The 226280-nt window shown below is 70.3% G+C and carries 198 protein-coding genes, 15 tRNA genes, 1 other RNA gene, 4 pseudogenes and 1 riboswitch (1 of these 219 running past the window's edge); of the genes and pseudogenes, 103 read left to right on the forward strand and 115 right to left on the reverse strand.

Annotated features, from left to right (window positions below; all coding sequences use genetic code 11):
- Positions 1 to 474: 474 nt before the first annotated feature.
- Positions 475 to 2574: an asparagine synthase-related protein gene (locus tag ACWGDB_RS04635; protein WP_453821088.1), complete on the reverse strand. Its 2100-nt coding sequence runs from the start codon at positions 2572 to 2574 to the stop codon at positions 475 to 477.
- 746 nt (positions 2575 to 3320) lie between these two features.
- Between ACWGDB_RS04635 and ACWGDB_RS04640 the strand changes: the two genes are divergently transcribed.
- Complete coding sequence (locus tag ACWGDB_RS04640; RefSeq protein WP_383617042.1) at positions 3321 to 4745, forward strand: MFS transporter; 1425 nt, start codon at positions 3321 to 3323, stop codon at positions 4743 to 4745.
- A gap of 95 nt (positions 4746 to 4840) precedes the next feature.
- On the opposite strand, the gene ACWGDB_RS04645 is transcribed toward ACWGDB_RS04640, so the two are convergent.
- The gene (locus tag ACWGDB_RS04645; protein ID WP_453821089.1) at positions 4841 to 6214 is read right to left on the reverse strand and encodes a histidine-type phosphatase; all 1374 of its coding nucleotides are present in this window, start codon (positions 6212 to 6214) and stop codon (positions 4841 to 4843) included.
- A gap of 266 nt (positions 6215 to 6480) precedes the next feature.
- Here ACWGDB_RS04645 and lhgO point away from each other — a divergent pair, with 266 nt between their 5' ends.
- The 3 genes from lhgO to ACWGDB_RS04660 all read left to right on the forward strand — a co-directional run bounded on the left by lhgO (position 6481) and on the right by ACWGDB_RS04660 (position 10178).
- Complete coding sequence (lhgO, locus tag ACWGDB_RS04650; RefSeq protein ID WP_453821090.1) at positions 6481 to 7707, forward strand: L-2-hydroxyglutarate oxidase; 1227 nt, start codon at positions 6481 to 6483, stop codon at positions 7705 to 7707.
- Positions 7708 to 7871: 164 nt separating this feature from the next.
- The gene (trmB, locus tag ACWGDB_RS04655; protein ID WP_453821091.1) at positions 7872 to 8723 is read left to right on the forward strand and encodes a tRNA (guanosine(46)-N7)-methyltransferase TrmB; all 852 of its coding nucleotides are present in this window, start codon (positions 7872 to 7874) and stop codon (positions 8721 to 8723) included.
- A gap of 123 nt (positions 8724 to 8846) precedes the next feature.
- Positions 8847 to 10178 (forward strand): PrsW family intramembrane metalloprotease, encoded by a 1332-nt coding sequence (locus tag ACWGDB_RS04660; RefSeq protein WP_453821092.1) that lies wholly within the window; start codon positions 8847 to 8849, stop codon positions 10176 to 10178.
- A gap of 19 nt (positions 10179 to 10197) precedes the next feature.
- Here ACWGDB_RS04660 and ACWGDB_RS04665 read toward each other — a convergent pair whose 3' ends face one another.
- The 5 genes from ACWGDB_RS04665 to ACWGDB_RS04685 all read right to left on the reverse strand — a co-directional run bounded on the left by ACWGDB_RS04665 (position 10198) and on the right by ACWGDB_RS04685 (position 15305).
- A complete protein-coding gene (locus ACWGDB_RS04665) occupies positions 10198 to 11142 on the reverse strand; it encodes an aldo/keto reductase (protein ID WP_453821093.1) in 945 nt (314 codons plus the stop codon).
- Between the two features lie 209 nt (positions 11143 to 11351).
- Entirely contained in the window at positions 11352 to 12377 is a 1026-nt protein-coding gene (locus tag ACWGDB_RS04670) for a M23 family metallopeptidase (RefSeq protein ID WP_453821094.1), read from the reverse strand.
- Positions 12378 to 12388: 11 nt separating this feature from the next.
- A riboswitch (cyclic di-AMP (ydaO/yuaA leader) is annotated at positions 12389 to 12546 on the reverse strand.
- A 246-nt stretch (positions 12547 to 12792) separates the two neighbouring features.
- Positions 12793 to 13878, reverse strand: coding sequence for a PP2C family protein-serine/threonine phosphatase (locus ACWGDB_RS04675; RefSeq protein ID WP_453821095.1), 1086 nt, complete (start codon positions 13876 to 13878; stop codon positions 12793 to 12795).
- 121 nt (positions 13879 to 13999) lie between these two features.
- A tRNA-Met gene (locus tag ACWGDB_RS04680) sits at positions 14000 to 14073 on the reverse strand.
- Between the two features lie 98 nt (positions 14074 to 14171).
- Entirely contained in the window at positions 14172 to 15305 is a 1134-nt protein-coding gene (locus ACWGDB_RS04685; protein WP_453821096.1) for a dihydrofolate reductase family protein, read from the reverse strand.
- A gap of 48 nt (positions 15306 to 15353) precedes the next feature.
- Between ACWGDB_RS04685 and ACWGDB_RS04690 the strand changes: the two genes are divergently transcribed.
- A complete protein-coding gene (locus ACWGDB_RS04690; protein WP_453821097.1) occupies positions 15354 to 15869 on the forward strand; it encodes a MarR family winged helix-turn-helix transcriptional regulator in 516 nt (171 codons plus the stop codon).
- Positions 15870 to 15983: 114 nt separating this feature from the next.
- Complete coding sequence (locus ACWGDB_RS04695; protein ID WP_453821098.1) at positions 15984 to 16628, forward strand: GTP cyclohydrolase II; 645 nt, start codon at positions 15984 to 15986, stop codon at positions 16626 to 16628.
- A 68-nt stretch (positions 16629 to 16696) separates the two neighbouring features.
- Here ACWGDB_RS04695 and ACWGDB_RS04700 read toward each other — a convergent pair whose 3' ends face one another.
- The 3 genes from ACWGDB_RS04700 to ACWGDB_RS04710 all read right to left on the reverse strand — a co-directional run bounded on the left by ACWGDB_RS04700 (position 16697) and on the right by ACWGDB_RS04710 (position 21426).
- Entirely contained in the window at positions 16697 to 19975 is a 3279-nt protein-coding gene (locus ACWGDB_RS04700) for a S8 family serine peptidase (protein WP_453821099.1), read from the reverse strand.
- Between the two features lie 556 nt (positions 19976 to 20531).
- The gene (locus ACWGDB_RS04705) at positions 20532 to 20879 is read right to left on the reverse strand and encodes a hypothetical protein (RefSeq protein WP_453821352.1); all 348 of its coding nucleotides are present in this window, start codon (positions 20877 to 20879) and stop codon (positions 20532 to 20534) included.
- 346 nt (positions 20880 to 21225) lie between these two features.
- Positions 21226 to 21426, reverse strand: a complete 201-nt coding sequence (locus ACWGDB_RS04710; RefSeq protein WP_453821100.1) for a hypothetical protein — start codon at positions 21424 to 21426, stop codon at positions 21226 to 21228.
- Positions 21427 to 21653: 227 nt separating this feature from the next.
- On the opposite strand from ACWGDB_RS04710, the gene ACWGDB_RS04715 reads away from it, so the two are divergent.
- Positions 21654 to 22172, forward strand: coding sequence for a DUF5994 family protein (locus tag ACWGDB_RS04715; RefSeq protein WP_453821101.1), 519 nt, complete (start codon positions 21654 to 21656; stop codon positions 22170 to 22172).
- Between the two features lie 11 nt (positions 22173 to 22183).
- On the opposite strand, the gene ACWGDB_RS04720 is transcribed toward ACWGDB_RS04715, so the two are convergent.
- The 10 genes from ACWGDB_RS04720 to ACWGDB_RS04765 all read right to left on the reverse strand — a co-directional run bounded on the left by ACWGDB_RS04720 (position 22184) and on the right by ACWGDB_RS04765 (position 33972).
- A complete protein-coding gene (locus tag ACWGDB_RS04720) occupies positions 22184 to 22951 on the reverse strand; it encodes an ANTAR domain-containing protein (RefSeq protein ID WP_453821102.1) in 768 nt (255 codons plus the stop codon).
- Positions 22948 to 23334: a hypothetical protein gene (locus ACWGDB_RS04725; RefSeq protein WP_453821103.1), complete on the reverse strand. Its 387-nt coding sequence runs from the start codon at positions 23332 to 23334 to the stop codon at positions 22948 to 22950. Before ACWGDB_RS04725 ends, ACWGDB_RS04720 begins: the two co-directional genes overlap by 4 nt.
- Before the next feature lie 79 nt (positions 23335 to 23413).
- Positions 23414 to 23782, reverse strand: coding sequence for an STAS domain-containing protein (locus ACWGDB_RS04730; protein ID WP_453821104.1), 369 nt, complete (start codon positions 23780 to 23782; stop codon positions 23414 to 23416).
- A gap of 238 nt (positions 23783 to 24020) precedes the next feature.
- Positions 24021 to 25025, reverse strand: coding sequence for an STAS domain-containing protein (locus ACWGDB_RS04735; protein WP_453821105.1), 1005 nt, complete (start codon positions 25023 to 25025; stop codon positions 24021 to 24023).
- A gap of 378 nt (positions 25026 to 25403) precedes the next feature.
- Positions 25404 to 25476, reverse strand: a tRNA-Lys gene (locus ACWGDB_RS04740).
- 130 nt (positions 25477 to 25606) lie between these two features.
- The gene (locus tag ACWGDB_RS04745) at positions 25607 to 27157 is read right to left on the reverse strand and encodes an amino acid permease (RefSeq protein ID WP_453821106.1); all 1551 of its coding nucleotides are present in this window, start codon (positions 27155 to 27157) and stop codon (positions 25607 to 25609) included.
- A 48-nt stretch (positions 27158 to 27205) separates the two neighbouring features.
- Positions 27206 to 30304, reverse strand: a complete 3099-nt coding sequence (locus tag ACWGDB_RS04750; RefSeq protein WP_453821107.1) for an FG-GAP-like repeat-containing protein — start codon at positions 30302 to 30304, stop codon at positions 27206 to 27208.
- Between the two features lie 229 nt (positions 30305 to 30533).
- A complete protein-coding gene (locus ACWGDB_RS04755; RefSeq protein WP_453821108.1) occupies positions 30534 to 32687 on the reverse strand; it encodes a DEAD/DEAH box helicase in 2154 nt (717 codons plus the stop codon).
- Between the two features lie 275 nt (positions 32688 to 32962).
- Positions 32963 to 33502: a hypothetical protein gene (locus tag ACWGDB_RS04760; protein ID WP_453821109.1), complete on the reverse strand. Its 540-nt coding sequence runs from the start codon at positions 33500 to 33502 to the stop codon at positions 32963 to 32965.
- A 119-nt stretch (positions 33503 to 33621) separates the two neighbouring features.
- Positions 33622 to 33972, reverse strand: a complete 351-nt coding sequence (locus ACWGDB_RS04765; protein ID WP_383607980.1) for a metallopeptidase family protein — start codon at positions 33970 to 33972, stop codon at positions 33622 to 33624.
- Positions 33973 to 34057: 85 nt separating this feature from the next.
- On the opposite strand from ACWGDB_RS04765, the gene ACWGDB_RS04770 reads away from it, so the two are divergent.
- From ACWGDB_RS04770 to ACWGDB_RS04785, 4 genes are all read left to right on the forward strand, one after another.
- Positions 34058 to 35620, forward strand: a complete 1563-nt coding sequence (locus ACWGDB_RS04770) for a metallophosphoesterase family protein (RefSeq protein WP_453821110.1) — start codon at positions 34058 to 34060, stop codon at positions 35618 to 35620.
- An 80-nt stretch (positions 35621 to 35700) separates the two neighbouring features.
- Positions 35701 to 35773, forward strand: a tRNA-Glu gene (locus ACWGDB_RS04775).
- A 37-nt stretch (positions 35774 to 35810) separates the two neighbouring features.
- Positions 35811 to 35885 (forward strand) — tRNA-Asp (locus ACWGDB_RS04780).
- A gap of 25 nt (positions 35886 to 35910) precedes the next feature.
- Positions 35911 to 35984 (forward strand) — tRNA-Phe (locus ACWGDB_RS04785).
- A gap of 339 nt (positions 35985 to 36323) precedes the next feature.
- Here the strand turns inward: ACWGDB_RS04785 and ACWGDB_RS04790 are convergent.
- Together ACWGDB_RS04790 and ACWGDB_RS04795 are read right to left on the reverse strand one after the other, a co-directional pair.
- Positions 36324 to 36512 (reverse strand): IS200/IS605 family accessory protein TnpB-related protein, encoded by a 189-nt coding sequence (locus ACWGDB_RS04790; RefSeq protein ID WP_453821111.1) that lies wholly within the window; start codon positions 36510 to 36512, stop codon positions 36324 to 36326.
- Positions 36513 to 36557: 45 nt separating this feature from the next.
- Positions 36558 to 36944: a transposase gene (locus ACWGDB_RS04795; protein ID WP_453821112.1), complete on the reverse strand. Its 387-nt coding sequence runs from the start codon at positions 36942 to 36944 to the stop codon at positions 36558 to 36560.
- 597 nt (positions 36945 to 37541) lie between these two features.
- On the opposite strand from ACWGDB_RS04795, the gene hrpA reads away from it, so the two are divergent.
- The 3 genes from hrpA to ACWGDB_RS04810 all read left to right on the forward strand — a co-directional run bounded on the left by hrpA (position 37542) and on the right by ACWGDB_RS04810 (position 42212).
- Positions 37542 to 41513: an ATP-dependent RNA helicase HrpA gene (gene hrpA, locus ACWGDB_RS04800; protein ID WP_453821113.1), complete on the forward strand. Its 3972-nt coding sequence runs from the start codon at positions 37542 to 37544 to the stop codon at positions 41511 to 41513.
- 94 nt (positions 41514 to 41607) lie between these two features.
- Positions 41608 to 41682 (forward strand) — tRNA-Asp (locus tag ACWGDB_RS04805).
- Between the two features lie 314 nt (positions 41683 to 41996).
- Positions 41997 to 42212 (forward strand): DUF6274 family protein, encoded by a 216-nt coding sequence (locus tag ACWGDB_RS04810; protein WP_453821114.1) that lies wholly within the window; start codon positions 41997 to 41999, stop codon positions 42210 to 42212.
- Between the two features lie 493 nt (positions 42213 to 42705).
- Here ACWGDB_RS04810 and bldC read toward each other — a convergent pair whose 3' ends face one another.
- Positions 42706 to 42912 carry a developmental transcriptional regulator BldC gene (gene bldC, locus ACWGDB_RS04815; protein WP_003949541.1) on the reverse strand — a complete coding sequence of 69 codons (207 nt, stop codon included), beginning with the start codon at positions 42910 to 42912 and terminating at the stop codon, positions 42706 to 42708.
- A 572-nt stretch (positions 42913 to 43484) separates the two neighbouring features.
- Entirely contained in the window at positions 43485 to 44327 is an 843-nt protein-coding gene (locus ACWGDB_RS04820) for a hypothetical protein (RefSeq protein WP_453821115.1), read from the reverse strand.
- Positions 44328 to 44551: 224 nt separating this feature from the next.
- Between ACWGDB_RS04820 and ACWGDB_RS04825 the strand changes: the two genes are divergently transcribed.
- Together ACWGDB_RS04825 and ACWGDB_RS04830 are read left to right on the forward strand one after the other, a co-directional pair.
- Positions 44552 to 45640: a Leu/Phe/Val dehydrogenase gene (locus ACWGDB_RS04825; protein WP_453821116.1), complete on the forward strand. Its 1089-nt coding sequence runs from the start codon at positions 44552 to 44554 to the stop codon at positions 45638 to 45640.
- A gap of 318 nt (positions 45641 to 45958) precedes the next feature.
- Positions 45959 to 46216, forward strand: coding sequence for a DUF3073 domain-containing protein (locus tag ACWGDB_RS04830; protein ID WP_030049714.1), 258 nt, complete (start codon positions 45959 to 45961; stop codon positions 46214 to 46216).
- 72 nt (positions 46217 to 46288) lie between these two features.
- On the opposite strand, the gene purM is transcribed toward ACWGDB_RS04830, so the two are convergent.
- The 9 genes from purM to purS all read right to left on the reverse strand — a co-directional run bounded on the left by purM (position 46289) and on the right by purS (position 55466).
- Positions 46289 to 47356, reverse strand: coding sequence for a phosphoribosylformylglycinamidine cyclo-ligase (gene purM / locus ACWGDB_RS04835; RefSeq protein ID WP_453821117.1), 1068 nt, complete (start codon positions 47354 to 47356; stop codon positions 46289 to 46291).
- A gap of 62 nt (positions 47357 to 47418) precedes the next feature.
- Positions 47419 to 48948 (reverse strand): amidophosphoribosyltransferase, encoded by a 1530-nt coding sequence (gene purF / locus ACWGDB_RS04840; RefSeq protein ID WP_453821118.1) that lies wholly within the window; start codon positions 48946 to 48948, stop codon positions 47419 to 47421.
- 61 nt (positions 48949 to 49009) lie between these two features.
- Positions 49010 to 49804, reverse strand: coding sequence for an META domain-containing protein (locus ACWGDB_RS04845; protein ID WP_453821119.1), 795 nt, complete (start codon positions 49802 to 49804; stop codon positions 49010 to 49012).
- A 113-nt stretch (positions 49805 to 49917) separates the two neighbouring features.
- Positions 49918 to 50715, reverse strand: a complete 798-nt coding sequence (locus tag ACWGDB_RS04850; RefSeq protein ID WP_453821120.1) for a sterol carrier family protein — start codon at positions 50713 to 50715, stop codon at positions 49918 to 49920.
- Between the two features lie 10 nt (positions 50716 to 50725).
- Complete coding sequence (locus ACWGDB_RS04855) at positions 50726 to 51562, reverse strand: M23 family metallopeptidase (protein ID WP_453821121.1); 837 nt, start codon at positions 51560 to 51562, stop codon at positions 50726 to 50728.
- 85 nt (positions 51563 to 51647) lie between these two features.
- Positions 51648 to 52148 (reverse strand): ArsR/SmtB family transcription factor, encoded by a 501-nt coding sequence (locus ACWGDB_RS04860; RefSeq protein WP_453821122.1) that lies wholly within the window; start codon positions 52146 to 52148, stop codon positions 51648 to 51650.
- A 122-nt stretch (positions 52149 to 52270) separates the two neighbouring features.
- Positions 52271 to 54529, reverse strand: a complete 2259-nt coding sequence (gene purL / locus ACWGDB_RS04865) for a phosphoribosylformylglycinamidine synthase subunit PurL (RefSeq protein ID WP_453821123.1) — start codon at positions 54527 to 54529, stop codon at positions 52271 to 52273.
- A complete protein-coding gene (gene purQ / locus ACWGDB_RS04870; protein WP_453821124.1) occupies positions 54526 to 55206 on the reverse strand; it encodes a phosphoribosylformylglycinamidine synthase subunit PurQ in 681 nt (226 codons plus the stop codon). Before purQ ends, purL begins: the two co-directional genes overlap by 4 nt.
- A complete protein-coding gene (purS, locus tag ACWGDB_RS04875) occupies positions 55203 to 55466 on the reverse strand; it encodes a phosphoribosylformylglycinamidine synthase subunit PurS (protein ID WP_015659417.1) in 264 nt (87 codons plus the stop codon). Before purS ends, purQ begins: the two co-directional genes overlap by 4 nt.
- Positions 55467 to 55776: 310 nt before the next feature.
- Here purS and ACWGDB_RS04880 point away from each other — a divergent pair, with 310 nt between their 5' ends.
- The 8 genes from ACWGDB_RS04880 to ACWGDB_RS04915 all read left to right on the forward strand — a co-directional run bounded on the left by ACWGDB_RS04880 (position 55777) and on the right by ACWGDB_RS04915 (position 60326).
- A complete protein-coding gene (locus ACWGDB_RS04880) occupies positions 55777 to 56094 on the forward strand; it encodes a histone-like nucleoid-structuring protein Lsr2 (RefSeq protein WP_148000186.1) in 318 nt (105 codons plus the stop codon).
- Positions 56095 to 56251: 157 nt separating this feature from the next.
- Positions 56252 to 56323 (forward strand) — tRNA-Gly (locus ACWGDB_RS04885).
- An 80-nt stretch (positions 56324 to 56403) separates the two neighbouring features.
- A tRNA-Gly gene (locus ACWGDB_RS04890) sits at positions 56404 to 56476 on the forward strand.
- 131 nt (positions 56477 to 56607) lie between these two features.
- Positions 56608 to 57567, forward strand: a complete 960-nt coding sequence (locus tag ACWGDB_RS04895) for an ABC transporter ATP-binding protein (RefSeq protein ID WP_453821125.1) — start codon at positions 56608 to 56610, stop codon at positions 57565 to 57567.
- The gene (locus tag ACWGDB_RS04900; protein ID WP_383608008.1) at positions 57564 to 58340 is read left to right on the forward strand and encodes an ABC transporter permease; all 777 of its coding nucleotides are present in this window, start codon (positions 57564 to 57566) and stop codon (positions 58338 to 58340) included. The genes ACWGDB_RS04895 and ACWGDB_RS04900 overlap by 4 nt, the downstream gene beginning before the upstream one ends.
- Before the next feature lie 17 nt (positions 58341 to 58357).
- Entirely contained in the window at positions 58358 to 59584 is a 1227-nt protein-coding gene (locus ACWGDB_RS04905; protein ID WP_453821126.1) for a sensor histidine kinase, read from the forward strand.
- Positions 59581 to 60231, forward strand: a complete 651-nt coding sequence (locus ACWGDB_RS04910; RefSeq protein WP_453821127.1) for a response regulator — start codon at positions 59581 to 59583, stop codon at positions 60229 to 60231. The genes ACWGDB_RS04905 and ACWGDB_RS04910 overlap by 4 nt, the downstream gene beginning before the upstream one ends.
- Positions 60232 to 60253: 22 nt before the next feature.
- A tRNA-Gly gene (locus tag ACWGDB_RS04915) sits at positions 60254 to 60326 on the forward strand.
- A gap of 40 nt (positions 60327 to 60366) precedes the next feature.
- Here the strand turns inward: ACWGDB_RS04915 and ACWGDB_RS04920 are convergent.
- From ACWGDB_RS04920 to ffs, 6 genes are all read right to left on the reverse strand, one after another.
- Positions 60367 to 61266, reverse strand: a complete 900-nt coding sequence (locus ACWGDB_RS04920) for a phosphoribosylaminoimidazolesuccinocarboxamide synthase (RefSeq protein WP_453821128.1) — start codon at positions 61264 to 61266, stop codon at positions 60367 to 60369.
- Between the two features lie 105 nt (positions 61267 to 61371).
- Positions 61372 to 62862: a N,N-dimethylformamidase beta subunit family domain-containing protein gene (locus tag ACWGDB_RS04925; protein ID WP_383608016.1), complete on the reverse strand. Its 1491-nt coding sequence runs from the start codon at positions 62860 to 62862 to the stop codon at positions 61372 to 61374.
- Positions 62863 to 63145: 283 nt separating this feature from the next.
- Positions 63146 to 65272 carry a hypothetical protein gene (locus ACWGDB_RS04930; protein WP_453821129.1) on the reverse strand — a complete coding sequence of 709 codons (2127 nt, stop codon included), beginning with the start codon at positions 65270 to 65272 and terminating at the stop codon, positions 63146 to 63148.
- Between the two features lie 360 nt (positions 65273 to 65632).
- A complete protein-coding gene (purD, locus tag ACWGDB_RS04935) occupies positions 65633 to 66886 on the reverse strand; it encodes a phosphoribosylamine--glycine ligase (protein WP_453821130.1) in 1254 nt (417 codons plus the stop codon).
- A gap of 87 nt (positions 66887 to 66973) precedes the next feature.
- Complete coding sequence (locus ACWGDB_RS04940) at positions 66974 to 69343, reverse strand: DNA polymerase III subunit gamma and tau (protein ID WP_453821131.1); 2370 nt, start codon at positions 69341 to 69343, stop codon at positions 66974 to 66976.
- Positions 69344 to 69404: 61 nt separating this feature from the next.
- An RNA gene (gene ffs / locus ACWGDB_RS04945) (signal recognition particle sRNA small type) lies at positions 69405 to 69499 on the reverse strand.
- A gap of 73 nt (positions 69500 to 69572) precedes the next feature.
- Here ffs and ACWGDB_RS04950 point away from each other — a divergent pair.
- Positions 69573 to 69660, forward strand: a tRNA-Ser gene (locus ACWGDB_RS04950).
- 79 nt (positions 69661 to 69739) lie between these two features.
- On the opposite strand, the pseudogene ACWGDB_RS04955 reads toward ACWGDB_RS04950, so the two are convergent.
- The 5 genes and pseudogenes from ACWGDB_RS04955 to ACWGDB_RS04975 all read right to left on the reverse strand — a co-directional run.
- Positions 69740 to 69919 (reverse strand): annotated as a pseudogene (locus tag ACWGDB_RS04955) (site-specific integrase); the annotation flags it as partial.
- A 169-nt stretch (positions 69920 to 70088) separates the two neighbouring features.
- Positions 70089 to 70760, reverse strand: a complete 672-nt coding sequence (locus ACWGDB_RS04960; RefSeq protein ID WP_451167728.1) for a hemerythrin domain-containing protein — start codon at positions 70758 to 70760, stop codon at positions 70089 to 70091.
- Between the two features lie 432 nt (positions 70761 to 71192).
- The gene (locus ACWGDB_RS04965; protein ID WP_453821132.1) at positions 71193 to 71480 is read right to left on the reverse strand and encodes a hypothetical protein; all 288 of its coding nucleotides are present in this window, start codon (positions 71478 to 71480) and stop codon (positions 71193 to 71195) included.
- 99 nt (positions 71481 to 71579) lie between these two features.
- Entirely contained in the window at positions 71580 to 71804 is a 225-nt protein-coding gene (locus tag ACWGDB_RS04970) for a hypothetical protein (RefSeq protein ID WP_453821133.1), read from the reverse strand.
- 44 nt (positions 71805 to 71848) lie between these two features.
- Positions 71849 to 72082: a hypothetical protein gene (locus tag ACWGDB_RS04975; protein WP_383608030.1), complete on the reverse strand. Its 234-nt coding sequence runs from the start codon at positions 72080 to 72082 to the stop codon at positions 71849 to 71851.
- A 64-nt stretch (positions 72083 to 72146) separates the two neighbouring features.
- Here ACWGDB_RS04975 and ACWGDB_RS04980 point away from each other — a divergent pair, with 64 nt between their 5' ends.
- Entirely contained in the window at positions 72147 to 72671 is a 525-nt protein-coding gene (locus ACWGDB_RS04980) for an ATP-binding protein (RefSeq protein WP_453821134.1), read from the forward strand.
- Between the two features lie 165 nt (positions 72672 to 72836).
- On the opposite strand, the gene ACWGDB_RS04985 is transcribed toward ACWGDB_RS04980, so the two are convergent.
- From ACWGDB_RS04985 to ACWGDB_RS05025, 9 genes are all read right to left on the reverse strand, one after another.
- Complete coding sequence (locus ACWGDB_RS04985) at positions 72837 to 75293, reverse strand: SpoIIE family protein phosphatase (RefSeq protein ID WP_453821135.1); 2457 nt, start codon at positions 75291 to 75293, stop codon at positions 72837 to 72839.
- Between the two features lie 89 nt (positions 75294 to 75382).
- A complete protein-coding gene (locus ACWGDB_RS04990; protein ID WP_453821136.1) occupies positions 75383 to 76384 on the reverse strand; it encodes a DNA-formamidopyrimidine glycosylase family protein in 1002 nt (333 codons plus the stop codon).
- 88 nt (positions 76385 to 76472) lie between these two features.
- Complete coding sequence (locus ACWGDB_RS04995) at positions 76473 to 77798, reverse strand: TerD family protein (protein WP_453821137.1); 1326 nt, start codon at positions 77796 to 77798, stop codon at positions 76473 to 76475.
- 62 nt (positions 77799 to 77860) lie between these two features.
- Positions 77861 to 79861, reverse strand: a complete 2001-nt coding sequence (locus tag ACWGDB_RS05000) for a beta-galactosidase (protein ID WP_453821138.1) — start codon at positions 79859 to 79861, stop codon at positions 77861 to 77863.
- Positions 79858 to 81174 (reverse strand): glycoside hydrolase family 36 protein, encoded by a 1317-nt coding sequence (locus tag ACWGDB_RS05005; protein WP_453821139.1) that lies wholly within the window; start codon positions 81172 to 81174, stop codon positions 79858 to 79860. Before ACWGDB_RS05005 ends, ACWGDB_RS05000 begins: the two co-directional genes overlap by 4 nt.
- 26 nt (positions 81175 to 81200) lie before the next feature.
- The gene (locus ACWGDB_RS05010; RefSeq protein ID WP_383608046.1) at positions 81201 to 82091 is read right to left on the reverse strand and encodes a carbohydrate ABC transporter permease; all 891 of its coding nucleotides are present in this window, start codon (positions 82089 to 82091) and stop codon (positions 81201 to 81203) included.
- Positions 82088 to 83065 carry a carbohydrate ABC transporter permease gene (locus tag ACWGDB_RS05015; RefSeq protein WP_453821140.1) on the reverse strand — a complete coding sequence of 326 codons (978 nt, stop codon included), beginning with the start codon at positions 83063 to 83065 and terminating at the stop codon, positions 82088 to 82090. Before ACWGDB_RS05015 ends, ACWGDB_RS05010 begins: the two co-directional genes overlap by 4 nt.
- A 5-nt stretch (positions 83066 to 83070) precedes the next feature.
- A complete protein-coding gene (locus ACWGDB_RS05020; protein ID WP_453821141.1) occupies positions 83071 to 84384 on the reverse strand; it encodes an ABC transporter substrate-binding protein in 1314 nt (437 codons plus the stop codon).
- Between the two features lie 266 nt (positions 84385 to 84650).
- Positions 84651 to 86393: a copper resistance CopC/CopD family protein gene (locus ACWGDB_RS05025; RefSeq protein ID WP_453821142.1), complete on the reverse strand. Its 1743-nt coding sequence runs from the start codon at positions 86391 to 86393 to the stop codon at positions 84651 to 84653.
- A gap of 249 nt (positions 86394 to 86642) precedes the next feature.
- Here ACWGDB_RS05025 and ACWGDB_RS05030 point away from each other — a divergent pair, with 249 nt between their 5' ends.
- Positions 86643 to 87230, forward strand: coding sequence for an SUKH-4 family immunity protein (locus ACWGDB_RS05030; protein WP_453821143.1), 588 nt, complete (start codon positions 86643 to 86645; stop codon positions 87228 to 87230).
- Positions 87231 to 87294: 64 nt separating this feature from the next.
- Here the strand turns inward: ACWGDB_RS05030 and ACWGDB_RS05035 are convergent, their stop codons facing one another.
- From ACWGDB_RS05035 to ACWGDB_RS05050, 4 genes are read right to left on the reverse strand one after another with little or no spacing between them, the layout of a single operon-like run.
- Positions 87295 to 88068 (reverse strand): SDR family NAD(P)-dependent oxidoreductase, encoded by a 774-nt coding sequence (locus ACWGDB_RS05035; RefSeq protein ID WP_453821144.1) that lies wholly within the window; start codon positions 88066 to 88068, stop codon positions 87295 to 87297.
- On the reverse strand, positions 88065 to 88538 hold the full coding sequence (locus tag ACWGDB_RS05040) for a cupin domain-containing protein (RefSeq protein WP_453821145.1): 474 nt from the start codon (positions 88536 to 88538) through the stop codon (positions 88065 to 88067). Before ACWGDB_RS05040 ends, ACWGDB_RS05035 begins: the two co-directional genes overlap by 4 nt.
- Positions 88535 to 89158 (reverse strand): GNAT family N-acetyltransferase, encoded by a 624-nt coding sequence (locus ACWGDB_RS05045; RefSeq protein WP_453821146.1) that lies wholly within the window; start codon positions 89156 to 89158, stop codon positions 88535 to 88537. The genes ACWGDB_RS05040 and ACWGDB_RS05045 overlap by 4 nt, the downstream gene beginning before the upstream one ends.
- The gene (locus ACWGDB_RS05050; protein WP_453821147.1) at positions 89151 to 91319 is read right to left on the reverse strand and encodes a penicillin acylase family protein; all 2169 of its coding nucleotides are present in this window, start codon (positions 91317 to 91319) and stop codon (positions 89151 to 89153) included. The genes ACWGDB_RS05045 and ACWGDB_RS05050 overlap by 8 nt, the downstream gene beginning before the upstream one ends.
- A gap of 77 nt (positions 91320 to 91396) precedes the next feature.
- On the opposite strand from ACWGDB_RS05050, the gene ACWGDB_RS05055 reads away from it, so the two are divergent.
- The 5 genes from ACWGDB_RS05055 to ACWGDB_RS05075 all read left to right on the forward strand — a co-directional run bounded on the left by ACWGDB_RS05055 (position 91397) and on the right by ACWGDB_RS05075 (position 94118).
- A complete protein-coding gene (locus ACWGDB_RS05055; protein ID WP_453821148.1) occupies positions 91397 to 92116 on the forward strand; it encodes a siderophore-interacting protein in 720 nt (239 codons plus the stop codon).
- Positions 92117 to 92193: 77 nt separating this feature from the next.
- Positions 92194 to 92787, forward strand: a complete 594-nt coding sequence (locus ACWGDB_RS05060) for an HhH-GPD-type base excision DNA repair protein (protein ID WP_453821149.1) — start codon at positions 92194 to 92196, stop codon at positions 92785 to 92787.
- Positions 92788 to 92848: 61 nt separating this feature from the next.
- Positions 92849 to 93514, forward strand: coding sequence for an HdeD family acid-resistance protein (locus ACWGDB_RS05065; RefSeq protein ID WP_453821150.1), 666 nt, complete (start codon positions 92849 to 92851; stop codon positions 93512 to 93514).
- A 98-nt stretch (positions 93515 to 93612) separates the two neighbouring features.
- Positions 93613 to 93945 (forward strand): hypothetical protein, encoded by a 333-nt coding sequence (locus ACWGDB_RS05070; RefSeq protein ID WP_453821151.1) that lies wholly within the window; start codon positions 93613 to 93615, stop codon positions 93943 to 93945.
- 47 nt (positions 93946 to 93992) lie between these two features.
- Entirely contained in the window at positions 93993 to 94118 is a 126-nt protein-coding gene (locus tag ACWGDB_RS05075) for a hypothetical protein (protein ID WP_453821152.1), read from the forward strand.
- Between the two features lie 30 nt (positions 94119 to 94148).
- Here the strand turns inward: ACWGDB_RS05075 and ACWGDB_RS05080 are convergent, their stop codons facing one another.
- Positions 94149 to 95801, reverse strand: a complete 1653-nt coding sequence (locus ACWGDB_RS05080) for a helicase HerA-like domain-containing protein (RefSeq protein WP_453821153.1) — start codon at positions 95799 to 95801, stop codon at positions 94149 to 94151.
- A gap of 193 nt (positions 95802 to 95994) precedes the next feature.
- Here ACWGDB_RS05080 and ACWGDB_RS05085 point away from each other — a divergent pair, with 193 nt between their 5' ends.
- Positions 95995 to 96291, forward strand: a complete 297-nt coding sequence (locus ACWGDB_RS05085) for a type II toxin-antitoxin system VapB family antitoxin (RefSeq protein WP_003999914.1) — start codon at positions 95995 to 95997, stop codon at positions 96289 to 96291.
- A 137-nt stretch (positions 96292 to 96428) separates the two neighbouring features.
- Complete coding sequence (locus ACWGDB_RS05090) at positions 96429 to 97043, forward strand: LytR C-terminal domain-containing protein (protein WP_427843915.1); 615 nt, start codon at positions 96429 to 96431, stop codon at positions 97041 to 97043.
- A gap of 126 nt (positions 97044 to 97169) precedes the next feature.
- On the opposite strand, the gene upp is transcribed toward ACWGDB_RS05090, so the two are convergent.
- Positions 97170 to 97805 carry a uracil phosphoribosyltransferase gene (gene upp, locus ACWGDB_RS05095; RefSeq protein WP_453821154.1) on the reverse strand — a complete coding sequence of 212 codons (636 nt, stop codon included), beginning with the start codon at positions 97803 to 97805 and terminating at the stop codon, positions 97170 to 97172.
- A gap of 138 nt (positions 97806 to 97943) precedes the next feature.
- Between upp and ACWGDB_RS05100 the strand changes: the two genes are divergently transcribed.
- The 9 genes from ACWGDB_RS05100 (at position 97944) to ACWGDB_RS05140 (ending at position 103305) form a co-directional block, all read left to right on the forward strand.
- The gene (locus ACWGDB_RS05100) at positions 97944 to 98129 is read left to right on the forward strand and encodes a hypothetical protein (RefSeq protein ID WP_383608076.1); all 186 of its coding nucleotides are present in this window, start codon (positions 97944 to 97946) and stop codon (positions 98127 to 98129) included.
- Positions 98130 to 98444: 315 nt separating this feature from the next.
- Positions 98445 to 98975 (forward strand): tRNA adenosine deaminase-associated protein, encoded by a 531-nt coding sequence (locus ACWGDB_RS05105; protein WP_453821353.1) that lies wholly within the window; start codon positions 98445 to 98447, stop codon positions 98973 to 98975.
- Positions 98976 to 99067: 92 nt separating this feature from the next.
- Positions 99068 to 99499 carry a tRNA adenosine(34) deaminase TadA gene (gene tadA, locus ACWGDB_RS05110; RefSeq protein ID WP_453821354.1) on the forward strand — a complete coding sequence of 144 codons (432 nt, stop codon included), beginning with the start codon at positions 99068 to 99070 and terminating at the stop codon, positions 99497 to 99499.
- A gap of 59 nt (positions 99500 to 99558) precedes the next feature.
- Positions 99559 to 99643, forward strand: a tRNA-Ser gene (locus ACWGDB_RS05115).
- Between the two features lie 162 nt (positions 99644 to 99805).
- Positions 99806 to 99985 carry a hypothetical protein gene (locus ACWGDB_RS05120; protein WP_328880638.1) on the forward strand — a complete coding sequence of 60 codons (180 nt, stop codon included), beginning with the start codon at positions 99806 to 99808 and terminating at the stop codon, positions 99983 to 99985.
- A 21-nt stretch (positions 99986 to 100006) separates the two neighbouring features.
- A complete protein-coding gene (locus ACWGDB_RS05125) occupies positions 100007 to 100300 on the forward strand; it encodes a Dabb family protein (protein ID WP_383608080.1) in 294 nt (97 codons plus the stop codon).
- Between the two features lie 165 nt (positions 100301 to 100465).
- Positions 100466 to 101320 carry an RNA polymerase sigma factor SigF gene (locus tag ACWGDB_RS05130; protein WP_328880636.1) on the forward strand — a complete coding sequence of 285 codons (855 nt, stop codon included), beginning with the start codon at positions 100466 to 100468 and terminating at the stop codon, positions 101318 to 101320.
- A gap of 268 nt (positions 101321 to 101588) precedes the next feature.
- A complete protein-coding gene (locus ACWGDB_RS05135) occupies positions 101589 to 102500 on the forward strand; it encodes an RNA polymerase sigma factor SigF (RefSeq protein WP_453821155.1) in 912 nt (303 codons plus the stop codon).
- Positions 102501 to 102549: 49 nt separating this feature from the next.
- Complete coding sequence (locus tag ACWGDB_RS05140) at positions 102550 to 103305, forward strand: hypothetical protein (protein WP_453821156.1); 756 nt, start codon at positions 102550 to 102552, stop codon at positions 103303 to 103305.
- Between the two features lie 12 nt (positions 103306 to 103317).
- On the opposite strand, the gene ACWGDB_RS05145 is transcribed toward ACWGDB_RS05140, so the two are convergent.
- Positions 103318 to 103515 carry a hypothetical protein gene (locus tag ACWGDB_RS05145; RefSeq protein ID WP_383608085.1) on the reverse strand — a complete coding sequence of 66 codons (198 nt, stop codon included), beginning with the start codon at positions 103513 to 103515 and terminating at the stop codon, positions 103318 to 103320.
- A 205-nt stretch (positions 103516 to 103720) separates the two neighbouring features.
- Between ACWGDB_RS05145 and ACWGDB_RS05150 the strand changes: the two genes are divergently transcribed.
- The 4 genes from ACWGDB_RS05150 to ACWGDB_RS05165 all read left to right on the forward strand — a co-directional run bounded on the left by ACWGDB_RS05150 (position 103721) and on the right by ACWGDB_RS05165 (position 108176).
- Entirely contained in the window at positions 103721 to 104173 is a 453-nt protein-coding gene (locus ACWGDB_RS05150) for a MarR family winged helix-turn-helix transcriptional regulator (protein WP_453821157.1), read from the forward strand.
- Positions 104174 to 104186: 13 nt separating this feature from the next.
- Positions 104187 to 106715 carry an MFS transporter gene (locus ACWGDB_RS05155; RefSeq protein WP_453821158.1) on the forward strand — a complete coding sequence of 843 codons (2529 nt, stop codon included), beginning with the start codon at positions 104187 to 104189 and terminating at the stop codon, positions 106713 to 106715.
- Between the two features lie 107 nt (positions 106716 to 106822).
- The gene (locus tag ACWGDB_RS05160; protein ID WP_453821159.1) at positions 106823 to 107656 is read left to right on the forward strand and encodes a YceI family protein; all 834 of its coding nucleotides are present in this window, start codon (positions 106823 to 106825) and stop codon (positions 107654 to 107656) included.
- Between the two features lie 49 nt (positions 107657 to 107705).
- Positions 107706 to 108176: a PPOX class F420-dependent oxidoreductase gene (locus tag ACWGDB_RS05165; protein WP_383628951.1), complete on the forward strand. Its 471-nt coding sequence runs from the start codon at positions 107706 to 107708 to the stop codon at positions 108174 to 108176.
- Positions 108177 to 108316: 140 nt separating this feature from the next.
- Here ACWGDB_RS05165 and ACWGDB_RS05170 read toward each other — a convergent pair whose 3' ends face one another.
- The 9 genes from ACWGDB_RS05170 to ACWGDB_RS05210 form a co-directional block, all read right to left on the reverse strand.
- Positions 108317 to 109093: a TetR/AcrR family transcriptional regulator gene (locus ACWGDB_RS05170; RefSeq protein WP_453821160.1), complete on the reverse strand. Its 777-nt coding sequence runs from the start codon at positions 109091 to 109093 to the stop codon at positions 108317 to 108319.
- Positions 109094 to 109213: 120 nt separating this feature from the next.
- A complete protein-coding gene (locus tag ACWGDB_RS05175) occupies positions 109214 to 110719 on the reverse strand; it encodes an MFS transporter (protein ID WP_453821161.1) in 1506 nt (501 codons plus the stop codon).
- Positions 110720 to 110810: 91 nt separating this feature from the next.
- Positions 110811 to 113063 carry an ArnT family glycosyltransferase gene (locus ACWGDB_RS05180; protein ID WP_453821162.1) on the reverse strand — a complete coding sequence of 751 codons (2253 nt, stop codon included), beginning with the start codon at positions 113061 to 113063 and terminating at the stop codon, positions 110811 to 110813.
- Entirely contained in the window at positions 113060 to 114565 is a 1506-nt protein-coding gene (locus ACWGDB_RS05185; RefSeq protein ID WP_453821163.1) for a glycosyltransferase, read from the reverse strand. Before ACWGDB_RS05185 ends, ACWGDB_RS05180 begins: the two co-directional genes overlap by 4 nt.
- A 14-nt stretch (positions 114566 to 114579) precedes the next feature.
- Entirely contained in the window at positions 114580 to 116190 is a 1611-nt protein-coding gene (locus ACWGDB_RS05190; RefSeq protein ID WP_453821164.1) for an ATP-binding protein, read from the reverse strand.
- Positions 116187 to 116927, reverse strand: coding sequence for a response regulator transcription factor (locus ACWGDB_RS05195; RefSeq protein WP_031115301.1), 741 nt, complete (start codon positions 116925 to 116927; stop codon positions 116187 to 116189). The genes ACWGDB_RS05190 and ACWGDB_RS05195 overlap by 4 nt, the downstream gene beginning before the upstream one ends.
- Before the next feature lie 78 nt (positions 116928 to 117005).
- Positions 117006 to 117341, reverse strand: coding sequence for an antibiotic biosynthesis monooxygenase family protein (locus tag ACWGDB_RS05200; RefSeq protein ID WP_383628943.1), 336 nt, complete (start codon positions 117339 to 117341; stop codon positions 117006 to 117008).
- 169 nt (positions 117342 to 117510) lie between these two features.
- Positions 117511 to 118398, reverse strand: coding sequence for a DUF2797 domain-containing protein (locus tag ACWGDB_RS05205; protein WP_453821165.1), 888 nt, complete (start codon positions 118396 to 118398; stop codon positions 117511 to 117513).
- Positions 118399 to 118481: 83 nt separating this feature from the next.
- Positions 118482 to 118868 carry an HGxxPAAW family protein gene (locus tag ACWGDB_RS05210; RefSeq protein ID WP_453821166.1) on the reverse strand — a complete coding sequence of 129 codons (387 nt, stop codon included), beginning with the start codon at positions 118866 to 118868 and terminating at the stop codon, positions 118482 to 118484.
- Positions 118869 to 118958: 90 nt separating this feature from the next.
- On the opposite strand from ACWGDB_RS05210, the gene ACWGDB_RS05215 reads away from it, so the two are divergent.
- Complete coding sequence (locus ACWGDB_RS05215; RefSeq protein ID WP_369272073.1) at positions 118959 to 119441, forward strand: MarR family winged helix-turn-helix transcriptional regulator; 483 nt, start codon at positions 118959 to 118961, stop codon at positions 119439 to 119441.
- A gap of 29 nt (positions 119442 to 119470) precedes the next feature.
- Here ACWGDB_RS05215 and ACWGDB_RS05220 read toward each other — a convergent pair whose 3' ends face one another.
- From ACWGDB_RS05220 to rutA, 3 genes are read right to left on the reverse strand one after another with little or no spacing between them, the layout of a single operon-like run.
- Positions 119471 to 119950, reverse strand: coding sequence for an isochorismatase family protein (locus ACWGDB_RS05220; protein ID WP_453821355.1), 480 nt, complete (start codon positions 119948 to 119950; stop codon positions 119471 to 119473).
- On the reverse strand, positions 119947 to 120168 hold the full coding sequence (locus tag ACWGDB_RS05225) for a hypothetical protein (protein ID WP_453821167.1): 222 nt from the start codon (positions 120166 to 120168) through the stop codon (positions 119947 to 119949). The genes ACWGDB_RS05220 and ACWGDB_RS05225 overlap by 4 nt, the downstream gene beginning before the upstream one ends.
- Positions 120165 to 121232 (reverse strand): pyrimidine utilization protein A, encoded by a 1068-nt coding sequence (gene rutA, locus ACWGDB_RS05230; protein WP_453821168.1) that lies wholly within the window; start codon positions 121230 to 121232, stop codon positions 120165 to 120167. Before rutA ends, ACWGDB_RS05225 begins: the two co-directional genes overlap by 4 nt.
- A 138-nt stretch (positions 121233 to 121370) precedes the next feature.
- On the opposite strand from rutA, the gene ACWGDB_RS05235 reads away from it, so the two are divergent.
- The 6 genes from ACWGDB_RS05235 to ACWGDB_RS05260 all read left to right on the forward strand — a co-directional run bounded on the left by ACWGDB_RS05235 (position 121371) and on the right by ACWGDB_RS05260 (position 130677).
- On the forward strand, positions 121371 to 125102 hold the full coding sequence (locus ACWGDB_RS05235; RefSeq protein ID WP_453821169.1) for a SpoIIE family protein phosphatase: 3732 nt from the start codon (positions 121371 to 121373) through the stop codon (positions 125100 to 125102).
- 80 nt (positions 125103 to 125182) lie between these two features.
- The gene (locus ACWGDB_RS05240) at positions 125183 to 126031 is read left to right on the forward strand and encodes a PP2C family protein-serine/threonine phosphatase (protein ID WP_453821170.1); all 849 of its coding nucleotides are present in this window, start codon (positions 125183 to 125185) and stop codon (positions 126029 to 126031) included.
- On the forward strand, positions 126021 to 127067 hold the full coding sequence (locus tag ACWGDB_RS05245) for an MASE1 domain-containing protein (RefSeq protein ID WP_453821171.1): 1047 nt from the start codon (positions 126021 to 126023) through the stop codon (positions 127065 to 127067). Before ACWGDB_RS05240 ends, ACWGDB_RS05245 begins: the two co-directional genes overlap by 11 nt.
- A gap of 295 nt (positions 127068 to 127362) precedes the next feature.
- Complete coding sequence (locus tag ACWGDB_RS05250; protein WP_453821172.1) at positions 127363 to 127881, forward strand: YcxB family protein; 519 nt, start codon at positions 127363 to 127365, stop codon at positions 127879 to 127881.
- Between the two features lie 495 nt (positions 127882 to 128376).
- The gene (locus ACWGDB_RS05255) at positions 128377 to 129588 is read left to right on the forward strand and encodes an epoxide hydrolase family protein (protein ID WP_453821173.1); all 1212 of its coding nucleotides are present in this window, start codon (positions 128377 to 128379) and stop codon (positions 129586 to 129588) included.
- Positions 129589 to 129951: 363 nt separating this feature from the next.
- Entirely contained in the window at positions 129952 to 130677 is a 726-nt protein-coding gene (locus tag ACWGDB_RS05260) for a hypothetical protein (protein WP_453821174.1), read from the forward strand.
- Between the two features lie 166 nt (positions 130678 to 130843).
- Here ACWGDB_RS05260 and ACWGDB_RS05265 read toward each other — a convergent pair whose 3' ends face one another.
- A complete protein-coding gene (locus ACWGDB_RS05265) occupies positions 130844 to 131533 on the reverse strand; it encodes a GAF and ANTAR domain-containing protein (protein ID WP_453821175.1) in 690 nt (229 codons plus the stop codon).
- Positions 131534 to 131712: 179 nt separating this feature from the next.
- Between ACWGDB_RS05265 and ku the strand changes: the two genes are divergently transcribed.
- The 5 genes and pseudogenes from ku to ACWGDB_RS05290 all read left to right on the forward strand — a co-directional run bounded on the left by ku (position 131713) and on the right by ACWGDB_RS05290 (position 134972).
- A complete protein-coding gene (gene ku, locus ACWGDB_RS05270; RefSeq protein ID WP_453821176.1) occupies positions 131713 to 132618 on the forward strand; it encodes a non-homologous end joining protein Ku in 906 nt (301 codons plus the stop codon).
- Positions 132619 to 132677: 59 nt separating this feature from the next.
- A complete protein-coding gene (locus tag ACWGDB_RS05275; RefSeq protein ID WP_453821177.1) occupies positions 132678 to 133526 on the forward strand; it encodes a DUF4253 domain-containing protein in 849 nt (282 codons plus the stop codon).
- Between the two features lie 31 nt (positions 133527 to 133557).
- Positions 133558 to 134108 (forward strand): annotated as a pseudogene (locus ACWGDB_RS05280) (helix-turn-helix domain-containing protein); the annotation flags it as partial.
- Between the two features lie 238 nt (positions 134109 to 134346).
- Positions 134347 to 134838, forward strand: a complete 492-nt coding sequence (locus ACWGDB_RS05285) for a site-specific integrase (protein ID WP_453821178.1) — start codon at positions 134347 to 134349, stop codon at positions 134836 to 134838.
- Between the two features lie 2 nt (positions 134839 to 134840).
- Positions 134841 to 134972: a hypothetical protein gene (locus ACWGDB_RS05290; RefSeq protein ID WP_453821179.1), complete on the forward strand. Its 132-nt coding sequence runs from the start codon at positions 134841 to 134843 to the stop codon at positions 134970 to 134972.
- 91 nt (positions 134973 to 135063) lie between these two features.
- Here the strand turns inward: ACWGDB_RS05290 and ACWGDB_RS05295 are convergent.
- Together ACWGDB_RS05295 and ACWGDB_RS05300 are read right to left on the reverse strand one after the other, a co-directional pair.
- Positions 135064 to 135136, reverse strand: a tRNA-Arg gene (locus ACWGDB_RS05295).
- A gap of 203 nt (positions 135137 to 135339) precedes the next feature.
- Positions 135340 to 135430 (reverse strand) — tRNA-Ser (locus ACWGDB_RS05300).
- A 207-nt stretch (positions 135431 to 135637) separates the two neighbouring features.
- On the opposite strand from ACWGDB_RS05300, the gene ACWGDB_RS05305 reads away from it, so the two are divergent.
- Together ACWGDB_RS05305 and ACWGDB_RS05310 are read left to right on the forward strand one after the other, a co-directional pair.
- Positions 135638 to 136147 (forward strand): SSI family serine proteinase inhibitor, encoded by a 510-nt coding sequence (locus tag ACWGDB_RS05305; RefSeq protein ID WP_453821180.1) that lies wholly within the window; start codon positions 135638 to 135640, stop codon positions 136145 to 136147.
- Positions 136148 to 136458: 311 nt separating this feature from the next.
- Positions 136459 to 140766 carry a PAS domain-containing protein gene (locus ACWGDB_RS05310; RefSeq protein WP_453821181.1) on the forward strand — a complete coding sequence of 1436 codons (4308 nt, stop codon included), beginning with the start codon at positions 136459 to 136461 and terminating at the stop codon, positions 140764 to 140766.
- A gap of 129 nt (positions 140767 to 140895) precedes the next feature.
- Here ACWGDB_RS05310 and ACWGDB_RS05315 read toward each other — a convergent pair whose 3' ends face one another.
- The 7 genes from ACWGDB_RS05315 to ACWGDB_RS05345 all read right to left on the reverse strand — a co-directional run bounded on the left by ACWGDB_RS05315 (position 140896) and on the right by ACWGDB_RS05345 (position 146835).
- Positions 140896 to 142572, reverse strand: coding sequence for a long-chain fatty acid--CoA ligase (locus ACWGDB_RS05315; RefSeq protein WP_453821182.1), 1677 nt, complete (start codon positions 142570 to 142572; stop codon positions 140896 to 140898).
- A 75-nt stretch (positions 142573 to 142647) separates the two neighbouring features.
- Positions 142648 to 142875 (reverse strand): hypothetical protein, encoded by a 228-nt coding sequence (locus ACWGDB_RS05320; protein ID WP_453821183.1) that lies wholly within the window; start codon positions 142873 to 142875, stop codon positions 142648 to 142650.
- Positions 142876 to 142880: 5 nt separating this feature from the next.
- Complete coding sequence (locus ACWGDB_RS05325; protein ID WP_383608135.1) at positions 142881 to 143438, reverse strand: SigE family RNA polymerase sigma factor; 558 nt, start codon at positions 143436 to 143438, stop codon at positions 142881 to 142883.
- Positions 143439 to 143609: 171 nt separating this feature from the next.
- Complete coding sequence (locus ACWGDB_RS05330; protein ID WP_453821184.1) at positions 143610 to 144776, reverse strand: lipid-transfer protein; 1167 nt, start codon at positions 144774 to 144776, stop codon at positions 143610 to 143612.
- Entirely contained in the window at positions 144773 to 145165 is a 393-nt protein-coding gene (locus ACWGDB_RS05335) for a MaoC family dehydratase (RefSeq protein ID WP_453821185.1), read from the reverse strand. Before ACWGDB_RS05335 ends, ACWGDB_RS05330 begins: the two co-directional genes overlap by 4 nt.
- Before the next feature lie 62 nt (positions 145166 to 145227).
- Positions 145228 to 146211, reverse strand: coding sequence for a bifunctional MaoC family dehydratase N-terminal/OB-fold nucleic acid binding domain-containing protein (locus ACWGDB_RS05340; RefSeq protein WP_453821186.1), 984 nt, complete (start codon positions 146209 to 146211; stop codon positions 145228 to 145230).
- Between the two features lie 297 nt (positions 146212 to 146508).
- On the reverse strand, positions 146509 to 146835 hold the full coding sequence (locus ACWGDB_RS05345) for a hypothetical protein (protein ID WP_453821187.1): 327 nt from the start codon (positions 146833 to 146835) through the stop codon (positions 146509 to 146511).
- Positions 146836 to 147213: 378 nt separating this feature from the next.
- Between ACWGDB_RS05345 and ACWGDB_RS05350 the strand changes: the two genes are divergently transcribed.
- From ACWGDB_RS05350 to ACWGDB_RS05365, 4 genes and pseudogenes are all read left to right on the forward strand, one after another.
- Positions 147214 to 148080, forward strand: a complete 867-nt coding sequence (locus ACWGDB_RS05350) for a bifunctional DNA primase/polymerase (protein WP_453821188.1) — start codon at positions 147214 to 147216, stop codon at positions 148078 to 148080.
- 73 nt (positions 148081 to 148153) lie between these two features.
- Complete coding sequence (locus ACWGDB_RS05355) at positions 148154 to 148585, forward strand: hypothetical protein (RefSeq protein WP_453821189.1); 432 nt, start codon at positions 148154 to 148156, stop codon at positions 148583 to 148585.
- Between the two features lie 179 nt (positions 148586 to 148764).
- Positions 148765 to 149296 (forward strand): annotated as a pseudogene (locus ACWGDB_RS05360) (DinB family protein).
- 103 nt (positions 149297 to 149399) lie between these two features.
- Positions 149400 to 149834 carry an amphi-Trp domain-containing protein gene (locus ACWGDB_RS05365; RefSeq protein WP_453821190.1) on the forward strand — a complete coding sequence of 145 codons (435 nt, stop codon included), beginning with the start codon at positions 149400 to 149402 and terminating at the stop codon, positions 149832 to 149834.
- 527 nt (positions 149835 to 150361) lie between these two features.
- Here the strand turns inward: ACWGDB_RS05365 and ACWGDB_RS05370 are convergent.
- From ACWGDB_RS05370 to ACWGDB_RS05380, 3 genes are all read right to left on the reverse strand, one after another.
- Complete coding sequence (locus tag ACWGDB_RS05370) at positions 150362 to 150685, reverse strand: DUF6234 family protein (RefSeq protein ID WP_453821191.1); 324 nt, start codon at positions 150683 to 150685, stop codon at positions 150362 to 150364.
- A gap of 237 nt (positions 150686 to 150922) precedes the next feature.
- Positions 150923 to 151007: transfer RNA gene (locus ACWGDB_RS05375), tRNA-Ser, on the reverse strand.
- A gap of 147 nt (positions 151008 to 151154) precedes the next feature.
- A complete protein-coding gene (locus ACWGDB_RS05380) occupies positions 151155 to 152732 on the reverse strand; it encodes a S1C family serine protease (protein WP_453821192.1) in 1578 nt (525 codons plus the stop codon).
- A gap of 290 nt (positions 152733 to 153022) precedes the next feature.
- Here ACWGDB_RS05380 and ACWGDB_RS05385 point away from each other — a divergent pair, with 290 nt between their 5' ends.
- The 3 genes from ACWGDB_RS05385 to ACWGDB_RS05395 all read left to right on the forward strand — a co-directional run bounded on the left by ACWGDB_RS05385 (position 153023) and on the right by ACWGDB_RS05395 (position 155900).
- Positions 153023 to 153850, forward strand: a complete 828-nt coding sequence (locus tag ACWGDB_RS05385; RefSeq protein ID WP_453821193.1) for a glycerophosphodiester phosphodiesterase — start codon at positions 153023 to 153025, stop codon at positions 153848 to 153850.
- 180 nt (positions 153851 to 154030) lie between these two features.
- Positions 154031 to 154669 carry an ATP-binding protein gene (locus tag ACWGDB_RS05390; protein WP_328880600.1) on the forward strand — a complete coding sequence of 213 codons (639 nt, stop codon included), beginning with the start codon at positions 154031 to 154033 and terminating at the stop codon, positions 154667 to 154669.
- A 265-nt stretch (positions 154670 to 154934) separates the two neighbouring features.
- Positions 154935 to 155900: a DUF5926 family protein gene (locus ACWGDB_RS05395; protein ID WP_453821194.1), complete on the forward strand. Its 966-nt coding sequence runs from the start codon at positions 154935 to 154937 to the stop codon at positions 155898 to 155900.
- A 243-nt stretch (positions 155901 to 156143) separates the two neighbouring features.
- Here the strand turns inward: ACWGDB_RS05395 and ACWGDB_RS05400 are convergent, their stop codons facing one another.
- Both ACWGDB_RS05400 and ACWGDB_RS05405 read right to left on the reverse strand, forming a co-directional pair.
- A complete protein-coding gene (locus ACWGDB_RS05400; protein WP_453821195.1) occupies positions 156144 to 156812 on the reverse strand; it encodes a hypothetical protein in 669 nt (222 codons plus the stop codon).
- A 56-nt stretch (positions 156813 to 156868) separates the two neighbouring features.
- The gene (locus ACWGDB_RS05405) at positions 156869 to 157528 is read right to left on the reverse strand and encodes a bifunctional DNA primase/polymerase (RefSeq protein WP_453821196.1); all 660 of its coding nucleotides are present in this window, start codon (positions 157526 to 157528) and stop codon (positions 156869 to 156871) included.
- A gap of 503 nt (positions 157529 to 158031) precedes the next feature.
- On the opposite strand from ACWGDB_RS05405, the gene ACWGDB_RS05410 reads away from it, so the two are divergent.
- From ACWGDB_RS05410 to ACWGDB_RS05425, 4 genes are all read left to right on the forward strand, one after another.
- Positions 158032 to 159543: a PP2C family protein-serine/threonine phosphatase gene (locus ACWGDB_RS05410; protein ID WP_453821197.1), complete on the forward strand. Its 1512-nt coding sequence runs from the start codon at positions 158032 to 158034 to the stop codon at positions 159541 to 159543.
- A gap of 140 nt (positions 159544 to 159683) precedes the next feature.
- Positions 159684 to 161150: an aminopeptidase P family protein gene (locus tag ACWGDB_RS05415; RefSeq protein ID WP_453821198.1), complete on the forward strand. Its 1467-nt coding sequence runs from the start codon at positions 159684 to 159686 to the stop codon at positions 161148 to 161150.
- Between the two features lie 106 nt (positions 161151 to 161256).
- The gene (gene pdxR, locus ACWGDB_RS05420) at positions 161257 to 162603 is read left to right on the forward strand and encodes a MocR-like pyridoxine biosynthesis transcription factor PdxR (RefSeq protein WP_453821199.1); all 1347 of its coding nucleotides are present in this window, start codon (positions 161257 to 161259) and stop codon (positions 162601 to 162603) included.
- A gap of 114 nt (positions 162604 to 162717) precedes the next feature.
- Positions 162718 to 163956, forward strand: a complete 1239-nt coding sequence (locus ACWGDB_RS05425; protein ID WP_453821200.1) for an MFS transporter — start codon at positions 162718 to 162720, stop codon at positions 163954 to 163956.
- Here ACWGDB_RS05425 and ACWGDB_RS05430 read toward each other — a convergent pair.
- Together ACWGDB_RS05430 and ACWGDB_RS05435 are read right to left on the reverse strand one after the other, a co-directional pair.
- Positions 163931 to 164764 (reverse strand): triphosphoribosyl-dephospho-CoA synthase, encoded by an 834-nt coding sequence (locus ACWGDB_RS05430; RefSeq protein WP_453821201.1) that lies wholly within the window; start codon positions 164762 to 164764, stop codon positions 163931 to 163933. The two genes, ACWGDB_RS05425 and ACWGDB_RS05430, sit on opposite strands and share 26 nt — an antisense overlap.
- 10 nt (positions 164765 to 164774) lie before the next feature.
- A complete protein-coding gene (locus ACWGDB_RS05435; RefSeq protein WP_453821202.1) occupies positions 164775 to 165719 on the reverse strand; it encodes an intradiol ring-cleavage dioxygenase in 945 nt (314 codons plus the stop codon).
- Between the two features lie 194 nt (positions 165720 to 165913).
- Here ACWGDB_RS05435 and ACWGDB_RS05440 point away from each other — a divergent pair, with 194 nt between their 5' ends.
- The gene (locus ACWGDB_RS05440) at positions 165914 to 166975 is read left to right on the forward strand and encodes a YihY/virulence factor BrkB family protein (protein ID WP_453821203.1); all 1062 of its coding nucleotides are present in this window, start codon (positions 165914 to 165916) and stop codon (positions 166973 to 166975) included.
- Positions 166976 to 167032: 57 nt separating this feature from the next.
- Here ACWGDB_RS05440 and ACWGDB_RS05445 read toward each other — a convergent pair whose 3' ends face one another.
- Complete coding sequence (locus ACWGDB_RS05445) at positions 167033 to 167482, reverse strand: ATP-binding protein (protein WP_328426228.1); 450 nt, start codon at positions 167480 to 167482, stop codon at positions 167033 to 167035.
- A gap of 276 nt (positions 167483 to 167758) precedes the next feature.
- Between ACWGDB_RS05445 and ACWGDB_RS05450 the strand changes: the two are divergent.
- The 9 genes and pseudogenes from ACWGDB_RS05450 (at position 167759) to ACWGDB_RS05490 (ending at position 177798) form a co-directional block, all read left to right on the forward strand.
- Positions 167759 to 168599 (forward strand): annotated as a pseudogene (locus ACWGDB_RS05450) (hypothetical protein).
- 241 nt (positions 168600 to 168840) lie between these two features.
- The gene (locus ACWGDB_RS05455) at positions 168841 to 169590 is read left to right on the forward strand and encodes a YcnI family copper-binding membrane protein (protein ID WP_453821204.1); all 750 of its coding nucleotides are present in this window, start codon (positions 168841 to 168843) and stop codon (positions 169588 to 169590) included.
- A 78-nt stretch (positions 169591 to 169668) separates the two neighbouring features.
- Positions 169669 to 170334, forward strand: coding sequence for an SCO family protein (locus ACWGDB_RS05460; RefSeq protein WP_453821205.1), 666 nt, complete (start codon positions 169669 to 169671; stop codon positions 170332 to 170334).
- Positions 170331 to 170789, forward strand: coding sequence for a copper chaperone PCu(A)C (locus ACWGDB_RS05465; protein ID WP_453821206.1), 459 nt, complete (start codon positions 170331 to 170333; stop codon positions 170787 to 170789). Before ACWGDB_RS05460 ends, ACWGDB_RS05465 begins: the two co-directional genes overlap by 4 nt.
- A gap of 13 nt (positions 170790 to 170802) precedes the next feature.
- The gene (locus ACWGDB_RS05470) at positions 170803 to 172767 is read left to right on the forward strand and encodes a copper resistance CopC/CopD family protein (protein ID WP_453821207.1); all 1965 of its coding nucleotides are present in this window, start codon (positions 170803 to 170805) and stop codon (positions 172765 to 172767) included.
- A gap of 8 nt (positions 172768 to 172775) precedes the next feature.
- The gene (gene efeB, locus ACWGDB_RS05475; protein WP_453821208.1) at positions 172776 to 174110 is read left to right on the forward strand and encodes an iron uptake transporter deferrochelatase/peroxidase subunit; all 1335 of its coding nucleotides are present in this window, start codon (positions 172776 to 172778) and stop codon (positions 174108 to 174110) included.
- Between the two features lie 110 nt (positions 174111 to 174220).
- Positions 174221 to 175153, forward strand: a complete 933-nt coding sequence (gene pheA, locus ACWGDB_RS05480; RefSeq protein WP_453821209.1) for a prephenate dehydratase — start codon at positions 174221 to 174223, stop codon at positions 175151 to 175153.
- 567 nt (positions 175154 to 175720) lie between these two features.
- Positions 175721 to 176998 carry a serine--tRNA ligase gene (gene serS / locus ACWGDB_RS05485; protein WP_383608192.1) on the forward strand — a complete coding sequence of 426 codons (1278 nt, stop codon included), beginning with the start codon at positions 175721 to 175723 and terminating at the stop codon, positions 176996 to 176998.
- On the forward strand, positions 176995 to 177798 hold the full coding sequence (locus ACWGDB_RS05490; protein ID WP_453821210.1) for an HAD family hydrolase: 804 nt from the start codon (positions 176995 to 176997) through the stop codon (positions 177796 to 177798). The genes serS and ACWGDB_RS05490 overlap by 4 nt, the downstream gene beginning before the upstream one ends.
- Positions 177799 to 178495: 697 nt before the next feature.
- Here the strand turns inward: ACWGDB_RS05490 and ACWGDB_RS05495 are convergent.
- From ACWGDB_RS05495 to ACWGDB_RS05520, 6 genes are all read right to left on the reverse strand, one after another.
- Positions 178496 to 178583, reverse strand: a tRNA-Ser gene (locus tag ACWGDB_RS05495).
- 307 nt (positions 178584 to 178890) lie between these two features.
- Positions 178891 to 179133 carry an SGM_3592 family protein gene (locus ACWGDB_RS05500; protein WP_453821211.1) on the reverse strand — a complete coding sequence of 81 codons (243 nt, stop codon included), beginning with the start codon at positions 179131 to 179133 and terminating at the stop codon, positions 178891 to 178893.
- Between the two features lie 171 nt (positions 179134 to 179304).
- Positions 179305 to 180024: an ABC transporter permease subunit gene (locus ACWGDB_RS05505; RefSeq protein WP_369272118.1), complete on the reverse strand. Its 720-nt coding sequence runs from the start codon at positions 180022 to 180024 to the stop codon at positions 179305 to 179307.
- A gap of 12 nt (positions 180025 to 180036) precedes the next feature.
- On the reverse strand, positions 180037 to 180948 hold the full coding sequence (locus ACWGDB_RS05510) for an ABC transporter ATP-binding protein (protein WP_328880580.1): 912 nt from the start codon (positions 180946 to 180948) through the stop codon (positions 180037 to 180039).
- Complete coding sequence (locus ACWGDB_RS05515; protein WP_453821212.1) at positions 180945 to 181868, reverse strand: ABC transporter permease; 924 nt, start codon at positions 181866 to 181868, stop codon at positions 180945 to 180947. The genes ACWGDB_RS05510 and ACWGDB_RS05515 overlap by 4 nt, the downstream gene beginning before the upstream one ends.
- Positions 181858 to 182844 (reverse strand): ABC transporter ATP-binding protein, encoded by a 987-nt coding sequence (locus ACWGDB_RS05520; RefSeq protein WP_383608566.1) that lies wholly within the window; start codon positions 182842 to 182844, stop codon positions 181858 to 181860. The genes ACWGDB_RS05515 and ACWGDB_RS05520 overlap by 11 nt, the downstream gene beginning before the upstream one ends.
- Positions 182845 to 183052: 208 nt before the next feature.
- On the opposite strand from ACWGDB_RS05520, the gene ACWGDB_RS05525 reads away from it, so the two are divergent.
- The 6 genes from ACWGDB_RS05525 (at position 183053) to ACWGDB_RS05550 (ending at position 189400) form a co-directional block, all read left to right on the forward strand.
- Complete coding sequence (locus ACWGDB_RS05525; protein WP_453821213.1) at positions 183053 to 183904, forward strand: M24 family metallopeptidase; 852 nt, start codon at positions 183053 to 183055, stop codon at positions 183902 to 183904.
- A gap of 8 nt (positions 183905 to 183912) precedes the next feature.
- Positions 183913 to 185670: an SDR family oxidoreductase gene (locus ACWGDB_RS05530; RefSeq protein ID WP_453821356.1), complete on the forward strand. Its 1758-nt coding sequence runs from the start codon at positions 183913 to 183915 to the stop codon at positions 185668 to 185670.
- On the forward strand, positions 185667 to 186674 hold the full coding sequence (locus tag ACWGDB_RS05535; protein WP_453821214.1) for a MerR family transcriptional regulator: 1008 nt from the start codon (positions 185667 to 185669) through the stop codon (positions 186672 to 186674). Before ACWGDB_RS05530 ends, ACWGDB_RS05535 begins: the two co-directional genes overlap by 4 nt.
- A gap of 122 nt (positions 186675 to 186796) precedes the next feature.
- Positions 186797 to 187345: an RNA 2'-phosphotransferase gene (locus ACWGDB_RS05540; RefSeq protein WP_453821215.1), complete on the forward strand. Its 549-nt coding sequence runs from the start codon at positions 186797 to 186799 to the stop codon at positions 187343 to 187345.
- A 154-nt stretch (positions 187346 to 187499) separates the two neighbouring features.
- Positions 187500 to 188402, forward strand: a complete 903-nt coding sequence (locus tag ACWGDB_RS05545) for an LLM class flavin-dependent oxidoreductase (protein WP_453821216.1) — start codon at positions 187500 to 187502, stop codon at positions 188400 to 188402.
- 110 nt (positions 188403 to 188512) lie between these two features.
- On the forward strand, positions 188513 to 189400 hold the full coding sequence (locus ACWGDB_RS05550; protein ID WP_453821217.1) for a Cof-type HAD-IIB family hydrolase: 888 nt from the start codon (positions 188513 to 188515) through the stop codon (positions 189398 to 189400).
- 2 nt (positions 189401 to 189402) lie between these two features.
- Here the strand turns inward: ACWGDB_RS05550 and ACWGDB_RS05555 are convergent, their stop codons facing one another.
- The 4 genes from ACWGDB_RS05555 to ACWGDB_RS05570 all read right to left on the reverse strand — a co-directional run bounded on the left by ACWGDB_RS05555 (position 189403) and on the right by ACWGDB_RS05570 (position 196791).
- Entirely contained in the window at positions 189403 to 190488 is a 1086-nt protein-coding gene (locus ACWGDB_RS05555) for a peptidoglycan DD-metalloendopeptidase family protein (protein ID WP_453821218.1), read from the reverse strand.
- A 184-nt stretch (positions 190489 to 190672) separates the two neighbouring features.
- Complete coding sequence (gene cydD, locus ACWGDB_RS05560) at positions 190673 to 194179, reverse strand: thiol reductant ABC exporter subunit CydD (protein WP_453821219.1); 3507 nt, start codon at positions 194177 to 194179, stop codon at positions 190673 to 190675.
- Between the two features lie 63 nt (positions 194180 to 194242).
- Positions 194243 to 195262 carry a cytochrome d ubiquinol oxidase subunit II gene (gene cydB, locus ACWGDB_RS05565; RefSeq protein ID WP_453821220.1) on the reverse strand — a complete coding sequence of 340 codons (1020 nt, stop codon included), beginning with the start codon at positions 195260 to 195262 and terminating at the stop codon, positions 194243 to 194245.
- Between the two features lie 20 nt (positions 195263 to 195282).
- The gene (locus ACWGDB_RS05570) at positions 195283 to 196791 is read right to left on the reverse strand and encodes a cytochrome ubiquinol oxidase subunit I (protein ID WP_453821221.1); all 1509 of its coding nucleotides are present in this window, start codon (positions 196789 to 196791) and stop codon (positions 195283 to 195285) included.
- Positions 196792 to 196935: 144 nt separating this feature from the next.
- On the opposite strand from ACWGDB_RS05570, the gene ACWGDB_RS05575 reads away from it, so the two are divergent.
- The gene (locus ACWGDB_RS05575; RefSeq protein ID WP_453821222.1) at positions 196936 to 197328 is read left to right on the forward strand and encodes a cyclophilin-like fold protein; all 393 of its coding nucleotides are present in this window, start codon (positions 196936 to 196938) and stop codon (positions 197326 to 197328) included.
- Positions 197329 to 197344: 16 nt separating this feature from the next.
- Here the strand turns inward: ACWGDB_RS05575 and hisC are convergent, their stop codons facing one another.
- A complete protein-coding gene (gene hisC, locus ACWGDB_RS05580; protein ID WP_453821223.1) occupies positions 197345 to 198424 on the reverse strand; it encodes a histidinol-phosphate transaminase in 1080 nt (359 codons plus the stop codon).
- A gap of 452 nt (positions 198425 to 198876) precedes the next feature.
- Here hisC and ACWGDB_RS05585 point away from each other — a divergent pair, with 452 nt between their 5' ends.
- From ACWGDB_RS05585 to ACWGDB_RS05595, 3 genes are all read left to right on the forward strand, one after another.
- Positions 198877 to 199989: a LacI family DNA-binding transcriptional regulator gene (locus ACWGDB_RS05585; protein ID WP_453821224.1), complete on the forward strand. Its 1113-nt coding sequence runs from the start codon at positions 198877 to 198879 to the stop codon at positions 199987 to 199989.
- A 307-nt stretch (positions 199990 to 200296) separates the two neighbouring features.
- Entirely contained in the window at positions 200297 to 201373 is a 1077-nt protein-coding gene (locus ACWGDB_RS05590) for a metallophosphoesterase (RefSeq protein WP_453821225.1), read from the forward strand.
- 192 nt (positions 201374 to 201565) lie between these two features.
- On the forward strand, positions 201566 to 202435 hold the full coding sequence (locus ACWGDB_RS05595) for a hypothetical protein (protein ID WP_383608225.1): 870 nt from the start codon (positions 201566 to 201568) through the stop codon (positions 202433 to 202435).
- 177 nt (positions 202436 to 202612) lie between these two features.
- Here ACWGDB_RS05595 and thiC read toward each other — a convergent pair whose 3' ends face one another.
- The gene (thiC, locus tag ACWGDB_RS05600; protein ID WP_453821226.1) at positions 202613 to 204397 is read right to left on the reverse strand and encodes a phosphomethylpyrimidine synthase ThiC; all 1785 of its coding nucleotides are present in this window, start codon (positions 204395 to 204397) and stop codon (positions 202613 to 202615) included.
- A gap of 253 nt (positions 204398 to 204650) precedes the next feature.
- Between thiC and ACWGDB_RS05605 the strand changes: the two genes are divergently transcribed.
- Entirely contained in the window at positions 204651 to 206462 is a 1812-nt protein-coding gene (locus ACWGDB_RS05605; RefSeq protein WP_453821227.1) for a YibE/F family protein, read from the forward strand.
- A 246-nt stretch (positions 206463 to 206708) separates the two neighbouring features.
- Here ACWGDB_RS05605 and ACWGDB_RS05610 read toward each other — a convergent pair whose 3' ends face one another.
- From ACWGDB_RS05610 to ACWGDB_RS05625, 4 genes are all read right to left on the reverse strand, one after another.
- The gene (locus ACWGDB_RS05610; RefSeq protein WP_362386916.1) at positions 206709 to 207146 is read right to left on the reverse strand and encodes an SsgA family sporulation/cell division regulator; all 438 of its coding nucleotides are present in this window, start codon (positions 207144 to 207146) and stop codon (positions 206709 to 206711) included.
- 98 nt (positions 207147 to 207244) lie between these two features.
- Positions 207245 to 207979, reverse strand: a complete 735-nt coding sequence (locus tag ACWGDB_RS05615) for an IclR family transcriptional regulator (RefSeq protein ID WP_453821357.1) — start codon at positions 207977 to 207979, stop codon at positions 207245 to 207247.
- 328 nt (positions 207980 to 208307) lie between these two features.
- A complete protein-coding gene (locus ACWGDB_RS05620) occupies positions 208308 to 208520 on the reverse strand; it encodes a DUF5326 family protein (RefSeq protein ID WP_133927993.1) in 213 nt (70 codons plus the stop codon).
- A 160-nt stretch (positions 208521 to 208680) separates the two neighbouring features.
- On the reverse strand, positions 208681 to 208998 hold the full coding sequence (locus tag ACWGDB_RS05625) for a cupin domain-containing protein (RefSeq protein ID WP_328426167.1): 318 nt from the start codon (positions 208996 to 208998) through the stop codon (positions 208681 to 208683).
- A gap of 60 nt (positions 208999 to 209058) precedes the next feature.
- On the opposite strand from ACWGDB_RS05625, the gene ACWGDB_RS05630 reads away from it, so the two are divergent.
- The 5 genes from ACWGDB_RS05630 (at position 209059) to ACWGDB_RS05650 (ending at position 212827) form a co-directional block, all read left to right on the forward strand.
- On the forward strand, positions 209059 to 209436 hold the full coding sequence (locus ACWGDB_RS05630; RefSeq protein WP_383608235.1) for a phage holin family protein: 378 nt from the start codon (positions 209059 to 209061) through the stop codon (positions 209434 to 209436).
- Positions 209437 to 209443: 7 nt separating this feature from the next.
- Positions 209444 to 209935, forward strand: coding sequence for a low molecular weight protein-tyrosine-phosphatase (locus ACWGDB_RS05635; protein WP_453821228.1), 492 nt, complete (start codon positions 209444 to 209446; stop codon positions 209933 to 209935).
- Positions 209932 to 211098 (forward strand): cystathionine gamma-lyase, encoded by a 1167-nt coding sequence (locus ACWGDB_RS05640; protein WP_453821229.1) that lies wholly within the window; start codon positions 209932 to 209934, stop codon positions 211096 to 211098. The genes ACWGDB_RS05635 and ACWGDB_RS05640 overlap by 4 nt, the downstream gene beginning before the upstream one ends.
- Positions 211099 to 211327: 229 nt before the next feature.
- Positions 211328 to 212233, forward strand: a complete 906-nt coding sequence (locus tag ACWGDB_RS05645; RefSeq protein WP_453821230.1) for a LysR family transcriptional regulator — start codon at positions 211328 to 211330, stop codon at positions 212231 to 212233.
- A gap of 111 nt (positions 212234 to 212344) precedes the next feature.
- Positions 212345 to 212827: an NUDIX domain-containing protein gene (locus tag ACWGDB_RS05650; protein ID WP_453821231.1), complete on the forward strand. Its 483-nt coding sequence runs from the start codon at positions 212345 to 212347 to the stop codon at positions 212825 to 212827.
- A gap of 30 nt (positions 212828 to 212857) precedes the next feature.
- Here ACWGDB_RS05650 and ACWGDB_RS05655 read toward each other — a convergent pair whose 3' ends face one another.
- Positions 212858 to 214627 carry a globin domain-containing protein gene (locus ACWGDB_RS05655; RefSeq protein ID WP_453821232.1) on the reverse strand — a complete coding sequence of 590 codons (1770 nt, stop codon included), beginning with the start codon at positions 214625 to 214627 and terminating at the stop codon, positions 212858 to 212860.
- Between the two features lie 660 nt (positions 214628 to 215287).
- Here ACWGDB_RS05655 and ACWGDB_RS05660 point away from each other — a divergent pair.
- Entirely contained in the window at positions 215288 to 216154 is an 867-nt protein-coding gene (locus ACWGDB_RS05660) for a GNAT family N-acetyltransferase (protein ID WP_453821233.1), read from the forward strand.
- 121 nt (positions 216155 to 216275) lie between these two features.
- Here ACWGDB_RS05660 and ACWGDB_RS05665 read toward each other — a convergent pair whose 3' ends face one another.
- Complete coding sequence (locus ACWGDB_RS05665) at positions 216276 to 216698, reverse strand: GlcG/HbpS family heme-binding protein (protein ID WP_453821234.1); 423 nt, start codon at positions 216696 to 216698, stop codon at positions 216276 to 216278.
- A 108-nt stretch (positions 216699 to 216806) separates the two neighbouring features.
- Positions 216807 to 218027 (reverse strand): MFS transporter, encoded by a 1221-nt coding sequence (locus tag ACWGDB_RS05670; protein ID WP_453821235.1) that lies wholly within the window; start codon positions 218025 to 218027, stop codon positions 216807 to 216809.
- 140 nt (positions 218028 to 218167) lie between these two features.
- Between ACWGDB_RS05670 and ACWGDB_RS05675 the strand changes: the two genes are divergently transcribed.
- Both ACWGDB_RS05675 and ACWGDB_RS05680 read left to right on the forward strand, forming a co-directional pair.
- A complete protein-coding gene (locus ACWGDB_RS05675; RefSeq protein WP_453820295.1) occupies positions 218168 to 218626 on the forward strand; it encodes a MarR family winged helix-turn-helix transcriptional regulator in 459 nt (152 codons plus the stop codon).
- Positions 218627 to 218649: 23 nt separating this feature from the next.
- Entirely contained in the window at positions 218650 to 219102 is a 453-nt protein-coding gene (locus tag ACWGDB_RS05680; protein ID WP_453821236.1) for an N-acetyltransferase family protein, read from the forward strand.
- 48 nt (positions 219103 to 219150) lie between these two features.
- Here ACWGDB_RS05680 and ACWGDB_RS05685 read toward each other — a convergent pair whose 3' ends face one another.
- Positions 219151 to 220542, reverse strand: a complete 1392-nt coding sequence (locus ACWGDB_RS05685; protein WP_453821237.1) for a serine hydrolase domain-containing protein — start codon at positions 220540 to 220542, stop codon at positions 219151 to 219153.
- A 78-nt stretch (positions 220543 to 220620) separates the two neighbouring features.
- Entirely contained in the window at positions 220621 to 222099 is a 1479-nt protein-coding gene (gene dnaB / locus ACWGDB_RS05690; protein ID WP_369272149.1) for a replicative DNA helicase, read from the reverse strand.
- 460 nt (positions 222100 to 222559) lie between these two features.
- Here dnaB and ACWGDB_RS05695 point away from each other — a divergent pair, with 460 nt between their 5' ends.
- Positions 222560 to 223897 (forward strand): MATE family efflux transporter, encoded by a 1338-nt coding sequence (locus ACWGDB_RS05695; RefSeq protein WP_453821238.1) that lies wholly within the window; start codon positions 222560 to 222562, stop codon positions 223895 to 223897.
- A gap of 136 nt (positions 223898 to 224033) precedes the next feature.
- Here ACWGDB_RS05695 and rplI read toward each other — a convergent pair whose 3' ends face one another.
- From rplI to rpsF, 4 genes are all read right to left on the reverse strand, one after another.
- Positions 224034 to 224480, reverse strand: a complete 447-nt coding sequence (gene rplI, locus ACWGDB_RS05700; protein ID WP_391233494.1) for a 50S ribosomal protein L9 — start codon at positions 224478 to 224480, stop codon at positions 224034 to 224036.
- Between the two features lie 18 nt (positions 224481 to 224498).
- The gene (rpsR, locus tag ACWGDB_RS05705) at positions 224499 to 224735 is read right to left on the reverse strand and encodes a 30S ribosomal protein S18 (protein ID WP_003949403.1); all 237 of its coding nucleotides are present in this window, start codon (positions 224733 to 224735) and stop codon (positions 224499 to 224501) included.
- 57 nt (positions 224736 to 224792) lie between these two features.
- The gene (locus ACWGDB_RS05710) at positions 224793 to 225392 is read right to left on the reverse strand and encodes a single-stranded DNA-binding protein (protein WP_453821239.1); all 600 of its coding nucleotides are present in this window, start codon (positions 225390 to 225392) and stop codon (positions 224793 to 224795) included.
- Positions 225393 to 225473: 81 nt separating this feature from the next.
- Complete coding sequence (rpsF, locus tag ACWGDB_RS05715; protein ID WP_005482942.1) at positions 225474 to 225764, reverse strand: 30S ribosomal protein S6; 291 nt, start codon at positions 225762 to 225764, stop codon at positions 225474 to 225476.
- A 263-nt stretch (positions 225765 to 226027) separates the two neighbouring features.
- Here rpsF and ACWGDB_RS05720 point away from each other — a divergent pair, with 263 nt between their 5' ends.
- On the forward strand, positions 226028 to 226280 hold the 5' portion of the coding sequence (locus tag ACWGDB_RS05720; RefSeq protein WP_406200257.1) for a hypothetical protein. Its footprint extends 56 nt past the window's final position; 253 of the gene's 309 nt are visible here — the first part of the coding sequence; the start codon lies at positions 226028 to 226030; its stop codon lies off the right edge, out of view.

Raw genomic sequence — 226280 nt, forward strand, 5'->3', positions numbered from 1 at the left:
GTCCCTGGGGGCTGCCGCCCCCAGACCCCCGCTTCGGCCTGAACGGCCTCGTCCTCAAACGCCGGACGGGCTGAAATACCGGGACCGGCGCCGAGATGCACCGTCCGCGCGCGTGCGCAGCCACCTGTGGGTGGGTGGGGCTAGGTATGGCGCAACCTCGTCATCGAGCGCCGGACGCGCTGACATACCGGGACCCGCGCAGCGAAGTGCCATCCGCGCGCGTGCACAGCCACCTGCGGGTGGGCCGGGGCCAGCGATGGCGCAACCTCGTCTTCGAACGCCGAACGCGCTGACATACCTGGACCCACGCCGCGAAGTGCCATCCGCGCGCATGCACACCCGCCTGCGGATGGGCCAGGGCAGCGATGGCACAACCTCAACCTGGCCCTCGAACGCCGGACGGGCTGAAGCACCTGCGCCTGCACCCGTAAGTCACCGGCTGCAGAAGCCGCTCAACCTCCCCCTCACCCCTACCTAAACCGGCCGAACCCCCGCCCCCGCCCCCAACGCCCCCCGCTGCGGCTTGATCCCCGCCGGTACCGCTCGTTGGCGTGCCGGTGTTCCCGTCCAGCAGGTGCCTCGGCGGGCCAGTAGGCGGCGTAGCCAGAGCTCCAGGGAGACCAGGTCCGCGAGGCCGTCCAGGGGTAGTGGCTCGCCCTCGGCGGCGGCGCGGAGGGCCTTGCGGACCACTCGGGCTTCCACCAGGCCCGCCTGGGCCAGCAGGGGGGTGCCGAACAGGGTCATCAGGGAGTCGGCCGACACGCGCAGGCCGGTCCTCGCGGCGACGGTCGCCGACGCGTGGGACGGGGCGCCCCAGCCGGGAGGGAGGTCGGCCACTCCGGAGCCCTCCAGGACCGTGCGCAGGATCGCGGCGCGGGCGCCGGGCTGGACGCGCAGGGCCTCCGGGAGGGCTCGGCAGGCGCGGACGACCTGGTTGTCGAGGAACGGGGCGTGCAGGCGTTGGAAGCGGATCTCGGCGGCTTGTTCCAGGACCCGCAGGTCCGACGAGTGGCGGGCCAGGGCCGCACGCGCGCGGTAGTCGCCGGGGCGTTGGCCGGGGCCCACGCCGTTGCGGCTCGTCGCCGCCTGCAGGCGAACCGATACTTCAGCCAGCGCCTCGCCGGTCAGCCAGCGTGCCGCCGGGCCCGGTCTGGCCCAGGTGAGCGCGGCGAGCGACGCCCCTACGGCACCTCCGGGTTCGTCGAAGCGGCGGTCCATCAAACGGGCGGCAAGGGTCTCGACGCCCGTGCGGTACGGCGTGCGGGCCAGCTTGCGCGCCGCGCCATACACGCGCGCGGGGACCAGCACCGAGCCGTCCGCCTTGGCCAGGGCCGCGACCGGGCGGACCAGGTGGCGTCGCTTGCGGTCCATCAGGAGGTCGGCGAGGCGGGCCGGATGGGCGTCCAGGACCTGGCGGGCGCCGTAGCCGGTGAAGTGGTCGGCGCTGCCGGAGGCCAGGCGCGCGCGATGCCTCGCGGCCGTCACCAGGCTCGGGCCGGGCTCGTCCGTCAGCGGGCCGTCCAGGTCGGCGTACGGCAGCGTCTCCTCGCCGCCGGCCACCACCACGTGGTGCAGGCGCGGGTTGGCCGCGAGCGTCCCCGCTCGTTCCAGCTCGGCCTCGCGGCCGCCGACCGCGAGGTCGTTGAAGGTGACCGCCAGGAGGCGTTCCCCCGCGCCCGTGCCGTGCCCCAGGACCGTGCCCGGCATGCCGGGCAGACCGGCGGCCAGCAGCGCCAGGGTGCCGGAGGCCGGGCCGCCGGACAGGTCCGCGCCGATGCCCGGTACCGGCATCCCGCGCGCGGCACGCCGCTCGGCCGGGCCCATGCCGGGTACGGGACCTGGGTCTATGTCGGCGCCGGGGACATGGCGGGGCGCGGACAGGCGCGCGCGTACCGCCTCCACCAGGGCGTCGCGTACGGCGTCCACCGCGCTGTCGGGGTCGGCCGTCGGCGCCGCCACCGCCAGCGAGGCGACCTGCTCGTACCCGGCGATCTCGCGCGCCCCGGTGCGCAGGATCAGCGCATGCCCCGGCGGAATGCGCCGCACGCCGTCGTACGGGGTGGAGTCGTGCAGGGCCGCCGGTACGTCGGGGGCGGCCAGCAGCGCGGCGAGGTGCCCGAAGTCGAGGTTGGCCTCGATGAGGTCGGCGAGGGGGAGCGCGGCGGTCGCATAGGCCGTACCGCCCGCCCAGGGGGTGTAGAACACGGGCCGTGCGCCCGCCAGGTCGCCGCACACCATGACCCTGCGGCCGACCTGGACGACGGCCGTGTAGCTGCCCGACCAGGCCGTCAGATGCCGAAGTGCCCCTCCGCGCGCGGCGAACAGACCGAGGCGCAGCTGTTCGTCACTCGCCCCGCAGGTGCCCAGTACCGCGATCCGGGTCTGCGGGTCGGCCTTCACCACGCGCACCTCGTCGGGGCGCCAGTCGCCGACCGCCCACAGCGGATCGGGGTCGCCCCACAGGAGTTGGGAACCGACCGGGTGCACGGTCTCGCCGTCGCTTCCGGTCGCCCCCGCGGAGCCGATGCCGGCGGCCACCGCGGTGGTGCTGCTCCATCCCACCAACCACCGCATCGCCGCCTCCACAGGCTGTGGACAACCAGTGCACCGTACGAACCGGTTCACCATGCTGCCATGAAGGAGGCGTGCCGGAGCGGCGGCGGAGCCGCACGAGGTCCCGGAATTGCGCCCGTGAGGGCGCCCCCGCGTCGAAACGAACGCGCCGGGACGCGGCCCGAACACCCGGGCGGAGCAAGGCGATCGGGCGACTTGGCAGAATGTCCGCGGCCACTCCTGCGACGCGAATGCGCCCCCGATACGCTCCCTGAAAACGCCCTTCGCGCCCTCAACTTCCATGGTCGGAGCGGGAATCACCCGCGAAAGGCGGGGTCGATTTTCAGCCAAATCGGCGTCGCGAGGACAGGCTCGCGCACGCTCCGTACAAGTCCTGCGCACTACTCGGCGTACTCGTCGTGCGCGCAGTCCGGGGAACGGAGTGCGCCCCCCGGACCGTTCCGCCGCCCGCGGGGATGGAGGCGGCGGAATCCCCCAGCCCGCTGGATCCAGTACAGCGGGCCGACCCACGCAGAAGCCATGGAACCGCTCCCCCGGTGGCTGGAGAAGAGCGCACGGACGGGCGCACAGCCACACAGTGGGAGCACGTCACAACTGTGCGTAGGGGGTGCGCACTTGAGTGCGGACCACAATCCCGCCATCCGGAAGAATGCCCCTTAACGCTTGGGATGCGGCGAACTACGCTGGGTTTACGAATGCCGCGTGGTTATGCCAGCGCGGCAGCCGTCTGTGTCGAGGGGTGGCGCATGTCCAGGGAGCAACGCGGGCCGAACGAAAAACTCGGCGCCGTTCTCGCCCTCGCGGGAATCAGCAATGCAGGACTCGCCCGACGCGTCAACGACCTTGGCGCTCAGCGAGGCCTGACTCTTCGCTACGACAAGACATCGGTGGCGCGCTGGGTGTCGAAGGGCATGGTGCCGCAGGGTGCGGCGCCGCACCTGATCGCCGCCGCCATCGGCCAGAAGCTGGGCCGCCCGGTGCCGCTCCACGAGATCGGCCTGGCGGACGCGGACCCCGCACCCGAAGTGGGCCTCGCCTTCCCCCGGGACGTCGGACAGGCGGTGCGATCGGCGACGGAGCTCTACCGTCTCGATCTCGCCGGGCGCCGTGCCGGTGCCGGCGGCATCTGGCAGTCGCTGGCCGGTTCGTTCGCAGTGAGCGCGTACGCAACGCCCGCCTCACGTTGGCTGATAACCCCGGCCGACACTTCGGTGGCGCGCGAGGTGAATCCGTCCGAGAGCTCCGGCGCACCGCTCAAAGTCGGCCACAGCGATGTGCAGAAGCTGCGGGAGGCCGCCGAGGACGCCAGGCGCTGGGACTCCAAGTACGGAGGCGGCGACTGGCGTTCGTCCATGGTGCCCGAGTGCTTACGGGTGGAGGCGGCGCCGCTGCTGCTCGGCTCGTACTCCGACGAGGTGGGCCGGGCGCTGTTCGGGGCGAGTGCCGAACTCACCCGCCTCGCCGGGTGGATGGCCTTCGACACCGGGCAGCAGGAGGCCGCCCAGCGGTACTACATCCAGGCCCTGCGGCTCGCCCGCGCGGCCGCCGACGTACCCCTCGGCGGGTATGTCCTGGCGTCGATGTCGCTCCAGGCGACCTACCGGGGCTTCGGCGACGAGGGCGTCGATCTCGCCCAGGCCGCCCTGGAACGCAACCGTGGCCTCGCCACGGCCCGCACCATGAGCTTCTTCCGCCTCGTCGAGGCACGCGCACACGCGCGCGCGAGTGACGCGCAGGCCGCCGGTGCGGCCCTGAAGGCGTCGGAGGGCTGGCTGGAGCGGTCCAGGGAGGGGGACAACGACCCGTCATGGCTCGGGTTCTACTCCTACGACCGGTTCGCCGCGGACGCCGCCGAGTGCTACCGGGACCTGAAGGCACCGCGTCAGGTGCGGCGGTTCACGGAGCAGGCGCTGTCGAAGCCGACGGAGGAGTTCGTGCGCTCGCACGGACTGCGGCTCGTCGTCTCGGCGGTCGCCGAACTGGAGTCGGGCAACCTCGACGCGGCGTGCGAGCAGGGCGTACGGGCGGTGGAGGTCGCGGGGCGGATATCGTCCGCGCGCACCACCGAGTACGTGAAGGACCTGCTGCACCGCCTGGAACCGTACGGCGACGAGCCGCGGGTGGTCGAGCTTCGGGAGCGGGCGCGGCCGTTGCTCATGGCGCCGGCCTAGACGGAGATCTCCGGCACGCGCGCGCGTGCCGGGCCTGCTGCGGCGGCTCGGAAGACCCGAGCCGCCGTCGCCTCCGCCCTGCCCGAGCCCGGTCGCTAGGACGCGCCGTTCGTGCGCCCGAAGCAGCGCTCCAGCTCGTCGAACTCGTAGAACGTGCTGCCCTTGGCGATCGGGCGGCAGCCGGCCTTGAAGGGGGTCTCCTTCTCGTTGTAGAGCATCCGCACCAGGTAGGTGCCGCCCTTGCGGAAGACGTCCCACTGAACGTTCGAACCGAGCGGCGCCACGGACGCGCCCCGCCAGGCGTTGTCGGCGTAGGTGTAGGGCCGCTCGGGCATCGCGCCCTTCGTGCTGCCGGGCAGGCCCATCAGCGCGGCCAGCGGGATGATCTCCTCGGCGTGGGTGAAGCGCAGTTCGGCGCCCAGGTCACCGGTACCGGCGCGCTTGGCCTCGACCTGCTTGAAGAAGTCGTCGAGCAGGACGTCCGCCATCTTGTACGTGATGTCGCTGCCGGTGAAGCCGGGGCCCTTCTCGTAGAAGTCCTCGACGTCGCTCAGGTACCCGAACCAGGCCGCGTTGCGCTTGCCGATGAACCGCTCCATGCCCCAGCCCTTGCCGCCGGGGCTCTCGTCGCTCATGGCGGGCGCGATGGCGTACAGGTTGTAGACGGCGGTGGCGGCGGCCACGCGGTCGTCGTCGGAGAGCTGGTCGACGAAGGCGCCCTTGAAGAGCTTCTTCAGTACCTCCCGGGCGGCGCGGTGGGTCGTGGGCTGGTCCTTGAGGGACTTCAGTGTGCTCGCGAGCCGCTGGTCGTTCGCGATGTAGTCCCGGTAGGCCGCGCCGCCGGCCGCCTTGTGGAAGTACAGGATGTCGACATCCGTGCGGGTCGGGCCGATCAGCGGCTTCAGGGCGGAGTCGGTGCCGGCGAGCGCGGCGGCGTACAGGTTCGCGCTGTCGACGGCGCGTCCCTGCCCCGAGCTGACGACGTCGATCTTCTCCTTGGCTCCGGCGATCTGCTTGAACAGCCCCGGCAGCCGCTGCGCCATCCGTACGGCCGTGTCCTGGATCTCCCGCTTGCCGCGCCCGCTGAGGTCGCCGTAGCCCACGGTGCCCATGGCCTCCTGCAGCGCCTGCACCCTGGGCCCGAACTGCCTGCCCTTCGCGGTGAGCGCGCCCGCGGCCTCGGCCCGCTGCCACAGCGCGAGGACCAGGTCGGCGTCCTCGCCGTCGGTCGCGGCACGGGAACCGTGCCGGGAGACGTTCTCCGCGAAGACGGGCGTGAAGCCGGCGGGAGGTCGCTGGTAGGTGCGGGGGTTCTGGCCGGGGACGTACGTCGCCTTGGTGCCGTAGCTGTTCCGGGTGCCGGTGGTCTTGGCGCTGTCCGTGGCCGCGGCGGCCGGGGTGGCGACCAGAAGGGCGGCCAGGCCGAGGGCCAGGGTCGGGGGGATGCATCTCAGGGCTGGGCGTCTCATGGCTGGGCCGTTTCGTTCAGTGCCGCTGCATCGCACCGAAGCGGCAGACCGGGTGACTGCCGCATCGTCGAAGCGGCGCATGAACTTCCCGTGGCTGGATCACGGCTGTTCGGTGGCCGGATTTCCCGCCCTTGCCAAAGGTTCCCCCTCGGAATCGCCACGCCGAGGTGTGCGAGCCCCGCATCCGGGTCGGGCCGCGCCGGTCCGCTGGGTTTGAGTGCGTTGTCAGTGGCGCAGTGCATTATCGAAGCCGGGAGGTGGAGCAGGTGCGGGCGATCGCTTACGACTGTGACGTGCTCGTGGTCGGCGGTGGGATCGTCGGGCTGGCCACGGCGTTCGCGATCACGCGTGCCGCGCCGGGGACGCGGGTGACCGTGCTGGAGAAGGAGCCGGGTCCGGCCCGGCATCAGACGGGGCGCAACAGCGGGGTCATCCACAGCGGGATCTACTACCGGCCGGGGTCGCTGAAGGCGCGGTACGCGGTGCGGGGTGCCGCCGAGATGGTCAAGTTCTGCGCGGAGTACGGCGTCGCGCACGCCGTCACCGGCAAGCTGATCGTCGCGACGGAGCGGGCCGAGCTGCCACGCCTGCACGCACTGGTGCAGCGCGGGCGGGAGAACGGCATTCCGGTGAGGGAGCTGGGCATCGCGCAGATCGCGGAGTACGAGCCGCAGGTGCGGGGGCTCGCGGCCATACACGTCGGGACGACGGGCGTCTGCGACTTCGTCGGGGTCGCGCGGCAGCTGGCCGAGGCGTCCGGCGCGGAGATCCGGTACGGCGCGGAGGTCGAGCGCGTCGACCGGCGGGCGGACCTCGGGGTCGCCGTGCGCACCACGCGCGGGGACATCGTGCGGGGGCGGGTGCTGGTGAACTGCGCCGGGCTGTACTGCGACGAGGTGGCCCGGATGACGGGGGACGAGCCGGGGGTGCAGATCGTGCCGTTCCGGGGGGAGTACTACTCGCTGGCGCGGCCCGAGCTGGTGCGGGGGCTGGTGTATCCGGTGCCGGATCCGGCATTTCCGTTCCTCGGGGTGCACCTCACGCGCGGGATCGACGGGGATGTGCACATCGGGCCCAACGCGGTGCCGGCGCTGGCCCGGGAGGGGTACGGATGGGGGGTCGTCCGGCCGCGGGAGATCGGGGCGACGGTGGCGTGGCCCGGGGTGTGGCGGATGGCGCGGCGGCACTGGCGGTACGGGGCCGGTGAGCTGCGGCGGTCGGTGTCGCGGGCGGCGTTCACGGAGGCGGTGCGGAGGCTGTTGCCTGCGGTGACCGCGGAGGATCTGGTGCCGGCTGCGGCGGGAGTGCGGGCGCAGGCGGTGTTGCGGGACGGGGCGCTGGTGGACGACTTCCTGATCCGGGAGGGGGCTCGGGCCGTGCATGTCCTGAATGCGCCGAGTCCGGCGGCGACGGCTTCGCTGCCGATCGGGCGGGAAGTGGCACGGCGGGCCTTGGCGGTACTGGGACGCTGCGCTGAGGCCGGAGTGGGGTGATTTCGGCCTCGCCGCCCCTGCCCTTCCCGTCACTGGGGGCTGCCGCCCCCAGACCCCCGCTTCGGCCTGAACGGCCTCATCCTCAAACGCCGGACAGGCTGGAATGCCTGGACCGGCGCCAGGCGGACCCCGCCTCTCCGGCTCCCCGTAAAATCGTTCCCACTGTGTCTGACTCCCTCAACGCCCCAGAAGCCCCCCAGCCCGGCACCCCGCATCAGTCCGAGGCCCCCGGCGAGCACGTCGGCCATCATCCGGGTGTCTCCGTTCGGCACACCCGGGCCAAGGGGGAACCCCGGTTCCCGGACGGGCCGAAGGCCGATCCGGCCGGGTCGCACTTCGAGCGGCGGATTCGGAGTTTCCAGCCGCGGCGGAGCAGGGTGACCGCGGGGCAGGCGGACGCGTTGCAGCGGCTGTGGCCGAAGTGGGGGCTCGACATCGACGGGCAGTGCGTCGTCGACCTCGCCGAGCTGTTCGGGAACGACAACCCCGTCGTGCTGGAGATCGGCTTCGGGATGGGGGAGGCGACCGGGCAGATGGCCGGTGCCGACCCCGGCACCAACATCCTCGCCGTCGACGTCCACACCCCTGGGCAGGGCAACCTCCTCAACCTCGCCGACCACAACGGGCTGAACAACGTCCGCGTCGGCAACGGCGACGCCATCATCCTGCTCCGCGAGATGCTCGCCCCCGACTCGCTCGCCGGGCTGCGCGTCTACTTCCCCGACCCGTGGCCCAAGAAGCGGCACCACAAGCGGCGGCTCATCCAGCCCGAGTTCCTCAGCCTCGCCGCGACCCGGCTGAAGCCCGGCGCGCTGGTGCACTGCGCCACCGACTGGGAGTCGTACGCCGAACAGATGCTCGAAGTGCTGACCGCGCACCCCGACTTCGAGAACACACAGGCGGACGGCGGTTTCGCGCCCCGTCCGGAGTTCCGGCCGCTGACCCGTTTCGAGGGCCAGGGACTGGACAAGGGTCATGTGGTGAACGACCTGCTCTTCCGCCGCGTACAGCGGTAGGAGCAGCGGGAACCACAGCACCGACACCAGCACCGACCAGACCATCGACAGCAAACCCCACCGGCGCCCGAGCCCCCCTCGCGCTGCTGCGGGCGGCGCCCCTGCCTCGTTAGGGTCAATGCCGTGGCCACCTGTCCCCCGTACCCGACGCACCCCACCGGTCCCACCGGCGGCGCACTGCGGCACGCGCACTGGTGGCAGAAGCGCTGGGTGCGTTACGGCGCGCTCAGCACCCTGCTCGCGCTGTCCGGGCTGGTCATCCTCGCCCTGGTGCGTGAGCAGACCGGCACCGAAGGGTTCCTGGTCGGGCTCGGGCTGGCCGTCCTGCCCGTACCGCTGCTGGTCGCGTCGTTCCGGTGGCTGGACCGGGTCGAACCGGGCCCCTGGCGCAATCTGTTGTTCTCCTTCGCCTGGGGCGCCTGCGCGGCGGCGCTGATAGCGATCGTCGCCAACAGTTTCGCGACCCAATGGATAGCGACCGCGACGGCCGATCCGTCGCACGCGGACACCCTCGGCGCGACCGTCATAGCGCCCGTGGTGGAGGAGATCGCGAAGGCCGCGGCGGTCCTGCTGGTCTTCCTGTTCCGCAGGCGGGACTTCACCGGCATCGTCGACGGCGTGGTGATAGCCGGCGTCACCGCCACCGGTTTCGCCTTCACCGAGAACATCCTCTACCTCGGCACCGCCTTCGGCACCGACCAGCTCTCCGGCGACCGCGGTATCGCCTCCGTCACCGCGGCGACCTTCTTCGTCCGCGTGATCATGTCGCCCTTCGCGCACCCGCTCTTCACCGTCCTGACCGGCATCGGCTTCGGCATCGCCGCGCTCTCGGGCGAGCGGCAGCACGTGCGGCGCGTCCTCCTCCCCCTCTCCGGGCTGCTGCTCGCCATGGGCATGCACGCCCTGTGGAACGGCTCGTCGTCCTTCGGCGAGTGGGGCTTCTTCGCGGTGTACGCGGCCTTCATGGTGCCCGCTTTCGGGCTGCTGACCTGGCTGGTGATCTGGACCCGGCAGCGCGAGCTGAGGACCGTGCGCGAGGAGCTGCCCGCCTACGTCGTCACCGGGTGGCTGTCGCCCGGCGAGCCGTACGCACTGGGCTCTATGCGGGACCGGCGGGTGGCCCGGCAGTACGCGCGCCGCCACGGCGGGCGGACGGCGGCGCGGGCCGTGGCGCAGTACGAGGCCTACGCCACGTCGCTGGCGTTCCTACAGCACCGCGGGCGCCGCGGGTGGGCGGGCGCCGACTTCGTCGTACGGGAACGCGAGTTGCTGCAGGAGCTGTGGCGACGCCGGGAGGTCGCGCGGCCGGCACTGGAGCAGGCGGTGACCACGGCACAGGCCTGGCCACCGGCTCCTGGGTACGGGGCGCCTGGTCACTGGCAGCCGCACGGGAACGGGTACGCCGGGTACGGGGCGACGACGCCCTACCCCGCGTACAACCCCTATCGGACGTGACCGTGCGGCGCCGGGCGGATCAGGCGGACGCCGCCGTGAGCCTCCCCAATTCCCCGTCCGTCAACGTCAGCTCCCCCACCCCGAGCAACGCCGGCAGCTGCTCCGGCGTCCGTGCCGAGGCGATCGGGGCCGACACCGTGGGCCGGGCCGCGAGCCAGGACAGGGCCACCGTGGCCACCGGCACCTCGTGGGCGGACGCGATCTCGTCCAGCACGGCCAGCACCGTGCGGCCCCGCTCGGTCTGCGCGTGCCGGCCGGCGCCCTGGGCACGGGGGCTGTCCACGGCCGTACCGGCGCGGTACTTGCCGGTGAGGAACCCGGCCGCCAGGGCGTAGTACGGCACCGCCGCCAGGCCTTCCCGTTCGGCGAGGTCCTGGAGTTCGCCCTCGTAGGTGTCGCGGGAGACCAGGTTGTAGTGGGGCTGGAGGGCGACGTAGCGGGCCAGGCCTTCGCGGTCGGAGAAGGCGAGGGACGCCTCCAGCCGCTTCGCCGAGATGTTGGACGCGGCGATGTGCCGCACCTTGCCCGCCTTCACCAGCTCGTCCAGCGCGCCGACGATCTCCTCGACCGGCACTTCCGGCTTGTCGAAGTGGGTGTAGTAGAGGTCGATGTGGTCGGTGCCGAGGCGGCGCAGTGAGGCGTCCGCGGCCGCCTTGATGTTGGCGGCGGTGAGGCCCTGGAAGTCGGGGTGCTGGCTGACCTTCGTGGCGATCACGACGTCCGCCCGGTTGCCGCGCGCCTTCAACCAGTTGCCGATGACGGTCTCGGACTCGCCACCCACGTTGCCCTCGACCCACGCCGAGTACGAGTCGGCCGTGTCGATGAAGTTGCCGCCCGCTTCGGTGTACGCGTCGAGGACGGCGAAGGACCGGGGCTCGTCGGCGGTCCAGCCAAAGACGTTGCCACCGAGGCAGAGCGGGAAGACCTCGAGGTCGGAGGAGCCGAGCTTGCGCAGAGAAGTCATGCTCGACACCAACGTCCGTCACGGAGGCCGATCTTCCGGGAGGGTCGCAAAGTTCCCGTAAACAAGCGAACCCCGGCGCTCCGGATACCGGCAGCCCTGACGTCGGGGGGACGCCGTCAGGACTGCCGGGGATCAGGACAGGATCGCCGGGGAACAGGTGTGGACGGACTTCAGCTGGGAACTTCAGTTAGGGATGAGGCAGGGACGCCTCAGGGCGTGAGGCCCTTGCCGCGCAGCCACGCCAGCGGGTCGATGCCGCTGGAGCTGCCGCCGGGGTGCACCTCGAGGTGCAGGTGGGCACCGGTCACGTTGCCCGTGGCGCCCACGCGGCCGATGACGTCGCCGGTGTTGACCTTCTGGCCGACGCTCACGCTGATCGAGGACTGGTGCGCGAACCAGACCTCGGTGCCGTCGTCGAGGGTGAGCTCGGTCTTGTAGCCGTACGAGCCGTCCCAGCCGGCGAACGTGATCGTGCCGCTGTGCACGGCCTTGATCAGCGTGCCCGAGGGCGCGGCGAAGTCGAGGCCCGTGTGGTAGCCGGAGGACCAGTAGGCGCCGGCCTGCCCGAAGGTCGAGGTGAGGGTGTACGAGGAGGTCGGCAGCGTGTACTGCTTGGCCAGCTCGGCGAGGCGCTCGGCCTCGGCCTTCTGGCGGGCCTCCTCCTCGGCCTTGGCCTTCGCGGCGGCGGCCTTGGCCTTGGCTTCCTTCTCCGCCTTGGCGGCCGCGTCGGCGGCCTCCTTCTCGGCGGCGGCGACCGCGGCTGCGGCGGCCTTGCTGTCGATCTGGTCCTGCTGGTACTCGGCCTGCGCGATGATCCGGCTCCGCAGCGCCTCACCGGCGTCGGAACCGCCCTGCGCGGTCTCGTCGTAGGTCTCGCCCATGGTGCTGAGGGCGGTGGCCGCGTCCTCGGCGGGCTCGGAGGAGTCGTCCGAGATCAGGGGCAGGTCCGGCATGGTGATGGCGACCGGCGGCTTGCCGCTGTTCGCGCTGGCCATGCCGCCCGCGCCGACGGCGGCTATGACACCGACGCCGAGAACCGTGGAGCTGCGGGCGAGTCCCCCGCCGCGCTGCTTGGAGACGCGATGCCTGCCGCGAACGGGACGAAGGGACTCCGCGGTGGGGTTCCACTCCTCGAACGGGCCCTCGTCGGTGCGGTTGCGGTCGTAGCCGAAGGTGTCGGTGCTGCGCTGACTCGGCACGAACGGGGCTTGCGGGGCAGGCCGGTTGGACGCCACGTGGGCGTACTCCTTTCCTTCCTTCTCGCCTACCGGGTTAGCTGACGGGTTCGGAGCAGGAAGGTCTCCTACGCGCGTATACCGCCCGTGAGTTCACGGTGGTAGTTGCGCGATTCACCCCAAGGTGGTGGTTCCCCGGTTCCCTTTCGAGATTCGGCGCGTGCGCACGGAGCCGCCTCTTGTGACGGCTGGGACGACCGCGCTGCGTTATCGAACGTTAATAGACGCGGGGTGCGGATTCCAAGCTGTTCCACTTGATCATTAACGATTTTCGCCTGGACTTACGGGTCATGAGCGGCCTAAATCGGGCGAGTTGGCCAGAGCTCGGGCGTCACACAGGTGTTGACGGTGTGTCAGTTGTTATGCGGAGGGGGGTCGGCCGGTCACATCCGGTGACAAGGATCAAGGAACGGCATCACGGCCGTCGTACGGCGATGAGGGCCATGTCGTCCGCCATCCCGCCCCCGGAGTGCCGCCGCACCTCCGCCGCGAGGACGCCGAGGATGGCGGCCGGCTCGCGACGGGCGTTGGCCCGACCCGCCAGTCCCGCCTCGGGGTCGTAGAACCGGTCGTCGTCGTCCCGTGCCTCGCTCAGGCCGTCGGTGTACAGGAGCAGCGTGGCCCCGCTCGGGCAGTCGGCCTCCTGAGCCCGGTCGGGCCAGACACCCAGCTCTCGCATGCCGAGCGGCAGCGCGGGCTCGGCGGCGGGCAGCGCGCGCACGGTGCCGTCGGCGTACAGCAACAGAGGCGACGGATGCCCGCGGTTCACAAGGCGCACGATCCCGCTGCCGTGCGGCAGCTCGGCGAGTACGGCGGTGGTGAACCCCTCGGCGGACTCGGCCCACTCGCGCCGGTCGCGCTCGCGCACCAGTGCCCGCTCCAGGCGCTGTGCGACCGCCTCCAGCGTGGCCTCCTGCTCGGCGGCCTCCCGGAAGGCCCCGATGACCACGGCCACCGCGCCCACCGCCCCGATGCCCTTGCCGCGCACGTCCCCGACGACGACCCGCAGGCCGTGCGGGCTGTCCTGCACGGCGTACAGGTCGCCGCCGATGGAGGCGCCCTCCTGGGCGGCCTCGTACCGTGCGGCGATCCGGAAGCCGCCGATCTGCTCGGCCGGTTCGGGCAGTACGGCGCGCTGGGCGGCCTCGGCGATCTCGCGGGCGGAGGCGAGGCGTTCGTCGCTGCGGCGGACGAGGACGTTGATGAGAACGGCGAGGACGGAGACGGTGACCACGGTGACCAGCTCCGTGATCACCTCCGCCTTGGGAAGGCCGCCGCGCAGGATGCGCAGCACGAACAGTGCGGCAACGGCCACGACGCCCGTGATGACCGTGCCGCGCTGGGAGTACAGCGGGGCCGCGACCAGGGGTGCGGCGGTGAAGAAGGGGGCGCCGGTGAAGTCCGTGGGCGTGACGAAGTCGTACACGCCACCGGCCGCGATCAGCAGGGCGGGGAGCAGCCGGACGAACCGGCGTGCGTACGAGATCCGCCGTTGCTCCACCTCACCAGGGTTCCCGAAACGGGGGCGCGGGGCGAGTGGTGAGGGCCGACCGGACGAGCGCGGACGTCGAGCGGAAAAGGCTCAGGGCCGGAACTGATCAGTTCCGGCCCTGAGTCATCAGTAGCGGGGACAGGATTTGAACCTGCGACCTCTGGGTTATGAGCCCAGCGAGCTACCGAGCTGCTCCACCCCGCGGCGATGACTCAATAGTACGCCATCCGCAGGACAAGATGCACACGCGTTTCCCCGGCCCCGCCCTGACCAGTGTTTTCCGCACCCGTCGGGCGGGGCGGTCAGGACAGCAGATGGCTGTTCGGAGCCTTGGCCTGCCCCTCGTACTCCGGCAGGACCACGACATCCACCCCTTCCCCGGCCAGCAGCCCGCTCCCGTCGGCCCCCGCCACGAACGTGTCCGGCTCCCGCCAGGCCGTCACCACCCGCCGCACCCCCGCATCGAGGATCAGCCGCGCGCAGGGCACCGGACGGGACGCCCGACGCGTACAGGGCTCCAGACTCGTGTACACCGTGGCGGACGTCACCCGCGGATCCCCGGCCGCGATCTTCGCCAGCGCGGCCTCCTCCGCGTGCACCACGGGATCACCGCCCTCCCGCGAGTACCCCCGCGCCAGCTCCGTGCCGTCGGCCGCCACCACGACCGCCCCGACGCTGAAGGCCGTCCCCGACGGCGGGCACTGCGCCGCCAGCTCGCAGGCCAACGCCAGCCACTTCCGGTCCGCGGCGGACGGCAGGACACCCGCACCGGGCGCCGTGGGCTCGTAGCGCATCAGCACGACGTCCTCGATCCGCCGCGTCTCGACCAGCCGCAGCCGGCCGCCCTGATACCCGCCCGGCCCGAACAGCCGCGGCGCGTCCGGGTCCCCCACGAACAGCGGCGCCAGCACCAGCTGCACCTCGTCCGCCAGCCCCTGCTGAAGGAGCTGCGTGTGGATCGTGCCGCCCCCCTCGACCATCAGCCGTTCGACGCCGCGCACCTCGCGCAGGTGCCGCAGCAGGCCCCGCCAGTCCAGGTCTGCGCCCAGCGCGACCACGTCCGCCGCGACCGGTGCCCGGCGCAGGCGCTCCGCGCCCTTCTCCGTCGTACAGACGATCTTCTCGCCGCCCGTGTGCCAGAAGTTCGCCGTCGGGTCCAGCTCGCCGGAGGCGCTGACCGTGACCTTGATCGGGTACTCCGGCTTCCCGGCCGCCACCCGCGCGGCCCGCCGCTCGGCCGAGTTCACCAGCAGCCGCGGGTTGTCCGCCCGGATCGTGCCGGCGCCGATCAGGATCGCGTCCACGGACGCCCGTACCTCGTCGACCCGGTCGAAGTCGGCCGGGCTGGAGAGCAGCAGGCGCTCGGGGGTGGTGTCGTCGAGGTAACCGTCCAGCGAGACCGCGGCGGACAGCAGGACGTAGGGGTACGACGGCATCGGCACGCTCCGCTTGGTTCAAGTTTGAAACAAACCTACACTGGTCGCATGACGACTCGCTGGCTCACTCCCGAGGAGCAGCGCGCCTGGCGCGCCTACATCGCCTCCGCCGCCCTCGTGGAGGACGCGCTGGACCGGCAGCTCCAGCAGGAAGCCGGCATGCCCCATCTGTATTACTCCATCCTCGCCACCCTGTCCGAGGCTCCGGAGCGCCGGCTGCGCATGACCGACCTGGCGGAGGGCCTGAAGATCACCCGCAGCAGGCTGACGTACGCCGTGACGCGCCTGGAGAAGGACGGGCTGGTGCGGCGCGAGGACTGCCGCTGGGACAAGCGCGGCAGCATCGCGACCCTCACCGAGGAAGGCATGCGCGTCTTGGAGCGCGCCGCCCCGGGCCATGTGGAGACCGTGCGGGCGCTGCTGTTCGACCGGCTGACCCCGGAACAGGTCGGACAGCTGGAGGAGATCTTCACGGCGGTCGCCGGGGGCTTCCAGGGCGACACGGCGCGCGCCGCCGCGGACGACGTGCCCTGGCGGCGGCGTTCCAGCAAGCCGTGTTCGTGACGCACGCCACAAGAATCTCACTGCTTCAAATTTAAAGCATGGGATAGGGTCCTGTACCGAGGAGCTGCTTCAAATCTGAAGCAGAAGGCCCACGCACGGAACCCGGAGACCCGCATGCCCGACACCACCGCCGCCGCCACCCAGCGCGCCCGCGTCCGGGTTCCGCTGCGCTTCCAGGACGGCTACGGCGTCGACGCCGAACTCGTCACCTTCCACGGCCTGTCCGACGGCCTGGAACACGTGGCCGTCGTCCTCGGCGACCCGGCCCCCGGCACCACCCCGCTGGTCCGCCTGCACTCCGAGTGCCTGACCGGCGACGTCTTCGGCTCGGCCCGCTGCGACTGCGGCCCCCAGCTGCGCGAGGCCGTCGAGCGCATCGCCGGGCGCGGCGGCGTGCTGCTGTACCTGCGCCAGGAGGGCCGCGGCATCGGCCTCTACAACAAGCTCGACGCGTACGCCCTCCAGGACCAGGGCCTCGACACCTACGCCGCGAACGCCGCGCTCGGCCTCCCGGAGGACGCCCGCGACTACACGGCGGCCGCACAGATGCTCACCGCCCTGGGCATCGGCGAACTGGACCTGCTCTCCAACAACCCCGACAAGGCCGACCAGTTGCGCGCCCTCGGCATCGAGGTCCAGGGCCGCGTCCCGACCGGCGTCTTCGCCACCCCGGACAACGTCCGCTATCTGCGCGCGAAGGTCCTGCAGACCCAGCACACGCTCCCGCTGGGCGACCTCGCGAAGCTCAGCGCGGGCTGAGCGCAGGGCAAGACGAAGGGGCGGGCGCCCGGTACCGGGCACCCGCCCCTCAGCCGTGGTGACGACGACTACGGCGTGACCTTCTCGATGCTCACCCCGCCGACGCCCGCGGTCGTCCCGCGCGTGTTCACCAGCCGTACCTCACCGAAGAGCTCACGGCCCTCGGGCACGGCCCGCGCGACGGTGACGTCCGCCGCCGCCTTCGCCGAGTCACCCGTACCGAGCTTCACCGGCGCCGCCTCGTCGACGGTGACCGAGCCGAGCGCGGAGGAGAAGTAGGCGTCCCGGTAGTCGTACGCGGTCGAGCCGGACGGCACCTCGAAGCCGGCCACCTCGACGGTGTACTTGCCGGCGGCCGGGTCGGCGACGGAGACGGACTCCTCGGCGTCGCCGTCCGCGGACTGGCCGACCAGCTTGCCCTGGGCGTCGTACACCGACAGGTCGAGGTCGGCGCCCAGGTCGGAGACCTTGCCGATGGAGACGTCCAGCGAGGTGGTGCCCTCGGGCACCTCGATGGTGCTGGTGTGCGTCTCACCGCCCTTGATGGTCGGCCGCGCGGTCTTCGACGAGCCGAGCGCGCCGCCCTTGAGGTTGCCCTCGACGGCCTCCAGCTTGTTGGTCACCGTCCAGGAGGCGGCGACCGGGGTGCCGACCTCGGCCTCCGGCACGGTCACGGACCCCGGGTCGAAGGAGGCGCCGTACACGGTGGCGTTCAGCTTGAACGGGTTGTCCAGCAGCGCCGACGTACGGCGCGAGTCGACCAGGATCTCCCAGACGCCGGGCACCGGTTCGGCGGACTCGGGGAGGTCCTTGGTGTCCGGGCTGTTGTCCGCGGCGGGGACGCCGTAGGGGTTGATGGCGGTGAAGAACGTCCGGCTGCCCTGCTTCAGCCCGCCGAGCGTGATCTCCAGCGACTTCGTGCCCTCCGGGACGGTCACGAAGTACGACCTGAAGTTGTTGCGCTGCACCGAACCCGAGGCGGTGAAGGTGTACTTGGCCGGCGTGGAGACGACGACGGTGGTGAGGATCTGCTTGTCCACGCCGACCGTCCTCGGGTCGTCGGCCTCCAGGATCGCGCTCTTGATGCCCGCCTGCTTCGGCGCGGCCTGCACCTTGACGGTCACCGGCTTGTTCAGCGGCAGGTCGACGGCCTTCGGGCCGAGGATCGAGAAGGTGCGGGCCTTGTCGTTGGCCAGGCGCAGGGTGTGCGGGAGCGAACCGGCGGGGCCGGACGTACGGGTGACGGTGACGTCGTACGTCTTCTTCTTGCCGGCCTTCAGGCCGCCCTCGCGGTCGTACAGGCCGGTGCCGGAGCCCGGCGTCTTCAGCGCCTGGTCGAGCGCGGTGTCGACCGGGGCCTTCACGGCGTAGTCGTGGGCGGTGGCGCCTGCCCTGACCGCCTTCCAGGCGTCGGCGACGTCGATGCGGCCGGCGCCCTCCTCGTATGCCTGGAGTCCCTCGATGTGGTGGGCGGTCGAGGTGAGGGCCGTGCGCAGCTTCTCGGGCGTCAGCTTGATGCCCTTCTGCTTCGCGGCGGACAGCAGCAGCGCGGACGCGCCCGCGGCCTGCGGGGACGCCATCGAGGTGCCGTTGTACATGGCGTAGCCGGCCGGGAGCTTCCAGCCCGCCTCGGCGATGGGCGCGCCCGGCATCCAGGCCGGGATGGTGCTCACCGCGGCGCCGGGGGCCACGACGGTCGGGGTGAACCCGCCGTCCTCACGCGGGCCGCGCGAGGAGAAGTTGAACAGCTGGTACTTGGTGCGCACGCCGGTGCCGTAGTTGGCGGCGAAGGTCTCCTTGGAGACGCCCGCGCCGACCGAGATGACCTTGTCGGCGAGGCCCGGGTCGCCGATGGTGTTGGCGCCGGGGCCGGAGTTGCCCGCGGACAGGACGAGCTGGACGCCGTAGGTGTCGATGAGCCGCGTGTAGAGCTCCGCACGCGCGTTGTTGCCGTCGTTCAGCGGGGGCAGGCCGCCGATGGACATGTTGACGACGTCGACGCCACGGTTGGCGACGAGGTCGATCATGCCCTCGGTGAGCGCGACGCTGGAGCAGCCGGGGCCGAAGACGCAGGCCCGGGAGGACACAATCTTCGCGCCGGGTGCCTGGCCGTCCATCCTGCCGCCGAGCAGGCCGTTGGCGGCGGTGATGCCGGCCACGTGGCTGCCGTGCGCGCCGGCGGTGAGGCCGATGTTGACGAAGTCGGCCTTCTTGCCGGTCCAGTCGCCGCCCAGCGGGTCCATCGGGACGTCCTTGCGGACCTCCACGACGAAGTCCTGGCTCTCGGCGATGCCGGTGGCCGGGTCGTCGGTGCCGAAGCGGCCGACCTGGTGGCCGTCCTGGTACGGCTTCATCGGGGTGTCGTCGGTGAAGTCGCCGTTGTCGTTCACGTCGACGGTGACCTTGCCGGCCTTGGGGTCGTACAGGACGCCCCAGTCGTCGGTCGTGTCGCCGTCGCGGTTGACGTCACCGTCGGCGTCGCCGTCCGCGGCCTTGCCCTGCTCGGTGACGTCCTCGCGGAAGGTGCTGACCTGGTACGCCCCCTCGGGCGCCTTCCAGCTCCTGCCCCCGAACGTGAAGGACGGCCCGGAGACGGAGGTGGTCATCGCCCGCCAGGTGCCGTCGCCGTCGACGATCGGGTCGGTGGCGGTCACCCAGTCGACGATCTTGCGCTCACCGGTGGTCGTCTTCTGCAGCGCGGGGCTCGCGAGGTCGACGCCGGTGTCGAGGACACCGATGGTGACGCCGCGGCCGTCCGCCTTCGGGTTCTTCTTCACGAAGTCGACGGCGCCCGTCTCGAAGGACGGGTTGTACGGGTTCTTCGCGGGGGTGTTCTTGCCGGGGCCGGGGTAAGTCGCCGCGGAGGCGCTCGACTTGGCGCCGCTGTCGAGGCCCGGCTCCTCGAGGGGTATCTCGTCCCGCAGGTCGATGGCCTGCACGGAGGAGAGCTGCGCGGCGGCCGAGATGGCGGCCTCCGCCCTGCCGGTCGGCACGGTGGCCCGCACATAGCCGAGCTTGTCGTAGGTACGGCCCACGGAGCCGCCCTTGACGGCGTCCAGCTCCGCGGCGACCTTCTCGGTCTGTCCGGGCGAGGTGGCGATCATCATCGTGACCGTCTTGTCGCGCTGCGCCTTGGCCTCGGCGAGGAGGTCGGCGTCGTCCGCACCGAGCTTGTCGTGGGCGGACTTGACGCCGGGGTCGGCCGCGGTGGCATTGGAGCCGTCCGCGGCAAGGGCGAGGGGGAGGGGGCCGGCCGCGGAGAGCGCGGCCACGAGGCCTGCGGCCACGGCGATACGGGCGGCGCGTTTCGCGCCCGATATCGGGGCCATGTGGGGGGTGGGGGGCATGGTGATCCCTGGTGCTGAAGGAACGTAGACGTCGGCGGCCGGATCGAGCACCTTCGACCGCCGCGGTCCGGAATGTGATCCCGGATGATCGCCCAGCTTTCCTCAAGGGACCGTTTTCTGTTGATAGTTCGGGGTGGAGAGATCTTCACCTGGCACAAACCCGCCAAGCGCCATCGCGGACGTATCCGAACAGCCTGTGACATTCCTGTGAGGCGGCGGGGACGGGCGGGATGCCGGAGGTTTGGGAGGCGCGGCCCCTGCGCGGCACTGAACTCCTCCATCGCCCGGCCCTCAGCAGTTCGGCTTCTTCCTCGATGCAGCCGAGGGCGACCGGCCGGACCTGGCCGACCCTGCTTGTCCGAGCCGAGGACGGACGGCGGCGCCGGCACGATCGCGCCCGACAGCGTGAACCCTCGCCACGACCGGCCCGCCGCCCGTCACCCTGCGGGATCTGCGCCACGTCGCCACGAGGCTCACGCACGAGCCTCAAGACGAGACAGCGCCCGACCCGACCGAAGTCGACCCGGGCGCAGCGGCACCGTCCGCTCACCCATGTTCAGAGGCGGAGCAGTCGTTGGGTGACCTCCCGGTACTGCCTCAACGCGAGATGGAGTTCGGCGGACTGCGTTTCGGGATCGTGGTCCTGCCATCCCGCGCGGAGAGTACGCCGCTGTTCGGCGAGGACCGCCATGAGCTGAGCCGTGGCTTCGTCGAAGGCGCCTTCGGCCTCCTCCAGTGACTGAAGCGGGGTGTCGGGGAAGGTGTTGAGGGCCCGTCCGAGACGCCGGGCGATCTTGTCACGCTCGGCCGACGGGAACAGTGGTGCCGGGCCGGGGCCGCGGCTTCCCGCAACTCCGCGGGGCTGGTCTGCGGGCTGTCGAGCGCGATTCTGGTCGTACATCATCAAGTGCCGCTTCCTGTGCGTCGTGCCGGATTTCCGGAGCGGCATGGCACTGCGCCATGCCGCCAGTCAGCGTCCGGCGCCGACCCGTGTCAACGCGATGCCGCTCTCCGAACGAACGCGGTTGTTACACAGTCGGGAGTACGGTGGAGAACACGAGGGCCTTTCTTGTGCCGGAACTCGGACCGGCTCCGAACCGCCCCGTCGTGGTCCAGCCCTCCTGTTCCGGTGAGTCCACCAGACCACATTCCTTCCCCAGCACGCCACCGTCCTCAGGGGCAGCCCGTGACCCCGGCCGCGCCATTCGCATCCAGGCCGAGGAGCCACGTATGCGCTCCGTCCCCCCACGTCAACGACGCTCACGGGTCTCGGCGTCGGCGTCGATGCGCTTCCAGGGCGACGTCATCGGCTGGGTCGCCGCCCCCCCCACCGCCGCCACCACGACTTCGCCGACAGACACGCTTTCGACCTGCCGGCCGACCGCGGCATCCGTGCCGTCGCCCACGTGGTGCGGCGTAACCGCCTTGCTGCGGGCGGGACTTGTGCGCATGGCTCTGCTCCATCACGTCACTCACCTGGAGCGTGAACTCCCTCTGCCACATGGTCGGTGAGCGCCTCCGACCCCACCAGCGGGCGCCGCCGCAGGAACCCGCCTCGACCCGACGTGCCCCCAGCCCTGCGGGTGACCGGCGGGCTTCCCGATCGCCGTCGGCCCGGGAGTACCGTGAAACCAAGAAGCCACTCGGTTTCCTCGTCCCCGGCAGGCAGGCGAGTGCGATGTCCGATCCCGACTCCCCGCGTGTGACCAGGCTCCTGCCGGACGCTGTCCACCAGGCAGTACAGCCCGGGACGGCCGTCGTACGGCTGGAGACGACACACGACCGGCAGGGAGTGCTCGACGGGGCATGGTGGCCACGTTCCCGTGACATCGCCGCCGAGCTTCCCGACCTGATCACCGCGCTGACCGAGTACCTCGGACCCGTCACACGGGTCGGCCTGGACGCGGACGCCTGGGAAGAGCTGCCCACGCGGATGACCATCGACGACCGTGTCGTCCACATCGACTCCTCTCCGGTCGGCGACGACACCGTCCTCATCATTCGGGGCGAGCAGGATCTCTTCTCGCTCCTCGTGGTCCCCCCGCACGCCACGCCCGACGCCGCGCGCGCGGCCATGGCCGAGGCCGTCCGCGCGGGCAGCGAGTCGCAGGCCGAACAGATCCTCGTCGACACCGGCACCGCCCGAAGGGACCCGGCGCCACGGAAGACCCACGGGCCCGCCGCGAACAGCCCGTGACACTGCGGCGGTCAGCTGCGGCGGTCCTCGTGCCGGATCGTCGCGGGCGCCGGGATCACGGTGGTGTCGAAGGCGCCCGAGATGATCTGTGCGGCGAGATCCGACAGGCGCAGGTGACGCGCGCGGGCGTAGGACCGGAACATCTCGAAGGCGTCGTCGACGGGGATGTTCCAGCGTTCCGCCAGGAGGCCCTTGGCCTGCTCGATGAGGACGCGGCTGATCAGCGCGGTCTCCAGTTGGCTGTTCTCGACTTGCGACTGTTCCAGGGTGCGCTGCTGGAGGATCGCGATGGTGGCCACGTCGGCGAGTGCCTGGGCGAGCGCGATGTCGTCGTCGCCGAGGTGGTGCGGCGTGGTCTGGAAGAGGTTGAGGGCGCCGACGATCCGGTTGCGCAGGCGCAGTGGGATGGCGTGCGTGGTCACGTACCCCGTCTCGCGGGCCCGTGCGGCGAAGCGTGGCCAGTCGGCGGTGGTCCCCGGCCGCATCAGGTCGATGTTCGCCCGGGCGGTGCCGCTGCGGTAGCACTCGACGCACGGGCCCTGGTCGTGCTGGAGCGCGAAGAGTTCCAGCAGGCGGGTGTGCTCGTCGGAGGCGGCGATGATCTGCAGTTCACCCTGCGCGTCCGCGAGCAGGATCCCGGCCGCCGACACGTCGAGCAGCTCGACGCACCGCGCGGACAGCCGCTGCAGCAGGTCGATGACGTCGAAGTCCTCGACGAGGGAGTCCGCCACCTCCACGAAGATCTCGGACACACGGCGTTCGCGGGCCATGCCGATCATCCCTTTCCGGTTTCGGGCGGATACGGCCCGCTCACATCGTCGTCGGTGTCGTCGGCGAAGCGCAGCTGCGGGCGACCACTTCCGCCGCGACCTCGCCGAGGGAGCGCACTGCTGTAGGAGTGGGCACGCAGCGGCAGCAGGGCGCCTCCATGTCCACGCCCAGCTGCCAGGAACCGGCCGAGCCCGAATCCGTCCACGCTCCGGATGAACTGCAACCGCTCGAACCGCCCGCTCAGCTCGGGGTGGCACCACAGCGGCGGCGCCGTCCGGCCGTCGTCCAGGAGCAGCGACAGCTCGACGCCCGCGGCACGCAGCGGCTGTGCCCACGCCTGCGCAGCGTCGCCGCCCCACCCAGGCGCGGCGACCGCAGGGGAATCGGCCATGCCGTCGCTGATCACCGGTCATCGCTCCGCGCCGGCCGCGGTGCTCCGGCGCGCGGCGCCGGCCGGCCTCCGCCGTACATCACGCGGGCCCGTCCACCGCCGCACGGTCCGCAGGTACGTCCTGCCAGGCGTCCTGGGCACTGGCGTACCGCGGGAACCGCTTCAGCAGATCCGCGGCCCGGAACACCAGATTCGATGCCCGCCGGGTGTCGACCACGCGCACCCATCCGCTCCGCCCGCGGCAGTCGCGCCACGCCGCGCACAAGGGGTCCAGGACGCTGCCGTCCATGAACGTCACATCGCTCAGGTCAACGATCAGAAACAGTCGGCCGGTGCCGTGGCGGGCGTCCTCCAGGTCACGCGCGAAGGCCGGCGTGGTCGTCAGGTCCAGTTCGCCGCCGACCCGGACCACGCGGCACTCGTCGAACAGATCGGGGTACGGGCCCATGTGTGCCCATCTCCTCTGTCGCTGAGGTGGCTTTTGCCTTGCGCAGGGCCTCTGTTGCGCGGAAGGGGACTTCACGGAGAGGGCCGGGGTCACGGGCAGCCGTACGACCAACGTACTACCGGCACGGAGGAGGCGGGCCCCTTTCTCCAGGTATTGACGGATTGTCAAAGAGGCCCTCCGATGTCGCCCAGGTCCAGCCGCCGGACCGGGCCTTCGGGGGAGCGGACCACCTCTCCCACTACGCCCGGCCCCGCCCGGTGCCCCGAGGGGCAGGCACCGGAGGTCCGCTGTCCCGGGACAGGGTCAGCACGCAAGGAGCGCCCCGTCCGGGCAGCCCGACCAACTCTCCGTGGTTCAGCCAGCCCCACGACTCGTAAGCGGCTTGTCCGGCCCGGTCGGCCGGGTGCAGCAGGGCGACCCCGAGTGCGGCGTGCCGATCGGCCAGCAGACGCTGCTGCAGGCGGCGGCCGATGTCGCGGTGTTGGCCCTGGTGCTGAGCCACGACCTGGGTGAGGAGCAGGAACCCGGTACCGCCGGCGAGCCGCCCGATGCACTCCTGCAGCCCTCGCTCGGACCGGCCCTCGGGGCTCACCGGAAATCCGAAGCTGCATCCCACCAACACCGTCGTCTCGGCGAGCAGCAACGCGAAGCCGGGCCGTCGCGCGCTGACGGCAAGCCGCCACAGGAAGTCGATTCGCTCTCGGTGCGCCTGTCCCGAGGAGCCCGCGACGGGTGGCACGGCCAAGTCGGCGATATCTTCTCTCATCCCCTCTGCCTGCCAGCGGTTCAGCCGGCGCAGCCGAATACCGTCCTTGACCACCGGCACATCCGCGTGACCGCCGGACGCGCCTGTCCCCCCGGCCAACCCGACCGACGCAGATGTGTCGAGCAGGTCATGGAGCAGTGCGGGTGGCACCGCGTGGGCCGGGGCCGCGAGGAGCAGGGGAGCGGAGCCGGTGGCTGCGAGGAGCCGGGTGATCTGCGCGCACGGATGGTGCAGCCGCAGCGCGGCGTGCACCCGCTCGGCACTGCGTGACGCCGTCAGGAACACGTCCAGGCCCTTGGCGTCGCAGGAGCCCACGGTGGTGAGATCGACGTCGATGACGGTCATGCCGTCACGCAAGCACTGGTCCAGCGCGGCCCGCAGCAGGGGCGCCGTGGCCGGCCCCACCTCGCCCAGGAGCGTGACCAGGGCTCGCTCCCCCTTGTCACGCCGGTGGATGTCCAGCCGCCGCACCGCCATCACCCCGCCCCTCGGCAGGGATTCACAACGACCCGGGAAGGGTGCGGAGTTGCAGTGATCGCGGCGTACATGCTGCCGACCCGTCTCCGCACCGTCCGCTCGGGCGGCCCGGGGTTCGTCTCGCGCCGAGGACGCCCCGGCAAGACGGCCGGAATGCGCGATGCCCTCGGTATCTCCACCGTACGCCGCCGACGGTCTCGACCCGCACTCTCGGACGGGCTCATCGAAACCGAGCGCACCGCCTGCCGGACGGCTCATGGGGACGTCCGCAGCAGAGGGCCCACCTGTGGGCCGAAAACGAAGCAGCGCCCGAGCCAACTTATGTCGTCTCAGGCGCTGCGCAGCAGGTCAGAGAGGTATCCCCCGTCACCCGCACCGTAGGCCCTGTGGGACTCGAACCCACAACCAATGGATTAAAAGTCCACTGCTCTGCCAATTGAGCTAAGGGCCCTGGCGATGTTGCCTCCCCGAGCATAGCCGCACGTGGCCGTGGATCCGATCGGGTATCGGGGTCACGGCCACGTCAGCGGTGGCGGAGGGCCGCAGAAGGAGCTCTCGCGCAGCCCGCTTGCGCCGAAGCGCTACGGATCCACCGGTTCGGGCGCCCCCGCACGGGCCGCGTCCCGGGCGATCGTGCGCTCGTGGTCGGGGTTGAGGAACCAGTGCCGGGCCGACGCGAGCCACCAGGTCGCGGCGAAGCCCAGGACGACCAGGACGGCGACCGGCGCGTAGTTGAAGGTCTCCCAGGTCACCGGGGACACCTGCGGCAGCATGAACAGCACCGTGATCACGCCGACCCACGTCACCGCCACCACCCCGACGACCCCCGACCAACGGCCCAGGTGCCACGGCCCGCGCTCGAACGCCTCCCCCTTGCGCAGCCTCAGCAGCGTCGGAATGACGTACGCGATGTAGAGACCGATCACCGCGATCGAGGTCACCGCCGCGTATGCCGTGACGTTGATCAGATACGGCAGCCCGAGCACCAGTGCCCCGCCCGCGGCCAGCCACACCGCCGCCACCGGCGTCCGGGTGCGCGGGGAGACGGTGTGCCACACGCGCGAGAAGGGCAGGGCGCCGTCGCGCGAAAAGGCGTAGATCATGCGGCTGTTGGCCGTCACGGACGCCATCCCGCAGAACAACTGCGCCCCGATGACGACCAGCAGGAGCAGCTTGCCCGCCGTCGCCCCCAGCGCGTCGAGCAGGATCTGCGCGGGTGGCGCGCCCGTCGGGGACGTGAGGGCACCCTGGTACGACTGGATCGCGAAGGTGAAGCCCAGCAGGAGAACGAAGCCCGCGATCCACGACGTCCAGATCGACTGCACGATCCCCTTCGGGCCCGCCGTCGACGCGTCGTGCGTCTCCTCCGTCATGTGCGCCGAGGCGTCGTACCCGGTGAAGGTGTACTGCGCCATCAGCAGGCCGACCAGAACGACGTACACCCCGCTGCCCCAGCCGGTGTTGTTCACGAACTCGCCGAACACGAAGGACGCCGACCGGTGCTCGTCCGGTACGAAGGTCAGCGCGCCGACGATCACCGCGACGCCCAGCACGTGCCACCACACGCTGATGCCGTTCAGCAGCGCGACGATGCGCACGCCGAAGGTGTTGAGGAGGCCGTGCAGGACGAGGATGCCCGCGAAGAGCAGGATCGTGCGGCCCGGGGTCACCTCGAAACCGAACTGCAGGTTGAGGTACGCGCCCAGGAACGACGCCGCCCCGAAGTCGATGCCGGCGGTCACCGCCACCTGGCCCAGCACGTTGAACCAGCCCGTGAACCACGCCCAGGCGGCTGCCGTACGCGGCGGCGCGAGCCGGTGCGCCCAGAAGTACAGGCCGGCGGACGTCGGATACGCCGAACAGATCTCGGCCATGGCGAGGCCGACGAACAGGGTCATCAGACCCACGGCCAGCCAGCCCCAGGTGATCACCGCCGGGCCGCCCGTGTTCATGCCGAACAGATACAGCGTCAGGCAGCCCGACAGGACCGAGATGATCGTGAAGGAGACCGCGTAGTTGGAGAACGCCGACATGCGGCGGGCGAGAACCTGCGTGTAGCCGAGCTGGGCCAGCCGCTCTTCGTCCGAGACCTTCCCGGAGGACCGCCCGCCCACTATGGCGTCATCTGTCATGTCCCCAGCAATTCCCGTGCCGAGGACATGACACACGTCACAGTTTGGCTAGAAGAGCCCCTTGTAGCCCTGCCAGCCACTCGCGATCTTCACCCGCGCCCCGAACGACCCCTTGCCGTCACCGTTGTTGCGCCAGAGACTGCCGCCGCCGTCCCGCGAGACGAGGTCGGCCTTCCCGTCACCGGTGAGATCCCCGGGAGCGACGACGGCGTTGTAGCCCGTGCCCCAGTTCGCGAAGACCTTCACACGGTCCTTCAACAGCCCGTCGCCCAGACCGTTGTAGCGCCACAGCGTCCCGGCCTTGTCACGGGCGAGGACGTCCGCGTGCCCGTCGCCGTTGAGGTCCCCGGCGCCCAGGATCTTCGTGTAACCCGTCCACGCCGAACGGATCTTCTTCCCTGCCGCCAGCGTCCCGTCGCTCTTCGCCGCGAAGAGGTGGATGTCGCCGGTCGACGCCTTCCGCGCCAGCAGGTCGGCCCTCTTGTCGCCGGTCAGATCACCGGGCGAGGTCAGCACGTTGTACGCGTTCCAGCCCGTGCCCAGCTTCGAGTACGCCGTCGACGGGGTGAGCGCCTTGCCGCAGCCGGGCTTGTAGCCGCGCAGCGAACCGTCGCTCATCCGCACCAGCACGTCATTGCACCGGTCGCCGTTCAGATCCCCGAACGGCACCGCGACCGCCTTCGTCGACCAGCCACTCCCCGAGACCTTCCCGGAGAAGGTGCCCTTGCCGGTGCCCTGCTGGAAGGTCAGCGCGCCGGAGGAGTTGAGGGTGAGCAGATCGCCCACGCCGTCCGGCAGCCCCTCGGAACCCGCGTGGTCGTGCCGGACCGGCTCGCCGCGCAGCAGCCTCACCGTGCCGCGCACCTCCAGCGGCGCGCCCACGCCGTCGGCGGGCGTGACGGCGAGCGTCCAGTCGTAGGAGCCGCTCGGCACGAACGCATCGCCGGTCCGCGCCGGGTTGTACCCGTCCCACCCGACACTCAGCTCACCGCGCGCGGCACCCCCACTGGTCGTGTCGACGACCTTGCCCGCCTTGTCCCGCACCGTCAGCTTCCAGCCCGCAGAGGGCTTGGACAGCAGCACGGTGGTCAGGGTGTCCGGCGCGACGTCGATCCCGCGCGCCTCGACGGACACGGCGCTCTGCGCAGGCGCGAGAAGCCGCAGCGGCTGCTGAGGCACTCCGGACGGTACGAGGTGCACCCGCTGCTGGTCGTCGACGTATGCCGCGTTGGCGCCGGCCCTGTCCACCGTCCAGCGCACCTCGCGCTGCGAGTCGCCGGTGTGAGGCAGGTCGCCGATGATCCGGCTCGCCGGGGTACCGCCCGCGACCGTGGTGAGCGTGAGCTTCCCGGCCTGCTTGTCGTGCGTGAGCACGTACCCGTCGCCGAGTTTCGCCTCGTCCGTCGGTACCGGCACGGACTTCTTCGCCGTACGGTCGTAGACACCGGCCCGGCCGTCGCAGGTCCAGTACAGGTAACGGCCGAGCGCCTGGAGCTGGACGGGCTTGCAGCCCGCGTCGGTGGTGACCGTGGTGGACTTCCTGGTCGACAGGTTCAGCGCCGTGACGGTGCCCGGGGCCGCGCCGGCCGTCCACAGCACATCGCCGTCGATTGCGGTGGCGGCCGTCGTCCGGGCGACCGGGTCACCGTGCTCACCGACCCTGTACACGAACCGCGTGCCCGGGTCCGTGTACAGGACGTACCGCCCGGACACATCGAGGATGCGCCCGTCGAAGGGCACATCCCGCTCCCACAGGCCCCCGTCCTTCGGGCCGTTGACGTGGAGCGCATAGGACTCGGCCTCACCGAAGTCCATCCAGGCGATCCGGCCGTCGGCGGTCCCGAAGATCTGCGAGCAGGCCAGCTCCCCCACCGAGCAGCCGGCGATCTCCGGGGCGGACCCGGGCGTGAAGCCGGAACGCTCGCCGAACTCGGGCGTTCCGGTGGCGGCAACGGTCCGTACGTAGTCGTTGCGCTGCGCGCCCTTGCTGGTGTCCACGACGACCAGGCGGCCCTGTTCCAGGGAGATGCCCTGGATCACGGCCGGCGGCTTCGGCATGGCCTTGATCCGCGTGACGACCGGGCGTCCGTCCGGGCCCGGCTGGATGCGCTGAACGCCCCAGTCGCCGGCGGCGGTGTCCGTGAGGCCGATCGCCACCGCGCTGCCGTCGGGGACCCCGGACACGCGCAGGTTCGAACTCGGCAGCAGGGTCACCGTGGGCCCGCCCGCGATGGGCTTCGCACGCACCGAATACCCCGCGCTGGGCCGGTGGATCAGCCAGTCACCGACGACCGCGAGGTCCTGCGTGGGGCTGACGCCCCCGCCCTCCATCGTGACCTCGACCGGCGCGGCGGACAGATCGGAGCGGGAGAAGACCTTGACGACAGGGTTGTTGATGTTGAACAGGACCACATGGTCGCCGGTGACCTGCGCCTTGCCGTAGGCCTCGGAGACGGGCGGGGTCACGCTCTGGACCTGTCCCGTCCGCTTGTCGACCATGACCCAGACGTAGGGCCCCCAAGCACCCGGACGCCCCGCCGTGAACAGCAGCCCGTCGGCGTCCGCGGCCCTGGGCGGCCCGAGGGCGTACCCCTCCGGCAGCCCGGTGACCTGCACGTCGCGCGTGCCGCCGTCGGCCTCCGGAATCAGCAGGTGCACGTCCTTCACGCTCGCCCCGGCCTCGTCGGTCCGGTTCCGGTAGGCGACCACCAGGTCCTCATAGGCGGTGAGATAGGTCATGCCCTCCGGCACCCGCACCGTACGAGTCGTGCCGTCGGCAGCGTTCCACAGGTCAACCCGGCCGTCTGCGTAGCGGTATGCAAGGACGTCTCCGCCGGCCGTGCCGTAGCTGGAGTACCCGGCCGGATGGACCACCTTCGTCGACCTGCCGTCCGCATACCGCGTCCACACCAGCCCGGAGCCCTCCAGGGTGTGGAACACCCCCTGTGCGCCGGCACCGTTGTTCCCTGCGTAGTTCGACCCGCCGTAGAGGGCACCGGAGGGGTACGTGCTCCGCAGCGTCGCCGGCACCACCTTCTCCTGCGGCACGTCCGGGGCGGCGGCCGCCGGAAGCGACGGGCTGAGGCCGGCGGCCACTACGGCGGCGGCCGCGACGAGACGCAGTCGTACGAAGCCATGACGAGGCAAGAGGGTCCCTCCCCGGGAAGCAGGAGACGGTCCCGGCGCACTCACAGCGCCCAAGGCCCCCCGGCCTTCACATCCGTCTCACAAGTCGGCTGATCTTACAGCCACCGAACAGACGTCCGGGGAAGAGGTTTTCCGGCGGGCTCCAACGAAAAGCGCCGGGGTCCCACCGTCGGAACGGTGGGACCCCGGCGCGCAGTCACCTCACACGGCGTCAGCCGATGCGGCAGGCTCAGCCGTTGCGCTTCCAGCGGGGCTTGTCCTCGCGGCGTCCGAAGGACGACGAACCGCCGGTGCCACGGTGGTCGTCACGACGGCCGTACGGCCGCTCGTGGCCGCCGGAGCGGAAACCGGGGCGGTCGTCGCGACGGTCGCGGTTGAAGGGACGGTCGCTGCCACGGTGACCGCCACGCTCGTCACGCCGCTCGAAGGAACGCCCGGCGGCCGGCCGGTCGTCACGGCGGAAGCCGCCACGGTCGTTGTCACGGCGCTCGAACGGACGGCTGCCACGGTCACGGTCGAAAGAACGGCCACCACGGTCACCGCCCCGGTCACCACGGTCGTCACGACGGGACCCACCACGGTCGTTGTCACGGCGCTCGAAGGAACGGCCGCCACGGTCACGGTCGAAAGAACGGCCACCACGGTCACCGCCCCGGTCACCACGGTCGTCACGACGGAAGCCGCCACGGTCGCCGTCCCGGTCCCGACGCTCGAAGCCACGGTCGCCGCGGTCACGGTCGCGGTTGAACCCACCACGGTCGTTGTCACGGCGCTCGAAGGAACGGCCGCCACGGTCACGGTCGAAGGAACGGTCACGGTCGCGGTTGAACCCGCCCCGGTCGTCCCGCCGCTCACGACGCTCGTACGGCGCCGAAGCCTCTGCACGCTCGGCCCGGTCGACGTCCTGCGCCGCCGGCTGCTCCGGCACAACCGCCTCGACGGCCTCGGCCGCCGCGGCCTGCGCCTCGGCCACCGCAGTCTCGGGGTCCTCACCACGCTCGCGCGCCGCGCGGGCGACGAGCCGGTCGGACTCCTCACGCAGCTCGACCGCACGCCGCTGCGCCCGCTCCAGCTGCTTGGTGAGCTGAGCCACGTCACGCTCGGCCTGCTGAGCCGCGTTGCCCGCCGACTCCGCCTGGACCTCGGTCATCGAACGGGCGCCGGTGATCTCGGCGACCTCCGGGTCGAAGGCGTTGCCGCCCTGGATGATGTGGCGCGAGGCATCGACGCCCGCGTCCTCCATCAGCCGGAAGATCTGGCGCCGCTGGTGCGGCAGGGAGAGGGAGACGACCGTACCGGTCCGCCCCGCACGCGCCGTACGGCCCGCGCGGTGCAGGTAGTCCTTGTGGTCACCGGCCGGGTCCACGTTCAGCACGAGGTCGATGCCGTCGACGTGGATACCGCGCGCGGCGACATCGGTGGCGACGAGGACGTTGACGTAACCGTCCTTGAAGTCGGCCAGCGTCCGGGTGCGCGCACCCTGCGTCATACCGCCGTGCAGCGCGTCCGCCTTCGCACCCGCGTCGCGCAGCTGCTCGGCGACACGGTCGGCGCCCAGCTGGGTGCGGACGAAGATGATGGTGCGGCCCTTGCGGGAGGCGATCGCGGCGGTGACCGGCGCCTTGTCCTTGGGCTTCACGATCAGGATGTGGTGCGACATGGTCGTCACGGCACCCTGCGCGGCGTCGACCTCGTGCAGGACCGGGTCCTTCAGGTACCGGTCGACGAGGGTCTTGATCTCGTTCTCCATGGTCGCGGAGAAGAGCATGCGCTGACCGCCGGCCGGGACCTGGTCGAGCAGCTCGGTGACCTCGGGCAGGAAGCCCAGGTCGGACATCTGGTCGGCCTCGTCGAGAACGGCGACCTCGACGTCCTGCAGCGAGCAGGCGCCACGGCTGATGATGTCGCGCAGTCGGCCCGGAGTGGCCACCAGCACGTCCACGCCGCGCTCCAGGGCGTAGATCTGGTTCCCCATCGACGTACCGCCGCAGACGACCTTCATCTTCAGGCCGAGCTGGTCGCCGTAGGGCTGGAGAGCGTCCGCGACCTGCATCGCGAGCTCACGGGTCGGGGTGAGGATGACGGCACGCGGACGGTGCTTTTCGGTGCGGCCGCCGGAGAGGCGGGCCAGCGTCGGGAGACCGAACGACAGCGTCTTGCCGGAGCCGGTACGACCGCGCCCCAGGATGTCCTTGCCGGCCAGGGCGTCCGGGATGGTCGCGGCCTGGATCGGGAAGGGGGTGGTCACGCCGTTCTGCGCGAGCTTGCGCACGACGCCCTCGGGGAGACCGAGGTCGCCGAAGGTGACCGTGGGGGTCTCCTCGACAGACTCGTTCTCGCCGTTCTCGGGCACGACGACGTGATCAGTACTGGAAATGGACATGCGTATGCGAAACCTTCCGGAGTCTCGTCGGCACGCGCCCGTCAACTCCGTGATTCGCACACGACCGCCTCTATGCGGTCCGCCACGGCAAGGGAGAGTACGCGCCACACGGCGCGCTCTGCAGTGGCGCCGGGCAAATGGGATCAAACGATCTACCACCATACGCACCCCCATCCCCCCAACGCAAACCGGCCGTCACCCTTGTAGGCAACGTCACTCGCCCCGGCCGTGGGCACCCTCACACGCCCTGCCCCTCGGCTCCCGCCGGCCCTACCTCACGCCGGCGCCCCCGCAGCCGGCGCCGGCTCCCGCTGAGCCAACTGCGGCCCCGTCTCCTCATGGGCCGACGACGAAGGCTCGGCCGCCGTGGGCGTCGGCGTATCGGACGTCGGCTGCTCCGTCGGCGTCGGCTCCGGATCCGCCGTCCGGGTGGGCGTCGGCACAGCAGTACGCGTAGGACCCGGCTTCTCGCTCTGCCCCGGCCTCACCGGCGGCCTGCCCCCGGCGGGAGCAGACGCACTCACATCCGCGGACGGCGAGACCGACGGAGAACCCGACCCCGCACCCTTGTCCGCATCCTTGCCCTTGCCCTTCCCCTTCGCCCGCTTGCCGTCATCCGCGTGCGCCCCGAACCCGGCCCCGCCCCCCGACACCGCAGAACCACCGTCGGGCGCCTCACCACCCCGCTGCCCCGCCGAATGCGACGGCTTGGCACCCCCGCCACCACCGTCGTCACCCACACTCATACAGCCGGCGGCAGCCGCGACGGCCATCGCCGTGGCAGCCAGACGGACAGGTACGTACAAAGGGCGCACGGGAGCCACCTCCAGGGGCGGGCGAGAAAGTCAACCTGCCCAACTCCCGCCGCCCACAAGAGGACACGCGCCCGCACCACCACGACACAACCCCGACGCCGAAAGGCCCCGGAGCCACCTCACCCGTACCCGAGCGCGTGCAACCGCTCGTCGTCGATCCCGAAGTGATGCGCGATCTCATGCACCACCGTCACCTCGGTCTCGGCCACGACCTCCTCCCGCGACGCGCACATCCGCAGCGTCGGCCCCCGGTAGATCGTGATCCGGTCCGGCAGCACCCCGGCATACCACTCCCCGCGATCGGTCAACGGAGTCCCCTCGTACAACCCGAGCAGCTCGGGATCGTCCGCCGGCGGTTCGTCCTCGACGAACACCGCGACGTTGTCCATCAGCCGCGTCAACTCCGGCGGAATCCGGTCCAGCGCCTCGGCGACCAGTTCCTCGAACTCCTCGCGCGTCATCTCCAGCACACGCCCATTGTCAGGCACGAACCAGTCAAGAAGGAGCCGCCAACGGCCCCGCATATCCACCACGGCACTTGGGCATACGGGACCAATGGCCCGCGTCCCCGCCGCGTTCAGGAAAGCTTTCGGACCCCTCCCCAGGGCCCCGCGCGCCCTCGCCCGCCGCTACGCCACCCGCCGCCCAGGCCCCACCCCCGAACTCGTCACCCAGCCCCACCCCTGGTCACGCGCCGTCGGCCTGGTCGCCGTCGTCCTCATCGGCACCTGGCTCGGCCTGCTGATCGTCGGCAACGTCCGGGCCCCCGTCGGCCCCATGAACACGACGATGACCCTGCGCCCCTCCCTCACCGGCGGCACAAAGATCAACGTCTCCCCCCTCGGCGCCCTCCAACTCGACAGCCACATCGCCCCGGTCCGCCTGGACGTCAACGTCGACCAACTCGACCCCGTCCGCTCCCAGGCCCTCGTGGACCACCCCGAACGCCTCTCCGGCCTCCAGGACGAAGTCACCCAGGACGTCACCCACGGCACCGTCGACCTGGCCCTGCGCAGCTGCGTCGCCGTCGTCACCGGCGCCACCGCCCTCGGCCTCGCCGTCTACCGCCGCCCCCGCCGCGCCCTCGCCGCCGGCGGCCTCGCCCTCACCCTCCTGGCCGCCTCCGGTGGCACCGCCTACGCCACCTGGAACCCGGAGTCGGTCCTGGAACCGAAGTTCTCGGGCCTGCTGTCCTCCGCCCCGTCCCTGGTCGGCAACGCCCGCAGCATCGTCACCGAATTCGACGTCTACCAAAAGGAGTTGGCCCGCCTGGTCACAAACGTGACCAAGCTCTACGACGCCACCTCCACACTCCCCGCCTACGCGCCGGACCCCACCACCATCCGCGTCCTGCACGTCTCCGACATCCACCTCAACCCGGCGAGCTGGAAGATCATCGCCTCGCTCGTCGACCAGTACAAGGTCAACGTCATCGTCGACTCCGGCGACACCATGGACCACGGCACCGCCGCCGAGAACGGCTTCCTCGACCCCATCGAGGACCTCGGCGCCCCCTACGTCTGGGTCCGCGGCAACCACGACTCGCGCCTCACCCAGCGCTACCTCGAGGACCTCAAGAACGTCCACGTCCTCGACGACGGCAACGCGAAGACCATCGCCGGCCTGCGCTTCGCCGGCATCGGCGACCCCCAGTTCACCCCCGACCGCTCCCAGATCCCGGGCGGCGACGCCGCCAACGAACTGGCGGGCGCCCGCCTGGCCACCTCCCTCCGCGACCAGAAGACCGCCGGCACCCCCGTCGACGTCGCCGTCGCCCACGAACCCGTGGCCGCCCGCGAGACCGACGGCGAGGTCCCCCTCGCCCTGGCCGGCCACGTCCACCACCAGGAAATGGAGCTCCTCCCCTACGGCACCCGCCTGCGCATCGAAGGCTCCACCGGCGGCAGCGGCCTGCGCGCGATCGAGGGCAAGCACCCCGACCCCATCCAGACCTCGATCCTCTACTTCGACCGCGACACCCGCCGCCTCCAGGCCTGGGACGAGATCGAACTCGGCGGCCTCGGCCTCACGACCGCGGAGGTGAGGCGCCACCTGGTGGAGGAGAACCAACCGGGCGCCACCGAATCCGAGACGACGTCCCCCGCCCCCACCCCGTAAACCGTTTTGGCGATACCTCCCGCCATCCCATATGCTTCTCACGTCCCCGACGCGCTGAGAAGCGCCCAGGCGGGCCGATAGCCCTCATCGTCTAGCGGCCTAGGACGCCGCCCTTTCAAGGCGGTAGCACGGGTTCGAATCCCGTTGGGGGCACGCAGTACGGTGTGCGACACTGTCGTACGCATCGCAAGGTCCTGTGGAGCAGTTTGGAGTGCTCGCCACCCTGTCAAGGTGGAGGCCGCGGGTTCAAATCCCGTCAGGACCGCAAAGGCTTTGCAAAAAGCCTTGACGGCTGGGTAGCTCAGTTGGTACGAGCGATCGCCTGAAAAGCGATAGGTCGCCGGTTCGACCCCGGCCCCAGCCACAGGCAAGGCCCCGATCTTCGGATCGGGGCCTTCTTGTTTCATCTTGCTTGCTGTACGAGCGTCCGCGTCCGCTACCGGGCACATACCCCCCGGCTTGCAGCTCGGCCCACCGATGGCTTCGGCGGAACCGGCGCATCCAGTCCTCAGGCCACGAGCTTGAGGGCAGGGACCTGTGACTCGGCCCCGCAGACCCACGCCCGCCAGCCGCGTTGGCCGATGACGTGGGACGCGTTCAGGTCCGCGTGCTCAACGAAGCCGCAGGACCTGCAGGCGAAAAACGGCCTGATGAGGCCGGTTGCGCTTGTCGATGTGATGGCAGTGCGAGCATTCCTGGCTGCTTACGCCGGAGAGACGTACACCACGGGCACTCCGGCCCTCCGCGCTTTGTAGGCGATGAAGGAGCCGAGCTGGCCGAAGGCCCAGGAGTTGATCGTGACGCGTTGGGGCTTTTTCAGCCGTGCCCGTTCGCGGATGCCGCTCAGGTCTTCGAGGGCGATTCCGCGGCCGGTGCGTTGTGCCTCCGCCACGATGTGCTTGCTGATCTTGTGGTTGATGTCGCGGGTGCGCCGCGCCTACTTGCCGGCGTGGCGTTTGGCTCGTCGTTTGGCCGAGCGGGTGTTCTTCTTGGCGAGGTTGCGTTGGAGGCGGCGGTCGTTCTCGCGGGTCCGGTTGGTGTGTCGGCCGCTGTGGCGTCGGCCGGTGGAGGTGGTGGCGATGTTTTCGATGCCGAGGTCGACGCCGATGAAGCCTTGTGGTGCAGGGTTCTGTGGGGGCTCGGGTACATCGATGGTGGCCAGCAGGTACCACCGGCCGTTCTGATGGAGCAGGTCAGATTCGCCCTGCCGCCGGTCGGCGAGGAGCTGTAGTTGGTCTTCCTGGCCCGTGTAGGGGAGGCCTTTCATGCGGCCTTGGACGGTCCAGATGGACACGGTTCGCCGGTCTGTCTGCCAGGAGAGCATGCGGTCGTCGTAGGGCTGTGCGGCGTCGGGGCGGAAGGTGATCGGCTTGCTGGTGGCACGGGTGTGTCGCCTGGAGCCGGGGTGGCCGAGGTTTTCGGCTTTGAGGTTGCCCGCGAGGGATGCGTAGGAGTCGCAGGTTTTCTTGATGACGTGCTGGGCGGCTTGGGCTCCGAGGTTCCAGCGTTGCTTGATCTGGAGGTAGATCAGTGCGCGCAGTTCGCGGTTGCGCTTGGTGCCGGTGGTGAAGGCGTGTCGGGAGGCGTGGTTGGCTGCTTCGTTGCAGGCGCGCAGGGTCGCCTGCAGTGCCGATGCCTGTTGGGGGGGTCGGCATAAGTTTCACGCGGATCACGAGCTTCACGGGTGAGAATCTAGATCTTGCTGCAGGTTCGGTCTGGCGATCGCATGTCGATCACCTTTTCTGATGACCGCTCGAACTGGCGATCGTTCATGGTTCGAGCGTTCTCGATATCGGGCTCCTGCGGGGGCCGGGTAGGTGAGTCAGACCTGAGCGGGGCGCGGGGCGGGCGGGGGTGGAGGGCGGGGGCTCAGCAAAAGCGTTCGCCACGGATTTCGGTGGGATGAGATCCTGGACCGCGTATGTCTACGCACCCCGCCCCCGCCCTGGGCGCCCTCGCCCCCCGTCTGACCGAGTTGTCCCTGCGTGATGCGCAGCGGCTCGGGCGGCGGCTCGAAGGTGCGCGCAAGATTCGCAAGCCGGAGGCGCGGGCCGCCGTGCTCGCCGAGATCGAGTCGGAGATCGCCAAGGGCGAGGAGCGGATCGCCGGCCGGCGCGCCCGTGTCCCTGCGGTGACGTATCCCGGGCAGCTGCCGGTCAGCCAGAAGAAGGACGACATCGCGGCGGCCATCCGCGATCACCAGGTCGTGATCGTCGCCGGTGAGACGGGGTCCGGCAAGACCACGCAGATCCCCAAGATCTGCATGGAGCTGGGGCGCGGCGTCCGCGGCATGATCGGGCACACCCAGCCCCGTCGTATCGCCGCCCGGACCGTCGCGGAGCGCGTGGCCGAGGAGCTCGACACGCCGCTCGGGGAGGCCGTCGGCTGGAAGGTGCGGTTCACCGACCAGGTGAATCCGGAAGCGACGTTCGTCAAGCTCATGACGGACGGCATCCTGCTGGCCGAGATCCAGACCGACCGTGAGCTGCGCGCCTACGACACGATCATCATCGACGAGGCCCACGAGCGGTCCCTGAACATCGACTTCCTGCTCGGGTATCTGGCGCAGCTGCTGCCGAAGCGGCCCGATCTGAAGGTCGTCATCACCTCGGCCACCATCGATCCGGAGCGGTTCTCCCGGCACTTCGGTGACGCGCCGATCATCGAGGTCAGCGGCCGGACGTATCCGGTGGAGGTGCGTTATCGGCCGCTCCTGGAGGAGGACTCCGAGGACGCCGACCGCGACCAGATCACCGCGATCACGGACGCCGTCGAGGAGCTGATGGGTGAGGGGAAGGGCGACATCCTCGTCTTCCTCTCCGGGGAGCGGGAGATCCGGGACACGGCCGACGCGCTCACCAGGAAGCAGTACCGCTTCACGGAGATCCTGCCGCTCTACGCCCGGCTCTCCCATGCCGAACAGCACCGCGTCTTCCAGCCCCACACCGGCCGCAGGATCGTTCTGGCGACCAACGTCGCCGAGACCTCGCTCACGGTGCCGGGCATCAAGTACGTGATCGACCCCGGCTTCGCCCGGATCAGCCGGTACAGCCATCGCACGAAGGTGCAGCGGCTGCCCATCGAGCCGGTCTCCCAGGCCAGCGCCAATCAGCGCAAGGGCCGCTGCGGCCGGACGAGCGACGGTATCTGCATCCGGCTGTACTCCGAGGACGACTTCGTAGCCCGCCCGGAGTTCACGGATGCGGAGATCCTCCGTACGAATCTGGCGTCCGTCATCCTTCAGATGACCGCGGCCGGCCTGGGCGACATCGAGAAGTTCCCGTTCATCGACCCGCCGGACCACCGCAACATCCGCGACGGCGTGCAGCTCCTGCAGGAGCTCGGTGCGCTGGACCCGGTGCAGAAGGACGTACGCAAGCGGCTCACGGACATGGGCCGCAAGCTCGCTCAGCTGCCCGTCGACCCGCGGCTGGCCCGGATGGTGCTGGAAGCCGACAAGAACGGCTGTGTCCGCGAGGTCATGGTCATAGCGGCGGCCCTGTCCATCCAGGATCCGCGCGAGCGCCCGGCCGACAAGCAGGCCCAGGCCGATCAGCAGCACGCCCGCTTCCGGGACGAGTCGAGCGACTTCCTCGCGTATCTGAACCTGTGGCGGTACGTCCGTGAGCAGCAGCGTGAGCGCGGCTCGTCGTCGTTCCGGCGGATGTGCAAGCAGGAGTACCTGAACTTCCTGCGCATTCGCGAGTGGCAGGACATCTACACACAGCTGCGCACGGTCGCCAAGCAGATGGGCATCCACCTCAACGAGGACGACGCCCCCGCCGACCGCGTGCATGTGTCCCTTCTCGCCGGGCTGCTGTCGCACATCGGCATGAAGGATGTGAAGGACGGCGCGAAGAACGAGTACCTGGGTGCCCGCAGCGCCAAGTTCGCGGTCTTCCCGGGGTCGGCCCTGTTCAAGAAGCCCCCGCGCTTCGTGATGTCCGCCGAGCTCGTGGAGACCTCGCGCCTGTGGGCCCGCGTCAACGCCAAGATCGAGCCCGAGTGGGTCGAGCCGCTGGCGGAGCACCTGCTCAAACGCACGTACTCGGAGCCGCACTGGGAGAAGGACCAGGCCGCAGTGATGGCGTACGAGAAGGTCACGCTGTACGGCGTCCCGATCATCGCGCAGCGCAAGGTCAACTACGGCCGTATCGACCCGGAGGCCAGCCGGGAGCTGTTCATCCGCAATGCCCTGGTCGAGGGCGACTGGCGCACGCATCACAAGTTCTTCGCCGACAACCGCAAACTCCTCAGCGAGGTCGAGGAGCTGGAGCACCGGGCGCGGCGCCGGGACATCGTCGTGGACGACGACACCCTGTTCGACTTCTACGACCAGCGGGTGCCCGACCACGTGGTGTCCGGCGCTCACTTCGACTCCTGGTGGAAGCGCAAGCGGCACGAGGAACCCGAGTACCTGGACTTCGAGCGCGAGATGCTCATCCGGGAGTCGGCTGAGGCGGTCACGAAGGCCGACTATCCCGATGCGTGGCGGCAGGGGCAGCTGAAGTTCCGTGTCACGTACCAGTTCGAGCCGGGGGCGGACGCGGACGGTGTGACGGTCCACGTCCCGCTCCAGGTCCTCAACCAGGTCACGGACGAGGGATTCGACTGGCAGATCCCGGGTCTGCGGGAGGAGTTGGTGACGGAGCTGATCCGTTCCCTCCCGAAGCCGATCCGCCGCCACTACGTGCCGGCGCCGAACTTCGCGCAGCGGTTCCTGGATGCGGCGTCGTCCCCGCAGGGGCGCGATCAAGCACAGTCGCTGCAGGAACCCCTGACGATGACCATGGCACGCGAGCTGAAGCGCATGGTCGGAGTGCCCTTCACCGCCGACGACTTCGACTGGTCGAAGGTCCCCGACCATCTGCGCGTCACGTTCCGGATCATCGACGAGCGGCGTCGCAAGCTGGCGGAGGACAAGGACCTGGAGACCCTGAGGCTGCGTCTGAAGCCGAAGGCGAGGCAGGCCCTCTCGCAGGCCGCGGCGGCCACCGCCTCCCGCCAGGGCGGTGAGTCCCTGGAACGCAAGGGCCTGACCGACTGGACCATCGGCTCGCTGACCCGCGTCTTCGAGACCCGCCGGGCCGGCCAGCCGGTCAAGGCGTACCCGGCGCTGGTGGACGACGGCGACACGGTCTCGGTCCGGCTCTTCGACACGGAGGCGGAGCAGGCGGAGGCGATGTGGAAGGGCACCCGCCGCCTGATCCTGCGCAACATTCCGGTCAATCCGGCGAAGTTCGCGTCGGAGAAGCTGACGAACGCCCAGAAGCTCGCCCTGTCCGCCAACCCCCACGGTTCGATCCAGGCCCTCTTCGACGACTGCGCGATGGCGGCGGCGGACAAGCTGATCGGCGACTTCGGCGGGCCGGCGTGGGACGAGGAGTCGCACCGGAAGCTGTACGACAAGGTGCGTGCCGAGATCGTCGACACGACGGTCCGTGCGGTGGGCCAGGTACAGCAGGTGCTGGCGGCCTGGCAGGCCGCTGAGCGCCGCTTGAAGGGCGTTCGCAGCCCTGTCCTGCTGGCAAATCTCACGGATGTCCGCAAGCAGCTGGATGCCCTCGTGAAGCCCGGCTTCGTGACACAGGCGGGTCTGCGCCGCCTGCCCGACCTCATGCGGTACCTGATCGCGGTGGACCGGCGCCTCCAGCAGATGCCGACGAACGTCCAGCGTGACTCGGCGCGCATGGAGAAGGTTCACGAGATGCAGGACGAGTACGCCTGGCTGCTGGAGCAGATGCCGCAGGGCCGGCCGATGCCTTCGCAGGTGCTGGACGTCCGCTGGATGCTGGAGGAGCTCCGCGTCAGCTACTTCGCGCACGCGCTGGGCACGGCGTACCCGATCTCGGACAAGCGGATCGTGAAGACGATCGACGCGCTGGCGCCGTAACCGTCCGTGCACGCAGGGTGAGTTCGACCAGTGGGCTCACCCTCCTGTACAGTCTCTTCTCGCAGCGCAACGCACGAATGGCGCCGCAAAACCTGGTCCTGTGGAGCAGTTTGGAGTGCTCGCCACCCTGTCAAGGTGGAGGCCGCGGGTTCAAATCCCGTCAGGACCGCAGTGAACGAGATAGGCCCGCATCCCGGCAAGGGAAGCGGGCCTTTCTTCATGCCCACCACCCGCCCCCTGCCTGCCAAGGTGGAGGCCGTGCCCGCGGCGCAGCCGCAATCGGGTACAGCAAATCCCGTCAGGACCGCAGCGAACGAGATCGGCCCGCATCCCGGCAAGGGAAGCGGGCCTTCTTCGTGTCCGGCGCCGGTTTCGCACCGCCCGGCGGCGGCTGGGGGAGCCCCCTGCCATCTTGACGGAGTCACATTCGCTCGGTACCCAGAAATCAGGGCTCTTCCCGGCGTGGCCCCCTGGAGGTGGCGTATGGCGGCATCGACTAGGCACGAGACGCGGGCGTTGCTCCGTGCGCACCTGTCGGCCGCCTCCTGCTATCCACGACATCTCACTCGCCACTGCCCGATCTGCCATCACCTGTTGCGTCTGGCGATGGCTTCCGCTCCGCACCCCGCCCCTCGCGCCGCGCAGCCGGCCCCGCCTCCCGAGGAGGTCGCCGAGGACGAGGCCGCGTCCTCGGCGTGAGCGCGGGCAACGTCAACTGCCGTCCCGCCGTGGGGCACTGGAAGTCGTGTGCCCCAATAGCGCACGTGAGTCAGAGGCAACAAGCACCGCGCCATGTGACGGGTGTCACCGCATGAGTTTCCGTAAGCCTGGTACTTACACCTCGCCTACAACTGGTCAATTTAATATGTGCAATTGCACCAGCTTCCGGCGATCGCCCAGTGCACGCTGAGTGACCCTCAGGGCGAGTCCACAGGAGATCCGACGCCCCTCCCCAGACTCCGACAAGGCCGCCCACAGGACCACCTGCCGACACACATCCTGCGCACAAAAAAGATCGCGCTGGACTCGGCGGAGTCCAGCGCGATCCACGACGCACCCTTGTTGCGTGCCTGAAGTGCTCTGATGGGCTTGGGCGTGGGCTCTGTTGGGGCAGAACCCGCGTCGCTTGGAGCTAGGGGTCGGGCGCCACGACGGTTGGGGGAACTGCCGTTTTGCCCGGTTATGGAGTTGTTCAGGCCTCGCTGCGCTGCTGCGGGATGCCCGCGAGCAGTGCGCGGACCTCAGCCTCGCGGTAGCGGCGGTGTCCGCCGAGCGTACGGATGGAAGTAAGCTTCCCGGCCTTCGCCCACCGCGTGACCGTCTTGGGGTCGACGCGGAACATGGTGGCGACCTCAGCCGGGGTCAGCAGCGGCTCGGCATCAGGGGTGCGAGCGGTCATGAGCGGCCTCCTCGGGAGAACCGAACCTTCTCGGTTCTTTCCTCTAAATTCTGCACCTTGACCCGCGTTGCCCGAAATGGCGGACGCGAGTCGAGTCGGTTATAGGACGAACGGCTTGTCCTCGGCACTACAACTACACCATCTGTCCAGCCGCGTCGGCCAAACCGATGGAATTGCCCTCCCAGGTGTTCATCAGCGACGGAAGCCGATGGACCATGCCATAGCGGACAGTCACGCCACTGTGACGATCAGTCACAGTGGCGTGCAGGAGTCTCAAGACCCCCCAAAGCGTGCAATGTCGAGCGAGAGTCCTCCCCGGACTCCTTGTCCTATTTTGGCACGAGGAGGGGTTAGGGGCGCAAGAGCCGCGTAAGTGCGGTCCGTCACGCTTACGCGCATTGATGGATCCTTCGCGCAGTACGCCCGGATCGGGGCCTACGTCCCATGTTGACGAGACATCAGGAACCCCAGAGCGAGCACGAAACCCCAAAACGGGCGTTTCGTCAAACGCCAGTTCGTTACATCACACAGTTCGTTACGTCACACGAGTCATGACGTCTCACCCGGACCGCTCAGTTGGCGGAACGCCGGTCCCGTACCGACCGCCAGCGCTCCACGAGCCGCCCGTAGGCCGTCCCCGCGGCCGCCCCGTCGCCGCGCCGCAGCGCGTCGATGCCGTCGGCCACGTCCGCCGCCGAGTGGTCGTCCTCCAGCTCGCCGGCCGGCAGCGTGTGCACCAGGCCGCCGTAGTCCAGCTCGACCAGTGAGCGCGGATGGAACTCCTCCAGCCAGCGGCCGACGTCCACCAGGCCGTCGATGAGGGGCCCTTCGTCGACGGCGTCCTTGAGGGTCCGCAGGGCCCGCGCCACCCGGCGCCGCGCCTGCACCATCGGCGTCCGGTAGCGCAGCATCGGAGGAATCTCGCCCGAGCCCTTGTCGAAGCGCCGCTCCCCGTCCGACACCAGCACGAACCAGTGCAGCGGCACCTGCCAGGTCGAGGTGCGGATCCACGGCCGGGCGTCCGGGTTGCGGGCCAGCCAGCGCTCGTAGTCCTGGGCCGCCTGGCGCCGTACGACCTCCGGCAGCACCGCGTCCAGAACGGGCCTGGGCAGCTCGTCGCCGAGCTCCTCGAGGGCCTGCCAGCCGCGCAGCCGGGTGCGCCACGGGCACACGCACAGCACGCCCTCGACCTCGAGCACGAAGGCGTCGCCGCTCTCGTGCACCGGCACGGGGATGGGCGGCGTGGGCAGCAAGTCGGCCAGGGAGCGGCGCAGTTCGTCCTGGTACGAGGGCCGGTCGGCGCGGCGGGCGTAGCGGGCCCAGTGGTCGCGCTCCGGTTCCGGGAAGGCGGCCAGTGGCTCGTACACCCGCAGATAGGTCGCGTACGGGACGATCACCGAGGACACCTTGGGCACGCCTGCTCCCTCCCCCGCCGTCTGCCAGGGAAACCTGCGAAACCCGCTCACAAACGTGCGGGAAAACTATGCAAATCGTCGCACGGGTGCACTCCGGGAGTAGGTGATCCTGAGCACTGCGGGTCGGACGGGCGCCGACGGGTTTAATCTCATGCTCAACAGCTCTCCCGCCACCCGTACGGGAGCCAGCTCCAATCGCCGCACCGTACTCAGGAGTCACCACAGTGACCGACGTAACACACGGCGTCCTGCACACCCTGTTCCACTCGGACCAGGGGGGTCATGAGCAAGTCGTGCTCTGCCAGGACCGCGCCAGCGGCCTCAAGGCCGTCATCGCCATCCACTCCACCGCACTGGGCCCCGCCCTCGGCGGTACGCGCTTCTACCCGTACGCGACCGAGGAAGAGGCCGTCGCCGACGCGCTGAACCTCGCGCGCGGGATGTCCTACAAGAACGCCATGGCCGGTCTCGACCACGGCGGCGGCAAGGCCGTGATCATCGGCGACCCGGAGAAGATCAAGTCCGAGGAGCTGCTGCTGGCGTACGGCCGGTTCGTGGCCTCCCTGGGCGGCCGCTACGTCACCGCGTGCGACGTCGGTACGTACGTCGCCGACATGGACGTCGTGGCCCGCGAGTGCCGCTGGACGACCGGGCGCTCCCCGCAGAACGGCGGCGCGGGCGACTCCTCCGTGCTCACCGCCTTCGGCGTCTACCAGGGCATGCGGGCCTCGGCCCAGCACCAGTGGGGCGACCCGTCGCTGCGCGGCCGCAAGGTCGGCATCGCGGGCGTCGGCAAGGTCGGCCACATCCTGGTCGAGCACCTGGTGGCCGAGGGCGCCGAGGTCGTGATCACGGACGTGCGCGAGGAGGCCGTCGGCAGGATCGTCGCGGCGCACCCGGCGTCGGTGACGGCCGTCGCCGACACCGCGACCCTGATCCGCGTCGAGGACCTCGACATCTACGCCCCCTGCGCGCTCGGCGGGGCCCTGAACGACGACACGGTGCCGGCGCTGACCGCCCGCATCGTGTGCGGCGCGGCCAACAACCAGCTCGCCCACCCGGGCGTCGAGAAGGACCTCGCCGACCGCGGGATCCTCTACGCGCCCGACTACGTGGTGAACGCCGGCGGTGTCATCCAGGTCGCCGACGAGCTGCACGGCTTCGACTTCGACCGGTGCAAGGCGAAGGCCTCGAAGATCTACGACACCACGCTGGCCATATTCGCACGTGCGAACGCGGATGGGATTCCGCCGGCCGCCGCGGCCGACCGGATCGCCGAGCAGCGGATGGCGGAGGCACGCAGGGCGCTCTGATCCGGGCGGCAATCGATCATCCGGAAGCCCTAACGAGGGTTTGAGCGGTACCCGCCGGTGGGCAGTTGGAGAGAACTCTCACTTCTACCGGCGGGTCGACCGCCAATAAGTGGTTAAAATCGCGGTTGACCAGCGGGGACGGGGCACCCCGAGGGTTGTGGGACCGGGCACGTGGTGCGGGCGACGTACCGTATGGGCGCGGGCTCAGGTACCGTGGAAGCCCTACGGACCGGTCTCTCCGAGGAGAGCCCGTTCCAGATCATGAACGCGTGTCAAGACTCTGGGGCCGTCGAGCCCCGTCACCGAGGGGGTCGAGCCATGGGGCGCGGCCGGGCCAAGGCCAAGCAGACGAAGGTCGCCCGCCAGCTGAAGTACAACAGCGGCGGGACTGACCTGTCGCGTCTGGCCAACGAGCTGGGCGCTTCGACTTCGAGCCAGCCGCCGAACGGCGAGCCGTTCGAGGACGACGACGAAGAAGACGACCCGTACGCCCAGTACGCGGACTATTACAACGACGATGAGGACGACGAGGACGACGAGTCCGGTCCCACGTCGCAACAACGCCGCGGCGCTTGACTATCCAGCAGTGCCTGACCCGGTCCTGAGCGGTTACCCGCCGGACCGGGTTTTGCGCTGCCTTCGCAGGCGTCAGCCGTTGTAGTCGCTCACCAGGGCGGCGCCCGTCTCGTGGTCGCCCCGGTCCGTGATCTCGCCGGCGACCCACGCGTCGACCCCGCGGTCGGCGAGCGTGGCGAGCGCCGCGTCCGTGGACTCCTCCGGCACGATCGCGATCATGCCGACGCCCATGTTCAGCGTCTTCTCCAGCTCCAGACGCTCGACCTGACCGGTCTTGCCGACGAGGTCGAAGATCGGGGCGGGGGTCCAGGTGGAGCGGTCCACGATCGCGTGCAGGTTGTCCGGGATCACCCGGGCCAGGTTGGCCGCGAGGCCGCCGCCGGTGATGTGGCTGTACGCGTGCACGTCCGTGGTGCGGGTGAGGGCCAGGCAGTCCAGCGAGTAGATCTTCGTGGGCTCCAGCAGCTCCTCGCCGAGGGTGCGGCCGAGCTCGTCGATCTGCGCGTCCAGGGCGAGGCCGCCCTGGTTCAGCAGGACGTGCCGGACCAGCGAGTACCCGTTCGAGTGAAGGCCGGAGGCCGCCATGGCGATCACCGCGTCACCCTTACGGATGCGATCCGCGCCCAGCAGCCGGTCGGCCTCCACGACGCCCGTACCGGCGCCGGCCACGTCGAAGTCGTTCTCGCCCAGCAGACCCGGGTGCTCGGCCGTCTCGCCGCCGACCAGGGCGCAGCCGGCGAGCACACAGCCCTCGGCGATGCCCTTGACGATGGCGGCGACCCGCTCGGGGTGGACCTTGCCGACGCAGATGTAGTCGGTCATGAACAGCGGCTCGGCACCGCACACCACGATGTCGTCCATGACCATCGCGACCAGGTCGTGGCCGATCGTGTCGTAGACGCCCAGCTGGCGGGCGATGTCGACCTTCGTGCCGACACCGTCGGTGGCGGAGGCCAGCAGCGGGCGCTCGTAGCGCTTGAGGGCGGAGGCGTCGAAGAGACCGGCGAAACCGCCGAGGCCGCCGAGGACCTCGGGGCGCTGGGTCTTCTTCACCCACTCCTTCATCAGTTCGACCGCGCGGTCGCCCGCTTCGATGTCGACGCCCGCGGCTGCGTAGCTGGCACCAGTTGTCTCAGACATGGCTAGTGAGAACCTTCGTGTCGTACGGCAGGCGTTTCTTGAAAAGGCACAGCACGGGCCGCTTACGGGCGGCGGATCGCGTCGGCGGCGGCCGTGGCGGCCGGGCCGGCGGCCAGCTCCGTCTCCAGCAACTGCTTGCCGAGCAGCTCGGGGTCCGGGAGATCCATCGGGTACTCGCCGTCGAAGCAGGCGCGGCAGAGGTTCGGCTTGGCGATGGTGGTCGCCTCGATCATGCCGTCGATGGAGATGTACGAGAGGGAGTCGGCGCCGAGCGAGGTGCCGATCTCGTCGATCGTCATGCCGTTGGCGATGAGTTCGGCGCGGGTGGCGAAGTCGATGCCGAAGAAGCAGGGCCACTTCACGGGGGGAGAGGAGATCCGGATGTGGACCTCGGCCGCTCCCGCCTCGCGGAGCATGCGGACCAGGGCCCGCTGGGTGTTGCCGCGCACGATGGAGTCGTCGACGACCACCAGGCGCTTGCCCTTGATGACTTCCTTCAGCGGGTTCAGCTTCAGACGGATGCCGAGCTGGCGGATGGTCTGCGAGGGCTGGATGAACGTACGTCCGACGTACGCGTTCTTCACGAGACCCGCACCGAACGGGATGCCACTCGCCTCCGCGTAGCCGATGGCGGCCGGGGTGCCGGATTCCGGGGTCGCTATGACCAGGTCGGCGTCGACCGGGGCTTCCTTCGCGAGCTTGCGGCCCATCTCCACGCGGGAGAGGTATACGTTCCGGCCGGCGATGTCGGTGTCCGGGCGAGCCAGGTACACGTACTCGAAGACACAGCCCTTGGGCTTTGCTTCCGCGAATCGCGAGGTGCGCAGGCCGTTCTCGTCGATGGCGATGAACTCGCCCGGCTCGACCTCACGGACGTAGCTGGCGCCGCAGATGTCGAGGGCGGCGGACTCGGAGGCGACGACCCAGCCGCGCTCCAGGCGGCCGAGGACCAGCGGGCGGATGCCCTGCGGGTCGCGGGCCGCGTACAGGGTGTTCTCGTCCATGAAGACGAGGCTGAAGGCGCCCTTGACCTGCGGAAGGACCGTGTGGGCGGCCTCCTCGATGGTCATCGGCTTGCCGTCCTCGTCGACCTGGGCCGCGAGCAGCGCGGTGAGCAGGTCGGTGTCGTTGGTGGCCGCGACGCGCGGGGTGCGGCCACCCTCCTGCTTGGGCAGGTCGGCGACCATCTCGGCAAGCTGCGCCGTGTTGACCAGGTTGCCGTTGTGGCCGAGCGCGATGGAGCCGTGCGCGGTGGCGCGGAACGTCGGCTGGGCGTTCTCCCACACGGAGGCACCGGTGGTCGAGTAGCGGGCGTGGCCCACTGCGATGTGACCCTGGAGCGATCCGAGAGAGGTCTCGTCGAAGACCTGGGAGACCAGGCCCATGTCCTTGAAGACGAGGATCTGGGAGCCGTTACTGACCGCGATTCCCGCGGATTCCTGGCCCCGATGCTGGAGGGCGTAGAGCCCGAAGTACGTGAGCTTTGCGACCTCTTCACCCGGAGCCCAGACACCGAAGACGCCACAAGCGTCCTGGGGGCCTTTCTCGCCGGGAAGCAGATCGTGATTGAGTCGACCGTCACCACGTGGCACGGCTCCGAGTGTAGGCGAGATCGACCACTGGTCCGAATTGGGGATACGCGGCAGTAAAGGATCACTCAGCGGCGGACGCGTTTACGCGCTCGCCGTTTTCGCTGGTCAGCGTAAGGGTGCGGTGATCCAATCGGTACTTCACCGTGCCGTCGAAGAGGCCCAGGAGGGTCTTCTCCGTATTCATGAGTGAGGTGTCGCACATCATTCGCGTGGTGGACGCCGTGCCGAGCGTGATACTGCCGTCGCGGACCGTGGCCTCGGCCCTCACCTTGTTGCAGCCGAGGCTGCCGTTGACCAGGCCGGTCTTCTCGTCGAACGTGAGGTGGGCCTTGCCGTCGGTGTCGGGGCTGGTGATGGCCCACTTCGTGCCCTGAAGCGGGGCCGCCTTCTCCTTGGTGAGGGCGACGCGGTCACCGTCCGCGGTGGTGAGGGTGAGCTTGTCGCCGTCGACCTCGGCGGTGAGGTTGCCGTCGGAGAGCGTGCGGGCGAGGCTCACCTCGAAGTCCGGGGTGACGCCTTCGCAGGCCATCTCGGTCGCCTGCATCTTGTCGAAGGTGACCTTGCTGTCGGTGAAGGCGGCGTCGGCGCCGAAGTTGTTGCAGCCCAGGTTGCCCTTGACCGCGCCGCCGTCGGCGATGCGCACATAGGCGTTGCTCGGGGCGGCGCTCTTCTTTCCGTCGACGGTGACCTCGTCGACGGCCCAGTGCGCGCCGGTGACGGAGGCCGACGCCCCGGAGCCGACCGTGTCACTGCCGGCGTCCTCGCTGCCGCAGGCCACGGCGAGCGGGAGAAGGGTCAGCGCGGCGACGGTGGCCAGTCGCTTCTTGTCCTTGCCGAGTGTGCCGAGTGTGTTCATGCCGGTGGGACGGGAGGGGCGCGAGACTGGTTCCGCTTGTGAGGCCGGACGGGGGCACGCCGGCCGCGTCCCGCCTTCCGGCTGCCGTGACCGGCTCTTTCGCAGGTCCCGCCTCACCCCATGAGGGGCAGCAACCCGCCCAGATCCGCCCGCTCCCCGCTCGCACGCACCTTGGCCTCCGCGACGGCCGCGTGCCAGGCCACCCGCCCGGTCGCCAGCCGGATCCAGGTCAGCGGGTCGGTCTCGACGACGTTCGGCGGCGTGCCCCGGGTGTGCCTCGGCCCCTCCACGCACTGCACGACGGCGTACGGCGGGATCCGCACCTCGGTCGACCCGCCGGGCGCCTTCACGGCGAGCGCGTCGGCGAGGAGGCGGGTGCAGGCGGCGAGGGCCTGACGGTCGTACGGGATGTCGAGGCCGGGGACGGCGGCGTTCAGGTCGTCGGAGTGGACGACGAGTTCGACGGTGCGGGTGACCAGGTGGTCGGCGAGGGTTATCGCGCCGGTGCGGGCTGCGAGGAGCCGGTCGCCGGGGGCGTCCGCCAGCCGCTGCGTGAGGTCTTCCTCGGTGCGGGCGTAGAGGGCGGCCAGGTCGGCGTTGGCGGCGGCGAGATCGCGGGTCCCGTCGTCGATGTCGCCTGCGCGGGCCGCAGTGGCGAAGGGCCAGTCCAGGAGGGTGAGGTCCGCCTTCGCCGGCTCGTCCCGGTCGAGGCTGCGGCTCACGTCCCGCACGGCCATGGTCACGTGCGCCGCCAGGTCCCGTACGGTCCAGCCCTCCAGGCGGGTGGGCAGGGCGAGTTGCTCGGGGGTGAGGGTGCGCACGGCGTCGCGTACATGCCCGAACTGGGTGAGGACCGCGGTGCGGATCTTGGCGGGGTCGTAGGTGCGGGCGCGCTTCTTGGCCGGGGGCATGGACGCGAGATTAGTCGTCGGCACCGACAACCGGGCGGACCACCTCGAACACCTCCTGGTTGCGCGGCACCCCGACGCCGCGCCAGCGGAAGGGCACACCACGGGCGCTGTCCGGGTCCGGGCCGTCCATCAGCTGGAAGTGGAGGTGCGGCTCCGAGGAGTTGCCCGAGTTTCCGCAGCGGGCGATGACCTGCCCGGCGTGCACCCGGTCGCCCTCCCGGACGGCGAGCGAGCCGCGCCGCAGGTGGGCGTAGGCCGCGTAGGTGCCGTTGCCGAGATCCAGGATCAGGTGGTTGCCGAGGATGCGGCGAAGGCCCGCCATCTCGCGGACCGAGCCCTCGATCAGCATCAGGTACAGCAGTCCCGCGAGCGAGTTGCGGCTCAGGTGATCGCGCTGTCCGTCGACCGCACGCACGACCGTGGCGTCGGCGACCGTGAGGATCGGTTCGTCGAAGGCCGGGAAGTCCTGGGGGCGCCGGGCGATCGGCCACAGCCAGTGGAAGCCGGGGCGCCCGCCGGGTTCCGGCTCGGCGAGGATGTCGATGGCGTACGTCTGCCCGTGGGAGTGGACGCCGTGGCTCGGGGTGCGGTCGGCCGGGCTGTTCAGCGCGGACCAGCGGCCGGTGACCGGCGGGGCGACCTCGAGAGGTTCCGTGGCCCGGCGCGAGCTGTCCGGGGCGCCGCCCCAGCGATTGACGACGGTGACGACGACGTACGCCAGGACCAGCGGCAGGAAGTCCCACCAGACCGGGTAGCCCCAACCGAAGCAGATATGGGCGATCACCAGGCCGATGAAGGCCAGCTGGAGGCCGCGGAAGGTCACCATGGCGAGCTTGCGTGCGGACATCGTTCCCCCTCTGGGTCGGTCCCTCTTTCGGTCCCTCTTTCGGTCCCCGTTTCAGGACTTGCTCCGGGGCTTGCTGCGGACCTCGTTACGGACGGGCCGCCGACAGCGCCACCAGCAGCGGTACGACCCGCCCCGGCGGCACCTCGTAGCGGCCCCGGCCGGTCGTGTGCAGCCAGCCCGCGCCGGTGAGCTGGCGCAGGTGGTGGTAGATCTGGCCGGTCGTGCCGACCTCGTCCAGCTCGGCCAGTTCGGCGGCGGTGCGGCGGCCGGCGATGACCTCGCGGAGCAGCCGGAGCCGGACCGGGTGACCGAGGGCGGCGAAGGACTCGGCGGCCTCGGTGAGCTCGGCGTCCAGCAGCCCCTCGGTCAGCGCGCCGTGCTGCCACTCGTACCGCTCCCCGGTCGGCAGCCGTACCGCACCGGTGAACAGCACTCCGCCGTCGGCCGCGCCCAGCTCGGCCAACTGCTCCTTGAACCCCTGCAGGGCCCAGAAGTCGCCCTCGCCGATACGGGGGGCGGTCTGCTGCGCGCTCTCCAGCGCTGCCAGCCGTCGCTCGAGGTCGGCGACGCGTTGTTCGAGTTCCACGCTTCGATATTACGGAAGTACGTAATTACGTGCAAGCCTTGAGGCGCGGGCACCCGGGAGGCGGTACGACGAAGCCCCCGCCCGGCGACCGGACGGGGGCTTCGGAGCCGTAGGCCCCTCGTCTACTTCAGCAGCGCCGGAATCGTCGCCTCGTGCGTCTCGCGCAGGTCCTCCAGGGAGAGCGCGAACTCGCCCTGCAGCTCCACCGAGTCGCCGTCGACGACACCGATGCGGGTGACCGGCAGGCCCCGAGCACCACACATGTCGTTGAAGCGGAGCTCCTCGGAGCGCGGCACGGCGACGACCGCGCGTCCCGCCGACTCGGAGAAGAGGAAGGTGAAGGCGTCCAGCCCGTCCGGTACGACCAGACGCGCGCCCTTGCCGCCGAGCATCGCCGACTCCACGACCGCCTGGATCAGACCGCCGTCGGACAGGTCGTGCGCGGAGTCGATCATGCCGTCCCGGGAGGCGGAGATCAGGATCTCGGCGAGCAGCCGCTCGCGCTCCAGGTCGACCTGGGGCGGCAGACCACCGAGGTGGTCGTGCACGACCTGCGACCAGGCCGAACCGCCGAACTCCTCACGGGTGTCGCCGAGGAGGTAGAGCAGCTGCCCGTCCTCCTGGAAGGCGACCGGCGTGCGGCGCGCGACATCGTCGATGACGCCGAGGACCGCCACGACCGGCGTGGGGTGGATGGCGACCTCGCCGGTCTGGTTGTAGAGCGAGACGTTGCCGCCGGTCACCGGGGTGCCCAACTGCAGGCAGGCGTCCGCCAGTCCGCGGACGGCCTCCGCGAACTGCCACATCACCGCCGGGTCCTCGGGCGAGCCGAAGTTCAGGCAGTCGGAGACCGCGAGCGGCTTGGCGCCGGTCGTGGCGACGTTCCGGTACGCCTCCGCCAGCGCCAGCTGGGCACCGTGGTACGGGTCGAGCTTCGCGTACCGGCCGTTGCCGTCCGTGGCGATGGCGACGCCGAGGCCGGTCTCCTCGTCGATGCGGATCATGCCGGAGTCCTCGGGCTGGGCGAGGACGGTGTTGCCCTGCACGAAGTGGTCGTACTGCGAGGTGATCCACTTCTTGGAGGCCTGGTTCGGGGAACCGACCAGCTTGAAGACCTGGTCCTTCAGCTCGGCCGAAGTCGTGGGCCTGGGCAGCTTGTTCGCGTCGTCGGCCTGCAGCTCGTCCTGCCAGGACGGGCGGGCGTAGGGGCGCTCGTAGACCGGGCCCTCGTGCGCCACGGTGCGCGGGTCGACGTCGACGATCTTGCCGCCGTGCCAGTAGATCTCCAGGCGGTCGCCGTCGGTCACCTCACCGATGACGGTGGCGATGACGTCCCACTTCTCACAGATCTCCAGGAACCGGTCGACCTTCGCGGGCTCGACGACCGCGCACATGCGTTCCTGCGACTCGCTCATGAGGATTTCCTCGGGCGAGAGCGTGGAGTCGCGCAGCGGGACGTCGTCCAGGGTGACGCGCATACCGCCGGAGCCGTTCGAGGCCAGCTCGGAGGTGGCGCAGGACAGGCCGGCCGCGCCGAGGTCCTGGATGCCGACGACCAGCTTCTCGGCGAAGGCCTCCAGGGTGCACTCGATGAGGAGCTTCTCCTGGAAGGGGTCGCCGACCTGGACGGCCGGGCGCTTCGACGGCTTGGCGTCGTCGAAGGTCTCGGAGGCGAGGATCGACGCGCCGCCGATGCCGTCGCCGCCCGTGCGAGCCCCGTACAGGATGACCTTGTTGCCCGCGCCGGACGCCTTCGCGAGGTGGATGTCCTCGTGCCGCATCACACCGATGGCACCGGCGTTGACCAGCGGGTTGCCCTGGTAGCAGGAGTCGAAGACGACCTCGCCGCCGATGTTGGGCAGGCCCAGGCAGTTGCCGTAGCCGCCGATGCCGGCGACGACACCCGGGAGCACCCGCTTGGTGTCGGGGTGATCGGCGGCGCCGAAGCGCAGCGGGTCGACGACCGCCACCGGGCGCGCGCCCATCGCGATGATGTCGCGCACGATGCCGCCGACGCCGGTGGCCGCGCCCTGGTAGGGCTCGACGTACGACGGGTGGTTGTGCGACTCGACCTTGAAGGTCACGGCGTAACCCTGGCCGACGTCCACGACACCGGCGTTCTCGCCGATGCCGACGAGCATCGCGTCGGACTCGGGGGCCTTCTCGCCGAACTGGCGGAGGTGGACCTTGGAGGACTTGTACGAGCAGTGCTCGGACCACATGACCGAGTACATGGCGAGCTCGGCACCGGTGGGCCGGCGGCCGAGGATCTCCACGACCCTCTCGTACTCGTCCTTCTTCAGGCCGAGTTCGGCCCAGGGCAGCTCGACGTCGGGGGTCGCGGCCGCGTGCTCGACCGTGTCCAGAGGCGTCCGGCTCATGCGTTGACCAGCTTCTTGAGGATCGAGGTGAAGAAGGGGAGACCGTCGGTGCGGCCCGACCCGATCAGGGGCTCGACGGCGTGCTCCGGGTGCGGCATGAGGCCTACGACGTTCCCGGCCTCGTTGGTGATGCCGGCGATGTCGTTGAGCGAGCCGTTCGGGTTGAAGTCGACGTACCGGAACGCGACCCGGCCCTCGGCCTCCAGCTTGTCCAGCGTGTACTGGTCGGCGACGTACCGGCCGTCCATGTTCTTGAGCGGGATGTGGATCTCCTGCCCGCTCTCGTAATCACTGGTCCAGGCAGTTTCCGCGTTCTCCACCCGCAGCTTCTGGTCGCGGCAGATGAAGTGCAGATGGTCGTTGCCGAGCATCCCGCCGGGCAGCAGGTGCGCCTCGGTGAGGACCTGGAAGCCGTTGCAGATACCGAGGACCGGCAGTCCGGCCTTCGCCTGCTCGATGACGGTCTCCATCACCGGCGAGAACCGGGAGATGGCTCCGGCGCGCAGATAGTCGCCGTAGGAGAAACCGCCGGGCAGCACCACGGCGTCGACCTGCTTGAGGTCCTTGTCCTTGTGCCAGAGGGCGACCGGTTCTGCGCCCGCGAGACGGATCGCGCGCTGAGTGTCCCGGTCATCGAGACTCCCCGGGAAAGTGACGACGCCAATACGAGCGGTCACTTCGCGGCCTCCGCGACTTCCTCCACCTTGACGGTGAAGTCCTCGATCACGGTGTTGGCGAGGAAGGATTCCGCAAGATCGTGGATGCGCGCGAGCGCGGCCTCATCGACCGGCCCGTCAACTTCCAGTTCGAATCGCTTTCCCTGACGTACGTCCGAGATGCCTTCGAATCCCAGCCGCGGCAGTGCGCGCTGCACCGCCTGGCCCTGGGGGTCGAGGATCTCCGGCTTGAGCATGACGTCGACTACGACGCGTGCCACTGGCACTCCCGGTGTGTGGTGCTGAGCAGGTTCCTTCAGACTACCCGCACAAAATTTCTACGCGAGTAGAGTTGTAGGAAGCTACGTGACAGCCATCACGATGAGGTACCGGAGGGGAGCGTTCACGAAAAGTTACGGGAAAGATCCCCGATCAGCCGCAGATAGGTATTGCGCTCGGACACGCGGACAGATTTAGTCGGGCTTCACATTGCATTGCCGGGCACTGTACAAATGAATTGGCAAATAGCCGACACTCGGCACGTCATCCCAGCTGAGCTGTATGACATGCCGGACGAAGGGACCGATATTCGTGGCGCAGAAGGTCGTGGTCACTCTCTTTGACGACATCGACGGCTCGGAAGCGGCGGAAACGATCGCCTTCGGACTCGACGGCAAGTCGTACGAGATCGACCTGAATGAAGCCAATGCCAAGAAACTGCGTAAGGCGCTCGCGCCCTACGTGGACGCCGGCCGCAAGCGGTCGAAGTCAGGCAAGGCGTACAAGCAGACCGAGGTCGCCCCGGACCCGGCGGCCGTCCGGGCCTGGGCCCAGGCCAACAAGATGGAGGTGCCGGCCCGCGGCCGCATCCCCAAGAAGGTCTACGAGGCGTTCGCCTCGGCCCAGTGAGGTGCTCCGAGGACCTGTCCTCAGGGTCCGTCAGCGCACCCTGAGGACGGCCGACTTGAGCCGGTGCGACAACCGACTTGCGCTACCCCCCTGCTGATCAGCTAATGTCTGGGACACGCCGCCGAGCAAGGCAGAAAAAGCCCAGCTCGCCGAGCATGCGGGTGTAGTTCAGTAGTAGAACATCCCCCTTCCAGGGGGAAGGCGCAGTGTGCAATTCCTGTCACCCGCTCTGCACCGCCGGCCGAACCACGGAAGTGGATCAGGTAGGCTGGTGCTCGCACCGATCGGTGAGAGCCGGTCGGGGGCAATGCGGACGTAGCTCAGTTGGTAGAGCGCAACCTTGCCAAGGTTGAGGTCGCGAGTTCGAGCCTCGTCGTCCGCTCGGGAATGAGACCCCGGTCCTGATGGACCGGGGTCTTTTCGTTATGGGGCGAGCGTCCGCCTGACATTTGTCATGCGGAGTGATGACAGCGCGCACTGCTTCCGGCGTCGGTTCGCCGGGACGCTGATGTCATGAACATCAACGAACACGAACACGTGATTGAGGTCACCGACCTGCGTCGTGTGTACGGGGGCGGGTTCGAGGCGGTACGCGGAATCACGTTCTCCGTGGACCGCGGCGAGGTCTTCGCGCTGCTCGGCACCAATGGCGCGGGAAAGACGTCCACCGTCGAGCTGCTCGAAGGGCTCGCGCAGCCCGCCGCGGGGCGGGTGCGGGTGCTGGGGCACGATCCCCACGCCGAGCGGGACGCCGTACGGCCGCGGACCGGGGTGATGTTGCAGGAGGGCGGCTTTCCGTCCGAGCTGACCGTCGCCGAGACCGCGCGGATGTGGGCGGGGTGCGTGAGCGGGGCCATGCCCGAGGCCGAGGCCCTGGACATGGTCGGGCTCGGGCGGCGGGCCGGGGTGCGGGTGAAGCAGCTGTCCGGCGGTGAACGGCGGCGGCTGGACCTGGCGCTGGCCCTGCTCGGCAGGCCCGAGGTGCTGTTCCTGGACGAGCCGACGACCGGCCTCGACGCCGAAGGGCGCCGGGACACCTGGGAATTGGTGCGGGAGCTGCGCGACGCCGGTACGACCGTGCTGCTGACCACGCACTACCTCGAAGAGGCCGAGAACCTCGCCGACCGCATCGCGATCCTGCACGAGGGACGCATCGCGGCCGCCGGGACACCGGCCGAGGTGACGGCGGCCCAGCCCTCGCGGATCTCCTTCGAGCTGCCTCAGGGCTACTTCGTGGGAGATCTGCCGCCCCTCGACGACATGGGCGTGCGCGAGCACGAGATCGACGGGGGCGTCGTACGGCTGCGCACCCACGAGTTGCAGCGCACCGCGACCCGGCTCCTGGTGTGGGCGGAGACGGCAGGGGTGGAACTGCGGCGGCTGGACGTCCGGCCGGCGTCGCTGGAGGAGGCGTTCCTGGGGATCGCGCGGGAGGCGGCCGGCGCCGCCGAGACGAAGGAGTACGCGGCATGAGTACGGCGATGACCACCCCGGTGGGACGCATGACGGCGTTGGCCCGCGCGGAGGTGACGCTGCTCGGGCGCAGCAGGGGGACGCTGTTCGCGGCGCTGTTCGTGCCGCTGCTGCTGCCCTTCAGCGTGCGGGAGGCGGCGAAGGGGATGGACCTGGCGGAGGCCGGCCTTTCCCTCGGCACGGTCGTCCTGCCCGCCTCGATCGGCTTCTCACTGCTCTACGCGGTGTACGCCACGCTCGTCTCCGTCTACACCGCGCGGCGCGAGGAGCTCGTCCTCAAACGGCTGCGCACCGGCGAGCTCAAGGACAGGGAGATCCTGGCCGGGGCCGCGCTGCCGGCCGTGGTCACGGGCGTCGCGCAGAGCCTGGTGCTGGCGGTCGGCTGCGCCGTCCTGCTCGACGTGGGCGCGCCGTCTGCTCCCCATCTCGCCGTACTGGGCCTGCTGTTGGGGGTCGTGCTGTGCGCGTCGCTGGGCGCCGTGACCGCGTCGTTCACCCGCAGCGTCGAGAGTGCGCAGGTCACGACACTGCCCGTGGTGTTCCTCTCCATGATCTTCTCCGGGATGTTCGTCCCCCTCGAGGTGCTGCCGGACCGGGTGGCGTCGGTGTGCGAGTTCCTGCCGCTGACCCCGGTGATCACCCTGCTGCGGGGTGGCTGGACCGGCGACCTGTCGGCGTACGAGGCGATCGGTCCCGTGGTGACCGGGCTGGCCTGGACGGTCCTGGGCGTGTTGGCTGTGCGACGGTGGTTCCGATGGGAGCCACGGCACTGAGGCAGGGGGGACGGCGCATGCGCGGGCCGGGAACGTGGTGGCGGGGCAAGAGCACACCGGCGAAGGTGGAGACGTACACGAGGTGCTCCTTCCACTTCTTCGCGGTGATGGAGGTCGTGTCGGTCGCGCTGCCGGTCATCGGCGAGATGTCGTCCGAGCTGGGCGGCTGGTTGCTGCTCATGGTGTGCGCGCACGCGGCGGTCAGCTCCCTGGTCGTGTCGCGGGCACTGGACTGGGTGTGCGATCGGCGTGAGCCGCCCGTACGGCTGGTCTGGACGCTCGGCGCCGTCACCGCGGCGGTCGCCGCCACCGGTCTCGCCGTGGTCGAGTACGGCCCGAAGGGTGACGGCGTCGACTCCGCGGCGGGCAGCGTGTTCGGCGCCGTCGTGTTCTTCGGGGTGGGCATCATGGCGCTGGGGGTGCACAGCCGCAGGCGGGTCTCCGCCGTCGTCGCGGGTTTCGCAGCGGGTGCGGGACTCTTCGTGCTCCTGATCAGCGGGTCCGCCTTCGCCGCGCTGGTCATCACCCTGATCACGCTGCTCGGCAGCGGTTTGTTCGCCTTCATCGCGGTGTTCTCCGTCTGGCTCCTCAAAGCGGTCTACGAACTCGACGAGGCCCGCGAGACCCGGGCCCGGCTCGCCGTCGCCGAGGAACGGCTGCGGTTCGGGCGGGATCTGCACGACGTCATGGGGCGGAATCTGTCGGTCATCGCCCTGAAGAGCGAACTCGCCGTGCAGCTCGCCCGGCGCGGGCGGCCCGAGGCCGTGGAGCAGATGATCGAGGTGCAGCGGATCGCGGGTGAGTCGCAGCGCGAGGTGCGGGACGTCGTACGCGGTTATCGGGAGGTCGACCTGGAGGTCGAGCTGGCCGGTGCGCAGGGGGTGTTGAAGGCGGCCGGGATCGAGTGCCGGGTGACCGGCGGGACGGCGGGGCTGCCCGTCGAGGTGCAGTCGGCGCTGGCCTGGGTGGTCCGGGAGGCGACCACCAATGTGCTGCGGCACGGGAATGCCGGGCGGTGCTCGGTGGGGGTAACGGTGAGCGAGGGACGCGTGGTGTTGACGGTGGAGAACGACGGGGCTGCCGGAGCCTCCGACGGGGGTGGGGGCTCCGGGCTCGCCGGACTGCGGGAGCGGCTGGCCGCGGTGGACGGGACGCTGAACGCCGGTCACGTGGGCGAGGCGGTGTTCCGGCTGGTGGCCGAGGTGCCGCTGGCGGCGGCCGGCGTGCGGGAGGTCGCCGTATGACCGTCCTGCGGAGCGACCGGGCCACCGGCCGCCCGGCAGGGCCCGTACGACTGCTCCTCGCCGACGACGAGCATCTGATCCGGGGAGCGCTCGCCACCCTGCTGTCCCTGGAGGACGACCTGGTGATCGTCGCCGAGGCGGCGACCGGTCCTGAGGCGCTGGCGATGGCACGGGCGCACGAGCCGGACGTGGCCGTCCTCGATCTCCAGATGCCCGGCGCGGACGGTGTGAAGGTCGCCACATCGCTGCGGGCCGAACTGCCCAGGTGCCGGGTGCTGATCGTGACCAGTCACGGGCGGCCCGGGCATCTGAAGCGGGCCCTTGCGGCGGGTGTGCGCGGGTTCGTCCCGAAGACCGTCAGCGCCCAGCGGCTTGCGGAGATCATCCGGACCGTGCACGCCGGTAACCGTTACGTCGACCCGGAGTTGGCCGCCGACGCCATCGCCGCCGGGGACTCGCCGCTGACGGCCCGGGAGGCCGAGGTGCTGGAACTCGCCGCCGACGGGGCGCCCGTCGCGGAGATCGCGGAGCGGGCCGCGCTGTCGCAGGGGACCGTGCGGAACTATCTGTCCTCCGCCGTCTCCAAGCTCGGGGCGGAAAACCGGCACGCGGCGGTGCGTCTCGCGCGGGAGCGGGGTTGGGTATAGTGGTTCTCGCGCCACGGCGCATGCGAACGTAGCTCAGTTGGTAGAGCGCAACCTTGCCAAGGTTGAGGTCGCGAGTTCGAACCTCGTCGTTCGCTCAGTTTCGAAAGGCCCCCGGTTCTCCGGGGGCCTTTCGCGTTACGCCCAGCTCATGCCCGTCAGGCGCTCGTACGCCTCCACGTACTTCGCCCGGGTCGCGTCCACGACCTCCTGCGGCAGCGGCGGCGGGGGCTGCTCGCTCTTGCGGTCCCAGCCGGAGGCCGGCGAGGTCAGCCAGTCGCGCACGAACTGCTTGTCGTACGACGGCTGCGCACGGCCCGGCTCCCACTGGTCGGCCGGCCAGAAGCGGGACGAGTCCGGGGTGAGGACCTCGTCGGCGATGATCAGCGTCTCCCCGTCGAACCCGAACTCGAACTTGGTGTCCGCGAGGATGATGCCGCGGTCGCGGGCGATGTCCCGGCCGCGGGAGTAGACGGCGAGGGTCGCCTGGCGCAGCTGGGCGGCGGTGTCGGCGCCGACCTGGCGGGCGACCTCCTCGTAGGAGACGTTCTCGTCGTGCTCGCCGACCGCGGCCTTGGTCGCCGGGGTGAAGATCGGGGCGGGGAGTTCGCTGCCGTCGACGAGGCCCTCGGGGAGGGCGAGGCCGCAGACCGTGCGGGACTCGTTGTACTCCAGCAGGCCGGAGCCCGTGAGGTAGCCGCGGGCCACGGCCTCCACCGGCACCATCTGGAGGGACTTGCAGACGAGCGTGCGGCCCTCCCAGTCGGCGGGGGCGCCCTCGGGCACACCGGTGCCCAGCACGTGGTTGGGGACCAGGTCGGCGAGCTGGTCGAACCACCACAGGGAGAGCTGCGTGAGAATGCGGCCCTTGTCGGGGATCTCGGTCGGCAGCACCCAGTCATAGGCGGACATACGGTCGCTGGCGACCATCACGAGGTCACCGGCCTCGTTCTGGTACAGCTCGCGCACCTTGCCGGTGTGCAGGTGCACCAGGCCCGGAACCTGGATCGGCTCGGGCTTTTCTACGAATCCGGACACGGTTCCTCCCCGTGGTTCTGTCCAATGGGTCGATTGTCCCGTACGGGGCGCTGACCTTGGACTGGGGGTGTGCTGGGTGAGCGACTGGGGATGTGCTGGGTGGGCTCAGTCACGCTTGCAGATGCGGTCCAGGAGGTTGGCGGTGGCGCGCTGGACTCGGGCGTCGACGTGGCCCGGGCGGTCCAGTGCCGGGGACCACGCGAACGTCCCGGACGCGAAGACCAGGGCGCCGGAGGTGGCGCGGTAGAGGGACGTCTCCTGGTGGCGCAGGGCGCCTTCGCGGTCGGCGTACGGGGAGTGGGCGAGCAGGATGCGCTCCTCGTGCTCGGGGAGCGGGGTGCGCGGGAAGTAGCGGTCGGCCTCGCCCGCGACCATGTCCTTGATCTCGTCGCCCTCGTGGGCGCCGGTCGCCTCCCACAGCCAGTGGTCGGCGTTGCGGACGATCAGGGGGTGCGGCTCCGGGACCTGGCCCGCGTACTGGATGCCGATCACCTCCTGTTCGGGGCGGTCGATCTCGCGCCAGAGGACCGAGCGGCCGGGGCCCTTGCGCTTGCGGCAGGTGAGGAGGCGGTCCGGGACGCCGGACGGGGACGGGCCCAACTCCACCTGCCAGTACATGGAGTTGGCGGAGAGGAAGACGAGGGATGTGCCGTTCTCGCGGGCGAGCTCCACGGTGCGGCGCATGTTCGTCGACCAGTACTCGTCGTGGCCGGGGAAGACCAGGCCTCGGTAACGGGTGGGGTCGACGTGTCCTGCGTGCAGGTCGCGGGCGTCGGCGTATGCGATGTCGTAGCCGTAGCGCTCGGCCCAGCGGATGAAGTCGTAGGCGTGGCCGACGTGCAGGGGCAGGCCCGCGCCCGCGTACGGGCGGTCGAAGGAGACGGTCGTGGCGGCGTCGGCCTCGCCGAGCAGCCGGCCGTCCTCGTCCCACGCGTGGTAGAGGCTGGCGCCGATACGGCCGTCCTCGGGGTAGAGGTTGTAGGCCTGCCAGGTCACGTCGGGCAGGAGCAGGAGCAGGTCCGCCGGGTGGTTGTCGCGGACCGTGAACGGGATGTGGGAGCGGTAGCCGTCGGCGGTGGTCAGGACGGCCACATACGCGCCGATGCTCCAGTACGACGGGATCTGCAGGCGCCAGGACAGCCACCAGTGGTGGCAGGAGACCGTGCGGTCGGCGGTGAGCGGGGGCGGCTGGACGATGCCGGAGAGACGGGGGCTGGTGGTGATCTTCGCGGCGCCGTCACCGCCGTAGTGGCCGATGCGGTAGATGTCGACGGCGAATTCCTGCGGCGGGTCGACGGTGATGTGGAAGTCGACGGCCTCGCCGGGGGCGACCGCGCCGGTGGAGATGAAGCCCTTGATCTGGCGGCGGACGTCGTCGGCCGAGCGGGGGCCGGCGCTGCGGGGTGCGGGGACCCTCGGGGTGTCCGACGTCGGCGGGTGGGCCTGGCCGTCGACGTACCAGGGGACGACCTGGCCGGTGTCGTCGAAGTACGTCACGTTGCCGCGCAGCCAGGGGACCGGGCCCTGGCCGAAGGGGTCCGTCACGGCGTGCGCCAGTGCGCCCGACTCCCAGCGGCGGATCTGCTCCGACCCCATGCCCTACCCCTCCCTCGTTCCCCCGTGGTTGTGCATCGAGCGTCGTGTGGTGTGGTGCGCGTCTGCTGCAAGTGCCCCTGTGTTGCAGGCGGTTGTTTGCGATGGCTTGCGGTTTCTGTCGTGCGACATGGGCTTTTTGTGGCTGTCGTATGTCGTAAGCCCTTGCCATGTGCGCTATCGGTCCCAGCACATCACATTCCGCACGCATCCTGTCACTATTCGTTGCGAATTGGCCGAAAGTGGAACCGGGGGTTCCGACCGCGTACGGCGGGCACGGCCGCCGTCAGACCAGGCGAACCGGCTTCTCCGGGCGTATCCCCGACTCCACGAGCCAGACCCGCAGGGGCGTCGGGTCGCCGTCCTCGATGAGGCTGAGGACCCTGGGGGCCAGATCGGCGGCCCGTTCGCCGTTGATGAGGAGCGTGGGGCCGTCGAGCCAGTCCAGCCCCGGCACGGCGCCGGCGGTGTCCATCGCGGCGCAGCACACCATCGCCGTCACATGCTCCGTGAGCAACTCGCGTGAGGTGCGGGGCGGTTGCAGCGGGAAGAGGGGGAGCGCGTCGATGTCCAGAAGGGTCGTACCGGGGTCCGGGGACGCTGTCCGCTCCGGCGGCGCCGCGGCCTCCTCACGGGCCAACTCGGCGGTGATGCCTGCGGCGAGGGCGGAGCTGCGCTCGGTCTCCTGGTCATCGGTGGGGTGGTCGTCGGCCATGGAGGCGTAGGGGGGTTTGGGGGGCTTGGGGGTTGTGGTGGGGGGCTGGGTGGGAGTGGTGTGGGCGTTGAGGGCCTGGTCGCCGGTGGCGGGGGGTTGGTCGGGGCCGAGGTGGGGGTCGGCAGCCTGACCGCGGCCGGCGTCCGCCTCGACGTCCCCACCGCGGCCGACGGTCGCACCGGGAGCCCGGTGGTGACAGTCGTCCGCGTCGGCAACCTGGCCGAAGGCCGTGTCCGTCTCGGCGGCCTGATCACAGTCGGCAGGCGCGTCGGAGGCCGGGGCGGTGGCGGCGTGCGGGTCCGTGGGCCGGCCGAAGCCGGGTTCCGGCGCCGCCGTCCGGTTCTGGGCGCCGGATGGCTCAAGGTGGCCCGTGTCGTGGAGGTACGCCGCGGTGGGGCCCGGGGTCGTCAGGTGGTCCAGGACTCGGGCCAGGGTGGGGCCGTCGGTTTCCGGGCCCTCGGTGGTGGGGCGGACGCCGAGGGCGTCGAGGACGCGGTGGAGGCGGGCCGCGTCGGTGCGCCATTTGCGGTCGACGACTTCCTCCGGGTACTCCTGCCAGCCCACCGGGGACCAGTCGGGTCCGGGCTCGGCGGGCCCGCCGTGGAAGAGGCGGGCGGCGAGGAGTGAGGCGGCCTCGTCGACCGCGCCGGGCTCTTCGAGCAGGTCACAGGCGGGGCGCTCGCCCAGGCGGGAGGCGAAGCCCTCGGCCAGCCGGTCCCGGCGGGAGAGTTCGGTGAGCGCGGCGACGACGCCCGCGTCCAGGCGGGACGGCCAGCGGCCCATCCGCCAGGCGGGCAGCGCGACCCGCGTCAGCAGCCGGTCCCAGCCCGCGTACGCCAGCCCGACCTGTTCCTGCGCGACGATCCGCAGTCCGTAATCCACAGCCTGTGCACGCTCGGCGGCCGCGGCGGCCACGCCCCGCTCCATCTCGGTCGCGTGGTCCCGGCAACTGCGCAGCAGCACCCGGGCGACCCACCCGATGCCCGCGCACACCGCCCGCGACCCAGGGCAACGGCCGCGCGTCGAGGCGACGGCCACAGCGGCGTCCAGGCCCCGGACGAAGCGCCGGGCCTGGGCTATGTCCGGGTGCGCCGAGGGTCCCGTACCGGCGACGACCGGGGCGAGGACCGCTCGCAGCTCGCCGACCCGCATCCACCACAGGAACGGGGAGCCGATGACGAGGACAGGAGCGGCCGGCGTACGGCGGTGGGGGCCGCGCGGGCTTCCGCCGCGCAGGCCGTTGAGACCGTCCTCGTCGCGGTCCTCCGCCGGGGGCGGCGGGCCGTGGGACGGGTGGGTGCGGTCCTCCAGCCAGCTGTCGCAGTCCGGCGTGAGCGCTATCGCGGACGGGGCGGGGACGTCGAGGCGGTCGGCGAGGTCGCGCACCAGCCGGTACAGGTCCGGGGCCTGATCCTCGCCGATCGGCACCGTGGGACTGACGGCGGGGCGGGAGCGGGCGACCACCAGCGCGATCGCGGCGGCGGCGAGCAGGACGAGGACGGCGACGGGGGTGATGACCCAGCGGGCGGCATGCCAGCCCGGGCCGACGAAGTGGCCCGTGGAGACGCCGGCGAGCAGCACCACGGCGACCGCCGCGGGCAGCAGGGCGACGGCCAGCGCGCGGCTGCGGATGCGCAGCACCGCGAGGGCCCGGGCACGCGCGGCCTGCGCACCCATCTCCACACCCATACCGGTCACGGCCGGACCTCACCCCCTCCGCGCTGCCCTGGCTGTCCGAACTGTCCTGGCTTTGCTCACTCCCCCACTGTGGCACCCACCACTGACATCGCAATGCCGGTGGGCCAAGTGCCGGAACGCTTGCGCCGCACCCTAGTTGGGGCTTCGGCCCACGTCAGCCGGATGGGGCATCGGTCACTCGATGGAATGGCTTTGGGGAAAGGTGGATGACGGACAGCGAGGATCAGGCCCCTGATCACGGCAGGTGGCGCGACCTGGTCCCGGACGGTGGCGGGCCCTGGTCCCGGCATGGATCAGGCCCCGAATCCTGAGACGGATTCGGGGCCTTCGGGGTTTATCCGGGTGGGGCGCTCGGGGTGGCTATTCGCCCGTCGCCGCCTTCGCAGCGATGTCCGTACGGTGCTGGGAGCCGTCGAGCCGGACGCGGGCCACGGCCCGGTACGCGCGCTCGCGGGCCTGGGTGAGGTCCTTGCCGGTGGCCGTCACGGACAGGACGCGGCCGCCGGCGCTCAGGACCGAGTCGCCGTCCTGCTTGGTACCGGCGTGCAGGACGTACGCGTGCGGGGCGTCCTCGGCGGCCACCTCGTCGAGGCCGGTGATCGGGTCGCCGGTGCGCGGGGTGCCGGGGTAGTTGTGCGAGGCGACGACCACGGTGACCGCGGCGTCGTCGCTCCAGCGCAGAGGCTCCAGGTCGGCGAGTTCCCCCTTGGCGGCGCCCAGCAGGACACCGGCCAGCGGGGTCTTCAGGCGGGCCAGGACGACCTGGGTCTCGGGGTCGCCGAAGCGGGCGTTGAACTCGATGACCCGGACCCCGCGGGAGGTGATCGCGAGACCGGCGTAGAGCAGGCCGGAGAACGGGGTGCCGCGGCGGCGCATCGCGTCGACGGTCGGCTGGAGGACCGTCTCCATGACCTCGTCGACCAGCTTCGGGTCGGCCCACGGGAGCGGGGAGTACGCGCCCATGCCGCCGGTGTTCGGGCCCTCGTCCCCGTCGAGCGCCCGCTTGAAGTCCTGGGCGGGCTGCAGCGGGAGCACCGTCTCGCCGTCGGTGATGGCGAAGAGGGAGACCTCGGGGCCGTCGAGGTACTCCTCGATGACGACGCGCTCGCAGGAGTTCGCGTGCGTCCGGGCCGCCTCGATGTCGGCGGTCACGACGACGCCCTTGCCGGCGGCGAGGCCGTCGTCCTTGACCACGTACGGGGCGCCGAAGGCGTCGAGCGCCTCGTCGACCTCGGCGGGCGTCGTGCAGACGTAGGAGCGGGCGGTCGGGACGCCGGCCGCCGCCATCACGTCCTTGGCGAACGCCTTGGAGCCCTCGATCTGCGCGGCCTCCCCGGAGGGACCGAAGACGGGGATGCCCGCCGCGCGGACGGCGTCGGCGACCCCGGCGACGAGCGGTGCCTCCGGCCCGACGACCACGAGCTCGGCACCGAGCCGTTCCGCCAGTGCGGACACGGCCGTGCCGTCCAGGGCGTCGACCTGGTGCAGTTCGGCGACCTCGGCGATGCCGGCGTTGCCGGGGGCGCAGTGCAGCGCGGTGACGTCGGGGTCGAGGGACAGGGAGTGGCACAGGGCGTGTTCGCGGGCGCCGCTTCCGATGACGAGGACCTTCACGTGGGTCAGCCTAACGGGGTTTTTGTGCGGGGTGACGAGGGGCCGGGGGTTCGTGACCTGTACGTTCCTCCAAGGCGCCGTGCCCCGCTACTCGTTCGTGAACTCCTCCACCACGGTCGCCCCCAGTTCCCGCACGATCAGTTCACGGCCGGAGAGCGCCGACTCGTTGAGGTCGGGGTCGTCGTCCTCGGGGATGTCGTCCTCGATGTTCACCGGCGGACGCGGTTCCGGGGCGTACGAGGGCTCGGGCGCCGGGGTCGGGGCGGCGGCCGACGCGGAGGCAGTCGGGGGCGGGGTGGGCGCCGTGGGCGTGGGCTGGGGAGGGGCCGGGCGCTGGGCGGACGCACCGCCACCGCCGTAGCCGCTGTTGCCACCGCCGCCCGAGCCGTAGCTGCCGCCGCCTCCGCCGAAGCCCGGGGAGCCGCCCGGCGGGGGAGCCGAGCCGCCGCCCGACGGGTCGACGACGGCCTCGATCTTCCACTGGACGTTGAACTGCTCGGCCAGCGCCTGGCGCAGGACGTCCTCGCTGCCGCTGCTCGCGAAGTTGTCGCGCGCGCCGGCGTTGACGAAACCGAGTTGGAGGGTGGTGCCGTCGAACCCTGCCACCTGGGCGTTCTGGCTGAGCAGGATCCAGGTGAAGCGGCGGCGGTTCTTGACCGCCTCCAGGATGTTCGGCCAGAGCATGCGGGGGTCGACGCCGCTGCTCGGGGGTGTGTAGGCGGGGGCCGCGCCTGCGGTGGGGGCGGGTGTGGGCGCCGGTGCGGGTGCCTGGGGCTGCTGCGGTGCGGGTGCCGGGGTGCCGCCCGCCGGGGCCGGGGGCTGTGTGCCGCCGCCCGCAGGGGTTGCCGTGGGCCAGCCGCCGGGGCGTCGGCCGCCGCCTGCGGGGGCCGCGGTGGGCCAGGCGCCGGGGGCAGGGGCGGAAGGGGCCTGAGGGGTGGCTGCCGCCGGGGCGGGAGTGGGCGTGGATGGTTCGGGTGCGGGCTCAGGGGTGGGCGGAGCCTGGGAGGGCTGAGGTCGGGGGCCGCTCTGCGGCGCCTCGCTCGGGGCTGCGGGTGCGGGCAGGGTCTGCCCCGTGGGCGCACCCTGCCCTGCCGGGTCCGGGGCGGACGTACCGCCCGACGGGGCACCGGGACCGGCCGCGGGTGTCTGCCCCGGCCCTCCCGACGCCCGTACGGCAGCCCGGGCCGCGGCGGGACCGCCACCCGGTGGGACCGGCGCGGCTCCCGCTCCCGCGTGGGCGTCGGGGCCGGGCACGTACCCCATCGCGGGCATGCCGGCGCCGCCGCCCGCGGAGAAGTTGACGCCCCGCTCCAGTCGGTCGAGGCGGGCCATCACGGAACGCTCGTCCCCGTACGCCGCGGGCAGCATCACGCGCGCGCAGATCAGCTCGAGCTGCAGCCGGGGCGAGTTGGCCCCCCGCATCTCGGTCAGCCCCTCGTTGACGAGGTCGGCGGCGCGGCTCAGTTCGGCGGCGCCGAAGATGCCGGCCTGGGCCTGCATGCGCTCCAGGACATCGGACGGGGCGTCGATGAGCCCCTTCTCCGTGGCGTCCGGCACGGCGGCGAGGATGACGAGGTCCCGCAGCCGCTCGAGCAGGTCGGTGACGAACCGCCGGGGATCGTTGCCCCCCTCGATGACGCGGTCCACGACCTCGAAGGCGGCGGCGCCGTCGCCGGTGGCGAACGCCTCCACGACGGAGTCGAGAAGCGAGCCGTCCGTGTACCCGAGCAGGGAGGTGGCCATGGCATACGTCACACCCTCTTCCCTCGCTCCGGCGAGCAGCTGGTCCATGACGGACATGGAGTCACGCACGGATCCCGCGCCCGAGCGCACGACGAGCGGCAGCACGCCGTCCTCGACGGGGATGTTCTCCCGGCCGCACACATCGCCGAGGTAGTCCCGCAGGGTGCCCGGCGGGACGAGGCGGAAGGGGTAGTGGTGGGTCCGGGAGCGGATGGTCCCGATGACCTTCTCGGGCTCGGTCGTGGCGAAGATGAACTTCAGATGCTCCGGCGGCTCCTCGACGACCTTCAGCAGTGCGTTGAAGCCGGCCGACGTGACCATGTGGGCCTCGTCGATGATGTAGATCTTGTAGCGACTGCTCGCCGGGCCGAAGAAGGCCTTTTCCCGCAGCTCACGGGCGTCGTCCACACCACCGTGCGACGCGGCGTCGATCTCGATGACGTCGATGGACCCGGGGCCGTTGCGAGCGAGGTCCTGGCAGGACTGGCACTCGCCGCAGGGGGTTGGCGTAGGACCCTGCTCACAGTTCAGGCACCGCGCGAGGATCCGCGCGCTGGTCGTCTTGCCGCAACCGCGCGGACCGCTGAACAGGTACGCGTGATTGACCCGGTTGTTCCGCAGCGCCTGCTGCAACGGGTCGGTGACATGCTCCTGCCCGATGACCTCGGCGAACGACTCCGGGCGATAGCGGCGGTACAGCGCGAGAGACGACACGCATACGAGGTTATAGGCGCCCACTGACAACCCGGCCCCGGCGGTCCAAGCCCCCGGGAACGCAAGGGCCCCCCACGCACCCGCCAGAGCCAACCTACCCTTGCTGCCTTCCGGCCCTGGGGGAGTTCAGTCAGATAGCGCCGCGTGAGGGGCTTCCCAGAGAGTACCCGATGTCAGCGGTGGGGAACGAGTTCGCGAGCACTCCTCAACGTCTTGTATTGTTTGCGGCGGAGGATTCGCCTAGAGGCCTAGGGCGCACGCTTGGAAAGCGTGTTGGGGGCAACCCCTCACGAGTTCGAATCTCGTATCCTCCGCCAGTGCCTCACCGGGCACGAAGTCGAAGGGCCCCACCGTTCGCGGTGGGGCCCTTCGACGTTGTCCGTCTCAGTTTCCGTCTCAGTTGGTTTCCGGGAGCTCCCACAGCGCATCGCCGACCTGCTGCGCGACCTTGCGGAGCATGGTCCCCGTCACATGCACGTGGCGAGCGCGCATCCGGGCCGCTCCCCCGGGCTCCCAACCCGTGATCGAGTCGATCACGACGTCCGGGACGCCGAGGATCAGGAGCACGGTGGCTGCTTCCAGATGTGGAAGTCGGTGTTCGGAGCTACCGCCGGCCGAGATGGCAGGCAGCCGTGCCGCGGTGGGGCCGCGTCGGTGCGGACGGCTGACGGGGAACCGGGTCGCCTTCAACGTGGGAAGGGCCCGCTGACGCAGAGCGCTCGCCCGTACCGTGCGGCTGAGCGCGTCACTTCCCGAGACGAGGCGGAGTGGCCGTGCCGTACACCCGCTTGGCGTGTGAGGCGTAGAGGCGGGGGCCGAGACGCGGCATCACGAGTCGGGGCACGAAGGGCGCGTTCGAGAGGACTTCCTTGATCACCTCGGCGTCACCCTCGTACATGACCATGCCGAAGCCGAGGGCGAGGGTCTTCTTCGGAACGGTCGAGAAGGCGTGCTCGCCGAACTGCGCCCATTCCGTGGCTGTCACGTACTGCTTGGCCAAGGGGAGGATCTCCGCCTCCTCCATGGCCATGTGCTCGACCAGCCTGTCGACCAGTGCATCGGTGCCGGCGGCGAGTTCCTCGCCTCCCCGCGCGGTGGCACGCCAGGCCGGGAAGAGCGAGGAAACTGTCGTCAGCGCCTCGTGGATGCCATGGTGCTGCTTCTCCATGACCGGCACGATCGCCGCGCTCCGCTCACCGCCGCGCGCGAGCAGAAGCGGCCAGATCACCTCGTCCTCACCCTCGTGGTGGGCGTCGAGGATCGCGCATATCTTGTCCGCGTGGTCCGCGACGAGCGAGGCCCGCTCGGTGTCACCGGGCCTGACGTCACGCACGAGCTGCGGAAGAAGACGGAACTCCCGGCGGAACATCCGGTGCGCCATATACATGTCCCGCACATCGGCCATGGGTTCGCTCATTGCTGTCTGTGTCACTGAAACCTCGACTCCTGGCCCGGCGCGTCCGGCACCTCCCGGACCGTTCAACCGTGCAAGACGGAGAGCCCGGACGGCAGGATTCCTTCCGCCCTGTGTTTCCAGTCACATTCGGGCTGCCGTGGATGCCCGTCTCCGCGGCGAGGTGCGCTCCATGACGGCCCCTCAGTGCCCCCGGCCTGGAGTGGCGGGTCGATGGACGTTGCAGAGGCCGGCCGTTCGACGAATGCAGGTGGCGTCGGGTCCGCGTGCCAGATCCGTGCCAGATCGAGCAGTCAGCCACGGTCAACGGGGGTGTGCGGCGGTGCCGGCGGTCTCGGGAAGACTCAGCCGAGCTCTATGGAAAAGCGCGTGGCGCCGACCATCCGTGGAACGGACGGGCAGCGCCACACGTGGAGCCGGAGGCTTGGCCGAGGCTTAGCCGGGGAACGGCTTGCTGGCCTCGTCGTCACCCTTGATGCAGGCGTTGAGCTTCTTCTGGATGGCGGCCGCCTCGTTGAGCGTCCTCTTGGCCGCCGCGGTCTCCCCTAGCTGCTTCAGCTTCGCGGCCTTGTTCTTGAGGTCGGCGATCTGCTGGCGCATCTGGTTCGGGTGGCAGGTGACGGCGGCCTTGGCGGACGGGGCGGCCTGAGCGGGCACCGACGTGATGAAGAGGCCGCCGACGATGGCCGCGGAGACGGCCAGGGCGGAGAAGCGCTTGGTCATGAGCTGTTCCCCCAGTTAGGGCTTGCAATGGTCGGAATGGATCTTACCGAGCCACCGAACTCGCCAGTAACTTGCCCCGCGACCCGCCGCAAGCCACTGTCAGCCGCCCGCCTCCGGGCCCCAGCGCTCCGGCCCCACGCCGCGCCAGTCGATCCAGGACACCTCCGCCACATCCGACGGGTCGATCTCCAGCCCGGCTCGACGGAGGAACTCCGCCACATCGGCCACATTGTGGGCCAGCCCGAGGATCTCGCCGTCCACGCGCACGCGCCGGCCTCCTGTGGCGGACGGCGGATGCACGGTCACGCGTATCGCTGCGGACATGTCCTCAGGATCATCCGGGAAGTCGGGCCCTGCACCCCAGCTCGTCATCGACGATGCCACCGATGACCGTCCCCGCCCGAACGGCCCAGGTCACGCAGTTCCCACCACGCGGCGGGGCCGGGGCGCCGCTGCTGCCAATAGGGGTGGAAGAACACCTTGACCGACAGCCGGTACAGGCGCCGGCGCAGCTCCGTGCGGCCGGGCCGCTCGGCCAGTTGCCGGTAGGTGGCGCTCCACTCCCGCTGCGCCTGGGCGAGGTCGTCGGGAAACGTTCGCATGGCCAAATTCAATCATGTGTTCGATTTTTTAGGCCACACCGGTGAACCACTAGCGTGAGGTCCCATGATCGTGTGGATCAACGGCACCCATGGTGCGGGCAAGACAACGACCAGCGCACTCGTGCAGCGGCTGCTCCCGGACTCACGGGTGTTCGACGCCGAGAAGGTCGGCGAGACACTCATGGACATCACACCGGGGCTGCCCGGGACGGACAACTTCCAGCACTGGCCACCGTGGCGGCCGCTCGTCGTCGAGACCGCCCGCCGCGTACTCGACTACACCGGCGGCACCCTGGTGATGCCTATGACCGTCCTGGTCGAGGAGTACTGGCGCGAGATCAGCGCGGGCCTCGACCACCACGCCATCCCGGTACGGCACTTCGTCCTCCACGCCGACCAGGACACCCTGCGCGGGCGGATCGCGGGGGACACGGTCCTCGGCCCCGACTCCCCGTTCCGCCTCAGGTACCTCGAGCCCTACGCCGAGGCGGCCCGCACATGGCTGCACGCCGAGGCCGAGGTCGTCGACACCACGCACCTCACACCCGCCCAGGCCGCCGCGCAGATCGCAGCAGCCGTCAAGGGCTGAGGTCAGGCCGCGGTCTCGGCCAGGCGCCGGAACGCCCGCGTGGTGTCCGGGTCGGCCATCTCGTCCAGGAGGTGGCGCCAGTCGGGGTCGGCAGCAGGTTCATGGCCGGTTTCCTTCCGGGCGGGGACTCCGAACCCGGGATGCGTGGGGTTCCCGGACTCGCCATCAGACGCCGGACGGCAGCGCCGGCTCCAACGGCTGTTCCGCCCAGATCGTCTTGCCCTTGGCCGTCTGGCGGGTCCCCCAGCGCTGGGTGAGCTGGGCGACGAGGAGGAGGCCGCGGCCGCCCTCGTCGAAGCTGCGGGCCCGGCGCAGGTGGGGGGCGGTGTTGCCGCCGTCGGAGACCTCGCAGATGAGGGAGTCGTCGTGGGTGAGGTGGATGAGGCGGAGCTGGATGGGGGGTTCCGCGTGCCGGATGGCGTTGGTGACGAGTTCACTGACGACCAGTTCCGTGACGAACGCGGCGTCCTCCAGATCCCAGGCGTCCAGCTGGGCCAGCGCGTCCTTGCGGGTCTGGGCGACGGCGGAGGGGTCGGCCGGTACGTCCCAGGTGGCGACCTGGGAAGCGTCGAGCGCACGGGTGCGGGCGAGCAGGAGCGCCACGTCGTCCGGCGGGCGGGGCGGCAGCAGATCGGTGAGGATCCTGTCGCACAGGCCGTCCAGGGTCGGCTCCGGGCCCATGAGCAGGTGGCGGAGGCGGAGCATGCCGTCGTCGAGGTCGCGGTCCGGGGACTCGATCAGGCCGTTGGTGTAGAGGGCCAGCAGGCTGCCCTCCGGCAGGTCGATCTCGGCCGCCTCGAAGGGCAGGCCGCCCAGGCCCAGCGGCGGGCCGACCGGGAGGTCGAGGACTTCGGCGGTGCCCTCGGGGCTCACCACGGTCGGCAGCGGATGCCCGGCCCGGGCCAGCGTGCAGCGCTGGGAGATGGGGTCGTACACGGCGTACAGGCAGGTCGCGCCGACCTCGCCGGCGGGCTCGGAGTACTCCTCGGCAGGCCGGCCGACCTCGGGCTCCGTGGACAGGCGGGCCACCAGGTCGTCGAGGTGGGTGAGCAGTTCGTCCGGGGGCAGATCGATGTCGGCGAGCGTGCGTACGGCCGTCCGCAGCCGGCCCATCGTCGCGGAGGCGTGGATGCCGTGGCCGACGATGTCGCCGACGACCAGCGCCACCCGCGCCCCCGACAGCGGGATCACGTCGAACCAGTCACCGCCGACGCCGGCGTGCGCGCCGGCCGGGAGATAGCGGGACGCCACCTCGATCGCCGCCTGCTTGGGCAGCCGCTGCGGCAGCAGGCTGCGCTGCAGCATCACCGCGGTGGCACGTTCGCGGGTGTAGCGGCGGGCGTTGTCGATGGAGACGGCCGCCCTGGCCGCCAGTTCCTCGGCCAGCACCAAGTCGTCCTGCTGGAAGGTCTGGGACTTGCGGTGGCGGGTGAAGACGGCGACGCCCAGGGTGGTTCCGCGGGCCGTCAGGGGCACCGCCATCACCGAATGGACTCCGAACTCGCGGACCCGGGCGGCCCGGGCCGGGTCCCGGGCGACCAGCCGTGTGATCTCGGGGTGCGTCATCTCGTACACCTTCGCCCGTCCCGAGCGGAGCGCCACGACCGGCGCGGTGGCCTCCCGGTACTCGTCCACATCGCCGAGGGCGACGACCGCCTCCGGCATGCCCGGCGTCACGGACTGGTGTGCGGCCCGTCGCATCACGACCGGGCCCGGCGGCGGCCCGCCCTCCGGGAGCGGCTCGTGCAGGTCCTCGAGGGAGGTCAGCAGGTCGACCGTGACGAAGTCCGCGAGGTCCGGGACGGTCACCTCTGCCAGTTCCTGCGCCGTGCGCATCACGTCGAGGGTGGTGCCGATGCGCCGGCCCGCCTCGGCGATCAGCTGGAGCCGTTTGCGTGCCCAGTGCTGCTCGGTCATGTCGTGCGCGGTGAGGCAGACGCCCCGTATCTCGCCGGCCTCGTCGCGCAGGGCCGACAGGAAGATCGACCAGGCGTGCTCGCGGGTCTCACCGGCGGCGCGCAGGAAGTTCTCGTTGTACTGCGGCTCGCCCGTCTCCAGGACCCGCACCATGCTCTGCTCCGCCCGGTCGCCGGCCGGGTCGTCGACGATCTCGTTGACCCGCAGTCCGAGCATGTCCGCCTCGGTGAGGGCCACCGAGCGTTCCATGTCCGCGTTGGCGCGGCACAGGCGCAGCCGGGTGTCGTAGAGCGCCAGCGCGCAGCACGGGGACTGGGCGAAGCTCCAGGTCACGAACGGGTCGTCGGCGGGTGGTGAGGGCTGCTGACTGTTCAGGGCGGACACCAGGAACCATTCGCCGGCCCGGTGGTGACCGAGGACCTTGATCTGCAGCCGTCGGCCGTCGCGGTGCCGGACCGAGACCTCGCCGTGCCATCTCGGCAGCCGGGCGAACGGGGGCGGGTCCGGCGGGACCGGCCCGGCCAGCAGCTCGGCCGCCGGGCGTCCGACGGTCTGATCGGCCGAGTAGCCCAGGAGTTGCTCGGCGCCCGCGTTCCACCCGGTCACCGTGCCGTGTTCGTCGACGGTGACGCGGGCCGTGAGCGCCTCGCCGACCACATCGTCGAGCGGACGTGTCGTCCGGCCGGTGATGACGGGCTCGTCCATGATCGTTCATCTCGCTCTCGCCGAGATTCACCGGGATCCTGAACCGGCCCGCGCACGTCGGGCCGTCGTTTCGAGGTCGTCTGCCATGCTCACGCCCCTTTCTGCCGGCACCCGGGACACCACACCGTCGTCCGGCCTGCCACGCGGGTGCGGCGCAGGGGCGTGCCGCAGCGGGGGCAGTGCGGGTCGGGGTCGTCGCGCCGGCCGGTGAGCCAGGTGGGGCTGGGTCGTGTCCGCGAAGTGCCGTCGTTCGCCCGGAGGGCGGGCCCCGCGGCGTCTGGTGCGTGCTCTCGGCCTGCCGGGCGGAGGCCCTCGTACTGGACGTACTCGGGCCTTCGCCCGGTGCGGCGGTGGGAGCCCCTCCCGCTCGAGCGAAGCCGAGAGTGGGGGAGCGTGCCGGGCGTCGCGAGGCAGGCGGGACTTTGCGGACGCGGCCCAGGGGATACCCGGCCGGCGGTGACCGCGGGGCGCAGGGTGCGGCGCAGCTCGGTGTGGAGGCGGTGGCGCTCGGGCTCGGCGAGGGCGTTCGCCGGGATGTTCGGGCGCAGCCTCGCCCGCCAGAGGATCTCGTCGGCCAGGAGGTTGCCCAGGCCGGCCAGGGCCGACTGGTCGATCAGGACCGACTTGACGCGTCCGCGAGGGGAGGCGAGGACGTCCCCGAACTCCTCGCGGTCCACCGTCAGGGCGTCGGGCCCCTGGTCCCGCAGCAGCCGTACGCCATCGGAGTCGTCGTCGGCCGGCCACAGGCCCTGGAGTCCGCGCTGGTCGCGGTGGCGGAGCCGGTGGTCGCGGGCGACGGTGAGCAGGACCCGGTCATGCGGCTCGGCCGCGTCGTCCGGGTGGGCGCAGAGCAGCGGGCCGGTCATGCCGAAGTGCAGCGCGAGGGTCGGGCCGCCGGTGCGGGCGAGCAGCCACTTGGCGTGCTGCACCGCCCCGGTGACGCGGCGCCCCTCCCGCGAGTGCCGCAGCCGCCGCGTGCTCACGCCGTGCAGGACGCCCGGGTCGCGGACGTCGACGCGGCGGATGGTCCGGCCCTTCGCGCAGGACTGGAGCACGTTCCGGAAACCCTCGACGTCTGGCAGCTCAGGCATGGCGGACGGCCTTCGCGGTTGGATGCCGTGCTCTTATCTGTTTGCCCCATTTGGGAGACTTCTCACATCGCCGGGCCCGGGCGTCGGCTCAGCGCCGCTTGAACTCCACCGGCCCCGCGTTCATCTCCACGGTGCCGTCCGCGTGCAGAACCGGGCGGCGCTCGGTCATACGGCCGCTGTAGGCCTCGACGTGGTGGATCTCCGCCCCGTCGGGCGCGGTGAAGTCGACCAGGGCGATGGCCACCCAGTACCGGGTCTTCGTGTTCTCGAAGAGCGGGACCGTGACGGTCGAGCCGCGCCCGTCGGTGACCACGACCTTCGCGCCGAAGCTGCGGAAGGAACCGAAGCCGTTGCTGACCGCGGAGTAGGCGCAGAGCAGGACGTAGCCCTGCTGGTCGGGGCGGACGATACGGAGCGTCTCGCGGCCGGGGACGCGGGCGTCGCCGTCGAGGCGGATGAAGGGGGGCTTCTTCCGCGACCCGAGGCGCTGGTAGTAGACGACGTCCGCGCCCTTGCCCTTGTGCGCCGTGTCCGAGGGCGCCGGGCGCGAGCCCTTCTTCGAGGTGAGGAGGGTGCCGGGGGCCCGGTCGCCGCGTATCGCCTTCGAGGCCGGCACGAACAGGGCGTAGAGGTCGAGGTCGGCGCCGCGTTTGCGGCGCTGCTCGCTGCCGCCGTCCCACTCCAGGGTCGCGGTGACCACCAGCTCGCGGTCCGCCTTGTCCAGGCTCATCGCGACCTGGCCGCCCTTGTCGAGGCTGATCGTGCCGAGCGGGGGCTTGCGCAGGCTCATCGGGGGCGCGGTGGGGGCCGGCTGCGCCCCGCCCGAGGGCGGCTCGGACCGCACCGGCTCCTGAGGCGCCACCTGCGACTCGGGCTCCTCGGCCGCTTCCGGCTCCTCCTCGGCCACGTCTATGCCGAAATCGGTGGCGAGCCCGGCCAGCCCGTCGGCGTACCCCTGGCCGATGGCGCGCAGCTTCCAGGCCTCGCCCCGGCGGTAGAGCTCCATCAGGAGCACGGCGCGTTCGCCGTCGGTGAGGGCCGGCGGGCGGAAGTGAACCGGGTCGGCTCCGGCTTGGGAGGCGCGCACGAGCACGTCCTTGACCTCGCGGAAAGTGCGGTTCGCGTCGTCGGGATCGCAGCTGCCGACCAGGACCACCCGGTCCACGTCGGCCGGGAGCGCGGCCGGGTTCATCTCGATGCGCTCCGGGCCCCCGGCATCGGCGGCGAGGTGTTGGACGGCACCGGACTCGGCGGACGGCTGGTTGTAGAAGACCAGGTCGTCGTCGGACCTGACCTTGCCGTCCGCCGCCACCAGCAGGGCACTGAGGTCGACCGCACCGCCCACGGCGTGCAGCTCGGCGACGACGGGCCCGGAGCCCACCGCTGTGTTCCCGCCCTTGGTCAGCTCCGGCATGCCGCCCCACCCCTCGAAGATCCCCCGGTGATTTCCCGCCACCCTGCCACATGGCGGGACGCTCAGCGCGGCTCGCGCACCACCGCCGCCTCCCCCGCCGGAACACTGACCGAACCCGGCACCGGCTTCCCGGTCAGCAGTTCCGTGGCGTCCGACGCGACAGCCACGTGGACGGGACGGTCGGTGTGGTTGATGAGGAAGAGGTAATCGGCGTCCGCGCCCCGCCGCGAGGCCGCCTCGACGCCCTGCGGGGTGCTGCGCACCGGCTCCACTCCCGCCTCCCGCCGGATGCGGTCCAGGAGCGCGGCCAGGGTCTGCGGGTCGGGAAGGGTCGCCACGTACCAACTCACCCCGGAACCGGTGCTGTTGCGCGTCACCGCCGGTACACCGCTCAGCGGCCCGGTCGTGTACGACTCGACCGGCTCGGCGCCGGACAGCCGTACCCGCTCCGACCACAGGGTCCCCGTACCGCCCCCGCTCAGCCCGACCGGCTCCCCCGGCAGCAGCGGGAACAGCTCGTCGGTCCGTACCCCGAGCGCCTCCCGGAACGCGCCCGGGTAACCGCCCAGCCGGACATGGCAGTTCTCGTCGACCGCGCCGCTGTGGAAGCCGACCGCCAGGGTGCCGCCGTCCGCCGCGAAGGCCGTCAGATTCCGCGCGCCCTCGTCGTCCACCAGGTACAGCGAGGGGGCCAGCACCATCCGGTAGGCCGACAGATCCGCGTCGGGGCGTACGAAGTCCACCGCGATGCCCGCCCGCCACAGCGGCTCGTACCAGGCGCGGACCAGGTCCTGGAAGCGGAGCTCGGCACTCGGCTGGGAGGGGAGTTCCATCGCCCAGCGGGAGTTCCAGTCCCAGACGATGGCCACCTGGGCCGGGACGGTACTGCCCCTGACCTCCGCCAGCGCCCGCAGATCCGCGCCGAGCCGGACCACGTCCCGCCAGATCCGGCTGTCCGTGCCGGCGTGCGGAAGCATCGCCGAGTGCCACTGTTCGGCACCCGCCTTCGCCGCCCGCCACTGGAAGTACGCGATGCCGTCGGCGCCCCGGGCCACATGGGCGAGGGCATTGCGCCGCAGCTCGCCGGGCCCCTTGGCCCGGTTGACCGGCTGCCAGTTCACCGCGCCCGTCGAGTGCTCCATCAGCAGCCAGGGGCCGCCCGCGAGGGAGCGGACCAGGTCGCCGCTGAGCGCGATGTCGATCTCGGACTCGGGATCGGCCGACCGGAGGTAGTGGTCGTTGGAGACGATGTCCGGCTTCGGGGCCCAGCGCCAGTAGTCGAGGGCGTCGAAGTTGTACATCACCATGAAGTTGGTGGTGGCGGGGATCTGAGGGGCCGCCGCCAGCAGCACCTCGCGCTCCGCCTCGTACAGCGAGAGCAGCTCGTCGCTGCAGAAGCGGCGCCAGTCGAGCCGATGGGTGGGGTTCGGGACGGCGCCGGTGGGGCGGGGCGGGAGGATCTCGTCCCAGTCGTAGTACCACTGGCTCCAGAAGCGGGTGCCCCAGGCGTCGTTGAGGGCGGCCAGGTCGTCCTCGTACCGCCTGCGCAGCCAGCGCCGGAAGGCGGCCGCGCTCTCGTCGCAGTGGCACTCGGCGTTGTGGCAGCCGTACTCGTTGTGGACGTGCCACATCGCCAGCGCCGGGTGGTCCGCGTACCTGGCGGCCAGCGCACGCGCGATGCGCAGGGCGGCCTCCCGGTAGGCGGGGCTCGACGGGCAGAACGTCTGGCGGCTGCCGTACGACAGCCCCCTGCCGTCCTTGTCCACGGGCAGCGCCTCGGGGTGGGCGCGGAAGAACCACGCCGGGGGCGCCGCCGTCGGGGTCGCGAGGTCGGCCGCGATGCCATGGGCGTGCAGCAGGTCGAGGACGCGGTCCAGGAGGGAGAAGTCGTACTCGCCCTCCTTCGGCTCCAGCAGTGCCCAGGAGAAGATGCCGACGCTGACCATGGTGACCCCGGCCTCGCGCATCAGGCGCATGTCCTCGGCCCAGACCTCCTCGGGCCACTGCTCGGGGTTGTAGTCGCCGCCGTAGGCGATGCCGGGGACGGACAGTTCGCGCTTCACCGGGCGGCTCCCCCGAGGAGGCGGCGGGTGGTGGCCACGCCCCACTCGTCGAGCGAGAGCAGCCGGTCGCTGGACACCATCAGGCCGCCCGTCGCCTCGACATGTGCCGCCCACTGTTCCCGGGTCTCCACGGCCGGGCGGGCCATCAGGCAATCGGGGTCGTTGGTCCAGAGGCGCCCGTGCTGCCACTGGCGGCCGACGCCGGTGAACTCGGCGGGGTCCTGGCCGGGTTGGCTGTGGTCGTCGGCCTCGGGGCGGCGGTGCGGGGCCGTGTCGGGGCTGACCCGCATCGCGTCGAACAGGCCGATGGACGCGAGCAGGGGCGCCCCGCAGCCCAGCAGGTAGGCGTCCGCGCCGATGGCCTCGCGGATCAGCTCGATCCCGGAGCGGTACGCCGTCAGCGCGTCGGCGTCCGGGTCGTGCCGTACGCCGTCCAGGGCGCCCGCGTAGAGGAAGTCGGCCTTGAAGTAGTCGTAGCCCTCGTCGCGCAGGGTCCGGAAGACCTCCGTCAGATACGCCGCCGCCTCGGGGTGCGTGGTGTCCAGGACGCGCAGGTCGTGGCCCCAGTTGCGGCCGGCGTGCGTGAAGCCGCCGTCGGCGGTGCGCACCAGCCACTCGGGGTGCTCGGCGGCCAGGTCGCTCGCCGGGTCGACCAGGAAGGGAGCCGTCCAGATGCCGGCGCGGCGGCCGCGGGCGCGGATGGCGTCGGCGATGCCCGCGCGGGAGCGGAACCGGCCGGAGAGGGTGAGCCAGTCGCCGAGGGCCTTCTGGTAGCCGTCGTCGATCTGGACGACGTCGATGGGCAGGTCGAGGGTGTCCATCGCGCGGAGGTTCTCGTGGATGTCGTCCTCGGTGACGGCGGTGAAGTACTCGTACCAGGAGCACCAGACGGTGGGCGCCGGGCGGGGGGCCTCGCCCCCGAGAGCCGCGGCCCAGTCCGCCAGCACGGCCCGGATGTCCGTGCCCGTCCACTCCTTCACCGGGCCGTCGGCGCTGACCTGCGCCGTGTTCCCGTCGACGACCAGGCGGATCGACGGCACCGCGCGCGTCGGCTCGACGGCCGCCCACAGACGTACGGCTGAGCCGTCGCCGGGGTCCAGGGCCAGCAGCCCCTCTCCCTGGAAGGCTCCCTCGGGAACGGTGACGCCGGGCCGGTAACAGACCGTCGCCCAGTTGTCGTTGGCCGGACGGTACGGCTTCTCGCCGAGGGCGTAGGAGCCACTGGGGCTCCAGGACTGCCAGCCCTCCTCGTGGACACGGGCGTGGGCCGTGTCCACGGGCACGGAGGCGACGGGGGTGAAGGGGTGGTGCACGGGTGTCTCTTTCAAGAAGGGGGCCGTCAGCCCTTGTTGGCGCCCAGCGTCAGTCCGCTGACGAACTGCCGCTGGAGCACGAAGTACACGATCAGCGTGGGGATCGCGGTGAGCAGGGCGCCGGCGGCGACCAGGTTCGGGTCCGTGAAGTACGCGCCGGTGAGGTTGTTCAGTGCCGAGGTGATCGGCATGTTCTCGCCGGTCGAGATCAGGACGAGGGCCCAGAAGAAGTCGTTGTAGATCCAGATGGACAGCAACGTCGCCAGGGCCGCCATCGCCGGGCGGCACAGCGGCAGCACGATCTGCCAGTACTGCCGCCACACCGAGGCGCCGTCCACGAGCGCGGCCTCGGTCAGCTCGTGCGGCAGCGAGCGCATGTAGTTGCTGAGCACGAAGGCGCAGAAGCCCGACTGGAAAGCGACATGAATCAACACCAGGCCGAGCGCGGAGTCGTAGAGCTTGCCGCTCATCGTGATGCCGGGCAGGTCGACCAGCAGGTACAGCCGGTACAGCGGGGTGATGATGACCTGCTGCGGCAGCAGGTTGCCCGCCGTGAAGACCAGCAGCAGCGCCAGGTTGATGCGGAAGTCGAAGCGGCTCACGTAGAAGGCGACCATCGAGGACAGGAACAACGTCACCAGCACCGCCGGCACGGCGATGATCATGGTGTTGACGAAGTAGTGGCTCATGTCCGACTGCGTGAAGGCGTTCGTGAAGTTGTCGAAGCTCAGCGTGTCCGGCCAGGACACGTATCCCTTCTCACTCGTCTCCGAGTACGGCCGCAGCGCCGCGTAGATCGCCCAGAGCAGCGGCGCGAGCCAGGCCAGCGCGGCGCCGGCGAGGAAGACGTGCAGCAGGATCCGGGCGGGGCGGACGGGGGCACGCTTCTTGCCGAGCGCGAGGGTGCCGGTGCTCATGCGCGCCGCTCCTTCCGGAAGGTGGCCACCAGGTAGGGGATGATCACGACGAGCGAGATCAGCAGCAGGACGACCGCGATCGCGGAGCCGTATCCGATGCGGCTGGACTCGCCGATGATGTTGTTGGTGACCAGGATCGAGAGCAGTTCGGTGCCCTCGGCGCCCTTGTTGAAGACGAAGACCAGGTCGAAGGCGCGCAGGGCCTCGATGATGGTGACGACCAGGACGACGGTGTTGGTCGGGCGCAGCGTCGGGAAGATGACGTTCTTGAACGTCTGCCACTCGTTCGCGCCGTCGAGCGCGGACGCCTCCCGCAGCGAGGGGTCGACGCCCTTGAGGCCGGCCAGGTAAAGGATCATCATGTAGCCGGTGTGGCGCCAGGAAGCGGCGACGAGGATCGCCCACAGGTTGAGGTCCGGGTCGCCGATCCAGTCGATGTACTTGCCGGGCTCGTTGGCCCCGATGATGCTGTTGATCAGGCCGGTGTCGGGGTTGTAGACGAGCTGCCAGACGAAGCCGATGACGGCCATCGACAGCACCACGGGCAGGAAGAACGCGGTCTGGTACACCCTGCTGAACCGGATCTTCTTGTCCAGCTGCACGGCCAGGAAGAGGCCGAGCGGGGTCGGGATCGCGATCAGGACGACGAACCAGATGACGTTGTGCTGGACGGCGGGCCAGAACTGCGGGTTCTGCTCGAAGAGTTCCTTGAAGTTCTGCAGCCCGACCCACTGGATGGAGTCGAAGCCGATCCCGTCCCAGGTGGTGAAGGCCAGCGCGATCGAGGCCAGCGCCGTCACCCAGACGAGAGCGATGTGCAGGACGGTCGGCAGGCCCGCCATCAGCCCGAGGGTGAGCCGGTCGCGGCGGGTCAGCAGACGGCGGTGCCCGTGGGGCACCTTCTTGGCGGGGGCAGCGCCCGGAGGCGGCACGGCGGCCGCCTCCGGGATCTCCTTGGTGGTTTCTGTGGTCATGTCGATCAGCCGGACGCGAAGATCGTCTTCTTCTGGCGCTCGATCGAGGACAGCAGACTGTCCACGCCCTTGGGGTCGCGGATGAACTTCTGCAGCGCGGGCTGCATCACGGTCGACGTGAAGTCGGGGCGACTGTCACGGTCCATGAACTGCGTCAGGGACTTGGCGCCGGAGATCATGTCGTACGCCTTCTTCTGCAGCGCGGTGTACGACGACGTGTCGGCCTTGGTGGAGGCGTGGACCACGCTCGGGTCGGACTTGAGGTAGATGTCCTCGGCGTCCGGAGTGCCGAGGTACTCCAGCAGCTTGACGGCCTCGGCCTTGTTCTTCGGGCTCTTGCTCATCATGAAGCCGTCGGTCGGCGCCTCGACGGTGTCCTGCCCGAACTCCGGGTCGATCTCCGGGAAGGCGAAGAAGTCCAGGTCGTCCAGGGCGGCCTGGTCGGTGAACTGCTGGGCCACGAAGGTGCCGAGCAGATACATGCCGGCCTTCTTCGAGGCGAGCGTCTGGGCCGCGTCCTGCCAGGTACGGCCGACGGCGCCCTCCTGGTGGTAGGGGAGGATCTCGGTCCACAGGTCGAAGACCTTGCGCACCTTGGCGTCGGTCCAGGAGGCCTTGCCGCCCATCAGGTCGACGTGGAAGTCGTAGCCGTTCTGGCGGAAGTTGATCTGGTCGAAGGTGCCGAGCGCGGGCCAGGCGTCCTTGTCGCCGAAGGCGATCGGGACCAGCTTGTCCTTCTGCATCTGCTTGCACAGCGCCACGAAGTCGTCCCAGGTGGTGGGGACTTCGTAGCCGTTCTCCTCGAAGACGCTCTTCCGGTAGAAGATCGCCCACGGGTACGTGTACAGCGGCACGAAGTAGTACTTGCCGTCCTCGCCCTTGCTGAGCTTCTTCATCGCGTCGGGGAAGTTGCCCCCGATGGTCTGCCACACGTCGTCGATCGGGGTGGCGAGGCCCTTGGCCGCGAAGAACTGCATCCGGTAGCCGGCGAACCAGGTGAACACGTCGTCCGGCGTGCCCTGCAGGTAGGAGTTGATCTGCTCCTGGAAGGTGTTGGAGTCCTTGGTGTTCACGTCGACCGTGATGCCGGACTTCTTCTTGTAGGCCGCGTAGATGTCCGCGAACGCCTTCTTCGGCACGGCGTCGGACGCCTTGGAGCCGAGGGTGACGGTCTTCGGGTCGCTCGCCGTGCCACTGCCGCCGCAGGCGCTGAGCAGCGGAATGCCCGCGCCGAGTACGGCGGCGCCACCTATGCCGCGCAGCAGGGTGCGACGACTCGTCGAGGGCAGTGAGAGACCGGAGGGGGAGAGGTGCTGCATCTACGGCTCCTGGGGGCAGGGTTCGATCATGAGGGTTGGACGCGTCGAAGTCCGTCGCAATCGATCAGAAATCAACTTGACCGAACACGGTGGCGCAATAACAGCCGTATGTCCGGTCATGCGTCAAGGGATGTCGATCGACGTTTCGGAAACGTGACCGATATCTCGGATCGAAGTCCGAGCCTCCGGAGCGACTCACGGAGGGGCTGGCGAAGGCAGGAGCGCAGGGAGTGGCGAAGGCAGGGTCGCAGGGAGGGGCGACGGGATCAGCGGATGGTCACGGTCCGGGTCTCGCTCACCTGGTCGACCTCCGACGTCCGCACGGTCACCTTCATCTCCCACTTCCCGGCGAGAGGGAGGCTGAGGAAGCTGTTGCCCCAGTAGCCGCCCTTGTCGGCGAGTGCGGCGTCGATGGGGCCGACGTCCTTGGCCGGCAGGGTGAAGGAGATGCGCAGTTCGGGAACGGTGGCGACGCCTCCGTCGGGGCCGAAGACGATCGCCTCGATGGAGTTGTCGCCGACCCGGCCCGGGTCGAGGGTGATCTGCGCCTTGCCGCGGCCGCCGGGGGTGCCGACGTCGAAGGGGACCACGGTCACGGAGGCGCCGATCACAGCGGGCGCCTGCGCCGCCGCCTCGGCCTGCGCCCGGCCGGGCAGGGTGCTGGTGAGCACCGTGGTGACCGCCAGCACCGCGGCACCCACGGCGACCTCTGCGAGAACGGACCGGCGCAGCGCGCGGCGCTGCGGGTCGTTCGGCGGCGGTACGTCCCCTTCCACCCGCGGCGCCTCGGGCAGCGCGGGCGGCCCGCCGACCGGCTCCGGAACCCGTTCCCGCTCCTTCTCCTCGACGACCGCCTCCGCGTCGGCCGTCGCCAGCCGCGCAGTCCAGCGCCGGGACACGGCCGCCGCCGCGAGCAGCAGAGCCACCGCGACGAGCTTGAGGACCAGGAGCCTGCCGTACGTCGTGCCGGTGAGCGCGTCCCAGGAGCCGAGGCCGCGCCAGGACTGGTAGACGCCGGTGACGACCAGGACGGTCACCGAGGTGAACGCGAGGCGGGAGAAGCGGGTGACCGTGGCCGGGGTCAGGTGGGCGCGGTACAGCGTCGCGAGCAGCGCCGCGAGACCGCCCATCCACACCGCCGTGGCCAGCAGGTGCAGCGCCGAGGACGTCATGGCCACCGGCACCTGGATGCCCGCGGAGGCGTGCTCGCCGGCGGCCCAGGTGACGGCGAGACCGACGGCGAGGGCGGCGCCTGCCCAGCCGTAGGGCTTACGGCGCCCGGTGAGCCGTACGAGATAGACGGCGGCGACCGCCAGGAGGCCCAGTCGGGCCAGCAGGACCGCGCCCGGCCTGCTGCTCACGGTCCGGGTCAGGGCGTCGGCGCTCAGCGCGCCCAGGGGGCCCTCACCCGTCTCGTACGGGGCGCGCAGCACCAGCAGGGCGAGGGTGGCGGCGAGGAGGGTCCACCAGGCGGCCCTCAGCAGCTTGCGGAGCACCGGGGCGTCCGGTGGGCGGCACACCGCCATGAAGGTCGCGGCGCCGATGAGCAGCGCGGCGGCGAGGTAGGCGAGATAGCGGGCGATGTTGTAGAGGGTCTTGGTCGCCGGATCCTCGGCGGGTCCGGTGTCCACGGTGGCCGTCGTCAGGGACGGCTTCCCGACGGAGAACGTGAACGCCCCGGACACCGGGTGGCTGTCGGCCGACACCACCCGCCACGCCACCGTGTACGTGCCCTCGGCCAGCTTTGCGGGCAGCGTCACCCGGGCGGTGTCACCACCGTCCGAGCCGTGCTCCGGCTCACCCGTGCGCAGCCGGCGTCCCTCGGGGTCCAGCACGCGGAAGGAGTCGTCGAGCAGGCCGACGGACTCCGTGAAGGTCAGGTTGAGGTCACGGGGGGCCGACTTGAGGACGGCTCCGTCCTCGGGGTCGGTGGCGCGGAGGGCTGCATGGGCCGACGCGGGGCCGGTCCCGCCGAGGAGGAACAGGACCAGCAGGGTGCCGAGCAGCACCAGCCGTTGAATTCCTCGCCGCCGTTGAACTCGGCGCCGCGGTCGTCGTCGGTCATCGCACCCCACGTGTGTCACATCTCCGTCGTCGGACTCGAGGCCTCGGGGGTATGTACGGACGCGAAGGCCTTCGGGCTCAGCGCGCGCGGCAGCGGTTTTGTCCGCACGGGTGGGCAGAGGCGGCCGAGGGCGGCCATGCGGTTGACTGGATCCGCAACGACCGGACGACGCGCGATTCCTGGGGGCCACGAAGTGCAGGGTAACGACGTTCCGCCGATACCGGACGCGGTATGGCTGGAGGAACGGCTGGGCAAGGGCTCGCTCTGGCGACCGGACGAGGGCGGTCTGCCGGCCGAGCTGACCCATGCCGCTTCGCGGGAGTTCCTGCTCACGGTCGGCTTTCCCACCGTCCACCTCGATGTCGTGGGCATCGACACGAGGCACCTGCGGGACGACGAGGACGGGTTGGAACCGTTCGACGCCGACGAGATCTACGGGCGGCGCCACCCCGATGACGACTCCCCGCCCAAGGACTTCTGCTTCACCATCGCCACCTGGTTCGACCAGCACCTGATGCTCGACGCGGAGTTCGGTGGCATCACCCACTACGACCCCAACGGATGGGACCACGGGGCCGGGTGGAAGGGAGAGGCCGCCGACAGCCTCCCCACGCTGGCCGTGCTGCTCGGTCTGATCGCCGAGTCGAGCGAGGCCCTGGACTCCGCCGACGACGCCGTGCGCGTGGCCGCCGCCACCGATCTGCGCACGCGCATGACCGAGGCCTATTACGTGCTGGACGACTCCGCGTTCTGGGACAGGATCATCGGGTTGTTCGACTGAGGACGCGGCCGACGAGCAGACGTCACCGCGACGCCCTGCGAGAGACGGTCCGCCGGGCGTCTCCTCACCACGTCGGCCGAGCCGACACCCCACCGTCCACCACCAGGTCATGCCCGGTGACCCAGGACGCCAGCCCGGACGCCAGGAACACACACGCGTCCCCCACGTCCTCCGGACGCCCCAGTCGCCCGGTCGGAGCCGCCCGCTCCCAGCGCCGCACTCCCTCCGGCCACGCCTCCTCCAGCCCTTCCCGGTGGATCAGCCCGGGAGAGACCGAGTTCACGCGGATCCCGAAGGGGCCGTACTCCAGCGCGGCCGACCGGGCATGCATCACCACGGCCGCCTTGGACGAGGCGTAGTGGGCGTGCAGGGGCGCCGGCCGCGTCGCCTCGATGGACGCGATGTGGGTCACCGAACCGCCGCCCTCCTGTTCCCGCATCACCTCGGCCGCGGCCTGCGTACACGCGAACACACTCGACAAATTGGTGTCCACGACCGCCCGCCACTCCGCCACCGTCATGCCGGGCAGCTCCCGTGTCGGTTGTACGCCCGCGTTGTTGACCAGCGCGTTCAGCCGCCCGTCACCCCACGCGGCGGCCTCGGCCACCACCCGCCGGCACTCCTGCTCGTGCGCCAGGTCGGCCCGCAGCACGAGCGCCCGGCCACCCGACTCCCGGATCCGGGACGCCACGTCACCCGCCGCCTCCACCGCCGTACGGCAGTGCAGCACGACCGCCGCCCCCTCCTGGGCGAACCGCGTCGCGATCCCGCGCCCGATGCCGCCGCCCGCGCCCGTGACCAGGGCGACCTGTCCTTCTAGGAGTCCGCGTCCGCTCATGGGCGGCACAGTGCCCGGATACGGTCGGCCTCGGCGGGATACCGCGCCGTCAGCTCCGCCAGGTCGCCGTGCTCGTAGCCCTCGTAGGTGAAGCCCGGCGCCATCGTGCAGCCGAAGAAGGCCCAGGACCCGCCTTCCACCACCCGCGCGCCCATCCAGGTTCCGGCGGGAACGGTGAGCTGGATGTGCTGACCCCCTAGGACGTCGGGGCCGAGCACGACGGTGCGGGACGTGCCGTCGGGGGCGAGGAACAGCATTTCGAGCGGGTCGCCCAGGTAGAAGTGCCAGACCTCGTCGGACGGCAGGCGGTGCAGGGCCGAGAAGTCGTCCGCGGTGAGCAGGACGACTATCGCGGTCCCCTGCGGCCGCCCGTCGGGCAGCTCCGGCCCCGCCCAGGTCCGCCGGAACAGCCCGCCCTCACGCGGGATCGGCTCCAGCGAGTAGTGCGCGACAAGGTCTTCGGGGGTCACGCCCGGAAGGCTACCTCCCTCGCCAGGAAGGCGAGTTGGGCCTTCTTCTCCGGGATGTACACGTCCGGGAGGTCGACCTCCGGCAGCACGACCGCCGGGCCGGCCGTGAAGCCCTGCCTGAGGAAGCGGGCGATGGCCTTCTCGTTGCGCACATCGGGGTCCACCACGACCCGCTGCCGGCCCAGCACGCCGAAGACGTACGACGTCATGACGCTCAGGAGAACCGCCGTCCAGCCCGGCTGTCCGCCCTCCGGGCCGGCGGGGGCGAGCAGTAGATGGATACCGATGTCGCCGGGGCGGACGTCGTAGCACTCGCTGACACGGTCGGCCTCCGGGTCGTACGTCTGCAGGAGCGCGACCGGTTCGGTGTCCCGTACGACGAGGAAGGCATGGTGGGTGTCGAGGGTGTCCATGTGGGCGTAGATCCCGGCCACCTGGTCCAGGGTCAGGCCGTTCATGCCCCAGAAGGCGGCGCGTTCCTGGCTGACCCAGCCGTGGACGACCTCGGCGTCGGCCTTCGGGTCCAGGCGCAGCACCCGGACGGTGCCGAAGCCTTCGACGGCCTGTTCGTGAACTGCTTCGCGGACGGGTTCCGTCACGGCGGCGGGCAGGTCAGACATCGGACTCCTTCTCCAGCTCGGTGAAATCGGTGACGACCGGGACCAGATCTCCCCCGGCCCACAGGGGGAGCTGGTCGCGGTGGTGGGGTGAGGCCGGGATGCCGGACGCGCCGAGCGGGACCACCCAGAGGCCGGCCTCGCGGTCGGCCAGGTCCCAGACGTAGCGGGCGGCGGGGCCGCGCGCGCTCAGGTCGGTGAGGCCGGGTACGGCGGAGGTGCACAGCACGCAGTCGTGGTCGCCGGACAGGCCGGGTCCGTCGTACGGAGCGGTGGCGAGCGCCCGCCAGGGGGCGAGGCGGTGGGTGTCGCCCCAAGTGCCGGTGGGCTGCCCGGCCCTCGCGGCGGCCACCTCCTCGACCGCCTCGCGGACGATCCCGGCGCGGTCGATGCCGTACAACTCCTCGGCGCGCAGCAGGTGTTCCAGGGCGAAGCCGACGCGCGGGAGCAGGGCCAGCCAGGGGAGCAGGACCTGCGGATAGGCGGGCGGGGTGGACAGTGCGGCGAAGGCCGGGTGCGCCGCGAGTCGCCGTACGACCGCACTGCGCACCGCGGCGTACCCGGCCGCGGCCGCGCTGTCCGCGTCCATGCGGCGGTCCCAGGCGAGGAGGGTCCGGCGGATGCGGTCGGCTTCGGGGGTGAGGGCGCCGACGGCCCGCAGCATCTCCAGCAAGGGTTCGGCGGAGGCGAGTTGGGTGTCCATGTGGATCGCCGGCATGTCCGCCGCCGACCAGTGGTCCTTCTCCCCCAGCAGGGCCGTGATGCGGTCGGCGCGATGGGGCGGGGCGAACTCGACGCCCAGGGGTGCGGCGATGCCCCGCTGGTTGGCCATGGCGGCGACGCCGTCGGTGAGGCCGCCGCGGGGCGTGTCGTGCCAGCCGCGCCAGTCGTGGCCGGGCTGCCAGGCGGGCACGAGCCGGGTGCGGTTGGCCTCGGAGCGCACCGGCACCTTCCCGGCGACGCGGTGCAGCAGGCCGCCCTCGGTGTCGGCGGCCTGGACGACATTGACGGGCTCGGCCCACAGGTCGACGGCCCGGTCGACGTCGGCGACGCTGCGCGCCCGGAGGAGCGGGAGGAGGGCACTGAAGCCGAGGTCGGCGGTGACGCGGGGCGGGTAGCGGAGGGTGACGGCTAGGGGGCCCTCGGCCACGGCATGCCCAGTGGAGAAACCTTCCTGCAACTCCTCGGGCGCCCCTTCCTGCAGCCCCTCGGACAGCCCCTCCGGCAGCCCCTCGGGCAACCCTTCCGGCCCCCCGATGATCACCGGCCCCCGCTCCGTCTCGATCACCTCGATCTCGACCGGCTCCTCCCCCGCGACCTCCACCACCTCGGTGTGCCGGACGGCCCGCCGCCAGACCCCGTCCGGGTCCAGGGCCTCCACACCCGCCCCGGTCCGCCGCAGCCGCTCCCGGTACAGGTCCTGGTAGTCGGCCATGGCGTTGGTGATGGCCCAGGCGACCGCGCCGGTGTGGCCGAAGTGGGCGATGCCGGGGACGCCGGGGACGGCGAGGCCGATGACGTCGAACTCGGGGCAGGAGAGGTGGATCTGCTGGTAGACCCCGGGCTCCTCGATGAAGCGGTGCGGGTCACCGGCGATGATCGCGTGCCCGGTGACGGTCCGGTCGCCGCTCACCAGCCAGCCGTTGCTGCCGGAGGTGGCGGGCCCGTCGGCGGCGAACAGCCCGACCGCGTCGGCGCCGAGATGCCGGACGACCTGCTCACGCCAGAGCTTGGCCGGGAAGCCCGCGAAGAGGATGTGGATGCCGAGCCAGACGCCGAGCGGGGTCCAGGGTTCCCAGCGGCCTGGGGCGAGCCCGGCCTGCGCGAACTCCGGGCTGCGGCGGGCGCCTTCGGCCAGACTCTCGTTGACCCCGTCGACGTACGCCCGCACCCACCCCGACGTCTGCGGGTCCTGTCTCTCCAACGCTTCGAAACAACGTCTCGCCGTGTCGTCGAGGCGGGCCCGTCTGACGAAGCGGTCCCAGGGCAGGGCCTCGGCGCCGAGGAAGGACGCGGAGGTGCCCTGGGACCGGTGCCGCTCCACCTCCAGCTGCCAGGCCCGGTCGAGGGCGGTGACCCGGCCCTGTACCCGGGCGAGTTCTCTCGCTCCGTCGGCGCGGAGATGCGGTATGCCCCAGGCATCACGGAAGATCTCGCCGGTCACCTGTGCCCCTCCTTTGCTTTAGGTTAGGCTTCCCTAAGTTATTGGTGCGGGAATCGTACGCGAAGGGTGAAGACACCATGGGACAGGGGCACGGCTGGGAGGGCGCGGTCCTGAAGCTGCTGCGCGCCAAGGACTTCGTCTTCACGGTGACGGGCGCCGAGGACGTCACGCCGCTGTACCGCCGTGTCCACCTCACCGACGGCGGCATGCTCGCGGTGACCGGCGTCCACCCCACGATGTGGGTCCGCCTGTGGTTCGACAACGCGGGCAAGCCCCACCAGCGGGCGTACACCCTGGTCGACGCGGATCCGGCGGCCGGCACCTTCAGCCTGGAGTTCGCCCTGCACGAGGGGTGCGCGAGCGACTGGGCGCGGGCGGCGAAGCCCGGGGACACGATCGAGGCGACCGTCCACGGCACGGGCTTCGCCCACCCCGACCCGGCGCCCTCCCACGTCTTCGCCATCGCGGACACGGCCTCCCTCCCCGCCCTCAACTCCCTCCTCACCACCCTGGACTCGGCACCCGCGACGGTGTGGTTCGAGGGCGAGCGGGACGGCCTGCCCTTCCGGACGGCCGAGTCCCGCCACGACGTTCGGACGCTGCCCAGGCGCGACGCCGGGGCCCACCTGGTCACCCAGGTGAAGGAGGCCCTGCCCGACCTCCTCAAGAGCACTGCGGAGCCGTACGTCTGGATCGCCTGCGACACGGCGACGACCCGCGCCCTGACCTCCTACGTCCGCAGGGAGCTGGGCCTGCCGAAGCAGCGGGTGAACGCGCTGGGGTATTGGCGCCCCTGACCGGGCAGGGACGCGGACCCCTTGCGCGTCCCTGCCCCCGCGCGCGTGCGGACGGCACGCGCGGGATGATCGGGGTCATGGACGTCACCCTGCATCTCGCCCAGGACCCCGAGGCCGACGCACTCCTCGGCCGCAGCCCGCTCGCCGCGCTGGTCGGCATGCTGCTGGACCAGCAGGTCCCGATGGAGTGGGCGTTCAAGGGCCCCCGCACGATCGCGGACCGGCTCGGCGCGGACGACCTCGACGCGCACGACATCGCGGCCCAGGACCCGGACGCCTTCGTGGCCCTGCTGTCCGAGAAGCCGGCCGTGCACCGCTACCCGGGGTCCATGGCCAAGCGGATCCAGCAGCTGTGCCAGTACCTCGTCGAGCACTACGACGGCGAGGCCGAGCTGGTCTGGAAGGGCGTCGCCGACGGACGCGAACTGCTGCGCCGCCTGGAGGACCTGCCCGGCTTCGGCAAGCAGAAGGCCCAGATCTTCCTCGCCCTCCTCGGCAAGCAACTGGGGGTACGCCCCACCGGCTGGGAGGAGGCCGCGGGCGCCTACGGCGAACCGCGGTCGTTCCGTTCCGTCGCCGACATCACGGGGCCCGACTCTCTGACCAAGGTGCGGGCGCACAAGCAGGAGATGAAGGCGGCGGCGAAGGCGGCCAAGGCCGCACGCAAGTAGGCGTCATTCGACTGGCCCGTCCCGCCTGGCGGACCGGACGGCCCCGTTCCCAGCATGGAGCATGACCGAGGCCCCGAACGGGTCCCCGTGGAGCCGTGACTACGACGACCGTCGTGTGCACTCCGGCCACGCACCGGGGACGTCCCATGAGCCCGAGCCGCCCTTCGAGGGCCCCCTGCACGCCCTGTCCCGGGCCGCCTGGCAGGTCGTCCTGGTCACCGGCGTCGCCTCCCTGGTCCTGGGCGTCTTCGTCCTGGTCTGGCCGGACGCCTCGCTCCGGATCGCCGGGATCCTCTTCGGCCTCTACCTCCTGATCAGCGGCGTCTTCCAGCTGGTCGCCGCTTTCGGCACCCACCGCACGACCTCGCTGCGGGTGCTGGCCTTCGTCAGCGGCGCCGTGTCGATCCTGCTCGGCCTGTTCTGCTTCCGCGGCCCGATGCAGTCGGTCCTGCTGCTCGCCCTGTGGATCGGCATCGGCTGGCTCTTCCGCGGCGTCGCCCAGACCCTGGCCGCCGCCTCCGACCAGTCCGTGCCGGCCCGCGGCTGGCAGATCCTCCTCGGGATCGTCACCTTCCTCGCCGGGATCGTACTGATCGTCTCGCCGGTCGAGTCGCTCACCGTGCTGATGGTGCTCGCCGGCTGCTGGCTCATGGCGGTGGGCCTCGTCGAGATCGTCATCGCGCTGCGGCTGCGCGGGACGGCCCGTCAGGTGCCGCGCGAACTGTGACACGCACAGTGATACCCACCCCTGCCCCCTACGCCGTGCGGGCGGTTCTCACGCCGGACGGGATGAACGCCGTACGGCGGGCGGGGAGATGACCTTCCGTGAGTACCGCGAGTACCGCACGACGCCACTTGCGCAGCCGGGCCTGGCTGCGGGTCCTCGTGCTGCTGCTCGCGTTGCTGGTGCCGGGCGCGCACGCCCAGGCACACGCCCTGCCCGTCACGGCCGGCGTCTCCAGCGAGGTCGCCGAGCACGACGCCCTCGACACGGCCCTGCGGCCGGCGGCCCGTGCCGACCGGCGCAACGCCGTACGGAGGCGTCCGGCCCCGCCCCCGAGGCCGGCGCCCGGCGCCCCACCGGCCCCTCGGTCCTGCGCACCGCCCGGGCAGCCGTACGTCCCGCACATCCTGCGCACCGTGGTCCTGCGCTGCTGACAGACCCCAGCCACGAGGTCCGTCAGTACGACGCAAGGAGCACAGTCATGCCCACCGACCACTACGCCGTCCTGCGCGCCCTGCTGCGCGCCGAGGCCGTACGCAACACGCCGACGCCACAGGTGAAGAAGGCCAAGCCGCAGGTTCCCCCGAAGGTCCGGGAGCGCGGCTGACGCGGGCGCGGCGGAGGCGGGCTCTCCAGGTCACCGCCTCCGCCGCGCCGTGCCGAACAGCGACCGGGAGATCTCCCGCCCGATCTGCGTACCGACCGACCGAGCCAGGGACTTGAACATGCCGCTGCCCACGACCTGCTCGACGACGGAGGACTCCTCCTTCTGCCGGGCCCGCCGGTCCGCCGCTCCCGTCGCCTCGCGGATCTCGTCGGGCCCCTTCCCACCGCGCGGCTCACGCATCTCGTCCGGGCCCTTGCCGCCACGCGACTGGAGCCGCTCGTACGCCGACTCCCTGTCCACAGCCTGTGCATATCGCCCGTACAGCGCGGACGCCGTCACCGCCTGCTCCAGCGCGCCGGCCCCGACCGGCCCCATCAGCGACTCGGGGGCCCGCAGCCGGGTCGCGGCGACCGGTGTCGGGGCGCCCTTCTCGCTGAGCACCGTCACCACGGCCTCGCCGGTGCCGAGGCCGGTGAGGAGCTCCTCCAGGTCGTACGCCGAGTTGGGGAAGGTCTTCACCGTGGCCTTGAGCGCCTTCTGATCGTCGGGCGTGAAGGCGCGCAGTGCGTGCTGGATGCGGTTGCCGAGCTGGCCGAGCACATCGGCGGGGACGTCCTTCGGTGTCTGCGTCACGAAGAAGACGCCGACCCCTTTCGAGCGAATCAGACGCACGGTCTGCGTGATCGAGTCCAGGAAGGCCTTGGACGCGTCGTCGAACAGCAGATGCGCCTCGTCGAAGAAGAACACCAGCTTCGGCCTGTCGGCGTCCCCGACCTCGGGCAGGTCATGGAAGAGGTCCGCGAGCAGCCACATCAGGAAGGTCGAGAACAGCTGCGGTCTGTCCTGTACGGCGGCCAGCTCGAGGACCGACACGACGCCCCGCCCCTGCGGTGCCGTCCGCAGGAACTCGCTCGTGTCGAACTCCGGCTCCCCGAAGAAGTCCGCCATGCCCTGCGCCTCGAAGGCGGTCAGGGACCGCAGGATCACCCCGGCGGTGGCGGTCGAGAGCCCGCCGATGTTCCTGAGCTCTCCCTTGCCCTCGTCCGAGGTGAGGAAGGCGACGACCGCCCTGAGGTCCTTGAGGTCGACCAGCTCCAGGCCCTTGGTGTCGGCGTAGTGGAAGATCAGGCCGAGGGACTGCTCCTGGGTCTGGTTGAGCTGGAGGACCTTGGACAGCAGGACCGGGCCGAAGCTGGTCACCGTGGCCCGTACGGGGATGCCGTGGCCGATGCCACCGAGGGCGTAGAACTCGGCGGGGAAGCCGGTCGCCGTCCACTCCTGGTGGACCTCGGAGGCACGCGAGCGCACCTTGTCGTTCGGCTGCCCCGGCGCCGCGACCCCGGACAGGTCGCCCTTGATGTCCGCCAGGAACACCGGCACACCCTGCGCCGACAGCTGCTCGGCGATCAGCTGGAGCGTCTTGGTCTTGCCGGTGCCGGTGGCGCCCGCGACCAGGCCGTGCCGGTTCAGCATGGGCAACGGCACCCGGACCTGCGCGTCGGGCAGGCACCGGCCGTCCCAGAGCAGGGCGCCCAGATCGAGGGCGGGGCCGCCGAAGGCATACCCGGCGGCGATCTCCAGTGCCTCCCGCGGCAGCGCGGCGGCACTGCCCCGCACCTCGGGAGCCCCGGTCGACGACACGGTCCCCGAACCTCCCTTGGCCCTGCTCTCTCGCTCACTCATGCCAGCCCTCCGCCCACTGAAATTCCGACGTACCCCCCGTTCGGAGCAACCCCTCGCACCACCCCGTCTCCCCGTCGTTCCGGCCGTCGCCGTCTCGATCTTTGCCGTTTCATTCCATTTGCCCCGGCTTTTCCAGCGTCGCACTGCGTCGCCATGGCTGCGCCCGGAAGGTCTTGACCGGTAGGCTTTCCGTGTGATCTTCAAGCGCATCGGAAACGGCCGGCCGTACCCCGACCACGGCCGGGAAAGCACCCGGCAGTGGGCGGACGTCGCGCCGCGCCCGGTCCGCCTCGATCAGCTCGTGACGACCAAGGGTCAGCTCGATCTGGAAACCCTGCTCGCCGAGGACTCCACGTTCTACGGCGACCTCTTCGCGCACGTCGTGAAGTGGCAGGGCGACCTGTATCTGGAGGACGGCCTCCACCGCGCGGTGCGCGCGGCGCTGCAGCAGCGCCAGGTGCTGCACGCGCGCGTCCTCGAACTGGACTGAACCCGGGTCGGCGCGCCCTCCTGGCGTCACTCGTTGGCCCTTTCGGGTAGGACCGGGCGGGATCGAATGATCATCTAGTAGGCATTGCCGCTCGGGCGCACTACGCTGCGCCCATGAGCATGCTGACTCCCCCGGGCATGGGCGGCCAGTACCGGATCAAGGGGGACAAGTACCCGCGAATGCGCCGTCCTCGGCGGCGCGGCAGGCTCGTCGTCCTCACCGTCGCCTCGGCCGCCGTACTAGGCATGATCGGCTGGGGCACGCTGCAGCTCATCGATGTCTTCACGGACGGCGGAAAGGCATCCGCGGCCGGTCCGAAGGCCGACTGCGGGTCCCGCGCGACGCCCTCGGCCAGTGCGGCGGCGCCGCTGCCCAAGCCGGGCAAGATCACCGTCAACGTCTTCAACGCCACAACACGCAGCGGGCTCGCCAAGCAGACCGCGGACGAGCTGAAGAAGCGCGGCTTCAAGATCGGCGACGTGGGCAACGCGGCCAAGGAGTACGACAAGAAGGTCAAGGGCACCGGGCTGCTGCTCGGCCCGTCCTCGGCCCTGGACACCGCGCTGCCCGTCCTCGGCACCCAGCTCGGCACCGCCGAGCGCCGCACCGACCCCGCGCGCAAGGGCCCGGCCGTCGACCTGATCATCGGCAACGGCTTCAAGGAGCTCACGAAGAAGGCGGACGCCGACAAGGCGCTGACCGCACTGGCCAACCCCGAGCCGACGCCCGACGCTTCGAAGCAAGGCTGCTGAGCAACACCGCCAGGGGGCGGGGGCTGTGCGTGCCGTGCGGTTCCGCCGCGCGGGCGCGACCAGCCATGACCGGCCCGCAGCCGCCACACATCCGCACCCCTACGGCGAAAACGCGTTCCGCCCGTCCTACTCGGCGGCGCCGTACAGGCGGTCCCCCGCGTCCCCCAGCCCCGGCACGATGTACCCGTGCTCGTTGAGGTGGTCGTCGACGGCGGCCGTCACGACCGTCACCGGCGTGCCCGCCAGCTCGCGCTCCATGAGCTCGACGCCCTCGGGGGCGGCCAGCAGCACCACGGCCGTGACGTCGTCGGCGCCCCGCTTGATGAGCTCCTGGATCGCCGCGACCAGCGTGCCGCCGGTGGCGAGCATCGGGTCCAGGACATAGACCTGACGGCCCGAGAGGTCCTCGGGCATGCGCGTGGCGTACGTGGAGGCCTGGAGCGTCTCCTCGTCGCGGATCATGCCCATGAAGCCCACCTCGGCGGTCGGCAGCAGCCGGACCATGCCGTCCAGCATGCCGAGGCCGGCGCGCAGGATCGGCACCACGAGGGGGCGCGGGTAGGAGAGCTTGACGCCGGTGGTGTCGGTGACCGGGGTCGTGATGTCGACCGCTTCGGTGCGCACGTCCCGCGTGGCCTCGTAGGCCAGCAGGGTGACCAGTTCGTCGGCGAGCCGGCGGAAGGTCGCGGAGTCGGTGCGCTGGTCGCGCAGCGCGGTGAGCTTGTGGGCGACCAGGGGGTGGTCGACGACGTGGAGACGCATGTCCACAACAGTAACCGGGCCCGGTGTGCCCAGCGTCCTCACACGCAGCAACCCCAGGGCCATCACTTAACCCGTGCGCTGGCATCAAACCGCCCATCGGAGGGAAAGTGAGAGGGACGTACCGGGGGTGGTGTGCCTATGCCTGACCGTGAGTCCCCGGCGGACACCGCGCAGCAGGAAGCCGACTCCGCGCGCCGTCGCCGCCGGGCACAGTTCCTGCGTGAACTCGCCGAGGCCCGCGCGCTGCGGGACCGCGTCCAGCCACGCCGCGCCAAGGCGGCCCGGCTGCGCCACGCCCTGCGCATGCGGACGTTCCGCTGGTAGGGCTAGGCACCGGGGAAGATCCGCGCCCTTCGGGGGCGTTGAGGCGGTGGGCGTGCGTGGACACCTGGAAAAGCCGCGTACGATCCGCACGTGGCGGCAACGAGTGTGCTGGTGAGTCCTTCACGGACGTGCTCGCGGACCCCCTCGGGACGACGCGATCAAAACTGCCGGACACAGGGAGCCGAAGACGTCCCCTGAACGCCTTGTTTCTGCCACGATTCCGAGTGGGTGGGCTCGGAGCACAGCTCTCCCCGCCCCCAACCTCCGCCGGGGGGACCCCCAACCGGCACGCCTATGACCAGTGGGAGAGTCACGGTGTACTTCGCCGCACTGCTCGCGCGCACCGAAGACGGGTGGGAAGCGAGCGACAGAGAGCTCGACGATGTGGAAACCCTGTCGGATCTGGCCGAACTGGCCCGTGAAGCCTCGCCCGAGGACGACACGGTGCTGGTGCTCATCGAGCAGGAGGACGCCTGGTTCGGCGTCGTCCGGATCGACGGCGAGGACGACCCTCGTATCTACGTCTCGGACGCCGCCGCCGCTGCCCGCAGCAGCTACGGCGAGATCCTGCTCACCGACGAACTGCTCGGCAGGGAGCCCGGCGACGACGGCGCCGACCTGGACTCCCTGGACCTCGACGGCACGGAGGAGCCCGACAGCGACTCCGATGACGACGAGGAGGGCGGCGGCGCGGACGCCGTCCCGCACAGCCCTGTCGGCGACAGCGAGATCCTCGAGGACCTCGGCGTCGGCGAGAAGGAACTGAAGGCCCTGGACGCCGAGGACGCGCTGGGCGCCATCGCCGAGGCGCTGGGTGCCTCGGAGGTGCTGGAGACCGTCCGCTGACCTCGTTCGACCCGGGGTCGGTAGCCGAGGGGCCCGAGGTGCCTGAGGAATCCGAAGTGCCCGACCCCGTACGCGACCGCTGGCGGGCCGCGATGCGGCTCGCCCTGGACGAGGCCGAACTGGCCGTCCGGGGCGGGGACGTCCCCGTCGGCGCCGTCGTGCTGTCCGCCGACGGCACGACCGTGCTCGGCACCGGCCACAACGAGCGCGAGGCGACCGGCGATCCGACCGCGCACGCCGAGGTGCTGGCGATCCGGCGCGCGGCAGCCGAGGTCGGCGAGTGGCGGCTGCCCGGCTGCACGCTCGTCGTCACGCTGGAGCCCTGCACTATGTGCGCGGGCGCGATCGTGCAGTCCCGGGTGGACCGGGTCGTCTACGGCGCCCGGGACGAGAAGGCCGGCGCGGCGGGCTCCCTGTGGGACGTCGTGCGCGACCGGCGGCTCAATCACCGGCCCGAGGTGATCGAGGGCGTGCTCGCCGAGGAGTGCGCCCGGCTGCTCACGGACTTCTTCCGGGATCGGTGATCCGAGCTCGGCGGATACCGATTTCAGAGCAGGGCGGGGGGTGCTGTAAGGTCTCCCTCGGTAGCGTGTCCGAGCGGCCGAAGGAGCTCGCCTCGAAAGCGAGTGTGGCGCAAGTCACCGAGGGTTCAAATCCCTCCGCTACCGCTGAAGAAGGGCCTCGTCGTCAGACGGGGCCCTTCGTGCTGTTGATCTCCCGAGAGGCGCGAAGGTTACACTCACCGCCGGTAACACGGGGCCCTTTCGGCTCTTTCGACTCGTTCGGCGCAGCAGACACACCCAGAAACAGCAGCCATAGGGGAGGCCGCGATGGCGGTGAATTCGAAGAAGGTCGCCGTCTATGTGGTCGTGGTCTTCGCGCTCTACGTGATCATCACGGACCCGGCCAAGGCCGCCGACTACGTGCAGATAGGGTTCGAGGGCATATCGGACGCCGCCCAGGCCATCGGCGACTTCATGACGTGGATCGCCAACGGTGGCGACAGCTAGGTCCTGCCGCAGGGAGAACTCATGATCCGCCACCTGGTCCTCTTCAAGCTCAACGAGGGCGTCGAGCGCGACGACCCGCGGGTCGTGGAGGGCGTCGAGGCCTTCCGCTCACTGGAGGGCAAGATCCCCGAGCTGCGGCACTGGGAGCTGGGCTGGAACTTCAGCGACCGCCCCATCGCCTACGACTTCGCCATCAACTCCGCCTTCGAGGACACCGCTGCCCTCCGCATCTACGCGGAGCACCCCGAGCACCAGGCGGGCGTCGCCCTGTGGCGGGAGTTCGCCACCTGGGTGATCGCCGACTACGAATTCTGAGCCACGGTCCCCCGGCTCCCACCGGAACGTCAGCAGCCCTCCGCCGGAACGGCGGGGGGCTTTCGCGTGTCTTGCGCAGCGCCGCATCCCCAACACGGGATTATGCGGTACTTGAACACAATGAACTGTCTTGTGATGCTATGACCGCTTTTGACGGATGAGTTGATGGATCACGAGGTGGAGTTGACCGTGCCGGCCAGTACTGCGCCTCAAGCCCCGACCCAGGAGGACACCCCCGCGTCCCCGCCGCCCCGCAGCCGCGGTGCCGACACCCGGGCGCTGACCCAGGTGCTCTTCGGGGAGCTCAAGGACCTGAAGCCGGGCACACCGGAGCACAACCGCGTGCGCGGGGCGCTCATCGAGGCGAACCTCCCGCTCGTGCGCTACGCGGCCGCCCGCTTTCGCTCCCGCAACGAGCCGATGGAGGACGTGATCCAGGTCGGCACGATCGGGCTCATCAACGCCATCGACCGCTTCGACCCGGAGCGGGGCGTGCAGTTCCCGACGTTCGCCATGCCGACCGTCGTCGGCGAGATCAAGCGGTACTTCCGGGACAACGTCCGCACGGTCCACGTACCGCGCCGGCTGCACGAGCTGTGGGTCCAGGTCAACAGCGCGACCGAGGACCTCACCACCTCCTTCGGGCGCACCCCCACCACTTCCGAGATCGCCGAGCGGCTGCGCATCACCGAGGACGAGGTGCTGTCCTGCATCGAGGCCGGACGCTCGTACCACGCCACCTCGCTGGAGGCCGCGCAGGAGGGCGACGGGCTGCCCGGACTGCTGGACCGGCTCGGCTACGAGGACCCGGCCCTGGACGGCGTGGAGCACCGGGACCTCGTCCGGCACCTGCTGGTCCAACTCCCCGAACGCGAGCAGAGAATCCTGCTTCTGCGCTACTACAGCAACCTCACCCAATCGCAAATCAGTGCGGAACTCGGGGTCTCCCAGATGCACGTTTCGAGGCTACTCGCGCGTAGCTTCCAGCGACTGCGTTCGGCGAACCGGATCGACGCGTAACCGCAAGCAGGATCGAGTCGTCACCGTCGCGAGCGAATCGCTCACCAGGGCGGATCCCGACAGTTCTCTGTTGAAAAACCGTCAGACCCCCTTTATCCAGGGCGGATTCGAGTCTCACATGTCGACATGTCACTACAGCGTGTTGCCGACATGTGACATTCTTCGGGAAGCGCGTTTGCCGTGGCTTCGGCTCCGGTATTCAGGTGAAGGCTGGCGTTCCTCGTTCGGAGCGTTCGCCACGACCGTCCCGCGACCCAAAGGGGGTGGCATGTCCGCAGACCAGGGCAGCTCGAAGGTGCTCACGCTCACAAAGAGCGAGTCCGCGCCCGACGCCGTTCTCAACGACGTCACGGCTCTGGAGGCCGTCCCGGCCCAGGCCCTCCCGGCACCCGATGTCCCGGCCGTACCGGCCTCGGGTGACATCGACACCCGCACCCTGTCCCGCTCCCTGTTCCTGCGGCTCGCCGCACTGGACGAGCACAGCCCCGAGCGCGCGTACGTCCGGGACACGCTGATCGAGCTCAACCTCCCGCTGGTGCGCTACGCGGCCGCCCGCTTCCGCTCGCGCAACGAGCCGATGGAGGACATCGTCCAGGTCGGCACCATCGGCCTCATCAAGGCGATCGACCGCTTCGACTGCGAACGGGGCGTGGAGTTCCCGACGTTCGCCATGCCGACGGTCGTCGGCGAGATCAAGCGGTTCTTCCGCGACACCTCGTGGTCGGTGCGCGTCCCGCGCCGGCTCCAGGAGCTGCGCCTCGCCCTCACCAAGGCCAGCGACGAGCTCTCCCAGAAGCTGGACCGCTCCCCGACGGTGACCGAACTCGCCGCCGTGCTGGGCGTGTCCGAGGAGGACGTCGTCGACGGCCTCGCGGTCGGCAACGCGTACACCGCCTCCTCGCTGGACTCCCCGGCCCCGGAGGACGACGGCGGCGAGGGCTCCCTGGCCGACCGGCTCGGGTACGAGGACACCGCGCTCGAGGGCGTCGAGTACCGCGAGTCCCTCAAGCCGCTGCTGGCCAAACTCCCTCCCCGTGAGCGCCGGATCATCATGCTCCGCTTCTTCGCGAACATGACCCAGTCGCAGATCGGCGAGGAGGTCGGCATCTCCCAGATGCACGTCTCCCGGCTGCTGACCCGGACCCTGGCGCAGCTGCGGGAAGGCCTCATCTCCGACTGACCCCTGCTGTGCCCTTCATATTTGACGGAGCGTCAGCCACCATGGCCCGATGCTTCGCCGGATATGGACGACCTCGACACCTGGCCGTCGGCGCGCCGTGATCGGCGCTTCGGCGGCCGTCGTCTGCCTGGGCGGGGCTCTGGCCGCGTGCGGAGGCGGCGGAGGCGGTGACGGGTACGTCGCGACAGGAGCGGCGGGCGGTCCGCCCCGTGTCTCCGGTACGGCTGCCGCGCCGACGGGCGAGGTGACGCTGGTGCCGCTCGACGGGCCGAAGGGCGGCGAGGGCGACGACAACAGCGGCGGCGGCGAGCGTGGCGGCAACTCCCCCGATCGGGGCGGGAGTCAGGAGCCGACAGCCTCCCGGGAAGCAGGGAGCGGAGGAACGGACCGTCCCGACCGCCCCCCGAGTGAAACCCCCGGCCGCGCGGTCACGCCGGCCGACCCCGCGGCCCCGCCCGCCAGTTCACCCGCGCCCTCGACGCCCGCGACCACTCCCTCACCCGCGAAGCTGACCGTGAGCGACCCCGTACGGGAGCCCACCGACAAGCGCTGGTGCGAGAAGGTGACGCTCGGCTTCCACAACTCGGGCGGCACAGCCGTGCGTTCGGGCACCGTCACCTTCGGCACCCACATCATCGGCGCGCTCGGCATCGACTGGGCGACCATCGAGTCGTCGCACGAACTCCCGGCGCCGATCAAGGCCGGTGCGCGCAAGGAGAAGAGCTGGACGGTGTGCGTCGAGGCCTGGCGGGTGCCACTCGGCATGCACATCGAGACGCAGGACGTCTCCGTCCGGTGGAAGTGAAGCCGGCAGCGCCTACTTGAGCGCCAGCCAGGCCACCGCCGCCACGATCGCCACGGCGACGATCACGCCGACGATGAGGCCGATGCGGGGGCCGCTCGAGGAAGCCTGCTGCTGACGACCGCCCTGCGGGCCCTCGTCGACGAACGCGCGGAACATCTGGGTGCTGCCTGCGGGGTCGTGGTTGCCCTGGGGGCCCTGGGTGTTAGCCATGGCCTGAGACCCTAGCGAATCCGCCCGTTCGGCCCAAGTGGGGGCTCCCGCCCTGCACAGGGGTGCACAGGACCCACCCGACCTGCACATTTACGGTCGCAATACTTGCCTTTGCCAAGTTTTTGCGGCCCGGCCGATCCTTTTGTTTGCCTGTAGCAACCAATGGCTTCTATGGTTGCCCTAAGCAACAAATGACGGAGGTGTGATGGCCGAGCAGGCGCAGTACGAGGAGCTGGTCCGTCAGTTCAGCGCCTTCGGCGCTGTGAAGCGGGAGATGGGGCGGGTCCTGCCGTCCGACTGTCCCGCCGGTTCCGCCGCCGTACTGACGTTGCTGAACCGCCACGGCGACATGCGCATGAGCAAGCTCGCGGAGTTGCTGGCCGTGGACATGTCGGTCACCAGTCGCCATGTCGCCCACATCGTGGAGCGCGGCTGGATCGAACGGTCCGCCGACCCTGCGGACAAGCGCTCACGCATCCTGCGCCTGACGCCCGACGGCCTGGCACAGGTGGACCGGCTGTCGCGGTGCACCACGCAGATGCTCGCCGAGCGCCTTAGCGACTGGACCGATGACGAGGTCATCCAGCTCACCCGGCTCATGGCGCGGCTGAGGTCGTCCTTCGACGAGTCCCCCCGTACACCCGCGATCACCCAGTAGGAAAAGGAATTTCATGGCAACGACCACACCAGCCGGTGTGCGGGCGCACGCCAAGCACTCAGCAGGTGCCTCCGCCGACGGCGCCCCGATGTCGCACCGGCAGATCATGGAGGCACTGACCGGGCTGCTGCTCGGCATGTTCGTCGCGATCCTGTCGTCGACGATCGTCTCCAACGCCCTGCCCGACATCATCAAGGACCTCGGCGGCGGCCAGAGCGCCTACACCTGGGTGGTCACCGCGTCGCTGCTGGCGATGACCGCGTCCACGCCCCTGTGGGGCAAGCTCGCCGACCTCTTCTCCAAGAAGCTCCTCATACAGCTGGCCCTCGTGATCTTCGTGGCCGGCTCCGCGCTGGCCGGTCTGTCGCAGAACCCGGCCATGCTCATCACGTTCCGCGCGGTGCAGGGCATCGGCATGGGCGGTCTGTCCTCGCTGGCCCAGATCATCCTGGCCGCGATGATCTCCCCCCGGGAGCGCGGCCGGTACAACGGCTACCTCGGCGCCACCTTCGCGACCGCGATGGTCGGCGGCCCGCTGATCGGCGGTGTCATCACCGACACCGACTGGCTCGGCTGGCGCTGGTGCTTCTACGTCGGCGTGCCCTTCGCCGTCCTCGCCCTGATCGTGCTGCAGCGCACCCTGCACCTCCCGGTCGTCCGCCGGAAGGTCAAGGTCGACTGGGCGGGCGCGTTCTTCATCACCGCCGCGGTCTGCCTGCTGCTGGTCTGGGTGACCTTCGCCGGTGACAAGTACGACTGGGTGTCCTGGCAGACGTACGCGATGACGGGCGGCGCGCTCGCGCTGCTGCTGATCTTCGTCCTCGTCGAGTCCAGGGCGAGCGAGCCGATCATCCCGCTGCGGCTGTTCCGCAACCGCACCATCACGCTCGCCTCGCTGGCCTCCCTGTTCGTCGGCATCGCGATGTTCGCGGGCACGATCTTCTTCAGCCAGTACTTCCAGCTGGCCCGCAACGAGTCGCCGACCATGTCCGGTGTCCTGACGATCCCGATGATCGTCGGCCTGTTCGTCTCGTCGACCGTCTCCGGCCAGGTCATCACCCGCACCGGCCGCTGGAAGGCGTGGCTGCTCGCCGGCGGTGTGCTGGTGACGGCGGGCCTCGGCCTGCTGGGCACGATCCGCTACGACACCCCGTACTGGCACGTCGCGATCTTCATGGCCCTGCTGGGTCTCGGCGTCGGCATGATGATGCAGAACCTGGTCCTGGCCACGCAGAACCAGGTGGCCCCGAGCGACCTGGGCGTCGCCAGCTCGGTCGTGAACTTCTTCCGCTCCCTCGGCGGCGCCATGGGCGTCTCGGCCCTCGGCGCGGTCCTCAGCCACCGCATCACCCACTACGCCGAGGAGGGCCTGACCAAGCTCGGCGTGCAGGGCTCCGGCGGCGGCCACGGTGAGATCCCCGACCTCGACGCGCTGCCCGGCCCGGTGCGCACGGTCATCGAGAGCGCGTACGGCCACGGTGTCGCGGACGTCTTCCTGTACGCCGCGCCGATCGCCTTCCTCGCCCTCCTGTTCGCCCTGTTCATCAAGGAGGTCCCGTTGAAGACCAAGGGCGCCCTGGCCCAGGCCGCCGAGGGCACCGAGCCCGCGACGCCGAAGCCCGCCGAGGCTGCCGCGCCGGCCGCCGCGCAGGAGCGGGTCCCGAGCTGGGCCGCCGCCTCCGCCTCCTCGGACACGGAGGCCGCTCCCGACGGCACCCAGAAGTTCGCCGCCGTCGCCACGGTGGCGCGTGCCGAGGAGTCCGGCGGTGCGCCGTCCGGCGGCGTCCCGGTCCGCGGCTTCGTGCGGGGCGCGGAGAGCGCGCCGGTGCCGCAGGCCGCCGTCACGCTGATCTCCCTGGCCGGCCGCCAGCTGGGGCGCTCGGTGGCACAGGCCGACGGCTCGTACGCGGTCGACGCGCCGGGCGCGGGCTCCTACGTCCTGATCGCCTCCGCCGACGGCTTCCAGCCGCAGGCCTCCACGATCGTCGTGGGCGGTGACGAGGCGATGGCGTACGACATCCTGCTCAGCGGCACCAGCGGCCTGACCGGTGTGGTCCGGGCCGCGGGGAACGCGCTGGCCGTCAAGGACGCGATGGTGATCGTCACCGACGTGCGCGGCGATCTGCTGGCCACCGCGGCAACCGGTGAGCAGGGCGAGTTCAGCTTCGGCGAACTGGTCCCGGGTGCCGTGACCGTCGCGGTGAACGCCGCCGGATACCGGCCGCGCGCCCTGCCCGTCGAGATCGGCGGCACCGGCGTCACCCGGGTCGAGGTCGACCTGGAGGCAGGTGCCCAGGTCCAGGGCGTCGTACGGGCGCCGCACGGTCCGCTGGCCGACGCGCGGGTCACGCTGGTGGACGCCGCGGGCAATGTCGTGGGCAGTGCCACCACCGGGCCGGACGGGGCGTACGCCTTCACCGACCTGGACGGCGGCGAGTACACGGTCATCGCGACGGGCTACCCGCCGGTGGCGACGGCCCTGACGGTGACCGGCCGCGGAGCCGACGACCACGACATCGCACTCGCCCACCCCGGCGAGTAGCCGAACTCCGGCCCGTGGTGGCGGCGCGCTCTGAGCGGAGGTGCGCCGGCGCCGCGGGCCGGTTTCTTTATGGCCAATTTGTAAGACTTTGCAGGGAGTTGGACGGGATGGGACTGACGGGACTGACCGCGAGGATCCGCACCCGGGACGGATGGGCCGTCTCGCACGCGGTCGTCACGGTGACCGACATGACGGGCACGCAGGTGCTGCGGGTCGAGGCGGACGCGGAGGGGGCCGTACGGGACGCCAATCCGCTGCCTGCGGGGGCGTACACCGTCATCGTCACCGCCGTCGGCTACGCCCCCGCCGCCGCGAGCGCCATCGTCACCGCGAGCGGCCGCGCCGAGGTCGGCACGGTGACGCTGGCCCGGCAGGGCGGCACGGAACTGCCGCCGCCCGGGCCGTGGACCGTCGACCCGGCTCACTCCAGCGTCGCCGCCGTCGCCCAGCACCTGGGGATCTCCAGCGTGCACGGCCGGTTCACCCGGTTCTCCGGTGCCATCGAGATCGCGCCGGACGACCTCAACAAGTCCCGCGTGGAGGCGGTGATCCGGGCCGACTCGATCGACACGGGGAACGGCATGCGGGACGGGCACCTGAAGTCCCCGGACTTCCTGGATGTGGAGAAGTACCCAGAGATCACCTATCGCTCGACGGGCGTCACGGCTGCCGCGGGCACCGACCGCTGGACGGTGCACGGCGAGCTGACCATGCACGGTGTCGTACGGCCGGTGGACCTGGACCTGGCCTACCTCGGCACGGGGGCCGACCCCTGGGGCGGGACACGGGCTGCGTTCCGCGCGACGACCGAGCTGCACCGGGACGACTTCGCCATGAACTACAACCAGGTCGTGCAGGCGGGGATCGCGGCCATCGGTACGACGCTCAAGGTCGAGCTGGACATCCAGGCGGTGCAGGGCGAGTCGCTGCCGCAAGGGTAGGCACGCCAGGGTCACGCCGAGCGGGCCGGTCCGCCCCTAGGCTGACCCCATGGCACCGAACATCGCGACCAACACCCGCGTCTCGCTCGAAGAGCTGCTCGACTTCGTACGGCCCCGCCATCGCGCCATCCTCCTGACCCGGCGGGCCGACGGCAGCGCGCAGGCCTCGCCGCTGACCTGCGGGGTCGACGACTCGGGACGGGTCGTGGTGTCCACGTATCCCGAGCGGGCCAAGACCCGCAATGCCAAGCGGGACCAGCGGGTCAGCCTGCTCGTGCTGAGTGACGACTGGAACGGGCCGTGGGTCCAGATCGACGGTTCCGCCGAGGTCATCGACTCGCCGGAGTCGGTGGAGCCGCTCGTCGAGTACTACCGCAACATCGCCGGGGAGCATCCGGACTGGGACGAGTACCGGGCGGCGATGCTGAAGCAGGGGAAGTCGATCATTCGGGTGACGCCGGAGAAGTGGGGGCCGGTGGCGACCGGCGGGTTTCCTGCGCGGCTGGTTGAGGGCGCGTGAGAGCGCGGCTGGTTGAGGGCGCGTGAGAGCGCGGCTGATTGAGGGCGCCTAAGAGTTCGGGGGGCCGGGTGATCGTGCGACTGCGGGCTCGTTGTGGCTGATCGCGCAGTTCCCCGCGCCCCCAAAGGCGCTGCCGTGTCCTAGGGGCGTTGCTCGCGTTCTGCTCTTTCGACCATCGCCTCGATGCCCGCCACCAACAGGTCCAGGGCGAACTCGAAGTCCCGCTCCCACATTTCCTCGACCGTGTCGCCGCCCCTGGCCTCCATGAGTTCCGCGGAGTCCTGGACGATTTCGGCGGCCTCGGGAGCCTGGGTGACCGTGCTCATGGCGTGCTGGAAGTAGTCGTCCGGGGTCATGCCGAACGCCGCGCTGCGGGCGATGAAATGGCCCTCGATCGTGCCGAAGCCGTACACGAACTGGAAGACGGCGGAGATGGCCGCGACCAGGCCGTGTGCCGGGAGGCCGGTCCTGCGGATGATCCGCTGGACCTGGCGGGAGAAGGCGAGGCTGTTCGGGCCGATGTTGACGTACGTGCCGATCAGCGGCGACAGCCACGGGTGCCGGACCAGCAGGCCGCGGTACTCGCGGGCCAGCGCGCGCAGTTGGTCGCGCCAGTCCTCGTCGGCCTCCGGGTCGGGGAGGGTCAGTTCACCGAACGCGGCGTCCAGGGCGAGTTCGAGCAGGTCGTCCTTGGTGTCGACGTACCAGTAGACGGACATCGCGGTCACGTTCAGCTCGGCGGCCAGCCGTCGCATGGAGAACTTGGCCAGCCCGTCCGCGTCCAGCAGCCGTATGGTCACCTCGGTGATCCGGTCCCGGTCGAGCCCGGAGGGCTGACCACCCCCGCGCCCGCCTCGACGCTCCCTGCCTTCCAGCCAGACGCTGGTCCGCGCGGACTGCCGGGCTGCCCTGGCCATGGCGCATCCTCCTCGACGTTCTGATGCCGGTCATGCTAAGCGCCCCTTCAGGGGCGCGGGGAACTGCGCGACCAGCCACAACGAGCCCGCAGCCGCACAACTACCCAGCGCCCCGAGCTCTTAGGCGCTCACCCGCGCGGCGCGCCGCAACAACGCCCACGCGACCAGCCCCCCGAGCAACACGGCCGCCGCCCCCACCAGCAGACTGCTCTCCAGCCCGGCGGAGAACGCGTCCGTGATCTCCGCCTTCTCCTCGGCCGACCCCGCGGCCGCCAGCGCTGCCGGCAGGGACGTCGCGGCCACCGGAATCAGCGCCGCGAACCGCGAGTTGAGCAGAGCGCCCAGCACGGCGACGCCCAATCCGGTGCCGAACTCCGCCACCGTCCCGTTGATCCCGCCGCCGACGCCCGCCTTCTCCGGCGGGATGGCGCTCATGATGGCGTGTGACATCGCCGGACTGGCGACGGCGGCACCGGTGCCGATGAGGACCAGCCCCAGCAGCGTGCCGGCGTAACCGCCGGAGGCCATCGTCGCGATGGAGGCGAGGCCCGCCGCCATGACCGCCATGCCGAGCCCGATGGCCAGCGGGTTCCCCAGTCGGCCGGCCCACTTCGCCGCCACACCGGTGAAGTTCAGCGCCACGATCATCAGGGCCAGCGGGGCGGTCCGCAGCCCGGCCTCCAGGGGCTCGTAGCCGAGCACGAACTGCATGTGCTGGGTGAGCAGGAAGAGCGACCCGCCCATGCCGAAGGTGATCAGCACACCGCCCGAGACCGCCCCCGTGAACTGCTTGTTCCGGAAGAAGTGCATGTCGATCATGGGGTACGGGATCCGGCTCTCCCAGTACGCGAAGGCGGCCAGCACGACGACGGCCACGACCGCCGTCGCCAGGACGCGGCCCGACGCCCAGCCGTGTTCGGGCCCGGTGATGATCGCGTACACCAGGGCGACCATGCCGATCGTGGAGAGCACGGCGCCCAGCAGGTCGGGACGGTCGCCCTGCGGGTTCTTCGACTCCGGGACGAGCACCACGACCGCCACCAGGGCGAGCACCGCGACCGGGATGTTGATCAGGAAGATCGCGCCCCACCAGAAGTGGTCCAGCATGAAGCCGCCGAGCAGCGGTCCGGCCGCGAAGCCCAGCGAGTTCACCGCGGCCCAGATGCCGATCGCCTTCGGCTGTTCCTCCGGCGTGAAGATCTGTATGGCCACGGCCAGGACGGTGGTCATCAGCAGCGCGCCGCCGACGCCCATGCCGGCCCGCGCCGCGATCAACTGGCCCGTGGAGTCGGCGAGACCGGCCACGAGCGAGCCCACGCCGAACAGCGCCAGGCCCGCGGCCAGCATCTTCTTGCGGCCGTAGCGGTCGGCGGCACTGCCCGCCGTGAGCAGCAGGCCGGACTGCACGAGCGAGTAGGCGTTGATCATCCACTGGATGTCGGAGGTGGCCGCGCCCAGTTCGCGGGTGAGCGAGGGGATGGCCACGTTCAGGACGGTGTTGTCGAGCACCACGGTGAGCACCGCGACGCACAGGACACCGAGGATCAGCCAGCGCTGCGGGTGGCCGCCCGGGGCCGCGGGCTGTGGGTGGACCGAGGCAGCCTGTTCCTGGGGGGACGTCGTCATGTTCTACACCGTAGAGCAATCCCTATACGGTGTACAACGGAGATACGGAAAGGGCGGTGGCTCGCGCCACCGCCCCTTGTCGCAGGGACCGTCAGCTGTCGCTCTTCGGCTGCGTCAGGTCGTAGAAGGTGCTGCCGTCGACGGTCACCGACTCGAAGTTCTCCTGGACCCAGGAGCTGATCTGCGAGGAGGTGCCGTCGCTGCTTCCGCCCATGCCACCACCGCTGCCACTGCCGATGAAGTAGTGGATCCTGCCGTCCGCCACGTACTTCTTGAACTCCGCCAGCGTCGGGGACGGGTCGGTGCCGTTGAAGCCGCCGATCGCCATCACCGGGTCGCCGGTGGAGAGCTGGTAGCTCGCGGCGTTCTGGGCGCCGATGGCCGCGGCGACCCAGGTGTGGTCGCCGGCGTTCTTCTCCAGCAGTTCCTTGGCCTCGTCGCTGACGGTGGCGCCGTTGAGCAGGCCGCCCATGCCGCCACCGCCCATGCCGCCGCCGTCACCGGTCCGGCCGCCGGGGCCACCCTGCTGGTTGTTCTGCCCCTGACCGCCCTGCGTGTTGCCGTTGCCGTTCTGCTGGCCTTGCTGGCCTTGCATACCGCCGCCGGGGAAGCCGTTGCCGTTCTGCTGGTTCTGGCCGCCCTGCTGGTTGTTCTGGCCCTGGCCCTGCCGGCCCTGCTGGTTCTGGCCGGGCATGCCGCCCCCGCCGGGGCCGCCGCCCATGCCGCCTCCGCCGCCACCGGGCCCGCCACGGCCGCCCGAGACCGCCGGGCCCGCTGTGACGATCGAGCCGGAGTGGCCCTCGTTCACCGTGGTGAGGGTGTACGCGGCCGGGCCGGCGAGCGCGGCCAGGAGGCCCAGGCCCACGACACCCATGGTCAGTTGACGTCCGAGCTTCGAGGCGAAGATCAGGCCCAGCGCCGCGGCCAGTCCGCCGACCAGTACGACCCACTTCAGCCAGGGCAGGTAGTCCGAGGAACGGTTGAGCAGGACGTAGCCCCAGACCGCGGTGGCGGTCATCGCGCCGGCCAGGGTCGGCGACGCCCACGCCTTGTCGCGCTTCTCCCAGAGCAGCGCGGCGCCCATGCCGATCAGCGGGGCGATGTAGGGGGCGAGGGCGACCGTGTAGTACTCGTGGAAGATGCCCTGCATGTAGCTGAAGACCAGCATGGTCGTGATCAGCGCGCCGCCCCAGACGAGGAACGAACCGCGCGTCACCGACGTACGGCGGGCCTTGCGCGTGGCCACCAGGCCCGCGATCAGCAGGATCAGCGCGGCCGGGATCAGCCAGGAGATCTGGCCCCCGATCGAGGAGCTGAAGAGGCGGTCCCAGCCGGTCTCGCCCCAGTTGCCGCCGCCACCGCCGCCGCCACCGCCACCGCCACCGCCACCGCCGACGCTGCCGGTCTCGTCGCCGTTGAGCCGGCCGAGGCCGTTGTAGCCGAAGGTCAGTTCAAGGAAGGAGTTGTTCTGCGAGCCGCCGATGTACGGGCGGGAGGAGGCGGGCCACAGCTCGACGATCGCGACCCACCAGCCGCCGGAGACGACGATCGCGACCAGGCCCGCGGCGAGCTGACCGATCCGCTTCTTCACCGACACCGGCGCGCAGACCGAGTACACGATCGCGAGCGGCGGCAGGATCAGGAGGGCCTGCAGGGTCTTGGCGAGGAACGCGAAGCCGATCGCGACACCGGCCCACACCAGCCACTTCGTACGGCCGTCCTCCAGGCCCCGGATGACGAAGTAGCAGGCCACGGCCATCAGCAGGGCCAGCATCGCGTCCGGGTTGTTGAACCGGAACATCAGCGCCGCGACGGGGGTGAGCGCGAGCACCGCGCCCGAGATCAGACCGGCCGCGGGGCTGAACCGGCGGCGCACGGCCGCGTACACCACGGCCACCGTGCCGACGCCCATGAGGACTTCAGGGAGCAGGATCGCCCACGAGTGGAGCCCGAAGAGCCGCACCGACAGGGCCATCGGCCACAGGGACGCCGGGGGCTTGTCGACGGTGATGGCGTTGGCCGCGTCCAGCGAGCCGAAGAAGAAGGCCTTCCAGGACTGGCTGCCCGCCTGGACGGCCGCCGAGTAGAAGGAGTTGGCGTAGCCGGAGGCGCTCAGGTTGTAGAGGTGGAGGACGAGGGTGGCGAGGAGGAGGCCGAGGAAGGCAGGGCGGGCCCAGCGCGGGTCCTCGAGTCGGCCGCGCCACAGGCGCCGTACGAAGGGCTGCTTGGGTTCACCGGCCTCGGGCGCCGGCGCGGCCGACGGGGGTGGCGGGGGAGGACCCCAGGTGGCGGGGCTCGCGTCTCTGCCGTGGTCGTGGGTCTGCTGGTCGTGGTGAACGGTCATCGCGCGTCCCTGGAGTCGGTGTCGTGCGGGCGCACCGGCTGCAACTGCATGGTGACGTCCCGCCAGTTGCCGTCCGCGGCTTCACCGGCGCGGAACTGGGTGGTGTCGAGCGGGTGGTGGGGAGCGCTCTGGGTCACCGGGCGCTGCGGGAGCGGGCCGCGGTGGCCGGGCTGCGCCATGGAACCGGCGCCCACCGTGGAGTAGGTCGGGGAGGAGGAGTGGTGGGCCGGGGTGTGCGAGACGCCCACCGTCGCGTCGGCGTCCCGTCGGTCCGGGAACACCCACGCCCTGAAGAGCAGGAAGCGCAGCACCGTCGCCGCGAGGTTGGCGGCGATCAGGACGGCGAGTTCGGTGGAGTGGCCCGGGTCGCTGCTCGCCGCGTTCAGGGCGGCCAGCGAACCGCTGGTCAGGGCGAGGCCGATACCGAAGACGACCAGCCCCTGCGCCTGGTGCCGGACGGCACCGCCCCGGCCGCGCACCCCGAAGGTGAGGCGCCGGTTGGCCGCCGTGTTGGCGATCGCGGAGACCAGCAGGGCGAGCGCGTTGGCGGTCTGCGAGCCGGTGAAGACGCGGAAGCCGCTGTAGAGGAGGAGGTAGAAGAGGGTGGACAGGCCGCCGACGACACAGAAGCCGACGAGCTGACGGGCCAGGCCCTTGGGTACGTCCTTGATCTCGCGGTCGCGCGGGTCGTCGCCGAAGGGACGGGTGAGCCGGTCCAGCGACAGCGAGCCGGTCGCCAGGGCCCTGCCCACCCGCCACACGCCCTTGAGGTCGTCGGTCGCCGTCTTCACGATGTGCACCGTCGAGTCGGGGTCGTCGACCCAGTCGACCGGCACCTCGTGGATCCGCAGTCCCGCGCGCTCGGCGAGCACCAGCATCTCGGTGTCGAAGAACCAGCCGGTGTCCTCGATCAGCGGCAGCAGCACCTGGGCGACTTCGCGGCGTATCGCCTTGAAGCCGCACTGCGCGTCGGAGAAACGGGCCTGGAGCGAGCCGCGCAGGATGAGGTTGTACGTGCGGCTGATGAACTCCCGCTTGGCGCCGCGCACCACGCGCGAACTCCGGCTGAGCCGGGAGCCGATCGCCAGGTCCGAGTGGCCGGAGATCAGCGGCGCCACCAGCGGCAGCAGGGCGTTGAGGTCGGTGGACAGGTCCACGTCCATGTAGGCGAGGATCGGGGCGTCCGACGCGGACCAGACGGTCCGCAGCGCCCGGCCACGGCCCTTCTGCTCCAGCCGGAAGGCCCTGACCTCCGGGATCTCCGCCTCCAGCCGCCGGGACACCTGCGGGGTGGTGTCCGTCGACGCGTTGTCCGCGATCGTGATGCGGAACGCGTACGGGAAGGTGCGCTTGAGGTGGTCATGCAGTCTCAGCACACACGGCTGGAGGTCCTTCTCCTCGTTGTAGACGGGGATCACTACGTCCAGGACAGGCGTACCGGCGTCGCCGGCCGGGAGGTGCTCCCGCGCCGGCAGGGTGCCGGGAGAAGAGTCGGTTCGCATGACACCGACTTTTGTCAGGCGCCCTGTTCCGCCCATGTGGTGGCACTGTGCTGTGCCTGTGAGTGCTGTTGCCAGCTCATTTCGGGGCTCGGCGGCGTCGGGAGCGCCGACAGATGCACCGTGAACACGGTGCGCCCGGGCACGCTGTCGACGGTCACCGCACCGCCGTGCGCGGTCGCCACGGCCTGCACGATCGCGAGGCCGAGGCCCGTCGAGCCGGTCGCACGGGAGCGCGCCGAGTCGCCGCGCGCGAACCTCTCGAAGACATGCGGGAGCAGATCGGACGGGATGCCCTGGCCGTTGTCCTCGACGTCCACGCACAGCCACGGGCCGCGCCGCTGCACCCGGGCGGTGACGGTCGTACCCGGTGGGGTGTGGTTGCGGGCGTTGCCGAGCAGGTTGACGAGGACCTGTTGCAGACGGGCCGCGTCCGCCGAGACGAGCGCGGGTTCGTCGGGCAGGTCGAGGCGCCAGTTGTGGTCCATGCCGGCCGCGCGGGCGTCGCTGATGGTGTCCACGACGAGCGGGATGAGGTCCGTCTGCTCGAACTGCAGGGGCCGCCCGGCGTCCAGCCGGGCGAGCAGGAGGAGATCCTCGACGAGGAGGGTCATGCGCCCGGCCTCGGACTCGATCCGGCCGAGCGCGTGCCGGGTGTCGGGGCCGACCTCTTCCCTGCCGCGTCTGGTCAGCTCGGCGTACCCGCGGATGGAGGCGAGCGGCGTCCTCAGCTCATGGCTGGCGTCGGCCACGAACTGCCGCACCCGCATCTCGCTCTGCTGGCGGGAGTGCAGGGCGCCGTGGACGTGGTCCAGCATCCGGTTGAGCGCGGCGCCGACCTGGCCGACCTCGGTGTGCGGGTCGGTCTCGGTCGCGGGGACGCGTTCGCTGAGGTTGACCTCGCCGGTGTGGAGGGGGAGTTCGGAGACCCGGGTGGCGGTGGCGGCGACCCGGCGCAGGGGGCGGGTGGCGACGCCGACGATGACGGTGCCGGCGATACCGGCGGCGACGAGGGCAGCGGCGGTGACGCTGGCCTCGATGAGCATGAGGGTGCTGAGAGTGCTGGTTACCTCCTCGGTGGGGATGGCGACGTAGAAGCTGCCGTTGTCGCCGGTCTTGTACTCGACGCGGTACTCGCCGAGGGAACCGAGGTCGACGGTGTGTTTGGCGTTGTCCTGGGCGACGCTGTTGAGCGCCTCGATCTGGGACTCGGTGAGGTCGTCGGGCACCATCCCGCTGAAGTCGGTGGTGCTCGTGCCCTTCCGGCCGATGCTGGCGTCGGTGATGGCGCCGTTCTGGACCTTGGCGATGACTGTGCCGGACGGCTGCGGTCCGCGCGTGACGAAGTCGTCGAGGGAGAAGGACTGACGCCCCTTGGTGACCGCGCTGTTCTTGCCGGGGTCGCCGCCGGGAGGTCCGCCGAGACCGGCAGCCCGACCGACGGCCTCGGTCAGCTTGTCGTCCAACTGGTCGTACAGATGCGAGCGCAGCGCAAGCGTCGTCACCGTGCCGATCACCGCACACACCACGGCGATCAGCACCACCGACGCGACGACGAGCCGCGTCCGCAGGGTGCGCGGCTGACCCGCCCGTCTCTTCTGCGTACGCGGTCGTCGTCGTCCGCTCATGACGCCGCGGGCTTGATCAGGTAACCGGCACCGCGCCGGGTGTGGATCATCGGCTCCCGACCGGCGTCGATCTTCCGGCGCAGGTAGGAGATGTACAGCTCGACGACATTGGCCTGCCCGCCGAAGTCGTACGACCAGACCCGGTCGAGTATCTGCGCCTTGCTGAGCACCCGCCGCGGGTTGCGCATGAGGAAGCGCAGCAGCTCGAACTCGGTGGCGGTGAGGTGGATGTTCTCCCCGCCCCGCGACACCTCGTGGCTGTCCTCGTCGAGCGTGAGGTCACCGACGACCAGCACGGAGTCGGAGCGCCGGTCGGCGGCGCCGGAACGCCGGATGAGCCCGCGCAGCCGGGCCACGACCTCCTCCAGGCTGAACGGCTTGGTGACGTAGTCGTCCCCACCGGCGGTGAGTCCGGCGATACGGTCCTCCACGGCGTCCTTGGCCGTCAGGAACAGCACCGGCACGTCCGGCAGCTCCCGCCGCAGCCGCCCGAGGACGGTCAGCCCGTCCATGTCCGGCAGCATCATGTCCAGGACGACGGCGTCGGGCCGGAAGTCACGCGCGGTCTGGATGGCACCCGTGCCATCCCCCGCACTCCGGATCTGCCAGCCCTCGTATCGCAGGGCCATGGACAGGAGTTCGGTGATCGACATCTCGTCGTCCACCACAAGCACTCGGACGGGGCTCCCGTCCGGCCTCAGCAGTTCGGTGCGCCCCTGGGGCGAGGTCGTGGTCATGGTGGACACCTAATCGGCGTCCTCTGAGAACACGCTTTCTGGAGCCTGTGAGTTTCCTGAGAAACGCACAGGCGGCTCTCAGGCGGCCCCTGGGAACTCCTTGGCCGACGGCGAGTTCGGGCCCCCGCCGACGCGCTCGAACGCGGTGCTCCGCTCGACCCGGGCGATGTGCACGACGTACCGCTCGTACCAGTGCTCACGACCGTGCGCCTTGGCCGCACGGTGCTCCGCGTCGGTCCGCCACTGCTCGATGCCGGCGAGGTCCCGGAAGTAGGCGACGGTGACGGACAGGCCGCCCGGCGTGTGTGCCGAGTCCTCGCCGAGGAACCCGGGGATCTCCTTCACCAGCTCTCCCATGCGCTCGGCGGTCGCGTGGTATCCGGCATCCGTCTCGGTGCGCACGGACGTGAACACGACGGCGTAGTAAGGGATTTCATGGGCTGGGACAGGTGCAATGCGGTGATCGCTCATGTCAGTCACTCTCTGTCCCGGCGCCGCACCTCGTCCAGGCTCCTTACCGAAAGGGATCCGGACGGGATCCAACTCTTTGCCAAAGCCGATTTCTTCCACCGCGGGGACGCCGTCAGAACAACCCGTCCTGCACGCTCGTCCCCCGATCCCTGAACTCCCGCACCGGCATGGTCAGTTCGCCGTCCTCCTCACCTCCGCCCGCCGGCACCAGTTCCCAGCCCGTCATCAACCGCGTGTCGACCACGATCACCCCGCCCCCCGTCCCCACATGCAGATCCGGCCCCGCAGCCGCCACCAGCCGCCCGCTCACCGTCCCGCCCGCGACCAGCTCGGTCACCTGTCCGACGGCGGCCGGCAGATCCGCCAGCCCGAACACCCCGGCGTGGTCGACCGGTTGGCAGAGCTCGCGGGTGAGTGACTCCGGCCAGGCGGGAAGGGCCACGGCCCGGGCGTGCAGGTCCGCCACCTCGGCCGCACGCTCCGCCGCCGACGCAGGCAGCGCGGACCGCACCGCCCGCTTGTCGGCGTACGGAATCCGGTCCGGCACCCGCAGGGCCGCCCGCAGCAGTTCCTCCGTGCGCCGCGCCGCCATCAGTGGGCCCACGCCCAGCCAGCTGAAGCAGACCGCCCCCTGTTCCAGCAGCCGGGCCGAGCCCCGCTCAAGGGCGGTGATGCCGACCTTGGTCATCCCGGGGCCGAACCAGGCCAGATATACGTGGTACGGGCGTGGGTCGTCCGCGATCGTGTCGGCGGCCACCGAGTGCGCCCGGTCCAGCCGCGCGCACTCCTCGCACCGTGCCCCCGTACTCCGCCCCGGCACGACCGCCCGCACCGGACACGCATGCCCCCGCGCTCCCACGCATGTCCGCACTCCCCCTTCCGCGACCCCGAAGGCCACCCGCTTCCCCCAGGTCAGCGCGGAGCGCCGACCGCCGTCCCACGCCAGCTCAGGGCCGTCCGCCGACCAACGCAGCCCCTTGCATCTCCACGCCTGTGCCATCGCTCTTCGAGAGTAGAGGCAGGCACTGACAACGGCCGTTCAGCGGCCCGTCGACCCGTCGGGCCCATCGGCCCCAGTGCGCTTCAGCGTGCCTCGGCGACAGCGGGCTCCTGCTCGCCGGTGACGGTGACGGCCTCGGACGTCGCCGCGGCCGTACGCCGGTCCACTGCCCGTCCCCGCCCCCGTCCCGCCAGCCGGCATCCCCAGCAGTCCGCGTGCCCGGCCCGCGCGCTCAGGTCACGCGCCCCCATCCGCCACTGCCCGCGCGGCCGCACGCCCGGAGGCTTGCCCCAGCCGGCGAGGTGCAGGGCCCAGGTGACGAGGACGCTCGCCGCCGTGATGCCGAGTCCGCCCGTGATCAGCAAGGCCGAGACCGTGCATATCCCCGCCCCCACCACGGCCGAACCGATCGTCGCGATCGCGGTTCCGGTCCATCCTGCGACCGTATGCCCCTCGTCATACTGGCTCATGTGCCTGCTCCCTCCTCGTAGGCAGCTAATCCCTCACGATCTAAGAAGTTTAGCGACTCAATCTCTCACGAGCTAAGGCAATCAGAAAAGATGCAAGCCAAGCCGCGTCCCGCCGCCACCCCGGCCCAGGCGCTGGAGGCGATGGACTCCCTCATCGCGGCCCACCTGCTCGGCCAGCAGGAGATGGCCCAGCGGCTGGGCCTGAACATCACCGACCTGCTCTGTTTCGGCTGTGTCCTGAAGGCCGGCGAGAACCTCCTCACGGCGGGCGACCTCGCGGAGCACGCCCACGTCACGACCGGCGCGATGACCGGCATCCTCAACCGCCTGGAACGCGCCGGCTTCGTCACCCGCCGCCCCGACCCGACCGACCGCCGCCGCGTCCGCGTGGCCGCCGTCCCGTCCGCGGTCACCCGCGTCGAGGCCCTCTACGGCCCCTACTACGCCCGCCTGACCGACCTCTTCGCCGACTACTCCGCCGACGAGATCGCCGTACTCACGGACTGGTTCACCAGGACAACGGGCCTCGCACAGGCCTACATCGACGAGCTCCGCGACCAGGACAAGGCCTGACACCGCCCTCGCTGCGGGCCCGGCTCGGCTCAGTCCCACCGCGCCCCGTCCACGTACCCGGTGACACGTTCCAGTGGCCACACCTCGCCGATCTTGTGCCGGATGTCGAAGAGGTTCGCCGCGTGGACGTCCGGGTCACGGTCGCCGACCGCCTCCTCGACGACGACCGGGACGAACCCGTGCTGCATGGCGTCGAGCGCGGTGGCGCGCACGCAGCCGCTGGTCGTCAGCCCGCCGATGAGGAGCGTGTCCACACGGTTCGCGGTGAGGTACGCCGCCAGTGCCGTACCGAGGAAGGCGCTCGGGTACTGCTTGGTCACCGTCAACTCGTCCGCCACCGGGGCCAGTCCGTCGATGAAGTCGCCGTACGGACTCCCCTCGGCGAACACCCGCAGCGCCGGCACCTTGCGGAAGAAGACACCCCCGTCGCCGCCGTCGGACCGGAACCGCACCCGCGTGACCACCACCCGGATCCCCGCCCCGCGCGCCGCCGTCAGCAGCGCCCTCATGGCGTCCACGGCCGGTTCGACCCGGCGTACAGCGGGCAGTCGGGGTCCGCGTAGGCCCGGGCGGGGTCCACCAGGAGCAGGGCCGGGGAGTTGCCGGGGGCGAGGTGGCCGTCCAGGCCGGCCCGCTCGTAGTCGACGTCCTGCGCGGCGTATTCGACCTCCTGCGCGGCGTTCTCGTCCTGCGCAGCGGGCCCCGGCTGCCGACGTGAACCGCTCATGTCTGCCGGCACTTCAGCAGCGGCTGGATGCGCGTGCCGAAGGCCTCGATGCCGGCCAGGAAGTCGTCGAAGACCAGCATGATCCCCTTGGTGCCGTCGACGTCGGCGATTTCGTCGAGCATCCTCGCGATGGTCTCGTACGACCCCACCAGCGTGCCCATGTTGAGGTTCACGGCGCCCTCGGGCAGCACGATGGTGCGGGCGGTCGAGGTGTCGTCGGCGGTGGTGTCGGAGGCGGATTCGCCCGCCATGTACGCGAGGGCCGCGCGGTCGGCGTGGTCGTGGTAGTCCTGCCACTTGGCCTGCGCGGCCTCGTCGGTCTCGTCCGCGATGACCATGAACAGGGACAGCGCCCCGACGTCCCGGCCCGTCTCGCGCGCCGCGTCCACGAGGGTGGCGGTGGAGTCCGCGAACGCGAGCGGGGTGTTGACGCCGCTGCCGAGGATGAAGTTGTAGTCGGCGTGCTCGGCGGCGAACCGCACGCCGGTGCCGCTCTGGCCGGCGGCGACGATGTCGATGTGCCCGTTCGCCGGGCGCGGCGACAGCACGCAGTCCTCCATCTCGTAGAACTCGCCCTTGAAGTTGCTGACGCCCTCGCGCCACAGCTCCTTCATCACGGTGACGTACTCGACGGCCCGGTCGTAGCGGTTGCCGAAGTGCTCGTCGCCGGGCCACAGGCCCATCTGGGAGTACTCGCCGGGCGCCCAGCCGGTGACGATGTTGACGCCGAAGCGGCCGGGGGCGATCGAGTCGACCGTCGTGGCCATACGGGCGACGATCGCCGGGGGCAGGGCGAGGATCGGCGTGGAGGCGTACAGCTTGATCCGGTCCGTCACCGCGGCGAGGCCCGCCATCAGCGTGAACGACTCCAGGCAGTGGTCCCAGAACTCCGTCTCGCCACCGAAACCCTTGAGCTTGATCATCGACAGCGCGAAGTCGAGGCCGTGCTCCTCGGCCTTCTGCACGATGGCCTTGTTCAGCTCGAAGCTGGGCAGGTACTGGGGGGAAGTCTTCGATATGAGCCAGCCGTTGTTGCCGATGGGGATGAATACGCCGATGTCCATGCCGCTCCTCGCGGTCGGGATTGCTTCAACTCCACGGTAGGTAACGGCTATTGACGTCCCGTCGGGTGGTCGGGTGCGGGGCGTGAGGATCTTGCGAACCGGCGAATCGGTTGAGCGCGGAACGGTAAAGTCCGCGACATGAACGCTCGGCTGGCACTGCTCGGCACGGTGGCCCCCGGTGTCGCGGAGAGCGAGGTGTTCCGACTGGCCCTGCAGCACGCGGTGGGCGAGCTGGGCGCCCTGGGCGGCATGATCCATCTCCGGGGCCCGATGTCCGCGCTGCGTCTGGTGTCGACGGCCGGGCTCCCTCCCGCCCTCACCCGGGCCTGGGAGATCATCGACCAGGAGGGCCCACTGGCCCCGGCCCACGCGCTGCACGAGGGAAACGGGGTGTGGGTCCCACTGAGCCCGACCCAGGCGGGGGACTCCGTGGGCGCGGGAACCGGTTCTCCCGGCGCGGGCACCGAACTGTCGAGGGCGGCCACCGAGCCAGTGGGCGTAGACGCCCTCTCAGGGGGCGCGGCCACCGCCGCACTGAGCACGAGCACCGTCTCCGCAGGCACAGCCAACGGCTCCCCCGGCGCGGCCACCGACCCGCCGAGCGCAGACGCCGTCTCCGCAGGCACAGCCACCGGCCCCTCAGGCACGGCCACCGACTCCCCCGGCGCGGCCGTCCACCTACCGCGCGCAGATAGCGTCTCCGCGGACGCAGGCGCGGCCACCGCCCCACTGAACACGGACACCGACCCCCCGGGGACGACCACCGGTTCTCCCGGCACAGCCACCAACCCACCGCGCGCAGAGGCCGTCACCGCGGGCGCGGCCACTGCCCCACTGAACACAGACACCGGCCCCGCAGGCACGGTCACCGAATCCCCGAGCGCAGCCACCGACCTACCGCGCGCAAAGACCGTCACCGCAGACGCGGCCACCGCCCCACTGAACACAGACACCGACCCCTCGTGCGCGACCACCGACCCTCCGGGCACGGCCACCAGTTCTCTCGGCGCGGCCACCAAGTCACCGGTCCCGGACACCGTCACCCCGGGCGCGACCACCGCCCGCCTGAGCACAACCACCAGTGCTCTCGGCCCAGCCGCCAACCCACTGGCCACAGCCACCGATTCCCCAGGCGCACCGGCCGGCCCACCAAGCGCGGACACCGTCTCCCCAGGCGCGACCACCGTCTCCCCGCACACAGCCACCACCCCCCGATGCACAACCACCCCCTGGCCCGGCACCGGCCTGGCCGCGCTCCCCCTGTTCAGCGGCGGGCGCAGCATCGGTGCCGTCAGTGTTCTGATGGGCGACGGAGGCGAACCGAGTTCCGAGCAGTGGGAGTTCCTGCGCGCCGTCGTCGCCTGGACCGAGGACCGGATGGTCCAGGCACCGCCCCCGGCCGGCCCCTCCCACCCCGCGCGGCCGGAGCAGAACGGTGAACGCCTGCGTCAGGCGCTGAAGGAGGTCAGCGTCGGCTCCTGGGACTGGAACATCCAGACCGGCGAACTGCTCTGGGACGAGGCCGCGCTGGAGCTGTACGGCACCCGGCCCGAGGACTACGTCGGCCGGGTCGAGAACTGGATGAGGTGCGTCCACCCCGACGACCTGGCGCCGACGCTGGCCCTGGTGGACCGGGCGATCCGGGAGCACGGCGTGTTCGAGGCCGAGTACCGGGTGCGCAAGCTGAACGGCACCTGGGGCTGGACCCAGGCCCGCGGCAGAGCGACGTACGACGACGCCGGCGAGCCCCATCGGATGATCGGCGTCGGCTGGGACAGCGACGAGCCGCGCTCCGCCCGTGACGCGCTCGGCCGGGCCCTGCGGCACATGAGCGACGGCTTCCTCGCGATGGACGACGACTGGCGGATCACCTTCGCCAACGTGGAGGCCGAACGCACCCTGGGCTTCTCCGAGGAGGAGCTGTTCGGCCGCCTCCTGTGGGACCTGCCCGCCGCCGAGCAGGTGCCCGGCCTGGAGATCCGCTGCCGGCAGGCCGCCGCCGCGGAGAAGTCGGTCAGCTTCGACGTACGGCTGCCGAACGGACGTCTGTGTCACCTCCGGCTGGTCCCGGGCCCCGACGGCCGCACGATCTACTTCACCGACGTCACCGAGAAGCGGCGGCTGGAGGAGGAGCGCCGGTCCGCCGAGCGGGCCGCGACCGAACGGGCCATACGGATCGCGGAGTTGACGGCGGCGCTGGCCAAGGCGACGACCTCGAAGGACGTGGTGGACGCGGTCGCCCGCCGGGTGCTGCCGCCGTTCGAGGCGACCGGTCTGGTGGTGCAGACCGTGGAGGGCGACCGGCTGCACACCGTCGGCTCCGTCGGCTACCCGGACGACGTCCTCGCCGTCCTCGACGGCCGCGAACGTACGCAGCCCAGCCCGCTGTGGGACGCGATACTGGCCGGCACGCCGCTGTTCATGTCCTCCCCGCGGGAGTTCGCCGCCCGCTACCCCGAGCTGGCCGACCTGCCCGCCCGCGCCGACAAGCAGGCCTGGGCGCTCCTCCCGCTGACGGCCTCGGGCCACACCTTCGGCATCTGCGCGGTCACCTTCGACCACCCGCGCCGCCTCACCGACGAGGAGCGCACCCTGCTCACCGCGACCAGCGCCCTGGTCGCCCAGGCCCTGGAACGGGCCCGCCTCTTCGACGCCGAGCACACCCGGTCCCGCGAGCTCCAGCGCAGCCTGCTCCCCCGGGCGCTGCCCACCGTCCCCGCCTGCACGGCCGCGGCCCGCTACCTTCCGGCCGGCCCGGGCACGGACGTGGGTGGCGACTGGTACGACATCATCCCGCTCTCGGGCGGCCAGGTCGCCCTGGTCGTGGGCGACGTCATGGGCCACGGACTGCCCGAGGCGGCGACGATGGGCCGGCTGCGTACCGCCGTCCACACCCTGGCCGACCTCGAACTGCCCCCCGACGAGATCATGAGCCGCCTCAACGACATCGTCGGCGGCATGGGCGAGGAGTCGTACGTGACATGTCTGTACGCGCTCTACGACTCCACGACGAGGATCTGCTCCATAGCCGGGGCCGGCCACCCACCCCCGGCCCTGCTGCACCCCGACGGCACGGTGGTCTTCCCGCCCCTGTCGGCCGACCCGCCCCTGGGCGCTGCCGAGCCCCCCTTCGAGACGACGGAGATCCCGGTCCCCGAGGGCAGCGTGCTCGTGCTGTACACCGACGGCCTGGTGGAGTCGTCCAAGCGTGAGATGGACCAGGGCATGGCGGCGCTCGCCGACGTCCTGCGCTCCTCGCACGCCGACGGCACGGCGAGGGACCTCGAACAGCTCTGCGAGCGGGTCACCTCCGCCCTCCTCCCCGACGACCACCAGGCGCCCGACGACGCGGCCTTCCTGCTGGCCCGCCTGCACGCGCTGCCCGCCACCCGCATGGCCTCCTGGCCCCTCCCCGACGATCCCAGGGCGGCCGGCCAGGCCCGCGGCCTGATCCGCAAGCAGCTCGCAGCCTGGGGCCTGGACGACCTGACCCCCACCACCGAACTCCTGGCCAGCGAACTCGTCGGCAACGTCATCCGGCACGCCAAGGGCCCCCTGCGCCTACGGCTCCTCCATGGTGCCGAGCTGATCTGCGAGGTCTTCGACGGCAGCCTGACCATGCCGCGCATACGCCGGGCGACGGAGACGGACGAGGGAGGCCGGGGGCTGCAGCTGGTCACCGCGCTGTCGCAGCGGTGGGGGACGCGGTACACGGCGACGGGGAAGTGCATCTGGACGGAGCAGGCGGTGCAGCCGGCGGCGGACCCGCTGGAGCGGATGTTCCTGGACGTGGCGGGCCTGCCGGAGCTGCAGGGGCTGCCGGGGTCGGTCCCGGACCAGGAAAACCCTCCCGCTGCCGGGGTACCGTAAAAGCGCCACACATGTGAGGTAATGCCGCATATCCGTCGCATGCCACATAAAGCGCTCCGCAAGAACCGGGGTGTGACGCCATGGCCCACCGCCGCACCGAATCGGCCGGTACCGCCAGAGAGCTGCTGCAGCAGCTCGGGGATCTCACGGGCCGGATCATGGACCAGATCAAGCTCCAGCAGGCGCGCGTCGAGCTGGCCGCCGCGCTCCAGCGCCAGGTTCTCGCCGGGGAGCTCCCCGCCGTGCCCGGTCTGCAGGCTGCGGGACGGTACACGCCCGCACGGGGCGGGCTGGACATCGGCGGCGACTGGTACGACGGCTTCCTGATGCCGGACGGCTCGGTGGGGTTCGCCATCGGGGACGTACAGGGTCACGACGTCGAGGCAGCGGCGCACATGGGGCAGGTGCGGACCTGCCTGCGCGCCGTCGCGACCGCCACCACGGACCCCGCGGAGGTGCTCGAACGCACCAACGACCTGCTCGTCGCGATGTCCTCCGAACTGTTCGTGACCTGCTCTTTCCTGCGCTTCGACCCGGCCACCGGGGAGCTGTGCGACTCCCGCGCCGGGCATGTCCCGGCGGTCTGGGCGACGACCGCCGGCCGCTGCGAGATCGTCCTGAACGACGGCGGCCTGCCGCTGGGCATCCACGCCGGCGAGCACTATCCGTCGTCCCGTCGGCAGCTGACCGGCGCGGGCGCGTTCGTACTGCTCACCGACGGTGTGGTGGAAGGCCCCGACTACCCGATCGACGACGGCATGAAGAAGGTGGCCGAGCTGGTCGGCGACGCCTGCTGCACCGACCCGGAAGAACTGGCCGCACAGGTGATCAAGGTGGCGGACCTCACCGGCCACAACGACGACGCCGCGGTCCTGGTCCTCCGCTACGACGGACTCGGGGAGCACGGGCGGGGCGGCGATGACGACTGAGGCGTCCGGTGCGCGGCTTCGGCGGTACGGCGTCGAGGGCCTGCGCCTGGTCGCCGTGACGGCCGCCTACTACGGCAGCGCCGAGCTCGGTCTCGAGCAGGAACTGGTACGAGGCCAGATCACGCCCTTCTGGCCGCCCACCGGCATCGCGCTCGTCGCGCTGATGCTCTGGGGGCTTCGCATGTGGCCGGCGGTCGCGGTCGGGGCGTTCGTGGTCAACGTGGCGCTCGGACCGTCGATCCTCCCCGTGCTCGCCATCGCGGCCGGCAACACCATCGCCCCGATCTGCGCCTGCCTCCTCCTGCGCCGCGCGGGATTCCGCCCCACCCTGGACCGACTGCAGGACGCCCTCGCCCTGGTCTTCCTCGGTGCCCTGGGCGGCATGGTGATCAGCTCGACCATCGGCACGGGCGTCCTGGTGGCCGCCGACGCGCTGCCCGCCGACGACTTCTGGGCGGCCTGGTCGGTGTGGTGGACGGGCGACGCGATGGGCGTCCTCTTCATCGCCCCGCTCCTGCTGGCCGTCCGCACCGCCGACCTGCCCCGAGGCTCGCCGGTGGTGCGCGGTGCGGAGGCCCTGCTCCTGCTGGGCGGCACGGCGGCGGTCACCCTGGTCGCCACCCGCAGCTCGGTCTCCCTCCTCTTCCTGGTCGTCCCCTTCCTCATTTGGGCGGCCTTCCGCTTCCAACTCCTCGGCGCCGCCCCCTGCGCCCTGACCGCCTCCGTCGTCGCGATCTACGCGGGCGCCCTCGGCTCGGGCCCCTTCGCGGGCCAGGACCTCCTCGCCAAGATGGTCATCCTCCAGGCTTTCAACGGCACCGTGGCCCTCACGGCCCTCCTGCTCTCAGCAGTGATCACCGAACGGAACCAGACCCTCCAAGCGCTCCAGGACGCCTGCGACGACCTGACGGAAGCCCTGACCCAAATCGCCGCGGACCGCCCCCTCAGCAAGCAACCGCCCAGGACCGACTCGATCCACAGCGCCGGCTCGAACCCTCAACAGGCGCTCGGAGGCAACCGCCAACGGGGGGCATAGCGACGCGCCATGACTCCTGCACGGACGAACGGCAGGGGATGACCGCCGGCCTCGGTCCGGCCGGCTTCAGCGGAAAGCGGCACGACGAGCACAGCGGTCAGGCGCTGTGCTCGTCACTGCCACTGTCATGATCGACAGGCCGCACTCCTCCAGCGCAATGCCCCGGCCAGACGTCACACCGGGGGACCAATCACGCAGCGCCGCGCACAGCCGGGAGGCCGCGCCGAGCGCCTGATCCGGCGTCGGCCGACGTGACTGGACCCCGGCGGCCGTACGGGCAGTACGATCCCGGTTCATGGTCGTGGACATGGGGCGGGACGGCATACAGGACACGGTCGAGCTGGCCTACCGGCCGACGCGCGCCGACCTCCTCGCGGGCGTCCGCGTGCGTGAGCGGCGTCGGCGCCTCCACCTGGTCAGGTGGGGCTTCACGGGGTTGTTCGGGGTCGGCGCCGTGCTGGCGGTGGCCGCGGACACCTCCGTGCAGTCGGTCGTGACCGCGGTCGTCTGCGCCGCCCTGATCTGGTCGATCCCCCACCTTCAGGCCCACCACGCGTTGCGCACGGTCTCCTGGCAGGGCGAGTACCGCACATCCGTGAGCGTGACGGGGATCGCGACCGAGACCGAACACGTGACGCTCGTACAGCGCTGGTCGGTCTTCCGCGGCTACCGCGAGACCCGCGACCACGTGGTGCTGCTCAGCCGAGACCCGAACATCCTGCTCGTGGAAGTACTGCCCAAGCGAGGCCTGCACTCCCCGCAGGACGCGGAGCGACTGCAGGCCCTCGTGAGCCGCCACCTGCCCCGCGTCTGAACAGAGTTCGGCGACGACCGCACCAACGCTCCCTGAACCGGGGTCCCGAAATGCCGCACCTATGTCGACCGTTTTCGTGATCGTTCCCTCCGGTCGATTGGGCGCATCTCCTCTCACCGCCCATCTGGCGCATCGCGACTGGGGGCAACTCCTGTACGGGGCGGGGTCGCCACGCTCCGTACAGAAGAGCGTGAGGAGCGGCTCCCAGAGATCCTCAGCTGAGAGGAACACTCAACCCGCCAAGCTGAGAGCTGCATGATCCAAGCACGCTGACCGTTTGACCCATATTTGTCTGGAATGTTACGTTTTCCCCTTGGGGCTTGAGCTCTCACGCCGCTCTGGTCGATACGGATCCCCACGTGATCCGCATACGTCAACAGCCCTCCGAGCGCGAGAAGTTGCGAGCGCTCTTCTCGTCGGCCCCGGGCGGTTCGCATGCGGCGGGAGCACAGTAGCCCCGGCCCTTGAGGGGGGTCTGCTCCTTCGGAGAGAGAGATGCCCGCAACAACCGACACGCCCACGACCGTCCGCCCGTTCACGTTCGAGTTCCCCGATGCGGAACTCGATGACCTCCGGGCTCGGATCGGCGCGACACGCTGGTCCGAGCCGGAGACCGTCGGGGACCAGTCACAGGGCACACCACAAAAGACGCTCAAGAAGCTCGCCCGCTACTGGGCCGAGGAGTACGACTGGCGCAAGGTCGAAGCCAAGCTGAAGGCACTGCCTCACTTCGTGACCGAAATCGACGGGCTCGACATTCACTTCATCCACCTCAGGTCGAAGCACGAGGATGCCCTGCCGCTGCTCGTGACGCACGGCTGGCCCGGTTCGGTCATCGAGCAACTGAAGATCATCGAGCCGCTCGTCGACCCGACGGTCCACGGCGGAAGTGCTGCCGACGCGTTCCACCTGGTGGTGCCGTCGATGCCCGGCTACGGCTTCTCGGGCAAGCCCGCGGAAAGCGGCTGGAATCCCAAGCGGATGGCGAAGGCATGGGGCGAGCTCATGAACCGTCTCGGGTACACCCGCTACGTTGCGTCCGGTGGCGACTGGGGCGCAATCGTCACCGAACAGATGGGGCTCCAGGAGCCTGAAGGACTGATCGGCTTCCACACCAACATGGCCAACGCCGTTCCGCCCCCGGTCATGGCCGCCGTCGAGGGCGGTGACCCGCTGCCGGCCGACGTCTCTCTCAGCGCGGAGGAGAACGAGGCCGTCGAGCAACTCAGGTCCGCCTACGCGGACGTGCCCTACGCGTTCCAGATGGGTACGGCCCCACAGACGCTGGCCGCTCTGGTCGACTCGCCCGTCGGCCTTGCCTCGTTCATGCTCGACCACGACTGGCAGAGCCTGGAGATGATCTCCCGCTCCGTCGCCGGAGAACCCGAAGGGCTTACGCCCGACGATGTCCTCGACAACATCACGCTGTTCTGGCTGACGAAGTCGGCGGTCTCCGCAGCTCGCCTGTACTGGGAGAACGCTCAGGCCGGGATCTCGTTCTTCGGCGCCAAGGGAGTCAAACTCCCCGTCGCCGTCAGCGTCTTCCCCACCGAGATGTACAGGCCCCCCAAGAGCTGGGCCGAGAAGGCCTACCCGAACCTGATCCACTACAACAAGCTCCCCAAGGGAGGGCACTTCGCCGCGTGGGAGCAGCCCGACTACTTCATCGACGACATCCGCACGGGCCTGCGTCCACTCCGTCAGTGACCCGTCCGGCAACACCCTCCAGCGGACCGGCCGAAGGCTGAGCCTTTCGGCCTGCGTCCGACGGCTTACGGTGGTCGACCTCACCCTCAGCGCGCGCGCTGTGGACGTGGCCGACCGAAAGCAGTTCGGGCGACGATGACGGTGGGCACACTGGCGCACTCGTACGTCCCCGTTGAGACCGTGAGGGCGGGCGCCCTGCCCTGAAACCACATCCCGCGTCGTTACAGAGCAAGTCGCCCCGGCACCTGCCCACATGCTTGCGGTCTTCTCAGCTCAGTGCTTGTCGGTCATGCTTGCTGCCACGCACTGAGCTGGCGCCATTTGGTTGAGGTCTCGCAGGCTGAGCGGGGGGAAGAGCGGGTCGTGTCACTTGATCTTGCGATCAACCTAGTCGCCTCACTCATGGCTTTCCTGATCGGATGGCTGGCCCGCAATCTCTTCTCCTACTACCGGAACAGCCGTCCAGTCGCCCGCCTGTGGCGGATCAGCAGTCACACGCCTGTGACTGCTGTAGTCGGCAGCGACGGTGAGCGGAAAGCGCTCTGGGAGTCGGATGCGCTGGCAGCCATGAACATCCGCCTCAGCCTTGCCCGCGAGCTCAAGATCCATTCGATTGGAACTGTGAGATCGTCTGCATTCAGCATGGCTGCACACGCAGAGGACAACGTAGTTGTCATCGGTGGGCCCGCAATGAACGAAGCATGGAAGATATTTGCGGACAGACTGGATGCACCGTACGAATTTCGGATCGTCGACGGTGGCTACCGGATCGTGGCCCGCGAAGGCGGTGCCTCGTTCGGCAAGACGCGGGGCTCGCGTGTAGAAGTCGAGCAGGATCACGCCTTAGTGATCTTTGCGTGGAATCCCTTCGAGCCGCGCAGTAGATTGATCATGATGGCAGGTTGCGACTACCTGGCGACCTTGGCTGCACCTGCTGTCTTCTCTCCTGACTACGCCAGAAAACTCACCCGGCGGTTCGACGCATCCACGTCCTTCGCATTGGTCCTCTCGGTGGAGAACGTGGACGGCTACATGCCCAGGCCTAAGATCGTTGCGGGGGAACAGTTCGCCCAGCCGACCAGCGAGTGAACCGCTGCTCGACTCAACGGCTGGCCTAGAGATGAAGCCCCAGGGTCATCCGTTCGCGAACCCGGCTCGGCCGCGCGCCCCATATCGGCGCCGCGCGGAGGCTCCAGGCGGCCGCGTACGGGCTCAAGTGAGAAGGGCAGGGTCCGCCCAAGTCTTCGTAAGCCCTCTACGTGAGGCCGCCCCGCTCGCAGATCTGGCGGGCTACTTCACGGAGTTTGATGTTCTTCTCCTGGGAGTAGCGGCGCAGCACGTCGAAGGCCCGCTCCTCGCTGAGGTTGTGGGCGCCCATGAGGATGCCCATCGCCTCGCCGATGATGTGGCGGGTGGTGACGGCTTGTTCCATCTGGGCGTGTGTGCGGGCGGCTGAGAAGGCGACCGCCGCGTGTGAGGCCAGCAGCCAGCCGGCCACCTCGCTGTCGTCCGTGAAGGCGCCGGGTTTGTGGGAGTACAGGTTCAGTGCGCCGAAGTCCTGCTCGTCGGTGTACAGCAGGAAGCCCATCATGCTGCCCACACCGAGCTCGTGTGCCTGCGGGGCGTAGGCGGGCCATCGCTGGTGTTCGGCGGTGAGGTCGGAGATGCGGAAGACCCGCTCTCCTTGCGAACTGTGGGCGGCATCGAAGCACGGCCCTTCGCCGAGACGCTGTTGCAGCAGGTCGCTTTCGACGACCAGCTGGTGGGTGGGAGCGAGCGTCTCCACCTTGCTGTCGTGCAGGACGAGGATGCCGGCCTCGTCGCAGCCCTCGACCAGCTCGGTGGCCGAAGCGGTGATCCGCTCCAGCGTGGCATCCACCGAATCCTGCGCCAGAAGGTCCCGTGCCATCGACGCCATCTGCTGCGCGAACCGTCCCCAGTCCACCTTGTCCTCCGTGCACTCGTCCCGTGGAACAAGCCGTATACCCAGCTTTCCACGTGAGCCTCCGCAGAGCGCCTCGGCATCCGAGACCGGCCACTACCGGCTTCACGGCCAGGACGTCACCCGTGAGACTCCCGCCTCAGGGCAAGCGAGTGCGTGGCTGCGGTGGCCTTCGTAGTCTGGTGGTGCTCGGGGTAGTCGCGGAGGTCCCTCATACCAACGTCGTCAGCGCCACCGAGAACCACAGCATCCAGTTCGACCAGTGGCACCTGGAGGACATGGGCCGAGTGCGGGTGCGCAAGGTGTGCGAGCTGGAGGACCGCGAGGTCAACCAGTCGGAGATCGGCAAGGGCTACGAGTACGCCCGGGACCAGGTCGTCGCCGTCACCGACGAGGACCTGAGCAACCTGCCGCGGCCGACGGCGAAGGCGATCGAGATCCAGGCGTTCGTGCCGCTGGAGTCCATCGACCCGATCCGGATCGCCGACGGCTACTACCTCCAGCCCAAGGGCGATGTCGCGGCCAAGCCGTACAAGCTGCTGAAGCAGGCCCTGGAGCGCTCATCACGAGTAGCCGTCGCCAAGTACGCCTGGTCGGGACGCGAGCGGCTCGGCCTGTTGCGGGTGCGCGGCGATGCGATCGTGCTGCACGCGATGCGCTGGCCGGACGAAATACGCAACCCTGCCGAGCTGCTGCCACCCGCCGTGGAACTGACCGACGAGGAGATCGACGGCGCGCTCGCACTCATGGACAACATGACCCGCGACGACCTCGAAGGCCCAGAGTTCCAGGACACCTACACCGACGCGCTCGCGCAGATCATCGAGGCGAAACGCGAGCACAGGCCCCTGCCCCAGGCGCCGCAGGATGAGGACACCGGCGGCAAGGTGTTCGACCTGATGGCCGCCCTCAACGAGTCCGTGGCCAAGGCGAAAGCCTCCCGCGGCGAAGGCACCGCCGACGTGCACGAGCTGCCGAAGAAGAAGGCCACGGCCAAGAAGACACCAGCGAAGAAACAGCCCGCCAAGAAGGCGGCAGCAAAGAAGACGGCGAAGAGGGCTTCAGGGCGCCGGCCGCGCAGTGCCTAGTAGAACGGGTCTCTTTATCCGGTGCGTGATGAGTGAGCGGACCGTAGGGTCCAGGCATCATGAACACGTTCCTCCACCAGCCGCGCCTTACCTCGGACGAGCTGTTTTCCGCTCTTCGGGTGGTCTTTCCCCAGACGCCGCCGACGCGGTCCACCACAACTGCGGGCGTTGAGGTGGTGAGCGTGCCTGTGGCGCCGGACAGGGTGCGTGACGTATGGGACGAGTGGCGCGGGAAGCACGGTGAGACCGGCTGGTGGCCCTACGTCAGCCGGATGTCACCGGAGGGTCTGACCAGTGGCGGCCCTCTCTACGAAGGCGTGGACGCTGCGGTTCTGGAGAATTTGGTGGCCGAGGTCGTGTGCCAGGACCACGATGCGCGCACGGCATCCATCGTGGTGTCGAGCTTTCTATGGACTACGGACCCCGCCTATCTGGAGGAAGGGGAGCTCGAGGAATGGCTTGACGACTATGACCCAGATCGCCTCGCACCGCGGTTGAGTCCTGCGATCGCTGAGCCGCTGCCAGGGACGTCACGCTGCGCCCCCGAAGATCCGAACGCCTGGTTTGGAGGGGGTCAGCGGTGGCTCCACTTCGTTCCGGCGCGAGGAGGCTACGAGGTGCCCGTCATGCTGCCCGGTCTCATCGCGACGGGCAACGGCGCCTACTACCTCACTCCGGCCGACGATGCGGCGCTGCTCAGACGCTGGCATGAGCAGTGGGGGGCCGAGCTCTTCTTCGCCATGGGCTCACACCTGGAACTCGTCGTCGACAGACCGCCCTTGGATCCCCGGTCCGCTGCACAGGCCGCCACGGAATTGATGGGCTACTGCGACGACACCGTGGAGGACGCTCGGGCCGCCGGCGACGGCATGGTCCGTTCGACGATGTGGTCCCTGTGGTGGGACTGAACCACGCCACGCTCTAGGTGCCCGGCCGACCGTGCACGACAGGCGGCTGCTCGTCGAAACGTGTCCGCGCGGGCCGCCCGGTTGCGCATGTCGCGGCCGAGATGGGCATGTCACGCGTCACGCCCCACAAATGGGTCCGCCGCTGGCGGGCGGAAGGCGATCAGGGACTGCACGACCGCTCCAGCCGGCCGGTGACGACCCCGCATCGCACCGCGGCAGCGGTGGAGGCCCAGGTGTGCCGCTTGCACCAGGACCGCAAGCTCGGCCCGCCCGCCTCGGCCCGATCCTGGGCCTGCCCCCTCGACCGTGTACCGCATCCTGGCCCGGCACGGCCTGAACCGGCTGGCGTTCATGGACCGCCCCACCGGACAGGTCATCCTCCGCTACGAACGCGCCCGGCCCGGCGAACTGGTCCACATCGACGTCAAAAAACTGGGCCGGATCCCCGACGGCGGCGGCCACCAGGTCCTGGGCCGCCAGGCCGGCCGGGCCACCCGCAGCCGGGTGGGCTTCGACTACATCCACTCCGCCGTCGACGACCGCACCCGCCTCTCCTACAGCGAGATCCACCACGACGAAAAGGCCGCGCCTAGCTAGGGAGGACCACCGTTGGGCCGATGGAAGCCCTGTTCTGACCTGAGCCACCGAAAGTCAGCCACGGTGGCGGGGCAGCCTACTGATCACCCGTCACGTGTGCTTCCAGCAACCCCGTACCACCTCCGCCACGCTTCATCCATGCCTCATGGGCGTACATCAATCCGGCCTGGGCGGTGTCGGTCCGGCGAGTCAACTAGGCTTGGGCTGCGGCTCTGTGGGTCATGTGGGTTGGAGCGATGGGCAGTTGGACGGCATGGTCTCGCCCGGTGGTGTCGGCCTGGTCCTGGTGCTCGGAGTGGTCGCCGGTTTGGGTAACCGGCGATGCGCCGCTATGTGGCACCGAGCCGTCCGGCAGGCGCTCCAGCGAGTCGGCGGCGAACTCCTGATCGTCGCGCCCAAGACTCAGCGCTCAGCTCGTCGTGTCGCCCTGCCGTCCGAGTGCGTGACGGCGCTGCGTGCCCAGCAGCTCGCCGACATTAAGGGAGCCAGTCACAACTGGAAGGGAACGGGGCAGGTCCTTATCCTCACCACCAAGAACGGGACCCTCATCGAGCCGCGCAACCTGAACCGCTCCTTCGAGGCGCTGTCCGCCCGCGCCGGCGTCCGCAAGGTCCACTTCCACGCCCTGCGGCACACCTGCGCGTCGCTCCTCCACGAACAGGGCGCCGACGCCCGCATGATCATGGAAGTGCTCGGCCACAGCTCGATCCGGTGACCATGGACATCTGCACCTTCGTACGGCTCGTCTCGCAGCGCTCCGCCTTCGACCGCGTCGGCGACGCATTGAGGGGTGACGGCAACGGATCGGACGATGACGACGGCCCGGCTGGTGTCTCGGTAACCGTCTGATCGACCCTCGAAGGCGGTTGCCGTCAAACACTGCCGTCAAGGCATAAGGCAAAGGCCCTGTGGATCACTCCACAGGGCCTTAGACATGCTGTGCACTCGGCAGGATTCGAACCTGCAACCTTCTGATCCGTAGTCAGATGCTCTATCCGTTAAGCTACGAGTGCTTGTTGTTCTGCGTTCCCGCCGCTCCCGGCCCTTCCGGCCCGCTCGCGGCGACAGGAAGAACATTACATGACTGCCGCCGCCATGTGAAATCCGTTTGCCGTACCCCTTGTGACCTGCGGAAACGGCCTGATGGGGCCGGATCTCGACAGTGCTGCGAAACACTGAAGCCCCGGTCCTGGGACCGGGGCTTCGTGATCTAGCGCGGAGGCGGAGGGATTTGAACCCTCGATGGGCTTTAAGGCCCAAACCGCATTAGCAGTGCGGCGCCATAGACCGGACTAGGCGACGCCTCCAGCACAGCCGCCCGCGCGAGCGCGAGTGGTGCGTGCAGATGATGACACAGTCGAGCGTGCTGTCACCAATCGACCTCCACGGTACTAGGCGGGTGGGCCACAGGGCAAAGCTCTTCCCGGCGTGCTTCGCGGAGCGCCGGGCGGGGCGGGGCGGGGCGGGGCGGGGCGGGGCCGCAACGTACGCGGGGGTGCGGCGTTAGTCAGGTCATGTTGCAGGTCAACCGTTTTGCCCCGGCCCGGCGCCTTCGCCGGCTGCTCTTCGTCGCCGCCGGCTCCCTCGCCGCCGTCGGCTCCGCCTCCGTCATGCCCGCCGCCGCGCACGCCCTGGCCGCGCCGGTCCCCCTGGCGCCCCCGTCCCTGAAGGACCCCGGTCGCTCCGGCGACCACCTCACCGTCACCGTCCGCAACGCCGGCGGTGGCGCCGACGGGACCTACGAGCTGTCCTGCCACCCGGCAGGCGGCGACCACCCTGACGCCACCGGCGCATGCGCGGCGCTCGATCGCGGCAGCAGGTGGGGCAAGGACACCTTCACCCCGGCGACGCGGGACGGCTTCTGCACCATGCAGTACGGCGGGCCGGCCACCGCGCATGTCACCGGGACCTGGGCCGGGCGTCCCGTCGACGCGCGGTACGACCGCAGCAACGGGTGCGAGATCGACCGCTGGGACCGGCTCGTGCCGCTCCTCCCCGACCTGCGCCGACAGGGACGGCCGTAGCCGCACGACAGCACCGCGCCGCCCCGCGTCAGGGAAGCAGGGGGTCCGGTACGCCGTCGCACAGGCTTTCCATGGGGGAAGCATCGGCCCCGTAAAAGTCCCGCGAAGGTCTCGCGAAGCCCGAAGGACGCTGGCAGGACGTCGGCACAGGCGGTCATACGTTCTGGGTCACTTCGTCGTGCGACCTCCCTCTCATCCGGCGTCGCGAGCGCAACCCCAGCCTTTAGACTCCCTCGCGTGACACGTCGCGGGCCGGTTGGCAAGATGGCCCGAGCGGTCGGCAAGGTGCGGTAACAGGGAGGAAGCGTCTCGTGAGCAGCAGGCCATCCCGAGGCGCTGCTCGCCTCGCAGCCATACTCGACGCGCTTCCCGATGCGTTGGTGCTGGTCAACGCCAATGGGACCGTCGTCAACGCCAACACCATCGCCCTCGAGGCCTTCGAGGCGCCGGGGACGGCTCTGGTGGGGCGAGGGCTGCTCGATCTGCTGCCGCAGTTCGACTCCAAGCTGATCCCGGGGTCCATGCGACGGCCCGACCACATGGACCCGCAGGGCCGGACCAAGCCGACCCGGATGATGGCCCGGCGGACCGACGGCAGCGAGTTCCCGGTCGAGGTCACGTCAGCGAATCTCGAGAACGGGCAACAGGCCTACGACGGATACGGCTACGGCGGTGACGAGCTGCTCATGCTCGTCGTACGCGATCTGACCGGCACCGTCGACACCGAGGCCGAGCTGGCGCGTTCGCAGCGGCAGACCGAGATGATCCTGCGGGCCGCCTCGGAAGGTGTCGTGGGCACCGACACCGACGGGCGGATCGTGCTCGTCAACCCGGCCGCCGCTCAGATACTGGGTTACCGGGCCAGCGACCTCGGTGGACGCGAGCTGCACACGCTCGTCCTGCACTCCCGTGCCGACGGGTCGCCCTTCCCGTACGAGGAGTCCGCGCTCGCCGACACCCTGCGCTCGGGGCGCAAGCACCGGGTGCGTGGGCAGGTGCTGTGGTCCAAGGGCGGGGACGAGGTGTCCGTCGACCTGACGACCGCCCCCGTGCGCGACGGCGACCAGCTCGTCGGCGCCGTGATGACCTTCGCCGACCGTCGGCCCTACGACGCCCTCGCCGAGGAGAAGACCACCGCCGAGGAGCGGCACGCCGAGGAGCTGGAGCGGCTCGCCGAGGAACACGCCTCCGAGCTGACCGCCCTGCGGCAGAAGCATGTGAGCGAGGTGGAGGAGCTCCGGGAGCTGCACGCCGAGGAGCTCGCCGCGGGCGAGGAGCGGTATGCCGCGCTCGGGGAGCGGGAGAAGGACCGGTACGAGGCGCTGGCGGCGCGGCATGAGCAGTTGCTGACGCTGCTGGCGGGCTCGCTCCGGGGCCCGCTCGACGAACTCCGCCGTGAACTGGCCGCGCTCGCCGCCGACGACGCCGGGCAGCTGTGGCCCGAGGCCAACCAGGTGCTCCATCACCTGTCGGCCGGCTACTCCCGGATCACGACTCTCATCGACAACGTCCTCGGCTATCAGCAGCTCGACTCGGGGACCGACCAGGTCTCCCGTACGAAGGTGATGCTCGACGCCGTCGTCGCCGCGGGTGTCGACGGCGCCGTGGAGCTCATCGGGCCGGGGCGGGTGCAGTTCGCCGTGCACGCGCCGCCCATCGAGGCCGAGGTCGACCCGCAGCGCCTCGCCACCGCGCTCGCGCATCTCGTCGCCGATGTCGCGGGGGTCGACGCGACCGGCAACTCGCCCGTGTCGGCGGGCGGTTACATGGACAACACCGTCGTCGTCGCCGCGGCACAGCGCGGTGAGGTCGTACGGATCGAGGTGCGCGGGCCGTATGCCGGGGGAGACCCGGTGCACGAGCCGATCGTGCGCGGGATCGTGCGGGCCCATGGCGGGGTGCTCCAGACGCACGAGGTGCCGGGGATGAGCGGCAGTGCGTACGTCCTCGAAGTGCCCATCGGGGGTGGGGCGGGAGCCGTTCCGGCCGCCCCCCTGGACGATGTCGCGCCTGAGGCCGCCGACGGGACCGAGGGCGCCGCTGCGGCTGCCGGTGCCGAGCAGGGGTCCGGTGGCGGCGGGCGGCGGCGGGCCCGGCGGTCCTCCGTGGACGCCTTCCTGGAGAGCGACACGCCCGGCGCCGATGCCGATTCCACTGACGCGGAGGGCTCTGCGCCCACCGGGCGGCGGCGCAGGCGCGCGGCAGGTGCCGCTCCGGAGCTGCCCCAGGGTGCGTCGGACGCCGGCGGCGAGGCTTCCGGCGGTACCGGCCGGCGGCGCGGACGGCCTGCCGAGGACGGCGGGGACGGCGTCTCCGAGGGTGCCGTCGTCACGGCCGCCGAGCATGCGGCGGGCGCCGCGGCCACCGGGAACGGCCTGGGCGGGACCGTGCCTCCGCAGGGGGTGCCCGCGCCCGGCGGACGGCGCGCCCGGCGGGACGGCGGGGAGCAGCACGCTCTGCCGCCCGCCCTGCCCGCGGCCGGTTCCTCCGCTTCGGCTTCCGGGTCCGGTACGGCCGGCTCGGGCGATGCTCCTCAGCCGTCCGGACGACGTCGACGTGCCCTGGCCACGGCCGCCGAGCGGGGTGCCGCGCAGGCGCAGGAGGCTGGGCCCCGTCCGGTGTTCGCGCTGCCGCCCGCCGCGGCGGACCGGACTGCTGCGGGCAGGGGGGAGGGGCAGGGCGGCGGTGAGCCGGTTGTGGCTCCTTCTCCGGCCGCGGCTGTGACGCCGGGTGTGGCTGGGGCGCCGGGGGCGCCTGTGGCGCCTGTGGCGCCGGGGGCGATCCCCGCTCCCGCACAGGCTCAGGTTCCCGCACAGGCTCAGGTTCCCGCACAGGCTCAGGTTCCCGGGCAGGTTCCGGCGCCCACGCAGGTGCCGACTGCCGGGCAGGGCGCTCCTGGGGACGTTCTCGTCGACGAGGGCCGGCACGATGCCGTGCCGCACGATCAGGCCGCCGACCACACCCCGCCGCAGCCGCATCCGACCAGCGCGCCGACCGGGCGTCGCCGACGGGCCGTGGGCCAGCCGGCTGCGGATCAGCCCGCCCAGGTCACCGCGCCGAACCCCGCTGCCCCGAGCCTGCCCCTCCCCGCCGAGGCGGCCCCCGGTCAGGCAGCCCCCGAGCAGGGCACCCCGGCTCAAGGCACCCCGGCCGCGCAACCGTGGCCCGCCGCCGATGACACCCCGGACGCCGGAACCGCCGTACCGGCGAACGTCGCTGCCGGCACGCCCGTACCCCCGCAGGCCGCGCCCGGTGCCCCCGTACCGCCGAAGCCGAACGGCCCCCGGGCCACGCAGTCCCAGCCCGCGCCGGGCACCCCGGCTCCAGGCACCCCGCTGCCTCCGGAGGGGGCGACCGTGGCCGGTCAGGCGGAGCGGGCTGCCCAGCCGCTGCCCGCGGAAGCCGCCGCTCCGGGTGCCCCGGCCGCCCCCGTCGACCCGAACTCGACGCAGGGCCGGGCGATCAGTGTGCGGACGTTGGGGCAGGGGGTGCCGTTCACACGGCAGGCTGCGCAGGTGCAGCAGCCGGCGCCGCCCGCGCCGTCGACGGCCACGCCTCCCCCGCATCAGACCAACGGCGGCCGGCGCCGCAAGCTGGGTACGCCGCCCGACCCCGCCGCGCGGCCCGGCGCTTCGCCGGAGCAGTCGGCGCGGCCGCATCCGCCGACCGAGCAGCCGGTGCCCGCACAGCCGCAGCAGTCGCTCGGCGGGCAACCCCAGTCCCAGCCGTCGCCGGCCGGGCAGTCGCGGCCGGCGCCGACGGCCGAGGCGGCCGGACGGTCGTACGCCATAGGCGCGCCGGACGAGAACGCCGCCGAGGGGCCCGAGCCGCTGGACGGCCCGGGCGGGGCCATCGAGGTCGCCGACACTCCGCGGCCGCAGCCGATGGACGACGAACTTCCGCCGGAGCCGCTCGACAACCCGCGGCGGCTGCTCGTGTGGCCCGCGCCGGATGTGACGACCCAGCAGGCGCTGAGCGACCGTGGCTACCGGCCGGTCATCGTGCATTCGCGCGAGGAGGTCGACGCGCAGATCGCGGCGTTCCCCGCCGCGCTGTTCGTCGACCCGCTGACGGGACCGATCACGCGGACCGCGCTGCAGTCGCTGCGGCAGGCCGCCGTCGCGGCCGAGGTGCCGGTGATGGTGACCGCGGGGCTCGGGCAGGCCTCGCGGGAGGCGGCTTACGGCGCCGACCCCGCCGTACTGCTCAAGGCGCTGGCGCCGCGGGACAGTGAGCAGCACCCGCCGCGGGTGCTGCTGATCGAGGAGCACGCGGAGATCGCGCTGGCGCTGACCGCGACGTTGGAGCGGCGCGGGATGCAGGTGGCGCGGGCCGCGAGTGATGCCGACGCGGTGGCGCTGGCTGGTGACTTCCGGCCGAACCTGGTCGTGATGGACCTGCTGCAGGTGCATCGGCGCCGGGCCGGGATCGTCGACTGGCTGCGCGCGAACGGGCAGCTCAACCGCACCCCGCTCGTCGTCTACACCGCCGCCGTCGACCAGGCCGACCTGCCGCGGCTGGCCTCCGGCGAGACGGTCCTGTTCCTCGCCGAACGGTCCACCAGCGGCGAGGTGCAGTCCCGGATCGTGGACCTGCTGTCGCGGATCGGGACCAACTAAGGACCGGTGAAGCGCCCCGAAAGGGGCGCCCTGGACTGTCTCGATGTGCGGCTACCGCCGCGTGGGGCGGACGACCACGGATCACCCGCAGCCGCCCGCCCCACAACAGTTCCCCGCGAGGACGCCCCGTCAGAGCTGGGTGACGTCCAGGCCTCCCTCGGCGTACTGCCTGCGCAGCACCTTCTTGTCGAACTTGCCGACGCTCGTCTTCGGCACCGCCGGGATGACCGTCCACCGCTCCGGCAGCTGCCACTTCGCGATCTTGCCCTCTTCGGCGAGGAAGGCGCGCAGGGTCTCGAAGTCGGCGCTGGCGCCCTCCTTGAGGACCACCGTGGCCAGCGGACGCTCGCCCCACTTCTCGTCGGGGACGGCGACCACGGCCGCCTCGGCGACGTCCGGGTGGGACATCAGCGCGTTCTCCAGGTCGACGGAGGAGATCCACTCGCCGCCGGACTTGATGACGTCCTTGGCGCGGTCGGTGAGGGTGAGGAACCCGTCGGCGGAGATGGTGCCGACGTCGCCGGTCTTCAGCCAGCCGTCCTCGCTGAACTTGTCGGCGGGGCGCAGCGGGTCGGCGTCGGGGCCGTTGTAGTAGGCGCCCGCGATCCAGGGGCCGCGCACCTCCAGCTCGCCCGCCGACTCGCCGTCCCACGGGATGCGCTCGCCGCCGGGGCCGGTGAGCCGGGCCTCGACGCTCGTCGGGAAACGGCCCTGGGTGAGGCGGTACGCGAACTCCTCCGCCGTCCCCACCGCGTGCGCCGGCGGCCGGGCGATCGTGCCGAGCGGGGAGGTCTCCGTCATGCCCCAGGCGTGGCAGACCCGCATGCCCAGGCTGTCGAACGCCTCCATCAGCGAGGGCGGACAGGCCGAGCCGCCGATGGTGACCTGGCCGAGGGTGGAGACGTCCCGGGGGTTCGCGGTGAGCTCGGCGAGCAGGCCCTGCCAGATGGTGGGCACGGCGGCCGCGTGGGTCGGCCTCTCGCGCTCGATCATCTCGGCGAGGGGCGCGGGCTGGAGGAAGCGGTCCGGCATCAGCATGTTGACGCCGGTCATGAAGGTGGCGTGCGGCAGTCCCCAGGCGTTGACGTGGAACTGGGGCACCACCACGAGCGAGGTGTCCTGGTCCGTCAGGCCCATCGACTGGGTCATGTTGACCTGCATGGAGTGCAGGTAGATCGAACGGTGCGAGTAGACGACGCCCTTCGGGTCGCCCGTGGTGCCGGAGGTGTAGCACATGGCGGCGGCCTGCCGCTCGTCCAGCTCCGGCCAGTCGTACGTGGTCGGCTTGCCGGCGATCAGTTCCTCGTACTCGTGCACCTGCACGTCGGCGGCCGCGAGGCCCGAACGGTCACCCGGCCCCGACACCACCACGTGCTCCACCGTCTTGAGGTGCGGCAGCAGCGGCACCAGCAGGGGGAGGAGCGAACCATTGGCGATGACGACCCGGTCGGCCGCGTGGTTGACGATCCAGGCCAGCTGTTCGGCCGGGAGGCGCAGGTTGAGGGTGTGCAGGATCGCGCCCATGGAGGGGATCGCGAAGTAGGCCTCGACGTGCTCGGCGTTGTTCCACATCAGGGTCGCGACCCGTTCGTCGCCGGCCACGCCCAGGTCCTCGCGCAGGGCGTGCGCAAGCTGGGCCGTACGGCCGCCGACCTCGGCGAAGGAACGGCGGTGTGGCTCGGCCTCACCGGTCCAGGTGGTGACCTGTGATGTTCCGTGGATCGTCGACCCGTGGGTCAGGATCCTCGAGATCAGCAGCGGTACGTCCTGCATGGTGCTCAGCACGGCGTCCTCCCGGGGCGACATTGCCTACGCGGTAGTAAGGGTTGCGGAGATTCTGCGCGCATACCGCGCGGTATGTCACTAGTACCGGCTGATCGATCACGTCACGTTGCGTTCACGGGGCTGTGACGGTAGGCGGGGCGGGGCGGTCGCAGTGCGCCGGTGTCGGCCTTGCTCCGGCTTCAGCTTCGGCTCCGGCTCCGGCTCCGGCTCCAGCTCCAGCTCCGGCTCCAGCTCCGGCTCCAGCTCCAGCTCCAGCTCCAGCTCCAGCATCGGCTCCAGCTCCAGCTCCAGCTCCAGCATCGGCTCCAGCTCCGGCTCCGGCATCGGTCCTACCGGACCAGCATCAGCTCAGGGTCCTCGCGCAGCTTCCCGAGGGCTCTCGACACCGCCGACTTGACCGTGCCCACGGAGACGCCGAGCACCTCGGCCGTCTGGACCTCGCTGAGGTCCTCGTAATACCGCAGGACGACCATCGCCCGCTGCCGCGCCGGGAGCCGCATGATCGCGCGCCACATGGCGTCGTGCAGCGCCTGCTGCTCCGCCGGGTCGTCGCCGCCGGGAGTGGGCTCCGGCTCAGGCAACTCGTCGCAGGCGAACTCGTCGACCTTGCGCTTGCGCCACTGCGACGTCCGCGTGTTCAGCAGCGCCCTGCGCACATAGCCGTCGAGGGCGCGGTGGTCCTCGATGCGCTCCCAGGCCACATACGTCTTGGTGAGCGCGGTCTGCAGCAGGTCCTCCGCGTCGCACGGGTTCGCGGTCAGCGACCGGGCGGTACGCAGCAGCACCGGCTGGCGGGCCCGCACGTACGACGTGAAGGAGGGATACGTCGCGTTCGGAAAGGACCGCGTCGCGGCGTCGGAAGCGCTGGTGCAGACGGGTGTGGTCATGGCTCCACGCTATGAGCGACCCCTACTTCAGCGGATCGGCCGCAGGTGCCGAAGCAACGTCCGCCTCAGGTTGTAGGGGTGGGGCTGACTCCACCTCCTGAAGGTGGACGAGCGACGGACGCATACTGCGGGATTACCCCTGAGGGTCAAGCGTCGGCGGCAAGGCCGCGATCATCCGTCGGCGGCCAGGACCAGCCCCGATGTCGGCACCCCTGTCCCCGCCGTCACCAGCACCCGCTCCGCCCCGGGTATCTGATTCACCGACCTTCCCTGCACCTGCCTCACCCCCTCCGCGATTCCGTTCATCCCGTGCAGATACGCCTCCCCGAGCTGCCCCCCGTGTGTGTTGAGCGGCAGCCTCTCCTCGGCCACGAAGTCCGCGGCCTCCCCCTTTCCGCAGAACCCGAACTCCTCCAGCTGCATCAGGACGAAAGGAGTGAAGTGGTCGTAAAGAATCCCGACGTCGATCTCCCCCGGCCCCAGCCCCGCGGTCCGCCACAGCTGCCGCGCCACCACGGCCGTCTCCGGCAGGCCGGTGAGGTCGTCCCGGTAGAAGCTCGTCATCTGCTCCTGCCCGCGGCCGGCGCCCTGGGCCGCGGCCGCTATGACGGCCGGCGGGTGGGGCAGGTCACGGGCACGGTCGATGGACGTGACGACGATCGCCTGACCGCCGTCCGTCTCCTGGCAGCAGTCCAGCAGCCGCAGCGGCTCGACGATCCAGCGCGAGGCCGCGTGGTCGGCGACGGTGATGGGTCTGCCGTGGAAGTACGCAGCCGGGTTGGTCGCGGCGTACTTGCGGTCCATGACCGCCACATGTCCGAACGCCTCCGGCGTCAGCCCGTAGGTGTGCAGATACCGCTGCGCCGCCATCGCCACCCAGGAGGCGGGTGTGAGCAGCCCGAACGGTAGCGACCAGCCGAGCGCCACGCCCTCCGCCGACGGCTCCCGGTGCTGCACTCCCGAGCCGAAGCGTCGCCCCGACCGCTCGTTGAAGGCCCGGTAGCAGACCACCACCTCCGCGATCCCCGTCGCCACGGCGAGCGCCGCCTGCTGGACGGTCGCACAGGCCGCGCCGCCGCCGTAGTGGACGCGGGAGAAGAAGGACAGCTCACCCATCCCGCACGCCTGGGCGACGGTGATCTCCGGGCTGGTGTCCATCGTGAACGTCACCATCCCGTCCACGTCCCCCGGCGTCAGCCCCGCGTCGTCCAGCGCGGCCCGCACCGCTTCCACCGCCAACCGCAGCTCGCTGCGCCCAGAGTCCTTGGAGAACTCGGTGGCTCCGACACCGACGATCGCCGCCCGCCCGGCGAGGGCGTCCCGCGCCCGCACGCTCATGCCGGGTCCTCCGGCACGGTCACCGTCACCGTCCCGGTCACGTGCTTGCCGATGCCGTTCGCGCCGGTCACCCGGACCGTGGCCGTGCCGCCGTCGACTTCCTCGATCCTGCCCGTCAACACCATCGTGTCTCCCGGGTAGTTGGGTGCCCCGAGCCGTATGGCCACCTTGCGCAGGACGGCTCTCGGTCCGAAGTGGTCGGTGATGTAGCGGCCGACCAGGCCGTTCGTCGTCAGGATGTTCATGAAGATGTCGGGGGAGCCCTTCTGGCGGGCCAGCTCCGCGTCGTGGTGCACGTCCTGGTAGTCGCGTGAGGCGATGGCGCCGGCGACGATCAGCGTGCGGGTGATCGGGACCTCCAGCGGAGGCAGTTCGTCACCGGCCCTCATGTGCCTCCCCCTGACGCCCTCACCGCACGGCATGCGCCTCCCCGTCACTCCCTCGCCGTCCGTCATGTGTCCGCCCCCTGCATCTCCTCGGCCTCCCGACAGCGCCAGACCGGCAGCACCGACTCCTCCTCGTACTCATGGAACTCCAGCCGCACCGGCAGCCCGATCCGCACCTTGTCGTACGGCACCCCCAGCACGTTGCCGATCATCCGCACACCCTCGGCCAGTTCGATCAGGCCGACCGCGTAGGGAGGGTCGAAGGCGGGGAACGGCGGGTGGTGCATCACGACGTACGAATAGACGGTCCCCTCGCCACTCGCCTCGACCGTGTCCCAGTCCAGCCCGCCGCAGGCGTTGCAGCCGGGCAGCCAGGGGTGGCGCAGGGCGCCGCAGCCGATACAGCGCTGGATGAGCAGTCTGTGCTGCTCCACGCCCTCCCAGAAGCCGGCGTTGTCACGGCTGACGACAGGGCGGGGGCGTGCGGGCTTCTGTCGCCGGTCCGGCTGTGATGGCTGCTCCCGCCCTGCCCGACCTATGGGCGCGTACTTGAGGATGCGGAAGCGGTGGGTGCCTGCGAGGTCGGGGCCGACGCGGATGTCCATGCGGGTGGTGACGAAGTACCCCGTGCCAAGCTTCGTCGTCTTCTTCTCCGAGATCGACTCGATCACCGAGTCGAAGGTGATCTCGTCCCCCGGCCGCAGTGGCCGTGGATACTCCTGCTCGCAGTCCGTGGCGACCACCGAGGTGAAGCCCGCCTCGTCGAGCAGGCCGAGCAGGTCGTCGTACGCGTGCGTGCGTCCCGTATGGCCGACGAGACCACTCATGGTCCATGCCTGGAGCATGGTGGGCGGTGCGATGGCGTCCGGTCCCGAGTACGCCGGGTTGGCGTCACCCATCGCTTCGCACCAGTGCCGGATCATGGGCGCGTTGACGGGATCCCTGCCCGCACGGGCCACGGCGGCGCGTCGCCCCTCGTAGGCCTTGAGCCGCGTCTCGAACTCGTCGCCCGCTTTCACCTCATGGCTCACCACCGGCTCGTAGCTCACCGTCGCCCCCTCGTCCTCATCGCCCCTCGGCGCATCGCACTGACACTTCTGGTACACCGCGACCGCCGATCCGGTTCCCACCACTTCTCGGGAACGTCCACGAGACCCCACGAAGGTTTCCTGGGCCCCACGAAGGTTTCTGACTGTCCGTCAGATACGACACACTGTCAAGGCCGTGGAAAAACGCCTGCGCGGCGGTACCGAAGTACCGCCGCGCAGACGCGTTGCACCCACAGAGCACACCCCACACAGTTCGAGGGGGCCGGTGCCTGAGCACGGGGCACCGGCCCCCTCAGCTCACCACCAGAGCGGCGTGAAGTTGACGGACGTGTTGTCGTTGCCCTGGTTGACGGAGGTGAACGCGGAGCCGTTGACCTGGGCCGTGTTGCTCTGGTTCGAGGCGCCGGAGCCGGTCGCCTGCTGCTGGGTGGTGGACGAGTTGCCGGAGTTGTCGTCGCCGACCCCGCTGCCGATGAGGCCCTGAGCGGCGTTCGTGACGGCCGCGCTGGATCCGTCGTCCGCGAAGGCGCCGTTGTCCGCCGTCGCGACGCCGGTGAAAAGGGCGGCGGCCAGCGGGAGTGCGGAGACGGCGGCGATGACGCGGGCGGTACGGATGCTTGCCATGTTTGTTCCTCCAGAACAGGTGCGTCCAGGCTCCCCGCCGGACGCATTGGTGGTGCATGAAGTACTGCTCGTTCCAGGGCAGTTGGCCGACCGCCCCGGAGTTCTGCACGACGTCGCGAGATCAGAGTTGCCCACCGAATCCCCGGCGAACCACCCCGGAAGCCCCTATTCGCCCTGAAGCGTGATGACAAGTCGATAAACCCCTTTCGCCACTTCCAACTCCCAAGACAGGGCAGTACGGTCACCTCCGCCCCAAGCCCCACAAGGGAGGAAAGGTTCCGGCGCACTTCCGGCCAATCCCCGCCGACCGGCGCGTCGCCCGGCGAGTCACACCCTCCGCCTCTTTCTTTTTTCGAACACACGTACGAACATAGAGGCATGGCCACCACCGACCGGCAGGCCACGACGCTGGCCCTCGCACACGCCCTGTCAGCCGCCGAGCGCGGCCTGGCCGTCATCCCCCTGTCCCGGACGAAGCTCCCGGCCCTGCGCTCCCCGCACCGCGACGACCCCGATCCCGCGCCCTGCCACGGCGAGTGCGGCCGTTTCGGGCACGGGGTCTATGACGCCTCCACCGACCCGGCCCGCATCCGCGAACTCTTCGCCGCCGCACCCTGGGCCACGGGCTACGGCATCGCCTGCGGCCTGCCCCCGCACCATCTGATCGGCATCGACCTCGACACCAAATCCGGTACGGACTCCTCCGCCGCCCTGCGCGAACTGGCACTGCGCCATCTGTTCACCATTCCGCCCACGGTGGTCGTCCTGACCCCCAGTGGCGGCCGCCACCTCTGGCTGACCGGCCCGGCCGACGTCGTCGTCCCCAACTCGGCGGGCCGCCTCGCACCCGGCATCGACATCCGGGGCGCCGGCGGCTACCTCGTCGGCCCCGGCTCCCGCACCGACCACGGCACCTACAGCACCGCTCCCGGCACCTCCCACATAACCCCCGCGCCCTGCCCGCGCGCCCTCCTCCGCCTTCTGCTCCCCCCGCCCCGTACGCACCACCTCACGCCCCCATCGGCCGGCGGCCACGGCCAGGGGCTCGTCCAGTTCGTGCTCGCCGCCCACGAGGGCCAGCGCAACACCCGCCTGTTCTGGGCCGCCTGCCGGGCCTACGAGGACGGCATCGGCGCCGCCCTCGTCGACCCCCTTGTCGAGGCGGCGCTCAACACCGGCCTGACCGAACGCGAGGCCCGCGCGACGATCGCGTCGGCGGCGCGGATGACCGGACACCGGCCCTGACGGGCACAGCCGCTCGACCGATGCCTCGAAAATGCACGGGAGCTCGATGCACCACCGCCGTAAAGTGCCGACCATGTCGCTGACCCACGTCGTCCTGACGTCCGGCCGCTCGCTCGACCTCTCCGAGCTGCGGCTCTCCTCGACGTACGGCGGAATGCTGGAGGGGTATCCGTGCAAGCTGGTCAACGACATGGCGATCAAGGGCCTCTTCCACGCCGCGGAACGCGCCCGCCCCTCCGTGCCGGTGCACCTCGTGCCGCCGCCGCGCGAGTATCCCGACCAGTACGCGGGCGCGTTCGGCCCGGTCGAGGTACTGCCCTCCGTGGCCTGCATCGGCGCCTTCCACTCCACGGCCCTCGACCGCGACCACGACCCGGTCCTGCACCGCTCCGCCCTCACGATCATCTGGTTCCAGCCGACCCCGCACGTGCCGTACGGCTGCGATGCGGAGGATGCGCTGCGAGAGGTGGATTGGGAGGGGCTGGCGCGGGACTACGAGCTCTAGCGCTCTGCGATCTTCAGCGTGCTCAGAGTTCTCACGCGCTACGACCTCTCACGCCCTACGACCTCTCACGCCCGACGACCTCTCGCGTGCTACGGCCCCTGAAGGCAGCGCCCCCGGGCTGACGTGGGGTGGAGAGATGCGCTTGCCCCGCGGGGGAGCTCCTGTGCCGAGGTCGGCCGATGAGCGTTTCCCGTCGTGAGCTGTTGCGCCGGCAGTTGGATCCGACCTGGGCGCTGTTCGAGTACCACCTCGACCGGCTCCGGCCCGAGGACTTCCCGTGGGAACCCGGGCCGTACTGCTGGACGATGCGCCGGGCCGCTGACGGCACCTGGGTGCCGGACTGGGCGGAGACCGAGCCCGACCCCGTCCCGGTATCGACGATCGCCTGGGTCGGCTGGCACATCGGCTGGTGGTGGAGCGTGGCCAGGGACCATCTGCGGGGACGCGCACCCCGGGAGCGGACCGACGTCACGTGGCCCGGCGACGGCCCCGGCAACCGTCGCTTGGCTGCGTGACCTGCACAGCGACTGGCTGGCGGCCCTGGAGGGGCTCGACGACACGGACCTGGACGCCACGGCTCCGTTCCCGTGGCCGGACGACCCGCAGCACACCGTCGCCCACAAGCTCGGCTGGGTGAACGCCGAGCTGATGAAGAACGCCGCGGAGATCGGCCAGTTGAGACTGCTGCGGGCGAGTCGGGCTGACGTCTGACCTGGACTTTCCGTGCGTGCCGCCACGAGATGTCCAACTCGGCCCGCGCCCCCAGAATGGGCATTACCGGGTGTTTCGTGCGCTGGATCGGATCGGAGACGCCATGACGGACCTCAAGTTTGAGCAGAAGCGCACCCTGTCCCGCCTGGAGGCGGCTGATCAGCTCGCGGCGCTCGCGGCCGCCTTGCGGCAGGGCGGGGAAGCCGAACTGGAAATCGACCCCTGGAAGTTGAGCCTGCGGATCCCCGCCGACCTTCACAGCGAGATCGAGTTCGAGGTCGAGGATGGGGAGATCGAACTCGAGATTGAGCTCAAGTGGCCGATCACATCGGCCGGCCGGACCAAGTCGTCATCGGCGACGGAAGGCACGGAGAAGGCCGAGGGCGGTCGAAAGAGCGGGCCGGCCAGTCCCGGCCGAACCGGCACCGGCGGCGGCAGAACTACAAAGCGGACCGCTGCAAAGGGGGCCACTGCGAAGCGGACCCCTGCGAGGCGAACCACCGCCCCCGCGAAGCGGACCGCGGCGAAGAAGTCCTGAACCCGTCGGCACCGCAATTCGCCGCGCAGCACGCCAGACGCCAACGCTCACAGCGCGCCTCCGGCGGGGGACGCTGGGAACCGTCAACGCCCCCGCCGATAGGCCAGGACGATCCCGAGCGTAGCCAGCACCGCGACCACGACGACAAACCAAGTGGGCATTGAGTCGAGCCCCTTGTAGGCGATCGAGACGGTCGGGGGCATCGGACCTCCTTGGGCGGCAGCAATGTCCGAGTGCCCGTTGCAGAGATCGAGATGCGCTGCCCGGAGGCCTGATCGTTTCACCTGGTCAGAGGCCGTCTTGTGCACGGTGGGTGTGGGCGTCGCAGCCACGGTGTCGCGCACTTCTCTTTGGCCGTTGGGAACACAGAGCGACTGACGTTCCCGACCTTGCTGCGCAGGACGGATCAACTTGATCTTCTACCACCCGTGCTGACGCTTCGAGCACCCTCCACGGTGTGTGGGTCGACGGCAGACGGGATGGGAGCTGGGGTGAGTGGTGGGTTGAGGTGGCTTGGCAGAGGCGCGCTATCCACGGGCGGCGAAGCAGGCGAGCAGTCCTGCTCCGACTCCCAGGACAACCAGTTGCACGACGCCCGGAATACGCCAGCCCAGGACAAGGAGACCACCGCCTGTGACGACCGCACCGCCGGCCAGGAGCCACATTCCCCGTAACGCTTCCTTGGGCGCACTGGGCGGATTGCCTTGGTCGTAACTGTCGGCCCAGCCCGTCATCCCGTAGCGGAACACCAACCAAGCGATGACGGCCAGGTCGATGACGAGTAGCGCCACGCTGACCCCAACCTGCTCGCCGGTCGATGGCTCACCCCCGGGCCTCATGCCCACCACCATCCGGTCTGCTGGTTACGTCCCGTTGAACTCATGTCACTCAGCCTGCTGTCGTGGCTGGCACTGCACATGAGCACGGCTACTCAGATGCGCCGCACACCGGAACCGTCCAGATGATCGGGCAACCGTGCCCCAGCCGCGCCCGATCAAGCGGGAAACAACGGGGAACACCGGGCGGTAACGGGGCCGGACATGAGAACAGCCCCCGACCAAACACACAGGTCAGGGGCCATTCAAGTGCGGTGGGTGTGGGATTTGAACCCACGGTGACTCGCGCCACGACGGTTTTCAAGACCGTTCCCTTAGGCCGCTCGGGCAACCCACCTCGCCCCGCCCACCTGGGGCGGAGCGGCTACAGCCTACCGGCCGCGCAGGGTGCGCGGGGTGCGTGGTCCGCACGGGGCCCAATGGCTCCGCCGTCAGGAGTGGTTGGTCAGGCGCAGCCGGTCGTACGCGTGCGTCGCCGTCGGTGTCAGCTGTCGCCCGTGCGGGAGCCCAGGGTCAGGTCGACCGTGCGGGACTGGCTGCCCCGTTCGTAGGTGATCGTGACCTTGTCGCCGGGCTTGTGGGTCCAGATCTCGCCGATCAGGGTCGGGCCGGAGTCGATCACCCGGTCGTCGAGCTTGATGATGACGTCGCCGGGCTTGAGGCCGGCCTTGGCGGCGGGACCGCCCGCCTCGACCGCGTCCGAGCCGCTGGCGCCCTGCTCGGTGATCTTGGCTCCGTCGGTGGTGTCCTCCAGGGAGACGGAGGCGCCGATCTTGGCGTACACCGGCTTACCGGTCTTGATCAGCTGCTGGGCGACGTACTTGGCCTGGTTGATCGGGATGGCGAAGCCGAGGCCGATCGAGCCGGACTGGCTGGTGCCGCCGAGGCCGTTGGCGGCGGACTGGATCGCGGAGTTGATGCCGATGACGTTGCCCTGCGCGTCCAGCAGCGGGCCGCCGGAGTTGCCGGGGTTGATCGAGGCGTCCGTCTGCAGGGCGCTCATGTACGAGGCGTTGCTGCCGGTGCCGTCGCTGGAGGCCACCGGGCGGTTCTTGGCGCTGATGATGCCGGTGGTGACCGTGTTGGAGAGGCCGAAGGGGGCGCCGATCGCGATCGTCGAGTCGCCGACGGCCACCTTGTCCGAGTCGCCCAGCGTGAGCGGCTTGAGGTCCGACGGGGCGCTCTTGAGCTTGATGACCGCGACGTCGTAGCCCTGCGCGTTGCCCACGACCTCCGCGTCGTACTTCTTGCCGTTCGCGAAGGTCGCCGTGAGCTTGCCGCCGTCGACCGCGTCGGCCACCACGTGGTTGTTGGTGACGATGTGGCCCTCGGTGTCGAAGACGAAGCCGGTGCCCGTGCCGCCCTCGCCGCCGCTGCTCTCCGCCTGGATGGTGACGGTGCTCGGCAGCGCCTTGGCGGTCACGCCCGCGACGGTGCCCGGGTCACGCTTGACGGAGCCGCCGCTGTCGGGGGCGGAGACGGTCGTCGAGGAGGTGTTCTCGTTGTTCTTGGCCAGGGTGTAGCCGAGACCGCCACCCAGACCGCCCGCGACCAGCGCGGCGATGAGGACCCCGGCGAGCAGTCCGCCCCGCCCGCGGCCGGACTTCGGCGCCGGCTCCTGGTAGGTCGCACCCCAGCCGGAGCCCGCACCGAAACCACCGGCACCGAAGCCACCCGCACCGGCACCACCCGCGGTGGCGCCGCCGTCGGCGTACGGCGGTGTGCCGGGCGGCGGCGGGGGCGGCCACGACGCGTCGGGGGCCGAGCTCTGCGGAGCAGGAGCAGGAGCAGAGGCAGGGGCCGGGGCCGGCTGCTGGGCTCCGTTCGACGCGCCCTCGGCGGCAGGCTGCTGAGAGCCGTCGGAGGCCGCGTGGGCGTAAGGCTCGGTACCGGTCGAGGCCGCCGGGGCATCACTCGGCACCGGCGGGATCGCGGCGGTCGGAGCGTCACCGCCCTCGGGAGCCGGGCGCTCCTGGGACGCCGGAGCAGCAGGAGCATCCACCGGCACGGGGGGTGCGGACGGGGCCGGGGGTACCGCGGCGCCCTCGTTCTCGGTGCTCACAGCTTCTCTCCTCGATCCACGGCTGTTGATATCGGTCGCACTCGGTCACGCCCGTTCACGCTGGCCAGTAATTGTCGGCAGTCGGTGCGCTTCAGCTCTGCATGTCAGCTCTGCATGGCTTTTTGTATGCCGTCAGCTTTTCCCACGGGCCGTCAGAGCACCATAAGCGGTCGCTGTGGGTCCACGGCCATTCTTTATATAGGTCATGTGAGACTAAACATGCACAATCCGAGCGTCTTCACGACTCCTCCGGTCCCACGCCTACCCCCGCTCGGTGGCACCATGACGCGGTGACCCACGCACGGCAGCAGCAGATCCGAGTCGTCGCCCATCGCGGAGCCTCCGAGGACGCCCCCGAGCACACCCTGGCCGCGTACAAGAAGGCCATCGAGGACGGTGCGGACGCCCTTGAGTGCGACGTACGCCTCACCGCCGACGGTCACCTCGTATGCGTCCACGACCGTCGCGTCAACCGTACGTCCAACGGCCGCGGCGCGGTCTCGGCGCTGGAACTCGCCGAACTCGCCGCCCTGGACTTCGGCTCCCGCAAGAACCGCGACTCGTGGAAGAACCGCGCCGAGGAGCCGGACTGGGAGGTCCGGCCGGAGGACCCCGAGGACACCTCCGTACTCACTCTGGAACGACTGCTGGAGCTCGTCGCCGACGCGGGGCGGCGCGTGGAACTGGCGATCGAGACCAAGCATCCGACCAGGTGGGCGGGGCAGGTCGAGGAACGGCTGCTGCTTCTGCTGAAGCGGTTCGGACTCGACGCGCCCCCTTCGGCCGCCGAGTCCCCGGTGCGCGTCATGAGCTTCTCCGCGCGCTCGCTGCATCGCGTGCGCGCCGCCTCGCCCACACTGCCCACGGTCTATCTGATGCAGTTCGTCTCACCGAGGCTGCGGGACGGACGCCTGCCCGCCGGCGTCCACATCGCGGGCCCCTCGATCCGGATCGTGCGCAGTCACCCTGCCTACGTGGAGCGCCTGAAGCGGGCCGGTCACCAAGTGCACGTCTGGACCGTGAATGAGCCGCAGGATGTCGACCTCTGTGTCGAGCTGGGCGTCGACGCCATCATCACCAACCGCCCGCGCGCGGTGCTGCACCAGCTCGGCCGCTGACACACGGGGATACCCGGGGATACATGGGGAAACCCCTAAAACCCCTTCAACCCCTGCGCAAACCCTTGACCCCTGACCCCCTCCAGCGCCATCCTCCACTCTCGGCCACACCTACGAATTCCAGCCATCCCGATTACAGGGAGTGCTCCGGCGCGTTCGGTCCGTATTCGATCGTTCTGAATGCGTCCCCGGACCTTGGTTGGCCGGTTTCCGGTACAGGCCAATGGGGCATCCACACCGTGGCGTGGGGCAAAGGAGGTCTCGGGGGTGGCGTTGGTGGTGGCACAGGAGGTGCCCACGTCGTCGAGCATGGCCGTTCCCCATGGTCCTGCGGGCGTGGGGAAAGCGCGGCACCGTATGCGCTCTCAGTTGCGCAGGGGCGGCGTGGCGGAATCGGTCATCGACGATGCCGTACTGATTCTTTCCGAACTCTTGAGCAACGCGTGCAAACACGGCCGACCGCTGGGTGACGCGCTGTCCGGGGACGGCGACGTCCGTGCCGCATGGCGCATGGAGGCGGGCGGCAGGCTCACGCTGGAGGTGACGGACGGCGGCGGACCCACTCGCCCTGCTCCGGCCACGCCCTCGGTCACCGCGCACGGCGGCCGCGGGCTCAACATCATCACCGCGCTGGCCGACGACTGGGGCGTACGGGACGACGCTCGCGGCGAGGTCACGGTCTGGGTCGTGGTCCACGACGACGTTCATGATCCGGATGCCGGGCACCGCCGCGACGATTTCGCTACGCGCGTCGCAGCGCCGACCGTGGGCGCGATATCCGGCCTCGACTTCGCGGACGCCTTCGACGATCTGGACTGAAGGCACGGGGCTGAAGCGACTGCACGGGCCGAAGTAACCACATGGGACTGACGGGACGGCACAGCACTGAAGCAACTGCCCAGGGCTGAGGGAACCGAGGGAAACAGAACCGGACACATCGGTTTCGACCGGCGTTCCGCCTCCGCCGCGAAGCGCCCTCACTCCCGGCGCGACCCGTGGGTTGTCCACAGCCTCCCGTCGACCATGGCGTGAACGGCTAGGCTCGCGCCCGTACGAGACGAGCCGTAACCGGGAGACACCCACGATGGCCAAGAAGCGACCCCAGACCAAGGCAAAGCGCCCGCAGATCATCGACGGCGAGGTCCCGGTCGTCGGCGCACGCGAGCCCTGCCCCTGCGGCAGCGGCCGCCGCTACAAGGCCTGTCATGGCCGGTCGGCCGCGCATGCGGTGACCGAGCTGGTGCAGCGCCCGTTCGACGGGCTGCCGGGCGAGTGCGACTGGGTGGCCCTGCGCGAGCTGGTGCCCGCCGCCACCGTCGAACTGCCCCTGAAGGGCGGCCTCCCCGAGGGTGTCCCGTCCGTCACGCTGGCCACGGTGCTGCCGATGGCCTGGCCGGCCCTGCGCCGCGACGACGGCTCGGTCCTGCTCGGCCTGCAGAACGACACGGCGTCGGGCGACATCAGCCGCGATCTCGCCGACACCCTCCAGCAGGCGCTCACCGCGCAGCCCGGCACCCCGGTCCAGGGCCGCCGCGCCCCGGCCGACGGTCCGCGGCTGCAGGATCTGCTCGACCCCGAGGGCGCCTTCGAGCCAGTTGTCCACTCCGGCTTCGAGTTCTGGGTCCCGGACGCGGAGAACGCCACTCCGGAGGTGGCCGCCTCCCTGGAGCGGGCCAACGCCGCGGCCATCCCCACCGTCAAGCTCACCGGCGTGGACGCCGCCTACTGGTGCGAGACGCCGGACAAGAACCACCTGCGCTGGGTCATGCCGCACCCCGAGGAGCAGCTTCTGGACGCTCTCGCGCGGCTGCACGCGGCAGGGAAGTCGAACCTCGGCGAAGGCACCCGTCTCGTGGGCTCCTTCCGCGCTCACGGCCTCACCGTGCCGGTCTGGGACCTGCCGAGCGGTGTCGGAGCGGAGGACGTCGAGAAGCCGGCCGCCGAGTTCGCCGAGCGCCTCGCCGCGGCCCTGGCCACGGACGCCCCGCTCACCGCGGACGAGCGTCGCGCGCGTGGCGGCCTGACCAACCGGCAGGTCACGCTCAGCTGACGGGCGACGCGCGGATCGGGTGCGGCTGAACGACCGTTCAGCCGCACGGCCCCCCTCGGGAGGGGTGAATCCGATCACAACTCCCATGCGGAGCAAGGGAATCCGTGACTGGAAAGCCCGGATCGAATTTGCGAACCGCCGATCTCTTGTTACCGTTCCATTAGCCCGGTTGCTGGTGCATCCCCCGTCGCCAGCAACCGGGTCTTTCCATGTGCGCAGACCTTTACGGAATGACGTCACATGTCAACGGCCCGTGCTCGCGCCGGAATTGCCGGGTGCGGAGTTGCTCGCGGAACGCAGCAACAGCGCCCCGCCCCCGGCCCGCTCGGCGAACTCCGTGACGGCCGTGTAGGCGCCCGCATCTCCCCGCGTGCGCTCCCGGGGCGTCTCGCAGGTCCCCGGCTCGTCCTCGGCGCCCACGGCGCAGCGCATCTGCAACGTGCGTCCCCCGGGCCCCATGAGGCTCAGCACGGAGTCCAGCGCGCCGCCGGTCGCATTGCGGAAGTAGGTGCGCGCCCAGGTGTCCTCGCCCTGCGTGAGGACACAGGTCTGCGCCTCGATGCCCTCGGGCGAGGTGAGTTCGGGACCGCAGCGGACGGCGGTGGCAAGGCCGAGGTCGAGCAGCAGCGGGGTGCCGGTGTCAGCGGCCGACGGCGCCTTGGCGTCGCCGCGAGGGGACGGACGTACGGTGCCGTCCTTCGGGGCGGGCGGGGAGGACCGTACGGCATCACGCGCGGGCGCCCCCACGGCGGCGCGGCCCGCTTCGACGACCTGGCCTGCGGCCGCCCAGGCCAGCGGCAGGGCGACCGCGGCCGCCGCGACGGACGCGAGGGCGATCAGACGGATTCTTCTGTGCTTCGGCCCGCGGCGATGCGATGACGGTGCCCGGTTTCCCCTGGAATGACGCGACATATAGCGGAACATAACGACCGCGCACGTGTGCACCGTTCCGCGCGCGCCGGAGAGCCCTACAACTCGGGCGCGCTCACACCCGTACGAGTGAGGGCCTCGACCACGGCGTCCACCACGGCCTCCACATCCGGCACCCACGGGGAGGCCGAGCCGGGCAGCGGGGCGCGCTGCCAGCTGATGGGACCCTGGCCCGTCTCGGACGGGGGCAGGGCGATGTAGCCGCCCTCGCCGTGGAAGCGCAGGGAGCCGGGGACGAAGTCCTTGGCGTACAGCAGCTCGCCCAGCTGTTCCATGGAGTACGGCTTCACCAGGATCGCCCAGCGGGCGGGCGAGGCGACGACCGGGCCGAGGCGCATGCCCTTGCGGTCGAGTGCCGTGAGTGCGTGAGCGGCCGGCAGGGCGGGCAGGCTGACCGCGCAGGGAGCCTGGCCGCCGGTGGCGAGGATGATCGGCGCCGTCGGCCGGTTGGTCCACCACCAGCGCAGCATGCGCTCGTCGGTGGTGGCCGCGAGGAGGCCGGGGTCGAAGGGGTGCGCGCCGGGCACCGTGCAGTCCGGGTCGGGGCAGCCGCAGCGGGAGTGTCCCTGCGGGTGCGTCGTCACGCCCGGGAGTACGGGCCAGCGCCATTGCGTCGCGAAGGTCAGGGCCGCGCTGATCTGCTCAGACTTCCCGTCACCGCGCAGGAGCCTGCGTCGCTTTCCGAGGATCTCGCGCATGAGCGCTCGTTCCTTTCCGTTGCACCGCTGGCAACACCGTGGGCTTCATCACACCATGTGTCGATCACTTCACTGTGCGTACCTGTTGGCGCATCACACCCCTGCACTGAGCAAGGGGAACCCCTATGGGCCGAGCGTTGGCTGCGTCCGCGGCAGCCTCGTCCACACTGCGTCTACCAAAAGCATGGGCGTGGCGTGGGGTGGCGAAGTCTGGCGTTTTGCCGTCGCGCGTATTTCTCTTCGCCTCCGCCACGGGAGGATGGGGCACGATCGTCAGTGGCTAAGACGCCCGGGCCCGTCACCAGGTTCCGGGCGGTTGTCCACCACCCCTGGCCTTCTCCGAGTACGTACCCATCACGACCGCTGTGACGCTCCGTCGAGCGAAACCAGTCGACCGCAATACCCCGTTCCCTGAGGCAGTTTTAAGCCAACTTTGCCTTTACGCAAGAGGTCTACCAGGAGTGTTCGGGTGACCCACGGACACCAGGAATCCCGGCAGGACAATGCTGGACATCCCCTTACGAGTGCGTGTACATGTGGAGACACTGCTAGCGGCGCAGAATGACATGGGGGTTTGCGATGCTTTTGAGCAATACGCACCGGTCGGAAAGCCGGACGCCATGAACGCCCCTCACCCTTCGAAAGTGGCCGGAATCGATTCCACGGTTCCCTCGCCCGCACACACTGTCGCGCCCGCGCCCGGGGCCTCGGGAACCCCAGCGGTTCCCCCACCGAACCCGCCGAGCGCACTGCTTCAGGACCGTCTCGCCGGCTGGGTCTCGGACCTCACGACACTCCACGAACTCACCGAACGCCTGGCGCGCACGGACGCACTCGACGACGCCCTCCAGGAACTGCTGCGCGCCGGATCCGCCCTCGTCGGCGCCCGGCGCGGTCTTGTCGTGCTGGAACCCGCCGACGGCCTCGGCCCGGACACGACCATCGGGCTGGGCCTCGCGCGCGCCGACCTCGGGCACATCGAGACCGTGCCGCGCAGTTCCCTTTCGTACGGCAGGATCCTCGACGGGCTGCCCGGTGGCGACGGCGAGATCGCCGAGCCCGACCTGTTCGCCGAGGACAAGCTCGACCCCCGCCACCGCGAGGTGGCCGCCCGCCTCGGCTACGCCGCCAGCTACGCCCTCCCCCTGTCCACCGATGCCGCCGGCCGCCTGGGTGCCGCCGTCTGGCTGTACGACGAGCCCGCCGAACCGGTCGAGCGCCAGCGTCACCTCGTCGGCCTGTACGTCCGCTACGCCACCGAGCACCTGGCCCGGCTCCTCGAGGTCGAGCGCACGCGCACGGCCATGAGGACGATGGCCGAGGAACTGCTCCCCTCCCGTCTGCCCCGCATGGCCGGCGTCCAGCTCGCCGCGCGGCACCGCACCGGCCCGCGCGGGGGCGGTGACTGGTACGACGCGCTGCCGCTGCCGGACGCCGCGCTCGGCCTCGCGGTCGGCTCGGTGACCGGGTCCGGGCCCAGCGCGGTCGCCGCGATGGGCCGGCTGAGGGCCAGCCTGCGGGCGTACGCCGTGATGGAGGGCGAGGACCCGGTCGCGGTCCTGTCCGACCTGGAACTGCTGCTCAGACTCACCGAGCCCGCCCGCTCCGCCACCGCCCTGTTCGCCTACTGCGAGCCCTCCCTGCGCAAGATCACGCTCGCCGGTGCCGGGCACACCCCGCCGCTGCTGATCGGCGATCGGCGCACGGAGTTCGTGGAGACCTCCGTGTCCGCCCCGCTGGGCATGCTGGCGTGCTGGGAGGCGCCGAGCGTGGAGCTGCTGGCGGAAGCCGGAGAGACGGTTCTGCTGTACACCGACGGGCTGCTGCACCGCACCGGCGACCCCACCGATCGCGCGTTCGCACGGCTGCACTCGGCGGCGGCCGGGGTGCCGCGGGCGATCCGGCACGACCCGGACGCCGTCGTCGACCACGTACTGCGGACCGTGCTGCCGGACGGGGTGGACCGGGCGGACAGCGAGGAGGACGTCGTCCTGCTGGCCGCGCGCTTCGAGTAGCGGCCCGTGGCCCGTCGGTCCCTCACCCATAACAGGCACGTGGCCTGCGCCATAGCAGTGCCCGGAGCCCGGTCCTGCGCTCCTGGGCCTTGCTCGGTACGACCGTACGATGGACGGGGTCCAGTGCCGTATCGAGGAGGATGACCGTGGCCGACGAGCTCACCCCGGAGACCCCGGAGACCGAGTCTGAAGAGCCGATCAAGCAGCGCAAGAACGGCCTGTACCCGGGCGTGTCCGACGAGCTCGCCGAGAACATGAAGTCCGGCTGGGCCGACACGGAGCTGCGCGGCCTGGAGCCGATCCCGCAGGCCGCCGAGACCGCCGCGCGACGCGCCGCGCTGTCGGCGCGGTTCCCGGGCGAGCGGCTGGTGATCCCCGCGGGCAACCTGAAGACGCGCTCGAACGACACCGAGTACGCCTTCCGGGCGTCGGTCGAATACGCGTACCTCACCGGCAACCAGACCGAGGACGGTGTGCTCGTCCTCGAGCCCGCCGCCGACGGTCACAAGGCGACGATCTATCTGCTGCCGCGCTCCGACCGCGAGAACGGTGAGTTCTGGCTGTCCGGCCAGGGCGAGCTGTGGGTCGGCCGCCGGCACTCGCTCACCGAGGCGGAGAAGCTGTACGGCATCCCCGCTTCCGATGTGCGCGAGCTGGCGGACGCGCTGCGTGAGGCCACCGGCCCGGTGCGGGTCGTCCGTGGCTTCGACGCCGGCATCGAGACCGCGCTCACCGACAAGGTCACCGCCGAGCGCGACGATGAGCTGCGCGTCTTCCTGTCCGAGGCCCGGCTCGTCAAGGACGAGTTCGAGGTCGGCGAGCTGCAGAAGGCCGTCGACTCGACCGTGCGCGGCTTCGAGGACGTGGTGAAGGTCCTCGACAAGGCCGAGGCGACGTCCGAGCGCTACATCGAGGGCACGTTCTTCCTCCGCGCGCGCGTGGAGGGCAACGACGTCGGCTACGGCTCCATCTGCGCGGCCGGCCCGCACGCCTGCACGCTGCACTGGGTGCGCAACGACGGGCCCGTGCGCTCCGGTGACCTGCTGCTGCTCGACGCGGGCGTCGAGACGCACACGTACTACACCGCCGACGTCACACGCACGCTGCCGATCAACGGACGGTACAGCGAGATCCAGAAGAAGATCTACGACGCCGTGTACGACGCCCAGGAGGCCGGTATCGCGGCCGTGCAGCCGGGCGCGAAGTACCGGGACTTCCATGACGCGTCGCAGCGGGTGCTCGCCGAGAGGCTCGTCGAGTGGGGGCTTGTCGAGGGGCCCGTCGAGCGGGTGCTGGAGCTCGGGCTCCAGCGGCGTTGGACGCTGCACGGGACCGGGCACATGCTCGGCATGGACGTGCACGACTGCGCCGCCGCGCGCGTGGAGTCGTATGTCGACGGCACGCTGGCGGCGGGCATGGTGCTGACCGTCGAGCCGGGGCTGTACTTCCAGGCCGATGACCTGACGGTGCCGGAGGAGTACCGGGGAATCGGCGTGCGGATCGAGGACGACATCCTGGTGACGGAGGACGGGAACCGGAATCTGTCGGCCGGGCTGCCTCGCCGGTCGGACGAGGTCGAGAGCTGGATGTCCGCTCTGAAGGGCTGATGTTTGGTCGATGGCCGGATACCAAGCGGGTGTCCGGCCATCATTGCGGTCTGCGGGCAGTTCGTGGCCGGTCGCGCAGTTCCCCGCGCCCCTTCCGGGAGTTGGTGTGGACCTGCATGTAGAACTCGCCGCCGTGGAAGGGCGCCGAGCGGGACTGGAGCGTGCCCTGCGCGACGCTGTACGGGACGGGCGGCTCAGCCCTGGCGCGCGGTTGCCCGCGACTCGGCGCCTCGCGGACGAACTCGGCATCTCGCGGAACACCGTCAAGGCGGCGTACGACCAGCTTGTCGCCGAGGGGTATCTCACCGCTCGGCAGGGGGCCGGTACGCAGGTCGCCGCCTTGCCGCCCATCGACACCGAACCGCCGGAGGGCGCCGCACGCGCGCGTGTGCCGCGTTTTGATCTGCGGCCCGGGAGTCCGGACGTGGGGACGTTTCCGGCGGCTGCCTGGCTGCGGGCGCTGCGCAGGGCCATCGCCGCGGCGCCCTCACCGGCGTATGACTACGGCGATCCGCGCGGACGCATCGAGCTGCGGAGCGCCCTGTCGGGGTATCTGGGGCGGGCGCGTGGGGTGATCGCTCCGGCGGAGCGGATCGTGATCACCTCCGGGTATGTGCAGGGGCTGGCGCTGCTCACGCGTGTGCTGGAGGGCGGCACGTTCGCGATGGAGGACCCCGGGCTGCCGTTCCATCGGGAGGTGGTACGGCGAGGCGGTGGCGCCGTGGTGCCCGTTCGGGTGGATGAACGAGGAGCTTGTGCCGAGGGGTTGGGGGGCTGTGACGCCGTTGTCGTCACGCCGGCGCATCAGTATCCGACCGGCGTGACGCTGCACCCGGAGCGGCGGCGGGCGCTCACCGACTGGGCACGCGCGCGTGGGGGCTTGATCGTCGAGGACGACTACGACGGGGAGTTCCGCTACGACCGTCAGCCCGTGGGCGCATTGCAGGGGATGGCGCCGGGCCAGGTGGTCTATCTGGGCACGGCCTCGAAGACGCTCGGGCCCGCGCTGCGGCTCGGCTGGATGGTGCTGCCGCCGCACCTCGTCGACGCCGTGGCCGACGCCAAGCTGCACAGTGACCATCACACCGAGTCCCTCGGCCAGTTGGCGCTCGCCGAGCTGATCGACAGCCATGCGTACGACCGTCATGTGCGCGCCTGCCGACTGCGGTACCGGCGGCGCAGGGACCAGCTCGTGGAGCGGCTGGGGGCGCGTCGGCAGGTGCGCGGGATCGCGGCCGGACTGCACGCGCTGGTGGAGGTCGACGACGAGGCGCGGGTGCTGGCGCGGGCCGAGGAGGAAGGGCTCGCGGTGGGGCGTCTGGGGGAGCACTGGCATGCGCCGGGCAGTGGTGAAGGGCGGCCGCAGGGGCTGGTCGTGGGATACGGGACGCCTCGGGAGCGGGCGTATCCGGAGGCGTTGGAGGTGCTGGGGAAGGTGTTGGAGGGCGGCTGAGAGGGCGTGCCGGGGGTGTGCTTGAGGGGGTGGCCGGTCGACGCCGATTGGGCCACTGAAACAGCTCATGATTGGTGCTACTGAGCAGCCCACTGCGTTTCTAGTGTCGTAGGCATGACGAACTCGCTCGTCCCGCCCGCCGGTCCACAACGCGTCCTGGCCCTCGCCCAGTTGAGCAACTCGGTCGGGGACGGGGCCTACTACACGACGTCCGCTCTCTACTTCACCCAGGTAGTCGGCCTCGACCCCGCGCGCGTGGGACTCGGGCTGACCGTCGGCTGGGCGGTCGGTTCGCTGGTCGGGATTCCGCTGGGGCGGCTCGCCGACCGGCGCGGCGCGCGCGGTACGGCCGTGCTGCTGGCCCTCGCGACGGGGCTCGCGGTGGCGTCCTTCGTGGCCGTACGCGGATTCGTGCCGTTCGTGCTGGCCGCGTGCGGGTACGCGGCCGCGCAGTCCGGGCTCGCGGCGGCCCGGCAGGCGCTGCTCGCGGGGCTGGTGCCGGCCGCGGAGCGGACCGGGCTGCTGGCGCATCTGCAGTCGACGCTCAACGCCGGCCTCGCGGTCGGCGCCGGGCTGGGCGGGCTGGCGCTGCACGCGGGGACGCGGGCGGCGTATCTCGGGGTGTTCGCGCTGGACGCGGTGAGTTTCCTGCTGTGTGCCGGGCTGCTGCTGCGGCTGCCCGCCGTGCCGCGACCGGCGCTCGTGCCGGTGCGCTTGCGGAAGGGTCGCAGCATCGGCGTCCTGCGGGACCGGCCGTACGCCCTCGTCGCGTTGCTCAACACGATCCTGCTGTTGCGGCTCAGCCTCGTGCTGCCACTGTGGATCACTCGTAGGACCGAGGCGCCCGCGTGGCTGGTCTCCGCGTTGTTCGTGCTCAACACCGGTGCGGTGATGCTGTTCCAGGTCAGGGCGGCGCGCGGGGTGACAGGGCTCGGCACCGCCACGCGCGCGGTGCGCCGAGCGGGCTGGGTGATGCTCGCCGCGTGCGTGGTGTTCGCCCTGTCGGCGGGAGCGTCCCTGTGGGTGGCCGTCGGCGTTCTGGTGGTCGGCGCGGTGCTTCAAGTGGTTGCCGAGATGGGGCAGTCGGCGGGCTCCTGGCAGCTGTCCTTCGACCTGGCTCCCGAGGGCCGCGTCGGCGAGTACCAGGGTCTGTTCGGAACCGGCGTCACCGTCGCCCGCACCCTCGGCCCGCTGCTGCTCACGGCCCTGCTGGTGGAGTGGGGGACACCGGGCTGGCTGCTGCTGGGCGGGGCGATGCTGGCCGCGTCGTACGCGATGGGACCGGCGGCACGGTGGGCCGCCGGTCGCCGGGCCGAGGAGGACCGCGTCAGGCGGCCCGCGCTCGTGCCGTGACGGGCAGGGCGTCCAGGAACAACGCCCCCGCGAGGAGCCCCGCACTCCCCCGCGGGCTCCACGCGCGTGCGTGCAGGTCGGCGTCGAGGGCGGCCAGGGCCTGTGCGCCCACCGCCGTGTCCGTACCGCCCGCCTCCAGGACCGCGCGGGCGCCCGCCTGGACGTGCCGCAGTCCCATCGGGCCCGCGGTGTAGAGGAGTTCGGTGTCCTGGAGGGTGGACATCACGGTGAGCAGGGCGTTCAGGCGGGCCTGCTCCTCCGTGGCGCCGGCCGCGCGGGCTGCGGCGAGCGCATCCGACGCCCGCCGTACGTGCGGGAATCCGGCCCGCGCCTCGCCCCGCGCCCCGGCGGCGCCGTACTGCGCGGACACCGAGGAGCCCCGGGAGGGTCTGCGCGGGGCACGCTTGTCGGTGTGGGCGGCGATGCGCTTGGCGGTCGCGGCGACGTCCCGTGCCCCGCCCCGGGGGTCGAGTGCCGCTGCGGCGACCAGCAGGCCGAGCGTCCACAGGGCGCCCCGGTGGCCGCCGCCCGCGAGGTGCACCGAGTGCTCGGCGCACCTGCCGATCGCGCCGAGTTCGCTGCGGAGCCCGGGCGTCGGCTCGCCCGTGCGCCGGGCCGCGGCCGCCATCGCCGCAAGGCCCGGCGTGAGCGCCTTGGCCGACCAGCGCAGCATGCCGTGGTCCCGACGGGTGACGCGGGTGCCCAGGTCGCGCGGGTCGGGCAGGCCCGGCTTGGGGGCCAGGGCCAACTGCCCGGTCAGCGCGGTCACGGCGGCCTGCGCCAGTGCCTCGTCCTCGCGACTGCTCATGGCCGTACTCCTAGGAGGAGGCCGAGGCCGACGGGGTGCCGCTGGGCGCGTCGCCAGGGGCTCCGCTCGGGGCGCCACTCGGGGGCGTACCGCCACCGCCGCCGCTGCCCGCGCCGGTGTTCTCGGCGTCCGGGTCGACGCCGATGGTGAGGGAGCCCTTGTAGCCCTTGGACGGGTCCTTCTTGTGGACCGCCTTCAGGGTCAGCAGGCCGCTGGAGGCGCCGCCGCCGTCGTAGACCATGTCGTCGTCGAGGGTGGTGTAGCTGCCGGAGTGCTTCGAGTACGGCTCCAGCGTGAAGATCTCCTCGGCGATCGCGTCGTCGAAGAACAGCTGGCCGGTGTAGTTGACCTTGCCGCCTTCGTACGTGCCGTCCTCCTTCTGGCCGCCGGTGTGCACCTTGAGGTGGATGTGGCAGGTGCGCGGGGTGTACCAGCCCGGGAAGATCGTCTCGAACTTCACGACCCCGTTGGCGTTGGCGATCTGGTACCCGCGCAGGTAGGTGTTGTCGTTCGCGGTCGAGCCGTCCTCGCTCTCGGCGGGCGCGGACCCGCCGGGGTTGGCCGTGGTGTAGCCGGAGTAGTAGCCCCAGGCGTCGCAGTGCCAGATCTCCACGGCGGCGCCCTTGACCGAGGTGCAGCCGTCGGTGGCGTCCACGACGGTGAGGCGCAGCGTCAGCGGTACGCCGCTCTTGCCCTCGGTGATGTCCTTTCGCACCAGGGCGTCGTCCAGGTAGTACGGCCCTTCGGTGACACTCGACATCAGCGTCATGCAGGTGCCGGCGCTCTCCGAGGCGGTCGTGGTGGCCGTCGCCGTGGCGTCGGTCGCCGTCGTGGCCGTGTCGGCGAAGGCCGCCTGATAGCCCGCGACGGCGAGCCCGCCCGCCGCGACCGTGCCACCGGTCACCACGATCGCGCGGCGCCGGGTGATCGACTTGTCCGTGTGGTTTCCCGTCATGGCCAGGAAGCTAGGGACGCCCCCCGTCAACAGCGTGGGGCGGCACTGTGCGGGGGCTGTGAGTCCTGAGGAAGCTGAAGCCTGCGGGTTCGCCGCGGAGGAACCTCGGATCAGAATGTCGACATACTTCCCTTTTAGTGAGGTATGCCGTGAATACGAGTGTGGGGTGATGCTCAGTCGGATACTCGTGCGGAATGGCACGGACACTGAAACGGCATGTACGGCACCACGAGCACAGCGCGACCGACAAGACGGCGGAGACCTCGCGGGCACCTGAGGCCGGGCCGGACGAGCAGGTGGAGCAGCGAGCTCCGGACACTCCGACGGACCTGCCGAAGCACTCCTGGGGGGCGGTGCTGAAAGGCACCTTGAAGGAGTTCAAGAAGGACGAGCTGACGGACCGGGCCGCGGCGCTCACCTACTACAGCATCCTGGCGCTGTTCCCGGCGCTGCTGGCGCTGATCTCCCTGCTAGGGGTCGTCGGAGAGTCGGCGACCCAGCAGGTGCTGGACAACATCCAGAAACTCGCCCCGGGCGCGGCGCGAGACGTCCTGACCAGCGCGGTGCAGCAGATGCAGGGCAACGCCGGCCTCGGCTCGGCGTTGGCGATCGTGGGTCTGTTGCTCGCCGTGTGGTCGGCCTCCGGCTATGTCGCCGCGTTCATCAGGTCCGCCAACGCGGTGTACGACGTCCCGGAGGGGCGCCCGGTATGGAAGGTGCTGCCGGTGCGCGTCGGTGTGACCGTGGTGCTGATGGTCATGGCGGTGATCAGCGCGGTGATCGTCGTGTTCACCGGCGGCCTGGCCCGCCGGGTCGGCGACACGCTGGGGGTCGGCGACACAGCGCTCACGGTGTGGTCGATCGCGAAGTGGCCGGTGCTGGTGCTCCTGGTCACGATCATGATCGCGATCCTGTACTGGGCGACGCCCAACGCGAAGGTGCGCGGCTTCCGCTGGATCACGCCGGGCAGCTTCCTGGCGCTGGTGATCTGGATGATCGCCTCGGCCGGGTTCGCGCTGTACGTGGCGAACTTCGCCTCGTACAACAAGACCTACGGCACCTTCGCCGGCGTGATCATCTTCCTGGTGTGGCTGTGGATCACGAATCTGGCCATCCTGCTGGGCCTGGAGTTCGACGCCGAGCTGGCCCGCCAGCGCGCCGCCGCGGGCGGCCACCCTGCCGACGACGAGCCGTACGTGCAGCCGCGCGACACCAGCAAGTGGGACGAGGAGGACCACCGGCGGCTTGAATCCTGAACCGGTGGCCACGGCTTACGGCCCGTTCCCCCATGCCCCGCACCCTCACCACCGCCACTACACCGCCATCAGCGACGGGTCCTTCTTCCACTTGAGGATCTTGTCGAAGCTCACCACCGCCCCGCCCCGCCCCGGCTTGTTGCCGAACTGGACGTGGTCGGCGAGTTCCTCGATGAGGCAGAGCCCCCGGCCGTGCTCGGCGTCGGTGGTCGCCGGGCGGGGTGCGCGCAGCGGTGCGGTGAAGCCCGGGCCGGAGTCGGCGACCTCGATGTGGCACTTCTCGCCGTCCAGGTACGCCGTCACGCGGTACGCCTGTGGGGAGCCGTCGGGCATGGTGTCGCCGCCGTGCTCAACGGCGTTGGCGCAGGCCTCGCTGAGGGCGACGGAGAGGTCGTAGGACACATCGGGGTCGACGCCCGCGGTCTCCATGGTGCCGATCAGCAGCCGCCGGGCAAGGGGCACGCTCGCAGCTTCGCGCCGCAGATGGAGTGACCACCAGATGCTCATGCTCCAGCCTCCTGGCCGCGGCTCGACATACCGTTACGTATTGCCACGAGTGCCCATCGGTAAGCACATCATTGACGTGATGCCGCCCATATGGTCGATGCGCCCACGGGGGAATCGGTGTATGTGGGGGCGGCCCACACCAGAGGGTGACCTTCCGGTCGTACGGCCCCAATTACCCGTACTGCCCCTATGCCCCGTACGTCCCCTACCGCTCGTATGTCATCTTGCGGACCTGCCGTATGGCGGCCATAAGGCCAGTGCGATGATGACCCCGCCATGACTGCCCCCCACCCGCGCACGGTGCGCTCCGGGAGTGATCTCCGGATACTGCGGGCCGCGGTGTTCGCCGCGGTCTGCGTCGTGCTGGCCGGGATCGGGCATGTGCTGGGCTCCTGCGCCACGATCCCGCTGTGGACGCTGGGCGCGGGGTTCCTGGGAGTCCTCCTGGTCACGGTGCCGTTCACCGCGCGTGAACGCTCGCTGCCCGGGATAGCCGCGCTACTCGCGGCGGGTCAGACCGTCCTGCACATGCTCTTCGGGCTGGGGCAGCACGGGGCGGGTGCCGGGGCGGGCACCCGGGGCCTCCGCCCCGTCCGCCTCCCTGTCGGACGCCGCACTCGTGGAGCAGGCCGCGCGGCTCGTCTGCGGGACCGCCGCGGCGGCCATCAGCCCCGCCCAGGCCCAGCGACTCCTCACCGAGGCGCGGCTGAGCCCGGCCACCGGGGCGCACGCCTCCCACCCGTCGTCGGACGCCATGTCTGCCGCCACCGACTCCTCCGCATCGCTGCTGCCGTCCCTGCCCATGGTGCTCGCCCACGTTCTCGCGGCGGTCGTCGCGGGGTGGCTGCTGCGGCGCGGGGACCTGGCCCTGCTGCGGATCGCCGAGATGTCCGCGGTGTCGGCGCATGTGGTCGCCGAGGGGGCTCTCGTACGTTCCCTGCGCGGGGCGCTCGCGCTGGTGCGCGCCCTGCGTGCCGGGCTCCCGGGCGCGCCCGAGGCGGGCCCGCGACTCCCGCGCGCCGAGACGCTCGGGCGGTCCGCACCCCGCACCGTCGCCCTCCAGCACACGGTGATCAGGCGCGGCCCGCCGGCCGCTGCGTTCGTCCTCGCCGCCTGACACGACGCGACCGCCACTCCACCGAGGTGGGGATGAGGGCCGCCGTCGTGCGGCACGCGCGCGTGCCTGCGTGCACCGATCGCGGGAAGAGGGGCTTCCGCTCGGACTTCCGGACTTCCGGACTTCCGGACTTCCGGACTTCCGGAGGGTCACCTCAATTCCGTCTGATCGGGCACCCCCGCGCACGCGTACTCCTCTTCACCACCGGAATCCCGATCTCACTCACAGTGGAGTGCTCAGCATGAAGGCCTCTCGTATCGCCGCCGTCGGCGCCCTCGCCGGCACGACCGTGCTCGTCCTGTCCGTCCCCGCCTTCGCCCACGTCAGCGTGCAGCCGGAGGGCACCGCCGCCAAGGGCGGTTACGCGGTGGTCGACTTCAAGGTCCCGAACGAGCGCGACGACGCGTCGACCACCAAGCTCGAGGTCACCTTCCCGACCGACCACCCGCTGGCCTCCGTGATGCCGCAGCCCGTGCCCGGCTGGAAGCCTGTGGTCACCAAGTCCAAGCTGGACAAGCCGCTGGAGATGCACGGCAAGAAGATCACCGAGGCCGTCACCAAGGTCACCTGGACCGCCGACGGCAAGGGCATCGAGCCCGGCTTCTTCCAGAAGTTCCCCGTGTCGATCGGCACCCTGCCCGAGGACACCGACGAGCTCGTCTTCAAGGCCATCCAGACGTACTCCAACAAGGAGGTCGTGCGCTGGATCGAGGTGCCGCAGGAGGGCCAGGAGGAGCCCGAGAACCCGGCGCCGGTACTCGAACTGTCCGCCGCCGAGGAGGGCCACCACGGCTCGTCGTCCTCCGACAAGGCCTCCGCCGAGGCTTCCGACTCCGACGACGCCGAGGCCGCCGCCGCGAAGACGGACGCCGCCGAGCACGCCGACAGCAGCGACACCACGGCCCGCGTGCTGGGCGTGGTCGGCATCGTCGTCGGCGCGCTGGGCGTGGCGTACGGCGTGATCGCCGGCCGTCGGCGCACCGACGCCTGACGGCACCTTCGGTTCACGGCGCGCGCCGGGGCACGCCCCCGGTGCGCGCCGGAGCTCACACAACTGGGACATTTTTCTATGCGTACGAAGACCCGTAAGAAGACCTTTGCCGCGGCCACCCTGCTCGCCGCCGCCACCCTCACCCTCTCCGCCTGCGGCAACGGTGACGACAGCGCCGAGCCCGTGACCGTGGTCTCCGAGGAGGCCGGCTCGGACAAGGCCGCCATCGTCCTCGACAAGCCATTCGAGAAGCCGGACCTGGTCCTCACCGACACGAACGGCAAGAAGTACGACCTCCGCAAGGAGACCGAGGGCAAGCCGACGCTGATCTACTTCGGCTACACCAACTGCCCCGACGTGTGCCCGCTGACGATGAACAACGTCGCCGTCGCCAAGAAGCAGCTGCCCAAGGCCGAACAGGACGAGCTGCGCGTGGTGTTCGTCACCACCGACCCGGAGCGCGACACCTCGGCCGCGCTCGGCAAGTGGCTCAAGGGCATCGACCCGCAGGTCGTGGGCCTGACCGGCGAATTCGACACCATCCAGGCCGGCGCCCGCACCCTCGGCATCTCCATCGAGCCGCCGCACAAGGACAAGAACGGCAAGATGGTCTCGACCCACGGCACGCAGGTCGTCGCGTTCTCGCCGAAGACCGACGCCGGGTACGTCCTCTACACCGAGTCCGCCGACGTCGACGACTACACCAAGGACCTCCCCAAGCTGATCAAGGGGGCGAAGCCGTGAGGCGGTTCGCCCCGGTGACCTTGGTGCTGACCGGAACCCTCGTCCTGGCGGGCTGCGGCTCCGGCGATTCCCCGGACGACTCCAAGGCCGAACTGTCCGTCGGCGATGCCTACATGCCGCAGCCGGTCTCCGACTCCATGGCGGCCGGATTCCTGACCGTCACCAACAAGGGCGGTACCAAGGACGAGTTGACGTCCGTCACCAGTGACGTCGGCGACGTGACCGCCCACGAGACGGTCGGATCGTCGATGCAGGAGGCCAAGGACGTCGCCGTCCCCGCGCACGGTCAACTCGTGTTCAAGAGCGGTGGCAGCCATCTGATGTTCGAAAAGCTGAAGCGGAAGCCGAAGCAGGGCGAGAAGGTGACCGTGAAGCTCCACTTCGCCGAGTCCGGCACGGTCACCGTCGAGATGCCGGTGAAGTCCGCCACGTACAGCCCGAAGACCGGACACTGAGGGAGAGATCGCCTTGACCCAGACCATCGCCCCCCGCGTCCGGACCCTGGTGCTGCTGCTCCTGGCCGCCACCGGTCTGCTCCTCGCCGGTGCCGGGCCGGTCTCCGCGCACGCCGCGCTGACCGGCAGCGACCCCCAGCAGGGGGCGGTGGTGGACAAGGCCCCGACGCAGGTCTCGCTGACCTTCTCCGAGGGAGTCGCCCTCTCGAACGACTCCCTGCGCGTGCTCGATCCCAAGGGCAAGCGCATCGACCGCGGCGACCCGGACAACGTCAGCGGCACGACGTACGCCGTGAAGCTCCACAGCGGCCTGCCCGACGGCACGTACACCGTCACCTACCAGGTGGTGTCCGAGGACAGCCATCCCGTCGCCGGTGCCTACACCTTCTCCATCGGCGCGCCCTCCCAGACGACCGTCTCGGTCTCCGACCAGGAGGCGGGGGGCGGTGCCGTCGGCTGGCTCTACGGGTTCGGGCGGTACGTCTCGTACGCCGGGTTCATCGTCCTGGTCGGCGGTGCCGCCTTCGTGCTGGCCTGCTGGCAGCGCGGGTCGGGGGTGCGGGCGCTGCAACGGCTCGTCGTCACCGGATGGCTGGCCCTGACCGCCGCCACGCTCGGACTGCTGCTCCTGCGCGGCTCGTACACGAGCTCCGGGAAGGTCGGCGACGTCTTCGACCTGGACCTGCTCGGGCAGGTGCTGCAGACCAAGACGGGTGCGGCACTGGTGTCCCGGCTGCTGCTACTCGCCGCGGCGGCACTGTTCATCGCCGTGCTGTTCGGGGCGTACGACAAGCGGGAGGACGAGGAGAAGCGGGATCTGACCTTCGGGCTGGCCATCGGCGGGACCGTCGTGGCGGCGGGGCTCGGGGCGAGCTGGGCGATGTCCGAGCACGCCTCGACCGGGCTCCAGGCCGGGATCGCGATGCCGGTCGACATCCTGCACCTGCTGGCCGTCGCGGGCTGGCTCGGCGGGCTGGTCGCGCTCCTCGTCGCGCTCTACCGTGCGCCCGCGGACACCCCGCTCCCGGGGTCGGCCGTACGACGGTTCTCGCGCGTCGCCTTCGGCAGCGTGCTGGCACTGGTCGCGACCGGGATCTACCAGTCGTGGCGGCAGCTCGGATCGTGGTCGGCGTTCACCGGCACGCGGTACGGGCAGTTGCTGCTGGTCAAGATCGGGCTCGTGGTCCTGCTGGTGGGGATCGCCTGGATCTCGCGGCGGTGGACTGCGCGGCTGGCGGAGACGGTCGTGGCGAAGCCGCGGAAGGCGACGGAGGACTCCGACGGCGGGAAGGAGCACGCCGCGGCCCAGGCCGGTGCATCCGCCTCCACGTCTGCCGCGGCTTCCGGCAAGAAGGGCGCCTCGGCCTCGGCCGCGGCCGTCGGCAAGAAGGACGGTGGCTCCCAGCGCGCCGCCCAGCTCGCCCGGCAGCAGGCCGCGATCGACACGGCACGGCAGAAGCAGGAGCGGGACGCCGATCCGAACCGGTTCGGGCTGCGCCGCTCGGTGCTCGCGGAGGCGGGCGTCGCCGTCGTCCTGCTCGCCGTCACCACGATGCTGACGTCGACCGAACCGGGGCGTACGGAGGAGGACGCGCGGGCGGCCACGTCGTCCTCGTCGGCCGAGGCGTCGTCTGCCGGTGCGCTGACGCTGGACATGTCCTTCGACACCGGGGGCGAGGACGGCAAGGGCGTCGTACGCGTCGACCTCGATCCCGCGCGCGTGGGCGGCAACGAGATGCACGTCTACGTGCAGCGCCCCAACGGCCGCGCCTTCGACATCCCCGAGGTGAAGGTCGCCTTCACCCTCGAGTCCCAGGACATCGGCCCGCTGCCCGTGGTCCCCGACCACATCGCCACCGGACACTGGTCCGCGAGCGGAGTGCAGATCCCCGTGGCGGGCGAGTGGAAGATCACCGCGACCGTACGGACCTCCGACATCGACCAGACCACTGTCTCCAAGAACGCGCAGATCGGCTGAACCTCACCATGGCTGACCAGTCCATTCCGGAGACCCGTACTCCCAGGACTCCTGCGACTCCCGAGTCGGCGCCCAAGGGCGAGACGGCACTTAATGGCGGCGTTTCCGAAAGCGCCACTGATAGGGAGGGCCTCTCGCGGCGACGGCTGCTCGGGACCGCCGGTGCGACCGGGCTGGTGCTCGGTGCGGCGGGTGGAGCCGTGGGCTACGCGGCGAGGCCGACCGAGGCCACGCCGCTCACCTCGCTGGGCGCCGATCAGGTGATGTTTCACGGGAAACATCAGCCCGGCATCCTGCAGGCGCTCCAGGCGCGCGGCCACGTCGTCGCCTTCGACCTGGCGGCGGGCGCGGGCCGCAAGGAGGCGGCGGCGTTGCTGCGCCGATGGTCGGAGACGGCTCGGCGGCTGATGGCGGGCGAGGCGGCTCAGCAGGACGACACGGATGTCGCCCGGGACGCCGGGCCGTCGTCGCTGACGATCACCTTCGGCTTCGGGCACAGCTTCTTCGCGCGGACCGGCCTGGAGAAGCAGCGTCCGGTCTCCCTGGATCCGCTGCCCGACTTCTCCTCGGACCAGCTCGACAGGGCGCGCAGCAACGGTGACCTGTGGGTGCAGATCGGCGCCAACGACGCCCTGGTCGCCTTCCACGCCCTGCGCGCGATCCAGAAGGACGCGGGCAAGGCAGCCAGGGTGCGCTGGCAGATGAACGGCTTCAACCGGTCGCCGGGTGCCACCGGGCACCCGATGACCGCGCGCAACCTGATGGGCCAGATGGACGGCACGCGCAATCCGAAGCCGACGGAAGCCGACTTCGACAAGCGCATCTTCGTGCCGGAGTCCGGCTCGAAGGACCCGGCCTGGATGGCGGGCGGCTCCTACGCCGTCGTACGCCGCATCCGCATGCTGCTCGACGACTGGGAGCAGCTCTCGGTCAAGGCGCAGGAGGACGTCATCGGGCGCCGCAAGTCCGACGGGGCGCCGCTGTCCGGGGGTGCCGAGACGGCAGAGATGGACCTGGAGAAGACGGACAAGGCAGGGAACCTGGTCGTCCCCATCAACGCCCACGCGCGTATCACCCGGCCCGACCAGAACGGCGGGGCGGCGATGCTGCGACGCCCGTTCTCGTACCACGACGGCATCGACGCGGACGGCGTGCCCGACGCGGGGCTGCTCTTCATCTGCTGGCAGGCCGACCCGCTGCGCGGCTTCGTCACCGTCCAGCGCAAGCTCGACCGGGGCGACGCGCTGTCGAAGTACATCCGGCACGAGGCGAGCGGGCTGTTCGCGGTGCCGGGCGGGGCGGCGGAAGGGGAGTACGTGGGGCAGCGGCTGCTGGAGGGGTGATGTCGGCCCCCGGCCTCTCGGCCCCTCGTGCCATCGACCTCCTGACGACCCTTGCGGCGCCCGGGTGAGATGTGTACGCCGCGTTTCGCAAGGCCCATTAGGGTGAGGTCATGCCAGCCAGCTACGCCTATCTCGGCCCCGAGGGCACCTTCACCGAAGTCGCCCTGCGCACGCTTCCCGAGGCCGCGACCCGGGAGCTGATCCCGTACGTGTCGGTGCAGTCAGCGCTCGATGCGGTGCGCGTCGGCGAGGCCGAGGCGGCTTTCGTGCCGATCGAGAACTCCGTCGAGGGCGGGATCACGACCACGCTCGACGAACTGGTCGCGGGCGCGCCGCTGATGATCTACCGCGAGGTGCTGCTGTCGATCACGTTCGCGCTGCTGGTCAGGCCCGGCACGAAGCTGTCGGACATCAAGACGGTCTCCGCGCACCCGGCCGCCCAGCCGCAGGTGCGCAACTGGCTGAAGCGGAATCTCCCGGACGCCCACTGGGAGTCCGCCGCCTCGAACGCGGACGCCGCGCGCCTGGTCCAGGAGGGCCAGTACGACGCCGCCTTCGCGGGCGAGTTCGCGGCCGCCCGGTACGGCCTGGAGGCCCTGGAGACCGAGATCCACGACGCGGAGAACGCCCAGACCCGGTTCGTGCTGGTGGGCCGGCCCGCCCGGCCCGCTGCGCCGACCGGCGCGGACAAGACGTCCGTCGTGCTGTGGCAGCGCGACGACCATCCCGGCGGGCTGCGCGACCTCCTCGGTGAGTTCGCCACGCGCGGCATCAACCTGATGCTGCTGCAGTCCCGGCCGACCGGCGCGGGCATCGGCAACTACTGCTTCTGCATCGACGCCGAGGGGCACATCTCGGACCGCCGGGTGGCCGAGGCGCTGATGGGGCTCAAGCGGATCTGCCTGGGGGTTCGGTTCCTGGGCTCGTATCCGCGCGCGGACATGCAGCCGGGGGATGTGCAGCCGCCACGCCTCGGGACGTCGGACGACGAGTTCGTGTCGGCGGCGGACTGGGTGGCGCGGTGCCAGGACGGGCGGTTCTGAGCAGCCCCTCGACGGCCGGTGCCGACTGGCGTCGGTGTAGGTTTCCGGTCAGTACTACCAGCGGATTATCGTTATCCACAGGGGTTATCCACAGGTACTCATCTCGACCTGGGGACAAGTCGACAGACAAGCATGAGTCTGTCGACAAATCGCTCCCCAGGCCCTCTCGGTGTCCACCATCGCGCAAGTCACCCTTCGTCCACTCTTTTCCTTTGGGCAATCCTTTGGGGCGACCGCTATCCACTCGAAAGTGCGGATGGGCAGGGTTTGTCCTGGGAATCCTCGACTCACGCGGCACGTTGCGGAGTGATCAATTCCGGCGTCCACAGTCCATCCACACACCCTGTGGATAACTCTTCGAGGGCTGGGGATCCCTGTGGACAACCGCGACCCAAGTCCCGTTCTCCACAAGGGAATCGAGTCAACCGGCCGCCTCCCGCCTGCCCCGTTCCAGGGAGTGAGACACCTTTTATTGACACGATTAGCAATTCCCCCATAACGGTACGTAAGCCGCAGTCCGGAATAGCGAGTCGTGGGCTGTCACCCCTCCCCGGTAGCCTTGAGCGCGTGATTGACCTTCGCCTGCTCCGTGAGGACCCCGACCGAGTGCGCGCCTCGCAGCGCGCCCGTGGAGAGGACGTCGCGCTCGTCGACGCCCTCCTGTCTGCCGACGAGCGGCGCAGGTCGTCCGGCGTCCGCTTCGACGAGCTCCGTGCCGAGCAGAAGCAGCTCGGCAAGCTCATCCCCAAGGCCTCCGCGGACGAGAAGGCCGAGCTGCTCAAGCAGGCGAGCCAGCTCGCCGCCGACGTCAAGGCGGCCGACGCCGAGCGCGACGCGGCCGACACCGAGACCCAGGAGCTGCTCCTCCAGCTCGGCAACCTCGTCCACCCGGACGTCCCGGTCGGCGGCGAGGAGGACTTCGTCACGCTGGAGAAGCACGGCGAGATCCGTGACTTCACGGCCGAGGGCTTCGAGCCGAAGGACCACCTGGAGCTCGGCGCGCTCCTCGGCGCGATCGACGTCGAGCGCGGCGCGAAGGTCTCGGGCTCGCGCTTCTACTTCCTCACCGGCGTGGGCGCCCTTCTGGAGCTCGCTCTCGTCAACGCGGCGATCGCCCAGGCCACGGCGGCAGGCTTCACGCCGATGCTGACCCCGGCGCTGGTCCGCCCCCAGTCGATGGCCGGCACCGGATTCCTCGGCCAGGCGGCCCAGGACGTCTACCACCTCGCCAACGACGACCTCTACCTGGTCGGCACCTCCGAGGTCCCGCTCGCGGCGTACCACATGGACGAGATCATCGACGCCGACAAGCTGCCCCTGCGCTACGCGGGCTTCTCGCCCTGCTTCCGCCGCGAGGCCGGCTCGCACGGCAAGGACACCCGTGGCATCTTCCGCGTGCACCAGTTCGACAAGGTCGAGATGTTCTCGTACGTCGACCCGGCGGACTCGCAGGCCGAGCACCAGCGCCTGCTGGAGTGGGAGAAGCAGTGGCTGACGTCCCTGGAACTGCCGTTCCGGGTCATCGACGTCGCCTCCGCCGACCTCGGCTCCTCGGCCGCCCGCAAGTTCGACTGCGAGGCGTGGATCCCGACGCAGGGCAAGTACCGCGAACTGACGTCGACCTCGGACTGCACCGAGTTCCAGTCCCGCCGGCTGTCGATCCGCGTCCGTGACGGCAAGCAGGTCAAGCCGCTGGCCACGCTCAACGGCACGCTGTGCGCCGTCCCGCGCACCATCGTGGCGATCCTGGAGAACCACCAGCAGGCCGACGGTTCCGTCCGGGTCCCCGAGGTGCTGCGCCCGTTCCTGGGCGGCCGGGAGGTCCTGGAGCCGGTCGCCAAGTGAGCGCCGGTTTCCCTTACAAGCTGATCGCGACCGATCTCGACGGAACGCTCCTGCGCTCCGACGAGTCGGTCTCGCAGCGCACTCGTGACGCCCTCGCCGCCGCGACCGCCGAGGGTGCCGCGCACATCGTCGTCACGGGCCGGGCGGTCCCCTGGACCCGCCACATCCTCGACGACCTCGGCTACCAGGGCCTCGCCGTCTGCGGCCAGGGCGCCCAGGTCTACGACGCCGGCGAGCACCGCCTGCTGACGTCGGTGACCCTGGACCGTCAACTGGCGGGCGTGGCACTGGCCAAGATCGAGGCGGAGGTCGGCCCGCTGTTCCTGGCGGCGAGCCGCGACGGCCTGGACGGCGACGTGCTGGTCGGCCCCGGCTACGCGCTCACGGGCAAACTCCCGTCCACCCCGTTCACGGAAGCGTCGGATCTGTGGTCCGCCCCGCTGAACAAGATCTACATACAGCACCCGGAGCTCTCCGACGACGAGCTGGCCAAGACCGCCCGTAAGACCGCGGGCGGCTTCGTCACGGTGGCGATGGCCGGCGAGGGCATAGTGGAGCTGCTCCCTCTGGGCCTCTCCAAGGCCACGGGCCTGTCCCTGGCAGCCCGCCGCCTGGGCCTGAAGGCCGCCGACACCATCGCCTTCGGCGACATGCCGAACGACATCCCGATGTTCGCCTGGGCGGCGCATGGCGTGGCCATGGCCAACGCCCACGTCGAACTGCGAGCGGTGGCGGACGAGGTGACGTCCTCCAACGAGGAGGATGGGATCGCGGTGGTGTTGGAGCGTTTGCTGGGCTGACGGTGCGGATGCCGGCTGCGGCTGAGGGCGGGTGCTTCTCGGCAAGCACCGGTCCGACGCCGGCTGGCGCCCCGTCGGCTGCCCGGCCGACGTCGGCTGGGGCGCCTCGGCTGCCGCGGCGGCGACTCTCGGCTGCTGGGCCGACGCCCGCTACGGGTTACCGGCCGACACCGGCCCACACGGCCCGCGCTTGCCCAGCCAGCGCCGACTCGCAGGTGCCGGGGCGACGCCCACTCCCGGTGGCTGGGCCGACCCAGCTTGGTCTTGCCCAGCCGACCCCGACTCGCAGGTACCGGGGTGACACCCACTCCCGGCTGCTGGACCGACCCGACTTGGTCTTGCCCAGCTGACGGCCACATCGTTCGATCGTCGGGGCGATGCCGGTTCGTCCATGCCGGGTCGGCGGTGGCCGACGGCTGGCGGCCGCGCTCCTTAATTGGCTGTCGGCCGACATGCCCGCCCGCCTGGAGCCGCCATACCCGCGTGGCGTCCGCCGGTCGTGCCGGCCGGCAGCAGGCGACCTTGGCCGCCGAGACCCGCGGGCGTGCGTGCCGGCCGGGGGGGGGCGGCACGGGTGGGCGCTGGCGGCACCCAGTAACGCCGGGCCGGGCAGCCAACCCATCAGCTGCAGCGCCGACCGCCTTCTCATGGCCCCCAGCGCTGGCGCACACCGCCAAGCCCCAGTGGCAACGTCTCGCGGAGGATGCACGAATCGAACGTGCGCGGGCCGTTCAGACCCGACCACGGTTTAGCAAACCGGTGCCTTACCACTCGGCCAATCCTCCGGGTGGGCGACCCACGCGAGAGCGACATCGCGTGCTCGAAGCGGCCGCCCCGGGCAGCTCCCCATGCGGTACGGACTCGACGGAGGGGTAGCGATTACTCCGGAGCCCGCCGCGGACTGCCCTGACGGGAGCTGGACGTACTGTCGTGCATGGACATCGTCCTGCTCCTCTCCCAGCAAGTGGCGCCGAACTCACCGTCCGGCGATGTGGACACAACCACTGTGCCTGTACCGAGAGTTGGGCGCCACCGATTAACCAGGCCCCCGGAAGAACGCCGGGAAGACGCCGGGAAGACGCCGTACGCCCCCTACCGGCGGCGCCACTTGCGACGGCGTCCCTTGCTGAAGAACCATCCGGCAGGCGGCTCGTCCGAGCGCCACGGCTGCGGCTCGGGCTCCTCACGGCGCCAGCGCGCAGCCAGCATCCGGGCCCGGGCGGACGGCTCGGCGGTGTCGGCCGCGCGTATGAAGTCGTCGTCCAGGACCAGGCTGTCCCAGGTGTCGTCCCCGGACCGTTCGCGATCCTCGTGCTGCGACATGCCGCCTGCCATCCCTGTCCTCCAGTTCGTGCAGTGCACCCCGGTGCATCCCCTTTGCCCAGTGTGCCCGGACAGAGGTGAAGCCCCCGTCAGAAGCGGGCCCCCTCAGGGGCCCGCTTCTTTACACGTCACCGGCACCGGCACCGGTGCGAGCGACCTGCCTCAACCGCGCACCGGCGCCCGTCACTCCTCACCGGCGAGCGTCAGCGACCGCAGCTTCTGTCCCGCGTACCAGGTCGCGAGGACGGTCACCACCGCCAGCAGCACCGTCGCGGTGGGCAGGGCGACGTCCGACGTCACCATGTCCCCGCCGGCGACCTTCTGCGCCACCGCCAGCGCCCACTGCTGGACGCTCAACGTGCGCGCACCCGGCACCAGGGAGCCGAAGAGTGCCTCCCAGACGAGCGCGTAGACGAGCCCGAAGACCACCGCGTGCCGGGACACCGTGCCGAGCAGCAGGAAGAGCGCGGCGTACGCGATGGAGGCGACCAGCGCGGCCACCGTGTAGGCGACGGCGATCTGCTGGCCGTTGCCGTTGAGGATGAAGCCTGCGATGAAGGTGGGCAGCGCCGAGAACACCATCGTCACGGCGATCGCGACGATCAGCTTGGTGAAGATGATCGTCGGCCGTTTCACCGGCTTGGACAGCAGGTACACCACCGAGCCGTCGTCGATCTCGGGCCCGATCGCGCCGGTTCCGGCGATGACGCCGATGATCGGCACCATGGTGGCGAGCGCCAGCCCGCCGAGCAGGTCCGACGCGGTCTGGTCGTCGGCTCCGGCAAGGCCGCGCACCACCACCGAGATCCCGATGAGCAGCAGCGGCAACGCGCCGAGGATGAGGGCCCGGCGCCGGCCGAGCAGGGCCCGGTAGGTAAGTCGGGCGACTGTGGGGTCGTACATCTTTTCGGCCTCCTACGCCGCGACCAGATACGAGAACACGGACTCGAGGGACTCGTCGGACGGCGAGACCGTGAGCAGGCGGATGCCGTGCTCGCGTGCCACCCTCGGCAGCAGGGCGGTGAAGCGACCGAAGTCGACGGCCTGGATGTGCAACGCGCCCTCGGCCAGGTCGACCTCGATCCCGGACGTCGACGGGTCGGCGATCAGCGCGGCCGCGAGCGTGCGGTCGTCGCTGGAGCGCACCAGGTAGCGGTGCGGGCGGTCGGTCATCAGACGGCGGATCTTGCGGAAGTCACCGCTGGCCGCGTGCCGTCCGGCGACCACGACCTCGATGTGCCAGGCGAGTTGCTCGACCTCTTCGAGGATGTGGGACGAGAACAGCACCGTGCGGCCCTCGTCGCCCATGCGTCGCAGCAGGTCCATGAGCTGCATGCGCTGACGCGGGTCCATGCCGTTGAACGGCTCGTCGAGCAGGAGCAGCGAGGGGTCGTGGACGAGGGCGCTCGCCATCTTCACGCGCTGCCGCATGCCCTTGGAGTACGTGGAGATCTTCCGGTCCTGCGCATACTCCATCTCGACCGTGGCCAGGGCCTTTTGGGCGGCCTTGGCACCCAGGCCGTGCAACTCGGCGTTGGCGACGACGAATTCGCGGCCGGTGAGGAAGTCGTACATCGCCTCGCGCTCGGGGACGATGCCGATCTGCTTGTAGATCGCTTCGTTGCGCCACACCTGCTGCCCGTCGAGGGTGACGGTGCCGGTGGATGGGGCCAGGAATCCGCCCATCATGTTGATGAGGGTGGACTTTCCGGCGCCGTTGGGGCCGAGGAGGCCGGTGACGCCGGGGCCGATCGTCATGGTGATGTCGTTGACGGCGACCACGTTGCCGAACCAGCGGGAGACGTGGTCGATCTGGAGCGTGGTCACAGTCCCACCTTCTTGTAGCGGCGCAGCAGGAGGCCGTAGGCGGCGGCGATCAGGCCCAGGGTGACGAGGACGTAGACGACGCCTTCACCGTTGCTCGGGCCGACCCCGCCGGGGAAGGCGGAGCTCGCGCCCAGGAAGGCGGACTGAACACCGTCGATCAGCGTGACCGGGGAGAAGAGGCCGATCCAGGCGATGGCGCCGCTGCTGCCCCCGCCGTCGAGGGACTGCGCGTCGGCGATGGCCTGGAGTGTGGAGACCGCGCCGTAGGAGATGGTCAGCACGGCGATCACGGCTGCGATACCGAAGCCGCGGCGCGGCGTGACCGACGCGATGACCAGGCCGATTCCGGCGAACAGCAGTGAAAGCAGTGCCACGGACACGAGTCCCTGCGCGAATCCCTTGGTCTGGTCGGCGAAGTCGAGCTTGGCCAGCAGCGCGCCCACGTAGAGCACGAGCAGCGGGGCCGCGGTGAGGAGGAACAGCGCGGAGGCCAGCGCCGCGAACTTCGCGCGGACGTAGTCGGCGGTCTCGATCGGCCGCGAGAAGTACAGCGGCACGGTCTTGAAGCGCAGGTCGCGGGAGACGGACTGGGGTGCCTGGGAGGCGACGTACAGGCTGATCACGGCCTGCATGACGATCGCGTAGCGCGTGTAGTCGACAGGCAGGTCGTTGGCCTTGGTGGCGACCGCGACGGCGACCATGATGGCCGCGGGCACGCACATCACCACGAACAGCAGCATCGGCAGCACCTTGGACTTCACCGAACGGCCGAGACCGTAGGAGCCGCGCAGGGACTGCGAGTAGAGCGAGCGGGTCGCGTAGGAGCGGCCGAGACGGGGGCCGTCGTAGCTGCGGTAGCCGATGTTGTGGATGCGGGTCTGGTCACCCGACTGTGTGGTTACGGGCTGCTCAACCGCCATGGCCGACCGCCTCCTTCCGCTGTGCGTCGGTGCTCTGCTCGCCGTGCTCGCTGTCGGTGAAGACCTCCGAGATGTGATGCCGGCGCTGCTCCATGCGCACCAGGCCGAGCCCGAGGTCGGCGACCACGTCGCGCACCAGGTCGTAGGTCTCCTCGCCCTGCGCGGTGAGCAGCAGGATGTGACCGGCGCCCGGGAGGCCGCCGCTGCCGTCGAGGACCTCCACGCCGCGCGCGTGGAGCGCGTCGCGCACCGCGCGGGTGCCGTCCGGGTGGTCGTCGGTGTCGGTGACCTCGATGGCGAGCGTGGTCGTGGTCTGGGTGAAGTCGGTGGTGGAGCTGGAGCGCAGCAGCTTGCCGCCGTCGATGACGACGACGTGGTCACAGGTGCGCTCCAGTTCGCCCAGCAGGTGCGAGGTGACCAGGACCGAGATGCCGAAGTCGGTGTGGATGCGGCGGATGAGGCCGAGCATCTCGTCGCGGCCGACCGGGTCGAGGCCGTTGGTCGGCTCGTCCAGGAAGACCAGTTGCGGGTCGTGCACCAGGGCCTGCGCCAGTTTCACGCGCTGCTTCATGCCGGTCGAGTAGCCGCCGATGGGGCGGTAGCGCTCCTCGTACAGGCCGACGTGGCGCAGCGTGTCCGCGGTGCGCTCGCGCGCGGCGGTGGGCGGGAGGCCGGACATGCGCGCCATGTGGACGACGAACTCGGTGGCCGAGACGTCGGGCGGCAGACAGTCGTGCTCCGGCATGTACCCGACCCGCTCGCGGATGGCGGCGCCCTTGGTGGCGACGTCGAGTCCGAGCACTTCGGCACGGCCCTCGGTGGCGGGGGACAGACCCAGCAAAATCTTGATCATGGTGGACTTGCCGGCTCCATTGGCACCGACGAGTCCGGTCACCCCGGGCCCGATGTCCATGGTCAGCCGGTCAAGCGCGGTCACCCTGGGGAACCGCTTGCTCAGGCTTTCGGTCGCGATCACAGTCACGGCATAGACGGTAGTGACCCGTACCACTCCGGTCATCAGACCCCAGAGCCGTCTTGGTATCAGACCTCAGGTGTACGGGCATCTAAGGGTCCCCCTGAGGTCTCACGCGACCTATTGACGCAACCTCTAACAACTGTCACATTCGTCGGTGTCAAGTTACGGGCACGTACCGCAGTCAGCGTGGACGAGGGTGGGCGGTGGCATGACGACGGCAGTGTCGGCAGGTTCGGGTGAACTGACCGCGGAACTGGACGGGTTCAGAAGGGTGCAGCGCCTCGCGTACGAGTGCGCGGAAGCCGTCGCCGCGCAGCTGAAGCCCGGCATCACCGAGCGCGAGGCGGCGCGCATGCAGCGCGAATGGCTGCGCGAGCGCGGTGTGCGTGACTGGTTCCATCTGCCCTTCGCATGGTTCGGGAACCGCACGGCGTTCGTGAACTTCCGCGTCCCGATGCAGTTCTTCCCCACCAACCGCCGCCTGGAGCCCGGGATGCCGTTCATCCTGGACATGGCCCCGGTGTACGACGGTTTCACGGCCGACATCGGCTACTCCGGCTCGCTCGGCATCAACCCGGTGCAGGACAAGCTGATGGCCGACCTGGAGGCGCACCGCGCGCTGATCCTGCGCGAGGTGCGCGAGCGCCGGCCGCTGCGGGAGATCTACGACGACGTGGACCGCCTCATGGTCCGCCAGGGCTATGCGAACCGGCACCGCGCCTATCCCTTCGGCGTGATCGCGCACAAGGTCGACCGGGTCAGGCAGCGCCGCTGGTCACCGCATGTCTTCGGGTTCGGCACCCAGTCCCTGAAGGGCTTGGCGAGCGACGCACTGCACGGCCACCGCGAGGGCTGGTCCCCGCTCTGGTCCCCGTACCGCTTCTCCGACCACCCGCCGCAGCCGGGCCTGTGGGCGGTCGAACCACACCTCGGCTTCAGAGGTACGGGTGCCAAGTTCGAGGAGATCCTGGTCGTCACCGACTCCAAGGACCCCGAGCAGAGCGCCTTCTGGCTGGACGACGATCTGCCGCACGTGCGGCGCTGGGCGGAGGAGAAGTGACGGTGCCGGTGACTCTTCAGGGCGCGCGCGAGCGCCGGGTGCGGGCCGGCGACGTCGAGCTGTGCGTCGCCGAGCTGGGCGACCCCGGCCGGCCGACGGTGATGCTCGTGCACGGCTACCCGGACAGCAAGGAGGTGTGGTCCGAGGTCGCGCCGCGGCTGGCCGACCGCTTCCATGTCGTGCTGTACGACGTCCGCGGCCACGGCCGGTCGACGGCACCGAAGCCGCTGCGCGGCGGGTTCACATTGGAGAAGCTGACGGACGACTTCCTGGCCGTGGCGGACGCGGTCAGTCCGGGCCGGCCCGTGCATCTGGTCGGGCACGACTGGGGCTCGGTGCAGGCCTGGGAGTTCGCCACGGTCAAGCGCACCGAAGGCCGGATCGCGTCCTTCACCTCGATGTCCGGGCCGTCCCTCGACCACTTCGGCCACTGGATCGGCGGGCGCCTCAAGCGGCCCACCCCGCGCCGGGTCGGCCAGCTCCTCGGTCAGGGCGCCAAGTCCTGGTACGTCTACGCGCTGCACACGCCCGTGCTGCCCGAACTGGCCTGGCGCGGCCCTCTCGGCAAGACCTGGCCGCGCATCCTGGAGCGCATGGAGAAGGTCCCCGGCGGCGGCTACCCGACCTCGTCCCTGCCGACGGACGCGGCGCACGGGGCATGGCTGTACCGGGACAACGTACGAGCCCGGCTGAGCCGCCCGCGCGCGGACGCCTACGCACACGCACCCGTGCAGCTCATCACGCCCCTCGGGGACGCCTTCCTGTCTGAGCGGCTCTACGACGAACTGGATCAGTGGGTTCCGCAGTTGACCCGGCGCACGCTCGCGGCGAAACACTGGATCCCGCGTTCGCGCCCCGACCAACTGGTCTCCTGGATCACGGAGTTCGTGACATCCGTCGAGGGCGGACGACCGCAAGGCGTGACCGCGACCGGGAAGTACGCCGACCGCTTCGGCGGGCAGCTCGTCCTGGTCACCGGCGCCGGAAGCGGCATCGGACGGGCGACGGCGTACGCCTTCGCGGAGGCCGGCGCGCGCGTGGTGGCCGTCGACCGGGACACCGAGGCCGCGGCTCGCACCGCCGAGATGTCCCGGCTGATCGGCGCACCCGAGGCCTGGGCCGAGACCGTCGACGTCTCGGACGAGCAGGCCATGGAGAAGCTCGCCGCTAAGGTCGCCACCGAGTACGGCGTGGTGGACGTCCTGGTGAACAACGCCGGGATCGGTCTGTCGGGCTCCTTCTTCGACACCACACCGGAGGACTGGAAGAAGGTCCTCGACGTCAATCTGTGGGGCGTCATCCATGGCTGCCGGCTGTTCGGCAAGCAGATGGCCGAGCGCGGACAGGGCGGCCACATCGTCAACACCGCGTCGGCGGCGGCGTACCAGCCCTCCAAGGCGCTGCCCGCCTACAGCACGTCCAAGGCTGCCGTGCTGATGCTGAGCGAGTGCCTGCGCGCGGAGCTGGCCGGCCAGGGCATCGGCGTCACCGCGATATGCCCCGGCTTCGTCAACACCAGCATCACCTCGACCGCGCGCTTCGCCGGTGTCGACGCCGATGAGGAGAAGCGGCGCCAGAAGAAGTCCGCGCGGCTGTACGGGCTGCGGAACTATCCACCGGAGAAGGTCGCCGACGCGATCCTGCGGGCGGTGGTGCGGGGCGATGCCGTTGTTCCTGTGACGCCGGAGGCGCGCGGGGCGTATCTCATGTCGAGGTTCACGCCGAAGGCGCTGCGCAGGATCGCGCGGTTGGAGCCGCCGCTATGAGCGACGGGGGTCCTGCGCGCGGGGGAGCGGTCGTCGGCGAAGGCCTGTCCGGGAGACGGGGGGAGGCCGGGCCTGCGCCCGCCTACCGGATCGAGGACCTCGCGCATCTCAGCGGCGCCACCGTCCGCACGATCCGCGCCTACCAGGACCGAGGCCTGCTCCCCCGCCCGGAGCGCCGTGGCCGGGCCAACCTCTACTCGGACGCCCATCTCAACCGCCTGAGCCAGATCGCCGATCTCCTCGACCGCGGCTACACCCTGGCGTCCATCAAGGAGCTCCTGGAGGCCTGGGACGCCGGTCGTGGCCTCGGTGGGGTGCTCGGGCTGGTCGCCGAGGTGGACGGGCCGTGGACCGACGAGGAGGCGGTACGCATCTCGCGCGCCGAGCTGGAGGAGCGCTTCGGCGGCACCCCGGACGACGCGGCGGTGGCCGAGGCCGTGGAGCTCGGCGTGCTCGAGCCGGTCCCCGGCGACGAGGACTCCTTCGTCGTTCCGAGTCCTCAAGAGCTTGCTGTGGCAGTCGAGTTGTATTCTGCCGGCGTGCCGCTGTCGGCGATCTCCGATCATCTACGGGAGTTGAGGGGGCAGGTCGAGCACATCGCCGCGCGTTTCCTGGAGTTCACCACCGAGCACGTGTTCGCGCGCTACCTCGACGGCTCGCACCGCCCGACGGACGCGGAAGCAGCCGAGGCGGCCACTCTCGTACGACGGTTGCGTCCGCTCGCCCAGCACACCGTGGACGCGGAACTCGCCCGCGCCATGCGGCTGTTGGCCGTGCGTCATCTGCGTCAGCACCTGGGAGCGGAGGAGACGCCGGAACTGCAGAACCGGACGAGAACTGTGCGCGTATCCGAGGAAACAATGCAGGCCGTGGAGAGCCTGGTTGGCGCGAAGCAGTCAGCGGCGTTCATCACGCTCGCCGCCGAACGGGAAGTACGGGCACGGGGCTTGGACCGGCTTGCAGCAAGTCACAGCACGTCAGATGATCTTGACGAAATCCCTTGAAACGACGGCTCGTTGTCCACAGAATCGCCAATTCCCCTGTGGATAACCGTACTTGGCTGTGGATCAAACATCCGGAGTGAAATCGTTCGCGTGATTCGGTCCCCTCCCGGCAGTCTGGTGGCATGGACGAAAGACGCACCGTGAAGGTGTCGAAGTACCTCTCGAAGCACCTGCGCCACCAGCCCGAGCGCATCGGGCTCACCCTCGACGAGGGCGGCTGGGTCGAGATCGAGACACTGATCGCCGCCGCGACCGCGCACGGATTCCGGTTCACCCGGGAAGACGTGGATCACGTGGTGGCCGCCAATGACAAGAAGCGCTTCGCGATCGAGGGCACCCGGATCCGCGCCAGCCAGGGCCACAGCATCGACGTCGAACTCGGACTGCCCCCGGCGACCCCGCCGCACTACCTCTACCACGGCACCGTGGCCCGCAACCTGGATGCGATTCGCAGCGCCGGCCTCCTGCCCATGAACAGGCACGACGTGCACCTCTCCGCCGACCGCGAGACAGCGACGCGGGTCGGCGCCCGGCGCGGCCGCCCGGTGGTGCTCTCCGTGGACGCCGGCGCCATGCACCGCGACGGCCACGTCTTCCAGGTCAGCGCGAACGGGGTGTGGCTGACGAAGGCCGTGCCGCCGGAGTATCTGCGGTTTCCCGAAGCGCACTGATCGGGACCGCTGCGGGCCCCTGAGCACATACCGGGTGCTCGACGCACATGCAGATCACCGGCACAGATACCGGTGATCGACTCGCTCCGTGGTTGAGCAGCCGCGCGCGGTGGCTGTTTCACGTGAAACCCATTCGGCCGCATAGGCTCGATGCATGAGTCTGCGCCTGAGCACCGTGATCCTCCCTTACCGCCGCTGGTCCGAGGGGGGCCGCGAGGCATGGCAGCGCGCGGAGGAGCTCGGCTTCCACACCGCGTACACCTACGACCACCTGTCCTGGCGGAGCTTCCGGGACGGCCCCTGGTTCGGCGCCGTGCCGACACTGACCGCCGCCGCGGCCGTCACCGACCAGCTGCGGCTGGGCACCCTGGTGACCTCGCCGAACTTCCGGCATCCGGTGAACCTCGCCAAGGAACTGATCTCCCTCGACGACATCTCGGGCGGCCGGGTCACGCTCGGCATCGGCGCAGGCGGCACCGGCTTCGACGCCACCGCCCTCGGCCAGGAGCCGTGGACCCCGCGCGAGCGTGCCGACCGGTTCGCCGAGTTCGTCGTGCTGCTGGACCAGCTGCTGACCGAGGACTCGGTGTCGTACGAGGGCGACTTCTACTCGGCGCACGAGGCGCGCAACATCCCCGGCTGTGTGCAGCGCCCCCGGCTGCCCTTCGCGGTCGCCGCGACCGGGCCGCGCGGGCTGCGGCTCGCCGCACGCCATGGACAGGCGTGGGTGACCACGGGCGACCCGAAGCTGTACGAGAACGGCACTCCTGAACAGTCGGTTCAAGCCATTCGCGGACAGGTAGGGAAGCTGGCCGACGCCTGCGCCGAGATCGGCCGGGACGTGTCCGGGCTCGACAAGATCCTGCTCACCGGGTTCACCCCGGACCGCGGCCGTCCGCTGGAGTCCCTCGACGCGTTCGTGGACTTCGCGGGGCGCCATCAGGAGCTGGGATTCACCGAGATCGTGGTCCACTGGCCGATCCCGGACTCGGACTTCGCGGCCGACGAGAAGGTCTTCGAGCAGATCGCCATGGAGGCGACGGCCCAGCTGCGCTGAGCTCACGGGAGCGACGGTGCTGGTCAGGGGAGGTGGGCGATGTCCGCAGGGACAGTTTCTCCTCAGGTGAGGACTCAGATGTGCGGACCGCTGCACGGCCGTGCAGGCATATGCGGGAGAATGGCCCGGTGACCTCAGCGACTCGACAGCCCCAGACCCCGGCCGCCGCTGTCCGCCCGCGGCTCATCGCCACCGACCTGGACGGCACGCTGCTGCGGGACGACAAGTCGGTCTCCCCCCGCACGGTCGCCGCGCTTGCCGCCGCCGAGGAGGCGGGCATCGAGGTGTTCTTCGTCACCGGCCGCCCCGCGCGCTGGATGGACGTCGTCAGCGACCACGTCCACGGGCACGGCCTGGCGATCTGCGGCAACGGCGCCGCCGTGGTCGACCTGCACGGCGGCCCCGGCACCCATCAGTTCGTGAAGGTGCGCGAGCTGGCCCGGGAGAACGCCCTGGACGCCGTACGGCTGCTGCGTGACGCGGCTGAGGGCACGGTGTACGCGGTGGAGCAGACGTACGGCTTCTACCAGGAGCCGGACTACCCCAAGCTGCACATGGAGATACCGGACGACCTCGCGCCGGCCGAGGACCTCCTGGCGCCGGACGCCCCCGGAGCCGGCGAGCCGGTGCTCAAGATCCTCGCCTACCACCCCACCCTCGACCCCGACGCCTTCCTCACCCTCGCCCGCCTCGCCATCGGCGATCGGGCCAACGTCACCCGCTCCAGCCCCAGCGCCCTGCTGGAGATCAGCGGCCCCGGCGTCTCCAAGGCCAGCACGCTCGCCCTGTGCTGTGCCGAGCGCGGCATCTCGCACGAGGAGGTCGTGGCGTTCGGGGACATGCCCAACGACGTCGAGATGCTGACGTGGGCGGGCCAGTCGTACGCGATGGGCAACGCGCACCCCGATGTCATCGCCGCCGCGTCGGGGCGGACGGTCGCCAACAACGAGGACGGCGTGGCCGTGGTGATCGAACAGCTGCTGGAGAGGCGGCACTAGACCTACCCGAGCGGCGCTCCGCGTTCGGAGAGCCACGGCACCGGGTCCACCCCCGAGCCCAGTTCCGGAGTGACCCGCACCTCGAAGTGCAGGTGCGGGCCGGTGGAGTTGCCGGTCGTGCCCGACTGGCCGATCCACTGGCCGGTGTCGACCCGCTCGTCCTGGTCGACGGCGACGGAGGCGAGGTGGGCGTACTGCGTGTGGTAGCCGTCCGCGTGCCGGACGACGACCTCCATGCCGAAGGCGCCTGCGCACGCCACCTTCACCACCCGCCCGTCCCCGACCGCCCGCACGGGCGTGCCGATCGGCACCGCGAAGTCCTGCCCGGTGTGCCGCTTCGCCCAGCGCTTTCCACCGCTGCCGAAGGCGGCTGACAGCTCGTACTTCGCGACCGGCGTGACCCAGGCGCTCGTGCTGTCCGTCTTCTTCTGGTCGAGCTTCTTCTGGTCGAGCCGGACCGCACCCGGGCACGATCCGGCGGCCACGGAGACGTCGGCCTTCCCCTGCAACTCCCACCGCGCCTCTTCGAGCTTGTCCTCAATGCCCTGCTTCAGGTCGGCGAGCTCGGCGTTGCGCTTCTCCAGCACCTGCCAGGCCGCCGCGGCCTTGGCCTCGTCCCCGGCGAGCCGCACCTCGGCGCGACGGTTCTTCTCGATGGAGTTGGCGACGGCCAGGTTCGTCTGCGAGAACACATGCTGACCGCGCATCAGCTGATCAGGGCTCGTCGCGAGGATGATCTGTGCGGTGAGCGGCATGCCGCCGCCGTTGCGGTACTGGGCGCGCGCGATCCGGCCCAGGTCCTCACGCAGGACGCGGATCTCCCGCCGCTCCCGTTCGAGCAGCGCTTCGATCCGCAGTGCCTTCGCCCGCCGCGCCTCAGCCTGCTTCCGCCCCGCCTCGTACCGCTCGGTCGCCCGGGCCGCCTCCTCGTACAGCTTGACCACCCGTGCGCTGAGGGCCGAGTCGGTGCCGTTGTGGCCCAGCGCGCCCTTGCCGTCACCGGCCCCGTAGGCGGGCCGAGCCACCAGGCCGACGAGCGCGCACAGCAGCGCCGGAACGACCAGGAGGTGACGGCGATATGAGCACATGTCAGCGATCCTGGCCCGCGTGGCGGGCGAGGGCCCTGTTCAAGTCGTACAGCTGGGGGACGTGTTGCTGCGGATGGGTCAGTACGGCCGTTGACACGAGCGCCCGCGAGCGCCGCCGCCCACGCCGTCCGCCGACGGGTGGCTGCCGGACAGCAGGCATCCACGGCCACCGGCCGGTCGCCCGCTACGGCGCCCCCACCAGCAGATCCGCCTGCTCCTCCCGCTCCACCATCCCCCGCAGCGGCCCGTCCACAGCGGCCAGCTCCGCGAACGTGCCCCGCTGTGCCACCCGCCCCTCGTCCAGGACGACCACCTCGTCCACGGCCTCCAGCCCGGCGAGTCGGTGCGTGATGAGCAGGGTCGTACGGCCCTCGGTGGCGGCCAGCAGGTCGGCGGTGAGGGCGTCGGCGGTCGGCAGGTCCAGATGTTCGGCGGGCTCGTCCAGGACGAGGACGGGGAAGTCGGCGAGCAGTGCGCGGACCAGCGCGAGCCGCTGCCGCTGACCGCCCGACAGCCGCGCCCCGTGCTCACCCACGAGCGTGTCCAACCCGTCGGGCAGGCCGTCGGCCCAGCCGAGCAGCCGAGCGCGGTGCAGGGCGTCACGCAGTTCGGCCTCCGTGGCGTCCTTCCTGGCGAGGAGCAGGTTCTCGCGCACGGAGCTGTCGAAGAGGTGCGCGTCCTGTGCGCAGAGTCCGACGAGACGCCGTACGTCGTCACCGTCCAGCGCGTGCGCGTCCACGCCGCCCAGCGTGTAGGAGCCCGCGTCGGCGTCCAGGAAGCGCAGCAGCACCTGCGCCAGCGTCGTCTTGCCGGACCCCGATGGGCCGACCACGGCGATCCGGCGGCCCTGCTCGAGGGTCAGGTCGAGTCCGGCGAGCGCGTCCCGGTCCTGCCCGGCGTGGCGGGCGGTCAGGCCCCTGACGGCGACCGGGAAGGGCGATGCTGGCGCCTGCCGGGGCCGAACGGGTTCCCGTACGGGTTCCGGAGCGTCCAGCACCTCGTACACGCGCTCGGCGCTCTTGCGCACCCGCTGGCGGTACTGCACGGCGAGCGGTAGCCCCAGGACGGCCTCGAAGGCGGCCAGCGGGGTGAGGACGACGACGGCCATCGTCACGCCGCCCAGCCGCCCGTCGGCGACCCCTTGGGCGCCCACGAGGGTGGTGGCGGCGACGGTGAGCCCGCAGATCAGCGCGGTGAACCCATCGCCGAGCGCGGTCGCGGAGGCGGCGCGCGAGGCGATCCGGGTCAGCGTCCCGTCGGCCCGACGCGCTTCCGCCTTACGGCCGGGCAGGGCGCCGGCGACGGTCAGCTCAGCGGTGCCGCTGAGCAGGTCCGTCACACGTGTCGCGAGCTCTCCGCGGGCCGGCGCCAGCCGCCGCTCGGCGCGTCGGGCGACGGCACCGGTCAGGAGCGGGACTCCGGCCCCGGCCGCGAGGAGCCCGGCCGCGAGCACGGCACCGGCCTCGGGAAGCAGCCAGGCCGTGAAGCCGACGGCCCCGGCGGACACGACGGTCGCGGCAGCGGCGGGCAGCAGCCACCGCAGCCAGTAGTCCTGCAGCGCGTCCACGTCCGCGACGAGCCTCGACAGCAGGTCGCCCCGACGCGTGCGTCGTAGCCCGGCGGGCGCCAGCCGCTCCAGCCGGCGGTACACGGCGACCCGGGTGTCGGCCAGCATCCGCAGGACGGCGTCGTGCGACACCAGCCGCTCGGCGTACCGGAACACAGCCCGCCCGATACCGAAGGCGCGCGTCGCCGTCACGGCCACCATCAGATACAGCACGGGCGGCTGCTGCGAGGCCCGCGAGATGAGCCATCCGGAGGTCGCCATGAGCCCCACGGCGCTGCCGAGCGCGAGGCTGCCGAGCACCAGCGCGAGAACGAGACGACCGCGCCGGGGGCCGGACATGGCGCGGACGCGGGCCAGCACCCCGCGTGTGCCTGCGGTGAGCGGCACGGTCCCGGCGCCCTCGGACACGGAACCGCCGTGCGGGTCCTGCTCGATCGAACGGTCAACGGACGTCTTGGGCAAGGTCTCCACCGGCACCGGCGCCACGGCTTCCGCCAGCCGCACCACCCGGTCCGCCACCGCCAGCAACGCCGGCCGATGCACCACCAGCAGCACCGTCCGCCCCACCGCCAGCCTCCGCACGGCCTCCACGACCTCGGCCTCGGTGGCCCCGTCGAGCGCGGCCGTCGGCTCGTCGAGCAGCAGGACAGGCCGGTCCGCGAGGAACGCCCTGGCCAGCGCGAGCCGCTGCCGCTGCCCCGCGGACAGCCCGACCCCGTCCTCGCCCAGCACGGTGTCGACACCCAGGGGTAGCGTGTCCACGAACTCCAGCGCCCCGGCGTCTCCCAGCGCCTGCCGCACGTCGGCGTCGTTCGCCTCGGGACGCGCCAGCCGTACGTTGTCGGCGATTGTCCCGGCGTACAGGTGCGGCCGCTGCGGCACCCAGGCGATCCGTGAGCGCCATCCCTCCAGATCGAGTTCGGCAAGATCCGCTCCCCCGACCAGGATCCGCCCCTCGGTCGGCCGCACGAACCCCAACAGCGCGTTCAGCAGCGTCGACTTGCCCGCACCGCTCGGCCCGACGAGCGCGACCGTTTCCCCGGGCTCGACGGCGAAGGACACGTCCGACACCGCGTCGGAGGACCGTCCTGGGTAGCGGACCGAGACGCCCTCGAACGACACTGTCCCCGTCGGCACCGCCGCGTTTCCCGACGCCGGCACCGGCGTCTCCAGCACCTCGAAGATCTCCTCCGCCGCGGACAGGCCCTCGGCCGCCGCGTGGTACTGCGCTCCCACCTGACGCAGCGGCAGGTAGGCCTCGGGCGCCAGCACGAGGATGACCAGGCCGTCATACAGATGCATGTCGCCGTGGACGAGGCGCATGCCGATCGTCACCGCGACCAGGGCCACCGAGAGCGTCGAGAGCAGCTCCAGCGCGAAGGAGGAGATGAAGGCGATCCGCAGGGTCCGCATGGTCGCCCGGCGGTATTCATCGGTGATACGCCGGATCGACTCGGCCTGCGCCTTGGCGCGCCCGAACACCTTCAGGGTCGGCAGGCCGGCTACGACGTCCAGGAAGTGCCCGGACAGCCGTGACAGCATCCGCCACTGACGGTCCATCCGGGACTGCGTGGCCCAGCCGATCAGCATCATGAAGACCGGGATCAGCGGAAGGGTGCCGACGATGATGGCTGCGGACACCCAGTCCTCGGTCACGATCCGCGCCAGCACCGCGATCGGTACGACCACGGCGAGCCCCAACTGCGGCAGATAGCGCGAGAAGTAGTCGTCGAGGGCATCGACACCGCGCGTGGCGAGCGCGACCAGCGATCCGGTCCGCTGGCCGCTCAGCCAGTCGGGCCCCAGCTCGGTCGCCCGCTCCAGCAATCGCCCGCGCAGCTCCGACTTCACGGCCGCGCCGGCACGGTGAGCGGCGAGTTCGGTGAGCCATGCGACCACTGCGCGGCCCACGGCCACAGCCACCAACAGCAGCAGGGGAATGCGCAGTTCAGCTGCGGACATGCCGTGCTGGAACGCCCCCACCACCGCTTCGGCGATGAGCATCGCCTGCGCGATGACCAGCACGGCACCGACGGTGCCCAGGCCGACGACAGCAATCAGGAAGAGGCGAGTGGCGCGGGCGTATCGGAGGAGACGCGGATCGATCGGTTTCACGTGAAACATGCCCTTCGGCCCAGGGCGGGGTGTTTCACGTGAAACATCGTGAACCACCCCGCCACAGCGGACTCAGTGCTTGGCCCCCGCGGCGGCGTCCGCGGCAATGTGCTGCGTGCCGATCCGCTTGCGGAAGACCCAGTAGGTCCAGCCCTGGTAGAGCATGACGACCGGCGTGGCGATCACCGCGCACCAGGTCATGATCTTCAGGGTGTACGGGCTCGACGACGCGTTGGTGACCGTGAGGCTCCACTCGTCATTGAGCGAGGACGGCATGACGTTCGGGAAGAGCGTCAGGAAGAGCATCGCGACAGCGGCCACGATGGTGACGCCGGAGAAGGCGAACGACCATCCCTCGCGGCCCGCCTGGTTCGCCACCAGCGCCGCCACCAGCGCGGCCACAGCCACGACAAGGGCGACCAGGCTCTGACCGTCGCCGTTCTCGATCTGCGTCCAGAGCAGGAAGATCAGCGCCAGTACGGCGGCGGCGAGACCGACCCACAGGGCCAGCTTCCGCGCCCGCTCCCGGATCTCCCCGACGGTCTTGAGCGCGGTGAACACCGCACCGTGGAAGGTGAACAGCGTCAGCGTCACCAGGCCACCGACAAGCGCGTACGGGTTGAGCAAGTCCAGGACGCTGCCGACGTACTCATGGTTCTCGTCGAGCTTCACGCCCCGCACGATGTTGCCGAAGGCGACACCCCACAGGAACGCCGGGAGCAGCGAGCACCAGAAGATGGCCTGCTCCCAGTTGCGCTGCCACTTCTCCTCGGGTCGCTTCGCCCGGTACTCGAAGGCGACACCCCGGACGATCAGGCAGACCAGGATGAGCAGCAGCGGCAGATAGAAGCCGGAGAAGAGCGTGGCGTACCACTCGGGGAAGGCGGCGAACGTGGCGCCGCCCGCCGAGAGCAGCCACACCTCGTTGCCGTCCCAGACGGGCCCGATGGTGTTGATCAGCACCCGCCGCTCGGGCCGGTTGCGGGCCAACAGCTTGGTGAGGACGCCGACCCCGAAGTCGAAGCCCTCCAGGAAGAAGTAGCCGATCCACAGGACGGCGATCAGGACGAACCAGACGTCGTGAAGTTCCATGACTGTGCAGCTCCCTCGGCCTAGTACGAGAAGGCCATCGGCTTGTCGGCGTCACGGTCGTCGCCGCCGATCTTCGTTGGCGGATTCAGGTCGGCCTCGGTGAGTTCGGGAGGGCCGGCCTTGACGTACTTCACGAGCAGCTTGACCTCGACGACGGCGAGGATGGCGTAGAGCGCGGTGAAGACGATCATCGAGGTGAGAACCTCGCCCTGGGAGACACCGGGGGAGACCGCGTCCCGGGTGCGCAGGACGCCGTACACGACCCACGGCTGACGGCCCATCTCGGTGAAGATCCAGCCCCAGGAGTTGGCGATCAGCGGGAAGGCCAGCGTCCAGATCGCGGTGAGCCAGTACAACTTGGTCAGCTTCGGGCCAAGCGCCTTCTTCGGGAGCAGCACCAGATGTGGCACCTCGTCGTCACCGACCCTCAGGTGCTGCGGCAGCATGAACTTCTTGCGGGTCAGCCAGAGTCCGATCAGGCCGATGGTGAACGACGCCATGCCGAAGCCGATCATCCACCGGAAGCCCCAGTAGGCGACGGGGATGTTGGGCCGGTAGTCGCCGGGACCGTACTTCTCCTGCTCGGCCTTGTTGACGTCGTTGATGCCGGGGACGTACGAGGTGAAGTCGTCCTTGGCCAGGAAGGACAGCAGGCCGGGAATCTCTATGGCGACCTTGTTGTGGCCCTTGTCGACATCGCCGATGGCGAAGATCGAGAAGGGTGCCGGCTCCTCTCCGTCCCACAGCGCCTCGGCCGCGGCCATCTTCATCGGCTGCTGCTCGTACATGATCTTGCCGAGCGTGTCACCGCTGATCGCGGTGAGCAGGCCGCCGATGGCGACGGTGACCAGGCCGAGCCTGAGCGAGGTCTTCATCTCGAGGATGTGCTTCTTGCGCAGCAGGTGGAAGGCGGAGATGCCGACCATGAACGCGCCACCGGTGAGGAAGGCCGCCGAGAGGGTGTGGAAGGCCTGGGCGAGCGCGGTGTTCTGGGTCAGCACGAGCCAGAAGTCGGTGAGCTCGGCCCGCCCCTTCGCCTCGTTGATCCGGTAGCCGACGGGGTGCTGCATCCAGGAGTTGGCCGCCAGGATGAAGTACGCCGACAGGATCGTGCCGATGGACACCATCCACATACAGGCCAGGTGGATCTTCTTCGGGAGCTTGTCCCAGCCGAAGATCCACAGCCCGATGAAGGTGGACTCGAAGAAGAAGGCGATCAGGGCCTCGAAGGCGAGCGGGGCTCCGAAGACGTCACCGACGAAGCGAGAGTAGTCGGACCAGTTCATGCCGAACTGGAACTCCTGCACGATGCCGGTGACGACACCCATCGCGATGTTGATCAAGAAGAGCTTGCCCCAGAACTTCGTCGCTCTGAGGTACTTCTCCTTCTCCGTGCGCACCCATGCGGTCTGCAGCCCGGCCGTGAGAGCGGCCAGCGAGATCGTCAGAGGGACAAACAGAAAGTGGTAGACGGTGGTGATACCGAACTGCCAGCGCGCCAGAGTCTCCGGCGCCAAAGCCAGGTCCACGTCGCCGCTCCTTACCTACCGCTTGTGAAAGCGTTCACATTCACAAGCAATTATGCAGCACGCCTATCCCTGCCCTCAAAGGGGGGGTCCTTCCTTGAGATCAGCCCCTTGGCGCACACTTCAACATATTGTTGAATCGGTGTCATGCAGACACCGACGCCCCTACAGATACGGATCTCCTGGCCCGCGGGACACCTCACCGCGACCCTCGACGACACTCCCACCACGCAGGCCCTCGCCAAGGCCCTGCCCCTTGCCTCCACTGCCCGCACCTGGGGAGAGGAGGTCTACTTCGACACCGGCGTCGCCGTTCCACGTGAAACCGACGCCCAGCAGGTCGTCGAGCCGGGCACGGTCGCCTTCTGGACCGACGGGGACGCGCTCGCCCTCCCCTACGGCCCCACACCGATCTCGCGAGGCGACGAGTGCCGCCTCGCGAGCCCGTGCAACGTCCTGGGTCGCATCGACGGCGACCCCCGTCTGCTGGCGACGGTCCGCGACGGCGACCCCGTGCGCGTGGAGCTGGTGGACGTCTGACCGTGCCCGCGGAGCGCTAAAGCTCCTTCCGGAAGCCTTCCGCCACCTTCAGGAAGATGTCGTTCGCCTCGTCCTCCCCGACCGTCACCCGCACACCCTCGCCCGGGAACGGCCGGATCACCACGCCCGCCTGCTCACACGCCTGAGCGAAGGCGACCGTGCGCTCCCCCAGTCGCAGCCACACGAAGTTGGCCTGGGTCTCGGGCACCGTCCAGCCCTGAGCGCGCAGTCCGGAGACCACGCGGTTGCGCTCGCACACCAACGAGCCGACCCGGCCGATCAGTTCGTCCTCGGCACGCAGCGAGGCGATCGCCGCCTCCTGCGCGAGCTGGCTCACCCCGAAGGGCACCGCCGTCTTGCGCAGGGCCGCCGCGACCGGCTCCTGGGCGATCGCGAAACCGACGCGGAGGCCGGCGAGGCCGTACGCCTTGGAGAAGGTCCGCAGAACACAGACGTTCGGGCGCTCACGGTAGATCTCCACCCCGTCCGGCACCTCGGGGTCCCGGATGAACTCGCGGTACGCCTCGTCCAGCACCACCAGGACGTCGCTGGGCACCCGGTCGAGGAACCGCTCCAGCTCGGCCCGCCTCACGACCGTGCCCGTCGGATTGTTGGGGTTGCAGACGAAAATCAGCCTGGTGCGGTCGGTGATGGCGGCGGCCATCGCGTCCAGGTCGTGCACATCGCCCGGCGTCAGCGGCACCTTGACGGACGTGGCGCCGTTGATCTGCGTGATGATCGGGTACGCCTCGAAGGACCGCCAGGCGTAGATGACCTCGTCGCCGGGTCCGGCGGTGGCCTGGATCAGCTGCTGGGCGACGCCGACCGAGCCGGTACCGGTGGCCAGGTGGGAGAGCGGGACGCCGAAGCGCTCGGACAGCTCGTTCATCAGCCCCGTGCACATCATGTCGGGGTAGCGGTTGAAGGACGAGACGGCGGCCGTCACGGTCTCCATCACGCCGGGCAGCGGCGGATAGGGGTTCTCGTTGGAGGACAGCTTGTAGGCCACCGGGCCACCGGCCGCGGCAGGCTTGCCCGGCTTGTAGGTGGGGATACCCTCCAGCTCGGCGCGCAGCTTGGGGCTCGTCTCGCTCACCGCAGTCCTCCTCGCGACCACCGGCGGCCCATCACCACCGCCGGCTCCAATACTGCTCACCTTATGAGGATTCCGCGCCGATGCGTACAGGTGAGGAGGGGTCGATGCGTACGGAAGAGGCGAGCCCGCCCGCTGATCCCTCCTGTCACACCTGCATCAGGGGCATCACCGTACGAAGGCGTACGAATTGGGGGGCGCGCCACACATATATCTACGCGCCGGTGGCTCACTCCGTGGCGCGCATCACCCGTGAAGGTGAGTTGAGACCTCTTCGAAACATCGGGCACTTGGCAGGCCCATGCGCGCCGACAAGTCACGTCCTGCCATTGGATCGTTCAACTCCCTTGGTTTCAAAGGGGATTGACGCATGATGACCTTGCAGAAACGTGTCTGTCAACGCGTGCATATGCGTCCGCACTACCCCACCGAATGAGCCCTACTATCGGCTCGCCATGACAGCAGCAGGGAAGCACCAGGTGAGCCGCGCGGAAACCTCTCGTCGAGGCAGTCGACCCGGTCGGGCGGGTATCAGAGACGTGGCCGCCGCCGCGGGGGTCTCCATCACGACCGTCTCCGACGCCCTCAACGGCAAGGGCAGACTCCCCGACGCCACCCGACGCCATGTCCGCGAGGTCGCCGACCGGCTGGGCTACCGCCCGTCGGCCGCCGCCCGCACACTCCGTACGGGCAAGTCAGGACTCATCGGCCTGACCGTGACGACATACGGGGATGAACCTTTCACCTTCACGGAGTTCGCGTACTTCGCCGAGATGGCACGCGCCGCCACCTCGGCCGCGCTCGCCCGCGGCTACGCCCTCGTGATCCTCCCCGCGACCTCACGTCACGACGTCTGGTCGAACGTCGCCCTCGACGGCACGGTCGTCATCGACCCGTCCGACCAGGACCCGGTCGTCAGCGAGCTGGTCAGACAGGGGCTGCCGGTCGTCTCCGACGGTCGCCCCGCCGGCTCTCTCCCGGTCACCGCCTGGGTGGACAACGACCACGAGGCCGCCGTGATGGGCATCCTCGACCACCTCGCCGACGCGGGCGCCCGTCGGATCGGACTGCTGACGGGCACGACGACGGACACGTACACCCATCTGTCGACCACCGCCTATCTGCGCTGGTGCGAGCGGGTCGACCAGGACCCGGTGTACGAGGCCTATCCGGCGCACGACCCGTGCGCGGGCGCCGTCGCCGCCGACCGGCTGCTCGCCCGCCCCGACCGGCCCGACGCGGTCTACGGACTGTTCGACCCGAACGGCACCGACCTGCTCGCCGCCGCCCGCCGCTACGGTCTGCGCGTACCGGACGACCTGCTTCTGGTGTGCTGCAGCGAATCCACGGTGTACGCCAACACCGAGCCGCCGATCACCACGCTCTCCCTGAAGCCCCGCCGCATCGGCACGGCCGTGGTCCAGCTCCTCATCGACGCCATCGAGGGGGTCGAGTCGGACCAGCCGGTCGAGCAGGTGATACCGACCGAACTGATTGTGCGTACCTCGTCCCAGCGACGCCCGCCGCGTACGACGGTGAGCCCGCCACGGTCGCCCGAGGGCCGGTAGAAACCGGGGAAAGACCTGCCGCAGAAGCCGAACGAGGATCGGCAAAGGCAGGTCGAAGGGTCGCAGCAGCGGGGCGAGGGGCTTCAGGAGCAGTTCGAGGGGCGTCAGAAAAGCGGCCGTCGAGCTGCCGAAGCCCGGGCCAATCGGGGCGAAAGCCGCAGTGAACAGGAGTCCTGCTCCGATTCACCACCCCTGGGTCATCACATGGCGCGATCGGCATTCCTATGATGGGCCCACGACACCCACGGGCCGCTGCGACCAGGCAGTCCGATGCGGTGCAGCTGCGGCGCGATGGTGGAGGGGTCTGATGACTCAGGGGGCCGGTCAGGGACCCGAGATGGAGCGGACGGCGACGTTGCGCGACTTCCGGGTGCCCGCGTACGTGCACGAGACCGGTCCGTACGTCCACAGCATGCACCCGGGCGAGATCGCCCCGCCCCTCGAAGAGACGTATCCGGAGGGGTACACGCCCACGCAGCGCGACCTGCCCGTGATCAATCGCGGCGACACGGTCCAGGTGCACGTCGACCCCGAGACCGTGCCGGTCCCGCAGTCGACGGCCGGTGCCGGCCCGCTGTTCGTGGTCGGCGACGTGCACGGCTATCTCGACGAGCTGATGGCCGCGCTCCAGGAGCAGGGCCTCATCGACTCGGCGGGGAACTGGTCCGCGGGCACCTCCCGACTGTGGTTCCTCGGCGACTTCACCGACCGCGGCCCGGACGGCATCGGCGTCATCGACCTCGTGATGCGGCTGTCCGCTGAGGCCGCCGCGGCCGGCGGCTACTGCAAGGCCCTGATGGGCAACCACGAGCTGCTGCTCCTCGGCGCCAAGCGCTTCGGCGACACCCCCGTCAACTCCGGCGCGGGCACCGCCACCTTCCAGGCGGCCTGGCTGCTCAACGGCGGCCAGAAGACCGACATGGACCGTCTCCAGGACCACCATCTGCAGTGGATGTCGCGCCTGGACGCCATGGAAGAAGTCGACGGGCATCTGCTCGTCCACTCGGACACCACCGCCTATCTCGACTACGGCGACTCGATCGAGGCGGTCAACGACACCGTCCGCGAGGCACTCACGCGCAATGACGCCGACGAAGTCTGGGATCTCTTCCGCAAGTTCACCAAGCGCTTCTCCTTCCGCGACGAGGGCGGCGCCGACCATGTGCGTTCCCTGCTCGATACGTACGGCGGCACCCGCATCGTTCACGGTCACAGCCCCATTCCGTACCTGCTGGGCGAGGTGGGCTCCGAGGAGGGCGAGGACAACACCGGGCCCCTGGTCGAGGGACCGCATGTCTACGCCGACGGTCTCGCCATCGCGATGGACGGCGGCGTGACCATGGCCGGAAAGCTGCTGGTCCAGCAACTTCCCCTGGATATCTGACCGTTCACAGGGCAGGCGTCGCACATGGCGGAGTGACGGAAGAGGGCCCAGGCCAGGGCCCAATTTTGGCAAACCCCCTGTCACCGTGTGCCGTGACCGCTCTACCATCGGCTTATCCGTAGCAGGCTCCCCTCCGTTTCTGCCCGACGGCTCGTTGGCATGCGAGCCCCAAGCCCTACGGAGCATCGGGGGATGCACATGAACAGCGTTCCGCAGCACCTGCTGAGCGAGGACCGCCAGGACTACGAGCGGATCCTCGATGAGGCGCTGCGCTCCGCACCACACCGCCCGGAACTGGCCGCTGTCGGTCAGCGGCTCAACCCCGAACAGCTGCGCACCATGGCGCTCAACGCCACCGCTCTGATCACGGCGGCCGCGGCGACCGAGTACCAGCACTACGTGAAGGTCCGCGAGGAACTGCGCCAACCGGCGCCGTCCACCCCGTCCTCCACTCGCGAGTCCGGCTCCTCCGAGTCGAGCTCGGGCGCGATGGGGCTCGCCACGACCATGGGAGAAGTCGCCGAGACAGCCGGCCCGGGCGTCATAGCCGTGCTCGCCGTCCTGGCACCCGTACTCGCCGGCACCGCAGCGGCGATCTTCCTGCTCGTCGGCTACATCCTGAAGATGTTCGACCCCGAGCCGGCATTCGCCCAGACGATGCTCACCACCGGATGGGTGTTCGGCGCCATGGCAGCGGCCGCCATCCTGGTGGCCGCCGTCGGTCTCCTGCTCACCGCCCTGCGCAACCGGCCGGCGTTCGACGGCGGGCCGTACGGCGAACTGAGTGAGGAGGTCGCCCGGGCCAGGGAAGCCTGGCGCGAGGCCCTGCTGGAGCGCGGCGTCCTGCCCTTCCTGCGGGAGGCACTCGCCGACCCCGGCACGGCATCGGCCCTGCACCGCACGCCACCGTCGACACCGGCCGGCCGCATCCCAAACCTCGGCTACGGCCGCCCGGGTTTCAGCAGCCCGGACGACGGCGCCTCCCGGGGATCGCGGCCGAGCTTCAGCAGCCCGGACTACACGAGCCCGGACTTCGGAGGCCCGGAACACCAGCCGGAGTAGCGCCTCGGCTTGCGCCCTCCGCCGCAGGAGCGCCCCGCCCGGGGCCTCACTTTCGCGACGGAACCCCCGGGGAGACCTCCTCGGGGAGGCGCAAGCCGAACAGCCGGGCAGCAACGCCGGACACGACGGCAGCCCGCCGGACACCGGGGCGCGGCGCCCCGGGTCAGGACGTCGACGTCAGTCCGCGAGCGGCAGGTACACCCGGTTGCCCGCCGCGGCGAACTCCTTCGACTTCTGAGCCATGCCGTCCTCGATCTCCTCCTTCGACCCGCCATGTGCGCGGCGGATGTCCTGGGAGATCTTCATCGAGCAGAACTTCGGCCCGCACATGGAGCAGAAGTGAGCCGTCTTGGCAGGCTCGGCCGGCAGGGTCTCGTCGTGGAACTCCCGTGCCGTGTCCGGGTCGAGAGCCAGATTGAACTGGTCCTCCCACCGGAACTCGAAGCGGGCGTCGGACAGCGCGTCGTCCCACTCCTGCGCACCGGGGTGCCCCTTGGCGAGATCGGCCGCATGGGCGGCGATCTTGTAGGTGATGACGCCGGTCTTGACGTCGTCCCGGTTGGGCAGGCCCAGGTGTTCCTTGGGCGTGACGTAGCAGAGCATCGCCGTGCCCCACCAGGCGATCATCGCGGCACCGATGCCGGAGGTGATGTGGTCGTAGGCCGGCGCGACGTCGGTGGTCAGCGGGCCGAGCGTATAGAACGGAGCTTCATCGCAGATCTCCTGCTGAAGGTCGATGTTCTCCTTGATCTTGTGCATCGGGACGTGTCCCGGGCCCTCGATCATGGTCTGTACGTTGAAACGCTTGGCGATCGTGTTGAGTTCCCCGAGCGTCCTCAACTCCGCGAACTGCGCCTCGTCGTTGGCGTCCGCGATCGAGCCGGGCCGCAGGCCGTCGCCCAGCGAGTACGTGACGTCGTAGGCGGCGAGGATCTCGCAGAGCTCCTCGAAGTTCTCGTACAGGAAGCTCTCCTTGTGGTGCGCCAGGCACCACGCCGCCATGATCGAGCCACCGCGCGAGACGATGCCGGTCTTGCGGTTGGCCGTCAGCGGTACGAACGGCAGCCGCACGCCCGCGTGGACCGTCATGTAGTCCACGCCCTGCTCGGCCTGTTCGATGACCGTGTCCTTGTAGATCTCCCAGGTCAGCTCCTCGGCCCGGCCGTCGACCTTCTCCAGCGCCTGGTAGAGCGGCACCGTGCCGATGGGGACGGGGGAGTTGCGCAGCACCCACTCACGGGTGGTGTGGATGTTGCGGCCGGTCGACAGGTCCATGACCGTGTCGGCGCCCCAGCGGGTCGCCCAGGTCATCTTCTCGACCTCCTCCTCGATGGAGGAGGTGACCGCGGAGTTGCCGATGTTGGCGTTGACCTTCACCAGGAACCGCTTGCCGATGATCATCGGCTCGATCTCCGGGTGGTTCACGTTGACGGGCAGCACCGCGCGGCCCGCGGCGATCTCCTCGCGGACGACCTCGGGAGAGACGTTTTCCCGGATGGCCACGTACTCCATCTCGGGTGTGATCTCACCCCGGCGTGCGTAGGCGAGCTGCGTGACGGCCTGGCCGTCACGGCTGCGACGGGGCTGGCGCGGACGTCCGGGGAAGACCGCGTCGAGGTTGCGCAGGCCGCCGCGCGGCGAGGTGTGCTTGATGCCGTCGTCCTCGGGACGGACGGGACGGCCCGCGTACTCCGCGGTGTCGCCGCGGGCGATGATCCAGTTCTCCCGCAGCGGGGGCAGCCCCCTGCGGACGTCGGTATCGGCGAGCGGATCGGTGTACGGGCCCGAGGTGTCGTACAGCGTGACCGACTCCCCGTTGGTGAGGTGCACCTGGCGGACCGGCACTCGCAGATCGGGGCGTGAACCCTCGACATACGCCTTGTGCCAGCCGATGGACTTCCCGGCCTCCTCGGACTTCTCGTCCTGAACGGAGGCAGGCGTGCGCGCGTCCTTGATGGTCATGAGACCTACTCCCTACGCCGGCATTACCCGGTAACAGGTTCGGCGGTCGACGCAGCGGTATCCGTCTGCCGACGTTTCGTGTGAAACATCACTCGCGATGAGTGATGTTTCATGTGAAACATCGCTGTGACGGAGGTCAGCGCCCTCTCAGCCCGGTGCTCCGAGCTCCCGCGTGTACAAAGGTGGCACCACGCTAGCGTCAATTCGGGCGCGGTGAACAGGGGGCCCCAATCGTTCTTGCGATGATCGGGCGGTGACCACGACGCATGAACCTCCGTACCCACCGCCCGATCCGCCCCGCGGCTCCGGCTCCGGAAACGGCCCCAGAATCGGCCCCGGGCGGGGCAACGGCCTTACAGACGGCCGGGGTTCAGGGGTTCCCGGGGGGAGATACGGAGGGGCCTACGGCCTTGGTCCCGGTGACGGGGACCAGGACGATCATGCGACTGGGGGCGGGGGCTGGCACGAGCAAGGCCCCAGGTCCGGTGGAACGCAGAATCACGGCAGCGGGGTCGGCGGAGGGCAGGGGCGCGGGCCCGGTCCCCGGGGTTCTTACGAGCGCGGTCCCGAATCCGGCGGCTCGCAGGCGCCGGTTACCGACCCGGGTGGCGGGCACGGTCCTGGACCCGGGGGCGGTCATGGGCATGGTCCCGGCTCCGGAGGGGGACATGGGCACGGTCCGGGGTCCGGGGGCGGGCGTGGCGGAGATGATGGTGGCGCGCACGGGCACTCGCACAGTCACGCCCACGGGCCGGCTGCTCCCGTCTCCCGGCATCTGCGCAAGGTCATCGCGGCGGTCCTGATCCCGTTCGCCGCGGCGGTGGTGGTGGGGCTGGCGGTGTTGTGGCCGGGCGGTGCCCCGCCGCACGAGCGCACCGGGGTCGGCTTCGACCGGCAGACGCAGCAGGCCACGGTCACCAAGGTGGTCGAGCTGAGCTGCAAGGAGGTGGGCGCCTCGGGGGTGCCCCCGACCGGCGACACCTCCACCGCCGAGGGCTCCTCCGCCGTGCAGCAGGACAGCGGCACCTGCAAGAAGGCGACGATCCGCGTCGACAGCGGCAAGGACAAGGGCCGGACGTTCACGGAGATCGTGCAGCCCGACCAGTCGCGGCAGTTGCACGAGGGCCAGGAAGTCGTGGTCGCCTACGAGCCCTCCGCACCCAAGGACCTGCAGTACTCGGTCACCGATGTGAACCGGCGCCTCCCGTTGGCCGTGCTCGCCGGCATCTTCGCCATCGCCGTCGTGGTCGTCGGGCGGTTGCGGGGCCTCATGGCACTGATCTCGCTGGCCATCAGCTTCCTGGTGCTCAACTTCTTCATCCTGCCGGCGATCCTGCAGGGCTCGAATCCGCTGGTCGTCGCAGTGGTCGGGTCGAGCGCCATCATGCTGGTCGCCCTCTACCTGTGCCACGGCCTGTCGGCCCGTACGTCGGTGGCGGTGCTCGGCACGCTGATCTCGCTGTTGCTGATCGGCATCCTCGGGTCGGTGTTCATCGACTGGGCCGCGCTCACCGGCAACACCGACGACAACACCGGCCTCATCCACGGGCTGTATCCGTCGATCGACATGAGCGGTCTGCTGCTGGCCGGCATCATCATCGGTTCGCTCGGTGTCCTCGACGACGTGACGGTCACCCAGACGTCCGCGGTCTGGGAGCTGCACGAGGCCAACCCGACGATGGGCCGGCGCGGGTTGTACCGGGCGGGTATCCGCATCGGCCGCGACCACATCGCGTCCGTCGTCAACACGCTCGTCCTCGCGTACGCGGGTGCCGCACTGCCCCTGCTGCTGCTCTTCTCGATCGCGCAGAGCGGGGTGGGGACGGTCGCCAACAGTGAGCTGGTGGCGGAGGAGATCGTGCGCACCCTGGTGGGCTCCATCGGCCTGGTCGCGTCCGTGCCGGTCACCACGGCCCTCGCGGCCCTGGTGGTCTCGGCCGACCGGCCGGAGAAGGGGGCGGTGCCGACGGGTACCCAGCCGGTCCCGGCAGGCGGGGGGTCGACCTCGACCGGCGCGCAGCCGGCTCTGGGGCGCGGCGGGCGCGGGCGTCGGCGGAAACGGTGACATCGGAAAAGCTGTGACACCGGGGAAAGCGGGGGCGTCGGCGAAGCAGGGGCTTCGTGTCTGTGCAAGGGGTGGCGGACACGGTTCGCCGCCCGCGCGCCTCCCGCGCGCCGAATCCGAACCCAAAACCTCGCGCCTCCGGCCTTGCAGATCCGGCGTCTTGGGAGCAAGCCCGACAAGGAAGCGCTCCCATGCGCGCCGGGAGCGCCCGGCGAAGCGTTACGCCACCCCTAATGGCCACGAGCCTCAGCCCGCGCTCTGCTCCTCGGCGAGGATGCGGTCCAGGGCCTCGTCGAGGTGGGCGTCGAAGTCGGCGAGCGCGCCCTCCTGACCGAGCGGCACCAGCTTGTCGGTGCGGTCGAGAAAGGCCACCAGAGGCGCCACCGAGGAGCGGAACAGTGCCTGGTCGGCACCGACCTGAAGCCGGATCAGAACGTCGCCCAGCGTCTCTGTGCCGGCCGGAGAGACCCGTACATCTCCCTCCCCGCACGGGCGGCCCACTCCATCGACCAGTAGTTCCCGGCCGAAGGCCCAGGTCACGGGGGCGTCGCCGGGCAGGTGGAAGGTAAGCCGCACGGCATAGGGATCACAGGTCTCGTAGCGCAACTCCACCGGGATGCGGAAGGAGAGCTCCTCGGACACGAGAAAGCTCATCATGACCTCTGCCTCTACGGACTCGCGCATCGCCCTACCCCGTCGTTTGCAGTCGACTGGCCGGGAACGGACCCCGACACTGGTGGAATCTTGCTGAACGTACACGAGAGATCACAAGGAGTGAGTTTTCAGATACTGATAGAGATCGAGAGTGACCCCAGGAGCCGCCCGATCTCCTCCTGCAGTTGCAGCACCGCCGACAGCAGCCGGTCGGCCTGGTGGGCGGGCAGCGAAATGGCCATCGTGGCGGCCGTGGTGCCCACCGTGATGGGGATGGCAGCGCACACCGTCCCCAGCGCGTACTCCTGACGCTCGGTCACCGGATCCATCCGCCGGGTCCGCTCGAGACGTCGCAGCAGGGTGCGGGTATCGCGCACGGTGTAGGGGGTGATGGACTCCACTGGATGGCGGGCCAGGTGATCGCGGCGAGCGTCCTCGTCGAGCTGGGACAGCAGGCACTGACCGATGGCGTGCGCGTGGCCGGTCTCCCGGAAGTCGGCCCACTCCTCGACCGCCGGATTGCCCGGGGTGTCGGAGACGCACATGACCTCGATCTCACCGTCGCGGTACTGGGCGTAGTAAACCGGGACACCAATGGCGTCACGCCATTGAGCGAGCGCGTCGGCAACCGTGCTGCGACGTTTCTGCGCGGCTGCGCTGCTGCTGAGCCGTACGGCCGCCTCGCCGAGGAAGAACAGCCCTTTGTCACGGCGCAGATAGCCCTCGTGCACCAGCGTGCGCAGCAAGTGGTAGGCCGTGGGCAGTGCCAGGCCCGCCTCGCGGGCGAGTTGCTTGGCCGGGGCGCCGTACTCATGCTCGGCAACACACTCCAGCAGGCGCATCGCGCGCTGGACGGATCCGATGAGCGTCGCGGACTGCGACTGCTCGGCGGAGGCCGGGGAGGCTTGCTGCGGGACCTGGGGGACGGAGGAGCGCGGCTGTTCGAGGGGCGTCTGAGGTTCTGAGGGTGCGGTGTCGACCGTGGCCAAGGGTTACTCCCGAAGCGCGAGAGGGGAGCCCGTGCTGGGGAACACGGGGGGTGTACGCCGCTCGCGGGGTCGTCCCCGCGTCGATTTCCGGACTCTATTGGCCCGTCACCGCTCCTGGACTCCCTGCTCGGAAAACTTCCCCCGCCCGAGGGAACCGGCGATTCCTGTTACCGCCCACCGGTCCCCACGGCCCCCACGGCCCTCACCAGTCGCTGCGCGACGAGGAGCTCGACGTGAACTTCCGTACGACGTAGACGAGTCCACCGACCAGTGCCACGAAGACCAGCACCTTGAAGAGCAGTCCGATGACGAACCCCACCACGCTGGCTATCAGCCCACCGAACACCACCAGTGCGATGACCGGCACCGCGATCCACTTCACCCACCACGGCAGTCCTGCGAAGATCTCACGCATCGCCCTCGTCCTTACCTCTCCGCCCGTTACTGTGCCGGGTCCTGATCCTTCGAATCTGCTGATTCCTGCACTCGATGCTAGGTCCGGCAGGTGCCGAGCGGACGCCTCGCAGCCCTTGTCCTCCCCTGATCGATCCCCTAGGGAACCCCGAGGCCAAAGGTCAGCTCGCGGGCGGAGAGAACACCACGAGCACCCTCAGGTCCTCGCTGATGTGGTGGAACTTGTGGGCCACCCCGGCCGGCACGTACACCACACTGCCGCGCGCCACATGTGTGGTCTCCATGCCGACGGTGATCTGAGCACGGCCGCTCACAACGAAGTAGACCTCGTCCTGGTTGTGCGGCTTCTGTGGATCGTGCGCACCGGCGTCGAGCGCGTACAGACCGACCGACATGTTCCGCTCCCGCAGAAACTGCAGGTAGGCGCCCTCGTTGGCGGCGCGCTCCGCCTCCAGTTCATCCAGCCGGAATGCCTTCATCGCTCTCGTCCGCCCTTGTCCCGGTGCTCGTGACCGATCTCGTCTGCCACGATCAGACACATGAAGAATTTCGTAGTCAAGACGATCGCCAACGCGGGTGCCCTGGCGGTCGCCGTCTGGCTGATAGACAAGATCACCCTCACCGGGGACAGCACGGGCAAGCAGATCGGCACCCTGCTCATAGTCGCGCTGATCTTCGGCCTGGTGAACTTCGTCGTCAAGCCGATCGTGAAGCTTCTCAGCCTCCCTCTGCTCATCCTGACGCTCGGCCTGTTCACCCTGATCGTCAACGCGCTCATGCTGCTGCTGACCTCGTGGCTCGCCGACAAGGTCGACCTGAGCTTCCACGTCGAGGGCTTCTGGACGGCCGTCCTCGGTGGCCTGATCATCTCGATCGTCTCCTGGGCGCTCAACATCGTTCTGCCCGACGGGGACTGAGTATCCGATGACCTACCGCGTCTGCTTCGTCTGCACCGGCAACATCTGCCGCTCCCCGATGGCCGAGTCGGTCTTCCGCGCGCGCGTGGCGGAGGCCGGGCTCGACAGCCTGGTCGAGACCGACAGCGCCGGCACCGGCGGCTGGCACGAGGGCGACCCTGCCGACCCGCGCACCATCTCCGTCCTCGAGGAGCACGGCTACGACAGCGGTCACACGGCCCGCCAGTTCCAGACGTCCTGGTTCGCGCGCCTCGACCTCGTCATCGCCCTCGACACCGGCCACCTCAAGGCCCTGCGCCGCTTGGCGCCCTCCCCGGAGGACGCGGCGAAGGTGCGCCTGCTGCGCTCCTACGACCCCGCCGCCGGCGACGACCTCGACGTGCCCGACCCGTATTACGGGGCCCTCGACGGCTTCGAGGAATGTCTTGAGATGGTGGAGGCGGCAAGTACGGGCCTCCTCACGGCGGTCCGCGAACAGGTGGAGGGACAGCCGGTATGAGCAGCACGGATCCTCAAGGACCGCCTTCCGAGGGGCGGCCTTCCGACGGAGACGGCACGCGCGCGGTGCGGGCCGGACTGCCCGAGCCGGTCGCCTACGAGCCGACCCTGCCCGGCCCCGTGTTCGCGGCCCACTACCACCTGCCGGGCGAGCCCACGGGCCCGTACACCTACGGCCGGGACGAGAACCCCACCTGGACCCATCTGGAGCGCGCCATCGGCGGCCTGGAGGCACCGGGGGAGGACGGCGTCGAGACGCTGGTCTTCGCGTCGGGCATGGCCGCCACCTCATCGGTGCTCTTCTCCCAGCTGCGGGCCGGGGACGCGGTCGTCCTGCCCAGCGACGGCTACCAGGCGCTGCTCCTGGCACGCGCGCAGTTGGAGGCCTTCGGCATCGAGGTCCGCGCGGCACCGACCGGCGGGGACGCCCAGCTCGGTGTCCTGGACGGCGCGAAACTGCTGTGGATCGAGACCCCGTCGAACCCGGGCCTCGACGTGTGTGACGTCCGGCGGCTCGTCGAAGCGGCACACGCGCGTGGCGCCCTCGTCGCCGTCGACAACACGCTCGCGACGCCGCTCGGCCAGCGCCCGCTGGAGCTCGGCGCCGACTTCTCGGTGGCCAGCGGCACCAAGCAGCTGACGGGACATGGCGACATCCTGCTGGGATACGTCAGCGGCCGCGGCGCCGAGGCCATGGCCGCCGTACGGCGCTGGCGCAAGATCGTCGGGGCGATTCCGGGGCCCATGGAGGCCTGGCTCGCGCACCGTTCCCTCGCCACGCTCCAGATGCGCGTGGAGCGGCAGAACGCCACCGCCCTGGCCGTCGCCGAGGCGCTGCAGGACTGGCCGGAAGAGCTCGGGGTGCGCTATCCCGGGCTGCCGCACGACCCCTCGTACAAGATCGCCTCGCAGCAGATGCGGCGCTACGGGTGCGTCGTGTCCTTCACGCTGCCCACGCGCGCGCGTGCCGAGCGATTCCTGGAGGCGCTGCGGCTCGTCGACGACGCGACCAGCTTCGGCGGAGTGCGCTCCACGGCCGAACGGCGCGGGCGCTGGGGCGGCGACGCCGTACCGGAGGGCTTCATCCGGATGTCGGTCGGCGCCGAGGATCCTGAGGATCTGGTGGCGGATGTGCTGCGTGCGCTGGACGAATCGGCCCGGTGACGGGGCCCCCGCACGCGCGTCGGTGCCCGAACATGCGGAACGGGCGGTCCGAGCCTCCCCCCTCGTGGCTCGGACCGCCCTCGGTTCTGCGCGCGAAGAACCGCGCGAACAAGGCTAGTTGACTGTCTGTCAGTGTCCAATCACAGTAGCGACAGCGACCTATCGACTTATTTATAGTTAGGCCCTGCCCTGAGGATGGAGAGAAGGGCGGGGAAGGGGAGGGTGTGGCATGGACCTGGCCTTGTTGCGCACTTTTGTGACCGTGCACCGGGCTGGCTCCTTCACCCGCGCCGCCGCCCTGCTCGGCCTGTCGCAGCCGGCCGTGACCTCGCAGATCCGCACCCTGGAACGGCAGTTGGGCCGCCCCCTCTTCCTGCGACAGGCCCGCGGAGTGACGCCGACGACCATCGGCGACGAACTCGCCCACAAGGCCGCACCTCATCTCGACGCCCTGGTGGAGATCACCGAGACCGGTCTCGACGACGAGTCCTCCTTACGATCCCTGCACCTCGCCGGCCCTCCTGAGTTCACCGCCGAGCGGGCCCTGCCCGCGCTCACCGAGCTGACCGGCGAAGAAGGCCAGGGCTTCGCTCTGCGCGCGTCCTTCGGAAACGCCGAGGAGACCCTCGAGGGGCTGGCTGCCGGACATCATGATCTGGCCATCAGTACGGCCCGTCCGCGCGGCGGTCTGCTCACGGCGACGACGCTCTGCGACGAGATGCACGTGCTGGTCGCCGCGCCCCAATGGGTCGACCGGATCGGCTCGGGGCAGCTGCGCCACAAGGGAGCGCACGCGCTGGAGGACGTCCCGGTGGTGGAGGTGCACGAGTCCCTGCCCTTCGTCTCCCGTTACTGGGCTTCGGTCTACGACTGCCGCCCCGCCGCCCCGGGCACCGTGATCGTCCCCGACCTTCGCGCGGTCCTCGCCTGTGCGGTCGCGGGGGCAGGGCTGGCGGTGTTGCCCCGCTACCTGTGCGCGGCCGCCCTGCAGCGCGGCGATGTCGTCGCCCTGCACGATCCGCCGGTGCCACCGCTGCGGACGTACTTCCTGGTGGTCCGTACCGGCACACTGGCGATGCCCCATATCGCGCGAGCCCATGAGTGGTTGCTGCGGGCGGCTGGTGACTGGGCCTGAACCGGGCATTCAGGGCGCATCCAGCGGCGGATCCGAGCTCCTCACAGGATGAGCTCGACCGGTGACGTTTCGCGATGTTTCACGTGGAACCAGCCGGGCCACATTTCTCCCATGACCGTCCGACCTGTGGTCAAGCGCACCGCCCGCGCCGTTCTGCTGGACGGCGACGACCTGATCCTGATCAAGCGCACCAAGCCCGGCCTCGATCCTTACTGGCTCACACCCGGTGGCGGAGTCGAGCCCACGGACGCGACCGTCGTCGACGCGCTGCACCGCGAGGTGTACGAGGAGCTCGGCGCCAAGGTCGTCGATGTCGTGCCCTGCTTCGTAGACACCGTCGAGCACATCGGCGAGGACGGCGGAGCGACCGGAGTGAAGGTGCAGCACTTCTTCGTGTGCCACCTGGAGTCGATGGACACGTCCTTGCGGCACGGCCCCGAAGTGGACGAACCCATCGGCGAGTACGAGATCGTCCGGGTGCCGTTCACCCGGGTCGGGATCGCTTCCGTCCACCTCGTACCGCTCTCACTGCGGCACTACCTCGACGGGAACATCGAGGGCGTCCGTGCCATGCACGCCCCCGATCTGGGCTGATCCGACGGCAGACCTCCGCCGTGGCAAGGCTCAATCCCCGGCGGAGACGAGCTCCTCCACAGAGTCATGGCGTATGCGCTCGAACGGCATGCCGATGCCCCTCAGGGCGTCGACACCGCTGCGGATCATGCCGGGCGGTCCGGAGACATAGGCGTCGTACTCGGTCCACGGCCCGTACTCGCGTATGGCTTCGGGAAGCTGGAGCAGACCATGCCGGTCCACCACCGGGCGGACATGCAGCCAGGGGTGGGACTGCTGGAGGCGGAGCATCGTGTCGATGTCGTACAGATCCTGGTTGGTACGGGCGCCGTAGAAAACCTCGACCGATCGCCGTTCGCCGTGCTCGGCGACGTCCTCGACCAGTGCCTTGATCGGCGCTATGCCGGTGCCTCCGCCCACGCAGAGCAGCCCGCTGTCGGTGGTGTGGTCCACGGTCATCGAACCGGCCGGCGGGCCGAGCCGGATGATGTCTCCCGGCCGCGCGCGGTGCACCAGCGCGTTGGAGACCCAGCCCGCGGGCACGGCCTTCACATGGAAGGTCAGCAGGCCGTCCGAGCGGGCCGCCGAGGCGAAGGAGTAGTGCCGCCAGATCCTGGGCCACCAGGGTGTCTCCACGCTCGTGTACTGCCCGGCGAGGAAGGGATACGGCTGGTCGGGGCGGACGGTGAGGACCGCGACGTCCGCGGTTCTGAGGTCGTGCGAGACGACCTCCGCGTACCACCAGGCGGGGGCGCGCAGTTCGTCCGCCGCCGCGGCGTCGATCATGACCTGCGAGATCGTCGTGTACGCCCGGATCCAGGCGGCCTCCATCTCGCCGTCCCAGATTCCGGCGGCGTACTTGCTCAGCGCGCCGATGAGGCATTCGCCGACGGCCGGGTAGTGCTCGGGCCGGGTGCCGTACTTGCGGTGTCCGCGGCCCAGGTTCTGCAGGTAGTCGACGAGGACAGGGGTGTTGTCGATGTGCTCGGCCGCGGTGAGCAGCGCCTTCAGCAGCCGGTCTCGCTGGGTGTCCATCGCGGCCGGGAAGAGGGAACGCAGATCGGGGTGGCGTACGAAGAGCAGCGCGTAGAAGTAGGAGGTGACCTTGTCGGCCACGGGGCCGACCTCGGCCATGGTCCGGCGGATCAGGACGGCGTCCGGGGAGACGGGCTGGGCCGGAGCGGGGCGCTGGCTCGGTACCCGCAGTTGAGGGGAGGGCGATGCGAGAGGGGCGGGGCCCGGCGTCTCCGGCCGTGGTGTCGTGGCCTGGGCGGCCTGCATCTCCGGGCGGGCTGCGGTGGCTTGGGCGGCGGCGTGCACGGCGTGAGCGGTGGCTTGCGGGGGTTGAGCTGAGGCTTGCGGGGCTTGGCCTGAGTACGGGGTGTGGGCGGGCGTCGACGGCGTGGGCTGTATATGGCTCGGGGGGGTCGCGCCGGGCGTCGATATCGGGGCTGGTACCCCACGTTCCGCGTACGGGCGGGCGGCAGGGCCCGGAGCTGCGGGGCCTGGTGCCGCGGGACCAGAGCCGACGTCAGCAAGGGTGGGCCCGGGCGGAGGCGCCGTCGCGGCGGACTGTGGTGGGCCGGCCGTCGTGGGGGGCTGTGTGGTGCTCTGGGGCGGTGGGGCCGGGCCGTCGCCTGCCGTCGTCCGGCCCATCGGGCGCATCGCCGCCAGGCGGCTGCCCTCTGCCGCCTCCTGTTCGGAGCCCGGAGAAGTCTCCGGCTGCTTGCGGGGCGTGAACCAGCCGCCCCCGCCGCCGGAAGTGCCGTTGTCGGCCGACGTGGTGGTCGGAGCGTCCATGGTGTGCCTCGCCTCGAACATCTTTCGGTCGGTCTGCGCACTTCCCCTATCGGAAGGTGCCTGCTTCCCCCGCGACGGCTTGCTTGGCCTCGTTCGTTGCTGCGATCAATACGGCCACATTCAACCCGTATTCACACTCAGTACGGACAAGTAAGGCGAGAGTGTGACATTGGCCGCAGTACTCTCACCGCAGCATCCCACTGCATGTGGGCACCCAGGCCGCATAACCGAGAATGCGGGTCTTTGATCTCTCCGTCCCGTTACGCTGCCTTGCCTTGCGCTCGGTCCGCGTCGACAGTCCGCATCACGGCTCGGACACGAACCGGACTCGACCATACCGGCCGCCGCCCCGATCACAAGTCCCCCCTTGCTTCCTCACGAATTGGGCGAGGGGACGAACGAGCAATTCCTTCGACTACCGGCTGCTGCGCACCAATTCGTAGGCTTCCCGCAGATCCATCCCTATGTAAGTGCCGGTCGCGAGCCGCCGACCGGATGGCGGTCCGCGTCGAATGGCCCTCCTGACGCACTTCATGGATGCTCGCCGTTCGTCCATGTTTCACGTGAAACACCCAGCGTCCATCGGCGGGCCGTGCGGCGGGCCATGACATGGCCAAAAGCTCGTACGTCTCATCGGAAACGGCTGGACGACCAGGGCAGTAGTCAGACAGCCTGACCTGCGTGCCGACTCCTTCCCTCGCCGCTCTGCCCATCCGCCGTCTGACGCCTCGCGACCTCACCGCCTGCGCCGACTTGTCCGAGGATCGGGGCTGGCCCCGTGAGGAACACAAGTGGCAGTTTCTTCTGACAGCCGGGAAGGGCTACGGGATCGACGACCCCGCCGGCGGGCTTGTCAGCGCCTGCGTCGTCACGGACTACGGACCGCGGGACCGCCCCGATCTGGGGGCCATTGGCATGGTCCTGGTCGCTGAGCGTCATGCGCGCCAGGGCGTCGGGCGTCGGCTCATGCGTCACGTCGTCTCCCTGATGGGCACGACACCCCTGACTCTGCACGCGACGCCGAACGGCCAAGGGCTCTACGAGGAAATCGGCTTCAAGGTCACCGGCCGGGCGGAGATGCTGCGCGGGCACTTCAGGGCCGATGCTGCTGGGCCCTCGGTGGCCACGCGCGCGGCCACCGCCGAGGACCTCAGCGCGATGGTCAGACTCGACGAGGAGGTGTTCGGCACGGATCGCACGCACATCATCACGCGGCTCCCCGCCTTCACCGACCGGTTGCGCGTCGCCGAGGAGAACGGCCGGCTCATCGGATACGCGGGCGCCTGGCCCAACATGGACACACAGGTCGTGGGCCCACTGGTTGCCCGCGACACGGAGACCGCGAAGGCACTCATCGCTTCCCTGGCCACCCACACCGACCGCCCGCTGCGCACCGACATCGACGTACGCCACGAGGAACTGCTCAGCTGGGCGAAGGAGCACGGTCTGGCGTCCGTCGCCTTCAACTCGGTGATGACGTACGGCATCTCGGAGCTGCCCGGCGACTGGACCCGGCGGTTCGCTCCGGTGACGGTGGCGGCGGGCTGAGGTAGTCGGCTGCGAGCCGCGCGCTGAGGCGGTCATGAAACACGCCGGTCCCCGTCGGGAACCGGCGTGTCCTTGTTGGTGGGGATGCCTTGACGGCGTGTCCCGCTGAAGCGGTGTGCCCTCAGGCAAGTGCCTCGATCGCGGCCGTCGCGAACTGGTGGTCCTGCTCGGGCGCACCGCCGCCCACGCCGATCGCGCCGATCAGCCGGCCGTCCCGATGGACCGGCACACCGCCCGCGATGAACAGCAGCGGCCGGTCCAGCGCGGTGGGCAGGGTGTGGAACGGGCCGCCCGGCTGTACGGCCTCGACGAGATCGGCGGTGGGAGCGTTGAGCTGAAGCGCCGTGTAGGCCTTGCGGGTGCTGGTCTCCCCGGAGATCAGCACGGCTCGGTCGTCCCGCCGGAACGCGAGCAGGTGGCCTCCGGCATCGAGGACGGTGACGCTGACGGTCACTCCGGAGGCCTCGGCGGCACGGTGGGCGGTGGCGACGAGGAGGTCGGCGTCCTGGGTCGTCAGGGGCGTGACGGCGCTGGTGGTGCTCATGGGGGGTCTCCTTGATGTGTGGTGCGAAGGTGTGGTGTTGAAGTGCTGGTGTGGGCTGTCACGGGGCCGGATGTGCGGGGGCGGCCCTGACCCCGCACACGGGTCGGCTCAGTGGTGTACGACGGCTTGCTGCTCGGCGGGCTCGGCAGGGGCGGTACTCGTGACGACCGGGCCGGCGGATGCTCCGTCACGGCGCTCCAGCGCGGCCGAGAGGAACGCGAGCAGCAGTGCGGCCGCGGCGAGGGCGGCGCCCACCCAGTTGGGGGACGTGTAGCCGTAGCCGGCCGCGATGACCATGCCGCCGAGCCAGGCGGCGAGGGCGTTGCCTAGGTTGAAGGCGCCGATGTTCACGGCCGAGGCCAGCGTCGGGGCGCCGTGTGCCTGGTCGAGGACCCGCTTCTGGAGCGGGGGCACCGTGGCGAAGCCCAGGGCGCCGATCAGCGCGATGGTGATGGCCGCGAGGACCTTGTTGTGCGCCGTGAGCGTGAAGAGCGCGAGCACGACGGCGAGGGCGCCCAGGGAGACGTACAGCATCGGCATCAGCGCGCGGTCGGCGTACTTGCCACCGATCAGGTTGCCACCGACCATGCCGAGCCCGAAGAGGACCAGCAGCCAGGTGACGGAGCCGTCCGCGAAGCCGCCGACATGGGTCATCATCGGCGCGATGTAGGTGATGGCTGCGAAGACACCGCCGAAGCCGAGGACCGTCATCGCCATGGCGAGCAGGACCTGGGCGTTCTTGAACGCGGCCAGCTCATGGCGCAGGTGTACGCCCTGGGGCTTGGGCATGTCGGGGACGAGCTTGGCGATCCCGGCCAGGCCGACCACCCCGAGGGCGGCGACGATGCCGAAGGTGACCCGCCAGCCGGCGGACTGCCCGACGAACGTGCCCAGCGGGACGCCGACCACATTCGCGACGGTCAGACCGGTGAACATCATCGCGATGGCCCCGGCCTTCTTGTTCGGGGCGACCAGATCGGCCGCGACGACCGAGCCGATGCCGAAGAAGGCACCGTGGGCGAGCGAGGCGACCACACGCCCGATCAGCATGACGGAGAAGCTGGGAGCGAGAGCGGACAGCAGGTTGCCGACGATGAACAGTCCCATCAGCAGCATCAGCATCCGCTTGCGGGAGACCTTGGTGCCGAGCACGGTCATCAGGGGAGCGCCGAGGACCACGCCTAGGGCGTAGCCGGTCACCAGGAGCCCGGCGGTGGGGATGGTGACCCCGAAGTCGCCCGCGACCTCGGGCAGCAAACCCATGATCACGAACTCGGTCGTGCCGATTCCGAAGGCCCCGATCGCGAGGGCCAGAAGCGCGAGAGGCATGAAGGAGTGCACCTTCCAGAAGATTGCAGGAGCGCTTTACGTTTGATGACAATACTTGCAGACGCGTCATACTTGCAAGCGCAGACTATTGCGATCCTGCTCTACTCTGGCTTCAGCCACTCCGGGACGGAGGAAACGCCATGACAGCGACAGACCCCGCGCTCACCGCGCTCGCCCAGGGCTGGTGCGCTCTCTCCCTGCTGCACGGGAGGATCGAGGCGCACATCGAGCGCGCCCTGCAGACCGGGCACGACCTGAGCGTGCGGGAGTACTCCCTGCTCGACGTGCTCAGCCGCCAGCACAGCGGCGAAGGCGGCCACCTGCAGATGAAGCAGGTCGCCGACGCCGTCGTCCTCAGCCAGAGCGCCACCACCCGACTGGTCACCCGGCTCGAGGACCGCGGCCTGCTCTCCCGCTACCTCTGCCCCACCGACCGCCGCGGCATCTACACCGACGTCACCGAAGCAGGCCTCAAGCTTTTGGACGAGGCACGGCCCACCAACGACAAGGCCCTGCGCCAAGCCCTCGACGAAGCCGCGACCAATCCCGAACTGGCCCCCCTCGTCCGGGCCGTCGAGACACTTCGCATCCCCGTCTGAGCCCGCCCGCATAGGGTGCGGGCATGGGAGATCTTGAGATACGAGCCGCCGTCGCCGATGACGTCCCCGCGATCGTCGGCATGCTCGCGGACGACCCGCTCGGTGCACAGCGTGAGTCACCGGACGACCTGGCCCCTTACCTGGACGCCCTGGAGCGGCTCAGTGCCGATTCGAACCAGCACCTGGTCGTCGCCGTCCGTGAAGGCCGCGTCATCGGCACGCTCCAGCTCACGATCATTCCCGGGCTATCCCGGATGGGCGCGACCCGATCCATCATCGAAGGTGTGCGCATCCACGCCGACGAGCGCGGCAGCGGCCTGGGTACGCAGCTCATCGAGTGGGCGGTCGCCGAATCCCGGCGTCAGAACTGCCAGTTGGTACAGCTGACCACCGACAAGTCCCGTACCGACGCCCACCGCTTCTATGAGCGGCTCGGCTTCACGGCCTCGCACTTGGGCTTCAAGATCCAGCTGTGACCATGGCGGAGCGCCTGTTTCACGTGAAACAGGCGCTCACCCGAACCGTCAGACCGTGCCGGTCCCCCGCCACCCGTCCGGATCCACACCGCCCGGCACAGCAGCCCCCTCGTCGTACGGCTGACGCGTGAAGACGAACGACCCGAGGTCCAGGTGGTCCACGGTCCCTTCGGGGCGTCGTACGGCCCTCAGGAGCTCGCCGGCGTAGTAGCCCTCCAGTCCCGTCCATGTGCCGTCACCGTTGGCTCGGAACCGCGAGCGCCGGCCGTTGCCCGACAGAGGCTCCAAGGAGAGCAGCCCGTCAGCCGTCAGCCGCAGCGCGAAGGCGTGTGTCCCCCAGTACCACTGCCCGGCCAGCTCCAGGGACACGGCGTCGGCCTCGGCCATCGGGCGCCACGGCTCGGGGATGCGGGGCTCGGCTTCGGCGACGATCCTGACGAGGTCGGCGGCGACCATGAACAGCAGCGGACCCGACGTGCAGTTGGTCAGCACGATGGCTGCGAGATCGTCCTCCACGCTGACGGTGAGGCAGGCGAGGAAGCCCGGCAGGGAGCCCGAGTGCCCAATGAAGGTCCTGCCGCCATGCTGCCGGGTCTCCAGTCCCAGGCAGTACGCGTACCCATTCGCCACATCCGCCGCCTCCGACGGTGCCGCCGGCGCCCTCATCTCCCGCAGCGACTCGGCGCTCAGCACACGGTCATCGCCCTTGATCAGGAATGCGGCGAAGTTCGCCAAGTCGCCGGTTGTCGACCAGAGTTGACCGGCCGGAGCCATCCGACCGAGGTCTTCGAGAGGCTCGGGAAGCATCACGTCGGCCCAGGGATGGACCGCCCAGCCGCCGGCATGCGGTGCCTGCGGTCGTGCAGTCGTCCGGTTCAGGCCCAGGGGGGCGAGCACTTCGCGCCTGAGTACGTCCTCCCACGGAGCGTCGCGCAGCTTCTCGACCAGAGCGCCCAGCAACGTGTAGCCGGGGTTCGAGTAGTGGAACCGGCGGCCGGATGGATGCAGGAAGGGGTGCTCGCCCAGGACGTCGGCGAGCTCGGGGCGCAGTGATCCAGGGGTCCGCTCCCACCAGGGTCCAGGCGTCTCGGCCGCCAGCCCGCTGGTGTGCGCGAGCAGCTCGGCGATCGTGGCCTCCCCCGCTGCCGTGCCCGGCAGATGCTTCTCCAGCCGGTCCCCGAGGGCCAACAGGCCTTCGTCGCGCAGTCGCAGGACGAGAACGGCGGTCAAGGTCTTGGTGATGGAGCCAATGCGGTACTGCACGTTCTCGTCCGGCCCGTGCCCGTCCACCGAGGTTCGCGAGCCGTGCCACACCGCCCGACCGTCCCGTACGACCGCAGCGACCAACGAGGGCGTGCGTCCTTCGGCCTGGGCCACTGCGATGCGGTGCAGCAGCGCTCGACGCGTGGCAGGGAGCAGATCTTCAGGAGGTGTCGTCATGGCTCCAGTCCACCCCGTCGGCCAACGGGAGTCGAGCGCATAACCTCGAAGTTCACCATCCCCGCGTGCGGGCCCCGATCAGGTCTGCGCCATGTCCACGAATCGTGAGTAGTGCCCCTGGAAGGCGACCGTGATCGTCGCCGTCGGGCCGTTACGGTGCTTGCCCACGATGATGTCCGCCTCGCCCGCGCGGGGCGACTCCTTCTCGTAGGCGTCCTCACGGTGCAGCAGGATCACCATGTCGGCGTCCTGCTCGATGGAGCCGGACTCACGCAGGTCGGACACCATCGGCTTCTTGTCCGTGCGCTGCTCGGGGCCACGGTTGAGCTGCGAGAGCGCGATCACCGGGACCTCCAGCTCCTTGGCCAGGAGCTTGAGGTTACGGGACATGTCCGAGACCTCCTGCTGACGGCTCTCGGAACGCTTCGAACCACCGGCCTGCATCAGCTGCAGATAGTCGATGATCACGAGCTTGATGTCGTTGCGCTGCTTCAGGCGACGGCACTTCGCACGGATCTCCATCATCGACAGGTTCGGGGAGTCGTCGATGTAGAGCGGTGCCGCCGAGACCTCGGGCATCCGCCGCGCCAGGCGGGTCCAGTCCTCGTCCGTCATCGTGCCGGAACGCATGTGGTGCAGCGCCACGCGCGCCTCGGCCGACAACAGACGCATCGCGATCTCGTTGCGCCCCATTTCCAGGGAGAAGATGACGCTGGCCAGGTTGTGCTTGATCGACGCCGCGCGCGCGAAGTCCAGCGCGAGCGTGGACTTACCCATCGCGGGACGCGCCGCGATGACGACCATCTGCCCCGGGTGCAGGCCGTTGGTGAGCGAGTCGAGGTCCGTGAACCCGGTGGGCACACCCGTCATCTCGCCGGTACGGGAGCCGATGGCCTCGATCTCGTCGAGCGCGCCCTCCATGATGTCGCCGAGCGGCAGATAGTCCTCGCTGGTCCGTTGCTCGGTGACCGCGTAGATCTCGGCCTGGGCGCGGTTGACGATCTCATCGACGTCGTCGTCGGCCGCGTATCCCATCTGCGTGATGCGGGTGCCGGCCTCGACCAGGCGACGCAGAACGGCTCGCTCGTGAACGATCTCCGCGTAGTACTCGGCGTTCGCCGCCGTCGGTACCGTCTGGACGAGGGTGTGGAGATAGGAGGCGCCCCCGACCTTGTTGATCTCGCCGCGCTTGGTGAGCTCGGCGGCGATGGTGATGGGGTCGGCCGGCTCACCCTTGGCATAAACGTCCAGGATCGCCTGGAAGATCGTCTCGTGGGCGGGCTTGTAGAAGTCGTGGCCCTTGATGACCTCGACGACATCGGCGATGGCGTCCTTGGACAGGAGCATGCCGCCGAGGACGGACTGCTCGGCGTCGAGGTCCTGTGGCGGCACCCGCTCGAAGGCCGAACCACCACCGTCCCACTGACCGTTGTCACGGCCGCGATCGTGCTGCTCGTCACGTCCTCGGCCGCCGTCGCCCTGTCGGCGGGAAGCAGGCAGACGATCACTGGGGCCGCTGTCGGCCCACGGGTCGTCCAAGGGCTCGGAAATGCTCACCGAGCAGCCTCCTCCCGTCCGCCGAGCGGACCTCGCCGTGCCCCTCTGTTCTACGGCACGGCACTGACAAATGAGAGGCCCAACTCCGGTCCTGGCACGTCGGTTGTACGGCGGTTTCCCGGGCCGACGGACGGAGTGGGCGCCGGACCACGGTAGGCCTGCAGGCACCGTCAGCCAATCTGGTTATCCACAGGCCATGTGGACGACGGCCCGGATGCTGTGGAGAACTCCACAAAACCTGTGCACGACACGGTGGACAGCCCTGTGAACAAGCCCCCACGAATTCTCGATCAGCGGCTCTGACCTGCCACTTTCCCGTCCACCGGCTGTGCAGAAGAAAAACTTCCCCAGTCGGACCAAGATCGCTTCGAACGGTGCGCGAGAGCACACACCACGAGATGGCAAGTAAGGGTCAGTGGGACATTGCATCTCTTACCTGTGGACGATTAGATTGGTGGCCATGACACAGGCTCCCGCGACCCCCAAGGCCGCCCGGCGACAGCACGACCGAGAGATCGTCGCACTGGCCGTCCCGGCCTTCGGCGCACTCGTCGCCGAGCCCCTCTTCGTCATCGCCGACAGCGCGATCGTCGGCCATCTCGGCACAGCACAGCTCGCCGGGCTCGGGGTCGCCTCCGCCCTCCTCATGACGGCCGTCAGCGTCTTCGTCTTCCTCGCCTACGCCACCACAGCGGCCGTTGCCCGACGCGTCGGCGCCGGCGACCTCCAAGCCGCCATCCGCCAGGGCATGGACGGTATCTGGCTGGCCCTCCTCCTCGGCGCCGCCGTCATCGCGGTCGTCCTGCCCACGGCACCGTTTCTCGTGGAACTCTTCGGTGCCTCGGACACAGCGGCCCCGTACGCAACCATCTATCTACGGATCTCGGCACTCGGCATCCCGGCCATGCTCGTCGTACTTGCCGCCACCGGCGTTCTCCGCGGACTCCAGAACACCAGGACTCCTCTCTACGTCGCTGGCGCCGGCTTCATCGCCAATGCCGTCCTGAACGTCGGTCTGGTCTACGGCGCCCACCTCGGTATCGCGGGCTCCGCCTGGGGCACGGTCATCGCTCAGTGGGGCATGGCCGCGGTCTATCTCATCGTCGTGGTCCGCGGGGCTCGCGAGCACGGCGCCTCGCTGCACCCCGACGCGGCCGGCATAAGGGCCTCCGCACAAGCAGGAGTGCCGCTGCTGGTCCGCACCCTCTCACTGCGGGCCATCCTGATGATTGCGACGGCCGTCGCGGCCCGCCTCGGCGACGCGGACATCGCTGCGCACCAGATCATCCTGTCGCTGTGGAGCCTGCTCGCCTTCGCCCTGGACGCCATCGCCATAGCCGGGCAGGCAATCATCGGGCGGTACCTCGGGGCCGACGACGCCGAGGGCGCCCGGGCCGTCTGCCGCCGCATGGTGGAGTGGGGCATCGCAGCAGGCGTCGTCCTCGGACTACTCGTGGTGATCGCCCGGCCGCTCTTCCTGCCGTTGTTCACCAGCGACACGGCCGTCCACAACACAGCCCTGCCCGCCCTGCTCGTAGTGGCGCTCTCCCAGCCGATCTGCGGCGTCGTCTTCGTCTTGGACGGCGTCCTGATGGGAGCAGGCGACGGCCCCTACCTCGCCTGGGCCATGGTGCTCACCCTGGCGGTATTCACTCCGGTAGCGCTGCTCATCCTCGCGGTCGGCGGTGGCCTCACCGCAGTCTGGGCAGCCATGACACTGATGATGTCGGTGCGCATGCTGACGCTCTGGACACGCACCCGCTCCGGCCGCTGGCTCGTCACGGGCGCGACGCGCTGAATGCGACGCACTGAATGTTTCACGTGAAACACGCTGTTTCACGTGAAACGGGCTCGATCTGACCCACTGCACAGATGAGGGGCCGTACCCAGCGGGCACGGCCCCTCATTTCAGCTGTTCAAGCCGAGCGCAGCAATCAGGCCGCGACAACCTCGATGTTGACCTTGGCGGCAACCTCGGGGTGCAGACGCACGGACGTCTCGTGAGCGCCCAGGGTCTTGATCGGCGCACCGAGCTCAATGCGGCGCTTGTCGACCTCGGGACCACCGGAAGCCTTGATCGCGGAAGCGATGTCGGCCGGGGTGACGGAACCGAAGAGACGACCGGCGTCGCCGGAGCGAACGGCCAGACGGACCTTGACGGCCTCGAGCTGGCCCTTGATCTGGTTGGCCTGCTCGATGGTCTGGATCTCGTGGATCTTGCGAGCACGACGGATCTGCTCGACGTCCTTCTCGCCGCCCTTGGTCCAGCGGATAGCGAACTTCCGCGGGATCAGGTAGTTGCGAGCGTAACCGTCCTTGACGTCGACGACGTCGCCCGCGGCACCGAGGCCAGAGACCTCGTGGGTGAGGATGATCTTCATGTTTCGGTCACCCTTCCCTTATCGCGCGGTGGAGGTGTAGGGCAGCAGCGCCATCTCACGGCTGTTCTTCACGGCCGTGGCGACGTCACGCTGGTGCTGCGTGCAGTTGCCGGTCACGCGGCGGGCACGGATCTTGCCGCGGTCGGAAATGAACTTCCGCAGCATGTTCGTGTCCTTGTAGTCCACGTACGTGACCTTGTCCTTGCAGAATGCGCAGACCTTCTTCTTCGGCTTGCGCACAGGCGGCTTCGCCATGATGTTTCTCCTGTGTGATCAAGAAGTGTGGGTACGACCCACCCTCGGCCCGGGGGCCTAGAAGGGGGGTTCGTCCGAGTAGCCGCCGCCCTGCTGGCCGCCGCCGGAGTTTCCACCCCAGCCGCCACCACCACCGCCGCCGCCCTGGTTGCCACCGGCGGGAGCGCCGGTCGCCCACGGGTCGTCGGCGGGAGCACCGCCGCCCTGCTGGCCGCCGCCGGAGCCACCGCCCCAGCCGCCGCCACCCTGGCCGCCACCGCCGCCGTAACCACCCTGGCCACCGCGAGCGCCACCGGAGGTCTTGGTGACCTTGGCCGTAGCGCTGCGCAGGCTGGCGCCGACTTCCTCGACGTCCAGTTCGTAGACCGTGCGCTTGACGCCCTCGCGGTCCTCGTAGGACCGCTGCTTCAGCCGGCCCTGCACGATGACGCGCATGCCTCGCTGGAGCGACTCCGCGACGTTCTCCGCCGCCTGACGCCAGACCGAGCAGGTCAGGAACAGGCTCTCGCCGTCCTTCCACTCGTTCGTCTGGCGGTCGAAGGTGCGGGGAGTGGACGCGACACGGAACTTCGCGACCGCCGCACCGGAGGGGGTGAAGCGCAGCTCGGGGTCATCGACAAGATTGCCGACGACCGTGATGACGGTCTCGCCTGCCATGGGGGAACCTCTCGGCGGGTTTGCTGCTCTGGCTGCTTGGTTGCTGCTACTCGAATCCCGAGATCAGCTGAGCGGGAGAGCTCAGTGGGTCTCGGGGCGGAGGACCTTGGTCCGGAGGACCGACTCGTTCAGGTTCATCTGGCGGTCGAGCTCCTTGACGACCGCAGGCTCGGCCTGCAGGTCGATGACCGAGTAGATGCCCTCGGGCTTCTTCTTGATCTCGTACGAGAGACGACGACGGCCCCAGGTGTCGACCTTCTCGACCTTGCCGTTGCCCTCACGGACGACGGAGAGGAAGTTCTCGATCAGGGGGGCGACAGCGCGCTCCTCCAGATCGGGGTCGAGGATGACCATCACCTCGTAGTGACGCATGTGGAACCCACCTCCTTCGGACTCAGCGGCCACGGTCGTTCCGTGGCAGGAGGGTTGTGATGCGTACGCAACGGTATCGGCCGCCACTGACAATCGGGGTGACCTCACGGTCGCCCCGAGCTGGCCCGGGCAGACACCGGTGCAGACGGTACACAGTACCCGCACACCCGCTTCCGGTTGAAATCCGGCCGCCCTGGTCCACAATCTGTACACATCGGGTGTGTATGGCGCTACGATGCGCCGCCTTCCGCAGGAGGTGCCCTATGGCACAGGCAATGCGACCCAACACCGTCGGAGGCCTCTTCGCCACGGACGGAAAGTCCCATCCCATCCAGGACACCCTGCTCGTGGTGACCCTGGTGCTCGGCATCACGTCGTTCATCACGGCCCAGTTCCACTTCTTGCACCTGCTCAGCTCCTGGACCGGTCTGGTGGGCATCCTCGCGGGTGCTTACGGCCAGTGGATCTCGGAGACGACCCGTGAGCGCTTCGGCCTGATCGTGGGTCTCGGCGCCT

This window comes from Streptomyces sp. NPDC055013, from assembly GCF_053608645.1.

Coding starts and splice junctions, on each gene's coding strand:
- ACWGDB_RS04770 (WP_453821110.1), top strand. CDS start 34,058: ATGGCCCGCGTCCCCGCCGCGTTCAGGAAAGCTTTCGGACCCCTCCCC.
- purL (WP_453821123.1), bottom strand. CDS start 54,529: ATGAGCCGGACGCCTCTGGACACGGTCGAGCACGCGGCCGCGACCCCC.
- ACWGDB_RS04980 (WP_453821134.1), top strand. CDS start 72,147: ATGATCGTGTGGATCAACGGCACCCATGGTGCGGGCAAGACAACGACC.
- ACWGDB_RS05390 (WP_328880600.1), top strand. CDS start 154,031: ATGCGTCCCCGGACCTTGGTTGGCCGGTTTCCGGTACAGGCCAATGGG.
- ACWGDB_RS05145 (WP_383608085.1), bottom strand. CDS start 103,515: ATGGCTAACACCCAGGGCCCCCAGGGCAACCACGACCCCGCAGGCAGC.
- pheA (WP_453821209.1), top strand. CDS start 174,221: ATGCCAGCCAGCTACGCCTATCTCGGCCCCGAGGGCACCTTCACCGAA.
- ACWGDB_RS05635 (WP_453821228.1), top strand. CDS start 209,444: ATGACCTACCGCGTCTGCTTCGTCTGCACCGGCAACATCTGCCGCTCC.
- ACWGDB_RS05060 (WP_453821149.1), top strand. CDS start 92,194: ATGGACGTCACCCTGCATCTCGCCCAGGACCCCGAGGCCGACGCACTC.
- ACWGDB_RS05190 (WP_453821164.1), bottom strand. CDS start 116,190: ATGAGCGGACGACGACGACCGCGTACGCAGAAGAGACGGGCGGGTCAG.
- ACWGDB_RS05460 (WP_453821205.1), top strand. CDS start 169,669: ATGCGTACGAAGACCCGTAAGAAGACCTTTGCCGCGGCCACCCTGCTC.
- ACWGDB_RS04715 (WP_453821101.1), top strand. CDS start 21,654: ATGTCCGATCCCGACTCCCCGCGTGTGACCAGGCTCCTGCCGGACGCT.
- ACWGDB_RS05055 (WP_453821148.1), top strand. CDS start 91,397: ATGGGACAGGGGCACGGCTGGGAGGGCGCGGTCCTGAAGCTGCTGCGC.
- ACWGDB_RS05685 (WP_453821237.1), bottom strand. CDS start 220,542: ATGACGACACCTCCTGAAGATCTGCTCCCTGCCACGCGTCGAGCGCTG.
- ACWGDB_RS05590 (WP_453821225.1), top strand. CDS start 200,297: ATGACTCAGGGGGCCGGTCAGGGACCCGAGATGGAGCGGACGGCGACG.
- ACWGDB_RS04960 (WP_451167728.1), bottom strand. CDS start 70,760: ATGAGCGAACCCATGGCCGATGTGCGGGACATGTATATGGCGCACCGG.
- ACWGDB_RS04985 (WP_453821135.1), bottom strand. CDS start 75,293: ATGGACGAGCCCGTCATCACCGGCCGGACGACACGTCCGCTCGACGAT.
- ACWGDB_RS05415 (WP_453821198.1), top strand. CDS start 159,684: ATGACCGTGGCCGACGAGCTCACCCCGGAGACCCCGGAGACCGAGTCT.
- ACWGDB_RS04640 (WP_383617042.1), top strand. CDS start 3,321: ATGTCCAGGGAGCAACGCGGGCCGAACGAAAAACTCGGCGCCGTTCTC.
- ACWGDB_RS05525 (WP_453821213.1), top strand. CDS start 183,053: ATGACGACGGCAGTGTCGGCAGGTTCGGGTGAACTGACCGCGGAACTG.
- ACWGDB_RS04895 (WP_453821125.1), top strand. CDS start 56,608: ATGAACATCAACGAACACGAACACGTGATTGAGGTCACCGACCTGCGT.
- ACWGDB_RS05185 (WP_453821163.1), bottom strand. CDS start 114,565: ATGCGAACCGACTCTTCTCCCGGCACCCTGCCGGCGCGGGAGCACCTC.
- ACWGDB_RS05595 (WP_383608225.1), top strand. CDS start 201,566: ATGCACATGAACAGCGTTCCGCAGCACCTGCTGAGCGAGGACCGCCAG.
- ACWGDB_RS05620 (WP_133927993.1), bottom strand. CDS start 208,520: ATGCGTGAGATCTTCGCAGGACTGCCGTGGTGGGTGAAGTGGATCGCG.
- ACWGDB_RS05330 (WP_453821184.1), bottom strand. CDS start 144,776: ATGAGCGTGCGGGCGCGGGACGCCCTCGCCGGGCGGGCGGCGATCGTC.
- ACWGDB_RS05215 (WP_369272073.1), top strand. CDS start 118,959: ATGCAAGCCAAGCCGCGTCCCGCCGCCACCCCGGCCCAGGCGCTGGAG.
- ACWGDB_RS05345 (WP_453821187.1), bottom strand. CDS start 146,835: ATGGCAAGCATCCGTACCGCCCGCGTCATCGCCGCCGTCTCCGCACTC.
- ACWGDB_RS05175 (WP_453821161.1), bottom strand. CDS start 110,719: ATGACGACGTCCCCCCAGGAACAGGCTGCCTCGGTCCACCCACAGCCC.
- ACWGDB_RS04695 (WP_453821098.1), top strand. CDS start 15,984: ATGCCCGACACCACCGCCGCCGCCACCCAGCGCGCCCGCGTCCGGGTT.
- purM (WP_453821117.1), bottom strand. CDS start 47,356: ATGTCTGAGACAACTGGTGCCAGCTACGCAGCCGCGGGCGTCGACATC.
- ACWGDB_RS04720 (WP_453821102.1), bottom strand. CDS start 22,951: ATGATCGGCATGGCCCGCGAACGCCGTGTGTCCGAGATCTTCGTGGAG.
- ACWGDB_RS04755 (WP_453821108.1), bottom strand. CDS start 32,687: ATGTCCATTTCCAGTACTGATCACGTCGTCGTGCCCGAGAACGGCGAG.
- ACWGDB_RS05035 (WP_453821144.1), bottom strand. CDS start 88,068: ATGAGCGGACGCGGACTCCTAGAAGGACAGGTCGCCCTGGTCACGGGC.
- ACWGDB_RS05180 (WP_453821162.1), bottom strand. CDS start 113,063: ATGACCGTTCACCACGACCAGCAGACCCACGACCACGGCAGAGACGCG.
- ACWGDB_RS05155 (WP_453821158.1), top strand. CDS start 104,187: ATGGCAACGACCACACCAGCCGGTGTGCGGGCGCACGCCAAGCACTCA.
- thiC (WP_453821226.1), bottom strand. CDS start 204,397: ATGACCATCAAGGACGCGCGCACGCCTGCCTCCGTTCAGGACGAGAAG.
- ACWGDB_RS04700 (WP_453821099.1), bottom strand. CDS start 19,975: ATGCCCCCCACCCCCCACATGGCCCCGATATCGGGCGCGAAACGCGCC.
- ACWGDB_RS05065 (WP_453821150.1), top strand. CDS start 92,849: ATGACCGAGGCCCCGAACGGGTCCCCGTGGAGCCGTGACTACGACGAC.
- ACWGDB_RS05100 (WP_383608076.1), top strand. CDS start 97,944: ATGCCTGACCGTGAGTCCCCGGCGGACACCGCGCAGCAGGAAGCCGAC.
- ACWGDB_RS05220 (WP_453821355.1), bottom strand. CDS start 119,950: ATGAGGGCGCTGCTGACGGCGGCGCGCGGGGCGGGGATCCGGGTGGTG.
- ACWGDB_RS05245 (WP_453821171.1), top strand. CDS start 126,021: ATGACGACTGAGGCGTCCGGTGCGCGGCTTCGGCGGTACGGCGTCGAG.
- ACWGDB_RS04685 (WP_453821096.1), bottom strand. CDS start 15,305: ATGCCGTCGTACCCCTACGTCCTGCTGTCCGCCGCGGTCTCGCTGGAC.
- tadA (WP_453821354.1), top strand. CDS start 99,068: ATGCGGCTCGCCCTGGACGAGGCCGAACTGGCCGTCCGGGGCGGGGAC.
- ACWGDB_RS05610 (WP_362386916.1), bottom strand. CDS start 207,146: ATGCGCGAGTCCGTAGAGGCAGAGGTCATGATGAGCTTTCTCGTGTCC.
- ACWGDB_RS05210 (WP_453821166.1), bottom strand. CDS start 118,868: ATGAGCCAGTATGACGAGGGGCATACGGTCGCAGGATGGACCGGAACC.
- ACWGDB_RS05350 (WP_453821188.1), top strand. CDS start 147,214: ATGGCCACCACCGACCGGCAGGCCACGACGCTGGCCCTCGCACACGCC.
- ACWGDB_RS04990 (WP_453821136.1), bottom strand. CDS start 76,384: ATGCCTGAGCTGCCAGACGTCGAGGGTTTCCGGAACGTGCTCCAGTCC.
- ACWGDB_RS05455 (WP_453821204.1), top strand. CDS start 168,841: ATGAAGGCCTCTCGTATCGCCGCCGTCGGCGCCCTCGCCGGCACGACC.
- efeB (WP_453821208.1), top strand. CDS start 172,776: ATGGCTGACCAGTCCATTCCGGAGACCCGTACTCCCAGGACTCCTGCG.
- ACWGDB_RS05440 (WP_453821203.1), top strand. CDS start 165,914: ATGGCACGGACACTGAAACGGCATGTACGGCACCACGAGCACAGCGCG.
- ACWGDB_RS04635 (WP_453821088.1), bottom strand. CDS start 2,574: ATGCGGTGGTTGGTGGGATGGAGCAGCACCACCGCGGTGGCCGCCGGC.
- rutA (WP_453821168.1), bottom strand. CDS start 121,232: ATGGACATCGGCGTATTCATCCCCATCGGCAACAACGGCTGGCTCATA.
- ACWGDB_RS05240 (WP_453821170.1), top strand. CDS start 125,183: ATGGCCCACCGCCGCACCGAATCGGCCGGTACCGCCAGAGAGCTGCTG.
- ACWGDB_RS05020 (WP_453821141.1), bottom strand. CDS start 84,384: ATGCAGCACCTCTCCCCCTCCGGTCTCTCACTGCCCTCGACGAGTCGT.
- cydD (WP_453821219.1), bottom strand. CDS start 194,179: ATGTTTCACGTGAAACCGATCGATCCGCGTCTCCTCCGATACGCCCGC.
- ACWGDB_RS05225 (WP_453821167.1), bottom strand. CDS start 120,168: ATGAGCGGTTCACGTCGGCAGCCGGGGCCCGCTGCGCAGGACGAGAAC.
- ACWGDB_RS05630 (WP_383608235.1), top strand. CDS start 209,059: ATGAAGAATTTCGTAGTCAAGACGATCGCCAACGCGGGTGCCCTGGCG.
- ACWGDB_RS05370 (WP_453821191.1), bottom strand. CDS start 150,685: ATGGTGGTGGGCATGAGGCCCGGGGGTGAGCCATCGACCGGCGAGCAG.
- ACWGDB_RS04900 (WP_383608008.1), top strand. CDS start 57,564: ATGAGTACGGCGATGACCACCCCGGTGGGACGCATGACGGCGTTGGCC.
- ACWGDB_RS04995 (WP_453821137.1), bottom strand. CDS start 77,798: ATGCCGGAGCTGACCAAGGGCGGGAACACAGCGGTGGGCTCCGGGCCC.
- ACWGDB_RS04735 (WP_453821105.1), bottom strand. CDS start 25,025: ATGGCGGTGCGGCGGCTGGACATCCACCGGCGTGACAAGGGGGAGCGA.
- ACWGDB_RS05015 (WP_453821140.1), bottom strand. CDS start 83,065: ATGACCACAGAAACCACCAAGGAGATCCCGGAGGCGGCCGCCGTGCCG.
- ACWGDB_RS05195 (WP_031115301.1), bottom strand. CDS start 116,927: ATGACCACGACCTCGCCCCAGGGGCGCACCGAACTGCTGAGGCCGGAC.
- upp (WP_453821154.1), bottom strand. CDS start 97,805: ATGCGTCTCCACGTCGTCGACCACCCCCTGGTCGCCCACAAGCTCACC.
- ACWGDB_RS05425 (WP_453821200.1), top strand. CDS start 162,718: ATGACGAACTCGCTCGTCCCGCCCGCCGGTCCACAACGCGTCCTGGCC.
- ACWGDB_RS05165 (WP_383628951.1), top strand. CDS start 107,706: ATGGCACCGAACATCGCGACCAACACCCGCGTCTCGCTCGAAGAGCTG.
- ACWGDB_RS05575 (WP_453821222.1), top strand. CDS start 196,936: ATGCAGACACCGACGCCCCTACAGATACGGATCTCCTGGCCCGCGGGA.
- ACWGDB_RS05665 (WP_453821234.1), bottom strand. CDS start 216,698: ATGAGCACCACCAGCGCCGTCACGCCCCTGACGACCCAGGACGCCGAC.
- ACWGDB_RS05320 (WP_453821183.1), bottom strand. CDS start 142,875: ATGCCGGAGCCGGAGCTGGAGCCGATGCTGGAGCTGGAGCTGGAGCTG.
- ACWGDB_RS05250 (WP_453821172.1), top strand. CDS start 127,363: ATGGTCGTGGACATGGGGCGGGACGGCATACAGGACACGGTCGAGCTG.
- ACWGDB_RS05670 (WP_453821235.1), bottom strand. CDS start 218,027: ATGCCTCTCGCGCTTCTGGCCCTCGCGATCGGGGCCTTCGGAATCGGC.
- ACWGDB_RS04965 (WP_453821132.1), bottom strand. CDS start 71,480: ATGACCAAGCGCTTCTCCGCCCTGGCCGTCTCCGCGGCCATCGTCGGC.
- ACWGDB_RS05325 (WP_383608135.1), bottom strand. CDS start 143,438: ATGACCACACCCGTCTGCACCAGCGCTTCCGACGCCGCGACGCGGTCC.
- ACWGDB_RS04705 (WP_453821352.1), bottom strand. CDS start 20,879: ATGATGTACGACCAGAATCGCGCTCGACAGCCCGCAGACCAGCCCCGC.
- ACWGDB_RS05710 (WP_453821239.1), bottom strand. CDS start 225,392: ATGGCAGGCGAGACCGTCATCACGGTCGTCGGCAATCTTGTCGATGAC.
- ACWGDB_RS05170 (WP_453821160.1), bottom strand. CDS start 109,093: ATGGCCAGGGCAGCCCGGCAGTCCGCGCGGACCAGCGTCTGGCTGGAA.
- ACWGDB_RS05045 (WP_453821146.1), bottom strand. CDS start 89,158: ATGTCTGACCTGCCCGCCGCCGTGACGGAACCCGTCCGCGAAGCAGTT.
- ACWGDB_RS05550 (WP_453821217.1), top strand. CDS start 188,513: ATGCGGGAGAATGGCCCGGTGACCTCAGCGACTCGACAGCCCCAGACC.
- ACWGDB_RS05505 (WP_369272118.1), bottom strand. CDS start 180,024: ATGTACGACCCCACAGTCGCCCGACTTACCTACCGGGCCCTGCTCGGC.
- ACWGDB_RS04795 (WP_453821112.1), bottom strand. CDS start 36,944: ATGCTCTCCTGGCAGACAGACCGGCGAACCGTGTCCATCTGGACCGTC.
- ACWGDB_RS05640 (WP_453821229.1), top strand. CDS start 209,932: ATGAGCAGCACGGATCCTCAAGGACCGCCTTCCGAGGGGCGGCCTTCC.
- ACWGDB_RS05435 (WP_453821202.1), bottom strand. CDS start 165,719: ATGACGGGAAACCACACGGACAAGTCGATCACCCGGCGCCGCGCGATC.
- ACWGDB_RS05515 (WP_453821212.1), bottom strand. CDS start 181,868: ATGGCGGTTGAGCAGCCCGTAACCACACAGTCGGGTGACCAGACCCGC.
- ACWGDB_RS04645 (WP_453821089.1), bottom strand. CDS start 6,214: ATGAGACGCCCAGCCCTGAGATGCATCCCCCCGACCCTGGCCCTCGGC.
- ACWGDB_RS05255 (WP_453821173.1), top strand. CDS start 128,377: ATGCCCGCAACAACCGACACGCCCACGACCGTCCGCCCGTTCACGTTC.
- ACWGDB_RS05400 (WP_453821195.1), bottom strand. CDS start 156,812: ATGTCGCGTCATTCCAGGGGAAACCGGGCACCGTCATCGCATCGCCGC.
- ACWGDB_RS05655 (WP_453821232.1), bottom strand. CDS start 214,627: ATGTTCGAGGCGAGGCACACCATGGACGCTCCGACCACCACGTCGGCC.
- ACWGDB_RS05090 (WP_427843915.1), top strand. CDS start 96,429: ATGGGCGGCCAGTACCGGATCAAGGGGGACAAGTACCCGCGAATGCGC.
- cydB (WP_453821220.1), bottom strand. CDS start 195,262: ATGGAACTTCACGACGTCTGGTTCGTCCTGATCGCCGTCCTGTGGATC.
- ACWGDB_RS05150 (WP_453821157.1), top strand. CDS start 103,721: ATGGCCGAGCAGGCGCAGTACGAGGAGCTGGTCCGTCAGTTCAGCGCC.
- ACWGDB_RS05235 (WP_453821169.1), top strand. CDS start 121,371: ATGAACGCTCGGCTGGCACTGCTCGGCACGGTGGCCCCCGGTGTCGCG.
- ACWGDB_RS04710 (WP_453821100.1), bottom strand. CDS start 21,426: ATGCGCACAAGTCCCGCCCGCAGCAAGGCGGTTACGCCGCACCACGTG.
- ACWGDB_RS05650 (WP_453821231.1), top strand. CDS start 212,345: ATGACCGTCCGACCTGTGGTCAAGCGCACCGCCCGCGCCGTTCTGCTG.
- ACWGDB_RS04905 (WP_453821126.1), top strand. CDS start 58,358: ATGCGCGGGCCGGGAACGTGGTGGCGGGGCAAGAGCACACCGGCGAAG.
- ACWGDB_RS05130 (WP_328880636.1), top strand. CDS start 100,466: ATGGATCACGAGGTGGAGTTGACCGTGCCGGCCAGTACTGCGCCTCAA.
- ACWGDB_RS04690 (WP_453821097.1), top strand. CDS start 15,354: ATGACGACTCGCTGGCTCACTCCCGAGGAGCAGCGCGCCTGGCGCGCC.
- ACWGDB_RS05275 (WP_453821177.1), top strand. CDS start 132,678: ATGAACACGTTCCTCCACCAGCCGCGCCTTACCTCGGACGAGCTGTTT.
- ACWGDB_RS05680 (WP_453821236.1), top strand. CDS start 218,650: ATGGGAGATCTTGAGATACGAGCCGCCGTCGCCGATGACGTCCCCGCG.
- ACWGDB_RS05535 (WP_453821214.1), top strand. CDS start 185,667: ATGAGCGACGGGGGTCCTGCGCGCGGGGGAGCGGTCGTCGGCGAAGGC.
- ACWGDB_RS04745 (WP_453821106.1), bottom strand. CDS start 27,157: ATGACAGATGACGCCATAGTGGGCGGGCGGTCCTCCGGGAAGGTCTCG.
- ACWGDB_RS04830 (WP_030049714.1), top strand. CDS start 45,959: ATGGGGCGCGGCCGGGCCAAGGCCAAGCAGACGAAGGTCGCCCGCCAG.
- ACWGDB_RS05500 (WP_453821211.1), bottom strand. CDS start 179,133: ATGGCAGGCGGCATGTCGCAGCACGAGGATCGCGAACGGTCCGGGGAC.
- ACWGDB_RS05335 (WP_453821185.1), bottom strand. CDS start 145,165: ATGAGGGCCGGTGACGAACTGCCTCCGCTGGAGGTCCCGATCACCCGC.
- ACWGDB_RS05075 (WP_453821152.1), top strand. CDS start 93,993: ATGCCCACCGACCACTACGCCGTCCTGCGCGCCCTGCTGCGCGCCGAG.
- ACWGDB_RS05540 (WP_453821215.1), top strand. CDS start 186,797: ATGGACGAAAGACGCACCGTGAAGGTGTCGAAGTACCTCTCGAAGCAC.
- ACWGDB_RS04975 (WP_383608030.1), bottom strand. CDS start 72,082: ATGCGAACGTTTCCCGACGACCTCGCCCAGGCGCAGCGGGAGTGGAGC.
- ACWGDB_RS05585 (WP_453821224.1), top strand. CDS start 198,877: ATGACAGCAGCAGGGAAGCACCAGGTGAGCCGCGCGGAAACCTCTCGT.
- bldC (WP_003949541.1), bottom strand. CDS start 42,912: ATGACCGCTCGCACCCCTGATGCCGAGCCGCTGCTGACCCCGGCTGAG.
- ACWGDB_RS05545 (WP_453821216.1), top strand. CDS start 187,500: ATGAGTCTGCGCCTGAGCACCGTGATCCTCCCTTACCGCCGCTGGTCC.
- ACWGDB_RS05395 (WP_453821194.1), top strand. CDS start 154,935: ATGGCCAAGAAGCGACCCCAGACCAAGGCAAAGCGCCCGCAGATCATC.
- ACWGDB_RS04910 (WP_453821127.1), top strand. CDS start 59,581: ATGACCGTCCTGCGGAGCGACCGGGCCACCGGCCGCCCGGCAGGGCCC.
- rpsR (WP_003949403.1), bottom strand. CDS start 224,735: ATGGCGAAGCCGCCTGTGCGCAAGCCGAAGAAGAAGGTCTGCGCATTC.
- ACWGDB_RS05695 (WP_453821238.1), top strand. CDS start 222,560: ATGACACAGGCTCCCGCGACCCCCAAGGCCGCCCGGCGACAGCACGAC.
- ACWGDB_RS04855 (WP_453821121.1), bottom strand. CDS start 51,562: ATGTCCGCACGCAAGCTCGCCATGGTGACCTTCCGCGGCCTCCAGCTG.
- ACWGDB_RS04730 (WP_453821104.1), bottom strand. CDS start 23,782: ATGGGCCCGTACCCCGATCTGTTCGACGAGTGCCGCGTGGTCCGGGTC.
- ACWGDB_RS05445 (WP_328426228.1), bottom strand. CDS start 167,482: ATGAGCATCTGGTGGTCACTCCATCTGCGGCGCGAAGCTGCGAGCGTG.
- ACWGDB_RS05205 (WP_453821165.1), bottom strand. CDS start 118,398: ATGGCACAGGCGTGGAGATGCAAGGGGCTGCGTTGGTCGGCGGACGGC.
- ACWGDB_RS04845 (WP_453821119.1), bottom strand. CDS start 49,804: ATGAACACACTCGGCACACTCGGCAAGGACAAGAAGCGACTGGCCACC.
- hrpA (WP_453821113.1), top strand. CDS start 37,542: ATGTCTACGCACCCCGCCCCCGCCCTGGGCGCCCTCGCCCCCCGTCTG.
- ACWGDB_RS05625 (WP_328426167.1), bottom strand. CDS start 208,998: ATGAAGGCATTCCGGCTGGATGAACTGGAGGCGGAGCGCGCCGCCAAC.
- ACWGDB_RS05080 (WP_453821153.1), bottom strand. CDS start 95,801: ATGAGTGAGCGAGAGAGCAGGGCCAAGGGAGGTTCGGGGACCGTGTCG.
- ACWGDB_RS05410 (WP_453821197.1), top strand. CDS start 158,032: ATGCTGGACATCCCCTTACGAGTGCGTGTACATGTGGAGACACTGCTA.
- ACWGDB_RS04665 (WP_453821093.1), bottom strand. CDS start 11,142: ATGACTTCTCTGCGCAAGCTCGGCTCCTCCGACCTCGAGGTCTTCCCG.
- ACWGDB_RS05315 (WP_453821182.1), bottom strand. CDS start 142,572: ATGTCGCCCCGGGAGGACGCCGTGCTGAGCACCATGCAGGACGTACCG.
- ACWGDB_RS05010 (WP_383608046.1), bottom strand. CDS start 82,091: ATGAGCACCGGCACCCTCGCGCTCGGCAAGAAGCGTGCCCCCGTCCGC.
- ACWGDB_RS05135 (WP_453821155.1), top strand. CDS start 101,589: ATGTCCGCAGACCAGGGCAGCTCGAAGGTGCTCACGCTCACAAAGAGC.
- ACWGDB_RS05405 (WP_453821196.1), bottom strand. CDS start 157,528: ATGCGCGAGATCCTCGGAAAGCGACGCAGGCTCCTGCGCGGTGACGGG.
- ACWGDB_RS05290 (WP_453821179.1), top strand. CDS start 134,841: ATGGACATCTGCACCTTCGTACGGCTCGTCTCGCAGCGCTCCGCCTTC.
- ACWGDB_RS05160 (WP_453821159.1), top strand. CDS start 106,823: ATGGGACTGACGGGACTGACCGCGAGGATCCGCACCCGGGACGGATGG.
- ACWGDB_RS04850 (WP_453821120.1), bottom strand. CDS start 50,715: ATGCCCCCGGCCAAGAAGCGCGCCCGCACCTACGACCCCGCCAAGATC.
- ACWGDB_RS05125 (WP_383608080.1), top strand. CDS start 100,007: ATGATCCGCCACCTGGTCCTCTTCAAGCTCAACGAGGGCGTCGAGCGC.
- ACWGDB_RS05430 (WP_453821201.1), bottom strand. CDS start 164,764: ATGAGCAGTCGCGAGGACGAGGCACTGGCGCAGGCCGCCGTGACCGCG.
- ACWGDB_RS05305 (WP_453821180.1), top strand. CDS start 135,638: ATGTTGCAGGTCAACCGTTTTGCCCCGGCCCGGCGCCTTCGCCGGCTG.
- rplI (WP_391233494.1), bottom strand. CDS start 224,480: ATGAAGATCATCCTCACCCACGAGGTCTCTGGCCTCGGTGCCGCGGGC.
- ACWGDB_RS04925 (WP_383608016.1), bottom strand. CDS start 62,862: ATGGGGTCGGAGCAGATCCGCCGCTGGGAGTCGGGCGCACTGGCGCAC.
- rpsF (WP_005482942.1), bottom strand. CDS start 225,764: ATGCGTCACTACGAGGTGATGGTCATCCTCGACCCCGATCTGGAGGAG.
- ACWGDB_RS05365 (WP_453821190.1), top strand. CDS start 149,400: ATGACGGACCTCAAGTTTGAGCAGAAGCGCACCCTGTCCCGCCTGGAG.
- ACWGDB_RS05355 (WP_453821189.1), top strand. CDS start 148,154: ATGTCGCTGACCCACGTCGTCCTGACGTCCGGCCGCTCGCTCGACCTC.
- ACWGDB_RS05675 (WP_453820295.1), top strand. CDS start 218,168: ATGACAGCGACAGACCCCGCGCTCACCGCGCTCGCCCAGGGCTGGTGC.
- ACWGDB_RS04725 (WP_453821103.1), bottom strand. CDS start 23,334: ATGGCCGATTCCCCTGCGGTCGCCGCGCCTGGGTGGGGCGGCGACGCT.
- ACWGDB_RS05645 (WP_453821230.1), top strand. CDS start 211,328: ATGGACCTGGCCTTGTTGCGCACTTTTGTGACCGTGCACCGGGCTGGC.
- ACWGDB_RS04810 (WP_453821114.1), top strand. CDS start 41,997: ATGGCGGCATCGACTAGGCACGAGACGCGGGCGTTGCTCCGTGCGCAC.
- ACWGDB_RS04970 (WP_453821133.1), bottom strand. CDS start 71,804: ATGTCCGCAGCGATACGCGTGACCGTGCATCCGCCGTCCGCCACAGGA.
- ACWGDB_RS05120 (WP_328880638.1), top strand. CDS start 99,806: ATGGCGGTGAATTCGAAGAAGGTCGCCGTCTATGTGGTCGTGGTCTTC.
- ACWGDB_RS05555 (WP_453821218.1), bottom strand. CDS start 190,488: ATGTGCTCATATCGCCGTCACCTCCTGGTCGTTCCGGCGCTGCTGTGC.
- ACWGDB_RS05140 (WP_453821156.1), top strand. CDS start 102,550: ATGCTTCGCCGGATATGGACGACCTCGACACCTGGCCGTCGGCGCGCC.